This is a genomic window from Streptomyces sp. NPDC013157, from assembly GCF_042899865.1.
Lineage (GTDB): Bacteria > Actinomycetota > Actinomycetes > Streptomycetales > Streptomycetaceae > Streptomyces.
Window position 1 is genome coordinate 56,925 of record NZ_JBIBAK010000013.1, and the last position, 229,741, is coordinate 286,665.

Sequence of the window (229,741 nt, forward strand, 5' to 3'; positions counted from 1 at the left end):
GGAGCAGTGAGCTGCGCCAGGACACCTGGAAGACGCTGGCGGCGTCCTTCGAGCCCAAGTGACAAATTCGCATCCCCACAATGAGACTTGCCTCCGGCACGTATCGTGAGTGGTTGCGGACCGTACGCATCCAGGTATGCATACAGAACGGGCCGCGAAACGAACGGATTTGACCAACCGGGCGGCCGGGGGAGGCAACGTGGACGACTACGCGGGTCGGGTGCTCGCCGACCGCTACCGCCTGCCGCTGCCCCCCTCCGACGAGTACGAACACACCGAGACCCGGGCCTTCGACACCTACAGCGGGCAGGAAGTGTTCGTCCGCCAGGTGCCCTTGCCGGAGGTCGTCGAGGCCGAGGTGCTGGACGCCGAGGGGTTGCCGGAGGGTTTCACTGCGCGTGACCGTGGCGCCCGGCGGCCGGCGACGGCGCGCACCGCGACACGCCGGCCCAGCGACCCGGTGGTGCGGCGCGCCGTCGAGGCCGCGCAGGCCGCCGCCCGGATCCCCGACCATCCCCGGCTCGACCAGGTCTTCGACGTGTTCGCCGAGGGCGGTTCGCTGTGGATCGTCAGCGAGTCGGTCGCCGCGCGGTCGCTGGCCGCCGTCCTCGCCGAGCAGCCGCTGAGCCCGTACCGGGCGGCCGAGGTCGCCTCCGACGTGCTGATGGCGCTGCGGGTGCTGCACGCCCACGGCTGGGTGCACCGCAACATCACCGCCCGCACGGTCCTCGTCTGCGACGACGGCCGCGTGATGCTCACCGGCCTCGCGGTCGGGGCGGCGGAGGAGGCGCTGTGCGGGTACGACCCGGTGCCGGCGCTGGAGGGCGAGGGCGGCGATGGCGGCGCGGGGACCGACGGCGGTCGGCGGGTCGGGGAGGCGGAAGGTTCCGCCACGCCCGGCGGTCTGCCGGGCCCGAACGTTTCGCCCGGTTCAGGCGTTTCGGGCGGTTCCGTCGGCTCGGGTGTCGTCGCGGTCGGGGGCATCGGGAGCGTCGGTGGTGCGTCCGGTGGTACGACCGGCGCGCAGCAGGCGCCCGGCGCGCCGGAGACCGATCCCGAGGCCGCACGGCGTGCCGCGATCCAGGCGCGGGCTGCCGGCGGGCTGCCGGGGGCCGGTCCGGACGAGGGATCGGGTGGCACCGGTCCGGGCAGTGCCGGTACGGGTTCCGTTGAGCGGCGGGCGCTGGAGACCGGCTCGGACATCCGGGCCGCCCGGGCCGGGGCGATCGCCGCGTACCGGGCGGGAGCCAGGGCCGCCGCCCGGGTCCAGGAGGCCCAGCAGAACGGGCGGGCCGCGCTGCCCGGCGCCCGGCCGTCGGCCGAGGGCGACACCGCGGCGCCCGCGCCGCAGCCGCCGTACGGCCCGGGACACGCCAACGGGGCGGCCCAGCAGCCGTATGCCAACGGTGTGGCGCAACCGCCGTACGCCTCGGGGCAGGCCAACGGCGTGGCGCAGGCGCCGTACCCGCAGCACGGGCAGGCGCAGGCGCCGGGCGGGGAGCAGCGGGCCGCCGGTGGCATGCCGCCCGGCCAGATAGCGGACCCGTACGGGGTGCGCGGCGCGCCGTCGCCCTGGCACGGCGCCGCACCCCGCCCCCGTCCCGGCACGCCCCCGGCGGTGGTCCCCGGCCAGGAACGCACCGCGCTCCCGACCGCCGGACCCGGCGCGGGCACTCCCCTGACCGGCACCGGCACCGGCCTGCCCCGGACCGGCGCCGAACTCCCCGGAGTCCAGGGGCAGCCGCACGCCGTCGTGCCAGCGCAGGGCGCCGGCCCCGCCGCGGCCCGCTGGGGTGAGCCCGGTGCCGCCGTCCCCGGAAGGCGGGGGCCCGCCACCGCGCTGGCCGCCGAGCGGGCGCGGCAGGTGCGGATGACCGTCGTGGGGCCGGTGACCGAGCGCTGGGCGCCGGAGCAGGCCGTTCCCGTGCACGAGAACTGGCAGTTGGCGGCGCCCATCGGCCCGGCCACCGACCTGTGGGCACTCGGTGCGCTGCTGTTCCGGTCGGTGCAGGGACACGCGCCGTATCCGGAGGAGTCGACGGCCGAGCTGGTGCAGCTGGTGTGCTCGGAGCCGCCCGCCTTCGCGGAGGAGTGCGGGTCGCTCCGGCCGGTCGTGGAGTCGTTGCTGCGTCAGGACCCCACCGAGCGGCTGGACTTCGAGGAGCTGCGCGGCTGGCTGCGCTCGCTGGTGCGGTCCGCGCCCGAGCCGGACGCCGGTACGCATGTCGTCGCCGCGCCGCCCGCCGACCCCAGACGGCTGCCGATCGTCCGGCGCCGCGGTGAGCTGGTGCGCAGGCGCAAGGCCGGGCTCCCGGCGACGCACGGCCGGCACAAGCGGGCCCGGGAGGAGGCCAGGTCCCCGCGCCGGCTGGGCCGTACGCTGCTCCTGCTGGTCCTGCTCCTGCTGGCCGCGGCGGTCGCGTACGCCATGCTGTTCCTGCCGAAGAAGGACACCGGGGACGAGGGCGGCGCGGCGACCGGCCGGACGGGTACGGCCGGCCAGGCGAGCCCCGCGCCGAGTCACGACCGGACGCCGACGCCGACTCCCACGTCGTCCCCCACGTCGACCCCGTCCACGGAGACGCAGACCACCGCCGGTTCGACCGGCGGCTCCACGGTCGCCGACGGGTTCACCCTGCGCGACGACCCGAACGGCTTCCGGATCGCCGTCGCCGACGGCTGGAGCCGCTCCCCGAAGAACAGCAGCGGCCAGGTGATCTACTCGCACGGGAAGTTCGAGCTGATCGTCGTGGCCGGGCGGGACGGCGCGGCGACCTACGGCAGCGACCCGATGGCGTACCAGCGGGACAAGGAACCGGAGCTGCAGCCCTACCGGGACTCCAGCTGGGCCACCGCCGGCGGGCTGCGGACCATCACGGTGGGTCAGCAGGTTTCGGCCGAGGGCCAGTTCACTTGGACGGACAGCCAGGAGGGCGACCTGTTCGTGCGCAACATGGTCTTCCTGATCAACGGGAGGTACCACATCGTGCAGGTGCGCGGCCCCGAGTCCGACCGTGACGAGGTCACCACGCTGTACGAGCAGGCGTCGGCGACGTACAAGTACACGGGCTGAGACGCGGCCGTAGCCGCACCCGCGCAAGGGGGCGGCCCGGGCGGAAGTCAACGCGTCCCCCGGGCGGTTGGTTCCCGTTCCGGTGCGGGGATTTCGTTCACATCCGGTGGCGAGAGCGAGAACCGTCACAGTGCTGTCTCCGTGGGACCCCCCTTGTTCCCTGACCGGTGGGCGGTCCTTAGTCTGACCCTGACAAGAGCATTGCGGGGCAACGTGAATCAGATGCAGGGCCTGCTCATCGCGGGCCGCTACCGGCTGGCCGACATCATCGGCAGCGGCGGCATGGGCCGGGTGTGGCGCGCCCATGACGAAGTGCTGCACCGGGCGGTCGCCATCAAGGAGTTGACGGCCGCGCTCTACGTCGCCGAGGGCGACCAGGCCATCCTGCTGGCCCGCACCCGGGCGGAGGCCCGGGCCGCGGCGCGCATCAACCACTCCGCCGTCGTCACCGTCCACGACGTCCTCGAACACGACGGCCGTCCGTGGATCGTCATGGAGCTGGTCGAGGGCCACTCCCTGGCCGACGCGGTCAAGGAGCAGGGGCGCATCGAGCCGCGGGAGGCCGCGCGGATCGGGCTGTGGGTGCTGCGCGCGCTGCGCGCCGCGCACAGCGCCGGGGTGCTGCACCGGGACGTCAAGCCGGGCAACGTACTGATCGGCCGGGACGGCCGGGTCCTCCTCACCGACTTCGGCATCGCCCAGATCGAGGGCGACACGACGATCACCCGTACCGGGGAAGTGGTCGGCTCCGTCGACTACCTCGCGCCGGAGCGCGTGCGCGGGCACGACCCGGGGCCGTCCTCCGACCTGTGGGCGCTGGGCGCGACGCTGTACACGGCGGTGGAGGGGCGCTCGCCGTTCCGCCGCACCTCACCGCTGACCACCATGCAGGCGGTCGTCGAGGACGAGGCCGGCGAGCCGCGCAGCGCGGGCCCGCTGGGGCCGGTCATCACGGCCCTGCTCTGCAAGGAACCCGCGCAGCGGCCGAGCCCCGAGGAGACCGAGCAGATGCTCGCCGAGGCGGCGGAGGGACGGCGGCCGAGCGGGGCGCAGAAGTACGTGCCGACGCAGTCGCACGCCGGTGGGTCCTGGCTGGACTCCGGGGGCTCGCAGGAGCGCCCGTACGGCGGTTCGCAGGGTGAGGCGTACGGGAGTTCGTACGGCGGGCAGCGCTCCCCGGGGGGTTCCACGACCTCGCCGACGGCCGTCGGCGCGCCGTCCGCCCCCGTCGCCGTCCAGCCCAAGCGGCGCCGGCTGCGCACGCTCGCGCTCGTCGTCGCCGTGGCCGCGCTGCTCGGCGGTGGCACGGCCGTCGCCATGAAGAAGTGGGACTCGGGACAGCAGCAAAACGACACCGGCAGTGTGATCACGCCGGCCACGTCCGGTTCCACCTCTTCGGGCGGCGCGACCACGGCACCGGACGGCACGATTCCCGCGGGCTGGAAGCAGTACGACGACCCCGTGGGCTTCACGCTGTACCTGCCCGCGGGCTGGAAGCGCTCGGTGTCCATCAAGAAGACGGACGGCCTGGAGCAGATCGACTACTCGCCCGACGGGGGCACGCACCTGGTACGCGTCGCTGTCGACACCTCACCCGACTACAGCAACGCGTACGACCACATGCGCAACCTCGAGGGGCTGCTCAGAAAGAGGCTGGTGGACTACAAGACGGTGAGCCTGAAGAAGGACACGTACCGCGATCTGCCGAGCTCCCGCTGGGAGTACACGTGGACCGCGCTGCCGAAGGACGCGAAGGTGCCGGGGCCGTACCGGGCCGTCGACGTCGGCTACTTCACCAGCGACGGCGTCGAGTACGCGATCTACACGGCCTCACCGACCGACGACTGGGCCACCACCGGCAAGCAGTTCACCTCCGTGCTCCAGGGCTGGCGAGAGGGCGAAGTCAAGCCGTGAGAGCGTCGGGCGGCGCTCAGGCCCAATCCGCGCAGGTGAGCCCGCTGACGATCTTGTCCCCTTCCCAGACCGCCACGTGCACACCGACATAGCGGAGCCAATTATCGGTGTCCGACGCGTGAGTGCTGAAGGTGAGAGTCGATCCGTTTCCGTTGTATTCGTAGTGCCAGGGCCAGTCCTTGAGGTTCTCGCCACCGTTGGAGGAGATGAGCTGAATGCCCACATGGTGACCATCGGCGGCGGTGTCCTTGACCCAACCGCTGATGTCCACGTAATTGTCCGACCAGTTGGTGAACGTGAGGCTCCCCTTGGCGCCGGTCGTAGAGCATGATGCGCCGCCACTCGCCGCGCTGGCATCGGTCACTGTGGTCGTAGCGAATATCGCCGCCGCCGCGACACTGGTGACGGAAAGGCGCTTCCATGTGTTTCCCATAAAGAAACAATAAGGTTTCCATGATTCACATGACAGCACGTTTCTGGCCACCCGTTTTACCTTGCGCAGGGCTTATGTCCGGATGATTTGCCATGCCCTGTATCCATTTCAAAACCTGATGTGGCTGAAAACGATCGCCCCTGACGTTGTCGCGGCGGCGCACTTGGCCGGTCACCGTGCCGGAAGGGGGCCGTCCGGTGCGGCATCATGGGGCCATGGGGACCGACGGGGACGCCGTCCGTCTGATCGCGGGGCGTTATCGCCTGCAAGCGCGGCTCGGGCGGGGCGGTATGGGTGTCGTATGGCGCGCGGCCGACCAGTTGCTGGGACGCCAGGTCGCCGTCAAGGAGCTCACCGTCGACGACTCCCTCCCGGAGGACGACGCCCGGCTGCGCCGTGAACGCACGCTGCGGGAGGCGCAGGCCGTCGCCCAGTTGCACCACCCGCACATCATCGTCGTGCACGACGTGGTCGAGGACGGCGGACGGCCGTACATCGTCATGGAGCTCATCGAGGGCGGTTCGCTCGCCGACCGGATCTCGCGGAGCGGGCCGGTGGACGTCGGCGAGGCCGCGCGGATCGGGATCGCGCTGCTGAGCGCGTTGCGGGCGGCGCACGGGGCCGGGGTGCTGCACCGGGACATCAAGCCGGCGAACGTGCTCGTCGAGGCCGCCACCGGGCGTGTCGTGCTCACCGACTTCGGCATCGCCCAGGTCGCGGGCGCCACCACGCTCACCGAGACCGGTTCCTTCGTCGGCTCGCCCGAGTACACCGCGCCCGAGCGGATGTCCGGCGGCCGGTCCGGTCCGGCGTCCGACCTGTGGTCGCTGGGGGCGCTGCTGTGCGCGGCGCTCAGCGGCGAGTCGCCGTTCCGGCGCGACTCGCTCGGCGGGATCCTGCACGCCGTGGTCTCCGACGAGATCCGGCCACCGGACCAGGCAGAGCCGCTGCTGCCGGTCGTACGGGGGCTGCTGGAGCGCGATCCCGAACTCCGGCTGGGCGCGGCGGAGGCCGAGCTGATGCTGCGCGGGTTCCTGGAGACGGGGGCCGTGACGGGCGCCGGTGATGCGGCACAGAGCGCGGGCGTCGCGTCGTACACGCCGACCCAGCGGGACGTTCCGTCGCCGCCGTCTCCGGAACCCGCCGTGCCGCCCCGGACCTCCACCCGCGGGGTGCTGGTCGCCGCGCTGCTGGTCGCCGCGATGGCCGGGGCGGGTGTGTCGGCGGCCACGCTGCTGTTCCACGGGGACGGCGGCACCACCACCCCGGGCCCCGGGGGAACGACGGCCGTCTCCGCGTCGCACCAGGCGTCCCCCTCGGCCACGGCCGCCACCCCGTCGCCCTCGTCCTCGACTTCTTCCTCTTCTTCCTCGACCGCGCCGCCGCCTCCCACCACCCACTCCAGCACCGCGCCCTCCGGCTACCGCCTCGCGCACGACCCGGCCGGCTTCTCCCTCGCCGTACCGGAGGGCTTCACCCGCGACCCGCAGGGCGAGCGCGTCTTCTACATGTCGCCGGGGCAGACCTTCCGGCTCGGCATCAAGCTCTCCGAGACGCAGACCGGCGGACCGGGAGGGGTGATGCGGCGCGCGGCGGCCGAGGGGCCGAGCACGAACCCGGGCTACCACGACGGCCGGGTCACCGACACCACCCACTCCGGGCACCCCGCCGCGTTCTGGGAGTTCACCTGGAAGGGCTTCAGCGCGACGGAGGGACCGCGGCACACCTACGACCTCTGTTGGGAGGAGGGCGGCCGGCTGTACGACGTGTGGGTGTCGGCGCCGGTCGGGAAGGTGCGGGAGGCGCGGGAGTACTTCGACGTCGCGGTCGACACGTTCGCGGCGGGCTGACGAAGGGGCCGAGCCGTGGGGGAACGACGACGCCGGCCTTGATTCCCTGAATTCCGTGAATTCCGCAGGCCCCGCCGAGGGCGGATATTCCCGCCGACCTGCCGGGGGCCGGTGCGCGTAATTGGCTCGGTGGGCCGCGGCGGGGGATTTCGATGAAAAGAAAGTCGCGCGATGATTTGCGGACTTGAACCTTCTTCTGGTCATGAACGTATCACGACCATCGCGAACCCGTCATGTGAATATTCGGTGAAGTACCGGTCGGTCGCCTCGTCTTGAGGTGTGGGAGGCGCTCCTTTTGTCCGTGTTCGACACCCGGAGACCCCTTCCCGATCGTTGCAGTGCATAAAGCAAAGATGGTCACGCTCTGTGTGATTGCTGTGTGCAGCCGGTTTTTCGTCGGGGCTTGACGATCTTTATTTGGCTCGTATTTAGTCTCCTCTTACGTCATTCACAGGGTGGTCTTACCTGGGCTCGCCCGACGGGAAAACGAGGGGTGGAGTGTGCGTACGCGTACACATCTGGCGGGGAAACTGGTCGCTCTGGCCGGCCTTCTCCTGGCCGCGACGGGGGGCGTGACGCTGACCTCGCCGCAGGCGGCCGCCGCGACATGCACGGCGGGGACGGCGAGCGACTTCAACGGCGACGGTGTGCAGGACACGGTGATCGCAGACCCGGGCGCCACGGTGAACGGGGTCAGGCGGGCCGGTCTCGTGCGGGTGGTGCTGGGCGGCGGCAAGGGCGTCTCGGAGATCTCGCAGGCGACCAGCGGCATGGACGCGACACCCGAGGCCGGCGACGGCTTCGGTACGTCCTACGCCGCCTACGACGCCGACGGCGACGGCTGCAGCGACCTGGTGGTCGGCGCGCCCTACGAGGACGTCGTCAGGGACGGCAAGAACCTCGTCGACGCCGGGGCGATCTACATCGTCCACGGCACGCCCACCGGCATCGGGACGGGCTCGGCGATCGAGGGGTACAGCCAGAACGGGTTCGACACCGCCACCACGACCGAGGCGTACGACTGGTTCGGCTACGCCCTCAAGGCGGGCACGACCGCGAGCGGATCGCCGTACCTGGTGATCGGCGTCCCCGGTGAGGGCGTCACCTTCGGCGGCACGACGTACGCCGACGCCGGCTGCATCGAGTACGTGCAGGGCAGCACCAAGGTTGCCGTGAACCAGAACTCCACCGGCGTGCCGGGCGATCCCGAGGTGAACGACCGCTTCGGCTACTCGCTCGCCGGGACCAACCGCTACTTCGCGGTCAGCACCCCGGGCGAGGCCATCGGGGACGCGGAGTTCGCCGGCGGGGTCACCGTCTTCAGCCACACGCTCGCGAGTGGCATGCCCACGCCTCTCGTGGGGCTGTCGCAGGACAGCGACGGGATCGGCGGCGCGTCGGAGGCGGGCGACCGCTTCGGCTTCTCGGTCTCCATGACCGGCTACCGGCCCAGCGACCAGACGTACAACTCCGACGTGCTGCTGGCCGTCGGCGTCCCCGGTGAGGACATCGGGACCACGCAGGACGCGGGCGGGGTGGCGGTCGTCCGCATCCAGCCGTCCGGCGCCTACACGCAGGTCGCGGCGTTCGACAACAGCGTCGCGGACGTCGAGGGCGACGCGGTCGCCGGCGACTTCATGGGCCAGCGCGTGGTGATCGCCAACACCGACACCAGCGTCGTGACCACCACGTCCGTCGTCCGTCTCGCCGTCGGCGAGCCCGGCAAGGACACCTCGACGGTCAAGGACGCGGGCGCCGTGCACATCTTCCGGCCGCTCGACGCCGCACTCGGCACCAACGACAAGGAACTCTTCCGCGGTTCGGGACTGCCCGGCACCGCGACGGCCCGGGACTACACGGGCGTCGGGCTGGTGGGCGGCAGCGTCAACCTCTACGTCGGCGTGCCCTACAGCAAGGAACCGGCCACCTCCAAGGGCGTCGCGTACGTCATGCCGTGGTCCGACATCGACGGCACCACCAGCACCGGGACCACCGTCCACGTGCCCGGATCGGGCGGTCTGCCCGACGCGGGCTCGACGTTCGGAGTGATCGGGTGAACGGCCGGCAGAGGGACAGAGAGCACCGCAGCATGAAGATCCGCAGGAGATCCGGACGCCGTCCCCTGGTCGCGGCCGCCGCCGTCGCGGCCCTGCTGACGACCGCTCTGAGCGTCGCCCCCGCACCGGCCGCCGAGCAGACGCAGGCCGGCAAGAACAAGAGCACCTCCGCCGGCAGCGGCTCGTCGCTCTCCCCGAACGCGGCCCGGACCAAGGCGAAGAAGTCCGGCAGGCCCGTCGAGATCCAGAGCCTGCGCGACGAACGCAGCACCACCGTCGCCAACCCGGACGGCACGTTCACCGTCAGCGAGTACGTCCAGCCCGTCCGCACCCGCGTCGACGGGAAGTGGACGGACATCGACACCACGCTGGTCAGGCGGAAGAACGGCACCCTCGCCCCGAAGGCGGCGCTGGCCGCCATGTCCTTCTCCGGCGGCGGCGACACCACCTTCGCCGAGATCGAGAAGGACGGCCGCTCCGTCTCCCTCGACTGGCCGGACAGGCTGCCCCGGCCGAAGGTCGACGGCTCGACCGCCACGTACCCGAACGTGCTGGACGGTGTCGACCTCAAGGTCACGGCGAGCGCCGAGGGCTTCTCGCACGTGCTGGTCGTCAAGAACGCGAAGGCCGCGGCCGACCCGGAGCTGGCGAAGCTGAGCCTGCCGCTCGACACCTCCTCGGTGAAGCTGACGGAGACCGGGGCGGGCGGGCTGACCGCCACCGACACCGGCTCGGGCGGCGCGGTCTTCGAGGCGCCGCAGCCCGTGATGTGGGACTCCAGCCACGCGGCGCAGGACGACGCACCCGCCGCGGACTCCGCCGACGAGAACACCCAGACGCCCCCCGAGGGCGCCCGGGTCGCCGACGTCGGCGTGGACGTCTCCGCGGACACGATGACGCTCACCCCCGACACGGACCTGCTCACCGACGCCGACACGGTCTACCCGGTCTACATCGACCCGGTCGTCAAGACCGCCACGCGCTCCGGCTGGACGATGGTCTCCTCGCACTACTCGGGCACCTCGTTCTGGAAGTTCGACGACGACGAAGGCGTCGGCCTGTGCCCCTCCGACGTGTCGGTCCGGTGCAGCAGTTCGACGGACGTGAAGCGGCAGTTCTTCGCGATCCCGACGGGGACCTTCGCGGGCAAGGACATCGTCAGCGCCGAGTTCGCGGTGACGCAGGTCTTCACCTACAGCTCCGCCGCGCGCGAGGTGCAGCTCGCCCGGGTCAACAGCACGGGCGCGAGTGCGATCAGCTCGAAGACCGACTGGGACAACCAGCCGGCCTCCAAGGCCACCCTCGGCACCGACTCGTCCACGGACACCGCCGGTTCGTGCAGCCCGGCCAACCAGAACGTCCGCTTCGACGTGAAGAGCACCATCCAGACCGCGGCCGACAAGGCGTGGGACACTACCACGTTCCGCCTCAAGGCGGCCAGCGAGTCCGACACCTCGAACTGGAAGCGCTTCTGCGGCAACGCGCACCTGGAGGTGACCTACAACCGGCCGCCGCTGGAGCCCGACCAGGACGACCTGCAGATGAAGCCGGGCGGCACCTGCGAGTACGGCGCCGCCACCGAGCACTACGTGACCGAGGCCCCGCGCGTCTCCGCCGTGATCCGGGACTACGACCACAACGACGTCCCCTCCAAGTCCGAGACGCTGCAGGCCCAGTTCAAGGTCTGGTGGACCGACTCCGGCGGCAACACGGTCACGCACTACGCGACGACCGCGAAGAAGTCCACGGTGGACTCCAGCTGGAGCGACCAGACCGGCGTGGCCACGTTCTTCTACACCATCGGCAGCGATGTCTCGGGTGACGGGGAAGCCGGCTTCAGCATCCCGGCGAACACCACCGTCGCCTGGTCGGTGCGCGGCTACGACCAGCAGGCGTACGGCGCCTGGTCCACCGACGGGGACCAGACCCGCTGCGAGTTCATCTACGACACCAGCAAGCCCAAGTCGGCGGCGGTCACCTCGGCCCAGTACCCCGACGACGAGGCCTGGCACACGGGCGTCGGCGACTACGGCGACTTCACCATGGACTCGCCGTCCGCCGACGTCACCAAGTACACCTACTACTTCACCGGCCCGCAGGCCGACAGCGCGAAGAAGACGGTGGCCGCCGACTCCACCGGCGGACCGGCGACGGTCCGCTGGATGCCGCCGAGCGAGGGCACGTACACCCTGCACGTGACCGCGGTCGACGGCGCCGGCAACCCGCAGAAGACGCCGACCGTGCACATCTTCCTCGTCAGCGACGGCCGCGCCCCGGCCGTCGCCTGGACCCTCGGCGACGCCAAGGGCGCGACGAAGGCGGCCGGCGCCAGTGGCACGCCCGACGCGACCGCCGGATCCGGAGTGACGTTCGGCGCCGCGGGCCCGCTCGGCTCCACCGACACCGCCGCCTCCTTCGACGGCACCGAGAACGCCTACCTCGACTCGGGCACCGCCTCCGTCGACACCGGCAGGACCTTCTCGGTGAGCGCCTGGGTGATGCTGCCGACGCTGCCCACCCAGAGCATGACCGTCGTCAGCCAGGACGGCACCGCCCAGCCCGGCTTCGAGCTCGGCTACGACAAGGACACCGCCTCCTGGACCTTCCGCATCCCGGTCAGCGACATGGAGTCGCTGGGCACCTGGAAGGTCTCCGGCGCGGCGGCCGTCGCGGGCAGCTGGACGCACCTGATCGGTGTGTACGACGCCGAGCTCGGCAAGTTGATGCTGTACGTCAACGGCGTCCTGGTGGCCGACGACGTGCAGGCCCGGCACACCGTGTGGAGCGCCACCGGCGCCGTGCAGATCGGCCGCCGGCTCGACCTGGACGGCTACATCAACAACCTCAAGGGCAGTGTCGCGGACGTCAAGCTGCACGACCGCGTCATCCCGCCCACCGAGGGCCAGGAGCTCGGCGGCATCCAGCCGCACCAGCTGGCCTACTGGCAGCTGGACGAGGCGACGAACGGCGTCTCCCCGGAGATCGGCGGCGGCACCGGGCTGACCCTCGGCGGCGGCGCGTCCGTCTACACACCCGACGAGTCCTGCGACCCCGAGGCCGACCCGGACTGCACCCCGCCGGCCGCGCCGCTGTGGGGCGACGGGCACCTGGCGCTGGACGGCGTCAGCGGCTACGCCACCCGCGCCGCCGCCGGACCGCTCACCGCCCAGGACAGCTTCACCCTCACCGCCCGCGCCCGGCTCGCCTCGGAGAGCCCGGCGACCGACGAGACGGTGCTGTCGCTGTCCGGCGCCAACGACACCGCGATCAAGGTCAGGTACTCGGCGGCCGACGCCCGCTGGCAGCTGGTGGTGACCGACGCGGACTCGGCGTCCCCGGTGACCGTCACCGAACTGGACAAGGGCGACGCCCCGAGTTCCGCGGGGGACGGCGACCACCTCGCCCTCGTCTACAACGCGGTCTTCGGTGACGTGCTCCTCTACGTCAACGGGGTCGCCGTCGTCGACGCCTCCTGGGACAACACCTGGGACTTCAGCACGACGAGCCTCCAGATCGGCCGTGCGCTGACCGGGTCCTCGGCGGGCGAGTACTTCTCCGGTGCCGTGGACGAGGTGCGGATGTACCAAGGTCCGCTGGACGCCTCGCTGGTGGCGCTGGTCGCCGGCCTGCCGGGCGGCTCCAGCATCGACGAGACCTCGGCGTAACCGGTCCCCTGCGTGGGCGGGCGGCTCGACTGCGAGCCGCCCGCCCTTCTCGGCATGTCCATCCCTACCGATTAGGAGAGTTGATGTCCTCGCCTCCCTGGTTCCGGTCGGCACGACCGGCCTGGCGAAGCGGTCGCAGAAGGGCCGCGGTGGTCCTCGGACTGGCGCTGTCCATAGGGCTGCTCCCGCAGTACGCCCCCACGGCCACCGCCTCCGACAGCGGTGTCACGCGGCCCAAGACGCAGACCGACCTCGACAAGCCGGTGCGTGGAAAGAACGCCACCGCGAAGGCCTTCAAGAAGACCGACCAGGCCGAAAAGGCCGCGGTGAAGAAGACGTCCAGAGCGCACTGGCCCAAGGCGGCCGGCGCCGAGGTCGAGCTGTCCGGCAGGGCGGTCAAGGCCAAGGGCCTGCCGCTGACCGCCAAGGCGGCCGACGGCACCAAGGGCGCCGGCTCCGTCCGGCTCGCCGTGCTCGGCCGCAAGGCCACCGAGGCGGCCGGCGTGAACGGCGTGCTGTTCACCGTCGCCCGCTCCGACGGCGCCACCACCGCGGGCCCGGCCCGGGTCACCCTGGACTACTCGGACTTCGCCGACGCCTTCGGCGGTTCCTACAGCTCGCGGCTGCGGCTGGCCACGTACCCCGCGTGCGTGCTGACGACCCCGCAGAAGAAGGCCTGCTCGACGCCGACCTATCTGAAGACGGCGAACGACCCGGCCGAGCAGACCCTGACCGCGACCGTGCAGGCCGCTGCCGACACCTCGGGACCCTCCGCCCAGCTCCTCGAGGCGGACTCGGCCACGTCCTCTGCCACCGTCGTCGCGGCCACCGCGAGCAGCGGCGGCGACGGCGGCGACTACAAGGCGACCAGCCTCGCGCAGTCCTCGCAGTGGGGCGTCGACACCAGCTCGGGCGCGTTCACCTGGTCGTACCCGATGAACGTCCCGCCGGTCCCCGGCGGCATGCAGCCGACCGTCGGGCTGAGCTACAACTCCCAGTCCATCGACGGCCAGACGGCCACCACCAACAACCAGGGCTCGTGGATCGGCCAGGGCTTCTCCTACGACCCCGGTTACATCGAGCGCAGCTACAAGGCCTGCGCCGACGACGGCCACGACGACACCAACGGCGACGAGTGCTGGGCGTTCGACAACGCCACGCTGTCGCTGACGGGCGGCAGTTCGGGTCGGCTGGTCAAGGACGACAAGACCGGCGAGTGGCGGATCGGCTCCGACGACAACTCCAAGGTCGAGCACCTGACCGGCGCCACCAACGGCGACAACAACGGCGAGTACTGGAAGATCACGACCGGCGACGGCACCCAGTACTACTTCGGCCTCAACCACCTCACCGGCTACGCGAGCGGCAACGAGGAGACCAACTCCACCTGGACCGTCCCGGTCTACGGCGACGACGCCGACGAGCCCTGCTACAACTCCACGTTCGCCGACGCCTACTGCACCCAGGCCTGGCGCTGGAACCTCGACTACGTCGTCGACCCGCACGGCAACGCCATGTCGTACTTCTACGGCACGGAGACGAACTACTACACGCAGGGCCTGAAGACCACCGAGAACGGCAAGGCCTACGTCCGCGGCGGCTACCTCAAGCGCATCGACTACGGCCAGCGCGACGGCTCGGTGTACTCCACCAAGCCCGCCGCCCAGGTCGTCTTCACCACCGCGGAGCGCTGCGTCGGCTCGCTGACCGACTGCTCCGCCGACGCCCTCAAGGACACCACCGCCGCCGACTGGCCGGACGTCCCCTGGGACCAGAACTGCGCGTCGGGCAGCAAGTGCCCCGGCCAGAACTCGCCGACCTTCTGGACCCGCAAGAAGCTCACGAAGATCACCACCCAGATCCGTACCGGTGACTCGACGTACACCCCGGTCGACGTCTGGAGCCTCACCCACGACTTCACCGACAACGGCGACGGCTCCAGGTCTCTGTGGCTGAGCAAGATCGACCACACCGGCAAGGTCGGCACCGACGCCTCGGTCCCGTCCGTCCAGCTGTACGGCACCCAGCTGCCCAACCGCGTCGACGAGACCGGTGACAACATCCAGCCCTTCTACCGGTTCCGCCTCTCCGGGGTGCAGAACGAGTCGGGCGGCGTGCTCAGCGTCAACTACGCCGACAACCAGTGCACGACGAGCAACGTCCCGGCGGAGGACTCCTCCGTCAAGCGCTGCTTCCCGGTGAAGTGGAACCCGCCCGGCGCCACCGACCCGATCACCGACTGGTTCCACAAGTACGTCGTCGCCTCCGTCGTCCAGACCGACCTGACCGGCGGCAACGCCGACCAGGTCACCTCGTACACCTACCTGGGTGACGCGGGCTGGCGGAAGACGCCGGCCGACGGCATCACCAAGTCCGAGGACCGCACCTGGAGCGACTGGCGCGGCTACGGCAGAGTCCGGGTCGTCACCTCCGACGGCACCAACTCCGCCGCCAACACCCGCACCGAGCACGTCTTCTTCCGCGGTCTCGACGGTGACGTCGACAAGAACGGCACCACCCGCTCCGCGACCGTCACCGACTCCAACGGCGTCTCCTACGACGACTCCGACTGGAAGGCCGGCCAGGAGCTGGAGACCCTCACCTACAACGGCGACGACATCACCGAGAAGTCGGTGACGGTGCCGTGGACCGCGGTGACCGCGACGGAGACGCGGGACTGGGCGACTTACAAGGCCCGTTACGTGGCGACGGGTTCGACCGACACCTACACCGCGCTCGCGGTGGGCGGCTGGCGGCACACCAAGTCGACCACGACCTACGACGACGCGACCGGCCGCGAGAAGACGGTCGACGACGACGGCGAGGTCGGCGTCGCCGACAACCAGTGCACCCGCACCGAGTACGCGGACAGCGCGAGCGCGCACATCTACACGATGGTCTCGCGGGTCGAGAAGGTCGGCGTGGACTGCGCGTCCACTCCCGACCGTTCCAAGGACGTCATCTCCGACGACCTCACCTACTACGACGGTTCGACGACGCTGGGCGCCGCCCCCACCAAGGGCGATCCCACCACGACCAAGCGCCTGTCGGCCCACGACGGCACGACGGCCACCTACCAGACGACCGCCGTGACGACGTACGACGCCTACGGCCGCCCGCTGGTGGTGAAGGACGCGGAGACGGCGTCGTCGTCGACGCAGTACACGTCCTCCACCGCCTACACGGACACCTACGGCCTGGCGACCAAGTCGACGGTCACGAACATCGACGGCTGGACGACGACCACGGAGTACGCCCCCGCCTGGGGCCAGCCGACCGCCAAGACCGACACGAACGGCCTGCGCACCGACCTCGCCTACGACGGCCTCGGGCGCCTGGTCTCGGTCTGGCTGCAGGACCGCCCCAAGGCGAACGGCTTCACCCCGTCCATCAAGTACGAGTACCTGATCCGCGGCGCCGACGGCCCGGCCGCCGTCCACACCCAGAAGATCGAGAACGACGGGACGTCGTACGGCAGCGAGTGGTCGCTGTACGACGGCTGGCTCAGGCCCCGCCAGGACCAGACGGAGGGCGAGGGCGGCCGCATGGTCGCCGACACGCTCTACGACGGCTCCGGCCGCGTGGTGAAGGTCAACGACACCTACTACACCACCGGTGTCCCGTCCTCGACGCTCTTCGACCCGCTCAACTCGGACCTCGACGCCCAGACGGTCACCGAGTACGACGGCGCGGGCCGCGCCACGGCGTCGGTCCTCAAGGTCCAGGGCACGGAGAAGTACCGCACCACGTACGCCTACGGCGGCGACCGCGTCACGACCACCCCGCCGCAGGGCGGCGTCAGGACGACGGTGGTGAAGGACGGCCGGGACAACACCACGACCCAGATCCAGTACCCCGCCGACGGCGCCGCGGTCACCACGTCGTACGGCTACGACGACGCGGGCCGGCTGACGCGGGTCACGGACGACAAGGGTGACAACTGGACGTACACATATGACCAGTTGGGCCGCAAGAAGACGGCGGTCGACCCCGACACCGGCTCGTCCTCGTACACCTACGACACCCTGGACCGCCAGACGTCGGTGACGGTGAACGGCGACAAGACGTCGACGGTCTACGACGAACTGGGCCGGGCGGTCTCCACCTGGCAGGGCGAGGCGACGACGGGCACCAAGCTCTCCGTCACCAAGTACGACACGGTCTACAAGGGCGAGCTGTACGGCGTCTACACCTACAAGGACGGCGCGGTCTACTCGTCGGTGACGTACCCGACCCTCGACGCCGACAACGACTACGCACCGGTCTCGACCAAGTACTACCTCTCCAAGACGGCAGAGCCGCAGCTGGGCGGGACGTACGAGTTCACGGCCCAGTACAACGACGACGGCACGCTGCAGAGCCAGGGCCTGCCGGCGACGGGCGACCTGTCCGCCGAGGCGGTCGGGTACGTCTACGACGACCTCCAGCGGCCGACCGGACTCAACACCTCCCTCGGCGGCCTGAGTTACGTCACGGACGCGTCGTACTCGCCGACATCGAACCTGGAACAGCTGGAGCTGTACACGGGTGAGTCGACGGCGAAGAAGACGTGGATCACCAACGACTACGAGGCGGGCACCGACCGCCTGACCAACTCGCGGGTGGACGTCCAGGGCGCGTCGAGCGTCGCCTACGACGCGAACTACACCTACGACGCGGCCGGCGACATCCTCTCCGTCGCCGACACCCCGACCGGCGGCACGAGCGACGTCCAGTGCTTCTCGTACGACGGGCTGGGCCGCGTCTCGTCCGCGTGGACGTCGTCGGTGGCGTCGAACGACGCCAAGGGCACGGGCTCGACGGACGCGTCCTGCGCGTCGGGAGCGTCGACGTCGACGGTGGGCGGGGTCTCCCCCTACTGGACCGACTACGGCTACGACACCATCGGCAACCGCACGAGCGAGGTGCGCCACGGCCTGAACGGCGCGGCGACGTCGTCCCGCACGTACAAGTACGGCGAGACGGGCTCCGGCCCGAACGGCTCGGCCTCCGGCGCCCACACGGTGTCGTCGGTGACCGAGAAGACGGACGCGACCAGCACCACGCCCGCCGTCACCTCCCAGAACTCCTACACCTACGACGCGTCGGGCAACACGAAGACCCGCGTGCTGGACGGCGACACCCAGTCGCTGGCCTGGGACAAGCAGGGTGAGCTGACGACGGTCACGAACGCCGACAACTCGGTGACGACGTACAAGTACGACGCGTCGGGTTCCCGCGTCCTCCGGGACACGCCGACGGAGAAGACGCTCTACCTGCCCGGCACCGAACTCCACTACGACAAGTCGACGTCGAAGGTGACGGCGACCCGCTACTACTCCTTCGCCGGCACCACGGTCGCGATGCGCGAGGCGGACGGCGTCCACTTCCTCGCCTCGGACAACCAGGGCACGGCGCAGCTGTCGGTCGACGCGAAGACGGGTTCGACGACCCGCCGGCGCATGGACGCGTTCGGCAACGTCCGCGACGACTCCACGTCCTCGTCCACGGGCTGGGTGAACGACAAGGGCTTCGTCGGCGGCACCGTCCAGGAGTCCACGGGCCTGACCACGCTCGGCGCCCGTGAGTACGACTCCGACACCGGCCGTTTCATCTCGGCGGACCCGGTGGTCGACTACACCGACCCGCAGCAGATCAACGGGTACGCGTACGCCGACAACAGCCCCGTCTCCAACAGCGACGCGTCGGGCCTGCGCCTGGCGGACTGCGTCGGCGGCTGGAACGAGTGCGGCCCCGGCCCGTCCACCCACCGCGGCGCGGTCGACACCCGCGACAGCAGCGGCTCGAACAGCGCCGCCACGACCACGTACACGCCGGCCCAGGCGAAGGCGGACGACGCCAGGGCGAAGGAGGACTCTGCCAAACAGCGCGCGATCGCGATCGCCAAGGAACTCGGCAAGATCGCGATGGACGAACTGGGCATCACCGACGCCCTGGACTGCTTCACCACAGGCAACCTCGGCGCCTGCGGCAACACGGCCCTGAACGTGGTGGGTTCGTTCCTCGGCGGCGGCCCCCTGGCCAAGCTGGCCAAGAAATACCTCTTCCGCTGGGACAAGGCCGCAGCCCTCGGCAAACGCATCTACGGCCTGGGCAAGGACCTCCTGAAGTCCTTCAAGGACTGGCGAAAGAGCAGGAAGGAAGCGGACCGGCTGGAGACCGTCGCCGCGTCGTGCTCCATAAAGAACAGCTTCACCCCGGACACCAAGGTGTTGATGGCGGACGGCACCGCCAAGGCCATCAAGGACGTGAAGATCGGCGATGTGGTCCTGGCCACCGATCCGGAGACAGGGAAGACCAAACCGGAAAAGGTCACGGCCGAGATCAAGGGCGTGGGCCTCAAGCATCTCGTGAAGGTCACCGTCGACGTCGACGGGAAGAAGGGCGCCAAGACCGCCTCGGTCACCGCGACCGACGGTCACCCCTTCTGGGTGCCGGAACTGGGCGAGTGGATCGACGCCACCGACCTGCAGTCGGGCGAGTGGCTGACCACCGACTCGGGAGCCCGGGTCCAGATCACCGCCGTGAAGCGCTGGACGGCTTTGACAGCCACGGTCCACAACCTCACCGTCAGCGAGCTGCACACCTACTACGTTCTTGCCGGCGCGGACCCGGTTCTCGTCCACAATGCCAGTAGGCGCAGCGATCCGGAGCAGGTCTGTCCCATCGGCAACTACGCCGTGGATTCCATTCCGGCGCGCAGCAAGTCGCAGCGGTTCACGGATGAGGAACACGACCAGATCGACGAGCTGGGCTTCCGGCACGGGTGCCACACGTGCGGGACACTCGATCCCGGCGGCAACGGGAGATTCGTTCCCGACCATCAGCCGATCAGCTCATGGGTTCCGGACGGTACGCCTCAGCGGCTCTATCCGCAGTGTCGCCCGTGCAGCAGCCGGCAAGGCGGCTGGGCAGGCCGGTTGAAGACAGTGATGAGAGGGCTCTATGACGCAGCAGCCAAGAATTGACGGGCGCCGATGGCTGGAGACGGACGGCGGCCCCGTTCTTCTGTGTCCGGTTTCGCTGCTCTCCTCGTGGACGGGATACAACGGTGACTACGACCTCGTCATCGAGATGACGGACGCCGGTCACTCCGAGTGCTACGCCCTTCCGGAGAGGAACGTGGTGATTCTCGGGGACGAGCCGCTGCCGACCACGATCATCGAGTCACGGTCACTGATCGTCCAGTGGATCTCCGGGAACTCCGAGGAGGACATGCGGAGGTACGCCTCCGAGGTCGACCTCGATGCCATCGCATGGCGTGAGGGTCCTGTGCTGGAATCCGACGGGAGGCTCGCGCTCATGGATGCAGCGATGCCGGGCGACGAAGCAACAGAGGAGGGCGTGTTCGTGTTCGACCTCGAAGCCGGCGAGTTTCGTGTGGACAGCGCTGAAGTACCACTTGCTTCGCACACCTCGGCGAAGCTGCACCGCCTGGTTTCGATGAAGGTCTGATCTCTTCGGCGGCAGAGGAGATGGGCCCGCGGCCTCGGCTGCGGGCCCGTCCCGCATACCGGGCGGATCGGAGCGCCCGGAGGGGGTCCACAGGAAGGGGGCCGTACCCTGTAACCCGCTGACCGTGCCGCTTCGACAACGGCATGGTGTGCAAGGTACTCATGTGCCATGAGCGAAGACGGCGAACAGCCGGTCGAGGGACGGCTGATCGGTGGGCGTTACCGGCTCGTCGGGCGCATCGGCTCCGGGCCGGCAGGGACCGTGTGGCGGGCCCGGGACGAGCAGGACGGGCGGGACGTCGCGGTCAAGGAGCCGCGCCTGGTCGGAGAGCCGGACGGTGAGGAACGGCAGCGCGCCGCCCACCGGCTGCTGCACGAGGCCCGGGCCGCCGCCCGCGTCGGCCACCCGGCTGCCGTCGCCATTCACGACGTACTCCTCGATGACGAACTTCCCTGGGTCGTCATGGAGTTGGTGGAGGGGGAGGCGCTGCACTCGGTCCTCGCCGCCCGGGGCCCGCTGCCGTCCGCCGAGGCCGCCCGGATCGGGCTCGCCGTCCTCGGGGCGCTGCACTCCGCCCACTGTGTCGGCATCGTGCACCGTGACCTCAAGCCGTCCAACGTCCTGCTCGCGGCGGACGGCGCTCGTGTCGTCGTCACCGACTTCGGTATCGGCGGGGGACAGGGGTGCGGCCCCTTCGACGCCCCGGAGTGCGGTGCGGGGCGCGGGGCGGGTCCCGCCTCCGACCTGTGGTCCCTGGGCGCGTTGCTCCGCGCGGCCACGGACGGCGGACAGGGTCCCCTCGGACCGCTTCTCGACCAGCTTCTCGCCCCGGAACCCGAGGCCCGGCCGACGGCCCAGGAGGCCGCCGAGGCGCTCGCCGAAGCCGCCGGAGCGACCCTCCCGGCGTGGGTGACCGAACCCGCCGCCGCGCCGCCCCCGGCCCTGGCGCCCGTGCCGCCCCCGCCTCCCGAACCCCGCCGCCTCACCCCCCTCACCGCCCTCGGCCTCCTCCTCGCCAAAAAACCGGAACGCGGCTGATCGTCCTCACCCGAGGGCACCCGAGGGCGCTGATCAGCGCATTCTCTGCCAGTGATCACTGGCGGTGTGTGTGCGGTCGGTGAAACCGGGTTACCCACGGGTACCCAAAGGCTCCGCTCCCGAATACCCTGCGGCTCATGACGGACTCGCAGGCCCCGGCCCACGCACCGGCCCCCACCGGCACGAACCCGCTCGCCCCCGCCCCCGCAGGGGCCCGAACCGCCGCCGACGTGGTCACGCCCGAGCTGGTCGCCCAGCTCACCAAGGGTGTCGTCGGCTCCGGCCGTACGGCCAACCACACGCCCTTCACCGGCGAGAAGCTGGCCGACCTGCCCGAGTCCACCCCCGAGGACGTGGCCAAGGCCTTCGACGCCGCCCGTGCCGCGCAGGCCGTGTGGGCGAAGGTGCCGGTCCGGCAGCGTGCCGCCGTCCTGCTCCGCTTCCACGACCTGATCCTGGCCCGCCAGGCCGAGGTCCTCGACCTCATCCAGCTGGAGACCGGCAAGGCCCGCCTGCACGCCCACGAGGAGGTCCAGGCCGTCGCCGTCGCCAGCCGCCACTACGGCCGCAAGGCCCCCGCCTACCTCCGCCCCAAGCGGCACGCGGGCGCCATGCCCACCCTCACCCGGGTGACCGAACTCCGCCACCCGCGGGGCGTGGTCGGCCAGATCGCCCCCTGGAACTACCCGCTCGAACTCTCCGTCGGCGACGCGCTCCCGGCCTTCGTCGCGGGCAACGCGGTCGTCATGAAGCCGGACACCGAGACCTGCCTGACCGCCCTGTGGGCCCGCGACCTCCTCATAGAGGCGGGACTGCCCGCGGACGTCTTCCAGGTCGTCCTCGGCGAGGGGCCGGTCGTCGGCCCCGAGGTCGTCCGGCACGCCGACTACGTCTCCTTCACCGGCTCCACCCGCACCGGGCGCGAGGTCGCGCAAGGTGCGGCGGCCCGCCTGGTCGGCGTCTCCCTCGAACTCGGCGGCAAGAACGCCATGCTGGTCCTCGACGACGCCGACATCGAGAAGGCCGCCGCCGGCGCGGTCCGCGCCTGCTTCTCCTCGGCCGGCCAGCTCTGCATCTCCATCGAGCGGCTGTACGTCCACGAGTCGATCGCGGACGCCTTCGTCGAGCGGTTCGCCGCCCGCACCAGGGCCATGCGCCTCGGCCGCTCCCTCGCCTACGGCGCCGACATGGGGTCCCTGGTCGGGGAACGGCAGCTGGAGACCGTCAAGCGGCACGTCGAGGAGGCCGTCGAGAAGGGCGCGACCGTCGTCGCCGGCGGCACCGCCCGCCCGGACATCGGCCCCTACTTCTACGAGCCCACCATCCTCGACGGCGTCGAGGACGCGATGGCCGTCTGCACGGAGGAGACCTTCGGGCCGGTCGTCTCCATCTACCGCTTCAGGACGGAGGACGAGGCCGTCGAACACGCCAACGGCACGCCGTACGGCCTCAACTCCTCCGTCTGGTCGAAAAACGGCAGCCGCGGCCGTGCCGTCGCCGCCCGCCTGCGCACCGGCACCGTGAACGTCAACGAGGGCTACGCCCCCGCCTACGGCAGCGTCCAGTCCCCGATGGGCGGCATGAAGGACTCGGGCCTGGGCCGCCGCCACGGCTCGGAGGGCATCCTCAAGTACACGGAGGCCCAGACCGTCGCCCAGCAGCGCCTCCTGCCGATGGCCCCCGCACTGGGCATGGACGACGAGAAGTACGCCCAGTTCATGAGCACCAGCCTGAAGGTGATGAAGGCACTGAGGCTGCGCTGAGGCGCGCCTTCAGGGGCGCTGGGGGTACCCCCGGCCGAAGGCCGGGGGAGGAACTGCGCGAGCAACCACGTACTACCCGCACGTACGCTCAAAGAGGAGAAATCGTGCCCCAGGATGCCTACGACTACGACGTCATAGTCGTCGGTTCAGGATTCGGCGGCTCCGTATCCGCCCTGCGCCTCACCGAGAAGGGTTACCGAGTCGGCGTTCTTGAGGCGGGCCGCCGCTTCACCCGCGAAACGCTCCCCAAGAACTCCTGGGACATAAAGAACTACCTCTGGGCCCCGCAGCTCGGCTGCTACGGCATCCAGCGCATCCACCTCCTCGGCAACGTCATGGTCCTGGCCGGCGCAGGCGTCGGCGGCGGCTCGCTCAACTACGCCAACACCCTCTACGTCCCGCCGAAGCCCTTCTTCGACGACCCCCAGTGGCGCGACATCACGGACTGGCAGGAGGAACTGAAGCCGTACTACGACCAGGCCCAGCGCATGCTCGGCGTACGGCTCAACCCGACGATGACCCCGTCCGACGTCCACCTGAAGGCGGCGGCGGAGAAGATGGGCGTCGGCGACACCTTCCACCTCGCCCCCGTCGGCGTCTTCTTCGGCGACGGCAAGGACGCCGACGGCGAGGCGAAGACGGCGCCCGGCGACCAGGTCGCCGACCCCTACTTCGGCGGCGCCGGCCCCGCCCGCAACGCCTGCACCGAGTGCGGCGAGTGCATGACCGGCTGCCGGCACGGCGCGAAGAACACCCTCAACGAGAACTACCTCCACCTCGCCGAGAAGGCGGGCGCTCAGGTGCACCCGATGACGACGGTCGTCTCCGTCACCGACGACTCCCGGGGCGGCTACGCGATCGCCACCCTCCCCACCGACGACAGGAAGGCGGAGGGCCGGATCTTCAAGGCCCGCCGGGTCGTCATCGCCGCCGGCACCTACGGCACCCAGACCCTCCTGCACCGCATGAAGGCCGGCGGCCAGCTGCCGTACCTCTCCGACCGCCTCGGAGACCTCACCCGTACCAACTCCGAGGCCCTGGTCGGCGCCCAGACCGACGACCGGCGCTACCGCAAGGCACACGGCACCCCGAAGGCCGACTTCACCAAGGGCGTCGCGATCACCTCGTCCATCCACCCGGACGAGAACACCCACATCGAGCCGGTCCGCTACGGCAAGGGCTCCAACGCGATGGGCGGCCTGTCGATCCTCCAGGTGCCGTACGCGGAAGGCTCCTCCCGCGTACGCGGCTGGCTCGCGAACGCGGCCCGCCACCCCCTCCTGGTGATGCGTTCGCTCTCCAACCGGCGCTGGTCGGAGCGGACCATCATCGGCCTGGTCATGCAGTCGCTGGACAACTCCCTGACGACGTACCTGAAACCGGACGGCGTCGGCAAGGGCCTGCTCACCGCCCGGCAGGGCCACGGCGCCCCCAACCCCAAGCAGATCAGGGCCGCTTCGGAGGCGGCCAGTACGCTCGCTGCCGAGATCAACGGGTTCGCCGGCAGCAACGTCGGCGAGCTGATGGGCACCCCGCTCACCGCCCACTTCCTCGGCGGCTGCCCGATCGGCGACTCCCGCGAGACCGGGGTCATCGACCCGTACCACCGCCTCTACGGCCACCCGGGCATCTCGGTCGTGGACGGCGCCGCCGTCTCTGCGAACCTGGGGGTGAACCCGTCCCTCACCATCACGGCACAGGCCGAGCGCGCGATGTCGTACTGGCCCAACAAGGGCGAGGCGGACCCGCGGCCGCGGCAGGGCGAGCCGTACCGGCGCCTGCCGGCGGTCGAGCCGCACCGCCCGGCGGTCCCGGCCGAGGCCTTCGGCGCGCTGCGGCTGCCGTTCCTCTCGATCCCGGCCGTACCGCCGAAGAAGTAGAGCGGAGGGGCGGCCGGACAACGAAGAGGGACCTGTGCCCCCCTCCGAGCCCAGGTCCCTCTTAGATCGCGGCCGTGACCCGGCAAAGCCTCATCGGATGTCACTGCTGGTTCCGCAGATGTGACCGGTGAGTCCTGTGAATGGTTGCCTCCGCATTCACAGAACCTGCATGTGATGTGAGTCACTCTGGCTGTCGGATCGCTGGATCGCTGGATGGCATGGACACAGCCGATTCCAAGGTTATTCTCGCCCCCGTCGAACGGCCGAGCGAGAGAGTGTCATGTCTGACAGACGGTCCGAAGAATCGTCGGGGGACGAGCCGTCGTCCTCCATATCCGACGAGGTGTGGGAGCAGTTCCTCCGCGACAGCGAACGGGACATCCGCAAGTCCGCCCCCAAGGAGCCCTCCGCCCGGGCCCGTGAGGTGACCGAGCGGCTCAAGGGGCAGCAGGGGCAGCCCGAGGGATGGCGGACCGGGCCCGCCTGGCAGGAGCAGAACGGGCGGGCCGCCCGGCGCCGCAGGGCCTGGGCGGTCATCGGCGTTCCGCTGGCCATCGCCGTCGCCGTCGTGGCGATGCGACCGTCCCTGATTCCGGGCGATCCCTTCGGCTCGTCCGCCGGCACGGACACCGCGACCACGCCGCTGCCCGACGAGAGCACCACCCCGACCGCCCCGCCCTCCGCGGTCGCCCCCGACACCCCCACGCTCGCCCACCCGTTCGCCGGTTCCCCGGCGCTCCGCTGGGCCGACGGCGCGGCCGGCATCGTGCTGCCGAAGGCCACCGCGGTCGGTGCCGTCCCGAAGGACCGCGTCGAACTGGCCCTCCAGCAGACCAGGAAGCTGCTGGTGGACGCCAACCTGAACCCCGACGTGCTGGCCGGCGGCCGTCCCGCGGCCGCCCTCTCGGTGCTCGACCCCAAGCAGCCCGACGTGCTCGACAACCTCAACACCTCGCTGCGCAGCCCCAGCAAGACCCACGACCCGCTGTTCCTCTTCAGCCGCTTCGACCCGAAGGACGTGAAGCCGGCCGGGAAGACCGTCAAGGTGCGTGGCCGGATCACCTTCGCGAAGGGCAAGTACCAGGGCGTGGCCGTGCACGCCGACTACACCTTCGTCTATCCGGTCGTCCGCGCCGACGCCTCCGCCGACGGCTCCACCGAGGTCACCCGCACGATCGTGCGCCGCGTCATCGACACCGAACTCCCCGACCCCACGCGGTACCAGGTCACCCCCGGCCGCCTGACCCTCCTGCGCTACGACGAGGACGCCGGCAACTCGGCCTGCGGCATCAACGACGGCTACCTGCACCCGCAGTTCCCGTCTCAGGCGCCGACCGGCGGCGCCGCCCCGACCGGCCCGTCCGTCGACCCCTACGACCGCAGCCGCGACATCGGCAAGGAGGAGGCCTGCGGCACGGTCAGCCGGACGTAGTTCTCCGCGTCTGCTGCGCGTCTGCTGCGCGTCTGCTGCGCGCAGGCGAAGGGCCCCGCGGGACGGAGCCGCGGGGCCCTTCTTTCGTCAGCACCGACGTCAGGGCAGCGTCGGTGCCTGGGAGCGGCGCCGGGGGGTTGCGCCGCTGGTCTCTGTGCCCTGTACCGCCGTCCGTGCCCCGGGTCGGCGCCCCGGCGCGCTCGGGGCGTACGGCAGGTCTCGACCTTTGGCGGACGGTCGGTACACGGCAATTCCGTTGCCTGAACTGGGACTTGGGAACTCCGAAGGCCTTGCGGGCCTTCTACGCATCGTGCTGGATGTACGCGGCCTCCGCAACCGTTTGACCCAGCCCTTGTGCATTTTTGCGATTTTCCGCCGGTCGGCCCCGGGCGTCCCCGGAGCCGGCCGTCTCTTGGGTGACCGGGCTGCTGTCCCCTGCCGTCCGGTCACTTGACTGGAGCGAGGTCCCACGGCGCACGGTACGTCCCGTGCACCTCATCGCCCCAGCGAAGCCACGCGTGGTTCTTTCGGGCCCGCCCCTGGCTGACACGGACACCCCACCAACGAAGCGGCCCGCGGGCCGGTCACGCGCCGTACGGGTGAGAAGAGCCCCGAACTCAGATCCGCCCGACTCAGATGCGACCCCGGCACAGTTCCAGGAGGGTCATGGCCAGCGCCGTGCCGGGCCTGCCGAGTGCCGCGCTGTAGTGGCCGAGGATCTCCATCTCCCGGGAGAGGTTCACCCGGCGGCCGCCGGAGGCGATCCGGGCCTCCTGGACGACGGCGGAGACGGCCATCCGTTCCTGGATCAGACCGATGATCCGGTCGTCGAGCGCGTCGATGCGCTCCCGCGCACCGGTGATCACCTCGGCGGCCTCGTGGGTACGGGCACCGGTCACGTCGATCGCGTTCATGGGGGCTCCTCGTCTGTCCTTGCCGGAAGGGGTGCGGTGCCCCGGAGCGACCGGATCCGGAGAAACACCAGGCGCCCCGGACCTTGTCGGCCCGGGGCGCCTGGGGAACTCGCTTGTCAGTTGCTCAAGCAGCACGACCATGGCAGCCGGTGGGCCGGTTGCCATAGGTAAAGAGGAAAGTCGTCTGGGTGAGCATGGGGGGAGTATGCCACAGGAGTACGGCGAGGTGTCCCGCGCCCACCCCGTTAGAATCGGTAACCACAGACCCCCGCCCGACCGCCGGAAGGCACCCCGTGTCATCAGCGACTCCCGCTGCCGCCGCTCCCGACACCGTCCTGGTCGTCGACTTCGGCGCGCAGTACGCCCAGCTCATCGCCCGCCGCGTCCGCGAGGCCCGGGTCTACAGCGAGATCGTGCCCAGCACCATGCCGGTCGCCGAGATGCTCGCCAAGAACCCGGCGGCGATCATCCTCTCCGGCGGCCCCTCGTCCGTGTACGAGGAGGGCGCCCCCCGCCTGGACCGCGAGCTCTTCGAGGCCGGCGTCCCCGTCTTCGGCATGTGCTACGGCTTCCAGCTGATGGCGCAGGTCCTCGGCGGCACCGTCGACAACACCGGCGCCCGCGAGTACGGCCGTACCGACCTGCACGTCTCCAAGACGGCCTCCACCCTGTTCGAGGGCACCCCCGCCGAGCAGCACGTGTGGATGTCGCACGGCGACGCCTGCTCCGCCGCCCCGGAGGGCTTCACCGTCACCGCGTCCACGGACGTCGTCCCGGTCGCGGCCTTCGAGAACGACGAGCGGAAGCTCTACGGCGTCCAGTACCACCCCGAGGTCATGCACTCCACGCACGGCCAGCAGGTCCTGGAGCACTTCCTGTACCGGGGCGCGGGCCTCAAGCCGACCTGGACCACCGGGAACGTCATCGACGAGCAGGTCGCCGCGATCCGTGAGCTGGTCGGCGACAGGCGTGCCATCTGCGGTCTGTCCGGCGGCGTCGACTCCGCCGTGGCCGCCGCCCTCGTCCAGAAGGCCATCGGCTCCCAGCTGACCTGCGTGTACGTCGACCACGGCCTGATGCGCAAGGGCGAGACCGAGCAGGTCGAGAAGGACTTCGTCGCCGCGACCGGCGTCCAGCTGAAGGTCGTCGACGCGGAGGCCCGCTTCCTGGACGCCCTCGCCGGCGTCTCCGACCCGGAGCAGAAGCGGAAGATCATCGGCCGCGAGTTCATCCGGGTCTTCGAGCAGGCCCAGGCCGAGATCATCGCCGACGCCGGCCCGGCCGTGGAATTCCTGGTCCAGGGCACCCTCTACCCGGACGTAGTGGAGTCCGGCGGCGGTACCGGCACCGCGAACATCAAGTCGCACCACAACGTCGGCGGTCTGCCGGAAGACCTCGAGTTCAAGCTGATCGAGCCGCTCCGCAAGCTCTTCAAGGACGAGGTCCGGATGGTCGGCCAGGAGCTCGGCCTGCCGGAGGAGATCGTCCAGCGCCAGCCGTTCCCGGGTCCGGGCCTCGGCATCCGGATCGTCGGCGAGGTCACCAAGGAGCGGCTGGACCTGCTCCGCGAGGCCGACGCGATCGCTCGCGAGGAGCTGACCGCGGCCGGCCTCGACCGCGACATCTGGCAGTGCCCGGTGGTCCTGCTCGCGGACGTCCGCAGCGTCGGCGTCCAGGGCGACGGCCGCACCTACGGCCACCCGATCGTGCTGCGCCCGGTCTCCTCCGAGGACGCCATGACGGCCGACTGGTCCCGCCTGCCGTACGACGTCCTCGCGAAGATCTCCACCCGGATCACCAACGAGGTCCGTGACGTCAACCGGGTCGTCCTCGACGTCACCTCCAAGCCGCCGGGCACCATCGAGTGGGAGTAGGCCTGGTAAGAGGCCCCGAGAAGAGGTGGTACCGCTCCGGCGGTGCCACCTCTTCGACGTGTCTCGGACGAGCCACCCGGCTGTCGATTCCCGACATCTTCTGTCGCGATCTGCTCGCGCGCGTCATCTTTACAGAACAGCTCTGTTTTCCTGCGCTGACCGGCGGTAACTTCCGGCCGTAACACAAACCCAGTGCTGGAGGACCTATGCACGGGCCGACCCCGCCCCTGCCGCTGCCCACCGATCAGCTGCAGTTCGCGATGCCGCCGATGTACGACTCGCTCGACGACGAGCGCCGGCACCGCAAGGAGCGGCTCGCCGGAGCGCTGCGGATCTTCGGCCGGGCCGGACTGGAGGACGGGGTGTCGGGGCACATCACCGCCCGCGACCCCGAGTACTCGAACTGCTTCTGGGTCAACCCGTTCGGCATGCCGTTCAAGCACGTCACCGTCGGCGACCTCGTCCTGGCCAACCAGGACGGCCAGGTGATCGAGGGCCGCTACCACGTCAACCAGGCCGCCTTCACCGTCCACGCCCAGGTGCACGCGGCGCGCCCGGACGTCGTCGCCGTCGCCCACTGCCACTCCGTGCACGGCCGCGCCCTGTCCGCCCTGGGCGACCTGCTCGACCCGATCAGCCAGGAGAGCTGCGCCTTCTACGAGGACCACGCCCTCTACGACGCCTACACCGGCGTCGCCGTGGACGCCGAGGAGGGCCGCCGGATCGCCGCCGCCCTCGGCTCCCGCAAGGCGCTGGTGCTGCGCAACCACGGGCTGCTGACCGTCGGCGACTCGGTGGACGCGGCGGCCTGGTGGTTCCTGTCCATGGAGAAGTCCGCGCAGGTCCAGCTGACCGCGAAGGCGGCCGGCCGGCCGCTGCTGATCGACCACAAGCTCGCCGTCGCCACCCGGGAACAGCTCGGCGGCGACCTGGTGGCCTGGATCAACTACCAGCCCCTGTGGCAGGACATCAGCCGCAGCGAACCGGACCTGCTCAGCTAGGCGCTCCGCAAGGTGCTCCGCAAGGCGCTTCGCTGGAAGCGCCGCGGTCTGTCGTCTGGCGTCTGCGGCGCCGTCGTGGCTGGTCGCGCAGTTCCTCCCCCAGCCTTCGGCCGGGGGTACCCCCAGCGGCCCTCCAGGGCGCTGCCCAGCCGTCGGCTCAGAAGCTCCGCAGTACGGCTGCCTTCGTCAGCGCGAACTCCTCGTCCGTGAGCACCCCGTCGCGATGCAGTTCGCCCAGCTCCCGCAGCCTGCGCAGCAGGACGTCGTGGTGGTCGGCCGGCTGGCGCGGCACGGGCGCCGGGGGCCGGTCGGCGCACTCCGCGCCCGGCCGGGTCGACGGATGCGGCAGCCGGGCCGTGACCGCCGCCGCCACCAGCGCCGTCAGCAGGTCGCGGCGGACACTGCCCCACAGGTCGAGGGCGTACGGGTCGCGCTCGGCCGGCAGCTTCGAGAACACCGTCTCCCGGGTCACGAACCGCAGGAAGCCGTCCTCGTAGCCGGAGTTGGGCAGCCATTCCACCTGCACCAGATCGCCGACGCCGATGATCCGGGGCCCGGTGGCCCGCTTGACCCGGTCGGAGGTGTCGGCCCAGTCGATGCGCACCTGCGTACCGTCGAACGACACGGTGCCGTCCGAGGACCGCACCGACACCGGCACCGGCGGCCCCGGCAGCAGGTAGGTCCTCGCCGGCTCCTTCGGGACCTGGTCCAGCAGCAGCGACTGCCGGATCTCCGCCACGACGTACTCGGCCACCCCCGACCGGTCCCCGTCCACCGCCAGCCGATACGGATCCGCCGCCTCCGGCAACCGCCCGCCCGTCGCCTGCAGCAACGGGTCCGCCCCCTCGCGCAGCCGCATCCTCAACCGCCCCCGCTTGCGCTCCGGCTCGTACACCACCCCCGCCACCGCCTCCAGGGGTACGGCGATCTCCCCGTAGGTCTGCCGGAACAGCGGCACGGACCGATGGCGTCCCGGCGTGATCCGGACCGTGCTGCCGTCGAAGGCCCAGGTCCCGTCCCGCTGGATGATCTCGGCCATGGGGAAATTCTCGCAGCCGGGTCAACACGTCTGCCGTATCTTCACCCGTCGTGACCGGCCCACTGAACGCGAACGGCGTGGCGTAGGGCACAATTCGCTCTCGACACAAGGGAGTTGCGCGACGGCGTCCGGCCCCGGGGAGGGCCCTGCGCGTCGCGCCCCGGGCGTGGGGAAGGCGGGCGTCGGGCGTGGCGGTGCAGGAGGCGAGGCAGGGCGCCGGTACGGGTGTCCACGGGGGCGGCTGCGCGTGCGGGGACTGTCCGCACGGGGCACGCGAGGGACACCGGCGGGCGGTCGCCGAATTCCTCCTCAAGCGGGAGGAGTTCGCGGCCGGGCAGGGGCTGCCCGCGGCGGTGGCCCACTCGGCCTCCGCCTCCCGCCAGTGGGTCTCCGAGGAACTCACCCAGTCCGCCGAGGTGGTCGCCGAACGCGCCCGCGCCGAGGGCGAGGCCTGGCTCGCCCGCCTGTGGCTGCGCACCGCGTGCACCGTCTGGGCCGCCGTCGTGATCATGCTTCTCACCCAGGCCCTCACCGCCGTCGGCGCGGGCTGGACCAGCGCCCGCACCGCCGGGCTGCTCGCCGCCCTGCTCGTGGCCCTCGCCCTCACCGCCGCCTCCTGGTTCCACCGCTCGCGCGGCGGGGTGCTCGCCCCCGTCATCGGCGAGGACAACCGCATGTCCACCTCCCGCACCGTCGCCGCCTCCTGGGTGCTCTTCGTCGCCTACGCCGTCCTCGTCCTGGCCGGGCGCCTGGCCGCCGCCTCCTCTCCCGCCGACCGCGACGCCCTCATCTCCGGCCTCGACCTCGCCCGCGGCGCCGGCGCGGTCACCGTCCTCGCCGTGGTCTGCGCCATCGCCGTGCTGGTGCGCCGGGTGGTCGGCCTGCGCATCGCCGGCCAGCGCCTGCAGAAGGTGCGCGCCCACCGCCCCCGCGCCGCCGACCTGCTCACCGACGACGCCGGCCGCGGCACCTTCGCCGACATCCAGTACGTCGTCATCAGCGCCGTCGCCCTGCTCTTCGCCGCCGTACGGCTCGCCCGCCGCCCCGACCAGCTCCCCGACCTGCCCTGGGGCCTCGCGACGGTGGTCCTGATCTCCGCCGCGACCTACCTGGCCGGCAAGTACGCCGAGGGCGGCCGTCCGGTGATCCTCTCCGTCGTCCGCGCCCGCGAGGCCGGTGACCTGGACGCCCCGATCCGCACCGGCGACGACATCGAGATCCGCGGCACCGGCTTCGTCCCGCCCGGCGCCCAGACCGCCGACCGCCTCTCCCGCATGGTGGTCCGCATCGGCGCCGTCAACGTCCACGTCCCCCTGGTCCCGGTCACCGGCGGCTTCAGCAACCCCACGGACCACGTCCTCACCGTCCCCGTCCCGGCCGAGGTGGAGCCCGGCTCCGTCGAGGTCCAGGTGGTGACGGCGGCCGGAGTGGCGACCAACCGGTGCGTGGTCGAGGTGACGGAGTGAGGGCGCCGGCCGGTGAGGGGCGGAGCAGAAACGGCCGAGCCCGGCACCCGACCCTTCCTGCCCACCTTTCTCCACCCTCCCGGGTGTCACGGTCCGGCCGAAATTCGGAAAAACGTCCGGGAGAGGGTTGAGACGGCCGGGGTTGTCGTACGTATCGTCTGTTGAGGGGCCCGGGTACAGCGGCGAGAGGCGGCTACTGGCGATGACTCACGGCATTCGTTCGGACACGCAAACTCCGTATCTCGACGGCGACCGCGGACTGCGGGAGACCGCCACCCGGTACGCCCTCCTTCCCTTGCGGATCTTCCTGGGCGTCACCTTCATCTACGCCGGCCTGGACAAACTGACCGACAGTGCCTTCCTCAAATCCGGCGGCTCCGGGTCCATCGGCGACACCATGCGCGCCGTCCGTGACTCCGCCGCGATCCCGGCCCTGGTCGACCTGGCCCTGAAGAACCCCGTCGGCTTCGGCACCGCGATCGCCTTCGGTGAGCTGGCCGTCGGCCTCGGCACCCTCTTCGGCCTGCTGGCCCGGCTGGCCGCGCTCGGCGGCGCCCTGATCTCGCTCAGCCTCTGGCTGACCGTGAGCTGGGCCAACTCCCCGTACTACTACGGCAACGACCTCGCCTACCTGATGGCCTGGCTGCCCCTGGTGCTCGCCGGCGCCCCCTACCTCTCTCTGGACGCGGTGCTCCGCGCCCGACGCCGACACCGCTCCGCACGGGCTTCGCTGGGCCTCTAGCAGGCTCCTGATCGGCTCCTAGCCCTCCGGTGTGCCGCGGCGCCTGCGTATCGCCCGGGTCAGCGCCGCGGTCACCCCTGCCAGGAAGAGGCCGACCACCGTCACGGGGATGACCGCGAACCACTCGGTGTCCCACCAGCCGCCCGCGTCACCGGCGTAGGCGATCCCCGCTGCCGTCAGGAAGACACCGACGACCAGCCGTCCGGGCTGGAACTCATGCCGCAGCACGGGTCACCTCCACCTGTCCCGCGCCGACCTGGAGGTCCAGGTCGAGCGTCCCCGCGTTCTTCGCGCCGCTCGCCGGCGGCAGCGTCACGTCCTTGTGCCTGCCCGGTTCCACGTCCACGTCCTTCTTGTCGTCACCGGGCAACTGGATGTCGCCCACCCCCACGTCGATGCTCATCCGCACGGTCACGTCCGCCGGTACGACGATCTTCAGCTGGCCCGCGCCCACCTCGGCCGACGTCGACACCGTCCGCCCGTGGGCGACGCGTATGAGGGACAGGTCCAGGGTGGCCACGCCCGTCCCGAGGTCGTACGCCGACGACACCTCCGCCGCGGTGGCGGGCGTCCAGGACGCCCGCGTCCAGTGGGTGCTGATGTCGGACGGAAGGGCCGTCGCGACCGCCAGCAGGGCCGCCGTGAGCAGGGCCAGGAAGAGCGAGCCGGCTCCCGTGCGCCCGAGGAACGAGCTGAGCGCCGTCCCCAGCCCGAACACGATCAGCGCGCAGGCCAGGCCGGTCTGGAGGCTGGTGCCCAGCGGGTGCGTGTCCCATGTCAGACCCGTGCCCAGGCTGCCCGCCACCAGAGCGAACAGGAAGATCCAGCCGCCGATCCAGCGCGGTCCGCGCGGCTTCGGAGGTGGGCTCTGCCGGGCCCGGACGTCCTGGCCGTGGACCCACGGGGTGCTCAGCCGGAAGTCCAGCCCCGGGGCCTCCCGGCCGCGGACGTCGGCCGGGCCCCACAGGTAGCCGGTGCCCCCGACATGCGTGCCGTCCTTGACGATCGGGTCCCGCCACCACGAGGGGTAGGAGATCGGGATCGGCGGTGCCTGGGCCTCCGGCGGGGCGTCGGCGACGGCCTGGGCGGACAGCGGGTCGGGGTCGGGGGCGCCGCGCTGCCGCGACCAGTACCCGGCGCCGGCCAGCAGCAGGGAGAGGACGACGGCGAACGCCAGCACCTGGCCGTTCCTGACCATCGTCAGCAGCACTCCGCAGCCGACCAGCGCGAACAGCACGGCCGCCAGGGCCTGCCCGTCGACCCGGCCGGTCAGCAGCTTGCGGACCTCGTTCTCCTCGTCGTCCTCGTACGGCACGAAGAGCCAGGCGAAGCCGTAGAAGAGAAGACCGATGCCGCCGGTCGCGGCCAGCACGGCCAAGGTGATGCGGAAGATCACCGGGTCCAGGTCGGTGTGGCGCCCGAGCCCCGCGCACACGCCCGCGATCATCTTGTGCCGGCGGTCGCGCCGGAACCGGGGGGAGGCCGCGCCGACGGCTTCCGCGCCGGTGCCGGTGGCGTCGGCCCCCGTCGCGGCCGTCTGCGCCGCGGCGGGCGCGGCATCCGACGGCCCGGTGCCCGCAGCGGGCCGCGGGCCGGGGCCGGGTCCCGGACCCGTCGCGGCGTGCTCGTGATCAGTCATGAGTCAATGGTGACGGCCGTGCGGCCGCAGCGGCAGTCGGGATGACCCTGGCCGAACCCTGAAATCGGCCCCGAGTCCGGGCCGGGAAGCGTTCGAACGGCGCCGCGGCGCCCCGGAACCGGAGGAAAACCGAAGATCAGGGGAGTCTCGGGGGTCGACCCTGATGCTCCGCACCTGCGGGCGTGTGAACATCGATGGCATGCCGGAAGCCGCAGCAGCGCCCCTCGACGACCCGCGGCCGCCGCGCAAGCTCTACCGCAGCAGCGACGGCCGCTGGCTCGGCGGAGTGGCGCGGGGCCTCGCCGGGCATCTCGGCCTGCCTGTCGTCTGGGTGCGGCTGGTCTTCGTCGGCCTGTTCATGGCCAACGGCCTCGGCGCGCTGCTGTACGCCGCGTTCTGGTTCTTCGTGCCGCTCGGCGTCGGCGGGGTCGGCGGACAGAAGCCGCCGTCCCTGGTCGCCACCGAGACCTCGGCGGACGGCCGTCGCCGACTCGTCGCGCGCAAGCCCGACAAGGGCCAGATCGTCGCCCTGCTCCTCATGGTCGTCGTGTCCGTGGTGTTCGTGGGCAGTGTCAACCTGACCAGGGGCGCCAAGGCCTATCTCCTTCCCGCGGTCCTGGTCGCCGCCGGTGTCGCCCTGGTCTGGCGCCAGGCGGACAACGCCCGCCGGGCCCGCTGGGTCGAGGTCGGCAGCCGGCGCCGTACGCTCAGCCTGCTGCGCGCAGGCGTCGGCGTCCTGCTCGTCACCGCGGGCGTCTCGGGCGTCTTCGTCATGCAGGGCTCCGCCGCGCACCTCGGCGCGGTGCTCCAGGCGGCCCTCGCCGTGCTCGTCGGCATCACGCTGCTCGCCGGTCCGTATCTGGTCCGGATGACCCAGGACCTCTCCGAGGAGCGGCTGATGCGCATCCGGGCCCAGGAGCGCGCCGAGGTCGCCGCCCATGTCCACGACTCCGTGCTGCACACCCTCACCCTGATCCAGCGCAACGCGGAGAACGCGGGGGAGGTGCGCCGCCTCGCCCGCGCCCAGGAGCGCGACCTGCGCACCTGGCTCTACAAACCCGAGGGCACCGGCAAGGACGAGGCCGACGAACCCGCCACCCTCGCCGAGGCCGTCCGGCGCAACGCGGCCGAGGTGGAGGACAAGCACGGCGTCCCCATCGAAGTCGTCGTGGTCGGGGACTGCCCGCTCGACGAGCGGACGGGCGCGCAGATGCAGGCCGCGCGCGAGGCGATGGTCAACGCGGCCAAGTACGGTGGCGAGGGCGGCGCCGTCCAGGTCTACGCCGAAGTCGAGGGCAGGACGGTCTTCGTGTCCGTCCGCGACCGCGGTCCCGGCTTCGACCTCGATTCGATACCCGCCGACCGGATGGGTGTCAGAGAATCGGTCATCGGCCGCATGGAACGTCACGGGGGCACCGCACGGCTGCGGTCCGTGCCGGGCGGCGGCACGGAGGTCGAGCTGGAGATGGAGAGGGCGGAGAAGACGTCATGAGCGACGCGACCGAGGCGAACGGCCCGGCGGAAGGCGCGGAGAAGGCCGGGCGTCGGGTGCGGGTGGTCCTCGTCGACGACCACCGGATGTTCCGGACGGGCGTCCAGGCCGAGATCGGCCAGACCGAGCAGACCGGCGTCGAGGTGGTCGGCGAGGCCGCCGACGTCGACCAGGCGGTCTCGGTGATCACCGCGACCCGGCCCGAGGTGGTCCTCCTGGACGTGCACCTGCCGGGCGGCGGCGGGGTCGAGGTGCTGCGCCGGTGTGCCCCGTTGACGGCGGACGCCGAGCAGCCGGTGCGTTTCCTCGCGCTGTCCGTGTCGGACGCGGCCGAGGACGTGATCGGCGTGATCCGGGGCGGCGCCCGGGGCTACGTCACCAAGACGATCACCGGCACGGACCTGGTCGACTCGATCTTCCGGGTCCAGGAGGGCGACGCCGTCTTCTCGCCGCGGCTCGCCGGGTTCGTCCTGGACGCCTTCGCCTCCACCGACGCTCCGCCGGTCGACGAGGACCTCGACCGCCTCACCCAGCGCGAGCGCGAGGTCCTGCGCCTCATCGCCCGCGGCTACGCCTACAAGGAGATCGCCAAGCAGCTGTTCATCTCCGTCAAGACGGTCGAGTCCCATGTGTCGGCGGTGCTGCGCAAGCTGCAGCTGTCGAACCGGCACGAGCTGACCCGCTGGGCGACGGCACGCCGCCTGGTCTGAGGCCCGCGCCCGCCCGGTCCGCCCGGTCTGCCGGTCCGTGGCCGCCCGGACGGCCGCGTGAGGCCGCTCAGACGACCCGCGTCGCCCCCGCGAACGGCATCTCGTCGATCGGGGCGATCCGTACCGGCGCCGACGGGTTGGGCGCGTGGATCATCTGGCCGTTGCCGATGTAGATGCCGACGTGGCTGATGCCCGAGTAGAAGAACACCAGGTCGCCCGGCTGGAGTTCGGAGCGCGAGACGCGGCGGCCGGCGTTGATCTGGGCGTAGGTGGTGCGGGGGAGGGAGACGCCGGCGGAGCGGTAGGCGGCCTGGGCGAGGCCCGAGCAGTCGAAGGCGTCGGGGCCGGTCGCGCCCCAGACGTAGGGGCTGCCGAGCTTCGAGTAGGCGTAGGCGATGGCGGTCGCGGCGCGGGAGTCGGTGGCGGCGACGCTGCCGGCGGTCAGCGGGGCGCGCGCGTCCGACGCGGAGCGTGAGGCGCGTCCGGTGCCGTCGTCCGCCGCGACCGCCGACCGCTGTTGGGGTGACAGCCGGTCCAGGAGCTGTCGCGCCTCGCCCAGTTTGCCGTTGACGGCGGCCTTCTCCCGCTTCAGCTCGGCCTGCCGGGACCGCAGCGACGTCAGCTCGACATGTGCGGCACCCTGCAACTGCTCGATCTCCCGCAGCTGTTGCCGTACCCGTGCCACCGCACCGGCCTGCCGGTCACCGGCCCGCTCGGCGAACGCCGCGTCGTCCAGGTACCGGTCGGGATCGCTGGACAGCGCCAGCTGCCAGGCCGGGTCGATGCCGCCGTCGCGGTACTGCGCGGCCGCGAAGGAACCGAGCGCGTCCCGGGCGGAGTTGAGCTTCTCCTGCGCGCGGGCGGTCTCGTCCTGCAGCGACTTCAGCCGATGCTGGGCCGTGTCGGCCCTGTCCTTCGCTCCGTCGTACTTCTGGGTGGCCTCCTCGGCCTCCTGGTACAGCTGGTCCACCTTGGCCTTCACCTGCGCCGGTGTCAGTTGCGGCTCGGCGTTTCCGGTCCCTTCGAAGGCCGTCGCGGTGGCCGCGCCCGCGAGGGCGAGGGTTACGGCCGTGCGGGCCGTGTTGCCGCCGAGCGAGCGCTGTCGGGGCTTGCGGTGCGCTGCCACCTGGGCTGTCCCGTCCTTTCGTACGACCGCCGTCTCGTCCGTGGGCACGCCGGGGGAGCGTCCGTACGGCCGCGGGGAGTGCGGATTGCGCGTCCGGCGGCGGCCCGCACAGGGGGAGCGGGCCGCCGCCGGACCTTCTCGGCGGTGGTGTCCGACTGCCGCCCCTGGCCCGGGCGGCGGTGGGGAGTCGGTCACCTGGGGGAGGACGCTAGGCCCGGGTGTGTCGGCTTGGTAACGCGATGCACGGAATTGGCGTGACCGGATCGTTACCGGACGGTATGTGAACGGGATTCCGGTCCGGAGTCGTCGGCTTCTCGGGGCGGGATGACCGAAGCGGCGGTTCCGGGGCTGATGGGGGACGCGGGGTGCTATGGGGTGCATATATGCGGGTGCCGGGTGCCGGGTGCCGGGTGCCGGGTGCCGGGGGAGGGGCCGGTGGTCGGTGCCCCCGGGGGTCCTGATTAGGCTCCGGGGCCATGGACGTACTCATCCATCTCTTCGTCGGCCTGCACATCATCGGCATCGCCGCGCTCCTCGGCGGCTTCCTCACCCAGATGAAGGCGATGGGCCAGGGCACGGCCCGGTTCGTCCCCGGGATGCTGCACGGCGCGTTCACCATGCTCGCGACCGGCGTGATCCTGGTCGGTCTCAACGAGGCCGACGACCACCACGTCAACACCGTCAAGATCGGCGTGAAGCTCGCCCTGCTGATCGTGATCCTCGGGCTCGTCTACGTGAAGCGGGACGACGAGAAGGTCGAGAAGGGCGCTTTCGGCCTGGTGGGCCTGCTCACGGTGGTGAACATCTTCATCGCCGTCCTGTGGACCTGATCCCCGGCATCCTCAGCGGGTCTTCCTGAGAGCGGCACGGGCGTCCGCCGCCGCACCGGCCGCCACCGTCAGCCAGGCCGCCACCGTGACCCACACCAGCACCCGCCCCGGCCACCTCGGCCACGCGCCGCCGACCGCGGCCGCGACCGACAGCGTCGCCGTCGCCGTCATCCCCATCGGGAACACCGTCGACCAGCGGCGCACGTCGTAACGCGGGCGGGGCCACGCCACCTCCGCGGCCAGCAGGACGACGTACCAGGCCAGGTCCAGGACCAGCAGCGCCACCGTCACCACGCGCAGGACGCCCTGGTCGTCGTCGTTCCACAGGTACAGCCGCGCACTGTCGGCGGCCAGCAGCCGTGCACCGGCCAGCGCCGAGATCGCGAGCGCGCCGCCCGCCACCCACTGGTCACCGGGCCCCTGGGCGATCTGCCGCCACTCGAACCGGGGCACGGCGAGCCCGTACATCGCCAGCCCCACCCAGAACAGGACCAGCGAGAGGTGTGCGAGCCATGCCGTGGTCACGGCCGCCGCCAGCGTCGCACCCAGCACGGCCGGCCCCTGCGTGGCCACACAGGCCAGGAACACCGCGCCGGGCATCCGCGGCTTCCAGTGCCGCACGACGAGGACCAGCAACGGCAGCCACAGCGCCACCGACAGCGCCAGCAGGGCCTCGGCCAGGGTCTGCCACCCGAGCGCCGAGAACCGCGTCCCCAGCACCGTCGTCGCCGCCACGGCGGTGAGCGCGCCAGGCGTCCGCGCCTCCCGCGCCCACCGCAGGCGGTCGCGCGCCAGCCGTACGACGAAGTCCGCCGCCAGCGCCGCCCACATCACGCAGGCCAGTACCAGCGCCACCCGGGACACGGTCTCGGCGCCCGCCAGGTGCAACCCCACCGACATGATGCCGGTGGCCATCACGGCGGCCCCGGCCGCCGGCAGACGCTGCGCCCACCAGCCGCGGAGGGGTGAAATGCCGGACATGCCCCTGATGCTAGGGAGCGCCGCCCGCTGGACGAGCGGGGCACGCGCGCGTGCGGCCCGAAAACGGCGCCGACCGCGCGAGCCGTACGGTCGCGGCGGACGGGAGCGCGGGGGGATGTGGGGGGATGTGGGGGAGCGGCTGCGGGTGCGTGGCGGGCGGCGGGCGCCGCTGTGCGTGCGGGGCCGGCGAAGAGAAGCGGGAGGGGGCGCCCCCGGGGTGGTGGGCGCCCCGTCGGGTCAGGCCGGGCGCACCACGCTGTGGATGATCGACTCGCCGCCGTAGTAGATCGACTCCTCCCGGACGTAGGCGCCGGGCTTCGGGGCGTGGATCATCATGCCGTTGCCGATGTAGATGCCGACGTGGCTGACGTCGTCGTAGAAGAAGACCAGGTCGCCGGGCTGGGCGTCGGCGAGGGGGACGGTGGTGCCGGCGTTCACCTGGTCGTAGGTGGTGCGCGGCAGGGAGACGCCCGCGGCCTTCCAGGCGGCCTGGGAGAGCCCGGAGCAGTCGTAGGAGCCGGGGCCGGTGGCGCCCCAGACGTAGGGCTTGCCGATCTGCGCGCGGGCGAAGGCGATCGCCTTGGCGGCCTTCGTGGCGTAGGCGGAGGACGAGCTGCTCGACGTGCCGGAAGAGGAGCTGCCCGACGCGGTGGACGACGACGTCGCCCGGTCGGCCGCCGCGGCCTGCTGCTTCGCCAGCTCCGCCGCCTTGCGGTCCGCCGCTTCCTGCTGCTGCTTCTCGATCGCCGCGAGCCGGGCCTTCTCCGCGGCCGTCAGCTGGGACAGCAGCTCCCGCGCGGAGGCCAGCTTCGTCTGCACGGTGGTCTTCGCGGTCTTGAGGTCGTCCTGCGTCTCGGTGAGCGACTCGAGGCTCCGGGTGGCCTCCTGCCGCTTCTTCATGGTCGCGGACTGCTGGGTGACGTAGTCGTCGACCGCGCCCTTCTGGCGCGCGGTCAGGCGGCTCATCAGCTGGTCCTGGTCGAAGTAGCCCTGGGGGCTGTCCGCGAGCAGGAAGGTCGCCGTGTCGGGAACGCTCGCCCCGGTCCGGTACTGGGCCGCGGCGAACGAACCCAGTTCCTCACGCGCCTTGTTGAGCCGGTCGGTGCGTCTGGCGACGTCGTCGAGCAGGGTGTCGACCTGCTTGCGCTGACTGCCGGTCCGCTCCTTGGCGGCGTTGTACTTCTCGGTCGCCGACTCCGCCTGCCGGTAGAGGGCGTCGACCTTCTTCTCGACCTCCTCCAGGCTCGGCTTGCCGTCCGAGGAGGGCGCGGCCTCGGCCGTCTGGGAGAACAGGGCCATGGAGGTGAGGGCGGCGGTGGCCAGTGCGGGGGTGCGTATGCCTGCCGCGCGTGTTCCTGACGGCCGGGACTTGCGGTGCGACGCCAACGGGGGCGACTCCTTCCAGCGGTCCGCCTACCGAGTTAGCTGTCGGGTTCGGGCGGGTGGTTCGGAAGGGTTGCCCTACGGTCCGTTCCCCGGAGGGGAGTCGGGACCGATTCACCCCGGGATCGGTGTGGGTCCCCGGCTCCGGATGCGCGGTGGCGCCCCGGACTCGGCGGAGGCCGTGCGGCCCGGCGACGTTCGCCGGTGGGGGTCGTACGGCCTGCCCGGCACGCTAGCCAACTCGTGTGGTCTCTGTGAAGTTTGATGTGCGATATGCCCGATACATTTTCGTGACCTTGGCGTCGGGATTTGTTCAGGCGGGGTGATCCGGGACGTTATGGGTGACTTGCCGTGGATTGTTGAGAGGTTCGTGGTGGGCCTTCGCGGCCGTGTGACGCGCGTCGACCTGCTGTGACCGAACGGATCTGTTCGGTCACCGGGGCGAGTTTTCGGGGCGGCGGCCGGTTGTCGGTGGGGCGCCCTAGACTCGGAGAGCGATGAGCAGCCTCTTTGACGACAGCTTCCTGGCGAGCCTCCAGGCCCCCCGCGGCCATGACGAGGAACCCCCGCCGCCGCCCGAGGACGAGCACGCTCCGGAGTCGATTCCGGACGATCTGTTCGGCGGGAAGTTCGACGTGCCCCCGGACCGGGACGCCTACTACCGCGACGGCGCCGCCCGCCCGGCCCTGGACCCGGCCGCACTCCTGGAGGGGCTGAACGACAACCAGCGGGCCGCCGTCGTGCACGCCGGCTCCCCGCTGCTCATCGTGGCCGGCGCCGGTTCCGGCAAGACGCGCGTGCTCACCCACCGCATCGCCCACCTGCTCGGCGCGCGCCATGTGCACCCGGGCCAGATCCTCGCGATCACCTTCACCAACAAGGCCGCGGGCGAGATGAAGGAGCGGGTCGAGCACCTCGTCGGCCCGCGCGCGAACGCGATGTGGGTGATGACCTTCCACAGCGCCTGCGTGCGGATCCTCCGGAGGGAGAGCAAGAAGCTCGGCTTCACCTCCTCCTTCTCGATCTACGACGCGGCCGACTCCAAGCGCCTGATGGCCCTGGTCTGCCGCGACCTGGACCTCGACCCCAAGAGGTTCCCGCCGAAGTCGTTCAGCGCCCAGGTCAGCAACCTGAAGAACGAGCTGGTCGACGAGGAGGACTTCGCCGCCCGGGCGAGCGACGGCTTCGAGAAGACCCTCGCCCAGGCCTACGCCCTCTACCAGTCGCGGCTGCGCGAGGCGAACGCCCTCGACTTCGACGACCTGATCATGACGACGGTCAACCTGCTGCGCGCCTTCCCGGACGTCGCCGAGCACTACCGCCGCCGCTTCCGGCACGTCCTGGTGGACGAGTACCAGGACACCAACCACGCCCAGTACGCGCTCGTGCGCGAGCTGGTCGGCACCGGCGCGCACGACGAGAGCACCCCGCCCGCCGAGCACGACCTGCCTCCCGCCGAGCTCTGCGTCGTCGGTGACGCCGACCAGTCGATCTACGCCTTCCGGGGCGCCACGATCCGCAACATCCTGCAGTTCGAGGAGGACTACCCGAACGCGACGACGATCCTCCTGGAGCAGAACTACCGCTCCACCCAGACGATCCTCTCCGCCGCCAACGCGGTCATCGAGCGCAACGAGTCCCGCCGCCCGAAGAACCTGTGGACCAACGCGGGCGCGGGCGCGCAGATCACCGGTTACGTCGCCGACACCGAGCACGACGAGGCGCAGTTCGTCGCCGAGGAGATAGACCGTCTGACGGACGCGGGCGAGGCGAAGGCGGGCGATGTCGCCGTCTTCTACCGCACCAACGCGCAGTCCCGTGTCTTCGAGGAGATCTTCATCCGCGTCGGCCTGCCCTACAAGGTCGTCGGCGGCGTCCGCTTCTACGAGCGCAAGGAGGTCCGGGACGTCCTCGCGTACCTGCGGGTGCTGGCCAACCCGGAGGACTCGGTCCCGCTCCGGCGCATCCTCAACGTCCCCAAGCGCGGTATCGGGGACCGCGCGGAGGCGATGATCGACGCCCTTGCCCAGCGTGAGAAGATCAGCTTCCCGCAGGCGCTCAGGCGCGTCGACGAGGCGTACGGCATGGCCGCGCGGTCGACGAACGCGGTGAAGCGGTTCAACACGCTGATGGAGGACCTCCGTACGGTCGTGGAATCCGGCGCCGGACCCGCCACGGTCCTGGAGGCGATCTACGAACGCACCGGTTACCTGGCCGAGTTGCAGAGCTCGACGGACCCGCAGGACGAGACCCGCATCGAGAACCTCCAGGAACTCGCCTCCGTGGCACTGGAGTTCGAGCAGGAGTCCGGCGAGGGAGAGCAGCCGGGCGGGCTCGCCGACTTCCTGGAGCGGGTGGCCCTGGTCGCCGACTCCGACCAGATCCCCGACGAGGACGAGAACGGCGACGGCGTCATCACCCTGATGACCCTGCACACCGCCAAGGGCCTCGAGTTCCCGGTGGTGTTCCTGACCGGTATGGAGGACGGCGTCTTCCCGCACATGCGCTCCCTCGGCCAGACCAAGGAGCTCGAGGAGGAACGGCGCCTCGCCTACGTCGGCATCACGCGCGCGCGGGAGCGGCTCTACCTCACGCGGTCGGCGATGCGCAGCGCCTGGGGCCAGCCGTCGTACAACCCGCCCTCGCGCTTCCTGGAGGAGATCCCGGGCGCGTATCTGGAGTGGAAGCGGACCGGGGCGACGGCGCCGGTCTCCTCCGGGCCCGCCGCGGGCGTGGCGGCCTCGCTCTCCTCGACCCGCTCGCGCTCCTCGGCGTCGGGCGCGTCCGGCTTCGCCACCCGGCGGACCTCGGAGAAGCCGGTGGTCTCGCTGGCGGTCGGCGACCGCGTGACCCACGACCAGTTCGGCCTCGGCACGGTCGTCGCGGTGAAGGGCACGGGCGGCAACGCGGAGGCGACGATCGACTTCGGCGACGCCAAGCCGAAGCGGCTGCTCCTTCGGTATGCGCCGGTGGAGAAGCTGTAGTGGAGAAGGCGTAGCGGCGAAGGCGCGGTACCGGGCCCCGCTGCGGCGGGGCCCGCCGGTATCGGCCGGCTCAGGTCGGGTCGAGCCCGTGGCTGCGCAGCCACGGCAGCGGGTCTATGGCGGCGCCGCCGGCCGGCCTGACCTCGAAGTGCAGGTGCGGGCCAGTCGAGTTGCCGGAGTTCCCGGAGTACGCGATCGGGTCGCCGGCCCTCACCGTCGTACCCGCGGCGACGCGGTACGACGAGAGGTGGCAGTACCACGTCTCCGTGCCGTCCTTCGCCGTCACGATCATCATGTTGCCGTAGGCACTGTTCCACTTGGTGGAGACGACGCCGTCGGTCGCGGCCATCACCGTCGTGCCGTAGGAGACGGGGAAGTCGATGCCCGTGTGGACGGACATCCAGTTGACGCCGGCCTGGCCGAAATAGGCGCTGAGGCCTTTCTGCGTGACCGGCAGCACGTACTTCGGGCGCAGCCGCTCCTTGCGGGCCGCCTCCGCCGCCGCCTTCTTCTTCTCGGTCTCCTGCTGGGCCTTGAGGTCGATGCGCTCCTGCGTCCGGCTGGCCCGGTCGGCGAAGTCGTCGGCGCCCGCCGAGAGCGTCCGCAGCTGGGCGTCCAGCTTGCTGTTGGCGGCGGACGGTTTCACCGACTGCGCGTCGGAGGCGGAGGCGGTGGTGTCCTTGCCGTCGTCGGTCAGGCTGCCGACCGAGGCGGCCGCGATTCCGGCGACCCCCATCACGCACACGGAGGGCACGGCGACGGTCAGCAGGGCCGACCGCTTGGGAGGCGTACGGCGGCGGGAACGCGCCCCCGCGCGGGAGCCTGCGCGAGTCGCGGGCGTGGCCGGGGTGACCTCTTCCTGGTCCTCCAGCAGTGGCGTTACTGCAGGCAGTTCACCGGTCGCGGCCGGCTCCGTATCGTCCGGGGAGTCCACCGTGGACTCCTCGAACGCGTCGTGTCCGCCGTACTCCCCGTACTCCGCCTGCTCCCCGTACGGCCCGTGCTCCGCCTGGTCCGCGTGCTGCTCGAAGTCCGCGTAGGGCTCGTGCTGTTGCCCGTGTTCGGGTTCGGGGGCCTGCGCCGGGGTGCCGTCGGAGTTCCACTGCGTGGCGTCGTACACGCCGGTGTCGAAGGCCTGGGTGCCCCACTCCCACTGCTGGGTCGCACCGGCCATGCCCGACTGGTCGGGCTGGAGCCAGGCGTTCGCGTCCCAGTGGCCGCTGGTGTCGGCGGCCGTGCCCTGCGCCGGGACGGTCCATGCGGTGCTGTCGTAGGCGCCGGAGTCGTAGGCGGCGTGGTGCTGGGCCGCGTACGGGTCGTAGTTCAGCGTCTGGCCGCCGGAAGTCTGCCACTGCGTGGTGTCGTACGCCCCGGTGGCCTGGCCCTCGCCGGGGAGGCTGCCGAAGAGCGGGTCGCTGTGGAACGCGGTACCGGTGGCGGTGTGGTCGCCGTACGTGGTGAAGTCGCCGTACTGGGCTTCCTGCGTGCCGTACGGCGCGTAGTGCGCCTCATCGGCGTCGGAAGCCGGGGCCGGGGTGGTCATGGTCCCCGACGGGTGACGGTCGTTCACCAACTTCTCTTTCGCCTCGACAACAGGGGCTGCCAGAGCAGTGCGGCGACTGTACCCGGCGGTATGCGGGCGCGACAATCTTCAACAGGTTTCGCTGTTTCGGGAAACGGGCATTCGGCCGTGTTTCGGGGGACGACGGGCGCGGGTTTGGCCTTGTGTTCGAGGAGTGTTCGAGGTGAGTGGTGGTCCTCGGCGGTCCCCGACGGCCCCGGCGACCCCGAACCGGGCGCTCCGGTACGTCCTCAGGCCACCGTCAGGCCGCCCGCGATCCGCTCTTCCGGATGTGTTTCGTCGAGGGCCTGCCGTATACCGGTCGCGACCGCCGGGTGGACGGGCAGGGCGAGGTGGCCGATCCCGGTCACCCGCACGTTCGTCGCCATGAGGTCGGGATGGTCGATGCGGGCCGTCTCCACCGGCTCCATCAGTGAGTCGAGGTCGCTCCAGAAGCTCACGAACCGGGTACGGCAGCCGGGCGCGGGCCGGGTCAGGTCCTCGATGACGTCCGAGCCGGGGCGCATCTGCCGCACGATCGGGTGCGCGTCCGCCAGCGGCGCCACCCGGGTGCCGGAGTGCGGGGTGCCGAGCGTCACCAACGTGCGGACGCGCAGGTCACCGCCGAGGCGCTGGACGTAGTAGCGGGCGATCAGCCCGCCGAGGCTGTGCCCGACGATGTCGACCCGGCCGCTGCCGGTGCGCTCGCAGATCTCCTCGATGTGCCGGCCGAGAAGCTCGGCGGCGGTGCGGATGTCGCAGGTCAGCGGCGAGTAGTTGAGTGACTCGACGCGCTGGCCGCCGTGCTGGGCGAGGGCGCGGCGCAGCAGGACGAAGACCGAGCGGTTGTCGATGAAGCCGTGCAGCAGTACGACCGGCGGGGCCGCCCGGACCGGCAGCCGGGCCGTGCCGTCGAGCGTCGCGGACGGTGCGGGCGGTACGGCTGACCGGCGCTCGGGGGTGAGGCCGGTCGGGTAGAGCAGCAGGTGCCCGGCCAGGATCGCGGCCTCCAGGGCGGTCGACTTCAGGAGGGCGAGCGACAGGCCGGCGAGTCTGCTGGGCAGGAAGCGGCGGCAGAACGGGAGAAAGGGCTCCAGCAGTACCTCGGTGACCTTCATCGGCCGACCTCCTGTCGGCACGCCGAGGACAGCTCCGTCCCCCGTGTGCCCTCATGGGGAGGCCGGGCGGAGGCGGCGGGGGCGGCCGGCTGCGACGACTGCCGCGTCGCGTGTCCGTACCGTCCCCGCGGACCACGCTGCGGCTCCCCGACGTGTCCCGCTGTGTGTGATTTCCCCCTCTGTAACCTCCGCGAAACTGCCGGTTGCGGGATGCTGGAGATAACGTTCGTTCACTTGGGGTGGGTGGCGGAACGCGCTGAATGTGCGGTACTTCTCGGTACGCATGGATGTTGGCGTGTTCGTTTCGTGGTCATGGAGGCAGTGATGGGTGTGGCAGCCGGTCCGATCCGTGTGGTGGTGGCCAAACCGGGGCTCGACGGCCACGACCGCGGGGCCAAGGTCATCGCGCGGGCGCTGCGCGACGGGGGCATGGAGGTCATCTACACCGGGCTCCACCAGACGCCGGAGCAGATCGTCGACACGGCCATCCAGGAGGACGCCGACGCCATCGGCCTCTCCATCCTCTCCGGCGCCCACAACACCCTCTTCGCCGCGGTCATCGACCTCCTCAAGGAGCGTGACGCCGAGGACATCCTCGTCTTCGGCGGCGGCATCATCCCCGAGGACGACATCGCCCCGCTCAAGGAGAAGGGGGTCGCCGCGATCTTCACGCCGGGGGCGACGACGGCGTCGATCGTGGAGTGGGTCCGGGAGAACGTGCGGCAGCCGACCCAGGCGTAGGCCGCGTTCGCGGGGGGCCGACTTCGGGGGTGCGGGTCGTGCGTCGGCTGCGGGCTGGCGGGGGCTGGTCGCGCAGTTCCTTCTCCAGCCTTCGGACGGGGGTACCCCCAGCGCCCCTTTCGGGGCGCCGTTGCTTGCGTTTCTTATGGGGCGCGGCCGTCGAGTTCTGAGAGCATTGCCGCCCGCAGTCTCAAGGTTGTGACCAGGCGCTGGAAGGCTTCTGCCCAGTAGCCGCCGGCTCCCGGTGAGGCGTCCTCGCGTTCGTCCGGTATGGCGAGGAGCGCGTCCAGGCGGCCGACTTCCGCGGGGTCGAGGCAGCGCTCGGCCAGGCCCATCACCCCGCTGAAACTCCACGGGTAACTCCCCGCGTCCCGCGCGATCTCGAGGGCGTCCACCACGGACCGGCCGAGTGGGGCGGACCACGGTACGACGCACACGCCGAGCAGCTGGAACGCCTCCGACAGACCGTGTGCCGCGATGAAGCCGGCCACCCAGTCGGCGCGCTCCCCGTCCTCCAGCGTGCCCAGCAGCTTGGCCCGCTCGGCCAGGGACACCGCGCCCGGACCGCCCGCCTCCGGTGCCGCCGGCGCCCCCAGCAGGGCTCTCGCCCACTGGGCGTCCCCCTGCCGTACGGCGGCCCGGCACCAGGCCGCGTGCAGCTCGCCCTGCCAGCCGTCCGCCACCGCCAGCGCCACGATCTCCCGGGGCGTCCGGCCGCCGAGCCGGGCCGGCCACGCGGAGAGCGGGGCCGCCTCCACCAACTGCCCCAGCCACCATGACCGTTCGCCGCGTCCGGTCGGCGGTTTGGCCACCACGCCGTCGCGCTCCATCCCCGGGTCGCACTCCGGCGGTGCCTCCACCGCGATCACCGGTCCGTCCCCGGTGTGATCGACCGCCACGCACGCCCCGGCCCGCACCGCCATCCGCCCGGCGAGCGCCGAGCCGGGCAGCGCGGACAGCAGCTCGGCCGCCGTCGTCCGCACGTTACGGCTGCGGTCCGACAGCGCCTGCTCCAGGAACGGCTCGTCTCCCGCGGCCAGTCCGGTGCGCAGCGAGTCGAGGAACATCAGCCGGTCCTCGGCCCGCTCGGTCGACCAGGTCCCGGCCAGCAGCTCGCGCGCCGCCTCCGGCGAACGGGCCCGCAGCGCGGCCAGCAGGGCGACCCGCTCGGCGAACAGCCCCTCCTGCCACAGCTGCCGTATCGCGTCGGTGTCCTCGGGGCCGGGCAGCGCCGCACCGCCGCCCGGGGCCGCGCGCAGGGCGAACCGCCAGTCCTGGTTGAGCCGGGCCAGCCACAGGGCGCGCGGTCCGGCGAAGGCCAGCGCGGCGGGCCGCAGGTCGGTTCGGCCCCGGGCCGCGTCCAGCAGCGCGGGCAGCACCTGCGGGGGCGCGGCGAACCCGCGTGCGTTGGCCGCAGCGAGCCACTGCGGCAGCAGCTCCATCAGGTCGGGCGAGGTGCCCCGGCGGCCACCGGTCGCGGTGCCGGGGCGGTCGGACAGCAGCATCGCCAGTCTGCGTGCCGCGGCGGCCGGCAGCGCGGGGCGCGGGTCCCCGGGGGCCGGATCGGAGCGGCGCGCGGCCGGTGCCGGACGCAGCCCGGCCCGCCGCCGTACGGTCGCCACGGCCGCCTCGTCCAGCAGGGCCACCGGGGCCTCGCGGGCCGGCCCGCCGGTCGCGGGCGGCCGCCGGTCCGTGCCCAGCAGAGCCGTGGTGACGAGATCCTCCCAAGCGGTCACGGGGTTCCCCTTCCACGAGATCCAGGAGTTCTGCGGGTTCTTCGGGTTCTACGAGTTCTGCGAGCCGGTTCGGGTGCCGGCCGGGTCAGCACAGCGGTACCGCCTCGCCCGCTCCCCCCGGCCAGGCCGTCAGCGGGGTGAAGCCGCGGTGGCCGCACTCGCCGAAGACCGTGACCGGGGCGCCGCCCGAGAGCGCGACGAGCCGCCACAGACCCGGCCCGGAACGGGCGCCGGGAGCCAGGGGCAGCGCCGACTCGGCCTCGGCGTCCGCCAGTTGCCACGAGTCGCCGTCCGGGACCGGCACGACCCGGTCGAGCGTCACCGGCACCGAGTCCAGCCACGGGTCGTCGCGCAGCGCCTCCCCGTACCGGGCCGCCGCCTGAGCCGTCGGTACGCCCGGCGGCCGTGCCGACAGGGGCGCGGGTGCGGCGAACCGCTCGCCCAGCGCCGCCCGGTGCTGACCCGCGCCCGGATAGGCGGACAGCTCCGCGTCCAGGGCGAGGCCGACCGGCAGCGCCAGCTCGGGGGCGCGGCCGGCCGCGCCGTAGGAGAGGAGCAGCGCCGTACGGCCCGAGTCGGCGCCGTGCAGCCAGATCCGGCGGGTCGTCAGCTTCGCGTCCGCCGTGTCGTACTGGGCGAGGACCAGCCAGCGGTCGCGCACCGGCGGGCCGTCCGCCGAGGCGGGCAGGCCGACCCGGGAGCGGACCGTGGCCGCGAGACCCGCCGGGAGCCGGTCGCGGTGCAGCCAGCCCTGGTCGAGCAGGTGCAGCAGCGCGCACTCCTCGAGCAGCCGCACCGGCCAGCCCGGTCCGGAGCCTGGTATCGCCCCCAACTCCCGCACCCGCGCGGCCAGTCCGGGGGCCTGGGCGTCGACCATGCGGGCCGCCGTCTCCTCCCACAGCCCGTACCCCGCCTGCTCGGCCGCGGCCAGCCCGCCGCGCAGCAGGTCGGACAGCCGCTGCTCCAGCTCCGTGGCGCCCGCCGTGACCCGCTCGGCCCGCTGCTCCGCCCGGCGCCGGGCCGCCTCCGGATCAGCCGCGGCCGGGGAACTCCCGGTGCCCGCCGCCCGTTTCCCCTCAGCGCGCTCGCGTCTGCCCGCGATCCACTGCTCGGCCCAGTCCGGCGGCTGCTGCGCAGCCGGCACCGAGTCGTCCGCGCCGGCCCAGAGCAGGAGCAGCCCGAGGGCGTGTTTGCAAGGGAACTTCCGGCTCGGGCAACTGCACTTGTAGGCCGGCCCCGCCGGGTCGGCGATGTCCACGATCGTCTGGTACGGCTTGCTGCCGCTGCCCTTGCACAGTCCCCATACCGTCCCCTCCTCGCAACTCCCGGCCCCGGACCACGGCCCCGCCGCCCCGAGCCTGCTTCCCGCTTTGCGTGACGCGGCGTCAGGCGCCAGGGCCAGCACCTGGTCCGCGCTCCAGCGCACCCCCTGCTGAGTCATGTCATCGAAGGTAGATCCCGCCACTGACAATCGCCTTGGCGAGCACGTCTGTGCAGGTCAGAGCGATTGTCAGTGGCGTGGTGCACGGTGGACACCAGATCCGAACCGGCCGAGCTGGAGGGGGCCTCAGCCATGACTGTGTCCGTGGAACCGACCGACCCGACGACCGTCGAGAGCGCACTGCGACCGCACGCCGAGCACGCCTTCGCCGCCGAACTCGCGGCACTGGCCGCACAGGACGACCGGCCGCGCCCGGCCCGCTGGAGGCTGTCGCCGTGGGCGGTGGCCACCTATCTGCTCGGCGGCACCCTGCCGGACGGCACGGTGATCACGCCGAAGTACGTCGGCCCGCGCCGCATCGTCGAGGTCGCCGTCACCACCCTCGCCACCGACCGCGCCCTGCTCCTGCTCGGCGTGCCCGGCACCGCAAAGACCTGGGTCTCCGAGCACCTGGCCGCCGCCGTCAGCGGCGACTCGACCCTGCTGGTGCAGGGCACGGCCGGCACCCCGGAGGAGGCGATCCGCTACGGCTGGAACTACGCGCAGCTGCTCGCCCACGGCCCGAGCCGGGACGCCCTCGTGCCCAGCCCCGTCATGCGGGCCATGGCGGAGGGCATGACGGCCCGGGTCGAGGAGCTCACCCGGATCCCCGCCGACGTCCAGGACACGCTGATCACGATCCTGTCCGAGAAGACCCTGCCGATCCCCGAGCTGGGCCAGGAGGTGCAGGCGGTACGCGGCTTCAACCTGATCGCCACCGCCAACGACCGCGACCGGGGCGTCAACGAGCTCTCCAGCGCCCTGCGCCGCCGCTTCAACACCGTGGTGCTGCCACTGCCGGAGAGCCCGGACGCCGAGGTCGACATCGTCGCGCGCCGCGTCGACCAGCTCGGCCGCTCCCTGGACCTGCCGGCCATGCCCGACGGCATCGAGGAGATCCGCCGTGTCGTCACCGTCTTCCGCGAGTTGCGCGACGGCGTCACCGCCGACGGCCGCACCAAGATCAAGTCACCGAGCGGCACGCTCTCCACGGCCGAGGCGATCTCCGTCGTCACCAACGGCCTCGCTCTGGCGGCCCACTTCGGGGACGGCGTGCTGCGGGCCGGCGACGTGGCGGCCGGCATCCTCGGCGCCGTCGTCCGCGATCCGGCCGCCGACCGGGTCGTCTGGCAGGAGTACCTGGAGACGGTCGTCCGCGAGCGGGACGGCTGGAAGGACTTCTACCGCGCCTGCCGCGAGGTGAGCGCGTGAGCGACGACACGGCGTGGCGGCGGTCGCCCGGCCCCGGACCGCTGCTGCTGGGGGTACGCCACCACGGACCCGGCTCCGCGCGGGCGGTACGGGCCGCGCTGGACGCCGCCCGGCCGCGGGCGGTGCTGATCGAGGGCCCGCCCGAGGCCGACGCGCTGGTCCCGCTGGCCGCCGACCCGGAGATGCGGCCACCGGTCGCGCTCCTCGCGCACGCCGTGGACGAGCCCGGCCGCTCGGCGTTCTGGCCGCTGGCCGACTTCAGCCCCGAGTGGGTGGCGCTCCGCTGGGCCCTGGAGCACGAGGTTCCGGCCCGCTTCATCGACCTGCCGGCCACGCACACGCTGGCGTGGGAGCGGCAGGAGGACCCGCGCGAACCGGAGGACCGCTCCGGCGCCGGGCAGCAGCAGGTCCGCGTCGACCCCCTCGCCGCGCTCGCCGAGGCCGCCGGCTACGACGATCCCGAGCGCTGGTGGGAGGACGTCGTCGAGCACCGCGGCGGGGCCGGGGAGCGGGACGTGTTCGCGCCGTTCACCGCGGTGGCGGAGGCGATGGGGGCGCTGCGGGAGACGTACGGGGGCGGTGGCCGCGACCGCGATCCCGTGCGGGAGGCCCACATGCGGCTCCGGCTGCGCGCCGCACAGCGGGAGTTCGGGGAGCAGATCGCGGTGGTGTGCGGGGCGTGGCACGTGCCGGCGCTGCGCGCGAAGAGCACCGTCGCCGCCGACCGGGAACTGCTGAAGGGGCTCCCCAGGGTCAAGGCGGACATGACCTGGGTGCCGTGGACGAACCGCCGGCTGGCCCGGGCGAGCGGTTACGGCGCCGGCATCGACTCGCCGGGCTGGTACGGACATCTGTTCCGCGCCCCGGACCGGCCCGTGGAGCGGTGGCTCACCAAGGTGGCCGGACTGCTCCGCGAGGAGGACCGGATCGTCTCCTCGGCCCATGTCATCGAGGCGGTCCGGCTGGCCGAGACGCTCGCGGTGATGCGCGGCCGCCCGCTGCCCGGCCTCGGTGAGACGACCGACGCGGTGCGGGCGGTGCTCTGCGAGGGCTCGGACGTCCCGCTGGCGCTGGTGCACGACCGGCTCGTGGTCGGGGACGTGCTGGGGGAGGTGCCGGAGGCGGCGCCCGCGGTGCCGTTGCAGCGGGACCTGGCCCGGGAGCAGCGCCGGCTCAGGCTGAAGCCGGAGGCGCTGGAGCGGGAGCTGGAGCTCGACCTGCGCAAGGAGGGCGACGCCGGCCGCAGCCGGCTGCTGCACCGGCTGCGGCTGCTCGGTGTCGGGTGGGGGGAGCCCGCGCAGTCGCGGGGGAGCACGGGCACGTTCCGGGAGACGTGGCGGCTGCGCTGGGAGCCGGAGCTGTCGGTGCGGGTGGCCGAGGCCGGGGTGTGGGGGACGACCGTCGAGGGCGCGGCGACGGCGAGGGCCGAGGCCGACGCGGTGCAGGCGAGCGCCCTCGCCGACGTCACCGGGCTCGCCGAGCACTGCCTGCTCGCCGGGCTGCCGGACGCGCTGCCGGTGGTGATGCGGGCGCTCGCCGACCGGGCCGCGCTGGACACGGACGTCGGCCGGCTCGCCCAGGCGCTGCCCGCCCTGGTCCGCTCCCTGCGCTACGGCGACGTCCGGGGCACCGACACCCGGGCGCTCGCGGAGGTCGCCGCGGGTCTCGCCGAACGCGTCTTCGTCGGGCTCCCGCCGGCCTGCACCGCCCTCGACGCGGACGCGGCCGACGAGATGCGCGGCCATGTGGACGCGGTGCACACGGCGGTGGGACTGCTCGGGGAGGCGGCGGCACCGGCCGGATCCGGCCACTCGGACCTCCGCCCCCGCTGGCGGGCCGTGCTGCGCACGCTCTCCGGGCGGGACACCGTGCCCGGGGTGCTGCGCGGGCGGGCCGTGCGGATCCTGCTGGACGAGGGGGAGCTGGGGCCACAGGAGGCGGCGCGGCTGATGGGGCTGGTGCTCTCGCCGGGAACCCCGCCGGCGGACGCGGCCGCCTGGATCGAGGGGTTCGTCGGCGGGAGCGGCGGGGGCGGGATGCTGCTGGTGCACGACGAGCGGCTGCTCGGCCTGGTCGACGCATGGCTGACCGGGGTGCCGGCGGAGGCGTTCACGGACGTGCTGCCGCTACTGCGCCGGACGTTCTCGGTGTACGAGCCGGGGGTGCGCCGGACGATCGGCGAACTGGTGCGCCGTGGCCCGGGGGAGCGGCTCCAGGGGGCGGGGCAGGCCGGCGGGACACCGGGTTTCGGCGCCGAGCCGGACGCCGGGCGCGCCGACGCCGTACTGCCGGTGCTGCGGCTGCTGCTCGGCCTCGATGAACTCGATGCGGCGGAAGACGCATCGGAAGACGCGGTGGAAGACGCGGCGAATCCGGACAACGACCTTGTGGAGGCGGGGAGATGACACCGGATACTCCGGATACTACGGACGCAGCCGTCGGCACCGGCACCGCTGAACCCGCGCAGGAGCGGCTGCGGCGGTGGCGATTGGTGCTCGGGGGTGAGGCCGCCGACGGGACCGGGTGCGCGCTGTCGGGGCGGGACGCGGCGATGGACGGGACGCTGGCCGCGCTCTACGGGAAGGGGGACAGGGCGCAGTCGGGGCGGGAGCGTTCGGCGGGGCTGGGCGCGTCGGCGCCGTCGGTGGCGCGCTGGCTCGGGGACATCCGGACGTACTTTCCCTCCTCCGTCGTGCAGGTCATGCAGCGTGACGCCATCGACCGGCTCGGGCTGGCCTCGCTGCTGCTCGAACCGGAGATGCTGGAGGCGGTGGAGGCGGACGTGCACCTGGTCGGCACCCTGCTCTCGCTCAACAAGGCGATGCCGGAGACGACGAAGGAGACGGCCCGGGCGGTCGTGCGCAAGGTCGTCGAGGACCTGGAGAAGCGGCTGGCCACCCGTACCCGGGCGACCCTCACCGGCGCCCTCGACCGCAGCGCCCGCATCAGCCGTCCGCGCCACCACGACATCGACTGGAACCGCACCATCGCGGCCAACCTCAAGCACTACCTGCCCGAGTACCGGACGGTGGTGCCGGAGCGACTGATCGGGTACGGCCGGGCGTCGCAGTCGGTGAAGAAGGAGGTGGTGCTCTGCATCGACCAGTCCGGGTCGATGGCGGCCTCGGTGGTGTACGCCTCGGTGTTCGGGGCGGTGCTGGCGTCCATGCGGTCGATCGACACCCGGCTCGTCGTCTTCGACACCGCGGTGGTCGACCTCACGGACCAGCTGGACGACCCGGTGGACGTCCTGTTCGGCACCCAACTCGGCGGCGGGACGGACATCAACCGGGCGCTGGCGTACTGCCAGTCGCAGATCACCCGGCCTGCGGAGACCGTCGTCGTCCTCATCAGCGACCTCTACGAGGGCGGGATACGCAACGAGATGCTGAAGCGGGTCGCGGCGATGAAGGCGTCGGGCGTCCAGTTCGTGGCGCTGCTCGCGCTGTCGGACGAGGGCGCGCCGGCGTACGACCGGGAGCACGCGGCCGCGCTCGCGGCACTGGGGGCACCGGCGTTCGCGTGTACACCGGACCTCTTCCCCGAGGTGATGGCGGCGGCGATCGAGAAGCGGCCGATCCCGGTGCCGGACACCGTGTGACGACCGCACGGGAGGGTGACTTGTCGACTCGGCGAGGTCCGCCACGGCCGCCAAAAGGGACATGAGTATCCATCGGTAACGGGGGGCTTGCGCACCCTCGGGAGTCCCGTGCAAGGATCGAAGTCTCCACTGGTCTTTCACCGGCCTTCACGCCGTTGGACCCCTTCTGCTCTGTTCCGCCGCACGGAGGATCCTCCCCGCCTTGACCTCGCCAGCAGTTCTGTCCGGTGCCGCCGTGCGCGTGCTGCGCACGGCGCCCGGTCGGCGTGCGCTGCAACTGGCGCTGCTGGTCGGCGGACTGCTCGCGCTCGGCTTCCTCTGCGGGCAGCAGGCACAGGCGGCCGAGGGAGTGCCGTCGACGCCGCCGTCGTCGACGTCGACGGCACCGTCGTTGACGTCCGCGGTGACCAGGCGGCTCCCGCTGCGGGACGTGGTGACGCCGCATCGGGAGCCCGGGGCGGCGCCGAAGTCCGTCGTCAAGGCCGTGCCGGTGGTGGACGGCGTCGGCGACGTCGTCCGGTCCGTGACCGGCACGGTGAGCGACACGGTGACCGGGACCGTGACCTCTCCTGTCGTCTCGGCCTTGACCGAGACGGTGCGGCAGGTGACGGAGCTGCCCGCCGTGCCGGTGGTGCAGGTGCCGGAGCTTCCCGTCGTCTCCGACCCGCCGGCCGAGTCGGACCCGAACCCGGTGACGCCGGTGCCCGGACGCACGCAGGCGCAGCCGCGGACACCGGTCGCGCACGACGCGGGGCACGAGAAGCCCCGTACGCAAGCCGCGACGGCAGCGGCGGCGACCACCGCTGCGTCGTACGGGCCGCGGATCACCGCCGCCACCGTGACCTTCGCGTCCGGCAAGGCGCCGCACACCGGCACCCGCCGTGCCGGCCGCGCCGCCGACGCTCCCGCCCACCCCGCGCCCGCCGGTGACCCGGACGGCGCGCTGGGCAAGTCGGCCGTGGACGGCGCCGCCTCCCGGCACGGCGACGTACACGCCGTGACCTCCGCCGGCCGGGCGCCGCTCAGGCACGCGCCCGGTGCCGCCGCGCGGCTCGATGCGGCGGGGACCCGGGACAGGTACCGGGACATCCCCCTCTTCCCCGGCTAGGACCGGCGACCACCCTCCCCGCCACTGACCTGCCGCGCGGGGGCGGAACAGGTCCGCCCGCCCGCCCGGACCCTCGCGGATCCCCCTCCGGACTCCGTGAGCACGCCTCGGTTCCCCCTGCCGAGCGCTCCGGGCGGCGATGTCCCCAGCCGCGCTTCCGGCCCCACCGGAAGCTCTCCCGGCTCCGTGTGCGCGTGGAAGACGCGCCGGAGCCCCGAAGGACTGACGCACGCATGAACGAGTACATCGGCCGTTCCATGGTCACAGCCGCCGGCGGCACCTGGTCGTGGGCGTTCGGCCGGCCCGCAGCGGCCGGCGCCGAGGAGCCGCCCGCCGTGTCGAGCCGGGCGGCCCGGATCCGCGGTGCCCAGGCCATCCAGGGCGCCCGTGCGGCCCGTGCCGCGACGGCCACGGCCACGGCGCAGGCCACCGCCCGGGCTCACGCCCAGGCCCTCCAGAACCGCGCGATGACCATGCTCACGGACACCGCCCCCGGCCATCACCCCTTCCCCTCGGCCTACCCCTCCGCCTTCCCCTCGGCCGTCACCCCCCTCACCCCGGAGGCCGGCCACGGGGCGTAGGCCCGCGTGACCGGTTCTCTGCGACTCCGTGGGCCGATCGGTGCGGACGGCCGAATGCCGTCGGTCCGTCCGACCGGAATCCCACGGTTCGGGCCGGCCCTCTCCCCTGGGGCGGGGTGCGGCCGCCCGGCCCGAGGACCGGAAGTCCTCGGGGCCTGAGGCCTCACCGGGCCAACCCCAACCCGGTGAGGCCTCGCACTTCGCCCGCAAGGCGGCACGCCGTGCCACGAGAACCCCGGATACCAGGCATCATGTGACAGGTATCACCGCTCAGGTGTGACTCCCGATTTAGAGACCCTCAGCGAGCGGCGATAATCTGCGAGACGGACATGCCGCGCGCTCGGACACCGTGTGCGCACCCCTTGTGACACATTGCGGACGTCACGTTGCCCTTCGCGGCACGCCCACGCATCCAACGAACCGCGAGATCACTGATAGGGACGGAAGCGCGTGGACCTGTTCGAGTACCAGGCGAGGGACCTCTTCGCCAAGCACGATGTACCGGTGCTGGCCGGTGAAGTCATCGACACGCCTGAGGCGGCGCGCGAGATCACCGAGCGGCTGGGCGGCAAGTCCGTCGTCAAGGCGCAGGTGAAGGTCGGTGGTCGCGGCAAGGCCGGTGGCGTCAAGCTGGCCGCCTCCGCGGACGAGGCCGTCGCCCGTGCGACGGACATCCTCGGCATGGACATCAAGGGCCACACGGTCCACAAGGTGATGATCGCCGAGACCGCCCCGGAGATCCTCGAGGAGTACTACGTCTCCTTCCTCCTCGACCGTGCCAACCGCACCTTCCTCTCCATCGCCTCCGTCGAGGGCGGCATGGAGATCGAGGAGGTGGCGGCCACCCGCCCCGAGGCCGTCGCCCAGACCCCGATCAACGCGATCGACGGTGTGGACCTGGCCAAGGCCAAGGAGATCGTCGCCGCGGCGAAGTTCCCGGCCGAGGTCGCCGACAAGGTCGCCGACGTGCTGGTCAGGCTGTGGGACACCTTCGTCAAGTCGGACGCCCTCCTCGTCGAGGTCAACCCGCTCGCGAAGGTCGCCTCCGGTGACGTCATCGCCCTGGACGGCAAGGTGTCGCTCGACGACAACGCCGAGTTCCGTCACGACTGGGACGAGCTGCACGACAAGGCCGCGGCCAACCCGCTCGAGGCCGCCGCCAAGGAGAAGAACCTCAACTACGTCAAGCTCGACGGCGAGGTCGGCATCATCGGCAACGGCGCGGGTCTCGTCATGAGCACCCTGGACGTCGTCGCGTACGCCGGTGAGAACCACGGTGGCGTGAAGCCCGCCAACTTCCTCGACATCGGCGGCGGCGCCTCCGCCCAGGTCATGGCGAACGGCCTGGAGATCATCCTCGGCGACCCCGACGTCAAGTCGGTCTTCGTCAACGTCTTCGGTGGCATCACCGCCTGCGACGAGGTCGCCAACGGCATCGTCCAGGCCCTGAAGCTCCTGGAGGACCGCGGCGAGGACGTCTCCAAGCCGCTCGTCGTCCGTCTCGACGGCAACAACGCCGAGCTGGGCCGCAAGATCCTCACGGACGCCAACCACCCGCTGGTGCAGCGCGTCGACACCATGGACGGCGCGGCCGACAAGGCCGCCGAGCTGGCAAACGCCGCCAAGTAAGCACTCAGGACGAGGACACAACACACCATGGCTATCTGGCTCAACAAGGACAGCAAGGTCATCGTCCAGGGCATGACCGGCGCCACGGGCATGAAGCACACCAAGCTCATGCTGGGCGACGGCACCAACGTCGTGGGCGGCGTCAACCCGCGCAAGGCGGGGCAGACCGTGGACTTCGACGGCACCGAGGTACCCGTATTCGGTACGGTCGCCGAGGCCGTCGAGAAGACCGGCGCCAACGTCTCCGTCATCTTCGTGCCGGAGAAGTTCACCAAGGACGCGGTCGTCGAGGCCATCGACGCCGAGATCCCGCTGGCCGTCGTGATCACCGAGGGCATCGCCGTGCACGACTCGGCGTCGTTCTGGGCGTACGCCGGCAAGAAGGGCAACAAGACCCGGATCATCGGCCCGAACTGCCCCGGCATCATCACCGTCGGCCAGTCCAACGTCGGCATCATCCCGGGCGACATCACCAAGCCGGGCCGCATCGGCCTGGTCTCGAAGTCCGGCACGCTGACGTACCAGATGATGTACGAGCTCCGTGACATCGGCTTCTCGACCGCCGTCGGCATCGGTGGCGACCCGATCATCGGCACCACGCACATCGACGCGCTCGCCGCGTTCGAGGCCGACCCCGACACCGACCTGATCGTCATGATCGGTGAGATCGGTGGCGACGCCGAGGAGCGGGCCGCGGACTTCATCGCGAAGAACGTGACCAAGCCGGTCGTCGGCTACGTCGCGGGCTTCACCGCCCCCGAGGGCAAGACCATGGGCCACGCCGGCGCCATCGTCTCCGGTTCGTCGGGCACCGCCCAGGCGAAGAAGGAGGCCCTGGAGGCCGCGGGCGTCAAGGTCGGCAAGACCCCGACCGAGACGGCGAAGCTGGCGCGCGAGATCCTGGCCGGCTGAGCGTCGCTCTCGACGCCGGTTGACTGAACGTCGGCAGGCCCGTCCCCGGGGTGGGGGCGGGCCTGCCGACGTTTCGCTCACCGGCGCTTGCCGGGTGCCGCCCGCGCCCACCCGTGCCGCCCCAGCGGCACGACTGCCCGCAGCCAGGAAGCCGACGCGACTGCAGCGCCCCGTCAGGGGCGCGGGGAACTGCGCGACCAGCCCCCACCGGCCCGCGGCCGACGTACTCACCTCGCTACCGGCACCAGTCTCTCCGGGCCGTTGTGAACAAGCCCCTGCAGTTTCAGCCGCAACGCCCGCTCCCCCGCCGACAACGGCCCCAGCCCCACCTCCGCCGGCACCCCGCTGATCGCCTGGGCCGGGCCGATCGGTGCCTCGTAGTGCGTCGGCGCCGTCCGCAGCGTGAGGGTGGTCGCCGCGATGATCGTCGCCGTGAAGGCGAGCGCGGACCGGGTCCAGAAACGGGTCCGCTGTTCGGCGTAGGTCCGCACGGTGGGCGGCTGGGCCGCCTGCAACCGCTCCGTCGAGGCCAGTTCGGCCAGCCGGCGGTGCAGCGCGGCGGGGTCGGCGAGTTCCGGCACCCGGTCGGCGACCAGCCGCCGCGCGCGGGTGAGCCGGCCGGCCGCCGCCGGCGTGCTCGCCTCCGTCTCCGCCGCGGTCTCCGGCAGGTCGAGGCCGACGCCGTCGTACAGCAACAGCGTGCGCCGGTACGTCGGCGGCAGCTTCAGCAGCGCCTCCAGGAGCGCGTGGTCGGCCGCGTCGGCCGGCGGTGGTTCGGGGTGGCGGTAGCGCAGCCGGAACCGGTGCCAGGGGGAGAGCGCACACTCGTGCGCCACCGCCCGCACCCAGCCGGCCGGGTCCCGGTCGCAGGCCACCTGCGGCCAGTTCTGCCAGGCGAGTTGGAAGGCCCGCTCGACGGCTTCCTGTGCCAGCTCCCGGCGGCCGGTGAGCAGGTAGGCCTGCCGCACCAGGGCCGGGGCGCAGAACGCGTAGAGCGCGTCGAAGGCCTGAGCGGGCGTCAGAGTGGGGGACGGTCCGGCCTCGTCGGTACGGGCAGGGCTCTGCGTCATCGGGCGCACCTCCCTTCGAAAAAGCACATAAACATATATTGAGCGACACTTCGGCTGTTCATCGGTTACGACGGAAAAGCGCGTGTCGTTGGGAGCATGGCGGTCGTGATTCGGATGACCGCCCGCCGACCGTCGTTGCCGTCCCGCCGACCGTCGTCGCCGCCGCTGCTCAGCCGGGTGCGCGACCGTTCCCCGGGACTGGGCGCGAGCCTGGCGGCCGGTGCGCTCGCGGCCGGACTCGGGCTCGGCGCCTTCGCCGTGCTGACGATCGCGCTGTGGGTCAGCTCGCCGTACCCCGACAGCGGCCCGGGCGGCGCGCTGCACGTCGCGGCCGCGCTGTGGCTGCTCGCCCACGGCGTCGAACTGGTCCGTACCGACACGCTGTCCGGAGTACCGGCCCCGGTCGGGGTGACGCCGTTGCTGCTGATCCTGGTGCCGGCGCTGCTACTGCACCGGGCGGCGCGGTACGCGGTGGACGCGCCGGACGTCGACGACCCCGACGCGCCGCCGCCGGTCCGCGCCCGTACGGCCTGGGCCGGGGTCGTCGCCGGCTACCTCGGCGTCGGCGGCTGCGCCGCCCTGTACGCGTCCGGTGGGGAACTGCGGCCCCAGTGGGCGTGGGTGGCGGTGTCCCCGCCGCTGCTCGCGGCGTGCGCGGCGGGCGCCGGGGTGTGGACGGCGTACGGCCGTCCGCGTGAACCGCTGCTGCGCCTGGTGCCGGTACTGCCGGGTGCGGTACGGCGGCGGCTGCTCGGGCGCGACACCCGGGTGCGGTGGGGTACGGCCCTCCGCGCGTCCCTCGCCGGGACGGCCGTGTTCTTCGGGGGCGGGACGCTGCTGCTCGCGGTGTCGCTGGTGGTGCACGGAGGCACCGCGCGGGCCTCGTTCCTGCAGCTGACGGAGGGCTGGACGGGCCGGTGCGCGGTGCTGTTCCTCTGCGTCGCGCTGATCCCGAACGCGGCGGTGTGGTCCGCGTCGTACGCCGTGGGCCCCGGCTTCGCGCTCGGCGCCGGGCATCTCGTGAACCCGCTGGCCTCGCATCCGGCACCGCTGCTCCCGCCCTTCCCGCTGCTGGCGGCCGTGCCGGAGCACGGTCCCGGAGCTCCGCTGAACTGGGCGGCCGGGGCGGTGCCGGTGGCGGCCGGGGCGACGATGGCGTGGTTCGTGGCGGCACGGGCGGCCGGGCGGCGCTGGTCGGCCGAGCGCACGGCGGGGGTGGTGGCACTGGCGGCACTGCTGTGCGCGCTCCTGCTCGCGGCGCTGGCCGAGCTGGCGGGCGGCCCGCTGGGCGTCGCCGCACTCACCGCCTTCGGTCCGGTCTGGTGGCAGACGGGTGCGGCGGCCGGCGGCTGGCTCCTCGCGGTGGGCCTGCCGGGAGCCCTGACGCTGCGGGCGTGGCGGCGGGAGGGCGCCGTCTCACTCGCCGCATGGCTGGGGTTCGCCGGGCGGAAGCCGCGGGACGGCCAGGACGCGGAGGAGGAGCAGACGCACGGGAGCCGTACGCCGTCGGCCTCGGCCCCCGCCCCGACCTCGCCCCCCGCCTCGACTCCGGCCTCGGCCGCCACCCCGGCCTCGGTCATCGTGGTCGGACTGCTGCCCGATCAGGCCGACGGCGACGGCGACACCTCCGAGCGGTACGAGGCGCTGCCGGCCGAGCCGCACGAGGTGCTGCCGGTCGACCCGCCGCCCGGCCCCTGGGAGGACGAGGCGGCGCGCAAGGCCCGCTGGACGGCGCTGCGGAAGCTGTCCGAGCCGACCGGGACGTCCGAGCCGGCCGAGCCGGGCAGGCCGGCCGAGGACACCGACGGCCCCTGACTCTCCCGGCTGCGCGTCACCCCCGTCCCGTCAGCTGTTCCCGCTCCCCAGTACCCCCCGCAGCTCCTGCGGCAGCAGGTGGTCGCAGGACTGCTTGGCCTCGTTGGTGAGGGCGTCCGAGACGCAGGTGTAGTAGTCGCGGTAGACCATCTGGGCCGTGAAGTTGGCCGCCACCAGGGCCAGTGCCAGGGACGCCGTGACCAGGCCGCTGATCGCCGCCGTCGTCTGGGGGCGGCCGGTGGCGGCCTCGTCCGGGTTGCGGGGCTTGGCGCGGAGCGCGCTGATGCCCCAGTAGAGAGCCAGGGCACCGAGCAGCAGTGCCACGTACGGCCAGCTGAAGAGCGCGAAGAGGAAGGCCCACATGCCGCACAGCAGCGCGTACCGCGCCCGCCGCTGGGCCGGGTCGGTCGGGTCCCAGCGCATGCCGGGTCCGCCGGGGCCGCCGGGGCCGTTCTGGCCGCCGCCGCCCGGGCCGCCGTCGGGACGCTGGCCGAAGCCGCCGGACTGCCGGCCGGGCTGGCGGTCGCTCCACTGACTGCCCCAGGGCGCTTCCCCGTCGTCGTCACCGGCCGGGCGGCGCGGCCGCCACGGGCTGTCCGGCGTGCCCTCCGGCGGCGGGGCGAAGGGGTTGTCGTCCTGCGGGTCGCCCTTCGGCCGGTCCGAGGGCGCGTCCGGCGGCGAGGCCGGCCGCTCCCGCAGCAGCACGGCGAAACGCGTCCCTCCCTGTACCGACTGCGGGGGGAGCATGCGAAGTCCCAGGCTGCGGTCCGGCATCAAGTGAGCGTCTTCCCCTAGATCAAGATGAACAGAACAGAGCTGATGGCTGGATACGGCGGATGGCTGCGGGCGACCGGCACGGCAGCCGAAACGACCGCCTACCCGGTGAACGCGTCGTATCCCGGACGCGTTCCCGCCTCGGTACCTCCCAGACGCTACCTTCCGGCCACGCCCCCGTCCCGTGGGGGCCGCCCGGTGTGCCGGTATCGTTGCTGACGGTCGGCCGCTTCGTAGACTTCCCCGTATCCCGGGGCGCGAAGCACTCGTACGAATGTACAAAGCGGGTGCGAGTCCGGCCGCCGTACCGACGCTTCCCCGAGAAAGGGCCCCACCGTGGCCGCCAAGCCCGTGGCCAAGCGCCTCGTCGTGCTGGTCTCCGGATCCGGCACCAACCTCCAGGCGCTCCTCGACGCGATCGCCGAGAACGGCGCCGAGGCCTACGGCGCCGAGGTCGTCGCCGTCGGTGCCGACCGAGCCGGCATCGAGGGGCTCGCGCGCGCCGAGCGGGCCGGGATCCCGACCTTCGTGACCAGGGTGAAGGACTTCGGGACCCGGGACGAGTGGGACCGGGCACTGGCCGACGCCGTGGCCGCCCACGAACCCGACCTCGTCGTCTCCGCGGGGTTCATGAAGATCGTCGGGAAGGAGTTCCTGGCGCGGTTCGGGGGGCGGACCGTCAACACGCACCCCGCGCTGCTGCCCAGTTTTCCGGGGGCCCACGCCGTACGCGACGCGCTCGCGTACGGCGCCAGGGTCACCGGCTGCACCGTCCACTTCGTCGACGACGGCGTCGACACCGGGCCGATCATCGCTCAGGGCGTGGTGGAGGTCCGGGACGAGGACGACGAGAGCGCTCTGCACGAGCGCATCAAGGACGTCGAGCGAAGGCTGCTCGTCGAGGTCGTGGGGCGGATCGCCCGCAACGGCTATCGCATTGAGGGACGAAAGGTAGTTATCCAGTGACCGCCGAGAGCACTGTCACGGCCGAGAGCGGCAAGCGGGCCATCCGTCGCGCGCTCGTCAGCGTCTACGACAAGACCGGGCTCGAAGAGCTCGCCCGCGGGCTGCACGAGGCCGGTGTCGCACTCGTCTCCACCGGCTCGACCGCCGCCCGCATCGCCGCCGCCGGCGTCCCCGTCACCAAGGTCGAGGAGCTCACCGGCTTCCCGGAGTGCCTGGACGGCCGGGTCAAGACCCTGCACCCCAGGGTGCACGCCGGCATCCTCGCCGACCTGCGCCTGGAGGACCACCAGCGGCAGCTGGCGGAGCTCGGCGTCGAGCCGTTCGACCTCGTCGTCGTCAACCTCTACCCGTTCCGCGAGACCGTCGCCTCCGGTGCCTCGCCCGACGAGTGCGTCGAGCAGATCGACATCGGCGGCCCCTCGATGGTGCGCGCCGCCGCCAAGAACCACCCCTCGGTCGCCGTCGTCACCAGCCCCGCCCGGTACGCCGACGTCCTCGCCGCGGTCGCCGACGGCGGCTTCGACCTCGCCACCCGCAAGCGGCTCGCCGCCGAGGCCTTCCAGCACACGGCGTCGTACGACGTGGCGGTCGCGAGCTGGTTCGCCTCCGAGTACGCGCCCGTGGACGAGTCGCAGTTCCCCGACTTCCTCGGTGCCACCTGGGAGCGCGAGAACACCCTGCGCTACGGCGAGAACCCGCACCAGCCCGCCGCCCTCTACGTCGACGCCAGCGGCGGCGGCCTCGCCAAGGCCGAGCAGCTGCACGGCAAGGAGATGTCGTACAACAACTACACGGACACGGACGCCGCGCGTCGTGCCGCGTACGACCACGACGAGCCGTGCGTCGCGATCATCAAGCACGCCAACCCCTGTGGCATCGCGGTCGGTTCGGACGTCGCCGAGGCGCACCGCAAGGCGCACGCCTGTGACCCGCTGTCGGCGTTCGGCGGGGTCATCGCCGTCAACCGGCCGGTGAGCAAGGAGATGGCCGAGCAGGTCGCGGAGATCTTCACCGAGGTCATCGTCGCCCCCGACTACGAGGACGGCGCCCTGGAGGCCCTCGCCAGGAAGAAGAACATCCGGGTGCTGAGGGCGCCGGGCGCCCCCGCCAACCCGGTCGAGGTCAAGCCCGTCGACGGCGGTGTGCTGCTCCAGGTCACCGACCGCCTCCAGGCCGACGGCGACGATCCGGCCAACTGGACCCTCGCGACCGGCGAGGCGCTGGGCGCGGCGGAGCTGGCGGAGCTCGCGTTCGCCTGGAAGGCCTGCCGGGCCGTGAAGTCCAACGCCATCCTGCTCGCCAAGGACGGCGCCTCGGTCGGCGTCGGCATGGGCCAGGTCAACCGCGTCGACTCCGCGAAGCTCGCCGTCGAGCGGGCGGGGGAGGAGCGGGCGCGCGGCTCCTACGCCGCCTCCGACGCGTTCTTCCCGTTCCCCGACGGCCTGGAGATCCTCACCGCGGCCGGCGTCAAGGCCGTGGTGCAGCCGGGCGGTTCGGTCCGTGACGAACTCGTCGTGGAGGCCGCCGAGAAGGCGGGCGTGACGATGTACTTCACCGGGACGCGGCACTTCTTCCACTGAGCCGCCGCACCAGGAGCGCAAACACAAGGGCCGTGTCCCCCTCGGCGGGGGACACGGCCCTTGGGGTACCGGCGAACGCTCAGTTGCTGCGGATCACGATCGTGCCGCAGACCTTGTCGGCGAACGTCTGGCGCTTGGCGTCCCACGCCGGCCACAGCCAGCCCAGGTAGCAGGCGAGGCTGTCCAGGATGTGCGCGATACGGCGCACGAAGGCCATGCCGACGCCGATCGGCTGGCCGGTGGCCTCCTTGACCAGGCGGATGCCCAGCGCCTTCTTGCCGATGGTCTGGCCGGTGCGGCCCTCCATGATCAGCTGCCAGATCGCGAGGCCGAGGATCGCCAGGCCGCCGATGATCCCCAGCACCGCGGCCTTGCTGCTGAAGAGCACCAGGATGTACGGCACCAGGAAGACCAGGCCGTCGACGATCGTGCCGCCGAAGCGCTGGCCCCAGTTCGCGTACGGCGGCGTCGCGCCGTAACCCTGCTGCGGGTAGCCGTAACCGCCCTGCTGCGGGTAGCCCGGCTGCTGGGGGTAGCCGTAGCCCTGCTGCGGGGGGACGCCCTGCGGGGCCTGCTGGTAGCCGGGCTGCTGCGGGTAGCCGTAGCCGGGCTGGCCCTGCTGCGGGTCCTGCGGCTGACCGTAGGGGTTGTTGGGCGCGCCGAAACTCATGACGGGTTTCCTCCGTTTGACCTGCGGGGACGACGCGGACAAGGACGGAGGTACGTCATGAACTGAGCGGTTTTGCCCCCCACCGGACCGCGATACTGCGCCGTTCATCGTTAAGTACGGGCGAGTTGTTGTCCAGTCCGATTCGCGATGTGTTGTGCAAGTGCAACATCATTGATCATGACCGCACACCCGACTGGAACCGGGGGACCGGCATCCGCGAGGATGGACCCATGACCGCCCAGATTCTCGATGGCAAGGCCACCGCAGCCGCGATCAAGTCCGATCTGACCGCCCGCGTGGCGGCGCTGAGGGAGAAGGGCGTCACGCCCGGCCTCGGCACGATCCTCGTCGGGGACGACCCCGGCAGCCAGAAGTACGTCGCCGGCAAGCACCGCGACTGCGCGCAGGTCGGCATCGCCTCCATCCAGCGCGAACTCCCGGCCACCGCGACCCAGGAGGAGATCGAGGCGGTCGTCCGCGAGCTCAACGACGACCCCGCCTGCACCGGCTACATCGTCCAGCTGCCGCTGCCCAAGGGCATCGACGAGAACCGCATCCTGGAACTGATGGACCCGCACAAGGACGCGGACGGCCTGCACCCGATGAACCTCGGCCGGCTGGTGCTCGGCGAGCCCGCGCCGCTGCCCTGCACCCCCAACGGCGTGCTCACCCTGCTGCGCCGGTACGGCGTCGAGATCAAGGGCGCCGAGGTCGTGGTCGTCGGCCGCGGCGTGACCATCGGCCGCCCGATGCCGCTGCTGCTCACCCGGCGCAGCGAGAACGCCACGGTGACCCAGTGCCACACCGGCACCCGGGACCTCGCGTCGCACCTGAAGCGCGCCGACATCATCATCGCCGCCGCCGGCTCCCCGCACCTGATCCGCCCCGAGGACGTCAAGCCGGGCGCCGCCGTCCTCGACGTCGGTGTCTCCCGCAACGCCGACGGCAAGATCGTCGGGGACGTGCACCCCGGGGTCGCCGAGGTCGCCGGGTGGCTCTCGCCGAACCCCGGCGGTGTCGGGCCGATGACCAGGGCGCAGCTGCTCGTCAACGTGGTCGAGGCGGCGGAGCGCAGTGTCGGCTGACCGCGGTCACGAGCAGAGTGCGGGGCGCCGGGCGACCCGGCGCTTCCCGCTGTTCACCCGGGACACGGCGCGCCCCGAAGGGGGCGGCAGGGCCGCGTCGGGGGATCTGCCGGCACCGGCCCGGCAGTGGCCGATGCTGGTGGTGCTGTCGACCGTCGCGGTCGGGCTGCTGCTGACCTCGCTGGACCAGTTCCGGGTCGGCGCGCTGCTGATCGGGGCGGCGCTGCTGGCCGGGGCGGTGATGCGGTGGATTCTGCCGAGCGTGGGGATGCTCGCGGTGCGGTCGCGGTTCACGGACATCGCGACGTACGGGGTGCTGGGGCTGGCGATCGTGCTGCTGGCGTTGATGGCGCAGCCGAAGCCGTGGCTGGTGATCCCGTATCTGAAGGACACGCTGCATTTCACGATGAAGAGCTGAGGGGTTCGGGTTCGCTCTCGCTTTCGGGTGTGGGTGCGTGGGGGCTGGTCGCGCAGTTCCTCCCCCAGCCTTCGGCCGGGGGTACCTGCGGCGCCCCTTCGGGGCGCTCCCGCGGCCGGCGCTGAAAAGACTCCCCCTGGCCGAAAGGCGGCCCGTCCCCTCCCCCGAGCAGGACGGACCGCTGTCGGGAATCAGCCTTCCACCGCGCGGCCGCTGTTCAACGGCTGTCCACCGGCTGTGGCAGAGAGGTGACAGTTCCGGTACGGGCCGCCCGCACTGCCACTGCCTGCGGGAACCGGCGGGCCGCCCGCCGTCGTCACCCGCTCTGAACTGGCAACGAACTGGCAACGAGGCAGGCCGTGGAGGTGCGTGATGGGCGGCTGGCAGCCGCTGCCGGAGGGGCTCCCGCCGGAGGTGCGGCACTTCGTGGAGCAGCTGCGGCTCCTCAAGGACGACACCGGCCTCAGCCTGGTCGCGCTGGGTGCCCGTACCGCGTACAGCAAGTCCTCCTGGCAGCGCTATCTCAACGCCGTGCAGCCACCGCCCCGCCAGGCCGTCGTCGCGCTGTGCCGGGTCGCGGGCCTGGCCGACACGGACGCCGAACGGCACGCCGTGCGCTGGGAGCTCGCCGTCGAGGCCTGGTCGCGCCCGGCGACCGCGCCGGACCCGGACCGGCCGCCGGGCGCGGGGGAGGCGGAGGGGTACGAGGACGATCCGACCCTCCCGTGGTGGGAACGGCCGGAACAGGACCCGGCGCCCCGCCCGCACGGCCGCCTGCTGCTGTACGCGGTCCTGCTGCTGCTCGCCCTGCTCCTCGTGGCCGTCGTCGGTGCGGTGGCTCTCGGGTGAGGTGCGCCCCCTGTGACCTGCTGTGACCTGCGAGGTCACGGCCGGATGACCGGTGTGTCGATGTGTTGACAAGTTCGCGGATATGTCACGGAGTCGACTCACAACCGGGCTAACGTGTCCATTCGGGACGAGCCGAGGGCCCGTTGGACCGTACGGCGGTCGGCGTGCAACGGTGCATGCCGGACGGGTCAGTGCTCCTGTGCGCCCCCTTCCCGGGGACTGTTCCCCGGGGCCGCCGCGTCCCGCTGGGTAGCCAGACGGGGACCGGCGCGGGGGGCACCGCGCGAGGGGAAGCGCGGGGGAAGACACGGCACCGAACCGGGGGAAGAGGACCGGGGGAAGAGGGGGGAAGCAATGCCTCGTTGGAAAGCCCTGCCGGACGAACTCGATCCGCAGGTCAAGGAGTTCGCGACCCAGCTGCGGCGGCTCGTGGACCGCAGCGGCCTGAGCGTCGCGGCGCTGTCCGACCGCACCGGCTACGCCAGGACGTCCTGGGAGCGCTATCTCGGCGGCCGCCTGCTGGCGCCGAAGGGCGCGGTCGTCGCGCTCGCCGAGGTCACCGAGACCGATCCCGTCCACCTCACGACCATGTGGGAGCTGGCCGAACGGGCCTGGAGCCGTTCGGAGATGCGCCACGACATGACCATGGAGGCGATCCGGATCTCCCAGGCGCGGGCCGCGCTGGGGGAGTTCGGGGCACCGCCCGCCACGTCCTCCTCCTCCGGCGGCGGCAAGGCGCTGCGCCGGACGGGCAGCGCGGTGGCGATGCCGGGGATCGCCGGACCGGCGGGCGTCTCGCCCACCATCCCGCCCCAGCCGACGGCACCCGACGCCAACCGCCGGGAGGGCCCGGGCTCCCGCGGCCCGACCGCGTCCCCGCCCCCGGCCCCGCCCGGCGGCGGCAGGCGGCGGCTGACGATGTTCCTCGCCGGGGTCGTCGGGGTGGTCGTGGTCGTCGCCGCGGTCCTCTTCTTCACCGGAAGCGACGGCGGCGGCAGGAAGAACCAGGGCAACGCCGCCTCGGCCACCCCGTCCACCGCCACCGGCAGCGACCTCCCGGCCGGGGTGAAGTGCGCGGGCGCCGGCTGCACCGGCAAGGACGCGGAGGCCATGGGGTGCAGCGGCGACCTCGTGACCACCGCGAAGACCGTCACGGTCGGCGCGACCACCCTGGAGGTCCGCTACAGCCGGACCTGCGGCGCCGCGTGGGGCCGTATCACCGGGGCCGCCCGGGGCGACTCGGTCCGGGTCACGGCCGGCACCACCACGGAACGCGGCGACATCACGGCCGCCGGCGACACGATCGCGTACACGCCGATGCTGGCGGTGCGGGACGCGGCGGCAGCGAAGGCCTGCGCCACGCTGGCCTCGGGGCGGACGGGGTGCACGGCGTAGGCCCGAATGTCAGGCCGTCCGGCGTTCGCGGACGAGCCCGGAGGCCGACAGCGGGGACCCGGGGGCGGCAGCCCCCGGACCTCGCACCATGCCGGCCCGCGAAGAAATCGGCGGCACACAGGAATGCCCGCCTCCTGTCTGGGCACGCGACACGTATCCCCCACGGGAGTCCGGAAACCGGTACCCCCGAGTGGCGGCCGTCCTGTCCCACCTCTCCCGGACAGGCGGCCGCCTCTTTTGTGGGGTGAGCCACACGGACCCCTCGCCCTCCGGCATCCTTGATGCGCGATAGCCTGACCGGTGGATCTCTTGATACCAAGAGATCGATCATTTGTACGTCCGCACCCCAGGGCACCCAGGGCAAGGACGCCCACCGCCAGCTGTCATACGGAGAACGCCATGACCCGCACTCCCGTGAACGTCACCGTCACCGGCGCGGCCGGCCAGATCGGTTACGCCCTGCTCTTCCGCATCGCCTCCGGCCAGCTGCTCGGCGCGGACGTGCCGGTCCGGCTCCGCCTCCTGGAGATCACCCCCGCGCTCAAGGCCGCCGAGGGCACCGCCATGGAGCTCGACGACTGCGCCTTCCCGCTCCTGCAGGGCATCGACATCTCCGACGACCCGAACGTCGCCTTCGACGGCGCCAACGTCGCCCTCCTGGTCGGCGCCCGCCCCCGCACCAAGGGCATGGAGCGCGGTGACCTCCTGGAGGCCAACGGCGGCATCTTCAAGCCGCAGGGCAAGGCCATCAACGACCACGCCGCGGACGACATCAAGGTCCTGGTCGTCGGCAACCCGGCCAACACCAACGCGCTGATCGCGCAGGCCGCCGCCCCGGACGTACCGGCCGAGCGCTTCACCGCGATGACCCGCCTCGACCACAACCGCGCGCTGACCCAGCTCGCGAAGAAGACGGGCTCCACGGTCGCCGACATCAAGCGCCTGACCATCTGGGGCAACCACTCCGCCACCCAGTACCCCGACATCTTCCACGCCACCGTCGCCGGCAAGAACGCCGCCGAGGTCGTGAACGACGAGAAGTGGCTGGCCGAGGAGTTCATCCCGACCGTCGCCAAGCGCGGCGCGGCCATCATCGAGGCCCGTGGCGCGTCCTCCGCGGCCTCCGCCGCCAACGCCGCGATCGACCACGTCCACACCTGGGTCAACGGCACCGCCGACGGCGACTGGACCTCCATGGGCATCCCGTCGGACGGCTCCTACGGCGTCCCGGAGGGCCTGATCTCCTCCTTCCCGGTCACCACCAAGGACGGCAAGTACGAGATCGTCCAGGGTCTGGAGATCAGCGACTTCTCCCGCGCCCGCATCGACGCCTCGGTGCAGGAGCTGGCGGAGGAGCGCGAGGCGGTCCGCGCCCTCGGCCTCATCTGAGCCTCCCCGCACCTCACGGGCCCCGTTCGGACTCCTCCGGAACGGGGCCCGTTCCCGTCCGCCCGGCTGCCGGGCGTCACTCCATCCCCCGCTTCCCCGGCGTCCAGAACGGCTTGGTGAGGACCGCGCGCCGGTCCCACCCCGCCTCCTGGACCAGCACCTTCCGCACCGCCTGCACGGCCCGCGCCTCCCCGGCGACATACGCCACCCCGCCGGGCTCGGGAGCGAGCCGCCGTACCGCCTCCGGCAGCGAGGTCTCGGTCCGGAGCACCCAGTCGAGGCGCTCCGCGTGGGTGAGCGGCAGCCGGTCGGCGGCCGTCTCCGTCTCGACGCAGCCGGAGACGCGGGCCTCCCCGGGCAGTGCCGCGAGCATCGCGCCGAAGGCGACCGCGGCCGTCTCGTCGCCGACGAAGACGTGGTGGGCGGCGTCCGGGCGCAGCGTGAAGGTGCCCTCCGGCCTGCGCAGCCGCACCTGCTCCCCCTTCCCGACGGTCCGGCCCCACCGGGCGCCCGGTCCGCCCTCGGAGTGGTCGAGGACGCACAGCTCGACGACGCCGGACGGGTCGTACTGCCAGACCGAGTACGTCCGCAGGGTCAGCCCGGTGACCAGGACCCGGACCTGCTGGCCGGGCCGGACGTCGAGGCCGGCGAGCTGGTCGCCGTCGATGCGCAGCCGGCGCATCCGGGCGGTGATCTGCTCGGCATCGGTGACGGTGCCGCGCAGGGTCAGCAGGTCGAGGACGGGGTTCAGGAGGGCGGGCATCGGGGGCTCCTCAACGGGCCGGGGTACGGGGGGAGTTGCTCAGGCGCCGTAGAACGCGATAGTACGCGTTCCGGGTCGGACGCGATAGTACGTGTCGGGGCGCGGTCGCCGTGACCGGCCACCACGAGCGCCGTCGCCGCGAGCACCAGCAGGGCGACGGTACGCAGGGCCGGGCCCATCCCGGAGCCGAGGTCGCCGTGCGCGGACAGGATCGTGCCGGTGACCGCGACCCCGAGGGCGGCGCCGGTCCCGCGCGCCGTGGTGCCGACCCCGCACGCCCTCGCCGTGCGCGCCGAGGTGAGTGCGGTGGTGGAGCGGGCGCGGGCGCTGTTCGCGCCGGGCCGGGACACCGATCTGCGGACCGTCTCCCGGACGTTCACGATCGTCGGCTCCGACACGATCGCCGGCACCCACGCCGCCGTCCTCTTCGCCAGGGCCGCCGCGGAGGCGCCCGGCATCCGCATCCGCTTCCTCGCCGAGGCCCATGTGGACCTGCCGTACCTGCGGCAGGGCATGGCCGACCTGGAGGTCGGGTCGATCGACACCACCGCGCCCGAGGTGCGGGTGGAGCAGCTCCACGAGGACCGCATGCTCGGCGTCGTACGGTCCGGACACCCGCTGCTGGCCGGTGAACTGACCCCCGAGCGGTACGCGACCGAGGCCGGTCACCTGAACGTCTCGCGGCGCGGCAGGCTGCACGGCCCGGTCGACGCCGCACTCGCCGAACTCGGCCTGGAACGCCGGGTGGTGGGAACAGTCGGAACCTTCCCGGCCTCCCTCTTCGTGCTGCGCGACTCCGACCTGGTCGGCCTGATCACCTCCTGGGGCGTCCCGTTGGCCACCGCCCTGCGCCTCGCCACCTTCGAGGTCCCGCTGCCCCTGCCCCCGATCCCCATCGGCCTGGCCTGGCACCCTCGCCACGACGCCGACCCGGCCCACGCCTGGCTGCGGCGCTGTGTAAGGGAGTTGACGACCGACGCCGGAACCTGACGTCCGGCGGCTCCGGAGCGGTTGCCGGCGGCGGCCCGCAGCCTTCGGGGCATGACCGCCGGCCGACTCCCTACCAGCGGTGTCTTCCGGCAATTCCGTTCCGCCGGTCACCGTCGCCCCCCTATGCTGATGGCTCGTCAACTTGACGTCCAGCACCGCATTTCACACGCATCGGGGGATGGCGTGAGCACTGCTTACGTGCCGCAACAACCGCAGCGGGCGACGCCCGAGCCGGCACCGCCCGCACAGCCGGCCGTGCCGCCGTATGCCAGCGAGGCGACCCGGCTGCTGTGCGCGGGCGCCTACCTGGACCCCGGCTACCGGGACCGGGTCATCGAGGAACTCGACCTCAACGAACAGCGGTTCGTGGCCCCCTCGCTCGGCTTCGACGCCGCCCGCGTCCTCGCCCACGCGCTGCGCGCCCGCCGCCAGGAACTGCTGTGGGCGGCCGCGATCCTGGGCCTGTGGGCGGTAGGACTGCCGCTCAGCGGCTGGCTGCTCGCCTTCTTCCTGCTGCCCGGCATCGCGCTCGCCGTCGCCCCCTGGATCCAGGGGCTCACCGTGGTGCCGCCGCTCTACCGGGCGATCGGCGCCTTCCTGGTCCGCTGGTGGGGCCGGGTCTTCTTCGCGACCGCACTGGTCCTCACCCTGGTCATCGCCTTCGGCGGCGGCTCGGACAGCGGCACCTCGTACCAGTCGTACCCGGACGACGGCTCCTACGGCTCCGGCTACTCGCACTCCACCGGCCTCGCCGGCCTGCTGGTCCCGGGCAGCGGCGACCTCGGCGGCCTCGCGAAGCCCTGGCACGCCTGGCTCGCGCTCGCCGTGCTGGCCGGCGTCGCCCTGTGCGGGCACGCCCAGCGCACCCGGTTCAGCCGGGCTCTGGCCGGCGAACTCTCCCCGCAGCGCTTCCCGGACGCGGCGAACGACCCCGCGGAGCAGACCGAGAGCGCCCGCTTCCAGCGGCTCAGGCAGCGCATCCGGACCGAACAGCACGCCCCGCTGATCATGTACAACGAGGCCGATCCGTTCTGCGGGGCCGGCACCGCCTACAGCACCTGGGTGCTCGCCGTCGAGCTGCGGCCCGACGAGCTGAAGAAGGAGCACCTGCCGCTCAGCAACCGCGCCGTCCTGGAGCGGATCCGCCCGCTGCTGGAACGGCTCCGCATCCCCGCCGAGTACGCGGGCCCCGGCGCCCGCGACCGGCTGCGCCAGCTGGAGATCGACGAGTGCGTGTTCCTGCCGGCCGAGGGGCTGCTCAGCCGGGAGCAGGCGCCCTACACCCCGCAGGCCTTCGAGGAGCACCGGGCGCGGGCCGTCGAGGAGGGCGCCGAGAAGCGCCGGCACTTCCTGCGCATCCGGGTCGACGGCTGGGAGGAGGAGCTCGTCGTCACGGTGTTCGTGCGCGTCCACACCCAGGGCCGGATGCTCGTCCTGGAGATCGCCCCGCACGTCCTCACGCCGGTCCGCGCGGACTTCAAGCAGGCCGACCGGGTCGCCCACCGGTTCCGGAACAACAACCGGCTCGGCAAGACCGCCGCCGCGCTCGTCCTGCTCCCCGGCTCCGTGGGCCGCTCGCTGGTCCAGCTCGGCCGGGGCGCGGTGTACGTCTGGCGGCTGCTGACCGGCGGGCACGCGGGCGCGCTGCCCGAGGGGCCCGCGCTGTCCGTGCGCGAGCTGGCCGCGGTGGACGTCGGCTCCCACTTCCAGGAGATGGACGTGGTCCGCTATCTGCGCAGCATCCAGGACCGGGTGGCGAACGGCGTACGGGCCGCGCTCGCCGACGCCGGGTACGAGACCGGCGAGTTCGTCCAGAAGATCGTCAATGTCAGCAACGACGTGAGCATCGGCCGGGTCGAGGGCTCCACGTTCGCGGTCGGCAGCCACGCCACCGCCGGCAGCGTCGTACAGGAGAAGGGGGCCGACACCCATGGCCGGTGACGAGCCGCAGGTCAGTTTCGGCAACGTGTCGGGAAGCACGTTCGCCATCGGCAGCCACGCGCATGCCGAGAGCCACCACCACGGTGCCGGTGCCGACCGGGCCGACGAGGAACTCCTCGCCGCGGTACGGGAGCTGCGCGCCGACCTGGAGCGGGTGCGGGGCACCGAGCAGACCGCGGCGCTGGGCGCGGCGCTCGCCGAGACCGAGGAGGAGATCACCAGCACGGGCCAGGCGGGTCCCACCCGTCGGCAACGCCTGCGCGAACTCCTCACCGACTCCCAGGCCCTCCTGAACGTCCTGGCCTCGGCGGGCGCCCTGGCCGGCCTGCTCGGAATCTGAGAGGCCGACGATGACGAACGGGGGAGCACGCCACTGGAACGAGGACGCCCAGCGCTGGGGGGAGGGATCCACCGCCCCCGCCCCGGCACCCACGCCCGCGCCCGTGGCCATACCCACACCCCCGCCCATGCCCACACCCCCGCCCCCCGCCACCACACCGCCGGTACCGGCTCCGCCCTCGGTCCCCGCCCCCGCTCCAGCGGCCGAGTGGTGGTCGGACGGGGGGAGCGGCTGGGCGTCCGGGGAGGCTGCCGCGGAGACCGTGGTCGCCTCGGGGGGTGCCGGGAGCGGTGGGGGCGGGGTCTCCCGGCCGTCCGCCGGTCAGTGGGCGCCCGCCGAGCCGCCTCGGGTGACGGCGGTGGGGGGACGGCTGCCCGGCCGTAGGACCGTGTGGTCCGTCGTCGTCGGGGCCGCCGTCGTCGGTGTGGCCGCGAGCCTGGTGCTGACGCTGGTGGTCGGCAAGGGGGACGGCCGCAAGCCCGCCACGGCCGCCGTCTCCGTCACCCCGACCCCCTCCGCCCCCCTCACCCCCACCCCCTCCGCCCCCGGTACCGGGGGCGGGGAGCCGTCCACGGACACCGGCTCCCCCGCACCGTCGGCCGGGTACCAGCTGCGCCAGGACACCGAAGGCTTCCGGGTCGCCACCCCCGAGGGGTGGACGCGGTCCGCCGTCGCCTCCTCGTACGGGTTCGACGTGGTCAACTACCGCAGCCCCGACCGCACCCACCGGCTGCAGGTCTACCAGGTCGCGGAGGCCTCCCCGGACGCCTCCTTCGAGCTCTACCTCTCCGACGAGACCCCCAAGCCGGACGGCTTCCAGGAGCTCGGCCTGACCAGCCTCGACGGTGGTCCGTTCACCGGCGCCCGACTGGAGTACGTGGCCGGCACGATCAGCGGCGAGCCGGACGTCGGCACCTGGCACGTGTACGACGAGCGGTTCGTCGCACAGGACGGCAGGGTCTACGCCATCGCCTCCTACGGCCCCGACTCCGACGGCGGAGACGACGAGCTGGCCTACCTGACGACGGCGGTGGACTGGTTCTGCCCGCCGGACACGACCTGCGACGCGGACCCGGCGGCGGACTGAGTCACGGGCCGCCGCACCGCCTCCCCGCACCGGTCACGTCGCCGTTCATTTAAATTCAGTATTCCCGGAGCGCAATCCCGCGCATATTCACAGATTCTTCAATTGTGAGCCGACGGGCATTCTATAACTTCTCTTCCGGGTGACTGAATTCCCCCGAACGCTCCAAATCCCGCCCCGTCCGACGGTCGTTAGGTGACCGTGACGCGATTGGACTGGTGCGCAGCCGAAGATCATCCGACAACTGTGCTCCGTTGGCCCGGTGGTATGGATATCACCTCATGCTCGGACCTGCTCGATGATTTCCTGAAGAGAATCAATGCGATGGAAATTGAATATCGGCGGACCATGGCAGATCTGTACGGAGCGTTCTGAGGCAGGGTGCGGAGGTATTCGATGGACGGGATTCAGCACGACTCGGGGCCGGGTCTCTATGATCACACCGGTTTCTACGACCATCCCGGTCTCTACGACCACGCCTGGGGTGCCCCGGAGCCGGACGTCGCGCCGAGCGACTGGGACCCGGTCGAGGAGCTGGCGCAGATACTGTCCGCACCGACCGGTGTGACCGCGGCCCCCACCCTGCTGGACGTGCCGGCCCAGCGCCGGGGCAGCCGTCGGCGGGTCCGCCATCGGGTCCGCCACGACTCCCACCTGCTCGACGGCGGCCGGAGCGTCACGCACATCACGCTCTTGATCGCGACGGTCTCGCTGTGCGCGGTGTCCATGCTCGCCTGGTCGCTCTGCTACTCCTACGCGCAGCTGCGCGGCATCGCCTCGTCGGTGCTCCCCGGAGGGCTGGCACAGTACTGGCCGCTGACGGTCTACGGCCCGTGGTTCGTGGCGGCGCTGTCCGTCCTGCGGGCCACCGCGCAGCGCCGGAGCGCGCGGCGGTCCTGGTGCGTCGTGCTGGCCGCCTCCGTCGTGGCCGTGGCCCTGTGTATCAGCCACTCCTCCCATGCGCTGTTGTCCTTAGTCATCTTCGGGATTCCGCCCGTCACCGCCCTGGTCTGCTTCTGGGAGCTCGTCGGCCAGATCTCGACCAAGAACGGGCCCCGGCACGCCACGCCCGCCGCGTCGGCGAGCACGACGCCCTGAGCTCGAACACGAACACGAGGGTCATCGCCCTCTCTGGATGGTTTGTGCCGTCTTGTCCGACTGTTCAGTGACGCCGCACACTTTCGACCGCTGATTGCGCATGCAATGCGAGGTCGAGGGCAGGTGCCGGCGGTCCCCGAGTGTGACCCGAACGTCACGCAGGGGCACCGAACAGGAACGGAAGGCAATACCGATCATGGCGGACAGTACGGCACGAGCGACCATCCATGCCGGAGGCGACTGGCTGGCAGCGGTCTCCGGCGCGACACGCGAGATCATCGACCCCGCGGACGGCCTGCCCTTCACCGTGGTCGCCGAGGGCGACGAGAAGGACGCCGAGGCGGCGGTGGCCGCCGCCCGGCGCGCCTTCGACACCGGCGACTGGCCCCGGACCCCCGTCGCCGAGCGCGCCGCCCTGCTCCGCCGGGTCGCCGACCTCCTCGTACGCGACCGCGAACAGCTCGGTCTCCTGGAGAGCCGGGACGCGGGCAAGACCGTGGCGGAGGGCCGCGTCGACATCGACTGCGTCGCCGACGCCTTCCGCTACTTCGCCGACCTGGTCGCCGCGGAGGGCGCGGGCCGGGTGGTGGACGCGGGCTCGGCCGACGTCCACAGCGTCGTCGTATCCGAACCGGTCGGCGTCTGCGCGTTGATCACGCCCTGGAACTACCCGCTCCTCCAGGCGAGTTGGAAGATCGCCCCGGCGCTCGCGGCCGGCAACACGTTCGTGGTCAAGCCGAGCGAGCTCACCCCGCTGACGACGGTCGCGCTGATCGGACTGCTCGCCGAGGCCGGGCTTCCCGCCGGAGTCGCCAACCTGGTCACCGGCCCCGGTCACACCGTCGGCGCCCGCCTCGCCGAGCACCCCGACGTCGACCTGGTCTCCTTCACCGGCGGTCTGGTCAGCGGCACCAAGGTCGCCCGGGCCGCCGCGCCCACCGTCAAGAAGGTCGCCCTCGAACTGGGCGGCAAGAACCCCAACGTCGTCTTCGCCGACGCCTGCGCCACGCAGGAAGGTTTCGACACCGCCGTCGACCAGGCCCTCAACGCCGCGTTCATCCACAGCGGCCAGGTCTGCTCGGCCGGCGCCCGGCTGATCGTCGAGGAGCCGGTCCGGGAGCGGTTCGTCGCCGAACTCGCCCGCCGGGCCGCCAGGATCCGGCTCGGCCGGGGCACCGCGGACGGCGTCGAGTGCGGCCCGCTCGTCTCCGAGCAGCAGCGCGCCAAGGTCGAGGCGTACGTGGCGTCGGCGCTGGCGGAGGGCGCGGTGCTGCGCGCGGGCGGCAAGCGCCCCGAACCGTCCGCCGACCGCCCGGCCACCGGTTACTTCTACGAGCCGACCGTCCTCGACCAGTGCCACCGCGAGATGCGGGTCGTGCGCGAGGAGGTCTTCGGCCCGGTCCTCACCGTCGAGACCTTCCGCACCGAGGACGAGGCGGTCGCCCTCGCCAACGACACCGAGTACGGACTCGCGGGCGCCGTCTGGAGCACGGACGCCGGGAAGGCCCGCCGGGTCGCGGGGCGGCTGCGGCACGGCACGGTGTGGATCAACGACTACCACCCCTATCTCCCGCAGGCGGAGTGGGGCGGCTTCGGAAGGAGCGGGACCGGCCGCGAGCTGGGACCCGCCGGGCTCGCCGAGTACCGCGAGACCAAGCACGTCTACCAGAACCTCGCGCCGAGGCCGGTGCGCTGGTTCGCCGGCTGAGCCCTCCCGACCGCCGTACGCCAGAAGCCTCGCAGTGAGCCAGTGAGCCAGTGAGCCAGTGAGCCAGTGAGCCAGTGAGCCAGTGAGCCAGTGAGCCTGTAAGCCCTTTGGAGCACCCCCCATGTCCCACCACACCTACGACTACGTCGTCATCGGCGGCGGAACCGCCGGTTCCGTCATAGCCTCCCGCCTCACCGAGAACCCGGACGTCACCGTCGCCGTCATCGAGGGCGGCCCCAGCGACGTCGGCCGCGACGACGTCCTCACCCTGCGCCGCTGGATGGGCCTGCTCGGCGGCGAGCTGGACTACGACTACCCGACCACCGAGCAGCCGCGCGGCAACTCCCACATCCGGCACAGCCGAGCCCGGGTGCTGGGCGGCTGTTCCAGCCACAACACCCTCATCTCCTTCAAGCCGCTGCCCTCCGACTGGGACGAGTGGGAGGCGGCGGGAGCCAAGGGGTGGGGCGCGGTGCCGATGGAGGCCTACTACGCCCGCCTCCTCAACAACATCGTCCCGGTCGACGAGAAGGACCGGAACGCCATCGCCCGCGACTTCGTCGACGCGGCCCAGGAGGCGCTGGGCGTCCCGCGCGTGGAGGGGTTCAACCGGCGGCCGTTCACCGAGGGCGTCGGCTTCTTCGACCTCGCCTACCACCCAGAGACCAACAAGCGGTCGAGCGCGTCGGTGGCCTACCTCCACCCGGTGCTGGACGAGCGCCCCAACCTGCACGTCCTCCTCGAGACCTGGGCGTACCGGCTGGAGCTGGACGGCACCCGTGCCGAGGGTGTGCACGTCCGCACCAAGGACGGCGAGGACCTGCTGATACGGGCCCGCAACGAGGTCGTCCTGTGCGCGGGTGCCGTCGACTCCCCGCGCCTGCTGCTCCATTCGGGCATAGGCCCGGCGGCGGACCTCGAAGCCCTCGGCATCCCGGTCGCGCACGACCTCCCGGGCGTCGGCGAGAACCTCCTCGACCATCCCGAGTCGGTGATCGTCTGGGAGACGAACGGCCCGATCCCGGAGAACTCCGCGATGGACTCCGACGCGGGCCTGTTCGTCCGCCGCGACCCCGAACAGGCGGGTCCGGACCTGATGTTCCACTTCTACCAGGTCCCGTTCACGGACAACCCCGAGCGCCTGGGCTACGAACGCCCCGCGCACGGCGTCTCGATGACCCCGAACATCCCCAAGCCCCGCAGCCGCGGCCGTCTCTACCTGACCAGCGCCGACCCGTCCGTGAAGCCCGCCCTCGACTTCCGCTACTTCACCGACGAGGACGACTACGACGGCCGCACCCTCGTCGACGGCATCCGCCTCGCCCGCGAGATCGCGAAGACCGAGCCGCTGGCGGGCTGGCTGAAGCGCGAGGTGTGCCCCGGCCCGGAGATCCTCGGCGACGCCGAGCTCAGCGAGTACGCCCGCAAGGTCGCGCACACGGTCTACCACCCGGCGGGCACCTGCAAGATGGGCGCGACCGACGATCAACTGGCGGTCGTCGACCCCGAGTTGCGGATCCGTGGCCTGGACGGCATCCGCATCGCCGACGCCTCCGTCTTCCCGGCCATGCCGGCCGTGAACCCGATGATCGGAGTGCTGATGGTCGGCGAGAAGGCCGTGGACCTCCTGAAGGGCGGTGCGTGATGAGTGGTACGACCCCTGTCTTCTCCGTCGAGGGCCTGTGGAAGGTCTTCGGCCCCAAGGCCGACCGCGTCCCGGCGGACCCCGGGCTGACCGGCCTCGCACCCGCCGACCTGCGCGCCCGCACCGGGTGCACGGCCGCGGTCCGCGATGTCTCCTTCGACGTGCGCAAGGGCGAGGTCTTCGTGGTGATGGGCCTGTCCGGCTCCGGGAAGTCCACCCTGGTCCGCTGCCTGACCCGGCTCATCGAGCCGACGGCCGGCCGGATCGCCATCGACGGCGAGGACGTCCGCGCGATGGACAGGGGCCGGCTGCGGGAACTGCGCCGGCACCGGGCCGCGATGGTCTTCCAGCACTTCGGGCTCCTCCCGCACCGGTCCGTCCTCGACAACGTGGCGTACGGCCTGGAGATCCAGGGCGTCGGCAGGTCCGAGCGGCGTGCGCGGGCGGCCGAGGTCGTGGCCAAGGTCGGCCTGGAGGGCATGGAGCAGCGCCGCCCCGGCCAGCTGTCCGGCGGCCAGCGCCAACGGGTCGGCCTCGCGAGGGCGTTGGCGGTCGATCCCGAGGTGCTCCTCTTCGACGAGCCGTTCAGCGCGCTCGATCCGCTGATCCGGCGGGACATGCAGGAGGAGGTGGTCCGCCTGCACCGTGAGGAGGGCCGCACGATGGTCTTCATCACCCACGACCTGTCGGAGGCGCTCAAGCTCGGCGACCGCATCGCCCTGATGCGGGACGGCAGGGTGGTCCAGCTGGGTACCCCGGAGGAGATCGTCGGCAACCCGGCCGACGACTACGTCCGGGAGTTCGTCCGGGACGTGCCGCGCGAGCAGGTGATGACGGTTCGCTCCGCGATGAGGCCGACGGAGGACGGGGAGGCCTTGACGGGACCTGCGGTCAGCCCGGTCGCAACGGTTGCCGAGGCGATCGAGGCGGTGGCGGGGGCCGGCGTTCCGGCGCGCGTCGTGGACGGGGACCGGTGCGTCGGCGTGGTCGACGCGGACACGCTGCTCGGCGTCGTGGCGAAGGGGGCCGCGGCCGGTACTTCGCCTGCGGGCGGTGGCGGGCCGGTCGCGCAGTTCCCCGCGCCCCTGGGTGGGGATGGGCGGCCCCCGTTGGAGAGGCCCCCAGCCGCGGGTGCTGCCGACACTGACCCAGCCGCGGGCAGTCGTGCCGCTGGGGCGATGGGGGTCCCCCCGCTCGAGCGAAGCCGGGAGTGGGGGAGCGTGGGCGCGGCGGCACCCCGTCAGCGCGGGCAAGTGACACCCCCCGCCCCCAGCACCAACCCGGAGGGCGTCTGATGGCGACGATCAGTGTGCCCACTCCGCGAGCGATGCGCACGGTCCATCCCGCCGTACGCAAGCTCCTCGCCCTGGCCGTCGCCGCCGCGATCCTCGTTCCCCTCGCCGGCGCCCACGGGTCGTCCTGGCCCCACCACCTCACCGTCGACCTCTCCTCCCCCCTCTCCTCCGCCAGCAACTGGGTCATCGACAACCGGGACACCCACCCCCTCTTCCTCTACTTCTTCGGCTACGTCAGCAACGCCGTCGTCCTCACCGTCCGCGCCGTCTACCTCACCCTCCTCGCCGCCGGCTGGCCCGGTGTGACGGTGGTCGCCGCCGCCGTCGCCCACCGGGTCGCCGGTGTCAGGCTCGCCGTCGGTACGGGTGCCGCCTTCCTCGCCTGCGGCGTGCTCGGCATGTGGGTGCCGACGATGCAGACCCTCGCCCTGATGGTCGTGGCCGTGCTCGCGTCCGTGGCCGTGGGTTTCGTGCTCGGGCTCGGCGCCGGGCTCTCCGACCGCCTGAACCGGGCCCTGCGCCCGGTCCTGGACACCATGCAGGTGCTCCCCGCCTTCGCGTACCTCCTCCCCGTCGTCCTGGTCTTCGGCATCGGCGTCCCCGCGGCCGTCCTCGCCACCGTCGTCTACGCCGCCCCGCCCGTGGCCCGGCTCACCGCCCTCGGCCTGCGTGGCGCCGACCCCGAGGTCCTGGAGGCGGTGGAGTCGCTCGGCGCCACCCGCGCGCAGCGGCTGCTGACGGCCCGCCTCCCCCTCGCCCGCAGGGAACTCCTCCTCGGCCTCAACCAGACGATCATGATGGCGCTGTCGATGGCGGTCATCGCCTCCGTGATCGGTGCCGGCGGCCTCGGCGACCGCGTCTACCAGGCGCTCGCCTCGGTGGATGTCGGCGCGGCCCTCGCCGCCGGCATTCCGATCGTGCTCCTCGCGGTCGTCCTGGACCGCATCACCGCGGCGGCCGGCGAACGCGGCGACACCCGCAAGCCCGCCGTCGGCCTCCTGTACGGCCTCGGCGCCACCGTCGCCGTCGCGCTCGCCGCCCGCCTCCTCGGCCGCCTCGACTGGCCCACCGCCTGGACCCTGGACTTCGCCGGACCCGTCAACCGTGCCGTGGACTGGATGACCGCGCATCTGTACTCGGGTGTGCCGGTCGTGGGCGGAACCGCGGACTGGGCGGGGCACTTCACCACGTGGGTCCTCGACCCGGTCCGCTCCGGGCTGCAGTGGCTGCCCTGGTGGGCGGTGCTGTTCGTGGTCGCCGCACTGGCCTGGCTGATCGGCACCTGGCGCACCGCGCTCACCGCCGTCCTCGCGATGGCCGCGATCGGCGTGCTGGGGGTGTGGGAGCCGTCGCTGGACACGCTCTCCCAGGTCCTCGCCGCCGTCGCCGTGACGCTCGTCCTCGGCTTCGCGACCGGTGTCGCCGCCGCCCGCAGCGACCGTGTGGAGCGCGCGCTGCGTCCGGTCCTGGACGTGTTCCAGACCATGCCGCAGTTCGTGTACCTGATCCCGGTCGTCGCGCTGTTCGGTGTCGGCCGCGCGCCCGCCGTCGCCGCCGCCGTCGTCTACGCGCTGCCGGCCGTCGTACGGATCACCGCGCAGGGGCTGCGCCAGGTGGACCCGGCCGCCCTGGAGTCCGCGCGGTCGCTCGGCGCGACCGGACGTCAGCAGCTGCTGCAGGTGCAACTCCCGCTCGCACGGCCCGCGTTGCTGCTCGCCGTCAACCAGGGCGTGGTACTCGTCCTCGCCGTCGTCATCATCGGCGGGCTGGTGGGCGGTGGCGCCCTCGGGTACGACGTCGCCTTCGGCCTCGCCCAGGGCGACCTGGCGACCGGGCTGGTCGCCGGTGCCGCCATCGTCTGCCTGGGGCTGATGCTCGACCGGGTCACCCAGCCCACGGAACGCCGTACGCGGAAGGGAGCGTGACCATGCGCCGTACGACACTCGCCGCCGCCGCCTCCGTCCTCGTCCTGGCCACCGGCTGCGGTGCCGCCGACATGACCAGGCAGGCCTCGCCGTTCGCCAACGCGCAGGGGTCGAGGACCGTGACCCTGTCCGTGCAGTCCTGGGTCGGCGCGCAGTCCAACGTCGCCGTCGCCCAGTACCTGCTGGAGCACAAGCTCGGCTACCGCGTCGACACCGTGCAGGTCGACGAGGTCCCGGCCTGGGACGCGCTCAGCCAGGGGCGCGTGGACGCGATCCTGGAGGACTGGGGTCACCCGGACCAGGAGAAGCGCTACGTCGACGACAAGAAGACCATCAGCCGGGGCGGAGAGCTCGGGGTCACCGGGCACATCGGGTGGTTCGTGCCGACCTATCTGGTCAAGCAGCACCCGGACATCACCGACTGGAAGAACCTGAACAGGTACGCCTCGCTCTTCCGTACCGCGGAGAGCGGCGGCAAGGGGCAACTCCTGGACGGCTCACCGTCGTACGTCACCAACGACAAGGCGCTGGTGAGCAATCTGAAGCTGGACTACCAGGTCGTCTTCGCCGGTTCCGAGGCCGCCCAGATCACCCAGATCAAGCAGTTCGCCAAGGAGAAGAAGCCCTTCCTCACCTACTGGTACGCGCCGCAGTGGCTGTTCAAGAAGGTGCCGATGACCGAGGTGCGGCTGCCCGCGTACAAGGAGGGCTGCGACGCCGACGCGGCCAAGGTCGCCTGCGCCTATCCGCACACCCCGCTGCAGAAGTACCTCAACACGGACTTCGCGCACAGCGGCGGCAGGGCGGCCGCCTTCCTGAAGAAGTTCAAGTGGACGACCGAGGACCAGGACCAGGTCTCCCTGATGATCGCCGACCAGAAGCTGAGCCCCGAGGAGGCCGCGAAGAAGTGGGTGGACGGCCACCCCGACGTGTGGAAGCGGTGGCTGTCCTGAGCCGACCGCCGGGCGTGCCGCCGCGTCACCGGTCCGGCCGTAGACCGGTGACCCGAAGGTATGTCCGGCGGTTACCCCTCCGGCCGATGCCCGAGGGAGGCGCACGTGGTCTACACGCGCAAGAACGTCAACCAGCTGACCCGAGCCGAGCGGCGCCGGTTCGTCGAAGCTCTGCTGGAGGTCAAACGCCGCGGTGAGTACGACGAGTTCGTACGGATCCACATCGCGCACAACTCCGCCGACCGGGAACACCGGTTGCGCACCGCCCACATGGCGCCCTCGTTCCTGCCCTGGCACCGCAGGCTGGTGCTCGAACTGGAGCGGGCGCTGCGCAGGGTGGACGCGTCGGTGACGGTGCCGTACTGGGACTGGACCCGTGACCGGGCACCGAACTCCCTGCCGTGGACCGATGATCTGCTCGGCGGCAACGGCCGCCCCTCGGACCGGCAGGTGATGACGGGCCCGTTCGCCTACCGGGCGGGCCACTGGAAGATCACCGAGAACGTGACCGACGTGCAGTACCTCACCCGGGATCTCGGCCACGCCCGCGCCCCGATCCAGCTGCCCACCGGAGGCGACGTCGAGTCCGCGCTGGCCGACCCGGTCTACGACAGCTGGCCCTGGAACTCGGCCGTCACCCACGGCTACCGCAACAAACTGGAGGGCTGGGGGAGCGGCCGGGGCAGCGTCTCCTGGCAGAACCACAACCGGGTCCACCACTGGGTCGGCGGGGTGATGGTCAGCGCCGCGTCCGTCAACGACCCGGTCTTCTGGCTGCATCACTCCTTCGTCGACCTGCTGTGGACCCGCTGGCAGCAACGGCACCCCGGCCACACGTACCTTCCCGCTCAGCCCCCCGGCGCGGGCGACCCCCAGCGCGGCCGGATCGTGGCCCGGCACGAGCAACTGCCGCCGTGGAACGTCACGCCGGCCGAACTGGAGGACGTGAGCGGGATCTACAGGTACGAGTGAGGCGGGGCGCTTGTCCGTTCGACATGTCACACATCCCGTTGAAATCACGGCGACACAGCGATCATCGCGCGCGTACGGCTTGCCGTTGTTGATGAAGCTGGTGTCTTCTGCGAAGGAGAGCCACCGTGCGTATTTCTGACATCCAGCGCTGTGAGATCCGGCCCGGACGGCTCGTCGAGTGGAGGTTCAGCCCGGTGACCATCGCGGCCGCGGCGGCGCTGCCGCCGGATCCGCGACCGCCGGCGTACATCCAGGAGTCGCACATCAGAACGGCCCGGTCGGTGCGGGAGGACGGACTGTTCGTACCGACCTGGCTCGGCGCGGCGTTCGACCTGCCGGGCCCGGTCGATCTCGACGCGCTGGAAAGGGCGTTGCGCGGCTGGACACTGCGGCACGAGACGCTGCGCAGCGGCTTCCGGTGGGCCGGGGACGAGATGCAGCGGTTCACGCTCGCCGAGAACGACGTGTCGCTGCACCGTGAGGTGGTCGGCGAGTTCACCGACGCGGGGGCGCTCACCCGTTACCTGCAGGATCGGTTCGACGCCGCGGCGGACGCGCTCGGCTGGCCGAACCTCATCTACACGGCGGTCGTACGCGAGGACTCCACCAGCGTGTACATGGCCTTCGACCACACCAACGTCGACGCCTACTCGATCCACCGGCTCCCGGAGGAGATCCACGGACTGTACGCGGCGGCCGTCGAGGGAAGCCCCGTCACCGGTCCGTCCGTGGGGAGTTACGTCGACTTCTGCGAGCAGGAGCGGGCGAACGCGGACGGCATCGACGACGCCCACGCGACCGTCGCGCGCTGGCGGGAGTTCATCGCCCGGTGCGGCGGCCGGCTCCCGGAGTTCCCCGTCGACCTGGGGCTGGAGCCCGGCGGAGCGCTGCCCACCCAGAAGCTGGTGTGCGAGCCGCTCGTCGACGCGGACGCCGCCGCCGCGTTCGAGGCGTACTGCCGCCCCTACGGCGGCAGTCTGGTGGGCATCCTGGCCGCGACCAGTCTGATCGTCCACGAACTCGGCGGCCAGCCGGTCTACCGCACCGTCGTGCCGTTCCACACCCGGCTGAAGTCGGCGTGGTCGGACTCCGTGGGCTGGTACGTCGGCGGCGCCCCCATCGAGGTGCCCGCGGCGCGCGACCTGGAGGGCGCGCTCGACACGGTCCGCGCCGAGTTGCGGGCCAACCGGTCGCTGGCGCGCATCCCGCTCGCCCGCGTACTGCGGCTGCTCGGCTCGGACTTCCGTCCGACCTCGCCGGACATGTACTCGATCATCTCGTACGTGGACGCCCGTCTCATCCCCGGCGCGGCGGACTGGACCGAGCAGAAGGCGTACGGGCTGCTCCGGGTGTCGTACGGCGACCAGGTGTGCGCCTGGGTCAACCGGCTGCACGAGGGGCTGTGGTTCGCCTGCCGCTACCCGGACACCGACATCGCCTACAAGAACGTGCGGCGGTATGTCGAGCGACTGCGGGACCTGATCCTCTCCGTGCCCGCACCCGACCGCCCGCGGCCCGCGGAACTGGCGCTCTCCTGACCCAACTCTCCCCGTCCATAAGGTGATTATGTGTTGCTATATCACTCTCGGGATGGATGTCCGTTGTGGAACCCCTTGTCTGGCTACTGCTAGTGTTCATGCAATCACGCTAGGCAACCAATTCGCCGTATGAGCAAAGGACCGAGGGTTCCATGCGCAAGCTTCAGCAGGTCGTGATCGCAGCAGTGGCGGCCGCCGGCGGCCTGTCCGCCGTCGGCGCCTCCCCCGCCGTGGCCGACGCCTACGACAGTGGGCCGCAGGTGTCCAACCACTACCGCCCCTACCAGGAGTGCAGCCCGCAGACGGTCGCCGAGAACGACGTCCCGATCGGCGTGCTCGGCCTCGCCGACACCTTCGACACCACCTGCGGCCAGTACAACCAGGCCTTCACCGGCTGAGGTCGGCGGTGTCCTCGCGAAGGAAAGCGCAGCAGATGTTCATCGGGAAGATCAGCGGGAAGAGGATCGCGGCCGTCTCGGGGCTCGTCGGCGGCCTCGCCGTGGCCTGTGCCGGCCTCGCCCCGGCGTACGCCGCGGCGGGTCGAGGGTGCACCGACGATCTCATGGGCAACCTCACCTGCACCCAGCGGATCAGGGGCGAGGTTCCCGAGGGCGGGGCCGTTCCGCACCAGGAGACCTGCAAGCCGGTGCAGCCCGTGCAACTGCCCGCCGTCCTCGGGCAGGGGACGGAGCGGCTCGGGCCCGAGGTGACCTGTTCCCCCGCGACCGTCGGGGTGGCGCCCCCGGAGAAGGGTGAGGAGGCGGAGTCGCCCGGCGGTCCGTTCGGTGTCATGAGCCGGATCCTTCCGGTGGGCGGCCGGTAGCCCCAGTACGGCAGACGGGGCTGACGCGCAACTCGGCGGCTGTAGATCCTCGGTTAGCTACGGAGTGTGTGTATATGCTCACATTAAGTAGTCGAGCCGGGCGGTTCCGCCTGGACCAGAAAGGGTCAATCATGCGTAAGTTTCAGCGCGTCGCACTCGTAGCGGCGACGGTTGCGGGGCTCTCCTTCCTCGGTGCCGGGGTCAGCTCCGCCGCCGGTGGCGAGGACGCGCCTCCGCAGATCACCGCCGTGGCCAACTCGTCGGCCAACGCCCTGGCCGTCGGCGGGGGTTACTACACCACCACTCCGGAGGCTGGACCCGAGGCCCAGCCGCAGGCTGCGCCCGAGGCCCAGCCGCAGGCTGCCCCCGAGGCCCAGCCCGAGGCCCAGCCGCAGGCGCAGCCCGAGGCCCAGCCGCAGGCGCAGCCCGAGCAGGGTGACCAGAACCAGGGTGGCGAGTAAAAACGCACCCCGCACGAACTCGGTACCCCGCACCGGCACCGCTTCGGCCCGCTCGCCGGTGTACTGAGTGACCACCATGGCGAAGGCAGCCCGGACGCACCCCGACTCTGTCGAGGTATGCGTCCGGGCTGCTTTGCTTCGCCCTACGCAGAGGAAGACAACTCATGTTCACTGCACGGAAGATCGCCACCGTCTCGGGGCTCGTCGGAAGCCTCGCCGCGCTCTGTGTCGGCGCCGGGCACGCGTATGCGGACCCGTCCCCGGGCGACTGCAGGACCACCGCCCAGGGCGGCACCGTCTGCGTCCACAAGAGCGAGTCGCGTATCGACAAGAACGGTACGCATGTCCTCAGGCAGGCGCAGGACTGCTCGACCTCCGACCGTCCGCGCGCGCTGTTCCCGGACGACCAGGCGGCGGGGGACGGATCCACCAGGGCCGGGGAGGTCGTGGACTGCTCCAACAAGGCTGAGCTGCCCAAGGGCTTCAAGAGGCCGCACATCGAGTTCTGAGGGCCGCACAAACGACAGTCCCCGGTTTCCCGGCCGTTGGCCGGGAAACCGGGGACTGGTCGTTCTGCCTTACCTGCCGAGCGCGCTGTTGTTGCAGCCCATGCTCGACCCCATGGACGACTGCTGCGCACCCGAGTTGCCCTCGCCGTTCAGCAGGTTGCCGCCCAGGCCGTTGAGGATGCCGACCTCGCCGAGGATGTCGAGGTTCAGGTCGTGCGACTTACAGCTGCTGCTCTGCTGGATGTTGAATTCGTCGCCCTTCTTGCCCCAGCCCTGGTCGGCATGGGCGGCGCCGGCGCCGAGGAGCCCGAGGCTTCCGAATGCGGTGACGAGAACGGCGGCGGTGCGGAGCTTGTGCATGTCATCTCCGATGAATGAGGTGGATGCGATCTGCGAGAAATCGCGATCTGTGTCATAAAGGCTGATACGAAATAACCGAGATAGCTGTGCGACGCGCCGATTACCGTTGTATTTCGCCGCCTTGGCGCCCTGTCGACATACACGAATGGTCCCGGCGCCGGGCGCCGGGACCATTCGCTGCTGTTGCTGCCGGCCTCAGAAGGCGCTGTTGTTGCAGCCCATCGTCGAACCGAGGTTGGTGGCCTGGGCGCCCGGGTTGCCCTCACCGTTCAGGGCGCTGCCCAGCAGGCCGTTGAGCAGGCCGACCTCGCCGAGGACGTCGAGGTTCAGGTCGTGCGACTTGCAGTGCGAGCTCTGGGTGATGTTGAACTTGTCGCCGTGCCCGTGGCCCTCGCCGCCGGCGTAGGCCGTGCCGCTGACGAGGCCGATGCTGCTGAGGGCGGCGACCAGGACGGCGGCGTTGCGAAGCTTGCGCATGTCATCTCCGTGGAGTGGGGGGTGCGATCTGTGCGAGATCGACTTTTTACAGTTACGGGAGATTAGTACGTAATACGCCAAATCCGGCAGCGACGCGCTGTTGTCTTGAGCGCGTGGCAGAAACACCCGAAAAGTCGTATGGCCCGTGAACGGGCTGTCGCCGCGGCTCCCGAAATGCCCGTGCGGGGCCGCGACTTCCGGTCGTCAGCCCAGGCGCTGTGCGCTGGCCAGCGCATTCGACTGGCTGTTGGCCTGCGTGCAGTCGACGCCCCGGGTCTGGGAGGCCGCGAGCAGGGCGACCGGGACGTTCGCGTCGAGCAGGGACTGTGGGCTGCACTCCTGGTACGGACGGAACAGGTTGTTCTGCTCCACCGGGCCGCCCTGCACCGACTGCGGGGCCTGGGGCGAGATCTGGGGGTTGATCTGCGGGTTCAGCTGGGGGTTGAGCTGCGGGGCGACCTCGGTGCCGCGCTGCGGGGCCTGTTGCGGGGCCGGCGCGCCGTACGTCTGCGCGGTCGCCTGGGCGGAGGTGGCCGCGGCGGCCTGGGCGTCCGGCTGCGAGACCGGGGTCGGCCCGGTCCCGTAGGAGACGGGGGCGGCGGAGCTGGGGCCGGCACCGACAGCGGTCAGACCGCCGGCTGCTGCGACGATGAGCGCGACCTGGCGAAACTTGCGCATGGAATCCTCGGCCCTTCATGTGATCTGTGTGCGGAACCTGATGAAATGACTGATGAGACAGCGCGGTTATCGCTTTGTCACTGCCCCGGGCGGCTGGGATGCCCCCTCGCCCTCACTCCGTGGGGAACGAGAGGTGTGCGGAACCGGATACGGGCGTGGTGCCGCGTCACCCGTTTGCCGAAAGGCATATGAGCGGCAATACCTGTGTCGGTGACGGCAATTGGGTGACACGACTCCGAATTCCCGTGACCACGGCCGGGCGATCCTCGTTCCGGTGGGGAGAGGGCGGTGGCCGAGGACCCGACGAGAACGAGGCGAATCGCTGCCGGCTCCGATGCGAAGTCCGCGTGCTGCTCAGAAGTACCGCTGCTGAAAGTGCAGTGTCATCACCGCACCATCTGCACGCGCGACCGCACTGAACGCAATGGGCTTTCTCATCTCCAGGTATCGAAGGGCCGAGGGTTTCATGCGCAAGCTTCACAAGGCCGCGCTCGTTCTGGCGGCGGCCGGTGGTCTGTCCGCCATCGGCGCGGGCGTCAGCTATGCCGACGCTCCCGTCGGATACGGCGGTGCGGCCCCGGTGCCGGCTCCGGACCAGCCGTATCCCCAGGCCTCGCCCCCGGCACCTGCTCCGCAGCAGGCCCCCTACGCCGCCGGCCAGACCCAGGGCTCGGCGCAGGCCAGCGTCCCCGCGTACCCGCAGCAGCAGGCCGCGCCGCCGCAGTACCAACAGCAGGCCCCGCCGCCTCCGCAGTACCAGCAGGCGCCGCCGCCCCAGCAGTACCCGCAGCAGACCGGTTACGCCGTCGCCTCGGCCTCGTCGCAGGGCTCGGCCCAGGCGACCACCGGCCCCGCGTACCCGCAGCAGCAGGCCGCGCCCTCTCCGCAGTACCAGCAGGCACCGCCGCCCCAGCAGTACGCCCAGCCGCAGGCCGCTCCCGCGTACCCGCAGCAGCAGTACGCCCCGGCGCCGCAGTACTCCCAGCCCCAGCAGCAGGCCGCCCCGCCGCAGGTCGTACCGCAGGTCATGCCCCAGGTCATGCCGCAGGTCGCCCCGCAGCTGGCCGTTCCGCAGGGCTACGCACCGGAAGGCCCGACGCGTGTCACCCCGCAGGTGAACCCCCAGGTGAACCCGCAGGTGAACCCGCTCATCAACCCCGTACTCGGAGCGCCGGGCGTGCCGGGGCTCGCGCCGGTCGGCCTCGGCCAGGTCGCGGCGCCGCCCGTCGGCCAACTGGGGCTTCCCCGCCTCGGCTGACGCCGTCCCGCCACCGTCCGCACCTTCCCCCCGATCCGCAGCGGATCCCCGTCCGCTCGACCAACGGAGAACCCATGCGCAAGTTCCACAAGGCGGTCCTCGTGGGCGCCGCCGTCCTCGGCAGCGTCTGCTCGATCGGCGGCAACACCGCCTTCGCACACGGTGAGCCGGGCCACGACATCGACGTCACCCAGGGCACCGAGTGCCGCTCGCACGACATGAACATCGAGGTGCTCGGCAACATCGGCGCCCTCACCGGTCTGGCGGGCAACCTGCTCAACGGCGAAGGGAACCCGGGTGCGCAGCAGAGTCATCTCGGCTCCGACATGGGCTGCAACAACCAGGCTCTCTGACCTGAGCGGCCACTTCGCTTCTCCACTCAGCCATTTCCCCAACGTTTCACCGAGTCCGGGTGACTGCCCGCGACGCGTCTGGAAGGGCAGGTACCCCATGAAACGGGTTACCCGGAACAGTGTGATCGCCATGGCCGTCGCCTCTGGCGCGATGGCCGTCGCGGGGACGGCACATGCCGACTCCGCCGCCGAAAGCTCCGCGAGCGGCTCGCCCGGGCTGGCGTCCGGGAACAGCATCCAGTTGCCGGTGGACATCCCGGTGAACGTCTGCGGGAACACCGTGGACGTGGTCGGGCTGCTCAACCCCGCGATGGGCAACAAGTGCGCCAACGAGGGGCACAAGGCGCCGGGGAAGGCGGGCTCCAAGACGTCGGGCCGGGCCACGGCCGGCGGAAGCACCCACGACTCGCCGGGAATCCTCTCCGGCGACCTCGTCGAGATCCCGGTCCACGTGCCCGTGAACATCAGCGGCAACAGCGCGAACCTGGTGGGTGCCCTCAACCCCGTCTTCGGCAACCAGTCGAGCAACGGCTCGGACGACCAGCCCGACACGCCCGGACCGTCCACGCCGTCCACGCCGCGGGTCCACCACGAGCCGCAGCACCCGGCCAAGGCGCAGCCGAGGCGGACCACCGTCGTACGGCAGCGGACGACCGACACGCTCGCCCACACCGGCGCGGCCAGCCCCTGGGCACCGGCCGCCGTGAGCCTCGCCTCGCTGGCGGCCGGCGCGGTGCTGTACCGCCGCTTCCGGCCCGGGACGAACAGCGGATCGTACGCCTGAGCGCTCCGCCGGAAGTGCCGCGATGTGCCGTCTGCCGTCTGCCGTCTGCCGTCTGCCGTCTGCCGTCAGTCGACTGCGGCGCCGTCGTGGCTGGTCGCGCAGTTCCTCCCCCAGCCTTCGGCCGGGGGACCCCCAGCGCCCCTTCGGGGGCGCGCCGGCCCCGCTCCGTGTGGGATCGCGTGCAGTGACCGCAGGGCCAGCCGCAGCAGGCCCGGTCCGAACGTGATGCGGGTGGCCCCGAGTTCGCCGAGTCCGGCGGGCGAGGGGCCGTCGCCGTCCACGCCGGCGTACGTGTTCAGTGGGCCCTCGATGCCGGAGCGCAGGACGGGCAGCACGGCGGTCGGGGCGTGGATCGGGTAGACGCAGTCCGCACCCGCCGCCACGTACAGCGCGGCCCGCTCGACGGCCCTTTCCGGGTCACCGGCGCCGCATGCGAAGGTGTCGACGCGGGCGTTGAGGAAAAGCCGGTCACCGGCGGCCGAGCGGACCTCGGCCAGCCACTCGGCGTGCTCGTGCGGGTCCTTGAGGACGCCCCCGCTGGAGTCCTCGAGGTTGCAGCCGACCACGCCCGCCTCCAGCAGGCGCTCGACCAGTTCCCCTGGCGCCAGCCCGTAGCCGTCCTCCACGTCCGCCGACACCGGCACCTCCACGGCCCGCGCGATCCGCGCGACCGCCGCGAACATCTCCGCCGCCGGGGTCCCGCCGTCCGCGTACCCCAGACTCGCCGCCACCCCGGCACTCGGCGTCGCCAGCGCCGGGAACCCGGCCCCCACCAGGGCCCGGGCGCTCGCCGCGTCCCACGGGCCGGGCAGGACCAGGGGGTCGCCGGGCGGGCGCCCGTGGTGCAGCGCCCGGAAGACCCCGGCCTTGCTCACCCGTGCTGTCCCGGCGTGTAGTGCCCGGGGACCATACGGGTCGTCACGGCGAACCGGTTCCAGGAGTTGATCACGATGATCGAGGCGATCAGCTGCGTCAGCTGCACCTCGTCGAAGTGCTTCGCGGCCCGCTCGTAGACCTCGTCGGGCACGAAGCCTCCCCCAGACTTCGTCCGGGAGGTGCCCCCAGTCAGCACGGTGACGGCCTCGGTCAGCTCGATCGCGGCGAGCTCCTGCTCGGTGTAGAAGTGCTTCGACTCCTCCCACGCGCTGAGCTGGACGATGCGCGCGATGCTCTCGCCCGCCGCGAGCGCGTCCTTGGTGTGCATGTCGAGGCAGTACGCACAGTGGTTGAGCTGCGAGGCGCGGATCTTCACCAGCTCGAACAGCTTGGCGTCCAGGCCCTTACGGGCGGCTCCGTCCAGGCGGACCATCGCCTTGTAGACCTCGGGCGCGTGCTGTGCCCAGGAGAGGCGGGGGGTGTGCTCGGGGGCGTACTCGGCGTTTTCCTGATTGCTCATGGTGCCGACGCTAGGGGCCAGGCAGCCCAGAGGTATGGTCCATTTCCATGGAGAAAGCATGGGCCACTCCGTCCGCGCCGCCCGCTTCGCCCACCCGGCCCACCCGGGCCGCTCTGGGCATCGACCTCCACCTGGAACCGGCGGCCGGTCCGGGCCTGCGCCGGGGCCTGACCGACGCCCTGCGCGAGGCCGTGCGCAGCGGCCGGCTGCTCCCCGGCACCCGGCTGCCCTCCTCCCGCTCCCTCGCCGCCGACCTCGCCATCGCCCGCAACACCGTCGCCGACGCCTACGCCGACCTGGTCGCCGAAGGCTGGCTGACCGCCCGGCAGGGTTCCGGCACCCGGGTCGCGACGGGCGTACCGCCGGTGCGGCGGGCGGAGACCCCCGCGGGTACGGCAGCCCACCGGCCCGCCTACGACCTGCGCGCCGGCTTCCCCGACGTCTCCGCCTTCCCGCGCACCGAGTGGCTGAAGGCCGCCCGCCGCGCCCTCACCGCCGCCCCCAACGAGGCCTTCGGCTACGGCGATCCGCGCGGCCGCGCCGAACTGCGCACCGCGCTCGCCGCCTACCTCGCCCGCGCCCGGGGCGTCCGCGCCGACCCCGAACGGATCGTGATCTGCGCCGGGTTCAGCCACGGCCTGAGCCTGCTCGGTGAGGTGCTGCGGGCCCGCGGGGCGGACACGGTCGCCGTGGAGTCGTACGGCCTCGACGAGCACTGGCAGCTGCTGACCTCGGCCGGTCTGCGCCAGGTCCCGCTGCCCTTCGACGAACTCGGCACGGACACCGGGGAGCTGTCCCAGGGGCCGGCCGCCGTACTGCTGACCCCCTCCCACCAGTTCCCGATGGGCGTGCCGCTCCACCACGACCGGCGGACGGCCGTCGTGGACTGGGCGCGGCGCACCGGCGGCCTGGTCCTGGAGGACGACTACGACGGCGAGTTCCGCTACGACCGCCGGCCCGTCGGCGCCCTCCAGGGCCTCGCCCCCGACGAGGTGATCTACCTGGGCACCGCCAGCAAGTCCCTTGCGCCCGGGCTGCGGCTGGCCTGGATGGTGCTGCCGCCGGCGGTGGCCGGGGAGGCGACGGCGGCCAAGGGCGGCGCGGACACCTGCGGGGCGCCAGACCAGCTGACACTGGCCGAGTTCATCACCTCGGGCGCCTACGACCGACACGTCCGCGCCGCCCGCTCCCGCTACCGGCGGCGCCGGGACGCCCTGGTCCGGGCCCTCGCAGAGCGCGCCCCGGCAATCCGGGTCACCGGCATCGCGGCGGGCCTGCACATCGTGCTGCGGCTGCCGCCCGGCACCCAGCACCGGGTGGTCCGGGCCGCCGCGGACCGCGGCCTCGCCGTCGAGGGCCTCACCCCGCGTCACCTCCACCCCGACGCGGCCACCGCACCCCCGGACGCCCTCGTCCTCGGCTACGGCACCCCGCCCGACCACGCCTGGTCGGGCGCGCTGGAGATCCTGTGCACGGTGCTGTCCGACCCGGCTGTGATCAGCGTCGCCTGAATTCCCCGTCAACCGTCCCCGTAATTCAATTACGGAGGCTAGAGTCTCTCTCATGAGCAATGGTGATCAGATTACTCGCGTAGCCCTCAAGAAAATCACCCCGGACGTCTCCTCAGCGATGGGTTCCCTGCATGCCGCCGCCGTCACCGCGGCCCAGGACGCAAAGGTCGAACCGGAAATCCTCGAACTGGTCAGAATCCGCGCCTCCCAGCTGAACGGCTGCGCGTTCTGCCTCGACATGCACACCAAGGACGCTCGCGCGCAGGGCGAGACCGAGCAGCGGATCTACGCGCTGAACGCGTGGCGGGAGACGCCCTTCTTCAGTGAACGGGAGCGGGCGGCACTGGCGTTGGCCGAGGCCGTGACGTTCGTGGCCGACGGCCACGTGCCGGACGCGGTGTACGCCGAGGCCGCCGGGGTCTTCGACGAGGCCCAGGTCGCCGCCCTCGTCTGGGCGGTCACCGTCATCAACGCCTACAACCGGATCGCCATTGCGACGCGAATGGTGCCGGGGGTTTATCAGCCCAAGCGGGCCGAATAAAAAAGCAGCCCGATATCCGGCCCGGTGAATTATTGCCGGGCCGGTTTTGTTGTGTACTTCGGCTGCGGGTGGGTGGGGGCTGGTCGCGCAGTTCCTCCCCCAGCCTTCGGCCGGGGGTTACCCCCAGCGCCCCTAAAGGGGCGCTATTCAGCCGCTTCCAAGCGGCTCAGGTACCTCCTTGTCGAGCCACTTTCGCCACTCCGGTGCCCGTACCGCCGTACCGGCGGTTGCCGGGCCACCCGCCCACCGCGTCACCGGTCTGATCCCGTGCAGGGCGTTCACCAGCCACACCTCGCGGTCCGTCAGTTCGGTCAGGGTGCGTTCCCGGTGGGCCACGCCGATGCCGAGCCGCTCGGCGCGGTCCTGGATCAGGGCGACCGTCACCCCGGGCAGCACCGGCAGCCGAGGTGGGGGCAGGCACAGGGTGTCGTCCTCCCACCAGAGCACGCTGGTGGTGGCCGCCTCCAGGACCACCCCGGACGGGTTCACCAGCACAGCCTCCTGGGCTCCCGCCTCGGCCGCCCGGGCGCGCAGCCGGGCCAGGGTGTCCAGGTCGGGTCCCTTGCGGCGGGGCACGGTGCGCGGGTCCGGCTGGCCGACCGCCCAGACCTCGACCGCGGAGCCGAGCGGTGGGGCGTGCCGCAGCCGCAACCGCACGTGGTGGGACGTGAGTTCGACGCGCGGGAACCACTCGCCGGTGCGGGGCAGCGCCGCCGTCATGGCCCGCCAGAACTCCGACAACCGGTGCTCCGGCGGCCCGTCGCACTCGGCGCAGGACCGCACGAAGCGGTCCCGGTGGCGGTCCAGGCCGCGCACCCTGCCGTCCCGCACCAGCCAGGAGTCCGCGACCAGCAGCCGCTCACCGGTTCCCGGGTCCTCGACGGGCCGCAGGCCGGCGGCCGATGACCACGCGAACACGCCTTCCGCCACGGCCGGTCGTGTCATGACTCCTCCTTCGCCGTGCTCAGTATTTACGGCCCGACAGCGCCGGTGCCCCGCCCCGCGGCCCGTACGGGGCGTGCTCCAGCCAGGATCCGCAGGACGGCAGGACCGGTGCCAGCGCCGCCGCCGCGCGCTGCTGCAGCCGGATGATCCGGCGCCGGGGCCGCAGATGGTCCAGGGCGGCCCCGGCAGCCTCGCTGTTGAAGAGCGCCGCGGCCCGCCGTACCGCCGCGAAGTCCGCCACCGTGCCGTTCGCGATCGCCTCCGCCGCGGCCGCCGCGTCCGCGATGCCGCTGTTCATGCCCCGCGCCCCGAAGGGCGGGAAGAGGTGTGCGGCCTCCCCGGCGAGCAGCACCCGCCGGTGCGGGTCGGTGAAGGAGGCCGCGACCTTGCGCAGGAAGCGGTACGTCGACACCCACAGGATCCGGTCGTCGTATCCCTCGCCCACCACCCCGGGCAGCCAGCGGCGGACGGCCTCCTCGGTGCCGTACTCCTCCGCCCGGTCGTGGGCGTGGCACTGGAGGTCCACCTGGAAGCCCCCGGTGAACGGCACCCGCATCACACTGCGGCCGCCGACGCCGGGGTGCTCGTAGTGGAAGACCCGTTCCAGGGGCAGTTCGGCGTCCGGCCGGTCCGCCACGTCGACGACCACGTGGAAGCCCTCGCCGTGCGTGCCCTCCATGGGGATGCCGAGCCCGGCCCTGACGGCGGACCGGGCGCCGTCCGCCGCGATCACGTACCCGCACGTCAGCTCCCTGCCGTCCGCGCAGCTCAGCGCGGCGCCCGTGGCGGTGGTGCGGACACCGATCACGCGTGCGTTCCACACGGACTCCACGCCCGCCGCCGCGCAGGCCTCGCGCAGGAAGCGCTCGGTGTCGACCTGGCGCAGGCTGGTGAAGGGCGGCCGGCCGGACGGGGCCGGGAAGGTGCGGGAGTACACCTCCCGGCCCCGGTACAGGGTCCGTCTGGTGTGCCAGGTCCGGCCGTACGAGGTGATCTCCCCGGCCAGCCCCGGCCGCATCCCGTCGAGCAGCGCGAGGGTCTCGCGGTGCACGAACAGGGCCCGGCTTCCCGGCCGTTCGCGGTCCTCCGGGTCGGCCTCCAGGAGCATCACCGGCAGCCCGTGCGCGCGCAGCGCCAGCGCCGCCGACAGGCCCACCGGCCCGGCGCCGACCACCACGACCGGGGTCACGCGCGGACACCCGCCGACAGCATCCGGGTGATCTCCACCCGCTTCACCTTCCAGGTCGCCGTCATCGGCAGCTCCTCGAACCGCCACTGCCTCGGCTCCGCCATCGCCGGCAGGTCGGCGGTCGCCGCCCGCCAGCGCTCCGGGTCCAGCGGCCGTTCCCCGCGGACGCACACCACCGGGACCGGCTCGCGGTCCGCGCCCGGCACGATGACCACCTCACGGAGTTCCTCCAGCCGGTCCATGAGGGTGTCCTCGACCTCCAGGTTGCTGTGCACGGAGTCGATCCGGTCGATCTCCCGGTCGATCAGGTACAGCGCGCCCAGCCGGCTCCGGTAGCCCATGTCGCCCATCTGCCACCACTCGCCGTCCAGCTGGCGCTCGTACTGGTCGCGGGCGCCGAGGTAGGTGAGGATGCGGCCCCGGGTGCGGGCCTCGATCCGGCCGGGGGTGCCGGGCGCGGCGGGCTGCCCGTCGGGGCCCGTGACGCGGACGCTCGTGAAGCCCGGGATCCCGATCCCGACCCGCCGCCCGTCCGCGCGGGACACGCTCCGGCGCGTGAACCACTGGAAGGCCACCGGCCCGGTCTCGCTCTGCCCGTACAGCTGGAGCAGCCACGGGCTGCGCCGCTTCGAGGCGTCCAGCAGCCGTCGTACCGTGCGCGGGTGGATGGCGTCGAACGTCGAACCGTACGACTTCACGCGCGACAGCGGGGCGCCGGGCGCGTCCGCCAGCTCCTCCCAGAGCACGAAGGTGTTGGGGTGGGTCTCGACGATGCCGGGGCGGTGCCGGGCCAGCATCGGACCGACCTTCGCCGGGTCCGGGTCGGTGATCAGCAGCAACGGGCTGCCGTAGTGCAGCAGGACGCCGAGCAGGTGGTAGAAGCGGGAGTGCACGAAGGACATGTGCAGGGCCGCGACCTCGCCGCGGGTGGGCCAGCCCATCGCCTGCTGCGGGACCAGCCGGTTCCACATGGTCTGCGGGCAGTGCACCGCGAGTTTGGGGACGCCGGTGGTGCCGGAGCTGTGGGTGATCAGGGCGGGTTCGCGCGGGTGCAGCCGGACCGCCGGCGGGACCTCGGCTCCGGTGTGCCCGGCCAGGGACACCACGCCGGGCACGCTGTCCACGGTGAGGGTCTGCCGGACCAGGCCCTTGACCTCCAGGCCGGCCAGTTTGGCCGCGTCCGTGACCAGCCACGGCTGCCGGAGCCGGGCGAGCAGCTTGCCGACCACCTCGCCGGCCAGCGCCGGGGAGAGCAGCACGGGCACCGCGCCGATCCGGGAGACCGCGCAGGTCAGCAGCACGATGTCGACGTTGTCGGTCTTGTGTACGACGACCTGTTCGGCCGGCCGTACGCCGGCCGCCCACAGGCGCGCCGACAACTCCTCGACCGCGTCGGCGAGTTCCGGGTAGCTCAGACGGACCCCGAGGTCCGGGTGGGTGTCCAGGGGACGGTCCAGGGTGACGAACACCCCGCCGTGCCGGTCGGCCGCCCGCCGGAACAGCGGGCCGAGGTAGAACCCGCGGTCGCCGACGAGGGACACCTGCGACTCCTGCATGGGGACGTTCCTTTCGGTCGGGTCGGTCGGGGCCGGGGTCACCAGGCGCCCCGGCGGACCAGATGGCGGCGGAGTTTCCCGGTGGGGGTGCGGGGCAGGGAGGGCAGCAGGCTGACGCTGCGCGGGACCTTGAAGGCCGCGAGCCGCTCCCGGGCCAGCCGCAGCAGCTCCTCCTGGAGCCCCTCCGGCGCGGGGGTGGTGGCGGGGACGACGAAGGCACGCAGGCGTCCGGCACCCGTCCCGTCCGGGACCGCGGCCACCGCGACCTCCCGGACCGCCGGATGGGCGCGCAGCACGGCCTCCACCTCCAGCGGGGAGACGGTGATCCCGCCGACCATCTCCATGTCGTCGGTGCGGCCCAGATGCCGGTAGGCGCCGTCCGGTTCGCGGACCGCCCGGTCGTGGGTGGCCAGCCAGCCGCCGACCAGGGTCCGCGCGGTCTCCTCGGGCCGGTTGAGGTAGCCGGGCGTCAGCGTGGGGCCGCGTACCCACAGCTCGCCCTCGTGGCCGTCCGGCACCGGGCGCCCGTCGCGGTCGCGCAGCTCCACCTCGAAGCCGGGGACGGGACGGCCGACGGTGCCGGGGTGGTGGTGGCCGAGGCTGTTGGCGCAGAAGGCGTGCCCGGCCTCGGTGGAGCCGATCTGCTCCAGGACCGGGGCGCCCAGCAGCTCCGTGACCCGGTCGCCCAGCCCGTCCGGCAGCCCCTCGCCGGCCGACACGGCGGCCCGTACCGAGGCGAAGCACGCCTCGTGCCCGGTGCCCCGGTCGGCGACCAGCGCCGCGTAGGCGGACGGGACCGAGTAGAGCAGGGTCACCCGGTGCCGGGCGACCAGCTCGTCGACGGCGGCCGGGTTCGGACGCCGGTCCACCAGGACCGCACTCGCCCCCGAGAAGAGCGGGAAGACGAAGGCGTTCCCGAAGCCGTAGGCGAAGTACAGCTTGGAGACGGACAGGGTGACGTCGTCCGCGGTGATGCCGAGCAGCCGCCGTCCGATGAGGTCGTGGTACGCGGCCGGGTGGGCGTGGGTGTGGACGACACCCTTGGGCCTGCCCGTCGTCCCGGACGTGTACTGCACGTACAGCGGGCCGTCCGCGTCGGCCGGCCGGGCGGCGGCGGGTTCGGCGGCCGGGGCGAGGGCGAGGAGCTGGTCGGCGCCGAGGCGGGCCCGCCCGGGGAAGCGGTCCTCCAGGCCCGGTCCCGTCAGGCACAGCACCGCCTCCGTGTCGGCGGCCATGAACGCGTGGTCGGCGGCGGGCAGTTCGGGGTTGACCAGGACGGCCACGGCGCCGAGCCGGGCGACCGCGAGAAAGGCCACCACCCAGGCGATCGAGTCCGGCAGCGCGAGCACCACCCGGTCGCCGGGGGACACACCCTGGGCGGCGAGCACGGTCGCGGCCCGCGCCCCGAGGTCGTGCACCTCGCCGTGGGTCCAGGCGCGATGGCCCTGGTGGAAGGCGGGACGGTCGCGCCAGCCGTGCCGTTCGGCGAGTTCGGCGAGACGGGCGGCGAGGTTGCCGGTGCCGGTGCCGGTGCCGGTGCCGGTGCGGGCGGGGGCGGGGGCCTGGGTCATCGGGCGGCCTCCTCGACGGCGTCCGCCGCGGCCGACGGCGTGTGCTCCCGCAGCGCCCGCATCTGCGCGGCCGTCTTCAGCAGCATCTCGTCGTACTCGGCGGCCGGGTCGGAGTCCAGGACGATCGCCCCGCCCGCGCCCAGCTGCATCCGGCCGCCCGCCATCACGGCCGTACGGATGACGATGTTCAGGTCCGCGCCGCCGCTGCACCCGAGGTAGCCGAGCGCCCCCGAGTACACGCCCCGCGCCTCGGTCTCCAGACCGTCGATGATCTCCATCGTGCGCAGCTTCGGGGCGCCGGTCATCGACCCGCCCGGGAAGCAGGCACGTACGCAGTCCACGGCATCCGTCCCGGCCCGCAGCCGTCCGGTCACGGTGGAGACCAGCTGGTGCACGGTCGCGTACGACTCGGTGGCCATGAGGCGGGGGACCCGCACGGTTCCGGTACGGCAGACCCGGCCCAGGTCGTTGCGGAGCAGGTCGACGATCATCAGGTTCTCGGCGCGGGTCTTGGCGTCCGCCGCCAGCGCGTCCCGCAGCCGCGCGTCCTCGAACGGGGTCGCCCCGCGCGGCGCGGTCCCCTTGATGGGCCTCGCCTCGGCCACCCCGTCCCGGGTGATCCGCAGGAACCGCTCCGGCGAGGAGCCCGCCACGTCCAGGTCGCCGAAGCGCAGGAAGGCCGCGTACGGCGCCGGGTTGACGCGGCGCAGCTCCCGGTAGAAGGCGTACGGGTCGGGCGGGGCGGGCAGCCGGGCCGCGTCGGTCAGGCAGACCTCGTAGCTGGTGCCGGCCCGCAACTCCCGCCGGCAGGCCTCGATGTCGGCGAGGTAGGCGGCCCGGTCGCGCACCAGCCAGGGCTCGGCGGCCGCCAGGTCCGGCTCCGCGGCGGCGGGCGGGGCGGACGGGGGTGCGGCCGGGGCCAGGAAGCTGAGCTGGGCCAGCGTGTCCGTCAGCCACTCCTCGGCGGCCCGCGCGGCCTGCGGGGAGTTCTCCGCCAGGCAGACCGCGTAGGTGATGTCCTCCTCGTGGTCCACGGCGATCAGCCGGTCCGCGAACAGCCAGCAGGCGTCCGGGGTGTCGGCCCGGTGCCGGTTGGGGGAGCCGCAGTCGGCCTTCGTCTCGTAGCCGAAGTAGCCGACATAGCCGCCGGTGAAGTCGAAGGGCAGCCCGTCGGCGTCCACCCGGCGGCTGCTCAACTGCCGCTTCAGATAGTCGAAGACGCTCGCGGACACCTTGCGCGGCGGCCGTCCGGCCCGCTCGACCGCACACCGGCCGGCCGTGACGTCGTACCGCACGAACTCGGCGAGCGGACCGCTGTCGTCGCCCAGGAAGGAGAAGCGCGAGCGGCCCTCCTCGACGAGCGAGCTGTCCAGCCAGAACGCGCGGGGCGAGGCGGCGAAGAGGCGGGTGAAGGCGGCCTCCGTGTCGACGGCGCCGGCGATCTGCCGGGTGTGCAGGCGGTACGCGGGCGCTTCGGCGTGGTGGCGGGGGCGGGGGACGGCCGCGCTCGGGATCCTCGGCCGGGGGAGCGCCGCCTCGGCCGGCGGGACGGCGGTGTTCTTGGTCCGCGCTCTGCGGGCCCGGCGGGCGGTGAGGTTGCGGAAGTTCACCAGCATGCGGTGGCCGTACTCGGTGAGCACCGACTCGGGGTGGAACTGCACGCCCCACAGCGGCCGTTCGCGGTGGCGCAGCCCCATCAGGACGCCGTCCTCGGCCCAGGCGGTGGCCTCCAGCGTGGCGGGCAGTGGCTCGTGTACCGCGAGGGAGTGGTAGCGGACGGCGGTGAAGCCCTGGGGCAGCCCCTCGAAGAGGTCCCGCCCGTCGTGCCGCACCCGGGTCAGGTGCCCGTGCCGCGGCTGCGGGGCGGGTGCCACCCGGGCCCGCTCCCCGAGCGCGATGCCCTGGTGCCCCAGGCACACCCCGAGCACGGGGACGGTGGCCTCGGCGATCACCCGGGCGCTGATGCCGAAGTCACGGCCGTCGCCCGGATGGCCGGGCCCCGGAGACACCACCACGTTGTCGAACTCCGCGAGAGCGGGCGGCGCCGGCTCGTCATTGCGGATCACCACCGGTTCCTCGCCGTTGACCTCGGCGATCAACTGGAACAGGTTGTAGGTGTACGAGTCGTAATTGTCGATGAGCAGGGTCTTCACCCGCCCACCTCCCTCGGGTCGTTCCCGGGCCTATGCGGCCCGTCGTTTGTGCCGCCCGCGCAGCGCCTGGAGCGGGGGGTAAAGCCATTTCTTGAAGAAACGCTGAAGTCGCGGCATGAGAATCCACGTGACAAGCGCTGTCACGCAGAGGCAGAGCACCAGAGTGCGAATGAGCGGATTGAGCCCGCCGAGATGGGGGATCACGATGATGTTGAAGAGCAGGACCGGCGGAAACACCGCGCTCATGTTGATGAACCACAGTTTCCATTTCGCCGGAGGAACGGGCGGCGGTGGCACGGGCGGCGGCCCGGCCAGCGAGTCGAACCACTCCTTCGACCCCCGTACGCTACGGCGCCCGGTGGGCCGGGCGATGCCGTCCGCGCGGGTCTCCCACTCGCCGCGGTCCGGGGAGTTCTCCCAGGCCAGCGCCGAGTCCTCGGTGGCGAAGCGATACACGACATGCCATTCCGTCTCCTGGTCGACTAGGACACCACCGCCGAGGAACCCCGGCCGGCGGGCGCTCGCGCCCAGCATGGCCCACCCCCAGGAGTGGAAGTCGGCCTCGCGACCCGGCATCACGTGATAGGCCACGGTGACGGTGACGGGATTACTGGTCACAGCGTTCTTTACGGAATGGACACAACCCGCGTTCAAAGTTTCAATGAGTTTTTTCGTGTCCGGATCGTAACTCTTTATAGCGCTTTCTATGCGCTTGCTGTGTTCTGCTACCCGGTACTTCCGGTAACCCGCCCGTAATTCTGGAAAGTGCTTGCCGAGTCGGCCGCGGAAGTTGCACGATCGCGGTCCAAGAACGAAGGAGGCCGCCATGTCGAGGTACGTCTGGAATTTGACCGAAGAGGGTCGACAGGCAATCGATCAGGCGCGTTCCGTGATCGAACCGGCGCGAAAAGAAGTGACCGCCCACCCGCTTTACCGGCGAATATCCGGCCGGGAACACCTGGCCACGTTCATGGCCCACCACGTGTTCGCCGTCTGGGACTTCATGTCCCTGCTCAAGTCGCTCCAGCGGGAGCTGACCTGCGTCGACGTCCCCTGGGTGCCCCGCGGCTCCGCGGTGGCCCGCAGGCTCGTCAACGACATCGTGCTGGTCGAGGAGAGCGACGCCCTGAACGACGGCTTCACCAGCCACTTCGAGCTGTACCGCGCCGCCATGGCCGAGGCGGGTGCGGACACCGCCCCCGTCGACACCTTCGTCGCGCTCCTCGCCGAGGGCCACGACGTGCCGGCGGCCCTGCGCGTGGCCCAGGTCCCCGCGCCGGCCGCCGAGTTCGTGCGCACCACCTTCGGCATCATCGCCGACCGCCCGCTGCACTGCCGGGCCGCCGCCTTCGCCTTCTCCCGCGAGGACCTGATCCCGGACATGTTCGACCAGGTCATCGGCGAGGAGGGCACCGACCGCTTCCCGCTCTTCCGGGACTACCTCGCCCGGCACATCGAGGTCGACGGCGAGGAGCACACCCCCATGGCCCTCCAGATGGTCGCCGACCTCTGCGGCACCGACGACGCCCGCTGGCAGGAGGCCACCGAGACCGTTCTCGTCGCCCTGGAGGCCAGGTCCCGGCTGTGGGACGGGATCACGGCCGCGATGGGGTGACCGGCTCCGCCGTTCCGGGGCCGGCGTCCTCGGTGCCCGGCGCCTCCCCGAACCGGCCCAGGGCCAGCGCCCCCGCCACGGCTACCGCGAACCCGAGCACCGCGAGCCAGGCCAGGCCCTCCCGGGTGCGGTCCCCGAGCCATACGACCCCCACCGCCGCCGGGCCGATCGTCTCCCCGATGACCATGCCGGCCGTCGCCGTGGTCACCGAGCCGCGTTGCAGCGCCGAGGTCAGCAGCATGAAGGCGCCACCGCCCCCGATCAGCAGCGCGTAGGTCGCGGGGTTGGTGAGCAGCGGGGCCGGCCGCAGGGTGTCGATCAGCCGCACCGACACCTCCACCACGCCGAACCCGAACCCGGCCCCGAGGCCGAGCGTCAGGGCCCGCCCCCGCCCGGTCAGCCGCCCGCCGGCCAGGCCGAGCAGCAGCACCCCCACGGCCGTCCCGAGCATCACCCACTTCAGCGTCGCCGACCCGGCCTTGTCCCCCTCGGGACCCGACGCCAGTCCGAGCATCGCCAGCCCCGCGCACACCACACCCACCGCGGTCCACTCCACCCCGCTCAGCCGCACCCGCAGCAGCCGCGCCGCGACCACCGCGGTCACCGCGAGCGACGACGCCAGGGCCGCGCTCACCGCGTAGATGGGAAGCGAGCGCAGCGCGAGGATCTGGAACACGAACCCGAGGCCGTCCAGCCCGAGGCCGACGACGTACCGCCACTGCCGCACCGCGCGCAGCAGCAGCGCGGCCTCGCCGCCGGCGCCGTCACCGGCCGCCCGCGCGGCCATCGCCTGGAGAACCGTCGCCGTACCGAAGCAGATCGCGGCCGCGAGGGCACACACCATTCCGAAGAGCACAGAGGGACTGTAGGGGAGGGGGGTGTGCGGTGATCGAGAGGAGAGCAAGAAGCGGGCCCGGGGCGGCCCCGGACCCGCTTCTCCGGCCTGCTGGACGTCAGCTCGCGCCGGCCAGCCAGGCGGTGGCGTTGAGGGCGAGGGCGGCGTTGGTGGCGCCGCTGTCGTTCCAGCCGTCGTACAGCGTGTTGCCGGACTGGCCGGTGCCGTCGTCGATGGGCGAGCTGTCGCCCCAGAACGCGACCCGGCCGCTGCCGAAGGTGCTGGTGGCGAAGAAGGCGCCGGTGTTGCCGGAGTAACCGCTGCGGTACACCAGGCCCTTGACGGCGGAGTTGTCGGAGGGCTTGAGCGTGGCGGTGGTGCCGTCGGCGATCAGGCTCTTGGTGACGGTGCCGAAACCGCCGTGCAGCACCGCGTTGCCGCTGTCGCTGACGGCCTTCGGGTAGCCGGAGCCGATGTCCAGCGAGTCGATGGAGAAGCCGAACGGGTCGGTCGAGTCGACGCTGTTGTTCGTCATCAGGTCGTTGAGGATCTCGACCGCGTCGTAGCCGTCGTTGTTGCGGTCGGCCCCGGTGTGGTCGGAGATCATGAAGAGACCGCCGCCGGCCTTCACGAAGTTCATGATCGCCGTCTTCTCCGCGGTGGTGAACTTGGTGTTGGGCTCGGGCAGCACCAGCGCGTCGAACTTCGACAGGTCGGTCGTCGACGAGCCGCCGTACGTGAGGGCGCTCGTCGCGGTCTTGAGGCTGTAGTCACCGGTGTTCTGGAGGGCGACGCCCCAGGACGACAGCGCGCCGGTCCAGTCCTTGTCGGAGGACGGGGAGGAGTCCTGGGCGAGCGGGTCGGGCTTGCTGGTGGAGATGATCCAGTCCGCGTTGCCTGCCTCCTCGGCGTGGCCGTCGTCGAACAGGACGCGGTAGGTGGTGGCGGCGTGGGCGGGGGTCGCGGCGCTGGTGGCCTGGGCGGCGGCACCGGCGGTGAGCAGGCCGAGCACGGCCAGGGCCGTGGTGAGTTTCCGGCGCGGGACGGCGAAGCCGGGCATCTGTCATTCCTCCATCGGTGGGGGGTTGTGAGCAGTTGGCTGTCGAGGGCATGTGAGTGTGTTCTGGCGTGAATGAGTGAGCGTCTGGGGTGGCGGGGGCACTCTTGCTGTCCTGTGGGGAACGAGGGTTCTGGGGTCGAATGTGTGACCTTTTCCGGTGGTGGTCGTTGGGTGGGGTGAGGGTTTTCTGCGGCACGGGACCGGGGGTGATGAGGGGTGGGCGGGCTGCGGCAGGTGGCGGCGCCGTTCGTGGCATCCGGTCCCTCGGGGGTTGCGATCCGTACGCGGCTCAAGGGCCTGACCGGTCAGGACGAGGAGGTGCTGGGCCTGGTCGGCGACCATCTCGGCGCGCTGGCTTCCCGTGACCTCAAAGCGCGCTGTTCGGCCGGGCTGGAGCATGATAGTGAGGGGTGGGCGGAGCGCAAGCGGGCCCTGACCGTACAGTCCTCCTCCCGGTGGGCGGGCAGCATCACGAAGGCCAGCCATGACCAGTGGGCGCTGGCCCGGCGGGGGCTGCTCGCGTACATCCACGGCCTGCAGGCCGGTGTGCGCGCCATCGCCCACCGGCTGTCGCTGCCCGTGGGCGAGAAAGGCACCAGGCACGCGCCCGGGGGATATCGCAGCGGGCGGGAGTGGTTCGCCAAGTCCCGGCGTCTGCGTGTCCTCGAAGACCGGCTTCAGGCAGCACAGGCCGACTGGCAGGCGGGCACCGCGCACGTGGTGCGCGGCGGCAGGCGGCTGCTCAGCACCCGCCACCACCTTCAGGCCGCCCAGCTCACCGAAGAACAGTGGCGGTCGCGGTGGCAGGCCGAACGCCGCTTCCTCCAGGCGGACGGCGAGTCCGGCAAGCGGCATGGCAACGAGACCGTCCGTGTCACTCCCGACGGCGAGGTCTTTCTCAAACTCCCCGCGCCGCTGGCGCATTTGGCGAACGCGCCGCACGGCCGGTACGTGCTCGCCGGCCGGGTGTCGTTCGCGCACCGGGGCGAGCAGTGGGGCGACCGCGTCACCGCCAACCGGGCCGTCGCCTACCGCATCCACGAAGACGTGCAGCGGGGACGCTGGTACCTGACCGCATCCTGGACTCTGCCGCCCGCCCAGACGATGCCGCTGGTGGCGGCCCGCGCGAGGGGTGTGGTCGGCGTGGACACCAATGCCGATCATCTGGCCGCCTGGCGTCTGGACGAACACGGCAACCCCCTCGGCGAACCGCTCCGTTTCGGCTACGACCTCACCGGCGCCGCTTCGCATCGTGACGCCCAGGTCAGGCATGCGCTGATCCGGCTGCTGCACTTCGCCCGACGCCACGACCTGGCGATCGCGGTCGAGGACCTCGACTTCACCGCGGAGAAAACCCGGGAGAAACACGGCCGCAAAAAGCGGTTCCGCAACCTCATCTCCGGCATGCCCACCTCCCGGCTGCGGGCCAGGCTCGTGTCCATGGCGGCCGAACTCGGCATCCCCGTCATCGCCGTCGACCCCGCCTACACCAGCAAGTGGGGCGCCCAGCACTGGCAAAAACCTCTTACCAGCAAGACCAGGAAGACGACACGCCACGATGCGGCAGCGGTGGCGATCGGAAGGCGCGCCCTGGGACACCCGATCAGGCGACGGACGGCACCGCCCCCACACGACCAGAGCGATCGTGCGGGGCATCGGACCGTCCAGGCCAGACCAGGTATCCCGGGGCGTGAGGGAAACCGCCCCCGCATCCCCGGACCACGGACACGATCCGTCGGCGCCGGACGCGGCGTGAACGCGGTCGACCAGAACGCCCAACACCGTCCGGGGCGTTCGGCTGAGCACGAGACCTGGCAACAGGACTCACTCCCACTCAGTCTCTAGGAACGGTGCGAGAGGGATGGCGGTGGTGCGAGTGGTTCTGCGCGCGTAGAGTCCGAAGTTGATCGTTCACTCACGGACAGCTGGACGGTACCGGTGCGATGCGGTGCGCCGAGGGGGTCGCGGCGGCTTCACATGGTTTTCTTACCTGGACATGACAAATCAGTCCGGCATCTTTCAGCGGTGACTCAAAACCGCTCGTCTAAGCTTTCGCCGGACATCGCATCGCACGGGGGAGCACGAACATGGCGGACGCACGCCGGCAACTGCGCTCGGGCACGGTCGTCCTCGGCGGTATGGGCCTGCTGGCCGCCGCCCTGACCGCCTGCTCCTCCGATCCCGACAAGCGCTGTGTCGACCGCGACAGCTACACCGCGGCCAAGGGGTACCAGGTCGTCTCCGACAAGAACTGCACCTCGGCCAAGTCCGCCGTCGACGCGGGCTACTACTACGGCGGCAAGAAGAAGGGCGGCTGGGTCACCGGCGGCTCCTTCACCAGGCCGCGCAGCGGTTCGGGCGGCTCCTCCGGTGGCGGCCACAGCGTCAAGCGGGGCGGCTTCGGCAGCGGTCACGGCAGCTCCGGCGGCTGACCACGCCGTGGAACGCCGTACGAGCGAACCCCGCCCCGACTGGCAGCGGACCGTCGAGGAGCAGGGCCTGATCTACCCCCTCACCCGCCACCCCGACGGCGAGCTGCGCCCGTACTGGGACGAGAGCGCCTACTACGCCTTCACCCTCGACGAGGTGGAGACGCTGGAGGAGACCGTCGAGAAACTGCACACGATGTGCCTGGCGGCGGCGGACCACATGGTCACGAAGAACCGTTTCGCCGACCTGGGGGTCACCGACCCGCGCGTCGCGGCGGCCGTCACCGAGTCCTGGCACCGCCGCGCCGAACTCCCCTCCCTCTACGGCCGCTTCGACCTCCGCTACGACGGCACCGGCCCGGCGAAGCTCCTGGAGTACAATGCCGACACCCCCACCTCGCTGGTGGAGGCCGCGTCGGCGCAGTGGTTCTGGATGGAGGACCGCTTCCCGGGCGCCGACCAGTGGAACAGCCTCCACGAACGCCTGGTCGCCGCCTGGCGGAAACAGGCCCCCCTCCTCCCGCCCGGCGCCCCCCTGCACTTCGCCCACTCCTGCGCCGACGAACTCGGCGAGGACCTCATGACGGTCGCGTACCTCAAGGAGACGGCGGAACAGGCGGGCCTCGCCACCGACTGGATCTCCATGGAGGAGATCGGCTGGGACTCCCTCTCCGGCCGCTTCGTCGACAACCGGCTCCGCTTCATCCGGGCCTGCTTCAAGCTCTACCCGTGGGAGTGGCTCACCACCGACGACTTCGCCGGCCATGTCCTCGACACCCTGGACAACGGCGGCGGCACCGGCGCGACTATGTGGATCGAGCCCGCCTGGAAGATGCTGCTCAGCAACAAGGCGCTGCTGGCGATCCTCTGGGAGCTCTACCCCGGCCACCCGAACCTGCTCCCCGCCTACGTCGACGGACCGAGAGAGCTCGCGACCGGGCGGGGCTACGTCAGCAAGCCGCTGCTGGGCCGCGAGGGCGCGGGCGTGGTCGTGCACGAGCCCGGTCATGCCCCGGTGGTACGCGAAGAGCCCTGCTGCTACCAGGAGCTGGCCCCACTGCCTGACTTCGACGGCAACCGTGTGGTGCTGGGCGCGTGGGTGGTGGGGGAGGAGGCGGCGGGGCTGGGGATCCGCGAGTCGCGGGGCCTGGTGACGGACGACTACGCCCGCTTCCTGCCGCACGTGATTCTCTAGTGCCGCATCAGCGAACCTTCGCCCTGTCGGAGCAGGCGTCCGGTTGTGGGCGGCGCTTGGTGGTCCGTAATGGCCACCACCAGTCGCGGACCGTGATAACCGCGGCCGGCCCGATTGAGGTGCGGGCACCGCGGGTCAACGACCGCCGGGTCGATGAGGCAACCGGCGGCCGTAAGCGGTTCTCCTCGAAGATCCTGACGCCGTGGTGCCGCAAGTCACCGAAGATCTCCGAGGTGCTGCCGTTGCTGTACTTGCACGGCCTGTCCTCCGGTGACTTCGTGCCGGCGCTGGAGCAGTTCCCGGGTGGTGCGGCCGGACTCTCGTCGGCGGCTGTGCCCCGGCTGCCCCGGCAGTGGCAGGACGACCACGCCGCCTTCCAGTGCGACCTGTCGCAGACCGACTTCGTCTACGTGTGGGCCGACGGGGCGCACCCCCAGGTGAGGCTCGGGCAGGCGCACTCGTGCGTGCTCGTTCTGCTCGGAGTCCGCCTGGACGGAACCAAGGAACTGATCGCGCCGGCTGAGGGCCTGCGCGAGAGCGCCGAGTCATGGGCCGACCTGCTGCGCGACTGCCGCCGCCGCGGCATGCGCTACCCCGGACTCGTCATCGGAGACGGCTCGATGGGCCTGTGGAAGACGTTGGCCGAGGTGTTCCCCGCCGCCCGGCATCAAAGGTGCTGGGCACACAAGGCCCGAAATGTCACGAACGCCCTGTCGAAGTCCGCGCAGCCGGGCGCAGCGAAGGCGATGCAGGAGATCTACAACGCCGAGGATCGGGCCCACGCCGAGAAGGCGATCGAGGTGTTCGCCAGGACCTACGGCGCCGAGTGGCCCAAGGCCGTCACCAAGCTAACCGACGACCGGGACGAGTTGCTGGCGTTCTACGACTTCCCGGCCGAGCACTGGATCCGCCTGCGGACCACGAACCCGATCGAGTCGACGTTCTCCACGGTCAGGCTGCGGACCAAGGTCACCCGCGGCGCCGGGAGCCCGGCCGCCGCCCTGGCGATGGTGTTCAAGCTGGTGGAGTCCGCCCAGGCCCGCTGGCGCGCGATCACCGGCGCTCACCTCGTCGCACTGGTCCGTGCAGGCGCAGGGTTCGAGAACGGAGTCCTGGTCGAACGTGAGGTGGCATGACGCGCCGCCCGGCGCTGGTCGCCGCCAGTGGCCCGCCCGTGTGGGCCCGGCGACGTCGGCACACGCCCTGGTCGATGCGCTTGGCCGGCCGGCCGTGTTGCCGTGTCGAGATCAAGAACGGGTGCGGGCGGTCACCGGGAGCGGTAGGCGCGCTTGGACCGGCGACTCATTTCAGTGTTCTGGAACGCCACGCATTCCCAACGTCCGTCGCGGCGACGCAGTGTGAAGGTCTGGAACTTGTCCACGTCGACCCGGCCGCCTTTGCCGATGCCGCCGACCGTGGTCACCACCGCCGTGGACTCGTCCGGCATTCGCACATCGATCGGCTTGACTGTCATGCGCGTGCCCTTCTGCCACCGGGTGAACACCTCGTGGTGTGTCTGCGCGATGGCGGCGCGCCCGAACATGGCATCTCCCATGAAGATCACGTATGAGGCGTCCTCGGCGAACTGCGCGGCATAGCGCGTCGCGTCACCCGCGTTCCATGCCTGCCGGACCCGCTCAAGGAACTCCTCGACCGTGTCCCCGCTCTTGACCGTCATCATCGTCTCCCTTGGCGGGGCGCCCTGCAGGCGCCCAATCCGTTCCCACTGAAATTATTACAACCGAAACGGTATTGCAAGGCGCACCCCGTCACTGGATCGAACAACCAGGCCAGAGAGGCCGATCACCACACCCGAGCGGGCCGCGCCCCGGATTCAACAGCGACGTTGGCATAGACGATCCCGAGCAGCCGACGCAGCTCAGCCTGGTCCTCTGCCGCCAGACCGGCAGTCAGCCGCCGCTCCGAGGCACCCGCGAGCCCGATCAGCTTCTCCAGCTCCACCCGGCCCTCCTCCCGCAGGCGCACCAGCTTCACCCGGGCGTCACTCGGCGACTCGCGCCGCTCCACCAGGCCCCTCTCGATGAGCAGCGACAGCAGCCCGACCAAGCGGCTGGCCGGGATACCGAGTGAGGAGGCAAGCTGCTGCTGCGAATGTTCCCCGCCGTCACGCAACCCGCGCAGCACGGCGAAATGCCGCGGATGCAAGTCCTCCTCGGCCAGGGTCGACTCAAATGCGAGAGCCGCCGCGTTGCCCACCGAAGCGATCAAGAAGCCGAGCGGCTCGTCCGCCCCGACTCTCCACGTAGCAGGTCCCTTCCTCATCCGAGAAACGTAACAGCAGCTGACCGTTCCCATCGAAACAGCCCTCCGCAGCCCTGCAGCGGGAAACAGCCCCTGCTGCCAACCACCTCCGAAGCCATGTGCTGAAGACCACCTGGCCCGGCTGAACAGGAACCACGGAAGGCGGAGCGACCATGAGCGAGACCACTGTCAACCAACCGGCCACGCACGACTCGGCCCATGAGCCCACCGCCACCGGCGAGCGCGCCGATCTGCTGGAGGCCCTGGCCAAGCATCGGCGATGCTGCCCGCCGAGACGCTGACCGCCGAGCACGCCGGCCACGCCGACATCATCCCCGAGTCCCTGGAGGGCGCCAAGACCATGGGTTAGCCGGCGGCGCGGCAGGGTGTATCGCCCCCTACAAGAGGGCGATACGCCCTGTGACCCCGCAAACACCTTTGCCTCACGATCCGCGGGTCAGGGACGTCAGCGAGGCAGCTGACATCTAGTCCTGACATCAACGGGCGTGAACGTCGGCGTATCAGAGCAGCTGAGGGCGTACCCACGAACGGCGATACGAAGCCACTATGCAGGCCGAGGAGGGCCGCCGGACCGAACTCCTGAAGCCGTGGTCGTGTTGGAGCGTCCTCACTACTCTGTCGGCGCGTGCCGATACGCGACCCCTTACAAGCCGCACCTCGTATGTCTGGCCTGCCGGTCGTGGTTCAAGCAGAGCCCGCTACCGCCGCGAGAGCATCCGCGCCCGCGCTGCCGCACCCCGATGATCAATGCCGGGTTCGACCTTGCCATCCCTCGCCGTAGGGACGAGAGCGCTTGGGAAGCACGTGGGGTCACACTGCGTGCCGGCCTCACCTTTCACTCATGCGGTTGCGGCTGGTCCCGGCTACCGGCCGCGGTCGACTGCGGAGGTCCGTGAGCGAGGCCGGGCGGCCAAGCGGCTCGGGCTGCCGGAACGGACGGCGCTGAAGCGCTACGACCCCTGGGAGAACCCAGCGCGGCAAGGGCGTCACCGCAGTCCTGGACGGGGAGGCCGTACCCGAGGGCCGCCAGGTCGTGCAGGGCGCGACTCGCTGACGGAGGCAGCACAAACCGTGCCCGGAACAGGGAGACCGTGAGCAGGAGACGATACGTCGCCCGAGGCGTGCCCGGTGGATACCGGATCTGGGACAACAGAGGACGTCGATGGTGGGGCGATCTCTACGAGTTGTGCCCCGACGATCCCGTGGCCGAGCTCAACGGCCAGGCGGACCACGCGCGGATAACGGCGCTGATGAAGCGCTACAGGGCGGAGAAGCGGTAGGTGACCCGAAGCGTGGATGACGAATACGCGCACCACAGCCGCACCAGATCAAGCGGGGAACAGCGGGGAATCACGGGGAATGGGGCACCGCCTGCCAAGGCCCCCTGTCGACAATTCACCGAGGTCAGCGCCTGTATCAGCCCCAAAAGCTCGCAGCTTCCCAAGCTGCGGTCGCTGCATGGTTCGACACTCGCAGCGCTACAACGGATTGCCTAGCACGTAGGAGTGCAGGTGGGGGACGGTGATGCGGGCCCAGAACTCGTCGGCATATTGGTCGATGTGCACCAGTGCGCGTCTACCCAGTGCGAGCAAGGCCCGCTTCGTGTAGTCGTAATCGGCATGTGGATCCTCTTCGAAGGAGACTTCCCCTGAGTCGGCCAGTGCATTCCTCGCCGCGCCGATGATCAAACCCCCTGGGACGTCGCCAGGCGCAGCAGCCCCGCGTGTCCAGAAGCTGCTTTCTAGCAGGGAAAAGTCCACATCAGCGTTGCCGCTCGAATCCGTAGAGCGGCGCTGGAGATCCGCGACGATTCGGAGGACCCGTCGCTCCGCAGGCGTGCATTCCCGTAGAATCCGGGGGAAGTACCACGCGTCCAAATCTCGCCGGGCGCGTTTACAAGCGGTCTTGGCGGCGAGCACATCGACTCGAGGACCCGAAGCCTCACGCCAGGTACGGTCCCCGATCAACTGGATAAGCCATGGATTCCCTTGAGAGAAGTGAACCGCTTCCTCTAGCGCATCCGGGGTGAAGTCCGCATTTGCTTCGTGAGCTGGCAGGGCGAGTGCGCTGCGCGCATCGATGCGGGATAAGGGCAGCAGACGCATGTATTTGTTTGCTCCCAGACGGGCTGCGGCTGTGCTGTAAAAGCTCGGCTCGTCCGTCTCTGGCCCTGCGCCCTGCCAAGAAGGAAACAACCCGCACGCTAGGAATCCCACTGGCAAGCGGCGCTGTGCAACGGCGTGGAGTGCAGCGTCAAGGGGGCGAAACTGTTCCTGGGGAATCACCTGTGCTTCGTCGAGCGCGAGTAGGACACCGATCGAGCTGTCTTGTGCGGCTTCGCCGATTTCAATGATGAGACGACGCAGGTCGAGCTCGAAGATCCCCGTGTCTGCAGTGCCTCTCACGGCCTCCACGTCCAGATTCAGCGTCACGCCAGCAACGGAAACGGAGGTGAACGCTTTGAGTACACCCAGTGCCCGTTTAATGGCAGCACTCATGCGATGGCGCCGAGTCATTGAGTGGAGCGCCTCACTCGCGAGTACTGCGATTAGCGCCGACAAATGAGTCCCAGGGATTGCCTCTTCCGCTCCCACACACCACCCTTGGCTTCGCGCCGCATCGAGTAGGTGGTTGAACAGGGCAGTCTTACCCGAGCCTCGCGCTCCAGTGATGAACGGGAACGTTGCTGCCTTTCCGTCTTGCATGCGGTGACGGGCGACATCGAACTCCTCGATGACATCACGGCGCCCAGCCAGATGTGTCGGCTGGACGCCGGCGCCGGGGGTGTAGGGAGATAGCCGGGGATCCACGTGGATGACCTTATGGCGCGGCATGAGGTGCTCGCATAGAGATCGCTACGTTCCGTACTCCCGCTCCGTCGCCAGCGCGCAAGGGGCTGGTTCCTTCCATGCCGCCGGCGCTACAGCCCGCTTCGTCGCTGACTGTGTTCCACCCAAGGTCCGGCGGCTACGTCCGTCTCAGTTTCCGTCTCATTCAGCCACGTTCACGGCCGTTCAGCGGGATGCGCGCCCCGGGCTTGCCTCACCGGCTGACCGCCCATGAACCCAGGCGAACGCCCCCACACGCACTCCGACGTCTCACCACCACAGTTGGAAAGCGTGCACCCAGAAGAGCACTCCCGACGTACTGACCGGCGTGCGCCTGCATCATCTGACGCCGCCGATCGTCCGCCCTGCCCCGTGCCGGCTACGTGCCACACGCTGGATGCCCGAAGGCGCAGCGAACCGACGGAGGGGGACAGACCGTGGGTGAGTGGAAGCAGGGGAAGTGCGGGTGGCCGACGGCGACCGGCGGTCGTTGTCAGAACAAGACGCTGAAGGGCACTGCGCGCTGCCACCTCCATCAGGGGAACTGGACGAAGCGCGGCCAGGCCGAGCTGAAGAAGCGTGCGAGCAGGCGCCGTAAGAAGTGATCCGTGCGCGGTTCGTGGCCTCTCTGCGTCTGTTGGAGGGGGGTGGTGTCGAAGCTTCACGAGTTCCCGGACCGACGTGGCTCGGGGATCTCTTCTGAGCCACCCCCCTTGGTCGCGCGCTCCTCTTTGCCGAGACAGCAGACCGCCCCAACGCTCCGCAGCGTACGGCCAGCCACTGACAACGTCGTGCACCACTAGCGCACCAGATCGAGCGGGGAACAGCGGTGAAAGCCACCGAGGCCGAGAGGACAAGGCCCACGGCGTGGTCTCGCCGTTGTGCTCGGACTGGACGAGGGGCCGGCGCTACGGGTGCCCGCGGCCGAGCCACTGCTCGTACGGGATGGTGGGCCGCTGCGATCACCGGGTACAGCCAAATCCCTGCCGTACAGTGAAAACCATGTCGCGTGAGTGTTGAGACGCTTCCCGCTGGACCTTCAGGCAGGCAACGAGAGAGGTGGCGCTTTGGGCACCCCGGCTCATCACCCCATTCCCGTCCGCCGCGGGCACCTGCGCGAGGCCGCGGAGAGCATCGAGCAGGCCACGGGCATGAGTGTTGAGATCATCGGAGGAACACTCGTGATGTCCCCCAGCCCCAGCGGCAGGCACGCGGGCATCATCATCGACCTGCGCGATGCCATCCGCCCCGGGCTTTCGGCCCCGTACGAGGCGTTCGAGAACGTGTCCGTCCCGATGCCTGATGATCCGGACGACTACGCGACCCCGGATCTGACCATCGGCCCACGTACCTTCAAGGACGACGACGGCTGGCTCCTGGACGCCGACGCGGTCGAACTGGCCGTGGAGGTCATCTCCCCGTCCGAGCGACTCAAAGGAATCAACGAGAAGACCGCGTGGTACGCGGCAGCGGGCGTCGCTCGTCTCTTGCAAATCGACCCGCGGACAGGCACGTGGTCGCTGTTCGGCCGTCCTGGAGAAGGCGAGTACCGGAGCGTCGTCCACGGCAAGTACGGAGAGGACGTGCCGTTGCCCACCGGACTCGGTGGCGATCTGTCCACGGCCGGCCTCGGCCGGTACGGGACGCGGCCGGGCGGCTGACCGCGGGTGTCCGGGCGCGGCGAAGGGATCGCGGAGCCGCGCGAGGGAGGCCTTCAGGCGCTCAGCACCTCCCACAACTGCTCGACCCCCCACTCCAGATCCTCCTCCTCGACCACCAACGGCGGCGCCACCCGCACCGTCACCCCGTGCGTCTCCTTCACCAGCACGCCTCGCTCCATCAGCCGCTCCGCCACCGCCCGCCCCGACCCCACCGCGGGATCCACGTCCACCCCCGCCCACAGCCCCCGCCCTCGTACGGCCGTCACCCGCCCGCTCCCGGTCATCTCCGCCAGGCGCCGGTGGAGCAGTTCCCCCAGTTCGGCCGCCCGCTCCTGGAACTCCCCGGTCCGCAGCATCGCGATCACCTCCAGGGCCACCGCGCAGGCCAGCGGATTGCCGCCGAAGGTGGACCCGTGCTCCCCGGGCCGGAACACCCCGAGCACCTCCGCGTTCGCCACCACCGCCGACACCGGCAGCACTCCACCCCCCAGCGCCTTCCCGAGGACGTACACATCGGGTACGACCCCCTCGTGCTCGCACGCGAACGTCCGCCCGGTCCGCCCCAGCCCCGACTGGATCTCGTCCGCGACGAACAGCACATCCCGCTCGCGGGTCAGCTCCCGCACCCCGGCCAGGTAGCCCTCCGGCGGCACGACGACCCCCGCCTCGCCCTGGATCGGCTCCAGCAGCACCGCGACCGTGTTCTCGGTCACCGCGGCCCGCATGGCCGTCAGGTCGCCGTACGGCACGATCTCGAACCCCGGCGTGTACGGCCCGTAGTCCGCCCGTGCCTCCGGATCCGTGGAGAAGCTGATCACGGTCGTCGTACGGCCGTGGAAGTTCCCGCCCGCCACCACGACCTTCGCCATCTCGGCCGGCACGCCCTTGACCCGGTAGCCCCACTTCCGGGCGGTCTTCACCGCCGTCTCCACCGCCTCCACGCCGGTGTTCATCGGCAGCACCGTCTCCATCCCGCACAGCTCGGCCAGCTCGGTGCAGAACGCGGCGAACCGGTCGTGGTGGAACGCCCTCGACGTCAGCGTCACCCGCTCCAGCTGGGCCTTCGCCGCCGCGACCAGGCGCGGGTGGCCGTGCCCGAAGTTCAGCGCCGAGTAGCCGGCCAGGAAGTCCAGGTACCGGCGTCCCTCGACGTCCGTCATCCAGGCGCCGTCGGCCGTCGCGATCACCACCGGCAGCGGGTCGTAGTTGTGCGCGCTGTGCGCGTCGGCGGCGGCGATGAGGGCTTCCGTAGTGGTCACGGCGACTCCAGGGGACGCGGCAGGACTGCCCCCTTTCCTACCTTCCGCCCCTGCCCGACTGGTGGACGCCACGGCCCTCGGGCCCGGCGTGCCCGGTAATGTGATCCACGGGCCGTGACTGGCGCGCTGGGATGGGACCGACCATCGGGGAGCGGCTCGTGCTGTGACCGAGTGCCGTGCGCCTGGGCCGAACCGTGAATGCCGAACGCCATGTCCGGAGGTCCCGAATGTCAGACAAGTCCGCGCCCCTGTCCACCGAGTCCACGGCCTACCGTGCCGCCCTCGACGTGATCCGCGCCGTCGAGCCGCGGGTCGCCGACGCCATCGGCCAGGAGGTCGCCGACCAGCGCGAGATGCTCAAGCTGATCGCCTCCGAGAACTACGCCTCCCCGGCGACCCTGCTCGCCATGGGCAACTGGTTCAGCGACAAGTACGCCGAGGGCACGATCGGCCGCCGCTTCTACGCCGGCTGCCGCAACGTCGACACCGTCGAGGCGCTCGCCGCCGAGCACGCCCGGGAGCTGTTCGGCGCGCGGCACGCCTACGTTCAGCCGCACTCCGGCATCGACGCCAACCTGGTCGCCTTCTGGGCCGTCCTCGCCGACCGCGTCGAGGTCCCCTTCCTCCAGAAGGCCGGCGCCCGCCAGGTCAACGACCTCTCCGAGGCCGACTGGGCCGAGCTGCGCCAGGCCTTCGGCAACCAGCGGATGCTCGGCATGTCCCTGGACGCCGGCGGCCACCTCACCCACGGCTTCCGCCCGAACATCTCCGGCAAGATGTTCGACCAACGCTCCTACGGCACCGACCCGGCCACCGGCCTGATCGACTACGACGCGCTGCGCGCCCAGGCCCGTGACTTCAAGCCGCTGATCATCGTCGCGGGCTACTCGGCGTACCCCCGTCTGGTGAACTTCCGGATCATGCGCGAGATCGCGGACGAGGTCGGCGCGACCCTCATGGTCGACATGGCGCACTTCGCCGGTCTGGTCGCCGGCAAGGTCCTGACCGGTGACTTCGACCCGGTCCCGCACGCCCAGATCGTGACCACGACCACCCACAAGTCGCTGCGCGGCCCGCGCGGCGGCATGGTCCTGTGCGACGACTCCCTCAAGGACCAGGTCGACCGCGGCTGCCCGATGGTCCTCGGCGGCCCGCTCCCGCACGTCATGGCCGCCAAGGCCGTCGCGCTGGCCGAGGCCCGGCAGCCCGCCTTCCAGGACTACGCCCAGCGCATCGTCGACAACTCGCGCGCGCTGGCCGAGGGCCTGATGCGCCGGGGCGCCACCCTGGTCACCGGCGGCACCGACAACCACCTCAACCTGATCGACGTCGAGACGTCGTACGGCCTCACCGGCCGCCAGGCCGAGTCGGCCCTCCTCGACTCCGGCATCGTCACCAACCGCAACGCGATCCCCGCCGACCCGAACGGCGCCTGGTACACCTCCGGCATCCGCATCGGCACGCCCGCGCTGACGACGCGAGGACTGGGAACGGCGGAGATGGACGAGGTGGCGGGTCTGATCGACCGTGTCCTCACCGCCACGGAGCCGGGCACGACGAAGTCGGGCGCCCCGTCGAAGGCCTCCCACGTCCTGGACGAGAAGGTCTCGACGGAGATCGCCCAGCGCGCGACCGACCTGGTGGCGGGCTTCCCGCTGTACCCGGAGATCGACCTCGGCTGATCGACACCGGTCAGGGGCAGCGCCCCGTAAGGGGCGCTGGGGGTACCCCCGGCCGAAGGCCGGGGGAGGAACTGCGCGAGCAACCACATGCGACCCGCAGTCCCCCGCGCCCCGAAACCACCCCACCCCTCAAGGGCCGACCACCCCCTCACCCTCTGAGAGAATGGTGAGCATGGCTTCTGACCGACCCCGCGTGCTCTCCGGCATCCAGCCCACCGCCGGCTCGTTCCACCTGGGCAACTACCTCGGCGCCGTCCGCCAGTGGGTGGCCCTCCAGGAGACCCACGACGCCTTCTACATGGTCGTCGACCTGCACGCGATCACGGTCCCGCAGGACCCCGCCGACCTGCGCGCCAACACCCGGCTCGCCGCCGCCCAGCTGCTCGCGGCCGGCCTGGACCCGGACCGCTGCACCCTCTTCGTGCAGAGCCACGTCCCGGAGCACGCCCAGCTCGCCTGGGTCATGAACTGCCTGACCGGCTTCGGCGAGGCCAGCCGGATGACCCAGTTCAAGGACAAGGCGGCCAAGCAGGGCACGGACCGCGCGAGCGTCGGCCTGTTCACGTACCCCATCCTCCAGGTCGCCGACATCCTGCTCTACCAGGCCAACGAGGTCCCCGTCGGCGAGGACCAGCGCCAGCACGTCGAGCTCACCCGTGACCTCGCCGAGCGCTTCAACGGCCGGTTCGGCGAGACCTTCACCATCCCGAAGCCGTACATCCTCAAGGAGACGGCGAAGATCTACGACCTCCAGGACCCGGCGATCAAGATGAGCAAGTCGGCGTCCACGCCGAAGGGCCTCATCAACCTCCTCGACGACCCGAAGGCGACCGCGAAGAAGGTCAAGAGCGCGGTCACCGACACCGACACCGTGATCCGCTACGACGCCGAGCACAAGCCGGGAGTCTCCAACCTGCTCACCATCCACTCCACCCTCACCGGCAAGTCGATCGCCGAGCTGGAGCAGGAGTACGAGGGCAAGATGTACGGCGCGCTCAAGACGGACCTCGCCGAGATCATGGTCGACTTCGTCACTCCGTTCCGGGAGCGCACCCAGCAGTACCTGGACGACTCGGAGACCCTCGACTCGATCCTCGCCAAGGGGGCCGAGAAGGCGCGTGCCGTCGCCGCCGAGACCCTGGCCCAGGCCTACGACAGGGTCGGTTTCCTGCCCGCCAAGCACTGAGTCGCATACCAGGCGAAGCGAAGCGCTGCACATCACTTCGGCCACGGCTGCCCGGGAGGCGGCCGTGGCCGTACAGTCGATAGCCGGACGGCCGGGTACGAACCCGACATGCGTCCGCCCACCACGACCGACGGGAGATGACGTGGGGACCGTAACGATCGGCGTGTCGATCGCGGTCCCGGAGCCTCACGGCAGCCTGCTCCAGCAGCGGCGCGCGGGCTTCGGCGACGCCGCGGCCCACGGCATCCCCACGCACGTCACGCTGCTGCCGCCCACGGAGATCGGCTCCGCCGAGTTGCCGGCCGTGGAGGCGTATCTCGGCGAGGTCGCCGCCATGGGCCGGCCGTTCCCGATGCGGCTGTGCGGGACCGGTACGTTCCGGCCGCTGTCGCCGGTGGTGTACGTCCGGGTGGTCCAGGGCGCGGACGACTGCGCCTGGCTGCAGCAGCGGGTCCGGGACGCGTCCGGGCCGCTCGACCGTGAGCTGCAGTTCCCGTACCACCCGCACGTGACCGTGGCCCATGGGATCGACGAGGCCGCCATGGACCTGGCGTTCGCCGAGTTGGCGGACTTCGAGGCCGAGTGGTCCTGTATGGGGTTCGCGCTGTACGAGCAGGGCGCGGACGGGGTGTGGCGGAAGCTGCGGGAGTACGTCTTCGGGGGCTCTGTTGTTCCACCTCAGGTGGGGCATGCGGAGCGGGGGAGTATCGCGAGTCGGTAGGGCGCGGGCCGGTGGGGCCCGGTCGCGCAGTTCCTCCCCCAGCCTTCGGCCGGGGGTACCCCCAGCGCCCCTTGCGGGGCGCTTCGGCCGGCCGGAACTAGATCGGCAACCTCCGGAACACCGACCGCGGTGCGTGCCGCAGTGCCGACATCACGACGCGCAGCGCTCCCGGCACCCACACCACCTCCGACCGTCGCCGCAGGCCCAGCTCGATCGCCGTCGCCACCGCCTCCGGGGTGGTGGCGAGCGGTGCCTCGTCCAGGCCCCGCGTCATCTTCGTCCGGACGAACCCCGGCCGTACGACCATCACGTGCACGCCCGTGCCGTGCAGCGCGTCGCCCAGCCCTTGGGTGAAGGCGTCCAGGCCCGCCTTGCTGGAGCCGTAGATGAAGTTGGAGCGGCGGGCGCGTTCGCCGGCGACCGAGGAGAGGACGACCAGGGAGCCGTGGCCCTGGCTCTGCAGGGCCCGTGCGGCGACCAGGCCCGCCGAGACGGCGCCCGTGTAGTTGGTCTGGGCGACGCGCACCGCGTTCACCGGTTCGCGTTCGTCGGTCGCCTGGTCGCCGAGGATGCCGAAGGCGAGCAGGACCACGTCGACGTCGCCGTTGGCGAAGACCTTGCCGAGGGCCGTCTCGTGGGACTCGGGGTCGAGCGCGTCGAAGGCGAGGGTGTGGACGTCGGGGCCGAGGGCGCGCAGTTGTCCGGCGGCCTGTTCGAGGGCGGGGGAGGGGCGGCCGGCCAGCCAGACCGTACGGGTGCGGCGGGCGATCAGCCGGCGCGCGGTGGCCAGCGCGATCTCCGACGTACCGCCGAGGACGAGCAGGGACTGGGGCATTCCGAAGGCGTCCTTCACGGCAACTCCTGAGGGCTGGAGGAGGGCTAGAGACCGAGGCGGCGGGACAGGTCGGAGACGAACACTCCGCGTGGGTCCAACTCCGCGCGCAGGGCACGGAATTCGGCGAGTCGTGGGTACATCGCGGCGAGCAGGTCGGGTCGGAGCCGGGCGTCCTTGGCGAGGTAGACGCGGCCGCCGGCGCCGGCGACCTCCTCGTCCAGTTCGTCGAGGAAGGCGCCGAGGCCGGGCAGCCCGGCGGGGATGTCGAGGGCGAGGGTCCAGCCGGGCACGGGGAAGGAGAGCCAGCCGGGGTCGGCCTCGCCGAAGCGCTTGAGGACGGCCAGGAAGGACGGGCAGCGGCGCTCGGAGATCCGGGCCACGATCCGGCGCAGGGCGGCCTCCTGGCCGTGTCCGACGACGAACTGGTACTGGACGAAGCCGGCCCGGCCGTAGACGCGGTTCCAGTGCGGGACGCCGTCCAGGGGGTGGAAGAACGAGGAGATGCGCTGGAGTTGGCCGACCCGGGCGCGGGGTGCCTTGCGGTACCAGAGTTCGTTGAAGAGGCCGACGGTGGCGGAGCCCAGGAGGCCGTCGGGGACGTGGGCGGGGGCGGGTGGCAGCTCGCGGGGGCGGAAGGCCAGCGGGGCACGCCCGGCGCGGGTGTTCCCGGCGAGCGCCTCCCTGGGTGCGTGGTCGCCGCGGGTGAGCACCGCGCGCCCGGTCGCCGCCCCGCGCGCGAGCAGGTCGATCCAGGCGACCGAGTAGCGGTAGCGGTGGTCGGTCCCGGTCAGGCGGGTCATCAGGTCGTCGAGGTCGGCGGCGCGTTCGGTGTCGACGGACATGTACGACGTCTCGACGGGGAGGAGGCGGACGGTCGCCGTGAGGATCACTCCGGTCAGACCCATGCCGCCGGCCGTCGCGTCGAACAGCGGGGTGCCGCGGCTCACCGTGCGGACCTGGCCGTCGGCGGTGAGGAGTTCGAAGGACAGCACGTGACGGGAGAACGATCCCGAGACATGGTGGTTCTTGCCGTGGATGTCGGCGCCGATCGCGCCGCCCACCGTCACCTGGCGGGTCCCCGGGGTCACCGGGACGAACCAGCCGAGCGGCAGCAGCACCTCCATCAGGCGGTGCAACGAGACCCCGGCGTCGCACAGCACGGTGCCGCCGTCCGCGTCGATGGCGTGGACGCGGTCCAGGCCCGTCATGTCGAGCACGGCGCCGCCGGCGTTCTGCGCCGCGTCGCCGTAGGCCCGGCCGAGACCCCGCGCGATACCGCCGCGCGACCCGCAGTTCCGGATCGCGTCCGCCGCCTCCTGATAGGTCCGGGGGCGGATCAGGAGGGCGGCGGTGGGGGCGGTGCGGCCCCAGCCGGTGACGGGGACGGTCTCTCCAGGCATACGGCGACCGTAACGCCCGTTATGGGCAATTAGCGCTATTGGCCACGGGGGATCGCCTGACTCCCCGAAACGGGTGATTATCCGAATGTCGCTCAATATGGTCGTAGCTTTGATGGGGTGAGGGTGAACAGTGAGTCCAATGGACGACATGGACCACCGGATCCTCTCCGCACTGCACGCCTGCGGCTCCGATCCACGCGTCGCGTCGGCCGCGCGCGGTCTCTCCCTCGCCGGTGAGCACGGCGCGCTCTGGCTCGCGGCGGGCCTCGCCGGGGCCGCCGTGGACGGCGCGCGGCGCGGCGCCTGGGTGCGTGGCACGGCGCTCGTCGCGGTCGCGCACCTCGGCAGCATGGGCGTCAAACGGGTCGTACGCCGGGCCCGCCCCGCACATGTCCGGCCCCGGATGCGCACCGCGGGGCGGCACTCCTTCCCCAGCTCGCACGCCACCTCCGCCGCGGCCGCGGCCGTCGCCTTCGGGGCGCTCGGGGTGCCCGCCCTCGCGCCCCTCGCCGCCGCCATGTGCCTGTCCCGGCTGGTCGTCGGCGTGCACTTCCCGTCCGACGTGGCGGCGGGCGCGGCCCTCGGGGCGCTCACGGCCCGCGCCGGGGCGCGCTGGATGAGCGGAGGCGGCCGTGACTGAGACCGCGCACGCCGCCGCGAAGGGGGTCGCCGAACCGACGCCGGCGGAGCGGGCTGCCGGAACGGGGCCGGCGAAGAGCGCTGCTGAAACGACTCTGCGCGAACAGCGCGCCCACCCCTCCCTGGCGCACGGACCGGCACGTGCGCGTGTCACCCCCGGCGGCCTCCTCACGGGCCTGCTGCGGACCACCCGCCCCAAGCAGTGGGTCAAGAACACCCTCGTCGTCGCCGCCCCGGCCGCCGCCGGCCGGCTCTTCTCGGTGCCCGCGCTCGGCCGCCTCGCCCTGACCTTCGTCCTCTTCACGGCCTGCGCCGCCGCCGTCTACCTGATCAACGACGCCCGGGACGCCGAGGCCGACCGCGCCCACCCCGTCAAGTGCCGCCGCCCGGTCGCCGCCGGGCAGGTCCCGGTCCCCGTCGCCTACGCCGTCGGCGGCGTCCTGGCCGTCCTCGCGCCCCTGCTCGCGGCCCGGCTCACACCGCCCCTCGTCCCTGTCCTGCTGACCGCCTACCTGGGCATGCAACTGGCGTACTGCGTGGCCCTGAAGCACGTCCTGGTCGTCGACCTCGTCGTGGTCACCACCGGCTTCCTGATGCGGGCGATGACCGGCGGGGTCGCCCTCGGCATCCCGCTGTCCCGCTGGTTCCTGATCACCACCGGCTTCGGCGCGCTCTTCATGGTGTCGGCCAAGCGCTACTCCGAGGCCGTGCAGATGGCCGGAAAAGCGGGCGCCACGCGCGCGCTGCTCACCGAGTACACCACCGGCTACCTCCGCTTCGTCTGGCAGCTGGCCGCCGGAGTCGCCGTCCTCGCCTACTGTCTGTGGGCCCTGGAGGGCCGCGACGGGCCCGCCGCCGGCCTGCTGCCCTGGCGCCAGCTGTCCATGGTCGCCTTCATCCTGGCGATCCTCCGGTACGCCGTCTTCGCCGACCGCGGCACCGCCGGCGAACCCGAGGACGTCGTCCTGCGCGACCGCGCCCTCGCCCTGATCGGCCTGGCCTGGCTCGCGATGTACGGCCTCGCGGTGGCCCACTGGTGACCGCGCCCGCGCGCGAGCTGATCGGCTTCGCGACCGTCGGTCTGCTCGCCTACGCCGCCGACCTCGGCCTCTTCAGCTGGCTGCGCGGCCCGGCCGCCCTCGACCCGCTCACCGCCAAGTCCCTGTCCTTCGTGGCGGGCTGCACCGTCGCCTACCTCGGCAACGCCTGCGGCACCTACCGCCACACGCGTGCGACCGGGGTACGCCCCTACGCCGTCTTCGTCGCCGTGAACCTCGCCGGCGCCCTGGTCCAGCTGCTCTGCCTCGCCGTCAGCCACTACGGACTCGGCCTCACCTCACAGCGCGCCGACACCGTCTCCGGCGCGGTCGTCGGCATGGCGCTGGCTACGATGCTGCGCTTCTGGGGTACCCGCACATTGGTGTTCCGCGGAGGGGGCAGAGTCGGATCATGGACTGGCTGAGAAAACTCCCCGTCGTCGGCCCCCTCGTGGGCCGGCTCATGACGACGCACGTATGGCGGTCGTACGAGCGGCTCGACCGGGTGAAGTGGTCCCGGCTGGCCGCCGCCATGACCTTCATCAGCTTCGTCTCGCTCTTCCCGCTGCTGACCGTGGGCGCCGCGATCGGGGCCGCCACGCTGAGCGAGTCGCAGCAGCACGACCTCCAGAAGAAGATCGCGGACCAGGTGCCCGGCATCTCCGACCAGCTGGACATCCACTCCCTGGTCCAGAACGCCGGCACCGTCGGTCTCATCGCCGGTGCCGTCCTGCTGTTCACCGGCATCAACTGGGTCGGACAGATGCGGGACTGCCTGCGCGCGGTGTGGCAGCTGCCCGACAAGGACCAGAACCCGATCCTCGCCAAGGCCAAGGACGGCGTGATCCTGATCGGCTTCGGCGGCGCCGTGCTCGTCACGCTCGCCGTCTCCACGCTCGCCTCGGCGGCGGTCGGCTGGACGGGCCGGCAGCTCGGCATGGCCGAACACAGCTGGGGGACCCTGCTCCTGCGCATCGCCGCGTTCCTCGTCGCCGTGGTGGCCGACTTCCTGCTCCTGCTCTACGTCCTCACCCTGCTGCCCGGCGTCGAGCCGCCGCGCCGCCGCCTGCTGGTGGCGGCCCTGATCGGCGCGGTCGGCTTCGAACTCCTCAAGCTGCTGCTCAGCGGCTACATCCAGGGCGTCGCCGGAAAGAGCATGTACGGCGCGTTCGGCGTCCCGGTGGCCCTGCTGCTGTGGATCAACTTCACGGCCAGGATCGTCCTGTACTGCGCCGCCTGGACGGCGGAGGAGACCACCGCCGAGTTCAGGGACGAGTCCGTCGGCGCACCAGATCCGGCAGCGGCCAACGGCGGTTGACCAGGAACGCCGCGCCCACCAGCAGCAGCACCGCGCCGCCCGCGATCCCCAGCGCCACCCCGACCCCGCCCGAGCCGTTGGCGGAGGAGGCGGCCACCGGCTTCGAGCTGGTGCCCGCGTCCTTCCCGGCGGCGGTGGCCTGCGGCGGGGCACTGGAGGACACGGCCCCCCTGGGCGGCACCAGCTCGCCCACCGGGGTCACCTTGCCGGCCGCCTGGAAACCCCAGTCGAACAGCTTGGCCGTCTCCTTGTAGACCTCGTTGTGCTCCTTCTTCTCCGGGTTCATCACGGTGACCAGCAGCACCCGGCCGTTCCGCTCGGCGACCCCGGTGAAGGTGGCGCCCGCGTTGGTGGTGTTGCCGTTCTTCACCCCCGCGATGCCCTGGTACACCGGGACGTCGGTGTCGCCGCTCAGCAGCCGGTTGGTGTTCTGGATCTCGAAGGACCCACGGACCGACTTGCCCTTCGCGTTCTTCGTCGTGTCGCCCGGGAAACTGGCCCGCACGGTCGAGCAGTACTCCCGGAAGTCCTTCTTCTGCAGCCCGGAACGCGCGAACAGCGACAGGTCGTACGCCGACGACACCTGCCCCGGCTGGTCGTACCCGTCCGGACTCACCACGTGGGTGTCCAGCGCCTGCAGCTCGTCCGCGTGGTCCTGCATGTCCCTGACCGTCTGCTCGACCCCGCCGTTCATCGCGGACAGCACGTGCACGGCGTCGTTGCCGGAGCGCAGGAACACCCCGAGCCAGAGGTCGCGGACCGTGTAGGTCTGGCCCTCCTTTATCCCGACCATGCTGGAACCGGCGCCGATGCCCGCGAGGTCGGCCGGCGCCACCTTGTGCGGGGTCGACTTCGGGAACCGGGGCAGCACGGTGTCCGCGAACAGCATCTTCAGGGTGCTCGCCGGGGGCAGCCGCCAGTGCGCGTTGTGCGCGGCGAGCACCTCGCCCGACTCGGCGTCGGAGACGATCCAGGACCGCCCCGTGATGTCCTTCGGCAGCACCGGCACCCCGGCGGCCAGGTTCACCTGGGTACCCGGCTGCCCGAGCCGGGTACCGCCCACCGTCGACATGTCCGCCGGGGGAGTGGCCGACGGAGTCGTGGACGGGGTCGGCGCGGCGAGCGCGGCCGGCGCGGTGGACGACAGGGAGAGCAGGGCGGCGGAGGCGACCAGCAACGCGCGGCTGGCCTTCGGCTTCGGAGCGGGCACGGACGAGAACGTACCTGCCACCGAGGGCGAAGTCCCGTCACCGACTCCACCCCGGAATCGGAACCGGACAGCGGACGGCGATACTGAGTCCATGAAGCTCAGCCGTCCGGTCTCCTGGTTCCTGCTCGCGTTCGGGGTGTGGAGCTGGTTCATCTGGATCACTTTCGTCAAAAACCTCGTCAAGGACGGCAGCGGGCTCGCCTTCGACAACGGGCATCCCACGGCGTATTTCTGGATCCACCTGACGCTGGCCGTCGTGTCCTTCGTATTGGGGACGGTCATCGGGGTCATCGGGTTGCGCGGAGTCCGCGCACTGCGCCGTACGTCATAGAGACCGGACAGGGAAGAGGCAGGGCAGGGTGATCGTCGTCTTCGGGCTCCTCGCCCTGGCCGTGGTGACGGCCCTGTACGGGTACCTGTGGCGCCGCCTGGTGCGCGACACCACGACCGGGTGGGGGTGGCCGCGCCGACTGGGCACGGCGCTGTTCGTCGCCGGACCGGTGGTGATGTTCACGGCCCTCTTCGCGGAGGTGGGCCACGCCCCGTTCGCCCTCCAGCGCACCCTGGCCTGGCCGGGCTTCCTGTGGATGGTCCTGTCCCTGTACCTGCTGCTGGCGGTGGTGGCGGGGGAGGCGCTGAGGCCTGTACTGAGCCGTCTCTTGAAGCGCCGGGACGCTGAGCGCCCCGCTTCGGAGCGCCCCGAACCGAAGCGCCCCGAAAGGGGCGCGGGGCTGCATCAATCAGCGGCTCCGCCGCGGAGCGCGCCCAGCCCCCACGACGCGCCACTGTCCGCACCGGCCGAACCACCCCTGAAACAACTCACCCGCACCGAAAGTCCCGCGCCCCCCACGGCCGCCCCCACCCGCCGCCTCTTCGTCTCCCGCGTCGTCGGCGGCGCAGCCGCCACCGCCGCCGCAGCCACCGTCGGCCTCGGCACCTACGGCGTCCTCCGCGGCCCAAGCGTGAAACGCGTCACAGTCCCCCTCGCCAAACTCCCCCGCACCGCCCACGGTTACCGCATCGCCGTGGTGAGCGACATCCACCTCGGCCCCATCCTCGGCCGCGGCTTCGCGCAGCGGGTCGTCGACACGATCAACGCCACCCAGCCCGACCTGATCGCGGTCGTCGGCGACCTCGTCGACGGCAGCGTGAAGGACCTCGGCCCCGCCGCCGCCCCCCTGGCCCAGCTCTCCGCCCGCCACGGCAGCTACTTCGTCACCGGCAACCACGAGTACTTCTCGGGCGCCCGGCAGTGGGTCGAGGAGGTCCGCACCCTGGGCCTGCACCCCCTGGAGAACGCCCGTACCGAACTCGCCCACTTCGACCTCGCCGGAGTGAACGACATCGCCGGCGAAAGCACAGGCCAGGGTCCTGATTTCGACCGCGCCCTGGCCGGCCGCGACCCGGCCCGCGCCTGCGTGCTCCTCGCCCACCAGCCCGTCCAGATCCACGAGGCCGTCCGCCACCACGTCGACCTCCAGCTCTCCGGCCACACCCACGGCGGCCAGCTCTGGCCCGGCAACTTCATCGCCGCGGCGGCCAACCCGACCGTCGCCGGCCTGGACCGTTACGGCGACACCCAGCTGTACGTCTCCCGGGGCGCCGGCGCCTGGGGTCCCCCGACCCGGGTGGGCGCCCCGTCGGACATCACGGTCATCGAACTCGCGTCGAAACAGGCCTGACCCGAACCGCCGCGCACACGCTGTGGAAGAGCTGTGAAATCCGGCGGAAACAAGCCATCGGTAAGTTCTTCCTCATCTAGTCAGATCACTCTTCCCCCACATGAAACTCCTGTGGTTAGGTGAGCCGCGTCACTTAGGGGAGTGACATCTGTGGAGGGCCTGGGTAGGGCCTGGAACGGACCCGTGCTGGTCCTGGGGAGGGCACCAACCATGCGATCTGTTCGCATGCGGATTCTCGTGACACTCGTCGTTCTGGCGGTCGTGGGAATCGGCGGCTGGCAGCTGCTGCCGTCGCAGGAGAACAAGAACAAGACGATCACCGTCGGCACGACCGACGCCGTCACCTCGCTCGACCCGGCCGGCGCCTACGACGCCGGTTCCTGGGCGTTGTTCAACAACGTCTTCCAGACGCTGCTCACCTTCGAGCCCGGCGGTGTCCAGCCGGTGCCGGACGCCGCCCAGAGCTGCGCGTTCACGGACTCCGGCCTCCTGACGTACCGCTGTGTGGTGCGTGACGGGATCACCTTCCCGAGCGGCCGGGCGATGACCGCCGAGGACGTGAAGTACTCCTTCGACCGGGTCAAGAAGATCAACTCGGATGTCGGGCCGGCCTCCCTGCTGTCGACGCTCGGCTCGGTGACCGCCTCCGGCAAGACCGTCACCTTCCACCTGTCGTCCGCGGACGCGACGTTTCCGTTCAAGCTGGCCACCGGCGCCGGCGCGATCGTCGACAAGGACAAGTACCCGGCGGACAAGCTGCGTACCGACGACTCGGTGGACGGCACCGGCCCGTACACCCTGACGTCGTACACGAAGGACAAGCAGGCGACCCTGCGGCCCTACGGCAGCTACAAGGGCGAGCTGAGCGGTACCGGCCGCCCCGTCGAGCTGCGCTACTACGCCGACTCGGCCAAGCTCGAGACCGCGTACAAGGCCAAGCAGGTCGACGTGGCGACCCGGACGCTGCCGCCCAGCATGGTCTCCAAGCTGTCGCCGAGCGACCGCGACCAGCGCGTCCTGGAGTCGGACAGCTCCGAGACCCGCAACCTGTACCTGAACACCCGCAAGAAGTCGCCCCTGCACGACGTGCTGGTCCGCCGGGCCATCGCCTGGCTGGTGAACCGCGAGGAACTGGCCTCGACCGTGTACGACGGCACGGTGGAGCCGCTGTACTCGCTGATCCCGAGCGGCCTCACCGGCCACACCACGTCCTTCTTCGACACCTACCCGACCCAGAGCGTCGCCAAGGCGAAGGCGCTCCTGGAGGAGGCCGGCGTCAGCACGCCCGTCGAGTTCACCTTCGGCTACGGCATCGGCCACGGCGCGGGCGCCGAGGAGGCCGCCGCGCTGAAGAAGCAGCTGGAGGCGGGTGGCCTGTTCAAGGTCGACGTCAAGGGTTACGAGTGGACCGACTTCCAGAAGTCGTGGGCCGAGGGGAAGATGGATGCCTGGGCGGTCGGCTGGGTCGCCGACTATCCCGACCCGGACACCTTCGGCTCCTCCCTGGTCGGCAGCGACTCCGTGATGAGCACCGGTTACAGCAACAAGGCCGTCGACGCCCTCCTCCGGAACAGCCAGCAGTACGCCGACCGCAGCAGGGCCGAGGAGGACTTCCGCACCGTCCAGACGGACGTGGCGAACGACGTCCCGCTGATTCCGCTGTGGCAGCGCACCGACTACGTCCTCAGCAGCGAGGACGTGGGGGGAGCCCAGTACCTCAACGACAGCACGGGCGTCTTCCGCCTGTGGAGTCTGAACTGGATCTGACGGGCGTGCTGAGACGCAACGCCTTCCGGCTGCCCCGGCACCCGGCGTCCGTCGGCCTGGCCCGGCACCGGGTCCGGGACCACCTGGCCGCGTGGGGCCACGGCCCGGACACCCCGGCGGTCGGCGACGCCCTGCTCCTCGTCTCCGAGCTGGCCACCAACGTCGTCCGCCACGGCCCCCTGCAGGAGCGGGAGTTCGAGGTCGCGGTGACCGCCCTGGCCGACGGCTCCTGCCTGATAGAGGTCTCGGACGAGGGGCGCGTGGAGCCCCGGCTGCGCATCGTCCGGGAGGACGACGAGACGGGCCGGGGCCTGCACCTGGTGGAGACGATCGCGGCGGCGTGGGGGGTGTGGAGCAGGGGAGCCCACGGCAAGACCGTGTGGGCGTTGATCTCGGTCGACCCGTAGCCGTTTGCGGCTGCGGCGCCGTCGCGGTTGCTCGCGCAGTTCCCCGCGCCCCCAAAAGAAGGGCGTTGCAGTGCGCGCCCCTTGGGGGCGCGGGGCTGTATTCGATGTGCGGCTGCCGCCGCGTGGGCGTGACCAGCCCCCCCCACGCACCCGCACCCGAAACTCATACCGATCGCAACGTAACCGTCACCGCCAGCCCCTCCCCAGGTGAGGTCCGCACCCGCACCTCACCCCCGTGCGCCTCCACCACCCCCTGCACGATCGCCATCCCCAGCCCGCTCCCCTCCGCGCTGCCCACCCGGAAGAAGCGGTCGAAGATCCGCCCCGCGTCCTCCTTCCCGAGCCCCGGCCCCTCGTCGGCCACGCACACCCGCACCACCCCGTCCGCCCGCTCCACCCCCAGCCGCACGGCGGCGTCACCGGGCGTGTGGACGCGCACGTTGGCCATCAGATTCCCCAGCACCTGCCGCAGCCCCGACTCGTCCGCCCGCACCAGCACCGCCCCGTCGGCGTCCACGGCCACCGGCCGCCCCGGCTGCTGCGCCCGCAGGTCCTCCGCCGCGTCCCGCACCAGCCGGCTCACGTCGACGTTCCGGAACCGGATCTCCGGCCGCTGGTCGAGCCGGGCGAGCAGCAGCAGTTCGTCCACGAGGCGGCCCATCCGGTCCACTTCGCCGTGCATCCGGTCCCAGGCCCGCCGCCGCTCCCCGGGCTCGCTCAGCATCCCCTTCTCGTACAGCTGGAGATAGCCGCGGATGGCGGCGAGCGGGGTGCGCAGCTCGTGCGAGGCGTCGGCGACGAACCGGCGCAGCTGGGCGGCGCTGCGCTCGCGGGTCCGGTACGCCGTCTCCACCTGGTGCAGCATGGCGTTGAGGGCCAGCCGCAGCTGCTCGACCTCCTCCGTCGGATGCTGGCTGGAGGGCACCCGCCGGGTCAGGTCGCCCTCGGCGATCGCCGACGACGTCTCCACCATGTCCTCCAGCGGCAGCAGCCGTTGCCGCACGCTGTACATGGTCAGGCAGCACAGCAGCGCGAGCAGCAGCGAGCCGACCGCGAAGTCGAGCTTGAGCGCCTTGGCTATGCCCTTGTGCAGCAGCTCGGTCGACTGGGCCAGCAGGATGTAGGGGCCGTCGGCGAGCCGGGTCGCCGTCACCCGGTAGGACGCGCCGTGCACGTCGATGTCGTGCGGGTCGGGCGCGGCGGCGAGGGCTTGCGGGTCGGACACGGCCGCGGCGAGGGCGCGCTGGGCCTCGGTCGGCTTCATGGCGAAGAGGGAGATCGCGTCGCCGTTGGTGTCGATGACCGCGAAGATCGAGTCCGGGGTCGGGTCGGACTCGGCGGGGGTGATCCGCTCGCGGATCACGCCGAGCGCGCTCAGCGAGTCGACCTGCCGCAGGGTCAGTCCCGAACTCCCCAGGGACGTCCGCGTCTTGAGCAGTTCGGAGTCCACCTGGTCGAGCAGGTACAGCCGCATGCCCATGATGCTCACGATGGCCGCGACCACGATGCCGACGGCCAGCAGCCCGACGTTGGCCAGGGTGAGCTTGCCGCGCAGCGAGTGCAGTCCGTGCCGGTGCCGGCGCTTGCCGAGGTTCATGTCAGGCCGTACCCGACGCCCCGCCGGGTGGTGATCACCGGCGCGCCCAGGGCGTCGAGCTTGCGCCGCAGGTAGCTGATGTAGGTCTCCACGACGGTCGACTCGGACGGTATGTGCTCGTACTGCCAGACGTGCCTGAGCAGTTGCTCCTTCGGCACGATCCGGCCGCCGTTGCGCACCAGGAAGCGCAGCAGCGCGTACTCGGTCGGGGTCAGCTCGACCGTGCGGCCGGCGCGGTGCACCGAGTACGTCGTCTCGTCCAGCTCCAGGTCGCCGTAGCGCAGCGGCGGGCGCTGCTGGATGACGTCCGCCGGGCGGATGCGGCGCAGCACGGCGCCGATCCTGGCGACGACCTCGTCGATGTTGAACGGCTTGGTGATGTAGTCGTCGCCGTAGCCGAGCGCCCCGACTATCTCGGCGGGCGCGTCCCGCGCGGTCAGGAACACCAGCGCCAGGTCCGGCTGCCGGGCACGCAGTTCCCGCGCCAGCGCCCGCCCGTCGCCGTCCGGCAGCATCACGTCGAGCAGGGCCGCGTCCGGCCGGGTGCGCTCGGCCAGCGCGAGGGCTTCCCGGACCGTGCCGGCCGTCATCACCTCGAACCGGTGGTAGCGCAGGGCGATGGCGAGGACGTCCGCGATGCTCGGCTCGTCCTCCACGATCAGCACGGTGCTGCCTGGAGCCGTCATGCCCCCAGTATCGGCGCCGCCGCCGACAGCCGGGGGCGCGCAGCTTTGGAGTTCCTTGAGAGTCATGCGCGCCCCGTGTCCCGGCGCGCGGCCCGCTGCCGATCCTGTTGCCCAGGACCTGGGGGACCGACCGACCGAAGTGATCTACGACAAGGAGCTGTTGAGCGTGACGGCATTGGCACGGTGGTGCTATCGGCACCGGCTGGTGGTCCTGTTGCTGTGGGTGGGGGCACTCGTCGGCGTGGGCTTCTCGGCCTCGACGGCGGGCACGAACTACGCGAACGTCTTCTCCCTCCCCGACACGGACTCCAAGACCGCGTACGACCTGATGCAGAAGGCCTTCCCGAACACCTCGGGTGACACGGACACCGTGGTGTGGAAGGTCGACAACGGCTCGGTGACGGACAAGGCGGTCCAGGGCCGCGTCCAGCCGGCCCTCGACAAGATCGCCAAGCTGCCCGGCGTGGGCGCGGTCACCAGCCCCTACGCCGGGGCCCGGGGATCGGCGCAGATCAGCAAGGACGGCACGATCGCCTACGCCCAGCTGACCTTCACCAAGCGGGCGAACGAAATCCCCAAGGAGCAGGTGCAGAAGGTCCTGGACACCGCCCAGGACGCCGAACGGGCCGGACTCCAGGTCGAGTTGGGCGGGCAGGCCATCCAGCGCGTCCAGGAGCCGCCGCAGGGCCTCTCCGAGATGGTCGGCATCGTCGCCGCGGCCGTCGTGCTGTTCCTCGCCTTCGGTTCGTTCTTCGCGATGACCCTGCCCATCGCGATCGCCGTCTTCGGCGTCGGCATGGGCCTGTTCTCCACCCAGCTGCTCAGCCACACCACCGACATCCCCGACATCGCCCCGCTGCTCGCCTCCCTGATCGGCCTCGGCGTCGGCATCGACTACGCGCTGTTCATCGTGACCCGGCACCGGCGCGGCATCCTGCGCGGCATGGACCCGGAGGAGTCGGCGGTCACCGCCCTCAACACCTCCGGCCGGGCGGTGCTGTTCGCGGGCGGCACGGTCTGCATCGCGCTGGCCGGCATGCTGGTCACCCGGCTGCACTTCCTGGACGGCGTGGTCATCGGCACCTCCCTCACGGTCGTCCTCAGCGTCCTCGCGGCCACCACCCTCCTCCCGGCCCTGCTCGGCTTCCTCGGCCCGCGCGTCCTCAGCCGCCGCCAGCGCCGCCGGCTGGCCGCGCAGGGCCCGGAGCCGGAGAAGGCGAGCGGCCTGGCGGCCCGCTGGTCGGCGAACGTGGAGAAGCGCCCGCGCCGCATCGCCGCGCTCGCCGTGGTCGTCATGGCCGTGCTGGCCATCCCGGTCCTCTCCCTGCGCCTCGGCGCCACCGACCAGGGCAACGACGACGCGTCCACGACCACCAGGAAGGCCTACGACCTGCTCGCCGAGGGCTTCGGTCCCGGCTTCAACGGCCCCCTCCAGGTGGTCAGCGTCGGCGGCGACACGGCGAAGCTGGTCCAGGGCCTGCGGTCGACCCCGGGCGTCGCCCAGGTGGCCGAGCTGCCCCCGTCGCAGGGCGTCACGGTCATCCAGGTGGTCCCGACCACCTCCCCGCAGTCCAAGGAGACGGACGACCTCATCGACACCCTGCGCGGCCGGGTGATCCCGAAGGCGGGCGCGGAGGCCCACGTGGGCGGTGTGACGGCGGTGTCGAAGGACTTCGCCTCCGTCACCGGCGACCGTCTGCCCCTCTTCATCGCGACGATCATCGGCCTGGGCTTCCTGCTGCTCCTGGTCGCCTTCCGCTCCCTGGTCGTCCCGCTGACGGCCGCCGTGATGAACCTGATCGCGGCGGCGGCCTCCTTCGGCGTCCTGGTGGCGGTCTTCCAGTGGGGCTGGGGCCTGGATCTGCTGGGCCTCGGCAAGGAGGGCCCGATCAACGCGTTCCTGCCGGTCATCATGCTCTCCCTGCTCTTCGGCCTCTCCATGGACTACCAGGTGTTCCTGGTGAGCCGGATGCACGAGGAGTGGGTGCACACCAAGGACAACGCGCGGGCGGTCCGGGTGGGCCTCGCGGAGACCAGCCGCGTCATCAACTCCGCGGCCCTGATCATGGTCTGCGTCTTCCTGGCCTTCGTCCTGAGCGGCGACTCGGGCGCGGCGATGGCGGGCGTGGGCCTGGCGGCCGCGGTCGCCCTGGACGCCTTCATCCTCCGTACGGCCCTGGTCCCGGCGGCGATGCACCTGCTCGGCAGGTCCAACTGGTGGCTGCCGGCCTGGCTGGACGAGCGGCTCCCGCACCTCGCGGTGGAACCCCAGGAGCCGGCGGCTCCTGAGCCGGCCGCTCCCAGCGGTGCGGCCACGGCGATCCACGGCTTCGTCCGCACGCCCGAGGGCGACCCGGTGGAGGACGCCTCGGTCACCCTGATGTCCAAGGGCGGCCGCCAACTGGACCGCGTGACGTCCCTGGCGGACGGCTCGTACATCGTCTCGGTCCCGGCGCCGGGGGCCTACCTGCTGGCGGTGACGTCCGCGTCGTACGGCTCGAAGGCCCGGCACGTGACGGTGGTGGAGGGGCCGCTGGTGTACGACGTGGAGCTGACCGGGGACGAGGTGGACGCGGTCAACTAGCCGAGCCCCTGGCCCTGCCCCCGGGATCCGGCAGTACCCGCGTCATCCCCGGCAGGAAGTCCGTGAACAGCTCGTGCACCTCGAGCACGAGCGGCCGCAGGACCCGGAACCGCGCGAGCAGCACGCCTCGCGCGGTCAGCCGGGCCCCCCGCTCGGCCAGCCGGTAGCTCCGCTCCCGCCCCTCGGTCCGGTCGAAGATCCAGTACAGGACCAGCCCCATCTGCGAGAGCCACATCAACTCGGGCAGTACGTCCCGCAGTTCGGGGGCGACCTTCGTCTTCGCGCCCGCCAGCACCTCGCGGTGCACCCGGATCGCCTCCTCGCGCGCGTGCTCGCTCTCCGGGGAGAAGGGGCTGAGCGGGCTGTCGGGGTCGGCGGCGTTCTTGAAGAAGTGGACCGCGAACTCGTGGTACGGCCGGGCGATGTCCAGCCACACCTTGAGCACGCCCGCGAGCCGCGCCTCCAGGTCGGTCTCCTTGTCCAGGACCTCGCGGACCGCCACCCGGTGCTCGGCGGCGAGCTGGTCGTAGAAGCCCTGGATCAGGTGTTCCTTGCCGGCGAAGTAGTAGTACGCGTTGCCGACGGAGACCCCGGCCTCGGTGGCGATGGCCCGCATCGTGGTCTTCTCGTAGCCCCGCTCCCGGAACAGGCGCATCGCCGTCTCCAGGATCAGCGCGCGGGTCTGCTCGGACTTGCTCTGGGCAGCGGCCTCGACGGGACCGTCGTTCTTCGCGGACACGGACAGAGCCTAACGAGTGGCGCAGACGCCGCCGGCACAGCCCGGAGGGTTGAAGATCCACCCGATGCCGGGTTCGTACACCCATCCGTCCTCCCGCCGGAAGGTCTTCCCGTTCCCCAGCCCGCCCCGCCACCAGGCGGCGGCGAGCACCGCGCCCCGCGCCAGCCGGGCCCCGGCCGGCGTGCTCAGCCGGTGGGCGAGCGGCCGCTGCTCCCGCAGGGCCCAGAGCACCACGATCCACGCGGCGGTGTCCCGGTAGACCTGTCCCGAGTCGGCGACGACGGTGACCTCGTCGAGGGTGGCCGAGTGGTCGAGGTCCGGGAAGCGGGTCCGGGCCTCGGGCGAGCCCGCCGGGACCAGCTCCAGCGGCACCAGCTGCGGCTGGCGTCCGAGCCAGTCGCGCAGGTGGGTGCAGAGGGTGCACTCGGCGTCGTAGAGGACGGTGAGTCCGCGGACCGGGACGCGCACGGCGCCCCGGTCGTCGGTCGCGGTCACGGTGCTCACGCCCCGGCCGCCGGAGCGGTCCAGCCCTGCGGCGGGACCGGCGGGAACTGCTCCTTCTCCATGATTCCGCGGCGCCTGATCCGGTTGAGCACGTAGACGTTGCCGAGGTGCATCACGCCGAGCACCAGCAGTACGACCCCGAGCTTGGCGGACAGTGCCTCGAAGATGCCCCGGGTGTCCTCGATCGTGTCGCTGGTGTGCAGGTAGAGCGCGACGAAGCCGAGGTTGACGAGGTAGAAGCCGACGACCAGGAGGTGGTTGACGGCGTCGGCGAGCTGCTCGTTGCCGTGCAGGACGTCGGAGAGGAAGATCCGCCCGTTGCGGCTGAGCGTGCGCGCCACCCAGATGGTCAGACCGATGCTGACGAGCAGGTAGATGACGTAGGCGATGACCGTGCGGTCCATGCCCCACCCCTTCTTGAACGCGTTCAAAACGCTGACGGGGATGACTGTAGACCTAGTTTTGAACACGTTCAACTCGGTTGCGGAGCGACCCCGTTCACGCGCGCCGCGCCAGCTCCGGCCGCTTGCTGTAGTCCGTGAAGCCGATGATGTTCCCCCAGGGGTCGGCGACCTCGACGGTCCAGCCGGTGGCCACGGAGAACGGCTCGTCGAGCACGGCGACCCCGGCCTCCTTGAGCCGCCTGGCCGCGCCCCGCGCGTCCGGCACCTCCAGCCACACGCGCGGCGACCCCCACACCGCCGGCCGGTGCCCCAGCCCCTCCTCGGTCCGCAGCAGGATCCCGGGCGTCTCGCCCCCGACCTTCAGCAGGGCGATCCCGCCCTCGTCGAAGCGGAACCCCACCGTGAACCCGGCCCGCTCGTAGAAGGCGACGGCGTCCGCGAGTCTCCCGACGGGCATCACCACGTTGTCGAACCCGAGCAGTTCGTACGATTCGTCATCTGACATACCGTCAGGTTAGAACCGCTCATCCGCACCGGTGGACGACACGCGGAAGGACCGCGCCGGGCAAAAGGCGAGGGGCCGTTCCTTCCGCGGTGCGGAAGGAACGGCCCCTCGGGGGGTTTCCGGCGTCCGGTCAGAAGCGGCGCGTGATCAGCGCTCGCTTCACCTCCTGGATCGCCTTGGTGACCTCGATGCCGCGCGGGCAGGCGTCCGTGCAGTTGAAGGTCGTGCGGCAGCGCCAGACGCCGTCGCGGTCGTTGAGGATCTCCAGGCGCTGCTCGCCGGCCTCGTCACGCGAGTCGAAGATGAAGCGGTGCGCGTTGACGATGGCGGCCGGGCCGAAGTACTGGCCGTCGTTCCAGAAGACCGGGCACGAGGACGTGCAGGCCGCGCAGAGGATGCACTTCGTGGTGTCGTCGAAGCGCTCGCGGTCCTCGGCGGACTGGAGACGCTCGCGCGTGGGCTCGTTCGTGTCCTTCGTGATGAGGAAGGGCATGACGTCCCGGTACGCCTGGAAGAACGGCTCCATGTCGACGACCAGGTCCTTCAGGACCGTCAGGCCCTTGATGGGCTCGACCGTGATCGGCTTCTCGGGGTTGATGTCCTTGATGAGGGTCTTGCAGGCAAGACGGTTCTTGCCGTTGATCCGCATCGCGTCCGAGCCGCAGATGCCGTGCGCACAGGAACGGCGGAAGGTCAGCGTGCCGTCGACGTCCCACTTGATCTTGTGGAGGCCGTCGAGGACGCGCTCCTTCGGGTCGATCTCCAGCTGGAAGTCTTCCCAGACCGCGTCCGCGGAGACCTCCGGGTTGAAGCGGCGGACCCGGAAGGTGACCGTGATGTACGGGGAGTCGGCGAAGCCGGGCTCGGGCTGGCCGGCCGCGTCCGCCTTGTCCAGAACGGGGGTTGCCATCAGTACTTACGCTCCATCGGCTGGTAGCGGGTCTGGACGACCGGCTTGTAATCGAGACGGATGGACTCGGCGCCGTCGTCGCCCACCTCGCGGTACGCCATGGTGTGGCGCATGAAGTTGACGTCGTCGCGGTTGGGGTAGTCCTCGCGGTAGTGACCGCCGCGGGACTCCTTGCGGGCCAGCGCGGAGACCGCCATGACCTCGGCGAGGTCGAGCAGGTTGCCGAGCTCGATGGCCTCCAGCAGGTCCGTGTTGAACCGCTTGCCCTTGTCCTGGATCGAGACGTTCTTGTAGCGCTCGCGCAGCTCCGCGATCTTCTCGACCGCCGTCTTGATCGTCTGCTCGGTGCGGAACACCATGACGTTGGCGTCCATGGTCTCCTGCAGCTCCCGGCGGAGCGTGGCGACCCGCTCGTTGCCCGTCGAGGAGCGCAGCCGCTCGATCTGGGAGACGACGAGCTCGGCCGGGTTCTCCGGGAGTTCCACGTACTCGTGACCGTGCGCGTACTCGGCGGCCGCGATGCCCGCCCGACGGCCGAACACGTTGATGTCCAGGAGCGAGTTGGTGCCGAGGCGGTTGGCGCCGTGCACCGACACACAGGCGACCTCGCCGGCCGCGTACAGGCCCGGGACGACCGTGGTGTTGTCCGAGAGGACCTCGCCCTCGACGTTGGTCGGGATGCCGCCCATCGCGTAGTGCGCGGTCGGCTGGATCGGGATCGGGTCCGTGTACGGCTCGATGCCCAGGTACGTGCGCGCGAACTCCGTGATGTCCGGGAGCTTCGCGTCCAGCTGCTCCGGCGGGAGGTGGGTGAGGTCGAGGTAGACGTGGTCGCCCTCGGGACCGCAGCCGCGGCCCTCGCGGATCTCCGTGTAGATGGAGCGGGAGACGACGTCACGGGACGCGAGGTCCTTCATGACCGGCGCGTACTTCTCCATGAAGCGCTCGCCGTCCTTGTTGCGGAGGATGCCGCCCTCACCGCGGGCGCCCTCCGTCAGCAGGATGCCCATGCGCCAGATGCCGGTCGGGTGGAACTGGAAGAACTCCATGTCCTCCAGCGGCAGGCCCCGGCGGTAGACCGCCGCCTGGCCGTCGCCCGTCAGGGTGTGCGCGTTGGACGTCACCTTGAAGAACTTGCCGGTGCCGCCGGAGGCGTAGATGACGGCCTTCGCCTGGAAGACGTGGATCTCACCGGTGGCCAGCTCGTACGCGACGACGCCCGCCGACTTCTTGACGCCGTCTTCCTCGGTCATCAGCTGGTCGAGGACGTAGAACTCGTTGAAGAACTCCACGCCCTCCTTCACGCAGTTCTGGTACAGCGTCTGGAGGATCATGTGGCCGGTGCGGTCGGCCGCGTAGCAGGACCGGCGGACCGGCGCCTCGCCGTGGTTGCGGCTGTGACCGCCGAAGCGGCGCTGGTCGATGGTGCCGTTCGGCGTCCGGTTGAACGGCAGGCCCATCTTCTCCAGGTCGAGGACGGCGTCGATGGCCTCCTTCGCCAGGATCTCGGCGGCGTCCTGGTCGACCAGGTAGTCACCGCCCTTGACCGTGTCGAAGGTGTGCCACTCCCAGTTGTCCTCCTCCACGTTGGCGAGCGCGGCGGCCATGCCGCCCTGCGCGGCGCCCGTGTGGGAGCGGGTGGGGTAGAGCTTGGTCAGGACCGCGGTGCGGCTGCGCTTCGTCGACTCGATGGCCGCGCGCATGCCGGCGCCGCCGGCGCCCACGATGACGGTGTCGTACTTGTGGATCTTCATGATTCTCGCAGCCCCGTGCCTAGCGGATGTTCGGGTCGAAGGTGAAGATCACCAGCGAGCCCAGCAGGATGGTGAACACCGTGGCCGTGTAGAGCAGGCCCTTGAGCCACAGCCGGGTGTTCGCGCGCTCCGCGTAGTCGTTGATGATCGTGCGCAGGCCGTTCGCGCCGTGCAGCATCGCGAGCCAGAGCATCAGCAGGTCCCAGACCTGCCAGAAGGGGCTCGCCCAGCGGCCGGCCACGAAGGCGAAGCCGATCTTCGACACGCCGCCGTCGAGCACCAGCTGGATCAGCAGGTGGCCGAGGACCAGGACGACCAGCACGACACCGGACAGGCGCATGAACAGCCAGGCGGCCATCTCGAAGTTGCCGCGGGTGGAGCGCGGGGTCTTCTTGGTGCGCTTGCGCGGGGCCTCGATGAGGGGGGCCGGGTTGTCGACGTTGAAGAGGGGCGCGCCCTCGACGGGGCCGACGCCGGCTGCGGTGGTTTCAGTGGTCGACATCTGCGTCAGCTCCCGAACAGGACACGAGCGGCGTGGCCGAGAACGGGGTAAACGGCCCCGGCCATCAGGACGACCCAGACACCGACGACCGTCCAGAGCATCTGCTTCTGGTAGCGCGGGCCCTTCGACCAGAAGTCGACGGCGATGACACGCAGGCCGTTGAGCGCGTGGAAGAGGATGGCGGCCACGAGGCCGTACTCCAGCAATGCGACGATCGGCGTCTTGTACGTGGCTACGACCTTGTCGTAGTCCTCGGGGGAGACGCGGACGAGAGCGGTGTCCAGCACGTGAACGAACAGGAAGAAGAAAATGAGGACGCCGGTGACTCGGTGAGCCACCCAGGACCACATTCCTTCCCGGCCGCGGTACAGCGTTCCAGCCGGCACGGAAGTCCCTCCGGGAGCGGGGTATCGGGGCCGCGCCGGCTTGTGGGTGTCGGTCGGGCCCGGCCGGGTACGGTCCACCGGCCCCCAGCATCGTAGCGAGGCGCCACCGCTGGGCTTACGCCGGGCCTACCGGTGTGATCAAAGTGGCACGCGTATGGGTTAGCCGGGCGGAGTCCGGGGTGGGTTGTCCTGTTATTTGCCGGGTGCGGGAGCGTTGGGGCTGGTCGCGCAGTTCCCCGCGCCCCTGAGGAGTTGCAGCAGACGTCCCCGTGCAAGGCGCCGGAGCTCCTCCGCCGTCACGATCCGTTCCTCCTCCGGATCGTTTGTCAAACGTGACCGGATGCCTTCCAGGACGTGGTCCAGGGATTCCGTGGGCGGCGTGTCGCCCAGGTGGATCACGAACACGTGTCCGAACTTGGCCTCGTAGGCCGCGTGTGCCGCCGTCAGGGCCGTGTGGGCCGCCGAGTACGTGTCCTCGGGCAGCTCCGGGAGGCACTCGCCCGCCAGGGCCTCCGAGAGGTCCTCCGGGGACAGGTCGTACGCCGCCTCGTCCGCCGCGGCCAGGAGGGACTCCACGTCGGGGTAGGGACGGTGGTCGGCGATGCGGCGGGACCAGCGCACACTGTGCAGGCAGTGCAGGAGCAGCGCGCCGGCCTCGTCGTCGGGGGCGGCGTTGAAGGCGTCCAGCGGGGTGGGGAGATGGGGCAGGCGGTGGGCGGGCAGCGTGGGTCCTCGCGTCACATGCGGTGCGGCAGGGGTGGCAGGGGATGCTGTGAGAGATGTGTCGTCGACGTTATCGAGGACGTTCACGGTGTGTCCGTTGGTTGCCTGAATTTCACCCGAACGGGAGAGTTTCAGATTGCGTCGATGACGGCTGTGCGGCGGGTGCGTCGTAGGTTGTAGCCGTGAGCCAGCACAGGCGCAGGCCGTCGACACGGCAGTTCGCGCGGAGGCGGGCGGTGGTGGTCGCCGCGGCCTTCGCGGGGACCGTCGCGCTCGGAACGGGTATCGGAGTATGGGCCTCCTCGGGCGGCGACGGCGGGAACACCCCCGGAGCGGCCCGGCAGCCCTCCGGAAGCGACCGGGGGGCCTCGTCCGGCGCACGCTCCGGGGCGCCGACCCCCACTCCCACGCCCACCCGCAGCTACCCCCTCTCCCAGGCCCCCCGCACCATCCCGGCCGTCCGCTCACACACCGCGGCCCGCGGCCCCGGCTGGCGCCCTCGGCAGGGCGGCCGGGTCGTGGTGAGCAACGCGGCGCTGGCCGACGAGGGGCGGCTGACCGCGGGCGAGCTGGGGCTGGCGTACGCCGGGCAGAAGGGCGCGAACGACGACGTCCGGCCGGGCGACCTGCGGCTCGACCTCGGCGGCAGCGGGGACCCGGAGTCGTACACCATGACCGTGCGCGGCGGGTCGGTCCGGATCAGTGGGCCCGGGGACGTGGGCGTCTTCTACGGCACCCGGACCCTCAAGCAGGAGGTGCACGGCGGCGGTACGGCCCCGGAGGGGGTGGTGCGGGACCAGCCGGCCAAGCCGCAGCGCGGGTTCATGCTGGACATCGCGCGCAAGCCGTTCACCGCGGGCTGGATAGAGGCCCGGATACGAGAACTCGGCGATCTGAAGTTCAACGAACTCGGGCTGCACTTCTCCGACGACCAGGGCTTCCGGATCGAGTCCGACACCCACCCCGAGATCGTCTCCCGGGACCACCTGACCAAGGCCCAGGTGAAGGAGATCGTCGCGCTCGCCGCCGCCCGGCACATCCAGGTCGTACCGGAGATCGACTCGCCGGGACACCTCGGCGCCGTCCTCGCCGCCCACCCGGAGCTGCAGCTGCGCAACGCGCAGGGCGTCGCCACCAGGGGCGCCATCGACATCTCCAAGGACGCCTCGGCGAAGCTCGTCGACGACCTGCTCGACGAGTACGCCGGCCTGTTCCCCGGCTCCTACTGGAACCTCGGCGGCGACGAGTACCAGGCCCTGACCGTCGCGAACCCGCAGGCCTCCTACCCGCAGCTCGCGGCCGCCGCCCAGCGGGAGTACGGCTCCGGCGCCACCGTCGCCGACCTCACCACCGGCTGGCTGAACGCCCGCGCCGACACCGTCCGCGCCCACGAACGCACCATGCGGGCCTGGAACGACGGCTTCCTCCGGGGCGCCTCCGTGCAGCCCGCCGACGACCTCCAGGTCGCCTACTGGACCGGCAAGGAGATCGGTGCCCGGCAGCCCGTGGAGTACCTGAGGGCGGGCCGCAAGGTCCTCAACTACAACGACGAGTACCTGTACTACGTCCTCGGCGAGCCCAACACCTTCGTCTATCCGACCGGAGAGCGCATCTACGAGCGGTGGATCCCGCGCATGCTGCGCGGCACCTCGGCCGTGGCCGCGCGGTACGAACCCCAGGTCCTCGGCGGCTCCTTCGCCGTCTGGTGCGACCTCGCGAACTCCCAGACCCAGGACCAGGTGGCGGCCGGCATCCGGATGCCGCTGCGGGCCACCATCGAGAAGCTCTGGGACCCGGAGACCACCCCGGCGATGTCCTGGACGGACTTCAAGGCGCTCGCGAACCGCCTGGGCTGATACGGGAACAACGGTGGACGTGCGGCGGTGACGGGCCGTATGTTCCGCATTCCGCGCGCGGGCCAGGGGAGGGTTCCGTGCACTGCCGCGTCCCGGGGGAACCGTCTTGATCTGCGCCCGTTGCCACCACTTCGCCGCCGCGCCCGGCGCCACCCTGTGCCACCGCTGCCTCGGCGACTCGCCCGAGCCGGCCCCGGCCTTCGGCAGCACGCCGGGGCTGTGGCTGCGCTCCCCCGTGGGTCTCGGCTGGGCCGCCGCCGTACTGCTCGGGGCGGTCGTCGCCGCCGACCTCTTCGCCGTCTGGGCGGACGTCCTGCAGTACGACGCCACGGGCGCCCTGGCCGACGGCGAGACCGGCGCTGCCGCGTTCCGCCGGGCCGACCGCGCCGACGAGCTGCTGGGTGTGGCCGCCGGTGCCCAGGCCGTCTCGCTGGTCGCCTGCGTGATCGTCTACCTGTGCTGGTTCCAGCGGGTGCGGGCCAACGCCCAGGTCTTCGACCCGCTCGGGCACCGCAAGTCGCCGGGCTGGGCGATCGGCGGCTGGTTCGTGCCGGTCGTCAACCTCTGGTACCCGCGCCGGATCACCCTCGACATCTGGGACGCCAGCAGCCCCTGGGGTACGACCCGTTCGCACACGCTGGTCAACACCTGGTGGGCGCTGTGGCTCGCCTCGCTGTTCGCCGACCGTGCCGGGGCGACCGGCTACGGCGACGAGGCCGAGGGCGCGGCCCAGGTCCACGACGGCGCCCTGCGGTTGATCCTCTCGGACTCCCTCGACATCGCCGCCGCCGTCCTCGCGATCCTCCTCGTCCTGCGGCTGACCCGCATGCAGCACGAGAAGGCGATGGCGGGCACCGCTCCGGCCGCGTTCTGAGTCACGGCCGCACGTCTGCCGTTGGCCGAAAAGCCTTTCTTCGGACTCCTCCTGATCCCGGGTGTCCTGGCTGTGTGACACTGCCGTACCGTCGCACGCAGTTAGGGAAAGTACGAGCTCCGTGCAAGTGGGCCTTGGTATGTACCGTTTCTGGGAGGCGTGGGATGAGCCTGGTGGAGCTGATCGCTCAGGCCGATGAACGCGGACTGGCAGCCAGCGGACTGGCTTGTTTGGATCGGTGCGTGCCGCTGCTGGGCGGGGACGACCTGGTGCTGCGGCCGCTGTGGGCGAGCCTCGCCGACGGCTCCGACTGGAGCGCGGGACTGGAGAAGGCGCGCGGCTCGCTCGGCGCCGGCGACGAGAGCGGCAGGAGCGCGGGCGGGCAGGCCGACGAAGCCGAGGAGCTCGCCCGGCGGATGCTCGACGCCGCGCCCGTGTCGCAGGAGGCCGCGGGCGTCCGCCTGTGGGCCGACGCCTGTTCCGTCGCCTCGCTGCAGATCCACCGGCTCCTCGACCCCGCCGAGGACGCGGCACCCTCGGTCGACACCCGCCGCGAGGGCGGTACCGAGGGCATGTCCCCGCTGGTCGCCGCCGAACTGCGCCGCCAGGTCACGGTGCTGGAACTGCTCGCGGGGCACGGCGCGGCCGGGCTGCGCCGGGCGCTGGACGTCTCCACCGAGGGCCGCCGGGTGCTGCGCGCGGTGGTGTCGCGGCGGGCCCGCGGGCTGGGGTGAACCATTGGTGAGGGCGGTGCGCGGGTCCTGCGCCGGTAGCGGGAACACCCCCGGATCCGGGTGACGAATCCGCCGCCCACCTCGCTGTTCCCTGTGTGACAGCCCACTACGTGACACCTCGCCATGGGACCGCGCAGCAGCAGACCAGGCCGCACGCCGCCGCCAGACCGGCCCGGTGGGCCGCGGACGCGGTCGCCGTGATGCGCGAGGGCGCCCGGGTCCGGCTCGACTACTCGGCGCAGAGCCTGTGGCGGGTCGACCGCATGATCGAGGAGATACGCCGGGAGGATGCGCCCTACGACGCGGTGCGGGAGACGCTGCGCGGTCTCGGGGCCTACGCCGGTGAGGTGATCGTCCGTCACACCGGCGCCGAGTGGTGGTCGTCCGGCGGCGACCACTGGATCCGCACCCCCGACGGCCGGCTCTGGGACCCGATCGACGAGGCCCGGTGCTGCTACGGCGGCAGCGGTTCGCTGCGGCTGCTGTGCCGGGACGCCCTGGGGTAGCGGGCGGGGCGGCGCGCGGCTCGGCAAAAACACGGTAATAAGAGACGCGGGCGTTCCCAACTGGCCGGAGGCGGAGCACGATTGCCCCATGGCCGACAATCGACGCTGGTGGGCTCTGGTCGTCATCGCACTGGCCCAGCTGATGGTCGTGCTCGACATGACCATCGTCAACATCGCGCTCCCCTCCGCCCAGGTCGCTCTGCACATGTCCGACGGCAACCGGCAGTGGGTGATCACCGCCTACACCCTCGCCTTCGGCGGACTGCTGCTGCTCGGCGGCCGGATCGCCGACCTGGCCGGACGCCGGGTGGCGTTCATGACCGGCCTGGTCGGCTTCGCGGCCGCCTCCGCGCTCGGCGGGGCCGCGGCGAACCAGGGGATGCTGTTCGGGGCGCGGGCGCTGCAGGGCGTGTTCGCCGCGCTGCTCGCGCCGGCCGCGCTGTCGCTGCTCGCGACGACGTTCACCGACCCGAAGGACCGAGGGAAGGCGTTCGGCATCTTCGGCGCCATCATCGGCGCGGGCGCGGCGGTCGGGCTGCTCGCGGGCGGCTTCCTCACCCAGTACCTGGACTGGCGCTGGTGCCTGTACGTCAACGTGCCGATCGCGCTGGTCGCCTTCGCCGGCGCCTGGGCGCTGCTGCCCGGCGGCGGCCGCCACCCCGACTCCCGCCTCGACGTCCCCGGCGCCCTGCTCGGCTCGGCCGGCATGCTCTCCCTGGTCTACGGCTTCTCCGAGGCGGAGTCCCGGAGCTGGACCGACGGCCTGGTCCTCGCGCTCCTGATCGGCGGGGTCGCGCTGCTCGGCCTCTTCGGCTACTGGCAGACCCGCGCCCCGGTCCCGCTGCTCCCGATGACCGTCGTACGCGACCGGCAGCGCATCGGCGCGTTCCTCACCGTGCTGCTGGTGACCGTCGGCATGTTCGGCGTCTTCCTCTTCCTGACGTACTACATGCAACGCGTCCTCGGCTACTCGCCGGTGAAGACCGGCGTCGCCTATCTCCCCATCACCGTCGGCATGGTCACCGGCTCGACCCAGATCGCCGCCCGGCTGCTGCACCGGGTCCCGCCCCGCGTGCTGATCGTGCCCGGGCTGCTGCTGGCGGCCGGAGCGCTGGCGCTGATAGCCCAGGTCGGGGTCGAACCGGCGTACGCCTCGCACATCCTGCCCGGCATGCTGATGCTCGGCCTCGGCATGGGCACGGCGATGATGACCTCCGTCTCCCTGGCCACCGGCAACGTCGCCCCGCGCGACTCGGGCGCGGCCTCGGCCACCTTCAACACCGCCCAGCAGGTGGGCGGTTCGATCGGCACGGCACTCCTCAACACCATCGCGGCGAGCGTCACCACCCGGTACGCCACCGCCCATGCCGCGAGCATCCCGAACCGGGCGCTGCTGGAGGCGAAGGCCGCCGTGCACGGCTTCAACGTGGCCACCTGGTGGGCGATGGCCGCACTGCTGCTGGGTGCCCTGATCGCCGGGGTGGTCGTGAACGCGGACCGGGCGCCCACCCCGCAGACAGCGCAGGAGCGGGCGCCCGAACCGGTGGACTCGGCTGCCTGAAGGACTACTTGATGTAGACCAGGCCGTCCGTCGTGACCGTCGGGCGGCCGCTGGTGCCGACCACCACGACCTTCACGGTGTGCTTGGCACTGCTCGACCAGGTCCTGGTCCAGATCGCCTGGCGGTACGAGGTCGTCGTGGACTTCAGGTCGACGGTCGCGACCTTGGCGCCGTCGACGTACACGTACGCCTGACCCGAGGTGGACGCGCGGCTGACCACCCAGGAGGCGGACCGGCCGGTGAAGGTCCAGCTCAGGCTCGCGCCCTTGGAACCGCTGGAGTACGACTTGCCGCCCAGGTAGCTGGTGGACGAACGGGTCGTCCAGCTCCCGGACCTGGCGGCCGAGGTCTCCTGCAGGATCACCGGGGTGAAGGAGGGGGACGAGGTGCGGGTGTTGCCCGCGTAGTCGGACGCCTTCATCGACCAGGTGGACGCGGTGCCGGGCTTGGCGGTGCGGCTGGAGCTGGTGGTGGTCGGGCCGAAGGCGGCCGTCGTCGGGGACAGCAGGCTCGCCGACTTCAGGGCCGCGTTGTCGGCGGCCTTCCAGCCGAGGGTGACCGGGACCGCGGTGGTGCTGACGGTGCCGGTGCGCAGGGAGAGCTTCGGCGCGGTGGTGAAGGTGGGCGCGGTGGTGTCGGTGACGACGGTCAGTGCCGCGGTCGTCGTGGTCTTGCCGGACTGGTGCACGGCCCGGACGGCGACGGTGTGGCTGCCCGCGGCGAGCGTGGCGCTCGCCGAGGTCGCCGTACCGGAGGCGGTGGCCGCCACCTTGCCGTCCACCAGCACCTCGAACGTCGAGATCAGCGCACCGGGCGTGGTCGTCGACCACTTCGCCGTGACCGCGCCCCTGGCGTAGTACGTCGAGCCGGACGGGCTCGCACCCGACAGCGAGATGAGCTTCAGGCCCTGCACCGGGCCGGCCGCCCAGGCGCGGACGGTCGGCAGCTGGGGGTAGAGCGAGTTGCCGGGGCACTGGGTGTTGTAGCCGTCGCGGTGACCGGAGATCCGGTTGAAGGTGTACGCGGTGCCCGAAGTGAAGCTGGTGCCGAAGTAGTTGGTCTGGGTCGCGCCCGCCGTGAGCTTGACGGTACCGGCCGGGTCGGCGCCGTACTGGCCTAGCTTCCAGGCCGCGAGACGGGCGATCGACGTCAGGGCCGCGTCCGTGGCACCGGCCGAGGTGTAGTCACCGAGCACGGCGATACCGGCCGACTCCCGGTTCCAGCCGTAGGTGTGCGCGCCGAGCACCGGCAGGCCGACACCGCCCTTGCGGCCCTCGAAGATCGTGCCGCACTTGTCGACCAGGAAGTTGTAGCCGATGTCGTTCCAGTGCTCGGTCTGCGTGTGGTACGCGTAGATGCCCCGCACGATCGCCGGGGATTCCGCGCACGTGTAGTCGTTGGTGCCGTCCGTGTGGTGGACGAAGACGGCCTTCACGTCCGTGTTGTAGTCCGACGGGTCGGGGCTCAGCGACTCGTCGGCGCCCCAGCCGGCCCGCGAGACGATCGGTGGCCCGGGCACCGTGGACGGGGGCGCAGTGGGGGTGATGGAGGCCGACGGGCTCGCGGACGCGCTGTCCGTCCCGGTGGGGGAAGGGGAGGCGCTCGGCGGGGCCGAGTCGGTGGCCGGCCCGGAGTCGGTCGGCGTCACGGACCCGGTGGGCGACGCGGAGTCCGCGGGGGAAGCCGAGTCGGCCGGGGACACGGAGTCACCGGGCGAGGCGGAATCCGTGGGTGACGCGCTGTCGCCCGGGGTGCCGTCCGCCACGAACGCGGCCGGTTCCGCCTCGGTCTCCGCGGCGGTCGCCACGCCGGGGTCGACCAGGTTCACCTGGAGCCCCTTCGGCAGACCGGCGGCGGAGCCGTCCTCGTGGACGACCTGGACCTGGACGCCGTCGGAGGGCCCCACCCACAGCGGCTCGGACGCGCCGCGCGCGTCGGGGCCGGCCTCCGGGTCCTCCAGCGGGTCGGCCGCCTCCAGATCGTGCCAGGCGGTCCACTCACCGCTCTCGACGCTCCGGGTGCGCACCTGCGCCGTGCCGTGCAGCCGCTTCGCCGCTCCCGTCCAGGAGACGCCGAGCAGTGAGAACTGCCCGGTGCCGGTGCGCGGCAGCTCCCGAGTGCCGTTCGTGGTGCCCTTCAGCGCCAGGTCGTAGACCTTCACCGGCCGCCTGGCCTGCCCGCCGGCCCCGTGGCCGGAGGACGGGCTGGCAACCGCGTACGTCACCACACCCCCGCCGCCCAGGACCACCGCGCCGAGCGTCAGCCACGCCCGTCGTCTCATGCTCAACGGTCTGTACGCACGCTTCCCGCGTGGACTCACTCGTCCCCACCCCTAGGAAAGAACCATCACTGTCACGCCTTACACACCTGTCGCACAGGTAACGCTTAGAGACAGCGTCCGGTCCTGACCAAACGTCACTCGCCGCCCGTCGGCGTCGTCGACGACCCGCGAGAAAAGGGGAATTGGGGGCCGCGCAGGCGCGTGAACAGGCCGAGGGCGCAGCACCGAAGCAACGGCCGGGGCCGCCACCCCCCACAGGAGAGGCCCCGGCCGTCGCGCGGCACGGGCCGCGCGGCGGCCCGTACTGTGTTCAGCGCCATGAGTGCGTTTTCTGTCACACCCGAGGGCGTCACGAGTTAGTTGCACTCTGTACGGACGTGGACGGCGAGCGGTTTCAAGTCGTAACGTGCAGTTCGCGCCGGGCCGCGGAGGACGCATGACCACCGCAACGATCTGCGGTCCCGAACACCGCAACGATCAATCGATGAACCACGACGGCGAGAACCACGACCGCGAGAGCGGCGCCGGTTCAGGCCCAAAGTAGGGAACACACGGGTGCTGGGGGACGACGCGGAGTTGACCGCCGCGGTACGTGCTGCACAGGACGGGGACGAGACCGCGTTCCGCATCGTCTATCGCGCGGTGCAGCCCCGCCTGCTCGGATACGTCCGCACGCTGGTCGGCGATCCGGACGCCGAGGACGTCGCCTCCGAGGCCTGGCTGCAGATCGCCCGGGACCTCGACCGGTTCAGCGGTGACGCGGACCGGTTCCGCGGCTGGGCCGCCAGGATCGCCCGCAACCGCGCCCTCGACCACATACGGATGCGCGGCCGCCGCCCCGCGATCGGCGGCGACGAGACGGAACTGACCGGCCGGGCCGCCGAGTCGGACACCGCCGGCGAGGCCATCGAGGCGCTGGCCACCGACTCCACCCTCTCCCTCATCGCCCGGCTGCCGCAGGACCAGGCCGAGGCCGTCGTCCTCAGGGTCGTCATGGGCCTCGACGCCAAGACCGCCGCCGAGACCCTCGGCAAGCGCGCCGGCGCGGTACGGACGGCGGCCCATCGGGGGTTGAAGAAACTCGCGGAACTGCTCGGGGCCGACCCCGAGGCGGCAGGCGTCCTCGACGCGCTGCCGCCCCAGCGAGAACCGAACGCTCGTGCGGTGACGTCCGCGAGTGTGACGCATACGCGTTCGCGGACGCAGAAGGACATGTGATGGCCGACGAGCAGTACAAGTGGCTGAACCGGGTGACGGCGGAACGCCTGCTGCGCGGTGAGCCGCTCGAAGCTGTCGACGCCACCGCCCGTGACCAGGCAGAACGCCTCGCCGACACGCTCGGCGCGCTCTCCGCGCGGGCCACGCCGGCCGCCGCCGAACTCCCCGGTGAGGAAGCCGCGGTGGCTGCCTTCCGCAAAGCGCGCGAATCCGCCGAGGACGCACGGACCGCCGTGGCCGCGCGGACCGGTGCCGCCGCGTGGCCGGGCAGGGGCGCGCGGGACGCCGACGCGGGCCTCTTCCGTATCGGCGCAGGCTCCCGGCCGGCCCGGGCCCCGGGCTGGGCCCGCCCCGCACGGCTCGGCCTCGCCGCCGCGCTGACCGTCGGCATGCTCGGCGGGGTCGCGGTGGCCGCGGGCACCGGGGTGCTGCCGACGCCGTTCGACGACAACCACCCCGGACCGGCCGCCTCCGTCTCGGCCGCCGGGACCCCCGCACGCCCGCAGGGCTCGCAGTCGCCCGAGTCGCTGCTCGGCGGCGAGACCCGGACGCCGTCCTCCGACGCCACGTCCGGCGGCTCCGGGCAGCCCTCGCCCGACCCGTCCGGCAGGTCGAAGAACCGGGACACGGGGTCGGCCGGCATCCCGTCCGGCGGGTGGAGCGGTGCGCTGACGTCCTGCCGCGCGATCCGGAACGGCAAGTCCCTGGGCGCCGACCGCAGGAGTGCTCTGGAGGGACTGGCGGGCGGCGCCGGCCGGGTGGACAAGTTCTGCAAGGCCGTCCTCAGGGACGGGCTGAACGGCAGGGACGGCGTCTCCGGCGACGGCAAGGGCGGCGACAGCGGCCAGGGCGGCCAGAACGACGGCCAGGGCGACAACAGCGGCCCGGGAGGCGACGACGAGGTCCGGCCGGGCACCGGCGGCGGCAAGGGCGACGGCTGGGGCAACGACCACCACCAGGACGGCGTGGCCACACCCGCCCCGACCGCCTTCACGCCCCTGCGGCCCAACCGGCCCGCCACCTCGCCCAGCCCCACGTACAGCGCACTCTGACCTTTGCGCACCGCTGTGACCTGCGTTTTTAAAAGTCCCTGAACTTTTTTCCCGCAGGGTGTGACGTTTTCGGCGGCGGTGGCGCAGTACAGAGTGAGCCGACTGGTCATCGGCCGTCGCACAGAGCCGGGGTTCCCCCCGTACCCGTGGCTCGTGCATCGGCGCGGGCGGGACACGTTCCCCCGGTCCCGCCCGCGCCCCGCTCGTCATCCGCTCACCAGGAGACGACGACCTTGTCGCCGTTCCTCACCTGGGCGAACAGATCCGCGATCGCCGCCTCGTCCCGCACGTTGACGCACCCGTGCGAGCCGCCCGCGTAGCCCCTCGCCGCGAAGTCGTAGGAGTAGTGGACCGCCTGGCCGCCGCTGAAGAACATCGCGTACGGCATCGACGAGTGGTAGAGCGTCGACACGTGGTGGCGGGACTTCCAGTAGACGTGGAACACCCCCTCACGGGTCGGGGTGTACTGCGCCCCGAACCGCACCGACATCGTCGACACCGTCCGCCCGTCGATCATCCAGCGCAGCGTCCGGCTGGTCTTGCTGATGCACAGCACCCGCCCGGTCAGACACCGCGGATCGGGCGCGGCGGCCGGCTGACCGCCCATCAGGTACAGCTCCCACTTCCCCGGCCTGTGCGTCATCCGCACCAGCCGCCGCCAGGTCACGGCGTCGGTCTCGCCCGTCTGCGGCAGCCCGCGCTTGCCCTGGAAGCCCTCGACGGCCTGGGCGGTGAGGTCGTCGTAGGTCCCCGTCGGCCCGTCGAACAGCCAGGCGACCTGGCGCAGCCGGGCCTGGAGCTCGCGGACGCCGGTGCCGGTGTCGCCGCGGGTGAACACGATGTGCGGCGGGACGGTCTCGACGGCGGACGGCGACGGGGAGGCGGAGGTGGCGGGAGCGGCGGGAGGGGGAGGGGCGGGAGCGGTGCCGACGGGTGTCGGGCTGTGCGGCAGGTCGATGTGGACGGGCGAGTGCCCCTTGGCGTCCCCGCCGCCCGGTGGCTGCACCGTGCACCCGCACAGCACGGCCAGTACGGCGGCCAGGATCCCCGAGTACCCCGAGAACTTCATGCCGAGGATGCTTCCCCGCGTGACCGCCGTTGAACAAAGGGGCATCGTAGGAACCAACAGACGTACCGGCATATTGGCGTATCGGCGTACTGCGGAGGTCACCGTCATGGCCCGTGAGTCCGAGTCCGGACTGCCCGTCGAGCCGGTCTACGGTCCGGGAGACCTCGCGGGCTGGGATCCGGCCGGGAAGCTCGGCGACCCGGGGGCGTACCCCTACACCCGGGGCGTCTACCCGAAGATGTACACCGGCCGTCCCTGGACCATGCGCCAGTACGCGGGGTTCGGTACGGCCGCGGAGTCCAACGCCCGCTACCGGCAGCTCATCGAGCACGGCACCACCGGTCTCTCCGTCGCCTTCGACCTGCCCACCCAGATGGGCCACGACTCGGACGCGCCCCTCGCGCACGGCGAGGTCGGCAAGGTGGGGGTGGCGATCGACTCGGTCGACGACATGCGGGTGCTCTTCGGCGGGATCCCCCTGGACAGGGTCTCGACGTCGATGACGATCAACGCACCGGCGGCCGTGCTCTTGCTGCTGTACCAGCTGGTGGCGGAGGAGCAGGGCGTACCGGCGGCGGCCCTGACCGGCACCATCCAGAACGACGTCCTGAAGGAGTACATCGCGCGGGGTACGTACATCTTCCCGCCCAAGCCGTCCCTGCGGCTGACCGCGGACGTCTTCGGGTACTGCCGGACCGCGATCCCGCGCTGGAACACGATCTCGATCTCCGGCTACCACATGGCCGAGGCGGGGGCCTCCCCCGTGCAGGAGATCGCCTTCACCCTGGCCGACGGCATCGAGTACGTGCGCACGGCGGTCGCGGCCGGCATGGACGTCGACGAGTTCGCGCCGCGTCTGTCCTTCTTCTTCGTGGCGCGTACGACGTTCCTGGAGGAGGTCGCCAAGTTCCGTGCGGCGCGCCGGATCTGGGCGCGGGTGATGCGGGAGGAGTTCGGCGCGCGGGACCCCAGGTCGCTGATGCTGCGCTTCCACACCCAGACGGCCGGCGTCCAGCTGACGGCCCAGCAGCCGGAGGTGAACCTGGTGCGGGTGGCGGTCCAGGCCCTGGGCGCGGTCCTCGGCGGCACCCAGTCGCTACACACCAACTCCTTCGACGAGGCGATCGCGCTGCCGACCGACACGAGCGCCCGCCTGGCCCTGCGCACCCAGCAGGTGCTGGCGTACGAGACCGACGTGACGGCGACGGTCGACCCCTTCGCGGGTTCGTACGCGGTGGAGCGGATGACGGACGACGTGGAGGCGGCGGCCCTCGCTCTGATGCGGCGGGTCGAGGACCTCGGCGGCGCGGTGGCGGCGATCGAGCACGGCTTCCAGAAGGGCGAGATCGAGCGGAACGCCTACCGCATCGCGCAGGAGACCGACGCCGGGGAGCGGGTGGTGGTCGGCGTCAACCGCTTCCGGCTGGACGAGGAGGAGCCGTACGAGCCGCTGCGCGTCGACCCGGCCATCGAGGCCCGGCAGGCGGAGCGCCTCGCCCTGCTGCGCGCCGACCGCGACCGGGCGGCCGTCGCCGGGGCCCTCGCCGCCCTGCAGAAGGCCGCCGAGGGCGACGACAACGTGCTTCCCCCGATGAAGGAGGCGCTGCGGGCGCGGGCCACGGTGGGCGAGGTGTGCGACGCGCTGCGGGAGGTGTGGGGGGTGTACGTCCCGACGGACGCGTTCTGACGGACGCGTTCTGACGAAGGCACCCAGGGCCGTACGGCACCCGGGGCGCTGTCGGACCCGCGTGCGAGACTACGTCTCATGTTCGGCGTCATCGATCTCCCCACCTACCTGGCAGGACTCGTCCTGATCGTCCTGCTGCCCGGCCCCAACTCCCTCTACGTGCTGTCCGTCGCCGCCCGGCAGGGCATCCGGGCCGGTTACACCGCCGCCGCGGGCGTGTGGTGCGGGGACACCGTGCTGATGACGCTGTCGGCGGCCGGGGTGGCCTCGCTGCTCAAGGCCAACGTCGTGCTGTTCGGGATCGTGAAGTACGCGGGCGCCGGCTATCTCACCTGGCTGGCGGCAGGGATGCTGCGGGCGGCCTGGGCGACGTGGCGGTCGCGAAGGGAACAGGCGGCGGAGCGGACGGCACCGGCCGCCGCCCCGGCGCAGGAGCGCCCGTACCGCCGGGCCCTGGTGATCAGCCTCTTCAACCCGAAGGCGATCCTGTTCTTCATCGCCTTCTTCGTGCAGTTCGTCGACCCGGGGTACGCCTACCCGGCGCTGTCCTTCGTCGTCCTCGGCACCTTCGCCCAGCTGGCCAGCTTCCTCTATCTCAGCGCCCTGATATTCAGCGGCACCAAGCTGGCCGACGCGTTCCGCCGCCGCAAGCGGATGGCGGCGACGGCCACGTCGGCGGCGGGGGTGCTGTTCCTCGGGTTCGCGGTGAAGCTGACGCTGGCCAGCGCCTGAGCGCGCTGCTCACCGACGCTCGGTGAGCTGCTCGGCGGCCCGGAGCGCTCAGGCCCCGGTGCGCGCCGCGTACGCCCGCAGTCCCTCGGCCGTCTCACCCGCCCAGCCCACATAGCCGTCCGGGCGGACCAGGAACACACCCGGGCCGTACGACTCCGGGGCCGGCAGGCCGCCGTCCATGCCGGTCACCGGTTCCGGGGTCAGCAGCGTCCAGTGCGGCCCCCGGAACGCGTCGAACATCCGCACCCCGTCCGCGTTCCGGCCGTCGGGCGCGCGGTCGCCCGCCCGCACCGGTCCGGGATGCGCCCGGGTCTCCTCGGTCAGCGAGGACTCCCGGTAGCCGATGCCCAGCTGCACGGTGGCCTCGCCCCGCCGGACCTCGCCGCGGTGGACGCTCGTCGAGAGGCCCAGCATGGCGGCGGCGTTCGCCCGGCGCTCCTCCTCGTACGTGTCCAGGAGCGCTTCCGGGGCCCGCCCGGCGAGCACCGCGGCCAGCTTCCAGCCCAGGTTGTAGGCGTCCTGGACGCTGGTGTTCAGGCCCTGGCCGCCGGCCGGGGAGTGGACATGGGCCGCGTCGCCGGCCAGGAAGACCCGGCCCACCCGGAACCGGTCGGCCAGCGCGGCGCGGGGGCGGAAGTCGGAGGCCCAGCGCACCTCGGCGATGTCCGCCGCGTCGAGGTGGGTGTACGTCGTCACCAGCCGGCGCAGGCCGTCCAGGGACAGGTCGGTCTCCGTGCCCTCGGGCAGCCGGGCGCTCAGCTGGAAGTCGTCGGTGCCGGCCAGCGGGCACAGCGCCACGCCGCAGCCGTCGTCGCCGACGAAGGTGTGCCAGTGCTCGCGGTCGAGGCCCCGCACGCGCAGGTCGGCCACCAGGAAGGGGCTCGGGTCGACCGGCTCGCCGGTCATCCCGACGCCCACCGCACGCCGTACGGTCGAACGCCCGCCGTCCGCCGCCACGACATACCGTGCGCGAGCCGAGGTGCCGTCGGCGAAGCGGGCGGTCACCCCCTCCGCGTCCTGTTCCAGGCCCGTCAGTCCGCGCCCGAACGCGACCCGGCCGCCCAGCTCCCGCAGCCGCGCGTACAGCACCTCCTGCGTGCGCCACTGCGCGACCATCAGCGGTTCGGTGTACGGCGCCCCCTCGTCCGCCGCCACCGAGTCGAACATCGGCTTCGTCCCGAGGGGCTCGCCGTTCTTCCAGAGCAGCTGGGGCGGGTAGGGGCCGCCGGCCGCGCGCATCGCGTCGAGCACGCCGAGGTCGTCGTACACCTCCTGCGTCCGGGGCTGGATCCCCTTGCCGCGCGAGCCAGGGAACAGCTTCTCGCCGGCCTCCACGACCCGTGCGTCCACCCCGCGCCGGGCGAGGTCGATCCCGAGGGCGAGCCCGGTGGGCCCGGCGCCCACGACCAGTACATCCATCGCATCCATCGCATTTCTCCTTAACGTCGTTAAGTGCCGTCGACGGCAAGGCTGCCCTTAACGCTGTTAAGCTGTCAAGCGTGAGTACGGAACGACGCGCCCCCCTCGACCGCCGCCGGGTCGCCGACACGGCCCTGCGCCTGCTGAACGAGGCCGGTCTGGAGGGGCTGACCCTGCGGGCCATCGCCAAGGAACTGGACGTCAAGGCCCCGGCCCTCTACTGGCACTTCAAGGACAAGCAGGCGCTGCTCGACGAGATGGCGACGGAGATGTACCGCCGCATGGCCGCGGTCACCCGGCTCGACCCCGCCGGCACCTGGCAGGACGGGCTGCGCACGGTGAGCGGAGGGCTGCGCACGGCCCTGCTCGGCTACCGCGACGGCGCGAAGGTCTACAGCGGCTCACGCTTCACGGGCATCGACCACGCCCCCGAGCAGGAGGCCTACCTGCGCATGATGACGGAGGCCGGCTTCACCCTCGCCCAGGCGGCCCAGGCGGGCATGACGACGAACGCCTACACCATCGGCTTCGTGACGGAAGAGCAGGGCGTACAGCCCCTCCCGGATGAACGCCGTGAGGGTTACGGCCTCGCGGAACGTGCCCGCCGACTGGCCGAGTTCCCGCTGGCGGCGGCGGCGGGAAAGGAAATCTTCGACGACTACGACCGCCACTTCGAAGAGGGTCTGGAAGTGGTCATCGCGGGGATCGCGGCGCGGTACGAAAGAGATGGTCGAACGTGAAGAGCCCGGTTCTGGATGATGTGACGACATCAGCCAGAACCGGGCTCGTGGGATTTCAGCAGTGGTCGGTGTTCGTTCCGTACCAGCCGCCCCACGTGTTCGTCGCGTAGTCGTCATAGTTGCAGTAGTAGTTTCCGGCCGCCGTCACGACCTTGACGGCCTTTCCGGCGGAGCTCTCGAAATAGCCGACGAGGCGCAGGGCTTTGCCGTTGCCCGGCATTTCCTTCCAGCCGCCGGCGCCCGACCAGGTGTGCCAGATGGTTCCGGAGGGCGCGACCCCGAAGCACTCGTCGGGCCCGTACTGCCAGGCTACGTAGTCGTACCCGTAATCGTTGACGTTTCCCGTGTAGCCGAAACAGGTGGCGGTTGCGGCGGCCGCGGGTGAGGACGACAGCCCCACCGCACCGAATGCGGCCAACGCCACTGCCGCAGCGGCGGCAGCCGATGAACGGAAACGAGACCTCACGAGCTCTCCTTTGTTCCCACGTGCATCGCTGGCTTCTTACGGATCACACGCTATGAAGAGCTGATCACGTCGTACAAGCGGTTTCCGGCTGACCTTGGTAAGTGGAGGTTATGCCTCCGTACAACCGCGTGAACGGCGGAATTCAGGGCCGCGACATGTTGCCAACCATGAGGTGGTGCGCATTATGGAACAACTGCAAGGAATCTGCGCCTCCGTATCCCGGCCGGACATCCGGACGAGGGCTTTCCGCGGTCCTGAAAACACCCCTACCCGGTCGCGGGCGGCGGGGCTTTCAGCGCCTTCCTCAGCCGTGGCCCGAACGGTGTCTCCACGAAGCGGTGGAGCAGCCAGGCGAGCCCGAGCATCGTGAGCACCGTCACCGCCAACGTGGGCCACGGCGGCACCCCCCACCCTCGGTGCAGCACCCGGATCACGAACCATCCGAGGTGTTCGTGCACGAGGTAGAAGGGGTACGTCAGTGCCCCGGCCGTGGTCAGCCACGGCCACGCCGCCCACCGCGTCCAGCCCGCCGCCACCGCCGCCACCGCGGCGTACGCCAGGGTGACGACGAGCATCACGACGTACGGGTCGCGCGGTGTGCCCGCGTGCCACAGCCCCTCGGTGGCCGTACGCAGCCCGAGGATCCAGGAGAGCGCCACGATGCCCCAGGGCAGCAGCCGGTTGCCGAAGCGGTGGACGAGGTAGAGGGCCAGGCCTCCGATGAAGTAGGGAGCGTACTGGGGCATCACGACCAGCTGGGCCCATGACCCGTCGCCGGCCGCGGTGGACAGGACGGCGGCCAGGGTCCACACCGAGCAGAACAGCACCACTCTGCGGTAGGTGACGCCCGGCAGGACGACGGTCAGCGCGAACAGCGCGTAGAAGCGGACCTCGACCCAGAGCGTCCAGCAGACGCCGAGCACCCGCGGTACGCCCATGGGCTGTTGGAGCATCGTCAGGTTGACCAGGAACTCGTCGAGGCGGACCGGGTGGACGACGGCGGGCAGGACCAGGGACGCCCCGGTGACCAGCACCAGAGCGACCCAGTAGGCGGGGTAGAGGCGGGCCGCGCGGGAGCGGAAGAAGTCGCCCAGCGAGCGGCCCCAGCTGCTCATGCAGATCACGAAGCCGCTGATGACGAAGAAGAACTCGACGCCGAGACAGCCGTAGACGGCCGCCCGGGACAGGGTCGGGAAGACGTGCTCGGGGTTCTGGTGCCAGGACGCGGAGACGACTCCGCCGCGTCCCGCGTAGTGGTAGAGGCAGACCATCAGGGCGGCGGCGAGCCGCAGTCCGTCGAGGGCGAGAAGTCGGGTGCGGGGGTGCCCGGGTGGGGCCGGGACGACCGGGGTCTTCGCAGGCGGGGGCGCCAGAGTGGGGGTCGCGAGTGGCATGGTCCGAGACGCCTACCCGAGTCCGGACCGTTAATCATCCGATCTGTTCGCAGGGTCCCCGGGACGTGGGAAGTCCCATACCGTCACCTGGGGGAATCATAGAAAGTGTGCGGTGAACCTGCTAACCATTCTCTTACCAGTCGGCGTTCGTTAACCATCTAGTCGTTTTGGCTTCCTAGTTTCTCCATCCATCCCCCCGGTGCGGGTCAACCCACCACACACAGCGATTACACAAGCTTTGCTTGGCAAAATCAGGAGAGCTATGACGAGGGTCCAGAACAGGCGGGCACCTGCGCGCGGAGGGGAGCTGGACGACTGCCTGCACGCCTGCGCTGTGCACAGCGGCAAAGTGGTCGGCAGCCTCGACCGCCGCCGCGCGGAGCTGGCGGAGCAGCTGCGCAAGCTGCTGGTGGTCGTCGCCACGGAAGGCACCACCACGCCCGCGCCCGCCTCGGCCGGGGGTGCGACGGCCCTCCTCAAGCGCGCCGTCAAGGGCGCCGCGAGCCCCTCGGGCGGGATCAACAACGACCTGCTGGACGCTCTGCTCGCGGTCGCCAACAAGGCCCTGGAGTGCGGCTACAACGACGAGCTGAACCTCGCCCTGGTGATCAGCGACACCGTCCTCGCCCAGCGCAAGAACTCCCGCGCCGGCTGGCGGCTGCGCGCCCGCATCCTGGAGGGTCTCGGCGAGGAGCGCGAGGCCGTCGAGGCCTACGAGCGCTACCTGGAACTCACCACCGACGACGGCTTCGGCGTCGCCAACCGGATATCCGGCATGCGCCGCGCCGCCGAACGCGAACGCGAACTGCTCGACCTCCTCAAGCGCCAGGTCCCCGCGGCCACGGACCACGTCCGCGGGCCCGCCACCGCCACCTGGGCCGAGGGCCTCGCCCTGCACGCCGTCGGCGACTGGCGGGCCGCCGAGCCCCGCCTGGTCGGCGCGCTGCTCGCCCTCGCCGAGGACGAGGCGCCGGTGAACGACCGGCAGGAGCTGCTCAGTCAGTACCTGGACCTGCGCCTGGCCGAGGGCAACGACGCCGGCATCGCCCAGGTCGTCGCGCTCTACTCCGAGCAGCGCCGGGTCCGGATGCGCGGCCCGGTCGCCAACCCGACCGTCGACGGCGTGCAGTGGATCAGCCTCGGCGAGTTCCGCAACCAGATCGCCGGCAAGTCCGTCTGCCTGATCGCCAACTCGGGCCGGGTCGGCGCCAGCGGCATCGGCAAGCAGATCGACGACTACGACCTGGTCGTGCGCTTCAACTCGTACAAGATCGACCCGAAGCACACCGGTGAGCGCACCGACATCCACGTCAGCATCCACAAGCACGCCTTCAACTGGGAGAAGCCGGTGACCACCCGGCTGATCTTCGGCGGCGTCTCGGGCGACTGGAAGCACTCGCTGCGCAACAAGCTGGTGCCCGGCGCCCAGAAGTACCTCGGCGACGAGTCACTGCGCTGGCCGATGCGGAACATCGGGCAGATCAGCACCGACACCTGGTCGGGCATCCCGACCTCCGGGTTCAACATGCTGTGGCTGCTGGACTTCCTGGACGTCAGCCCGACCCTGGACCTGATCGGCTTCGACTTCTACGAGAGCGGCGCCTACCGCGTGCAGGAGGCCATGAAGCTGGCCATCACCTCCGTGCACGAATACACCAGCGAGAAGGACTGGGTCATGCAGCGGGCCCAGAGCGTGACGGACATGAGGATCTCCCTGCGATGACGACCACCTTCACCTCGGCGATACCGAACACCGACGCCAGCGCGCTCACCAAGAAGCGCCGGATCGCGTTCGCGTCCTACGTGGACGAGAACTACCTGCCCGGCTTCCTGGTCCTGCTGCGCAGCCTCGCCCTGTCCAACCCGGGCGTCTGCGAGGACTTCGTCGTGCTCTACGACGACCTGCGCCCGGCCTCCATCGCCAAGATCCGCGCCCTGCACCCGCGGATCGTGCTGCAGCGGGTCAACGACACGCACTACGACTCGTACGTCAAGGGCGACCAGGACAACTACCTGGTCCGCAAGGCGTACTTCATCCTCGACATCTTCCGGCTGCGTGACTACGACACGGTCATCACCCTGGACACCGACATGGTCGTCCTCGGTGGTCTCGGCGAGCTCCTGGAGCTGCGCGAGGGTCTCGCCGCCGTCCCGCAGTTCTTCTACGGGCAGCACAAGCTGAACTCCGGTCTTCTGGTGATCCAGAAGGAGTACCTGTCCGACGAGTTCTGCGCGAAGATCGACAAGACCGGCCGCAGCGGCGACTACGAGCTGGACAAGCACGACCAGGGCATCCTGAACGCCGTCCTGGACGGTGACTTCGTCCGCCTCGACGCCAAGTACAACTTCGTCAAGCGGCGGCTCTCCGGCGACCTCCCGGTCCCGGAGGACACCAAGATCCTGCACTTCACCGGGCGCCACAAGCCCTGGCAGGGCGGCGAGAGCGGCTACGCGCAGGCCGAGGACCGCTGGCGCGAGTTCGAGATGACCGACGCCGAGTTCCACGCGGCCTACTTCGCCTCCTCCGGCGGCCTCCACCACGACCTGGTCGTCCACTTCGGCGCCCCGCACGTCAAGCGCACCGGTGACGTGGAGATCGCCCGCAAGGTGGCCGCCGCGCACATCGCCTCCGGCGACTACCAGGACGCCGTCGACGTCATGAGCAGCGTCCACATCCCGCTGGACGAGGCCTGGCCGCACGAGGTCCTCGGGCACGCCCTGATGAGCGTCTCCCGCTACGAGGAGGCCAAGACCCAGCTGCTGCTCGCCACCGCCGCCCCCAACCGGGCCGCCACCGCCTTCGCGCGGCTCGCCCAGATCGCCTGGGTGCACGGCGACAACACCGAGGCCCTCCGGTACGCCACCGCCGGCCTCACCGTCGACCCCACGCACCGCTCCAGCCGTCTGTGGGCCCAGCGCGCGGCCGCCGTCCCCTCCCAGGAGCAGGGCAGCGCCGAGGACCAGCTGGCGCACGTGGCCTTCTACATGGACCGGCAGGGCAACGCGGGCGACAAGCTGCTCCCGGAGACCGTCCGGCTCGGCTTCGGCCCGGACACCACCTCCCGGCGCTGGCACTCCGTCCACGCCCACCGCTACTTCGACAAGGCCGCCCTGGAGCGCGTCAACGCCCGCCGGGGCCTGGTCATCGGCGGCGGCGGTCTGTTCATCCCGGACACCATGCCCAACGGCAACAGCGCCTGGCAGTGGAACGTCCCGGACGAGCACCTGCGCGCCATCGACGTCCCGATCATGATCTACGCGGTCGGCTTCAACGCCTTCGACGGCCAGTCCTACCGCGCCCAGCGGTTCAACGACAGCCTGCGGCTGCTGGTCGAGAAGTCCTCCTTCTTCGGCCTGCGCAACCACGGCTCCATCGCCAAGGTCCGCGGCATGCTCCCGCCGGAGCTCCAGGACAAGGTCGTCTTCCAGCCCTGTCCCACCACGGTCATGCGCCAGCTGGTGACCGGCTGGACCGACCCGGCGTACCGCGAGGACACGGTCATGCTCAACGCGGCCTACGACCGCGCGGGGCTGCGCTTCGGCCACGACTACGCCCACTTCCTCGCCGAGATGGCCAAGGCCGTCCGCAAGATCGGCGAGCACACCGAGGTCAAGTGCGTGGCGCACTCCCTCGACGACGAGAAGATCGCCTTCGACCTGCGCCGCGAGCACGGCATCTCGCTGCCGGTGATCCCGATGTACGACTTCTCCAACGACGAGATCCGCGAGACGTACGCCAAGACCCGCCTGGTCATCGGCATGCGCGGGCACGCCGGCATGATCCCGTTCGGGGTCGGCACGCCGATCATCTCGCTGATCTCGCACCCGAAGATGGCGTACTTCCTCAACGACATCGAGCGGCCCGAGTGGGGCGTCTCGGTGCACGAGAAGAACCTCGGCGACATCCTCACCGAGCGCGCCATCGGCATCCTCGACAACCACGGCCGCACCGTCGCCGACGTGCACGACCGGCAGGAACAGCTCTGGAAGGTCACCCAGGAGAACCAGACCACGATCAAGAAGATCCTGGGCCGGTGACGCCGAAGGGGCGGGTCCCATGATCGGGACCCGCCCCTGTCGAGAAGCGGTACGTCAGCGCCCCGTTAGGGGCGCGGGGAACTGCGCGACCAGCCACATCGGAGCCGCAGCCGACCGACTACCTGACGTGGCGCTGCCAGCGGAGCTTACTTCCGCACAACCCGCCGCAGATTACGGGCCTTGCGCGCCATCCGCCGCACGGTCGCGTTGCGCGGCAGGAACGCCAGCTGCGCGGGCACCCCACCGGGCAGCCCGAGCGAGGTCAGACGCTTGCGCTTGAAGTAACGGATGGTGGTGTCGCTCAGGTGCTTGGTCAGATAGCGCTCGGTCTCCCCGCGCAGCTGCGGGTAGATCTTCGGCTGCATGGCGAAGCCCACCGCGCGGATCAGCTCGCCGAGCGCCTCGACGCTCATCCGCGGGCGCTGCTCCTCGACCGCCTTGCGGTCGGTGAGCTCGGGCACCAGCGCGTCGACGACGGTGACCGGGACGCGGTTGCTGTTCTCGTACGGCGTGAGCCTGTCGAGGAGCGTGTCGGTGCCGATGCGGGCGGTCGGCAGGCCGTACAGCGCGGACGCGGTGAGCAGCGCGGTGGAGAAGCAGCCGACGACCAGGGCGGGGCGCATCCGCTGGTAGAGCACCTCGGCGAGGACCGTGGTGTCCAGGACCGTGAGGTCGACCTTGAGCTTCTCGGCCTCCTGCTCCAGGGTGCGGGCGAACCGGGCCGGGGCGGAGGGGTGCGGCTTGAACACGACCTTGGTGTGGCCGAGCTGGACGGCGCCCTTCAACATCCGGACGTGCAGGTTCTCCTCCTGCTCCGGGGTGAGGATGTCGAGCGCGGAGAGGTACTGGCCGAGCAGCAGGGCCGGTTCCTCGATCTGCGGCAACTCGTCGCCGCTGGGGGCGAGTTCGGCGAGGACCTTGGTGAACGCCGCGGTCGGCACGACCTCGCCCTCGACACCGAACTCGGTGAGCAGCATCGGCTTCAGGCCGGGCACCAGGTCGAGGTGGAGGACCCGGTCGACGCGGGTGCCGACCAGCGGGTCGATCTTGTTGCGGGTCGGGCCGTAGCTCATCAGGCCGTCGGCGTAGACCGTGACCGGGGCGCCGGTGAAGATCTGGGTGAGGCTCTGCGAGGGGTTGACCTGGATCGACTCGACGGCGAACTCGATGTCGTCGTCGCCCAGCTGCCACTCGTGGCGCAGGAAGCGTTCCCACAGGGGCATGTCATCCACTCGGGGGGCCCAGCCGCCCGGGTGGAACGGGAAGATCGTCTCGTTGTACGAGATCACGTCGTCGAAGCGGTCGCGCAGCCGCTCGAAGCCGGGCGCCTCGTCCAGGCCCGGGGTGGTCTCGGGGGTCGCCGCGTTGTTGCAGACCAGCAGGATGCGCCGGTCGGCCGGGCGGAAGGCGCCGGAGTCCAGGGCGGCGGCGAGGGTGGCCGTGCCGTAGAGGGTGGACGCCTGGAAGATCTGGGTGGTCACGCGGCGGCTCCCGCGGGGGCGGGACGGCGGCGCAGCCGGCGCAGCTTGGTGGCGCGCTGGAGGTCCATGGAGTCCAGGGCCTCGTCCAGCACGTCCTGCGGCATGCGCCGCAGTGCGGCCGCACTCATGGATTTCAGCTTCTTCGCCACCGCGGGCTCGAACCTTTCGATGGATCCCAGGTGATGGGAAATGATGGCGCAATACGTACGGACGGCCTTCGGCAGGAGTTCCTTCGCGTCGGCGTCCTGTGCGGTTTCCTCGATCACCTGGTCGAACGCGCGAATGAAATCGAGCTGACGGACGTCGCCGATCTGCGTGAGTGAAGAGGCTACGCCACGCCGGTAGAAGACGCCGAGCAGGTTCACCGCCGCGAAGGACCCGGCTTCGCGGTGCAGCTTCCAGATCCACGGCCGGTCCTCGGCCGTGCGCAGCCCGTCCGTGAAATGCACGAGCCCCTTGTCCACCAGACGGCGGTGGTAGACGCCCGCCCACGCGTAGGCGTAGTCGACGGAGGTGGACCGGTCGGCGGGCAGGATGGCGTCCCGCGGGTTCATCACGACGTTGCGGCGGCCGACCGGCACCCGCGTCACGACCCGGGCGCGCGCGGTGCACTGCACATGATCGGTACGGACGAAGTCGCAGCCCAGCGACTCGATGGCGTCCACCAGTTGCGGGTAGTAGCCCGGCGCCAGCCAGTCGTCGCCGTCCAGGAAGGTCACGTACTCACCGCGCGCTTTGTCGATGCCGGTGTTGCGCGCGGTGGCCAGCCCTCCGTTCAGCTCGTGTCTGACATGGACCGCGCCGGGGAGCTCGCGCTCGGCCCGCGCGAGAATCTCTGGTGTCCCGTCGGTCGAGCAGTCGTCGACGAGAATGAATTCGAAGTCCTCACGCGCGTTCGCGCGCAGGCTCCTCAGGGTGTCGGGCGCGTATTGCTGCACGTTGTAGAACGGCACGATGACGGAGAGCTTGACCACGTGGAGGACGTTAGGCGGACGCCCGTCATCCGTCTTGACTGTCGCCTTGAATCCAGGTGAACGACGCGTGGCGAAGCTGTGAACCAGGCAATTTTGAGGGCTTATCCCGAGCTGATTCCCCATCCGGAGACGTGTTGTTAACCTTTTGTTGGATTCGGGTTCGGGAGTTCCTTGGAATGGCTTCCTAGCGTCTTCGATGTGCCAGCAAGTGCAACGAAGTCCCTGCGGGTGGCAGTCCTGGCGGATTCCGACACCCGGTGGAAGTGGGGGGCGCTCACCGCGAAGCGCCTGATTCCCAACGAAACCGACAGTTCGGACGTCCGGCTCGACGGCTACCTCCTGCGCGGCCGTGCCACCCCGACCGCCCGCCAGCTCCAGGAGGTCGGCGTCCATGCGGACTCGCTCCGCGAGGTCACGGCCGTCGAGTTCCTGAGAGAGATGGACCAGCAGGAGTACGACATCCTCGTCCTCTCCCTCGTCGGCGGCGGCACGCAGGCCATGCTGCACGGGCTGCGCAGCACCTGGGCCGGCCGGGAGAAGCGGCCCGTCGTCGTCACCGGCTATGTCGGCGTCGTCTACGAGAAGCTCGCCGACGGTCTGCTGCTGCGGCACGGCGCGGACCTCGTCCTCGCCAACTCCCGCCAGGACGCCGAGCGTTTCCGCGCGGTGTACGACGGGGTCGGCGCCGACTCCTCGTCGGTGACCGAGGTAGCGCTGCCGTTCCTCGGCGGGGCGCCCTACGAAGGCGAACACGACCCGTACACCGTGGTGTTCGCCGCCCAGCCCTCGGTCCCCGACAGCCGCAAGGACCGTACCTACCTGCTCGACCGGCTGATCGAACACGCCCGCAGGCACCCCGAGCGGGAGGTGCTGCTCAAGCTGCGCTCCAAGCCCGGCGAGCACACCACCCACATCGAGGAACTGCCGTACCAGAAGCTGGTCCAGGGCAAGGACGTGCCCGCCAACTTCCGCCTCGTCTACGGCCACATGGGCGAGGTGCTCGACCGCACCGACCTCCTGGTCACGATGAGCTCGACGGCCGCCCTGGAGTCCCTGCACCGCCGGATCCCCACCGTGGTCCTCACCGACCTCGGCATCCGCGAGGCGCTCGGCAACCACCACTTCGTCGGCTCCGGCTGCCTCGCCTCCTGGGACCAGCTCGACGCCGGACACCGCCCGGTGCCCGACGCCGAGTGGGTCTCACGGCAGGGCGTCGCCGCCGACGGCACCTACGCCACCGCCTTCGACGCGGGCCGCGAACGCATCGCGAAGCTGCTCGCACGGCCCGGCGGGCTGCCGCCCCTGAACCCGTACTACACACCCGAGACCGCGTCCGGTTACCTGCCCGGCATCCTGGCCCGCCACCACCTCGGCCCCGACGGCGTCCCGCTCCCGGGCGCGCCCGCCGCCGACAAGGCCCCGGGCCCCGTCCGCCAGATCGTGCGCCGGGCCGCACGCGGCGCCTACCGCCACGGCGTCCAGCGGGTGGCCCCCGTGATCCGACGAATGGGAGAGCTGTGAGCGACCGGATCCCGCGTCAAGCCTCAGTTGCCGAAGGAACAGAGCCGATGCCTCACCCCGAAGGGGCCGTAGTGCCCCGCGTCCTCGCCGTGATCCCCGCCCGGGGCGGCTCCAAGGGCGTGCCCGCCAAGAACCTCGCCCCGGTCGGTGGTGTCCCGCTGGTCGCCCGCGCGGTCCGCGAGTGCGTCGCCTCCCGCCTGGTCACCGACGTGGTCGTCTCCACCGACGACCAGGCGATCGCCGCGGCCGCCCGCTCCGCCGGCGCCGAGGTCGTGCTGCGCCCGGCCGCCATCGCCGGTGACACCGCCACCTCCGAGGCCGCCGTCCTGCACGCCATGGACGCCCACGAGGCGCTGCACGGCGCCACGGTCGACGTCGTGCTGCTCGTGCAGTGCACCAGCCCGTTCATCGTCCGCGAGGACATCGACGGGGTGGCCGGCGCGATCGTCGACAACGGCGCCGACACGGCCCTGACCGTCGCCCCCTTCCACGGCTTCGTCTGGCGCGACGAGGTGCACGCCCCGGTGCCGGTGGGCGCCGACGAGGCCACGGCCAGCGGCGGCTTCGGCGTCAACCACGACAAGTCGTTCCGCCCGCGCCGCCAGGACCGTCCCCAGGACTTCCTGGAGACCGGCGCCGCCTACGCGATGCGCGCCGACGGCTTCCGCGAGCACCAGCACCGCTTCTTCGGCCACACCGAACTGGTGCGGACCGACCCCGCGCGCGTCCTGGAGATCGACGACCCGCACGAGCTCGCGCGGGCCCGCGCCCTGGCCCCGCTCTTCGACGCGGACCGCCCCGGCGCGCTCCCGACCGCCGACGACGTCGACGCGGTCGTACTGGACTTCGACGGCACCCAGACCGACGACCGGGTGCTGATCGATGCCGATGGAAAGGAGTTCGTCTCCGTGCACCGCGGCGACGGACTCGGCATCGCCGCCCTGCGCAAGAGCGGGCTGAAGATGCTGATCCTCTCCACGGAGCAGAACCCGGTCGTCGCCGCCCGGGCCCGGAAGCTACAGATTCCGGTCCTGCACGGCATCGACCGCAAGGACCTCGCACTCAAGCAGTGGTGCGAGGAGCAGGGCATCGCTCCCGAGCGCGTGCTCTACGTCGGAAACGACGTCAATGACCTCCCGTGCTTCGCCGTAGCAGGCTGGCCCGTGGCGGTCGCGAGCGCCCACGACGTCGTACGCGGCGCCGCACGCGCGGTCACCACCCTCCCCGGCGGTGACGGCGCGATCCGAGAGATCGCCAGCTGGATCCTCGGCCCCTCTCTCGATTCCCTCCCGAAGTAAGGACACCCCACAGTCATGAGCAACTCCCGTCTGCGCCAGTTCGGTTCCCGTGAGGTCGGCCCCGGCAAGCCCGTCTACATCTGCGGCGAGATCGGCATCAACCACAACGGTGAGCTGGAGAACGCCTTCAAGCTGATCGACGTCGCCGCCGAGGCCGGCTGTGACGCCGTCAAGTTCCAGAAGCGCACTCCGGAGATCTGCACCCCGCGCGACCAGTGGGACATCGAGCGCGACACCCCCTGGGGCCGCATGACCTACATCGACTACCGCCACCGCGTGGAGTTCGGTGAGGACGAGTACCGTCAGATCGACGAGTACTGCAAGACCAAGAACATCGACTGGTTCGCCTCCCCGTGGGACACCGAGGCCGTCGCCTTCCTGGAGAAGTTCGACGTCCCCGCCCACAAGGTCGCCTCCGCCTCCCTCACGGACGACGAGCTGCTGAAGGCGCTGCGCGCCACCGGCCGTGCGGTCATCCTCTCCACGGGCATGTCGACCCCGAAGCAGATCCGCCACGCGGTCGAGGTCCTGGGCTCCGAGAACATCCTCATGTGCCACGCCACCTCCACCTACCCGGCGAAGGCCGAGGAGCTGAACCTCCGCGTGATCAACACGCTGGAGAAGGAGTACCCGAACGTGCCGATCGGCTACTCCGGCCACGAGACGGGCCTGCAGACCACCCTCGCCGCGGTCGCGCTCGGCGCCACCTTCGTCGAGCGTCACATCACCCTCGACCGCGCCATGTGGGGCTCCGACCAGGCCGCCTCCGTGGAGCCGCAGGGCCTCACCCGCCTGGTCCGCGACATCCGCATCATCTCCGAGTCCCTCGGCGACGGCGTCAAGAAGGTCTACGACTCCGAGCTCGGCCCGATGAAGAAGCTGCGCCGCGTCACCGGTGTCGTCGCCGAGGCGGAGATCGCCGCGGCCGCCGGCGAGCCGGTCCAGGTCTGAGCCCGAGCCTGATTGATGTGTTACGACGACGGGACGGTCGTACGTCGATGAGCCCCCGCGCCGGGAACACCGGCCCCCACACACTCGCGTTCGTCGAGAGTCCGGTGCAGCTGCTGAACGTGCTGGAGTGGGCGCATGCCCACGCCCTGCGCGGGGCGGCGGACCCCGTGCCGGCCGTGCCCAGCCAGGTACGGCGCCCGGCATCCGGCATATCTGCACCCGGCGCGGAACTCACGATCGTCGTCCTGTCCCCGACGGACCCCATGACCCGGGGCCAGCTGCGCCGCATGGCGGACCTGGCCCGGGACGAGGGATACCGGGTCCGCTGGGAGGAAGCACGGGGCGGTACCGCCGCCCCCTTCCAGACGATCGGCGGCCTGGCGGGTTCCCTCCGCCGGGCCGACCGCATCGTCATGGGAGACCCGTTCTCCCGCTACGTACAACTGCTCCTGACCATCACCCGCGCCCGTGATCTGGTCGTGGTCGACGACGGCACGGCCACGATGGAGTTCGTCGCCCAGCTGGCGCGCGGCGAACGCCTGGTCCGCTGGCACCGCAAGGGCGGCAGACCCGGCGCGCGGGACCTGCTCTTCGCCCCGGTCTCCTCCTCCGCCCGCCGCCGCCTCACCCCGAGCGACCGCCGCCGGGTGGAGGTCTTCTCCTCCATGCCGATGACGGAGACGCCGGCCGGGGTGACGGTCACCGCGAACGACTTCGGCTGGACCCGCGCGCGCTTCGGCCCGCCGCGCATCACCAAGGGCGCCGACATGGTCGGCACCTCCCTGGTGGAGACGGGGGTCGTGGACGGCGACCGCTACCTGGAGGCCGTCCAGACCCTGGCCAAGGCGCACGGCGCGACCCGCTACTTCGCGCACCGCCGCGAGAGCACCGAGAAACTCCACCGCCTGGCCGCCGAGACGGGCCTGGAGATAGTCCGCCCGGACCTCCCCCTGGAGCTGATCGCCCGCCGCGGCCCCATCGGCCGTACGATCCTCAGCTTCCCCTCGACGGTCGTGCACACCCTCCCGCTGGCCCTGGTCGGCACGGGCGTCCGCGTGGCCGTCTGCGACATCGACCCGGCCTGGCTGACGGAGAACGCGTCCCCGCGCGCCCAGGGCTTCCTGTCCGGCGTCACCGGGACGGCGAAGGACGTCCACCGGCTGGCGGCGGTGACTGGCCCGGCCCAGCCCCTGCTCACTCCCCCCTGATCACCGCCTTGCTGCGGGCGCGCCGCTGCTGCGGGCGCCGGACGCCCGTGTCCGTACCGGCCGGCGCGTCGCGTTCCGCGGATGGGGCGCGGAAATAGATCGAGCCCCGCCCGCGTCCTTCAAGGCTTCGACGAAGGAGGCGAAGGATGCGGGCGGGAAGACGAGGGTGCCGGCGTCCGGGTCCTTGGAGTCGCGGACGGATATGCGGGTGGGGGAGTTCGTATCTCTACGCAGGAGTCGCCGTCGCCGGGTCCGGAGTAGGACGACTTCCGCCAGGTGTCCATGGGGGGTGCCTCACAGCTCTTTCGCCAGCTTGCGGATGAAGTCACGTGAGCGCTCGGGGTCGAGCGACGCGGCCTCCACCTTATGAAAGAGCGTTCGAAAGGCGCCCAGCTGAGCCTCGGAGTCGATGAAGGCGGCACCGTGCGGGCCGTCGCGCACGACGGTGTCCAGCTTCGGCACGGCGCCTCCCGCATAGGTCATGGCGCTCGCCGCGCTGGTGAACCCCTCCAGGCTGAAGGGGATGACACGGACGGTGACGTGTTCCGCCTCCGACGACTCCGCGACGTGGGCGAGCTGAGTCCGTGCGGTGTTGCGGTCGCTGACCATGATGCGCAACGCGGCTTCGTGGATGACCGCCTCGTACGGGGTGTGCGCCAGGGTTGCCGCACGACGCAGCCGATGCCGGACCCGCAACTCGATCTCCTCGCCTGGGAGTTCCGGAACGCGGTCGGAGAAGACGGCTCGCGCCCCTTGCGGTGCTCTCGGCCATGACGCACGGGCGTGGCAGGCAGGCCCCGGCCATACTGGAATCGCTGGCAGCCGCCCTGAAGACCATCGACCGCGACAGTGCCGCGGTGTTCGTGCAGTTCGTCGATTCCTGCCTGGTCGATCCCCAGGCGAAGCAGATGTGGAGGGACCTGATGACCGCGATCCAGTACTTCTGGCGGCACCCGCTGGCGGAGCAGGTGCGTGAGGAAGGCCGGGAGGAAGGCCGGGAGCAGGGGCGTGTTCAGGAGCGTGCCGAGATGGTGCTGCGAGTTCTGGAATGGCGCGGTGTTCCGGTGAGTGACCCGGTGCGTGAGCGGGTGGACGCCTGCACCGATCTCGACCAGCTCGAACACTGGGCCCAGCGTGCGGTGCACGTCACGGACGCCGCGGAGCTGTTCGTCGAGGAGTGAACGTCCGTGCCGCCCTCGGGCTGTAGGCAGGTGTCCGTCGGCCCGGCCTGGGAAGTCGGGGAGGGACAGCCCGTCGGGCAGGGGCGCGGCGCGGATGGAGGGCGGCCTCACGTGCGTACCGTCGGAGTGGAGGAAGAGCTTCTTCTCGTGGACCCGGAGTCGGGTGAGCCCAAGGCGTCGGCCCCGGCCGTGCTGGCGCGGGCCTCGCTGGTGGATCCGGGGCAGGACGTGTTCGAGAAGGAGCTCTACGGGCAGATGCTGGAGTTCGCCACCCATCCGCAGGCGGACATGGCGGAGCTGGGGGAGGAGATCATCCGGTGTCGTAAGGAGGCCGCCCGGCTCGCCGGGGAGCTGGGGTGTGCCGTCGTCGCGCTCGCCACTTCGCCGCTGCCCGTAAGCCCCTCCATCAGCGTGAACCCGCGCTACCAGTGGCTGGCCGAGCAGTACGGCATCGCCACCCGGGAGCAGCTGGTGTGCGGATGCCATGTGCACGTTGCCGTGGAGTCCGACGAGGAGGGCGTGGAGGTTCTCGACCGGGTACGGCCGTGGCTGCCGGTGCTCGTCGCGATCAGCGGGAACTCGCCCTTCTGGCAGGGCACCGACACCGGCTACTCCAGCTACCGCAGCCGGGTGTGGTCGCGCTGGCCGTCCTCCGGTCCGACCGAGCTGTTCCGCTCCGCCGAGCGCTACCACCGGCTGGTGGCGGACATGGTGGCCACCGGCGTCATCCTGGACGAGGGGATGGTCTACTTCGACGCCCGGCTGGCCCGGCGCTACCCGACCGTGGAGATCCGGGTCGCCGACGTCTGCCTGCGCGCCGGGACCGCCGTGCTCGTGGCCACCCTCGCCCGTGCGCTGGTGGAGACGGCCGCGCGGGAGTGGCGGGCCGGGCGGGAGCCCGTCGACCACGGGGTGGGGCTGCAGCGGCTGGCCACCTGGCGGGCCGCACGGTCGGGGCTCGGCGGCGAACTGCTCGATCCCGGCACCCTGCGGCCCCGGGCGGCCCCGGCCGTACTGGAGTCACTGCTCGCGCACACCCGGGACGCCCTCGTCGGCAGCGGGGACCTGGCGGCCGTGGAAGAGGCCGTCGGGCGGCTGCTGCGGCGCGGCAACGGCGCCGACGAGCAGCGGGAGCTGCTGGAGGGCGCCGGGAGCCTGCGGGACGTCGTCACCGGGTGCGTGCTCCGTACCCAGGAGTGACGCCCCGCGTCCCCGCAGCCGATGCCCCGCCCGTGCCCGCTCAGCCCGGCTTGCGGGCCAGGACGAACGCCCGGGGCATCTTCTCCGACCCCAGCGGTTCCCGGATCAGGGTCGCCGCCACGTCCAGGCCCGCCTTGGCGAGCATGTCGCCGACCGCGTACGCGGGGCGCCAGTAGTAGCGCAGGTCGATCTCGTGGCCGAAGCGTTCCGTGAGGTGGAGGCCGGGCGTCTCGCCCTTCTGGAAGGACAGCAGCACGTGGCCGCCGGGGACCAGGACGCGGTGGAAGCCGGCGAAGGTCGCCGGGAGGTGGTCGTCGGGGATGTGGATGATCGAGTACAGGGCGAGGATCCCGCCGAGGGTCTCGTCGGGCAGGTCCAGCGAGGTCATGGAGCCCCGGTGGAACCGGACGGCGGGGTGGGCCTCGCGGGCCAGGGCGACCATGGCGGGCGAGAGGTCGATGCCGAAGGTCTGGACGCCCAGGTCGTTCAGGTGGGCCGTGATGTCGCCGGGGCCGCTGCCCAGGTCGGCCACGGGGGCGGTGCCGTTCGCCTTCACCAGCGCGGCGAAGGCGGCGATCATGGACATGTCTACAGGTAGGTCGGGTATGCCGGGGAAGGCGGCGGAGTAGTCCTTGGCGATCGTGTCGTAGGACGTACGGGTGGTCTGTATGAAGTCGGTCGTCTCCGGGTCCGTCACGGTCGCGCACGCTACCGGCCGGGCGGGGACCGTGTGGCGAAGTCGCGGTTGCGGCCCGGTCCCGTTTCGGTGGGTGGACAGGACGCGCGTGATCGTCGCCAGGCGTGGTATGCGTGGAAGAGGAAACATACGTGTTACCCAGCCACGTCCGAGGTCATGCGTCCGAGGTCAGATTTTCTTCCCCTAACGGGCTGAACTTTTGTTGATCTCGGGTCAGTTGACCCTTCGGGCGTCCTACCCTTCAGAGGGTGAAGCAATTGATGTCCCTAGAGACCGAGGCCGACCTCCCCGGGGATGTGCTCCCCGGCGTGCTCAGCGAGGAACTGCACGCCGAACTCGTCGCCTTCCGCCGCGACCTGCACATGCACCCCGAGCTAGGAAACCAGGAGTTCCGCACCACGGCCGCCATCAAGGAGCGGCTGGAGAAGGCCGGCCTCCGGCCGCGCGTCCTCCCGGCGGGGACCGGACTCGTCTGTGACATCGGGCCGGTCGGGGACGGGCTTCCGGTGCTCGCCCTGCGGGCCGACATCGACGCCCTGCCCATCCCGGACATGAAGACCGAGTGCTCGTACCGGTCCACCGTGCCGGACCGGGCGCACGCGTGCGGGCACGACGTGCATACGACCGTGGTGCTGGGCGCCGGTCTGGTTCTCGCCGAGCTGCACGAGCGGGGGCAGCTGCCGCGGCCGGTACGGCTGCTCTTCCAGCCCGCCGAGGAGGTGCTGCCCGGCGGCGCCGCCGACGCCATCGAGGCCGGGGTGCTGGACGGGGTCGGGCGGATCATCGCCGTGCACTGCGACCCCCGGGTGGACGTGGGACGGATCGGGCTCAGGACCGGCGCCATCACCAGCGCCTGCGACCGGGTCGAGGTGGCGCTGGACGGCCCCGGCGGGCACACCGCACGGCCGCATCTGACGACCGACCTGGTCACCGCCGCCGCCCGGGTGGCCGTCGACGTGCCGGCGCTCATCGGGCGGCGCGTGGACAGCCGGAGCGGGCTCGCCGTGACCTGGGGCCGGATCGAGTGCGGGCACGCACCCAACGTGATCCCCCAGCACGCAGAGCTGTCCGGGACCGTGCGCTGCCTGGACCTGGAGGCCTGGCGGCAGGCCCCGGACGTCGTGCACGCGGCGATCGACGAGGTCGCCACCATGCACCGCGCCAAGTCCGAGATCAACTACGTGCGCGGGGTGCCGCCGGTCGTCAACGACCCGGTGATCACCGAACTGCTGCGGGACGCGATGACCGCCCGGCGCGGCACCGAATCCATCGAGACCACCGAGCAGAGCCTCGGCGGCGAGGACTTCTCCTGGTACCTGGAGCGCGTGCCGGGCGCCCTGGCGCGGCTCGGGGTCCGCACGCCGGGCGAGCGGACCGTGCGCGACCTGCACCAGGGTGACTTCGACGCCGACGAGCGGGCCATCACCGTCGGGGTGGAGCTGTTCACGGCCGCCGCCCTGATCGACGCGACCATGTAGTCGTATCGGCGGCTGTCGTATCAGACGGCGGGAGAAACGGTCAGCTTCCCCGCACGTCGCGCAAGTCCCCCAGGGGGCGAAGGGGTGCCCGGTCGGTACCTCTTCGCCCCCTTGTGTCACCCCGTCGTAACCGGCGGCCGCCGCTTGTAACCCGGAGTCGGCACGGTTCGATAACGGCCCGGAGAAACCCCGTTCCCCTCCCCTTCTACGCGCGTTACTGTGCGCCGAAATCGCCACCGAGGGTGGACGGTTGGGGAAGCGGGCCGGTGACGGTGCCGTGGGGACGAAGGGGTGCTTGCTGTGCGTACTATCTCGGGTCGGAGGACTCGGTTCTCCCAAGCTGCGGTGACCGTTGCCGTCATCGCCCTCGCGGCCGCCGGGTGCGGCAAGTCCAGCTCGGACAGTGGTGCGACCAGCACCAACTCGTCCGGCAAGTACAACGGCAAGGGCATAGGCCTCGCCTACGACATCGGCGGCAAGGGCGACCAGTCCTTCAACGACGCCGCCTTCGCCGGCTTCGAGAAGGCCGAGAAGGAGTTCGGCATCGGCGGCCGGGACATCGAGCCGCAGGACGGCGAGTCCGACGCCGACAAGGTGCAGCGCCTCGACACGCTCGCCAAGGCCGGCTACAACCCGATCATCGGGGTCGGCTACTCCTACGCGCCCGCCGTCAAGGAGGTCGCCGCCAAGTACCCGAACATCACCTTCGGCATGATCGACGACTCGACGATCCAGGCGAAGAACGTCGTCGACATGGTGTTCGCCGCCGAGCAGTCCTCGTACCTGGCCGGTGTCGCGGCCGCCTCCGCGACCAAGAAGGACCACATCGGGTTCATCGGCGGCGTGGACATCCCGCTGATCCACACCTTCGAGGCCGGGTTCGACCAGGGTGCCAAGTCGGTCAACCCGAAGATCAAGATCGAGTCGCAGTACCTGACGCAGACGGCGGCCGAGGGCGGCTTCTCCAGCCCGGACAAGGGCAAGACCGCCGCCCAGGGCCAGATCGACGCCGGTGCGGACGTGATCTACCACGCGGCCGGCCTGTCCGGTCAGGGCGTGATCGAGGCCGCCGCCTCCGACAAGGTCTGGGCGATCGGCGTCGACTCCGACCAGTACGCGCAGGACGCCCTCGCGAAGTACAAGGACTACATCCTCGGCTCGGCGCTGAAGAACGTCGGCGGCGCCGTGTACGACCTGGTCAAGTCGGTCTACGAGGGCAAGCCGGAGAGCGGTGTCGTCAACGGCACCCTCAAGACCGGTGGCGTCGGCTTCGCGGACACCAACCCGAAGTACAAGGCCATGACCAAGGTCGTCGCCGCGGTCGACAAGGCCAAGCAGGACATCATCGACGGCAAGGTCACCGTCAACACGAAGTAATGCGACATATATAAGTCGCCGGGTGAGCGGCCGTACCGATGGGTACGGCCGCCCGCGCGTCGTTGCAGTCAGTACGCCCCTTGCCTCCTGCAAGGGGCGTATTGCTGTCCGTAGCCTTGGCCGTGACTGTGGCCACAGCTAGATAACGGACCGGACATTGGGGGTTTTCCGTCTGGTCTACGCGCGTTACGCTGCCGCGGAACCAGCGCCTGGTTTGGGCGCTTGCACGAAGGAGTCTCGTTCCATGCGCCGGGTGTCCCGAATCGCCGTTGCGGGCGTTGCAACCGCAGCTCTTGCCGTCACCGTCTCAGCGTGCGGCAGCTCGTCCAGCTCGTCCAGCTCGTCCACCGGCAAGGCCGGCGCGTCCAAGGGTGTCGGTCTCGCGTACGACGTCGGCGGCAAGGGCGACCAGTCCTTCAACGACGCCGCGTACGCCGGCTTCGAGAAGGCCAACAAGGAGTTCGGCGTCACCGGCCGGGACATCGAGCCGCAGGACGGCGAGTCGGACGCGGACAAGGTCCAGCGGCTGGAGACCCTGGCCAAGTCCGGCTACAACCCCGTGATCGGCGTCGGCTTCGCCTACGCGCCCGCGGTCAAGGAAGCCGCCGCGAAGTTCCCGAAGGTCACCTTCGGCATCATCGACGACAACCAGGACCAGGCGAGCAACGTCGCGGACATGGTCTTCCACGAGGAGCAGTCCTCGTACCTGGCCGGTGTCACCGCCGCGCTGACCACCAAGTCGAACACCGTCGGCTTCATCGGCGGCGTGGACGTCCCGCTGATCCACAAGTTCGAGGCGGGCTTCGAGCAGGGTGTCAAGGCCACCAAGAAGAACGTCACGGTCAAGGCCCAGTACCTGACCCAGACCGCCCAGGAGGGCGGCTTCTCCAGCCCCGACAAGGGCGAGGCCGCCGCCGAGGGCCAGATCGGCGGCGGTGCCGACGTGGTCTACGCCGCCGCCGGCCTCTCCGGCCAGGGCGTCATCAAGGCCGCCGCCGCGCACAAGGTGTGGGCGATCGGTGTCGACTCCGACCAGTACAGCCAGGCCGCGCTGTCGAAGTACAAGAACTACATCCTGACCTCGGCCCTGAAGAACGTCGAGGGCGCGGTGTACGACCTCGCCAAGTCGGTCATCAAGGACAAGAAGCCGCTGTCCGGCGAGATCCGCGGCTCCCTGACCAACGGTGGCGTCGGCCTGGCCGACTCCAACCCGGTCTTCAAGAACAACGCCGCCCTGCAGGCCGCGCTCAAGAAGGCCGAGGCCGGCATCAAGGACGGTTCGATCACGGTCAAGACCTCCTGACCCAGGGGTCATGACCTTGTCGTAGGCATGGTCAAAAGAACGCTGTAATGGCAGCGTTACGGCCACGGAACGGGGTGCGGGAAGGATGTCCTTCCCGTGCCTCTGCCGTAGGTCCAGGACTCCGGGGATCCGGGCGGGAGCCCGGGCGCGGGTCCGGGTGGTCGGTCGGTGGTCCCGGGCGTGGGTCCGGGGTGCCGGCCGATGGTCCCGGGCGCGGGTCCGGGAGACCGGTCGGTGGTTCCGGGCCGTGGTGCAGGGGGATCCGGCGGGATCCCGGACGCGGGTCCGAGAGTTCGGTCAGGAATCTCGGGTGCGGGTCGGGGAGACCGGTCGGTGATCCAGGTGCGCGGGCCGGGAGATCCTCGGGAGATCCCGGGGGACCGGCGGCAGGGGCAACCCCCGTTCGCGCGGCAGAATGCTCGGAACGGATCGAGAGTCGAAAAAGCTCGGTCAGGTCCGGGCACTATTTAAAGCAGGGGCGCTACGCGCGTAGAGCGACCCCTTTTCCGAGGAGAGTGCGCCATCGACGCGTCCAGCAGCCCTCCGCTCACCGCAGAGACGACAGCCGCGGTCGAGCTGGCGGGGATCACCAAGCGATTCCCGGGTGTCGTAGCCAACCACGACATCCACCTGTCCGTCCGCAAGGGCACCGTCCATGCCCTGGTCGGCGAGAACGGGGCCGGCAAGTCGACCCTGATGAAGATCCTCTACGGCATGCAGAAGCCGGACGAGGGCACCATCGCGATCGACGGCGAGCAGGTCTCCTTCTCGTCCCCGGCCGACGCCATCGCGCGCGGCATCGGCATGGTCCACCAGCACTTCATGCTGGCGGACAACCTGACGGTCCTCGAGAACGTCGTGCTCGGCAGCGAGAAGCTGTACGGCATCGGCGGCAACGCCCGGAAGAAGATCAAGGAGATCTCCGACCGGTACGGCCTCGGCATCCGCCCGGACGCCCTGGTCGAGGACCTCGGCGTCGCCGACCGGCAGCGCGTGGAGATCCTCAAGGTCCTCTTCCGCGGCGCCACGACCCTGATCCTCGACGAGCCCACCGCGGTCCTCGTCCCGCAGGAGGTCGACGCACTCTTCGACAACCTGCGCGAGCTGAAGTCCGAGGGCCTCTCGGTCATCTTCATCTCCCACAAGCTCGGCGAGGTGCTGTCCGTCGCCGACGACATCACCGTCATCCGGCGCGGTACCACGGTCGGCACGGCGATCCCGTCCGAGACCACCCCGCGCCAGCTCGCCGAGCTGATGGTCGGCAGCGAGCTGCCCACCCCGGAGACCGCCGAGTCCACGGTCACCGACCAGGCCGTCGTCACGGTGAAGAACCTCACCGTCTACGCCAGCGGCCCCTCCCTCGGCGAGGTCGGCGCACAGCCCGAGACCGCCACGGTGGGCTCGTCCGGCGCCACCGCCCGCGGCGACGTCCTCGACGAGGCCACCACCCCCGGCGCCGCCAAGCGCGTCCTCGACGACGTCACCTTCACCATCCACGCCGGCGAGGTCATGGGCATCGCCGGCGTCGAGGGCAACGGCCAGACCGAGCTGATCGACGCGCTCATCGGCACCCGGCACGCCGACTCCGGCGCGATCGAGTTCCTCGGCGAGGACATCACCGGCTGGCAGACCCGCAAGCGGCGCGAGTCCGGCGTCGGCTACATCCCCGAGGACCGCCACCGCCAGGGCCTGCTCCTGGAGTCCCCGCTCTGGGAGAACCGCATCCTCGGCCACGTCACCGAGAAGCCCAACGCGAAGGGCTTCTGGCTGGACATCAAGGGCGCCCAGGCCGACACGCGCCGGATCGTCGAGGAGTACGACGTCCGCACCCCCGGCATCGACGTCACCGCCGCCTCCCTCTCCGGCGGCAACCAGCAGAAGCTGATCGTCGGCCGCGAGATGAGCCACAACCCGAAGTTCCTGATCGCCGCCCACCCCACCCGCGGTGTGGACGTCGGCGCCCAGGCGCAGATCTGGGACCGCATCCGGGAGGCCCGCCGCGAGGGCCTGGCCGTGCTGCTGATCTCCGCCGACCTGGACGAGCTGATCGGCCTGTCGGACACCCTGCGGGTGATCTTCGACGGAAAGCTGGTCGCGGACGCCGACCCGGCCACCATCACCCCGGAGGAGCTGGGCTCCGCCATGACGGGTGCCGCGTCCGGCCACCTGGAACACGTAGAGACCACCGACGAAGGCGCCGACGGTCCGGAGGACGAGGCCCGATGAAGAAGTTCGACAAGGAGCGGGTGCTCCTCGCGGTGGCCGGCCCGGTCATCGCGCTCGTCCTGGCGATCGCCCTGACCTCGATCGTGCTGCTGGCCTCGAACCGCAACCCGTTCGAGCCGTACGTGCTGATGCTCCAGCAGCTGCCGTACTCGGACATCCAGGTCCTGATCATCAACCAGGCGGCGATGTACTACATCGCGGCCATCGCGGTCGCCCTCGGCTTCCGGATGAACCTGTTCAACATCGGCGTCGACGGCCAGTACCGCCTCGCCGCCGTGATGACGGCCGTGGTCGGCGCCAACGTGGGCCTGCCCGCCTTCCTCCAGATCCCGATGCTGCTCCTGGTCGCCATGCTCACCGGCGCCTTCTGGGCCGGTATCGCGGGCGTCCTCAAGGTCACCCGAGGGGTCAGCGAGGTCGTCGCCACGATCATGCTGAACGCCATCGCCACCAGCGTCATCGGCTACGTCACCCTCTCCAACGTGTGGGGTGTCCAGGTCGGCAACAACATGACGACCGGCGTGATGAAGAAGTCCGGCTGGTTCCCCGGCATCAACCTGGGCGCCGACGTCGGTGAGATCTACGGCATGGTCTTCGTCGCCATCGCCCTCGGCATCGGCTACTGGGTCGTCCTCAACCGCACCCGTTTCGGCTTCGACCTGCGCGCCACCGGCGCCTCCGAGTCCGCCGCGGCCGCCTCCGGCGTCGACGCCAAGCGCATGGTCCTGATCTCCATGCTGATCTCCGGCGCCGTCTCCGGCCTCGCGGGCCTCCCGCTGCTGCTCGGCGACTCCCACACCTACAGCCTCGACTTCCCGGCCGGTCTTGGCTTCACCGCCATCGGCATCGCCCTGCTCGGCCGCAACAACCCCGGCGGCATCGCCTTCGCCGCCCTGCTGTGGGCCTTCCTCGACAAGGCCTCGCCCGCCCTCGACTACGCGACCCCGGTGGCGTACGAGAAGGAGATCGCCACGATCATGCAGGGCCTGATCGTCTTCTCCGTCGTCATCTCCTACGAAGCCGTACGGCAGTGGGGTCTGCGCCGCCAGCAGCGCCAGGTCGGCGCGGAGCTCGCCGCGGCCGCCGCCAAGAACACCAAGAAGGAGGTGGCGGCCTGATGTCCACCGCGACCATCGCCAAGCCGCAGGCGACCCAGCCCGGCAAGGGCGGCCGCCGAATGTCGCTCCCGGTACTCCTGCTGGTCATCGCGGGCGTCCTGATCCTGACCTCTGCCGTACGCCTGATCACCGGCGCCGAGGGCATCACCTCGACCGGCCAGATGTCCACCGCGCTGCGCCTCGCCGTCCCGATCGGCCTCGCCGGCCTCGGCGGTCTGTGGGCCGAGCGCGCGGGCGTCGTCAACATCGGCCTCGAAGGCATGATGATCCTCGGCACCTGGTTCGGCGCCTGGGCCGGCTACCAGTGGGGCCCCTGGGTCGGCGTCGTCTTCGGCATCGTCGGCGGCGCGCTCGGCGCCCTGCTGCACGCCGTCGCCACCGTCACCTTCAACGTCAACCACATCGTCTCCGGTGTGGCCCTCAACATCCTCGCCCTGGGCGCCACCCGCTACCTCTCGAAGTTCACCTTCGAGAACGCCGAGGGCGGCTCCTCCAAGCAGTCCCCGCCGATCGACTCGCTCGGCACGTTCAGCGTCCCCGGCCTGTCCGACTGGCTGGACACGCTCAACCAGAAGCACTGGTTCTTCATCTCCGACGTCGCGGGCCTGGTCGGCGGGCTGCTCACCGACCTCTCGCCGCTGACGGTGGTCGCGGTGGCCCTCGTACCGATCACGTGGTGGGTCCTGTGGCGCACCGCGTTCGGCCTGCGCCTGCGCTCCTGCGGCGAGAACCCGGTCGCGGCCGAGTCCCTCGGTGTCAACGTCTACAAGTACAAGTACATCGCGGTGATCATCAGCGGCGGCTTCGCGGGCCTCGGCGGCGCGTTCCTGTCCATCGTCGCCTCGAACGTCTACCTGGACGGCCAGACCGCCGGCCGCGGTTACATCGGTCTCGCCGCGATGATCTTCGGCAACTGGATGCCGGGCGGCCTCGCCCTCGGCGCCGGCCTGTTCGGCTACACCGACAGCCTCAACCTGCGCGGCGGCACGGTGAACGTCCACGCACTGATCCTGCTGCTCGCGATCCTGCTGGTGTTCGGCGCCGCGTACCTCGCCTGGAAGAAGAAGTACGTCCCGGCGGCGATCACCATCGTGATCTCGGCCCTGATGTTCGTCTGGTACGCCACCACCGACGACGTCCCGCGTCAGCTCGTGACCGCGACCCCGTACATCGTCACCCTGCTGGTGCTCTCGCTGTCCGCGCAGTCCCTGCGGATGCCGAAGGCGGACGGCCTGCCGTACCGGAAGGGACAGGGCAAGTGACCGCCGAGGCCGCCGGCTTCGACTGGGAGGCCCTGCGGGCCGAGGCACGGGAGGCCATGTCCCACGCCTACGCCCCGTACTCCGGCTACCCGGTCGGGGTCGCCGCCCTGGTGGACGACGGCCGTACGGTCTCCGGCTGCAACGTGGAGAACGCGTCGTACGGCCTGGGCCTGTGCGCCGAGTGCGGACTGGTCTCCGAGCTGCAGCGCACGGGCGGCGGCCGCCTCACGCACTTCACCTGTGTGGACGGTACGGGCGCCCTCCTCGTCCCGTGCGGCCGCTGCCGCCAGCTGCTCTACGAGTTCGGCGGCCCGGACCTCCTCCTGGACACCCCGGAGGGCGTCCTGCCCCTCTCCGAGATGCTCCCCCAGGCCTTCGGCCCGGCCCATCTCACCAAGTAACTCCCGTGCGGCCCCTCCGGGTTCGGAGGGGCCGCACGCTTCGCACTTCTTCGAAGGGAACGCCATGGCCACCATGGACGCCGTCTCCGTCATCCGCACCAAGCGCGACCGCGGTGAACTCAGCGACCAGCAGATCGACTGGGTCATCGACGCGTACACGCGCGGCGAGGTCGCCGACGAGCAGATGTCGTCGCTCGCGATGGCCATCCTCCTCAACGGCATGAACCGCCGCGAGATCGCCCGCTGGACCGCCGCGATGATCGCGTCCGGCGAGCGCATGGACTTCTCCTCACTGTCCCGTCCGACGGCCGACAAGCACTCCACGGGCGGCGTCGGCGACAAGATCACGCTGCCGCTGGCCCCCCTCGTGGCGGCCTGCGGCGCGGCCGTCCCCCAGCTCTCCGGCCGGGGCCTCGGCCACACCGGCGGCACCCTGGACAAGCTGGAGTCGATCCCCGGCTGGCGCGCCCTGCTCTCCAACGAGGAGATGCTGTCGGTGCTGGACGGCACCGGCGCGGTGATCTGCGCGGCGGGCGACGGCCTGGCCCCCGCCGACAAGAAGCTGTACGCGCTGCGCGACGTCACCGGCACGGTCGAGGCGATCCCGCTGATCGCCTCCTCGATCATGTCGAAGAAGATCGCCGAGGGCACCGGCTCCCTGGTCCTCGACGTGAAGGTCGGCACCGGCGCCTTCATGAAGACCATCGAGGACGCCCGCGAGCTGGCCTCGACCATGGTGGGCCTCGGCACCGACCACGGCGTGAAGACGGTCGCGCTCCTCACGGACATGTCCATCCCGCTCGGCCTGACGGCGGGCAACGCCCTGGAGGTCCGCGAGTCGGTGGAGGTCCTGGCCGGCGGCGGCCCCGCCGACGTCGTCGAACTGACCCTCGCGCTCGCCCGCGAGATGCTCGACGCGGCCGGTGTCCGCGATGCCGACCCGGCGAAGGCACTGGCCGACGGCTCGGCGATGGACGTCTGGCGCCGGATGATCGCGGCCCAGGGCGGCGACCCGGACGCGGCACTCCCGGTGGCGAAGGAACAGCACGTCGTGAAGGCCACCGAGTCGGGCGTCCTGACCCGCCTCGACGCCTACGGCATCGGCGTCGCCGCCTGGCGCCTCGGCGCGGGCCGTGCCCGCAAGGAGGACCCGGTGCAGGCGGGCGCGGGCGTCGAACTGCACGCCAAGCCCGGCGACACGGTCACCGCGGGCCAGCCCCTCCTGACCCTGCACACGGACACCCCGGAGCGCTTCGAGTACGCGCTCCAGGCGGTCGAGGGGTCGTACGACATCGCGGCGGCTGGTACGGCCTTCGCGGCGTCGCCGGTGGTGCTGGAACGTATCGCCTGACCAGGGGATTTCTCGATCGGGGGAACGGGATCGGTGGACCTGCGCCGGTCCCGTTCGGCATGCTGGGATAGGTGACGCACCGATAGGAGACCGCCGTGAGCGCACTCACCGTCAGCCAGGACCCCGACCAGAACTGGGACGACCTCGTCCGGTACTGGGAGGAGATGGAATGGCCAGAGGGCAGCAAGGTGGAGATCATCGAGGGGATCATCACCGTGTCACCGGCTCCCGCCGTCCGCCACAACGTGATCGCGGCCCGTATCCATCGTCGCCTTTACTCGGTGATTCCGGAGGAGTGGGAGGTGTTCCAGACCCTGGCGATCTCCGTGCCGTCCCGGCTGGGCATGCTGATCCCGGATCTGGTGGTGACCCAACTGCCCGAGCAGCCCGAGGCGGAGTCGCACATCCCGGCTGCCCTCGCCGAACTCGTCGTCGAGGTCACCTCCAAGTCCAACGCTCGCCACGACCGCGTCAGCAAGCCCGCCGCCTACGCCACGGCAGGTATCCCGCTGTACCTCCTGATCGACCGCTGGGCCCCCGGCGGCCCCACCGCGACGCTCTACGGTGAGCCGAAGGGCGATGTCTACCGGGTCCTCCGCGCCGTGAAGTTCGGCGACCCGATCGACCTGCCGGAGCCGTTCGGCCTCACGATCGACACCGGGGAGTTCCCGGTCGACTGACTGTCCGTCACCCCAGCAGCGCCGCCACGACCACCAGGACCGGTACCGCCAGTACCGTCGACAACAGGATCGAGTCGCGGGCCAGTTCCTCGCCGACCCGGTAGGTGCTGGCGTAGGTGTACAGGTTCTGCGCGGCCGGCAGGGCCGAGGTCACCGTCACGTCGAGCAGGGGCGCCCCGCGCAGGCCGAAGACCGCCGAGGCCAGTGCCCAGGCGACGAGCGGCTGGCCCACGGACTTCAGGGCGACGGACAGGAGCACCGGGTGGCGGTCGCGGCCCCGGCCGGGGAGAGTGCTGCCCCGCAGGGAGATGCCGAAGGCGAGCAGGACGGCCGGCACGGACATGTTGCCGATGAGGGTGAGAGGGTCCATCACCGGGCCGGGCACATGGATGCCGAAGCCCGAGACCGCGACGCCGGACAGCGAGCCCACGGCTATCGGGTTGCGGAGCGGGGTGAGCAGGCGCCGCCACCAGGGTCCCTTCTCGCCCATCCCCGACACGTCCAGAATCGTCAGGGCGACCGGGGTGAGGACCACCACCTGGAAGAGCAGCACCGGTGCCACCAGGGACGCGTCGCCCAGCACGTACACCGCGATCGGGATGCCGAGGTTGCCGGAGTTCACGTAGCTGGAGCACAGGGCGCCGATCGTCGTGCGGCCCACACCCCAGCCCCGTACGACACCCACCGCCACGAACGCGCCCGCCGCCGCGGCCGTGCTCAGGGCCGTCACCAGCAGGCGGCTGGAGAAGATCACCGCCAGGTCGGCCTTGGCGAGCGTGGTGAAGAGCAGGGCGGGGGAGGCCACGTGGAAGGCGAGCTTGGTGAGGACCTCGCGGCCGTTCGCCCCCAGGTGGCCGCCGCGGCCGAGGGCGTAGCCGACGGCGATGACGATCGCTATGACCGCGAAACCGCTCAGCACCCCTTGCACGGGACCCCCATGGCGTGCGCGAGGCCGTCGGGTATCCGGGAGGGTGCGGGTCTGTGGGGCATACACCTAACCCTCTGGTGCGGGTCAGGTGCAGGTCAACTTTGTGATCCTTGTGATCTGCGCGGCCGCGCGGGGGCGCACCGTACCCACCGATGAGTTGTCAGGCCGTCGCCGGTCTACCGCCTCGTGGATGCCGTGACCCCCGCCGTGCTCGTGCTGTCGGGCCCCGTCGCCAGGGACGAGGTGCCGGGGCTCTGTGACGACGTGCGTGAGCTGCTCGGGGCGGGCGGGGCCGGGCCCGGCAGCCGCGTCGTCGTCTGCGATGTGGGCGGTCTCGGGCCGCCGGGTCTGGCGGCCGTCGACCTGCTGGCCCGGTTGGAGCTGACGGCCCGGCGGGCCGGAGGGCGGATCCGGCTCCGCGACCCCGACCCCGCCCTACGCTCCCTCCTCCGGTTCGTCGGACTCCGCATCCAGATGGAGGGGAAGGTCGAAGAGCGGGAACCAGCGCTTGGTGTCGAGGAAGAAGTGGAACCCGGTCAGCCGGCCGTCCGAGATCTCCAGGACCTGGACGGACCAGGGGCTCCAGCCGCCGGTGTCCGGGTCGGGCTTGTACTGGGCGAACCCGGGCAGGCCGTTGACCCGGACCGGGAACAGCCGTGAGCCCTCGCAGGCGGAGCCGATGGTGGTCATGAAGCCGGTGATGTCGTCGTGGCCGGTGAGCCACAGGTCGAACGGCGGCATCGTCATGATGGCGTCCTCGTGGAGGAGTGCCGTCAGTGCCGTCATGTCGTAGCCCTCGAAGGCGGCGACGTAGCGCTCCAGGAGCTTCTGCTGCTCCTCGTCGAGCGGGTCGGAGACCTCGGCGGCGGCGCCCGACTGCCGCTGCTCGGCCAGGGTGGCGCGGGCCCGCTGCAACGCGCTGTTGACCGACGCGACGGTGGTGCCGAGCAGCTCGGCCACCTCGGTGGCCCGCCAGGCCAGCACCTCGCGCAGGATCAGCACCGCCCGCTGCTTGGGCGGCAGTTGCTGGAGCGCGGCCATGAAGGCCAGCCGGATCGACTCCTTGGCCACGGCCGCCTCCGCCGGGTCGTCCACGGTCGGCAGCACGCGCGCGTCCGGCACCGGCTCCAGCCAGGTGTTGTCGGGCCGGGGGGAGAGCGCCGCCTGGGCCAGCGGCGTCGACTCGCTGAGGTCCATCGGCCGGGCCCTCTTGTTGCCCGCGTTGAGCATGTCCAGGCACACGTTCGTCGCGATCCGGTACAGCCAGGACCGCAGGCTGGAGCGGCCCTCGAACTTCTCGTAGCTCCGCCAGGCCCGCACCAGGGTGTCCTGCACCGCGTCCTCGGCCTCGAACGACGAGCCGAGCATGCGGTAGCAGTACCCGGTCAGCTCGGTCCGGTGCTTCTCCAGTGCGACGTCCAGCTCCGCCGTCGCCGTGCCGTCGGTCATCTTCCGTCCACCCACCCCTGTGGCCGTTCCTGTTCGCGCGCCGTTGCGCTCCAGCACTTCGGAAGGTAGCGCAGGGGACTGACAATGGCCCCCGGAGTGGGGAAACGTGCAGGTGAGATAGGGTGCGCCCACGAACTCGGGTGATGCGGTTCGTGGGCGGGTGCGGCGCCGTCGTGGCTGGTCGCGCAGTTCCTCCCCCAGCCTTCGGCCGGGGGTACCCCCAGCGCCCCTTTCGGGGCGCTTCAGTGAGCGTCGGCCAGGACCTGGCGGCGGGCTGCCATCGAGCCCAGGACCGTGATGGTCACGACGCCCAGGATCGCGAGCAGTCCCACGCCGACCGTCCCTGCCCAGCCGCTCGCGTGGAAGGCCAGCGCGCCCACCGTGCTGCCGGCGCTGGAGCCGATGTAGTACGCGGACTGGTAGAGGGCGGAGGCCTGGGCCCTGCCGTGGGTGGCCGTCTTGCTGACCGCGGAGGAGGCGACCGCGTGGCCCGCGAAGAAGCCCGCGGTGATGAGGACCAGGCCCAGCAGGACCAGGGGGAGCGAGTCGGCCAGGGAGAGGACGAGGCCGCCGGCCGTCGTGCCGCCGGCCAGGTAGAGGGCCCCGCGGCGGCCCAGGCGGCCGACCAGGCGGCCCGCCGTCGACGCGGACACCGTTCCGACCAGGTACACCAGGAAGATCGAGCCGATGATGCCCTGCGGGAGCGAGAACGGCTCCTGGGTCAGGCGGTAGCCGATCACCGTGTAGACGCCGCCGAAGACGGTCATGAAGAGCGCGCCGATCGCGTACAGGCGGCGCAGCAGCGGGTCGGCCAGATGGTCGCGGACCGTGCCGAGCAGCCGGCGCGGGTGCAGCGAGCCCGCCTTGAAGTGCCGCGGCGCGGGGAGGAGCAGCCGGAAGGCGACGGCGCAGCCGACCGCGATCACTCCGATCGTGCCCACGGCCACCCGCCAGCCCCACTCCTGCGCGACCCAGCCGGTGATGACCCGGCCGCTCATCCCGCCCACGCTGTTGCCCGCGACGAAGAGGCCTATCGCCGTGACCAGCGCCTTCGGTCGGACCTCCTCGGCCAGATAGGCCTGCGCGGACGCCGGCAGACCGGCCAGCGCCGCGCCCTGGACGCCACGGAGCACGATCAGCACACCGAGGGAGGGCGCGAAGGGCACCAGCAGCCCTACGGTCACCGCGACCGCCAGCGAGGCCGTCATGACCGTACGGCGTCCGAACCGCTCGGAGAGGGCGCTCATCGGGATGACGAACAGCGCCAGACCGCCGGTCGCCGCCGCCACCGTCCAGCTCGCGTCGCTCGCGGAGACGCCGTAGCCGTCCGAGATCAGCGGGAGCAGGGCCTGCGTGGAGTAGAGGAGGGCGAAGGTCGCGACACCGGCGAGGAAGAGCGCGAAGCTCATCCGGCGGTAGCCGGGACCGCCCGGGGTCAGACGGGAGTCGGAGACGGCGGCGGGGACGGACGGGACGGCGTCCACGGTGATGGACGCCCCGGTACTGGCGGGAGACATGCTTCGAACGTACGGACCCCTCGTTGATCCGTCCAATGCACGGAATCGCCATAATCGTTCCCATGGAGCATCAACAGAGGTCAGCGAAGCGGCTGTCACCGGACAGTGACACAGAAGACATGACGATGTTGCTGGCCCCACGCCTCGCGTACTTCGCCGGCGTGGCCCGCACCGAGCACGTCACCAGGGCCGCGCAGGAACTGAACGTCCCCCAGTCCACCCTCTCCCGCGCGATGGCCCGCCTGGAACAGGACCTGGGCGTCGACCTCTTCACCCGGCACGGCCGCACCGTCTCCCTCACCCCCGCCGGCCGCACCTTCCTCACCTCGGTCGAGCGCGCCCTCGGCGAGGTCCGGCGAGCCGCCGACGAGGTACGCGCCGACGCCGACCCCACCACGGGCAAGGTCGCCTTCGGATTCCTGCACACGATGGGCGCGGAGACCGTCCCCGGCCTCCTCCACGCCTTCCGCGCCGACCACCCCCGCATCCGTTTCAGCCTCGTCCAGAACTACGGCGAGGCGATGATCGAGAAGCTGCGGGCGGGCGAGCTGGACCTGTGCCTGACGTCCCCGGTGCCGGACGCGCCCGACCTGGTGGCCCGCCGCCTGGACGAACAGAAACTCCGGCTGGTGGTACCGGTGGACCACCCCCTGGCCACCCGCAGGCGCATCCGTCTCGCCGAGGCCGCCGACGAGACGTTCGTGACCCTGGAACCGGGTTACGGCCTCCGCCGCATCACCGACGACCTGTGCAAGGAGGCGGGCTTCAGGCCGAGGATCGCCTTCGAGGGAGAGGAAGCGGAGACGCTGAGGGGCCTGGTGGCCGCCGGGTTGGGAGTGGCGTTGCTCCCGCCGCCCGCCTTTCCCCGCCCGGGAGTCGTGGAACTGACGGTCACCGCCCCGAGGGCAGCGAGAGAAATCGGCGTGGCCTGGCTGGACGGCCACCCGGACACCCCACCGGTAGCAGCCTTCAAGAAGTTCCTGCTGTCGAGAAGGGGCAACCTGCTCCCCACCTAGGGACAGCGCGCCCCACAGGGGCGCGGGGAACTGCGCGACCAGCCACCGCGCACCCGCACCCCGAACACCACCGGACCCTCCACCCCCTACCGTCTCAACGACTTGCCGAACCCCGCGGCCAACGGCATCCGCAACCCGATCGGCGGCGGCGCAGCAAGCGCATCCTCCACCGGCCGCGACACCGCATGCCCGTACAGCGCCCCCATCACGAAGTCCGAAGCGAGAGCGAGGACTTCGTCCCGGTGCTGGTGCAACCCGTGGCCGTCCGAGTGCACCTCGAACCGGCACACCTCCCGGTTCGCCTTCTTCGCCCGCTCCGAAAGCCGGAACGACAGCTCCGGATCGGTCCGTTCGTCGTTCGTGCCGTGCACGATCAGCACCCGCCGCCCCACCAGTTGCCGCACCGGTTCCTCGGGCGCCGCCACGTCTGCCTCGGGCAGCCAAGGGGCGAGGGAGACCACGGAGTTGACGGCCTCGTGCCCGCCCGCGTGCAGCGCGGCCCGGCCGCCCATGCCCACGCCCAGCAGACACACCGGAACGTCGCCGTACCGCCGTACCACCTCGTCGGCCGCCCAGTCGGCGTCCCCGGCGAGATGCGCCTCGCTGCCGTTCCACCCGCGATAGCGGTAGTGGACGACGTGCGCGGCCAGCCCCTCGTCCCGGCCGTCCCGGGCGAGCCGGCGGCCGAGCGCGCGGACGAAGGCCGTCGCCCATACGAGGGACGGCCGTCGCGCGGAGACCTCCTCCCCGTCGGGGAGGAGCAGGACCGCGCCGCTCACCGTCGTCGGCTCCTGGCCGACTGCCCTGCTCAGGCTGGCCGTTCGGACCGGCGTCGCTTGCTGTGCCATGACAGAACAGTGTCAGAAGAGGCGGTGTACGCGACCCGTCCGTGCGGTCACCATTGCGTATCGACGGAAACGGGAATCTCCGAGTACCGAGCGATCTACGCGCGTAGGAGTTACAGTGCGGAAATGACGAGCCAGAGCACCGCGAACACCCCGACGCCGGAGCAGATCCGCCGGGCGCCGAAGGTTCTGCTGCACGACCACCTCGACGGCGGCCTGCGTCCGGGCACCGTCGCCGACCTCGCCCGGGAGACCGGGTACTCCGGCCTCCCCGAGGCCGACCCGGACAAGCTCGGCATCTGGTTCCGCGAGGCCGCCGACTCCGGTTCGCTGGAGCGGTACCTGGAGACGTTCTCGCACACGGTCGGCGTCATGCAGACCCGGGACGCCCTGGCCCGGGTCGCCCGCGAGTGCGCCGAGGACCTCGCCGAGGACGGCGTCGTCTACGCCGAGGTGCGGTACGCCCCCGAGCAGCACCTGGAGCAGGGGCTCTCCCTCGAAGAGGTCGTCGAGGCCGTCAACGAGGGCTTCCGGCAGGGCGAGGCCCTCGCCCGGGAGAACGGCCGGCGGATCCGGGTCGGCGCCCTGCTCACCGCCATGCGGCACGCGGCCCGCTCCCTGGAGATCGCCGAGCTCGCCAACCGCTACCGGGACCTGGGCGTCGTCGGCTTCGACATCGCCGGCGCCGAGGCGGGCTACCCGCCCACCCGGCACCTCGACGCCTTCGAGTACCTCAAGCGCGAGAACAACCACTTCACCATCCACGCCGGCGAGGCCTTCGGGCTGCCGTCCATCTGGCAGGCGTTGCAGTGGTGCGGCGCCGACCGGCTCGGGCACGGGGTGCGGATCATCGACGACATCCAGATCCACGAGGACGGCACGGTCAAGCTCGGCCGGCTGGCGTCGTACGTCCGCGACAAGCGGATCCCGCTGGAGCTGTGCCCCAGCTCCAACCTCCAGACCGGCGCCGCCGACTCGTACACCGGGCACCCGATCGGGCTGCTGCGCCGGCTGCACTTCCGGGCCACCGTGAACACCGACAACCGGCTGATGTCCGGGACCAGCATGAGCCGGGAATTCGAGCATCTCGTCGAGGCGTTCGGTTACACGCTCGACGACATGCAGTGGTTCTCCGTCAATGCGATGAAATCAGCGTTCATTCCTTTCGATGAACGACTCGCCATGATCAATGACGTCGTGAAGCCCGGTTATGCGGAGCTGAAATCCGAATGGCTGTTCCGGCAGACCGCCTCCACCAGCGGTTCTGCTGATCCGGAGAGCTGATCGGGCATCTCGGCGGGGCACGGAATGCGGACGGTCCTTCACCGGTCGTCCGTATTTCGGTGTTTGCGGCGCGCGGTCCGGCATGTTTACGGTCGGGGACCGCTCAGCGTGTTATCGATCCCCGTCTCCGCATTCCAAGGACGCATTGACGATGAAGCAGTCTGCTGCCAAGACCCTCGGTGTCGCCGCCCTCGGTGCCGCCTTCGCCGCTGTCGGCGCGGGCGCGGCCAACGCGGCCCCGGCCGTCCCGGACTCCTCCCAGGCCCTGGACACCGTCACCAAGACGCTGCCGGCCGAGAACGTCTCCAAGGCGCTGCCGGGTGCCGGTGAGGCCGTGGCGCAGGGGCAGAGCGCCCTCGGTGCGGGACTGAACGCCGTCCAGCCGGCCGCCAAGCAGGTGCTCGCCGGCGGCCCGACCAAGCCCGTCGCCGGCCTCCTCGGCGGACTGCCCGTCCGGGGCCTGCCCACGCACGGCCTGCCGGTGAACGGGATTCCGCTCGGCTGACCTCTCCCCAGCCGGTCGGCAACGCCGTCGGGGCGCCCCGGAAACGTCCGGAGCGCCCCAACGGCGCATTCGTACCGCCCGGTCACCAGGCGGTGGAGGCCTTCTCCTCCGAGGGGAGGAGGATCCACAGCGCGATGTAGAGCAGGAACTGCGGGCCCGGCAGCAGGCAGGACAGCAGGAAGATCACCCGCATCGTGGTCGCCGAGGTGCCGAAGCGCCGGGCCAGCGCGGCGCACACTCCGCCGATCATGCGGCCATGGGTGGGGCGGGCGAGGCTGGACATCTGCGGCTCCTTCGTGAGCGTCCGGTGCGAGGCGGCCCCTCCGGCCCCTCGTCCACCCCCAACGCTACGGAGACGAACCGGGTCGAAGCGTCGCTCTACGGGGCGATCCCGACCCTGGGAATCGTCGGGGTACGACCCTGAGCCGCTTCCTCCTGGGGGAGGGCGGCGGGCCGCTGCCGCTCACCCCGCCGGCGGAGCCGGGCGCGGGCCGCAGGCACCACCGCGAGATGCGCGATCACCACACCCGCCGTGTTGAGCAGTATCGAGTCGACGTCCACCACCCGGCCGGGCACCCCGGTCTGCAGCAGGGCTATGCCCGTCGAGATCAGCGCGCCCGCGGCGGCCGAACTGATCAGGGAGGCGAGCGGGGAGACCCGGAGCTTCCCGTGCGTCATCGGCAGCAGCACACCCAGTGGCGCGAGCAACGCGAGCCCCTCGCCGATCCGGTGCGCCGCCTCGCGCCGGCCGAGCGCCAGGTCGGCTCGGATACCGGCGAGGGGGTGCAGGTTGGCGGGCATCACCCAGGGCACGTCCAGCGGCCGCAGCATCAGCCAGGCGACGAACACGAGGTGTGCGGCAAGGAGGACACCCCCTGCCACACGGACGCGGATCGCGGCGCTGCCGCCGATGGAGCCTTGACGCTGCACGCCCCCGTAGACGCGCCCGCGCACACGATCGGTTCCGGATACAGCGGTGAGGCCTCGGACACACGCCCGCGAAGACGCGCCCCCGAAGGGGCGCGGGGAACTGCGCGAGCAACCCTCCACCACCCGCACCCGCTTCACGGCCTCAAGTGGAACCCCATGAGGCGCTCCATCGAAAGTGCCGCGACATGCCGTCGGTCGACTCCGGCGCCGTCGTGGCTGGTCGCGCAGTTCCTCCCCCAGCCTTCGGCCGGGGGTACCCCAGCGCCCCTCACGCGGAGGCAACCTCAGTGGACGGCGGCCGGTTCCCGCTCGGCGCATTACGCACCGCGTCCGTGCACTCGTACCGCCGCAACGGCTCCCTCCCCGGCCCGCCGAGGATCACCGACCCGTCCCCCTCCGCGGCCGCCGAGTCGGACAGCGTGCACACGATCTGGGCGAGCGCGTACGACGTCAGCTGCGGCGGCGAGGTGCTCAGCCGCAGCGTGTCGTCCGGATCCCCGGCTCGCGGCCCCGAGACGCTCATCCCGCCGCGCACGTACGTCGTGTAGCCCGCCTCCTTCTCGGCGGCCGACGGCGTCTCGGCGAGCTGGTCGAGGAGCCCCTGGGCGACGATCACCCGGCGCTTGGCGTCCGCCGACCCGTCCGGCACCCGCACCTGGCGGTCGACGGTCACCAGCGACGAACCGCACAGCAGGAACACCTGCACCGGCACCCCGTGCTCGTCCTGCGCGGACAGGTCCGGCTGGGTCATCGAGCACGGCACCCGCGAGGGCGCCCCGCCGAAGTCGGTCGGCACCTCGGTGGCCCGGATCCCGCACCCGGAGAGCGCCAGCGCCAGCCCGGCGACGGCCAGCAGCGGCCCGCCGTGCCGTCGTACCGCCAGTCTTCGTACGTGCATCAGGCGTCCTTCTCCCCGGCATCCCCGGTATCCCCGGCCTTGCCGGTGTCCCCGGCGTCCTTGCTCTCCTCCGTCAGCCGTGAGGCGTCCCGGGGCAGCCGGAGCGTGAACACCGCGCCGCCCTCCGGGGAGTTCGCGGCGGTGATCGAGCCGCCGTGGATGCGGGCGTTCTCCGTCGCGATGGACAGCCCCAGGCCGCTGCCCTCGGAGCGCGGCCGGGAGGCGCTGGCCTTGTAGAACCGGTCGAAGACGTGCGGCAGGACGTCCTCGGGGATGCCCGGCCCGTGGTCCCGTACGGCGATGACCAGATCCTCGCCCCCGATCCGCACCGACACCCGCACCGGCGAACCGCCGTGCTTGAGCGCGTTGCCGATCAGGTTGGCGAGGATGACGTCGAGGCGGCGCGGGTCGAGGCGGGCGTGGATGCCGCGCTCGGCGTCCAGTTCCACCGCGTCCAGCCAGGCGCGGGCGTCGATGCAGGCGGTGATCTGGTCGGCGAGGTCGACGTCGTCGAGGACGAGACGGGCCGTACCCGCGTCGAAGCGGGTGACCTCCATCAGGTTCTCGACGAGGTCGTTGAGGCGGCGCGTCTCGCTGACGACCAGGCGGACGGCGGGCTCGATCATCGGGTCCATCGAGCCGGACTCCGCCTCCAGCTCCTCCTCCAGGATCTCCGTCACGGCGGTGATCGCGGTGAGCGGGGTGCGCAGCTCATGGCTCATGTCCGCGACGAACCGCCGCGACGCGTCGTCCCGCGCGGCCATGTCGTCGACCCGCTTCTCCAGTGCCTCGGCCGCGTCGTTGAACGTCCGGGAGAGATCCGCGAGTTCGTCCGTCCCCGACACCCGCAGCCGGGTGTCCAGCTTGCCCTCGCCGAGCCGCCGGGCGGCGACCCCGAGCCGGTGCACCGGCTTGAGCACGGTCGTGGCGGCGGCCTGCGCCAGCAGCGCCGAGCCGATCAGCGCCAGCCCGGTCGCGATCCCCAGCGACCACGCCAGCGAGTTGAGGTCCTTCGCCTCCGGCTCCAGGGACTTCATCATGTAGCCGGTCGGCCCGCCGCCGATCACCCGCGTCCCCGCGACGAGATACGGCGTGCCGTGGTCGACGACCCGCTGCCAGTACAGGTGGTACGCCGACTTGTTGCTGTCGGTCACCTTCTGCTGCTTGTCGACGGCCTTGCGCAGCGAGGTCGGCACGTCGTCCAGCGCGAACGCGCTGAGCCCGTCCGAACTGCCGTACACCGTCTTGCCGCCGGTGTCCTCGCCGACCAGCAGCACACTGAACCGCTGGCTGCTGCTGGCCATCTGCCCGGCCGTGCGCTGCAGTTCGTCCTGCGTCGGGTGCACGGGCAGCGCACCCGCCCGGTTCTGCATCTCCTGCTGGAAGTCGCGCAGCACCGCGTCCTGGGTACGGGTGAGCACGGCCTCGCGGTTGAGCCAGTACGCGATGCCGGACGCGGACACGGCGGCGGTCAGCGCGACGAGCCCGAAGACGACGACGAGCCGCAGCCGCAGACTGGTGAAGCGCAGCCGGGACATGGCTCCCTTGCGATCCGCGGCCCAGCCGCGGAAACCCCCCTGCACGTCCGTCACTGAGGGGCGTCCAGGCGGTAGCCGACACCACGCACGGTACGGATCAGGGTCGGGGACGAGGGCACGTCCTCCACCTTGGCGCGCAGCCGCTGCACACATGCGTCCACCAGCCGGGAGTCACCGAGGTAGTCGTGCTCCCAGACCAGCCGCAGCAACTGCTGCCGGGACAGCGCCTGCCCCGGCCGCCGGCTCAGTTCGAGCAGCAGCCGCAGCTCGGTCGGCGTCAGCTGCAGATCCTCGCCGTTCTTCGTCACGGTCATCGCGCTGCGGTCGATGACGACGTTGCCGAAGGTCGCCGAGTCGGTGGACTCCCGCTCCCCGCGCCGCAGCACGGCCCGGATCCGGGCGTCGAGCACCCGCCCCTGGACCGGCTTGACGACGTAGTCGTCGGCGCCGGACTCCAGCCCGACCACCACATCGATGTCATCGCTGCGCGCGGTCAGGAGAATGATCGGCAGCTGGTCCGTGCGCCGGATCCGCCGGCACACCTCGAAACCGTCGATGCCGGGCAGCATGACATCGAGGACGATCAGATCGGGCCGCTGCTCGCGCAACAGCTTCAGACCGTCCTCACCGGTCGCAGCGGTGGCCACCCGGTGCCCCTGGCGCGTCAGAGAGAGCTCCAGGGCCGTACGGATGGCGTCGTCGTCCTCGATCAGCAACAGGGAAGGCACGGGCTCATTCTGGCCCATGCGGGCCCTGTCGTACGACCTGTGCGGCGCGCAGCTCCGCGCAAACCTCCGTACCGCCACCACCTGTGCACCTTCTGTGGACGCTCTGTGCCCGACCCCTGTGACAGGTCTGTGACAGTCGGCGGATACGGCCGTGAAGGTGGCCCGGCAGTCTTTTCGGCACAGGCAAGCGAGTGAACGCGGCGAGCGGCCTGAGCAAGCCGAACTACCGGAAGTCCACGACGGGGGGCGCGAGATGAACACGCTGATCAGCCACAGCACCAGCGCAGTGATCACGCGTCTGCACGACGTGAACCGGGGTTCCGAGAAGTCCGGTGCCGTGAGCGGGCGGGGGTGCGCTCGCGGCACCGGACGTCAGCACACCGGTTACATGACGGTGGTTGACGGCTTCACGGGGGAAGCACACGGGGGATCCGCCTACAGGGAGGACACGGGGGAGCGCCGCTCGCTGACCGAGGCGGAGTTCACCGCCTACGTCCAGGAGCGCCGCGCCTCCCTGTACGCGACCGCCTACCACCTGACCGGCGACCGCTACGAGGCCGAGGACCTGCTGCAGAGCGCGCTGTTCTCGACGTACCGGGCGTGGGACCGGATCAGCGACAAGGCGGCCGTGGGCGGTTACCTGCGCCGCACCATGACCAACCTGCACATCAGCGCCTGGCGGCGCCGCAAGCTCAACGAGTACCCGACCGAGGAACTGCCGGAGACGCCCGGCGACACGGACGCGATGAGCGGCACCGAGCTGCGCGCGGTCCTGTGGCAGGCGCTCGCCCGGCTCCCCGAACTCCAGCGCACCATGCTGGTCCTGCGCTACTACGAGGGCCGCACGGACCCGGAGATCGCGGAGATCCTCGACATCAGTGTCGGCACGGTGAAGTCCAGCATCTGGCGGTCGCTCCGCCGGCTGCGCGAGGACGAGGTCCTCAGCTTCGGCCGTGACGAGGAAGACGCCTTCGGGGAGCTTGTCGCCTGAAGGTACGGGGATCCGGGGGGATCCTGACGGGGGAGAGAACCGGGGGTACCGGGGCCTGGGGGAGGGTCCGGGGGGACCCGCGGGGAACACGGGGGAAACCAGGTCCGGGGGGACCTGGGGAGAACGGGTCCGGGGGGACCCGGGGGGAAGCACGGGGGAGCTCCGCCACGGGGGACACGGGGGTGTTCGGCGGAGCGACGGGGGAAGCGGGACTGGAGGGCCGGGGGGTCCATCCAGTCCCGCTTTTTTCTGCCCTTACGCCGGTGTCTGTGTCCGGTCCCGGCTCTGCCGGCCCACCGCGGCCGCCGCCATCCGGCCCAGTGCCTCGTCCCGGTCGCACGGATGCGCGCCCAGCGCCACCTGGCGGGCGACGATCGTGCGCTCCGCCCGCATCAGCCGCCAGCCGCGCCGCAGCAGGAACGGCACGGACTTGCGGCCCTCCTTGAGGTCGCGCAGGAACCGGCGGCGGAACGTCTTCACCGGGCCACGGCTCAGGCAGAGCGCGTCGGCCAGCAGGCCCAGTTCGCGGCAGCGCTCCACGATCTCGGCGGCGAAGATGCCCTCCGCGACGAACAGCGGGGTGCGGCCGATGTCGAGCGTCTCCGCGCCGGTGCGGGCGCTCAGTGCTATGTCATATACCGGTACGGGCGCCGCCCCCGTCGCACACAGCCGGCCGATCGCCTCGACAGCGACCTCCGCGTCCCAGGACTCCGGGTGGTCCCAGTCGATGTCCGAACTCCCCGCCACCAGCGGCAGAGTGGGGTCGTCGCCCTCCTTGTAGAAGTCGTCGAGGCGCAGGACGGGAAGCCCGGAACGGGCGGCGACCAGTGACTTGCCCGAGCCGGAGGGGCCGCACAGCAGCACGACGCGGGCGGGGGACGGGGGATGAATGCTCACGGAACACCAGTTTGACGCATGGGGGGCCTCCTGCCGACCCCGCGGGTCGGCTTTGGAGCGTGAGTCACACCTCAACTACCCTGTGTGCCGACACGATTACCTTGCGTACCAGAAGGTGGCACCAGCGATGTCCCGACACGCGTCCTCTCCGACCCCGACCGCCCGGCGCGCCCTGACCGCCCTTGCCACGGCAGGTGTGGCGCTCGGCGCGGGCGCCGCGACGGCCGCCGCGGCCACCCAGCCCGCGGTGGACGTGGTCCGGACCAGCCCCACCTCGCTGGGCCACATCGACCCGCAGGCGGGCGTGCGGGCGCTGGGCGCCATGTTGCCCTACGTCACGGGGTCGGTGGCGGCCCTGAAGCCGAACCCCCTCGCGGGCACGGGTGTCGACCCGCTGGACAACGGGGTGGGGACCCGGGTCGCCGACTTCAAGCCGCTGACGTCGAAGATGGTGACGGGGCCGGTGGCACAGGCGCCGTCGATCGGGGCGGTGCCGGTGGTGGGGCAGGTTCTGGGGAGCTGAGCGCGGAGGGGAACTGCGGGCCCGGCTGTGGCTGGTCGCGCAGTTCCTCCCCCGGCCTTCGGCCGGGGGTACCCCCAGCGCCCCTTTCGGGGCGCTTCGGTGAACGTCAGTAGGACGAGCCCGACGCGCCCAGCGCCCCCGTCGGGTGCCACACGGTCTTCGTCTCCAGGAACGCCGTGAGGCGCTCGGTTCCCGGGGTCTCGGTGTAATCCACAGGCTGTGGACGCAGGACGCGCTTGAGGTTGTCGGCCGCCGCGATCTCCAGCTCCTTCGCCAGCACCTCGTCGGCGCCCGCGAGGTCGATCGCGTTGACGTCCTGGTGGGCGGCGAGCGGCGCCGCGATCTCCGCCGTACGGCCGGAGAGGACGTTGACGACTCCGCCCGGCACGTCGGACGTCGCGAGGACCTCGGCCAGTGACAGGGCCGGGAGCGGCGCCTTCTCGCTGGCGACGACGACCGCGGTGTTGCCGGTCGCGATCACGGGGGCGACCACCGACACCAGACCCAGGAACGACGACTCCTGCGGGGCCAGGACGGCGACGACGCCCGTCGGCTCCGGCGACGAGAGGTTGAAGAACGGGCCCGCGACCGGGTTGCCGCCGCCGGCCACCTGGGCGATCTTGTCGGTCCAGCCCGCGTACCAGACCCAGCGGTCGATGGTCGCGTCCACGACCGCGGCCGCCTTGGACTTGCCGAGGCCTTCCGCGTCGGCGACCTCGCGCACGAACTGGTCCCGGCGGCCCTCCAGCATCTCCGCGACGCGGTAGAGGACCTGGCCCCGGTTGTAGGCGGTGGCGCCCGCCCAGCCGCCGAACGCCTTGCGGGCGGCGACGACCGCGTCCCGGGCGTCCTTGCGGCTGGACTGCGGTGCGTTGGCCAGCCAGTTGCCCTTCGAGTCCGTCACCTCGTACACCCGGCCGCTCTCGGAACGCGGGAACTTCCCGCCGACGTACAGCTTGTAGGTCTTGAAGACAGACAGGCGATCAGACATCGAGGTATGCCTCCAGGCCGTGGCGGCCGCCCTCGCGGCCGAAGCCCGACTCCTTGTACCCGCCGAACGGCGAGGTCGGGTCGAACTTGTTGAACGTGTTGGACCAGACGACACCGGCGCGCAGCTTGTTCGCGACGGCCAGGATCCGCGACCCCTTCTCGGTCCAGATGCCGGCCGAGAGGCCGTACTGCGTGTTGTTGGCCTTGGCGACCGCCTCGTCGGGCGTCCGGAAGGTCAGGACCGACAGGACGGGGCCGAAGATCTCGTCGCGGGCGATGGTGTGCGCCTGGGTGACGTTCGTGAAGAGCGTCGGAGCGAACCAGTAGCCGGCGGACGGGAGTTCGCAGGCCGGGGACCAGCGCTCGGCGCCCTCCGCCTCGCCCTGGTCGGCGAGGGCGGTGATGCGGGCCAGCTGCTCGGCGGAGTTGATCGCGCCGATGTCGGTGTTCTTGTCCAGCGGGTCGCCGAGGCGGAGCGTGGACAGGCGGCGCTTGAGGGAGTCGAGCAGTTCGTCGTGGATCGACTCCTGGACGAGGAGCCGGGAGCCCGCGCAGCAGACCTGGCCCTGGTTGAAGAAGATGCCGGTGACGATGCCTTCGACGGCCTGGTCGATGGGAGCGTCGTCGAAGACGATGTTGGCGCCCTTGCCGCCCAGTTCGAGGGTGAGCTTCTTGCGGGTGCCCGCGACCGTGCGCGCGATCTCCTTGCCGACGGCGGTGGAGCCGGTGAAGGCGACCTTGTTCACGTCGGGGTGGGCGACGAGCGCGGCGCCCGCGTCGCCGTAGCCGGGGAGGATGTTGACGACGCCCTTGGGCAGGCCCGCCTGGCGGCAGATGTCCGCGAAGAAGAGCGCGGAGAGCGGGGTCGTCTCGGCGGGCTTGAGGACCACCGTGTTGCCGGTGGCGAGCGCCGGGGCGATCTTCCAGGCCAGCATCAGGAGCGGGAAGTTCCAGGGGATGACCTGGCCGGCCACGCCGAGCGGCTGCGGGTTCGCGCCGTAGCCCGCGTGGTCGAGCTTGTCGGCCCAGCCCGCGTAGTAGAAGAAGTGCGCGGCGACCAGGGGGAGGTCGGCGTCGCGTGTCTCCTTGATCGGCTTGCCGTTGTCCAGCGTCTCCAGGACGGCCAGCTCACGGCTGCGCTCCTGGATGATGCGGGCGATGCGGAAGAGGTACTTGGCGCGCTCGGAGCCCGGCAGTGCGGACCACTTCTCGAACGCCTTGCGGGCGGCCTTCACGGCCCGGTCCACGTCCTCGGCGCCTGCTCGCGCGACCTCGGACAGCACCTCCTCGGTGCTGGGGCTGACGGTCTTGAAGACCTTGCCGTCGGCCGCGTCCGTGAACTCGCCGTCGATGAAGAGGCCGTAGGAGGGCGCGATGTCGACAACGGAGCGGGACTCGGGCGCCGGTGCGTACTCGAAAGTCATGATGGATCAGTCCACCGTCACGTAGTCGGGGCCGGAGTAGCGGCCGGTGGCCAGCTTCTGACGCTGCATCAGCAGGTCGTTCAGGAGCGAGGAGGCGCCGAAGCGGAACCAGTGGTTGTCCAGCCAGTCCTCGCCCGCGGTCTCGTTCACCAGGACGAGGAACTTGATCGCGTCCTTGCTGGTGCGGATCCCCCCGGCGGGCTTGACCCCGACCTGGACGCCGGTCTGCGCCCGGAAGTCGCGCACGGCCTCCAGCATGAGGAGGGTGTTCGCCGGGGTGGCGTTGACGGCGACCTTGCCGGTGGACGTCTTGATGAAGTCGGCGCCCGCGAGCATGCCCAGCCAGGACGCCCGGCGGATGTTGTCGTACGTCGACAGCTCGCCGGTCTCGAAGATGACCTTGAGACGGGCCGCGGTTCCGCAGGCTTCGCGTACGGCGGTGATCTCGTCGTAGACCTTCAGGTAGTTCCCCGCGAGGAACGCGCCGCGGTCGATGACCATGTCGATCTCGTCGGCGCCCGCGGCCACGGCCTCCCGCACGTCGGCGAGCTTGACGTCGAGCGCGGCGCGGCCGGCCGGGAAGGCGGTGGCGACGGAGGCGACCTTGACGGACGAGCCGGCGACGGCCTCCTTCGCGGTGGCCACCATGTCGGGGTAGACGCAGACGGCGGCCGTGGCGGGGGTCGTCCGGTCCGTCGGGTCCGGGTGGACCGCCTTGGCGCCGAGCGCCCGGACCTTGCCCGGGGTGTCCGCGCCTTCCAGCGTCGTCAGGTCGACCATCGAGATGGCGAGGTCGATGGCGTACGCCTTCGCGGTGGTCTTGATCGAACGGGTGCCGAGCGAGGCGGCACGCGCCTCCAGGCCGACCGCGTCGACGCCGGGCAGCCCGTGAAGGAAGCGGCGCAGCGTGCTGTCGGACGCGGTGACGTCAGCAAGTGCGTGGGGTGCGGTGGTGGGCATGGTCACCAGCCGAGCATATCTACGCGCGTAGCGGCTGTACACCCCGAGGGACCGGTTCTTCTTGAGGCAGGGTGGCGTCCACGCCCTGAGGAGCGCGGGGAACTGCGCGAGCGACCACATGCGACCCGCACTCGCGTACGGCGATGCCGCCCCCACAGCGCCCCCGCGCACGCCTGAGGCAGAATCGGCGCTATGACCACGCCCCTCGTCAAGGACCGCATCTACCGCTCGCCCCAGGCGCTGATCGGCGGCGTACTGCTCCTCGTCATCGTCGGCTGGCTCGGCATCGACGCACTGTTCCGGGGCCACGGCCGCACCCCCTGGCTGGCCCTCGCCGCGCTCATCCTCGTCGTGCCGCTGATCGTGGCCTTCACCCTGCGCCCCGCGGTGTTCGCGGGGGAGGACCGGTTGCGGGTACGGAACCCGTTCCGGGTGGTCACGCTGCCGTGGGGAGAGATCGCCTCCCTGCGGTCCGGCTACTCGAACGAGGTGGTCGTCAAGTCCGGCGCGAAGTACCAGCTGTGGGCGATCCCGGTGTCCCTGCGGGGCCGCAAGAAGGCGGCGCGCCGGCAGGCGAAGTCGGCGGCGGACGCGCGGCGCGGGCGCACGGGGGGCGGGACTGGCTTCGGAGGTGCCGGGCGCGGGCTCGGTGGTTTCGACGGGTTCGGCGGATTCGGCGGTGCCGGGGGGCGGGCCGAGCCCGACCACGAGGCCGGGCCGATGCGGGCGGAGACCGACAAGGTCATGGACGACCTGCGCGAGATGCTGGAGAACAGGGGACCTGCGGAGTCGGCGCAGGGCGAGATCGCGGTGCGGTGGGCCTACGAGGTGGTTGCGCCGGCGGTGGCGGGGGCGGTGCTGCTCGGGATCCTGCTGGCGATGGGCTGAGCCGCGCCTGGCCGGCCTGGGCGGCGGCCTGTGCCCGTTGCGGTGGTCTGTGCCCGTTGCAGGGGTCTGTGCCTGCCCGGCGGCGCGTCGGCACCGGAGGCCTGTGGCGGCCGCGTCGCGCCCCACCACGTCCGGCAACCGCGATCCGGACCGGCCTCGCGCGGCGCACTCAACTCTTGTCCCGGCGACTCGGCCGGTCAGGCCGACGGCACCGCACGCTCCCGTGGCGCGGCCGCCGGGGCGTTCTCCGGAGCGGCCTCGGCCGAGCGAGTGCCCGCAGGCTCTGGGGTGACGGTGACGGTGACGTGACGGCGGCGCCCGGCGGCCGCGCGCCCCGCCCGGGAGGCAGCGCCAGATCGCAGGGCAGCCCCCGGGGCGGCGGGTCGGCCCCCGCACGTCGCGGCAGCGCGGGCAGGCGATGGCGGCCCGGAACGCGGGCGACCGTTCGCCGACGAGCCGCGGGGGAACGGGGAACCGAGTGCCCTCGGCATGCCGGATGTCCTCACCGTGGCCGTGGCCGTGGCCGCGGCTGCCGCCGCCGGTCTTGACGAGCTCTGTTGCGACGGACTCTGTTCCGTGTACGGCGTCTACGGGTGCGTGCGCAGCCCGTCGAGGATGAGTGCGAGCATGCGGGGGGCCCGGTCCTCGGGGCTGGAGGAGGCCCGCCACAGTGCCCCGGTGAGCTGGAGGAAGTCGCCGGGATCCGCGTCCTTGCGGATGGTGCCGTCCGCCTTGCCGGCGTCGAGGAGCTCGGTGATGGCGGCGATGACCGGGCCGTAGCTCTGTTCGCTGATCGCCTGGTGCGCGCCGGCGCTGAGGGCGTCACCGAGGCCGTGCTTCTTGCGCATGGCCTCGACCAGGTCGGTCGTCCAGTGCCGGAGCGCTTCGAGGGGCGGCAGCTCGGCCAGCAGGTCGGACACGGCGGCGGTGATGCGGGTCACCTCGTCCTGGTAGACGGCCAGGACCAGCGCCTCACGGGTGGGGAAATTGCGGTACAGGGTGCCCGCGCCGACGCCGGCGCGCTGGGCGACCTGGTTCATCGACGCGCCGCTGTTCTCGGTGAACGCCTCGCGGGCGGCCGCGAGGATGCGCGCCCGGTTCTCAAGGGCGTCGGAACGGACCACGGGACCTCACCTTGCTAAGTGGAGAATTCTCCGTTACGTTATCCGGAGAGCTCTCCACTTATTTTAGAGGGGCATCATGCAGTACATCAAGCTCGGCACGACAGGCCTGGACGTATCGCCGATCGCGGTCGGTGCGATGACCTACGGCGAGCCCGACCGCGGGCACCCCGTCTGGTCGAAGGGCGAGGAGGACGCGCGGCCGCTCATCCGGCACGCGGTGGAGGCGGGGATCAACTTCTTCGACACCGCGAACATGTACTCGAACGGTTCCAGCGAGGAGATCCTCGGCCGGGCGCTCAGGGACTTCGCCGACCGTGACGGCGTGGTGATCGCCACGAAGCTGCGCCACCCGATGCGGCCGGGAGCGAACGGGCGGGGGCTGTCGCGCAAGGCGATCATGACCGAGGTCGAGCATTCGCTGCGGCGCCTCGGAACCGACTACATCGACCTGTACCAGATCCACCGCAACGACCGGGCCACGCCGTGGGAGGAGACCCTCGAGGCGCTCAGCGACCTCGTGAAGGCCGGCAAGGTGCGCTACCTCGGTGCCTCGTCCATGCACGCGTGGGAGTTCGCGAAGGCTCTGCACCTGCAGAAGCGGCACGGATGGGCGCGGTTCGTGTCGATGCAGGACCACTACAACCTCCTCGCCCGTGAGGAGGAGCGCGAGATGATCCCGCTGTGCCTGGACGAGGGTGTCGGCACGGTCGTCTGGTCGCCGTTGGCCCGCGGCCGTCTCGCCCGCGCGTGGGACGACGCCCGCTCGACAGTGCGCTCCGAGACCGACGGAGCGTACGCGGACATGCTCTACTCGCCCGCGGAGGAAACCTCCAACCGCGCGGTCGTCGACGCGGTCGGGCGGGTGGCGGACGCCCGCGGCGTCACCCGTGCGCAGGTCGCGCTCGCCTGGCTGCGACGTCAGCCGGTTGTCACCGCACCGCTGGTCGGCGCCGGCTCGATCCGTCAGATCGACGAGGCCGTGGCCTCCCTCGACGTCGAACTCACCGACGACGAGGTGCGCGCCCTGGAGGCCCCGTACACGCCGCGGCACGACTGGCAGGGCGTCTCGGACGAGGCCGAGCTGGAGGCCATCCGCCGGCGCGTCCCCGGAATGGCTCTCGCATGAACCACGTCGCGACGCCTCTTGACGCACGAGTCGTGAGCTGAGGAGACACGGATGACACGGGTACTGGTCACCGGAGGCACCGGATTCATCGGGAGCTGGTGCGTCCTGGCACTGCTCGATGCCGGGTACGCCGTACGCACCACGGTCCGCGACCTGCGGCGCGAGCCGGACCTGCGCTCCCGGCTCCACGCGGCCACGCCGTTCGACGACGGCCGTCTCACGGTCGTACGCGCCGACCTCGAACACCCCGACGGCTGGGACGACGCCGTGGCGGACTGCGACTTCGTCCTTCATGTCGCCTCGCCGACCCTGCGCCGTACGCCGGCGAACGACGACGAACTGGTGGTGCCGGCACGGGAGGGCGTCCTGCGGGTGCTGCGCGCCGCCCGCGACGCCAAGGTGCGCCGGGTCGTCCTGACGAGCGCCTTCGGTGCTGTCGGGATCGGTCACCCGCCGCGCTCGGCCCCGTTCACCGAGGAGGACTGGACCGACGTCGACAGCGACATCCCGCCCTACCAGCGGTCCAAGACGCTCGCCGAGCGCGCCGCCTGGCAGTTCGTCGCGGACGAGGGCGGCGGTATGGAGCTGGCAGCGGTTCACCCCGTGGGGGTCCTCGGGCCGCTGCTCGGCCCGGACGACCCGCCGTCCCTGCGAGTCGTGCGCAGAATGCTCGAGGGGCGGGTTCCCGCGTGTCCCCCCTTCGGTATGGGCTTCGTCGACGTGCGCGACGTCGCGGATCTGCACCTGCGCGCGATGACCGATCCGGCGGCCGCCGGCGAGCGTTTCCTCGCGGTCGCCGGGCACAGCCTGCGCGTCGTCGAGATCGCGCGGATTCTGCGTGACCGCCTGGGTGAGCGCGCGGCGAAGGCCCCCACCCGTGAACTCCCCGTGTGGCTCGCGCGCGTACTGGGCGTCGTGAACCCGGAACTGCGACTGCTCAGGCACCAGCTCGGCAGGGATCTGGACGCCACCAGCGCCAAGGCGGAGCGGCTGCTCGGGTGGCGGGCGCGTCCCGTCGAGGACACCGTCGCGGAGACCGCCGAGAGCCTCCTCGCCCACGGCATCGGGACCTGACCCGCTCGTGACCGGTCGCTGCGGCAGCGCTTCCGGCGGGCTGTCGTGCACGCCCGGCCGTCAGTCCTCGGTCTTGATCTTCTTCATGGTCAGGTGGGACTCGACGCGCAGGATGCCGGGAAGGCCGGTGAGTTTGCCGGTGAGGAAGGCGCGCGGTCTTTCCCGCCAGTCGCATCCCCATGATCAACCCTCCGTGTCAGTCGGTTCGCGGTCAGGCGCGGACCACTGTGCGCCGAGGAAAATGGACCGGCAAGTCCAGAGACTGGGAGTTCGAACCCGGCCGGGCGTCTCCGGTCTCACGGCAATAGGTGGCTCGGACGGCCGCTTCCCCACCAGGGGTCGGGCCGGCGTCGACACGCCTGGCACGCCAGGAGAGACGGCTTGTCGCGTCGCCGTCCGTCCGGCTGTCAGCGTCGGTCCGTGGCGCGCGGGTGCCCTGTGCCTGCGAAGGTGATCCAGCAGGTCTCCCGGCCGGTGTCGAGGAGATACCAGATGCGGCCGCCGCCGGTAACCTCGGTCTGCCACTGCTCACAGGTATGCCGCGGTGGGTGCCGTGCGCCGGACCGCCCTTGAGGCGGTGGTGCCGCGGTGTCTCGATGGCCGGTCTGGGAGCGGTGCCTTGGCCGAGGCGGCGTCGGCGAAGCGGACTTCCCAGTGGCCGTCTGGCGCCGGTGGTGCGGCGCGGTCGCCACGGCCCGCGGTCATGCGATGTCCCCGGGGGTCCGGTGCCGGGCCGTAGTCCTCGCCGTGATCCCTGGTCAGCGCGGCCAGCAGCTCGGGGTCGGAGCAGACCTCGGCGGTGTGCTGCCAGGCGATGAGCAACTGGGCGACGGAGGCACTGTTGCCGACCGAGTCGGCGGCGCGCATGGTGTCGACCAGTTCGACGGCGAAGGCGTGGAGATCGGGCTCAGGCAGGAAGCGGACCCAGGGGAAGGCGTCCTGCAGTATGTCGAGGAGCAACTCCATGCTGCCGGGCGCCCGGCGGGCCATCGCGACCAGCATCCGGGTGGCCGACGACACCACGGTCTGGTCCTGCTCGGCCCGCGCGGCGGTGGTGAGGACCAGGTCCTCGCCGTCTCTGCGGTGCAGGAGCAGTCTCGGCGAATCCTGGAGCCGGGCGAGCGTCTGCTTGTTCTTGTTCACCAGCTCGGAGAAGTTCACGGCCGCACTCTCGGCACTCATGACTTTGAAACTACTTCGAAACTCGCTGGGGTGTCATCGCACGTACGAGTGATCACGCCTCCGCCGATCCGGCATGAAGGATCCTGTGACGCGCGGCGGTACGTTGTGCCGATGTCTGATTCCTGGCCACCCGGCGGTGCCGTTCTCGACGCCGACGAACTGACCGCCCGCTGGGCGGACCCGTGGCGGCCGGAACAGGTCGCGGCCCGCTTGGGCGGGGTCGGCGTGCCCTGGTGTGTTGCGGCTGGGTGGGCTCTGGACCTCTTCCGTGGCGAGCAGTCGAGGCCTCACGGCGATCTGGAGATGGCCGTTCCTGCGGCCGGGTTCGCGGAGGTGCGGGACCGCTTCCCCGAGTACGTCTTCGACGCGGTGGGCTCGGGACGGGTCTGGGCAGCGGCAGGAGGCGAGGTGCTCGCGGCAACGCACCAGACATGGGTGCGGGATCCGACGAGCGGGCGGTTCCTCTTCGACGTCTTCCGTGAGCCGCACGAGGGCGGGACCTGGATCTGCAGGCGGGACGAGAGCCTGCGGCTGCCGTACGACGCGGTCATCGACTGGACCGCGGACGGCATCCCCTACCTGGTCCCGGAGTTGGTGCTGCTGTTCAAGGCGAAGGAGCCTCGGCCCAAGGATCAGGCGGACTTCGACGGGGTTCTGCCGCTGCTGAGTCCGGCGCGGCGGGACGTTCTCGGCGCGTGGCTGACGCGCACACATCCCGGCCACCCGTGGCTGGCGAGACTGACGGGGTAGTGACGCGGAGCAGCCGCGCGGCGTGACACCGACGGGCCTGTGCGCTCCGCCTGGCGGGTCCGGTCCGTGCCGCCGCCCGGTCCCTGACAAGCAGGCCGGATCACTCCGGAGCGGAGCTCACCCTCGATGCCCCGTCTTCGCCGGTGGCGGACAGGTGTCGCCGGTGATCCCAGGTCCTACCGGTGCGGCTCCGGTCGCAGGACGAGGTCGAGCAGCCCCGGGAAGCGGGCGTCGAACTCCGTTCGCCGCAGGCGGTTGACTCGGCGCGGACCCTCGTCGCGCTGTTCGACGAGGCCGGCCGCCCGCAGGACGGAGAAGTGGTGGCTGAGGGCGGCCTTGCCGACGGGGACGTCGAAGCTGCCGCAGGTGCGGGACCACTCGGCGCTGGCGGCCAGCTCCCTGACGAGCGTGAGACGTACGGGGTCGGCGAGGGCGGCGAGCGCGGTGAGGACGGGTACCTCGTCGGGGTGGGTGTGCTCGGGGGCGGCCCGGTGGCTTGTGCCGGTCATGCCGTCCTCCTCGTCGCCGTTTCCGCTTGCCGAGTGTTCGATGAAAACCATACACTCCCGAGTGTTCGATTCATGTTGAACACTCGCTGAGGGGTGTGTGCCATGCGCGCGGTCGAGGTGCAGGAGTACGGCGGTCCGGAGGTCCTCAAGACGGTGGAGGCGGAGGTCCCCGAGCCGGGCCCCGGTGAGGTGAGCATCGACGTGGCGTACGTGGGCGTGAACTTCGCCGACCTCAAGGCGCGTTCGGAGGGCTACCGCGTGCCGGGGCTGCCGTTCCGTCCGGGGCTGGAGGTCTCGGGCCGGGTCAGGGCCCTCGGCGCCGGGGTCACGGACCTCGTCGTCGGCCAGGAGGTGGCCGCGCTGACGCAGGGGGGCGCCTACGCGGACGTGGTCGTGACGGAGGCGGCGACGGTCTTCCCGCTGCCGGCGGGGGCGGACCTGCGCACCGGAGCCACGCTCCCGTCCGTCCTGCCGACGGCATACGCCCTCGTCCACACCGTCGGGCGCCTCCAGCCCGGCGAGACCGTCCTCGTGCAGGGCGCGGCGGGCGGGGTCGGCACGGCGGCCGGGCAACTGGCGAAGGCGGCGGGCGCGGCCGCGGTGTACGGCGTGGTGTCGAGCGCGGCGAAGGCGGCGTACGCGCGCGACCACGGCTACGACGAGGTCTTCGTCGGCGACTTCGAGGAGCAGGTCCGGGAGGCCACCGGCGGCCGGGGCGTCGACCTCGCCCTCGACCCCGTCGGCGGCAGGACGCTGCGCGCGAGCCTGGCGTCCCTGGCCCGCTTCGGCCGCCTGGTCTCCTACGGCAACGCGAGCGGCGAACCGGCCTGGACGGCGGGCCAGCCGGAGCTGTATCCGCGGGGCCTGTCGGTCGCCGGTTTCTCCATCCTGACGCTGGCGCAGACGGCGCCCGACGTGCTGCGGGAGCTGTCCGCCCGGGCCTTCGCGAAGGCGGCGGACGGCACCGTGACCCTGCCGGTCACGGCCGAGTTCGCCCTGGAGGAGGCGGCGGAGGCGCACCGCCTGATGGGTGCCCGGACGAGCACGGGGAAGCTCCTGTTGCGGGTCGCGGGCTGAGCGGACCGAGGGGGGCCGAAACAAGGCGCTCCGGTTCGAGGCCGGCGGTCGGCGGAGCCGTCTGTGGTGGCGCCCCAATCGGCAACGTTGTCCCGGTCCGGGTGGGAGCGCTTTCTCTGTGTCTTGCCTACGGGTTACCTAGGGGATACCTCTACATGAAGCGTGGCCTTGGCAGCCAGTTTTGTCCGGGCGCCGTCACCCGCGTCTCAGTAGATTGCTGATGCCGCCCCAGAGTGCCGTACCTGCGGATTTTACTTACCTAATGGGCGGCGGGGGTGGGGACATGGAGCGGTCCGAGAGGGCGGCAAGACCTGCCGCCGGGGCAGCGGGCATGAGATGCCAGGTGGACATCGACGGGCAGGGCAGGTTCGGCTGGCGTCTGGTGGCACCCAACGGGAGATCGGTCGCGGTGTCGCTCACCTCGCACGACACCTATGCCCGATGTCGCGCCGCGTTCCACCGGATGTGCGCGTTGCACTCCCGTACGGGGGGAGGGGTGCAGCACGGCTCCGACGGCGGCGGATGGGTGTGGGTGGTCTGGGACGAGTCCGGCCGCCATCTGGCCGGCTCGGCGCGGACGTACGAGTGGCATGCCACCCGCCGTGCGTCCTACGACCGGTTCCGCGCGACGATCGCCGAACTGGTATATGCCGGGCCCGAGTTATGGGGCGAGTGAGCGAGGGCTGATTCTCAGGTCAACCGGGGTCGCAGAGGCCCTGGCCGGCGGTGAGGCGAGCCCGTGTGGCGGGGACCGATGTTGCCCTTAGGGAACCCGTAGTTCACACCTCGGGATGTGCATGTCAACCGATGACACGGAGTGTCGGGACCGTGCCCTCGCTGAGAAGAACCAGACAGCCGCAGCCCGTGATCGCGGGCGTCGGCTCCGTCGACGCCGAAGCCGACGTCGGCGACCCCGACGTACGCAGACGCCTGTACGCCGATCCCGGGCTGCCCGACCGGGTGTTCCGCGCGGTGCTGCGCTCCGGCGGCGGCCTCGTGCTGGCCGTGATGCTGCTCGTCGGCGGCTTCCTGCTCTACCGGGCCTGGCTGGCGCTGGACAAGGCCGGCTGGTCGTTCCTGACCACCGCCGAATGGGAGCCCGGCAGCGGGAAGTTCGGCATCGCCGCCGTCATCGTCGGGACCGTCCTGATCGCGACCGTCGCGGTGTCCGTGGCCGTGCCCCTGGCCACCGGCGCCGCGCTGTACATCTCCGAGTACGCCTCGCCGCGGCTGCGCCGGACGCTGATCAGCGTCGTCGACCTGATGGCCGCCGTACCGTCCGTGGTCTACGGCCTGTGGGGCGTCTTCTTCCTCCAGGACAAGGTCCTGCCGATCGCCCGCTGGATCTCCACCTACTTCGGCTGGATCCCCGTCTTCGACGTGCGGGGCGCCGACCCCGGCGACCCGCTCGCGCCCGAGAGCATCTACACCTCCTCGACGTTCATCGCGGGCCTGGTCGTCGGCATGATGATCGCGCCCATCATCTGCTCGATCATGCGCGAGGTCTTCTCGCAGGCGCCCGCCGGTGAGCGCGAGGGCGCCTACGCGCTCGGCGCCACCCGCTGGGGCATGATCCGCAGCGTGGTGCTGCCCTTCGGGCGCGGCGGGATGATCGGCGGCACGATGCTCGGACTCGGCCGCGCGCTGGGCGAGACGATCGCCGTCTTCATGATCATCTCGGTGACCTTCCAGGTCCAGTGGCACGTCCTGCAGTCCGGTACCAGCTCGGTCTCCTCGCTGATCGCCCTGCGCTACGGCGAGGCGAGCGAGTTCAGCATGTCCGCGCTGATGGCGGCCGGTTTCTCGCTGTTCGTCATGACGCTGATCGTCAACTTCGCCGCGTCGTCCATCGTCGCCCGCTCCCGCTCGGGCGCGGCCAGCGACGCCTGATGAACCCTTCCTCCCCGGTATCGCCAACCCCCCACGACGCCCGCAGTCCCTTACGCCATACAGGAATGAGCGACCATGACCGTTGCCCCCGAAGCGCCCGGCGCGCGTCAGGCGACCGGACGCCCGGGCACCACGCTGCCGGGCCCGGTCCGCGGCGCCGCCCCGGCCGGCGAGCGCCGCCGCGCCCTGACGCAGCTGCACGCCACCGACGTGTACGCCATGGTCGGAGCGGCCACCGCCGCACTGTCCCTCACCTGGCTGCTCTTCCACTGGCTGCTGCCGTTCAACGGCGTCGTCGGCTTCGTCGTCATCGCGTACTGCCTCTTCCTGCTGGTCTACGCGCTGCTGGTCTCCTTCGACGAGGACGGGCCCGCGATCGTCGACCGGATCGCGGCGGCCCTGGTGCGGTCGATGGGCCTGCTGCTCGTGGTGATCCTGGTGTTCGTCGTGTGCTACGCGCTCCTCCAGGGCCGCAAGGCGCTGGTACACCTGAACTTCTTCACCCAGAGCATGGAGCTGGCCGGCCCGCTGGAGCCGCTCAGCGTGGGCGGCGCCCTGCACGCGGCGGCCGGCACCCTGATCATGATCACGATCGCGCTGCTGATCACCGTGCCGGCCGGGCTGGTCTGCGCGGTGTTCCTGAACGAAGTGCCCGGCGCCTACGCCCGGTTCGTGCGCACCATCGTCGAGGCGATGACGGCGTTGCCGTCGGTCGTCGCCGGTCTGTTCGTCTACGCCACCGTGATCCTCGGCCTCGGCCTCGACCAGTCAGGACTCGCCGCCGGTCTCGCCCTCTCGGTGATGATGCTGCCGATCATCATCAGGGCCGCCGACGTCGTCATCCGGCTGGTCCCCGGCACCCTGCGCGAGGCCGGCTACGCGATGGGCGCCAGCCGCTGGCGCACCGTCTGGCACGTGGTCCTGCCGACCTGCCGCTCGGGTCTGACCACCGCGGTCATCCTCGGCACCGCGCGCGGCATCGGCGAGACCTCCCCGGTCCTGCTGACCGCGGGCTTCACCAACGAGCTCAACCTCAACCCGTTCCACGACCCGATGGTCTCCCTGCCGCTGGTCACCTTCGAGTTCGTCAAGTCGCCCGAGCCGAACATGATCTCGCGCGGTTTCGGTACGGCGGCCCTGCTCATGGCGCTGGTGCTGCTGCTGTTCGTCGCCGCCCGCATCCTCGGCGGCCGCGGCCCCGGCCACCTCACGCGCCGCCAGGAACACCGGCGCGTCCTCGCGTCCCGGCGTGACGCGCGTCGATTCGCCGAGCGCCGCCCGACGGCAGACCTCGCCACCGTCCCTACCGAATCCGGGAGTTCGTCGTGAAACCCGCCACTCGTTTCCGTCTGGCGGCCACCGTGCTGTCACTGCTGTGCGCCCTGCTCGCCGTCCAGCCGCCGCCCGCCGCGGCCGCCTCCTACGCCAAGATCACCGGCTCCGGTTCGACCTGGAGCTCCAACGCCGTCCAGCAGTGGGTCCGCAACGTCAAGGCCAACTACGGCATGACGGTCAACTTCACGGCCAACGGCTCCTCCCAGGGCCGTGAGCAGTTCAAGAACAACACCGTCGACTTCGCGGTCTCCGAGATCCCCTACGGCCTCAGGGAACAGGGCGTCACGGACACTCCGCCGAGCCGCGGCTACGCCTACATGCCGATCGTGGCCGGCGGTACGGCGTTCATGTACAACCTCAAGATCAACGGCAAGACGGTGACCAACCTCCGGCTGTCCGGGGACGTCGTCACCAAGATCTTCACCGGGAAGATCACCCGCTGGAACGACCCCGCGATCGCCGCGGACAACCCGGGCCTGAACATGCCGGCCCGCGCGATCGTCCCGGTCGTCCGCTCCGACGGCTCCGGCACCAGCGCCCAGTTCACCATGTGGATGTCGAAGCAGTACGGCTCCCTGTGGGCCGACTACTGCTCCCGCACCGGCCGCGGCAGCGGCAACTGCGGCATGACCTCCAACTACCCGCTGCTCAGCGGCTCCACGATGATCGCCAAGTCCGGCTCGCTCGGCGTCTCCGGCCATGTCCGCCAGCCCTCCGGCGAGGGCGCCATCACCTACGTCGAGTACTCCTACGCCAAGAACACCGGCTTCCCGGTGGCCAAGGTGCTCAACAAGGACGGCTACTACGTCGAGCCCACCGCCGCGAGCGTCGCGGTGGCCCTGACCAGGGCCGAGATCAACGAGAACAAGGCGTCCGTCAACTACCTCACCCAGATCCTCGACGGCGTCTACACCAACGCCGACGCCCGCACCTACCCGCTGTCCAGCTACAGCTACATGATCCTGCCGACGAAGGCGGAGTCCGGCTTCACCGCGGCCAAGGGCAACTCGCTGGGCACGTTCGGCCGTTACTTCCTCTGCGACGGCCAGCAGCAGGCGGACGACCTCGGCTACTCGCCGCTGCCGAAGAACCTCGTCGAGGCGGGCTTCGACCAGCTCCGCAAGGTGCCGGGCGCGCCCACCGGCAGCATCGACATCAACACCTGCCGCAACCCCACCTTCTCCGGCGGGGTCAACACCCTGATCAAGAACGCCCCGTACCCCAAGTCCTGCGACAGGAAGGGGCCGACGCAGTGCACCACCGGCACGGCGGGTGCCGCGGGCACCGACACCCCGGTGAAGCAGGGCGCGTCGGGCGGTAACTCCTCGGGCGGCTCCGGTTCGTCGGCCGGCGGTTCGTCGACCGGCGGGTCCGCCGCCACGGGCGGCAGCGGCACGGGCGGTACGGACGCCGACGGCGACGGCAAGCCCGACGCGGGCGCGAGCGCCGCCGCCGGCGGCACCTCGGGCGGCACCGTCGACCCCGACACCGGCGAGGTGGTCAGCGGCGACGGGACGGGCACCGGCGACACGAACGTGGCCGCCAACCCCGTCGCCCTCGCCTCCGACAACGGCCTCGGGATGCGCGGCGCCCTGATGGCGCTCTCCGCCGTCCTGCTCGTCGCGGTGGTCGTCGGACCACCGCTCGCCGCGCGGCTGCTCGCGGGACGTTCGCGCCGTCGTAAGGGGGAGCTGTGAGGAGACGGCCGACGACGGTACGGATGTCACCCGGCCGGCGCCGGGTGACCGCGGGGGTGGGCTGCCTGCTCTCCGCGCTGGTGCTGGCGGTGTTGCCGCTGCCCAGGGGGGCGGACCAGGCGCAGGCGGCCGCGGCCGGGAGTTCGGCGGTGACGAAGAGCGGGGCGAAGGGGGTGTACGGCGACGACTTCTCGGCTCTCAGGGTCACCGTGCACCAGACGAAGGACCTGGCCGGGCAGGCGGTGCGGGTGACGTGGACGGGCGGGGCGCCGTCCACCGACGTCGAGACGAACTTCCTGTCGATCATGCAGTGCTGGGGGGACGCGGACTCCGGGCCGGACCGCACGCAGTGCGAGTTCGGGCTGGCGGCGGGCGGGCAGAACGGGGACGGCCGGGCCGTGTACCGGGGTGACACCTCGGGCCACGACCCGCTGGAAGCCGATTCCTCGACCCCGGTGGACAAGAACGGCACCCACTACGTGCCGTTCCGGCCGGTCGGGGGGCAGGGGGACCCCACCACGGGCCCCACCGACACCACGTACTTCACCGACGGGGACACCAACGCCGACCCGTTCATGCCGAACGACGGGGACGGCGGCGGCGACATCTCGTTCGAGCTGAAGTCGGCCGTGGAACAACCGGCCCTGGGCTGCGGCGCCCGCACCACTCCGGCAGGCGGGACACAGCCGTGCTGGCTGGTGGTCGTGCCCCGCGGTACCCACGACCCCAACGGGCAGACACACACCGGGGGCGCCCAGGTCACCTCCTCGATCAGCCGGTCGAACTGGGACCAGCGCATCGTGTTCCGGCTCGGCTTCGCACCGGTCACGGACAACTGCGACGCCGACAAGCCCGAGCGCGGGATCATGGGTTCCGAACTGGCCACCGACGCCGTCACGTCATGGCAGAGCGCGCTGTGCAGGAGCGGAACCTACCGGTTCAACTTCACCCAGTCCGGCGAGCAGCAGGCCAGGGACGCCGTGGCCTCGGGTGACCCGCTGGCGGGTCTCGCCATGACGGTGGACCCCGTCGAACCGGTCGACGGGTCGGCTCAGGTGGTGCACGCGCCGGTCGCGGTGACGGGGCTGACGATCGGTTTCGTCTGGATGTACGACGCGACGGGCGGCAGCCGGCCGCTGACAAAGCTCAAGCTCAACCAGAGACTGCTGGCCAAGGTACTCACGCAGTCCTACCCCTTCAGCCTGGTCAAGCCGCTCAACAAGGTGCCCGACTACCTCTCCGGCAATCCGGATTCCATCGTCAAGGACCCTGAATTCCTCCAGCTCAATCCCGGTCTCGCGGATCAGGCGGCCACCAACGCCCCACTGGGTCTGGCCGTCACCGTGGCCAATACCGACTCCGCCAACCTGGTGTGGAAATACATTCTGGCGGACAAGGACGCGAAGGACTTCCTCGAAGGGAAGGCCGACCCCTGGGGAATGAAGGTCAACCCCTCGTACGAGGACGGGGTGGTCTCGGAGTCCCTGGATTTCTTCCCCAAGGCGGACATCGCACCCACGACGACGGACTGCGGGGGCGGCAACACCACCACGACCACGTACACCGGGCTGGACGTCGTCCCCTACGTCAACGACATGCACGACGGGGCACTGAAGGTACGCCGTGGTGACATCGGCACCGCATATGACTGCACGCTCACGAACAACGTGGCGAAACTGACGCCGGTGGGTCGTCCGATTCCGACGAGGCAGCGCCAGTTCGGTGTGGTGGACAACGCGTCCGCGGTGCGTTACCAACTGCGCGCCGCCGCCCTGGCCAACGCCGACGGCGAGTACGTCACGCCGACCAACGGCTCCCTGCTCAAGGCGGTGGCCGAGATGCCCGACTCGGACGTGGCCGGCGTCAAGACGTCCGACCCCACCAGGATGAAGGACGGCGCCTACCCGCTGACCGCCGTGGTCTACGCGGCGTCCTCGCTCGACCAGGCCAAGGACGCCCGCCAGGACTACGCCAAGGTGATGCGCTACGCGGCCGGGGCCGGGCAGACCCAGGGCACCGCGAAGGGTGAACTGCCGTACGGATACGCCCCGTTGCCCGCGGCGCTGCGGAAGCAGGCGGAGCAGGCCGCCGACAGGCTGGAGAAGGGCGCGACGGACGCCGACGGCGCCTCCGGCGGCACGTCCGGAGGCACGTCCGGAGGCGGCGGCGACCTGAGCGGCACCGGCAGCGGCGGCGCCACGGGCGGAGGCGCCTCCGGCGGCACCGACGGCGGTTCCGCCGGGACCGCGGGTGCCGCGGCCGGCGGTGCCGGTGCGTCGGGCACCGCCCAGCCCTCCACCGCCCCGAGCGAGACCGGCCCGGTCCAGCAGAACGTGGCCCAGTCCGGCGGCTACACCCCCGAGGAGGTCCTCGGACTCGTCCGCTGGGTACTGCTCGGAGTCCTCGTCGCCGGCGGGGTGGCCGCGCTCGCGGGCCCGGTGATGCTGCGGCTGTCGGTACGCAGGGCGGCCTCGACGCATATCCACGGAGGAGAACTCAAGTAATCGCCGGATTCCCATTTCCGGGGTGTATTCGAGCCCCGGGAATCCGCACACCGCCGGATGAATTCCCTTGGATTCACCTTGGTAAGAGATTCGTAACCTGATGACCGGCTGGAATTAGTGGCCGGGGGTGGCGGCTCTGCGGAATTGTTCTGCGTGGCCGGCCGACGGGTCGGTGGTGAAAAAAGAATCCGGATTCGCTTGCACGTCCATTGCTTGATCCGTTTCAACGGAGGAGAAATCAAGTGAACGTCAAGTCCCGCGTGCGCATCGGTGCCGCTGTCGGTGCGGTCGCCCTGGGCCTGGGCGCCCTGGCCGCCCCCGCCGCCTACGCCGACCCCAGCTCGGCCACCGACTACCGTCAGCTGGCCGGCGTCGGTTCCGACACGACCCAGGACGTCATGAACGCCCTGGGCAACGCGATCACGAACAGCAGCGGCAAGGTCATCGCCTCGTGGAACGCCACCGGCACCTCCACGATCACGACCAAGGCCGGCGGCAGCTGCACGATCACCCGCCCCGACGGGTCCGGCGCCGGCATCACCGCGCTGAACACCGCCCTGGACGGCAGCACCGGCTGTGTGGACTTCGCCCGTTCCTCCCGTGGCCCGAACAACACCACCACCACGGACCTGACCTTCATCCCGTACGCCAAGGACGCGGTGTCCTGGGTGAAGCAGGACGGCAGCGCCCTGCCCGACAACCTGACCGCGGCCCAGCTCAAGGCCATCTACGAGTGCACCCTGACCTCGCTCAACGGTGTCACCCTCACCCCGATCCTGCCGCAGTCGGCCTCGGGCACCCGCGCCTTCTTCCTCAGCTCCATCGGCGTGACGACCCCCGGCTCCTGCGTCACCTCGGACTCCACCGTCCAGGAGAACAACGGCTCGGTCGTCGACAGCGCGGGCGACATCTTCCCGTACTCCGTGGCCCAGTACACCGCCCAGGAGACCTCCGTCGTCGACGACCGCCGCGGTGACGCCGTGCTCGGCTCCGTGAACGGCGAGGTCCCGCGCAACGAGGACGACCTCTCGCTGAACCTCTCCTTCCCCTACCTGCGGAACGTCTACAACGTCGTCCCGACCGCCAAGCTGTCGGACTCCCTGATCGCGTCCACCTTCGTCGGCACCGGCTCGAAGGTCTGCACGAACACCGGCGTCATCACCGACTACGGCTTCGGCACCCTCGGCACCGACTGCGGCAGCACGACCCTCAAGGGCGAGAGCTGATCACCGTCCCCCAGCCGCACAACGGCCGGGCACCCCACGGGTGCCCGGCCCTGTCGGCGTATCCGTCCACCACCCAGACCCCGCGGGGGGACCACCACATGAATCACCGTCTCGCACAACTCAGATCACGGGTCGCGCTGTTGACCGGCATCGCGCTGCTGTGCGCCGCCCTGGCCGGGGTCCTCGCCTTCTCGGGCCGGGCCCACGCCGCCACCCAGCTCGGCAGGTTCACGCTCACCCCCACCACGGGCGGCATCTCGGCCTACCCCATGGTCACGTCGGTGACGACGACCGCAGGCTGCCCGGACGACACCGCCGGCAAGGCGGCCGTCCTCAAGGTGTTCAGCCCCACGAGCGACACCACGCAGGCCACCCTCGGCCAGGGCGCCACCAAGATCGTGGCCGGCTCGGGTCCCTTCACGATGGACGTGACGACCCTGGCCGCCGCGAAGAGCCTGGAGGCGCGGCTGCGCACCTGGATCCCCGACGGATCCCTCGACGGCACGTACACCCTCGGTCTGGGCTGCGGCGGCGGTACCGACGTCCCGGTCTTCCTCGCCAAGGTCCGGGTCACGGGCGACACCTGGTCCCTGCTCGAACAGCAGGCCACGACGCTCGCCGTGAGCGCCGCCTCCGACGTGGCCGTGGGCGGCGACCTCAAGCTCACCGCCACGGTGTCGCCCGCGTCGGCGTCCGGTTCCGTGGAGTTCAGGAACGGTGACACCTCGCTCGGCACGGCGCAGGTCACGAACGGCACGGCCGAACTCACCGTCAAGGCACCCGCGATCGGCGGCCCGCTGCCCTTCGGCGCCGTGTTCACCCCCACCGACGCCGACTCCTACTCCGCCGCCGAGGCGAGCGGGACCGCGAACATCGACTACGTCGTCTCCGCCAAGGACGCCGACGGCACCGCCCTCGGCGACAAGCCGACCCTGTCCGTCGGACAGAAGGTGAAGGTCACCGTCAAGGGCTTCACTCCGGCGGCCGCCGCACACGTGACCCTCACCAACTCCACCGCGACCTTCGCCGACGTGACCGCGGATGCCGACGGCGCTGTCGCGGAATACGCGTTCACCGTGCCCGACGCCCTGACCAACGGCGACCACACCCTGAACTTCTCCGAGAAGTCGGGCATCTACGCCGCCTTCGACTTCGTCAGCACCGACGAGGACACCTCCGGCCCCGGCCCCTCGGACAACCCCGACCTCACCGTCACCGACGAGGACGGCAACACCCTCGACACCGATCCGAATCTCGAAGCCGGGCAGAAGGTGAAGATCACCGCCCGTGGCTACACCGCGAGCGCCGCGGTCAAGGTCACCCTCGCCGACGGCGACGCGACGTTCGACGACGCCAAGGCGAACTCCGACGGCACCGTGGAGAACTACGCGTTCACGGTCCCGAAGGACATCGAGGACGGCGACCACACGCTCACCCTCGCCGAGGACAGGACCGACGGGCACAGCGTCGACTTCGCCTTCACGACCGGCTCCGACGACGCCAGCGAGTCCCCCGAGCCCAGCGCCTCCGCCTCGGACTCCGGCGGCACGGACACCGGCGGCACCGGCAGCGGCGGTTCGGACATCGGCGGCTCCACCGGCGGCTCCACCGGCGGTGACAGCGGTGGCTCCGGCGGCGGCTCCATGGCCTCGACCGGCGCCCAGGTCGGCGCGATCGGCCTGGCCTCCCTCGCGTTCCTGTCCGCCGGAGGCGCGCTCGTGCTCCACATGCGCCGCAAGGGCCTGCTGACCTTCGGCGGCGACACCCCGCAGCACCACTGACCGACCGGCCGGCCGACGGGCCGGCCCGGGGGCACACGCCGACGTGCCCCCGGGGCCGCCCCGTCCCCGCAGGAAGCCGTAGAGAACCCTCCGCTTCGAGGAGCGCAGCCCGTGACCACCCTCGCCCCGCCCCCGGCCGGCGCCTCGGCGCCCGCCGACGGACCGCCCGCCACCCCACCGCCCCCGCCCACCACCGAGCCGCGTCGGGAGACCCCGCGGCCCCCCGCCCGCCCCGGGCTCGCACTCGCCGGGGCGGCCCTGTGCGTTCTCGCCGCCGTGCTCCTCGGCTTCGCCGCGAACCTCACGGTCGTCGGCCACCTCCAGCACGCCCGCGACCAGCAGACCGCCTACGACGAACTGCGCAAGGAACTCGCCCTGGGCACCGCCCCGGTGGGCCAGCGGGACTACGAGGGCAACCTGCTGAAGCCGGGCGCGCCCGTCGCCCTGCTGTGGATCCCCGCCCTCGGGCTCAAGGAGGTCGTCGCCGAGGGCACCACCTCCGAGGTGCTGATGGCGGGGCCGGGGCACCGGAGGGACACCCCGCTGCCCGGCCAGGCCGGGACCGCGGTGATCATGGGTCGCCAGTGGGGATACGGCAGCCCGTTCCACGACCTGCACCGGCTGCCCGTCGGCAGCCGGATGGAGATCACGACGGGTCAGGGCAAGGCGGTCTACGAGGTCACCGGGATCCGCCGGGCCGGCGACGCCCTGCCCGCCCCGGTCACCGAGGGGCAGGGACGGCTCACCCTCATCACCGCGACCGGGGCGCCGTACACCCCGAGCGGGGTGCTCCGGGTCGACGCCAGGCTGGTCACGGCCGTGCAGCCCAACCCGCCGCGGGATCTGCGGGCGGGCTGGATCGCCGACTCCGAACAGGCCCTCGGCACCGACTCCGGTGCCTGGCTCGGCGTCTTCCTGTGGACCCAGGGCCTGCTGCTCGCCGCGCTGCTCGCCGTGGTCTCCTTCCGCGTCTGGGGCCGCTGGCAGACCTGGATCTGCGCGGGCCCGCTGCTGCTCGCGCTGGGCCTCGCCGACTCCCAGTCGCTCACCGCACTGCTGCCGAACCTGCTCTGAACCACCGGCCACCCAAAGGAGTTGACCAACCGCATGTCCGAGAACACCGATGTCGTCGACACCGTCGTCCAGCCGCCCGTCGAGGACGGCCGGGGCGGCGGACCCCGCTTCGGCGACGGCCCCGCCACCCTGCGCGCCGACGCCGTCTCCGCCTGGTTCGGCGACCACAAGGTCCTCGACCGGGTCTCGCTCACCATGCCCGCCCGCCAGGTCACCGCGCTCATCGGCCCCTCCGGCTGCGGCAAGTCGACCTTCCTGCGCATCCTCAACCGGATGCACGAGCTGATCGGCTCGGCCTCGCTGGCCGGGCGGGTCCTGCTCGACGAGGCCGACATCTACGACCGCGGGCGGCGCATCACGCACGCCCGCCGCGAGATCGGCATGGTCTTCCAGAAGCCCAACCCCTTCCCGGCCATGTCGATCTACGACAACGTCGTCGCCGGCCTCAGGCTCAACGCCATCAAGACCGGCCGCGACGGCAAGGACGACCTGGTCGAGGAGTGCCTCACCAAGGCGGGCCTGTGGAAGGAGGTCAGGGACCGGCTCCGGCAGCCCGGCGGGGCGCTCTCGGGCGGTCAGCAGCAGCGGCTGTGCATCGCGCGCTCGCTCGCGGTACGGCCGCGGGTACTGCTGATGGACGAGCCGTGCTCGGCCCTCGACCCGACGTCCACCCGCCGTATCGAGGAGACCATCCACGACCTCAAGGACGAGGTGACGATCGTCATCGTCACCCACAACATGCAGCAGGCCGCCCGCGTCTCCGACACCTGCGCCTTCTTCCTCGCCTCGCACGGCACCCCCGGTGTGATCGTCGAGCACGGCGACACCCACGCGATGTTCAACTCGCCCCAGGACGAGAGGACGTCGGACTACGTGAACGGGCGTTTCGGGTGACGGGGTGACGGGGTGACGGGGTGGCGGTGGCCGGGTGCCGGTCGCGTCGGTGCCGCGGTGCCCCGGCCGCCGGGCTCTACTGGGGCGACCTCACCCTCCAGTCGTGCGTGGGGCCCGACACGGGGTTCAGCTACCTCGTACGGGACTGACCGGTCACGGTGCGCTCGGCCACACCAGCAGCATGTACGCCCCGCAGTACGCCGAGCCCGCGACGGCCGCCGTCAGGGCGAGCACGCGTACGCGCGTCGAGGCGCGGGCGAGATACCCGGCCACCGGCAGCAGCAGCGGGAAGCCGGGGAGGAGGAAGCGGGCGCGCGGGAAGTAGACGCCGCCGCTGGCCACCACGATCAGCAGCAGGACCGCGGTGAAGACGAGCAGCGGGAGCGGTTGCCTGTCCCACACCGCGAGCCCGAACAGCACCACGGAGGCCAGCATCGTCAGGCTCACCACGACCAGGAACAGCTCCGGGCGCGAGACCTGCCCGAACAGGTGCCGCAGCCAGCGCAGGGTCTCCGCGCCGCCGTCCAGTTCGTTGTGCCACATCCGCTGTACGGCGAAGTAGCCGTCCCAGCGGTGGAGTCTGACGCCCACCCAGCCGACGTACGCGCACCAGCCGAGGGGGGCCACCAGGGCCGCCGTCAGGGCGCGGGGCGAGAAGCGGGTGCGGAGGGAGAGCAGGGCGGTCACGGTGACGGCGGCGGCCACGGCGATGCCGGTCGGCCGGGTCAGGCCGGCGAGGACCGAGCCGGCCGCCGCGTACAGCCAGCGCCCGGTCAGCACCGCGTACAGCGCCCATGCGGCGAACGCCGTGAAGAGGGATTCGGTGTAGCCCATCCACTGGACCAGGCCCACCGGGTACGCCGCCCACAGCACGGTGAGCAGGATGCCGACCCGGCGGCCGGCCAGCCGGTCGCCCACCGCGAACACGCCCCAGGCCGCGAAGAGCGAGGCCAGCCACGAGAGGGCCAGGCCGGTGCTGGCCCGGGTGCCCGGGGTCAGGACCGCGACGGCCTTGACCAGGAGCGGGTACAACGGGAAGAACGCCAGGTTGTTGTGGTCGTACGCGGTGCCGAGCAGGTGGGTGTACCCGTGGTCCGCGATGCCCAGGTACCAGCGGGAGTCCCACTGCGTCGCCAGTATCGGCCACACGCCGTGGTGGCGCCGGTGCGCCCAGACGGCGAGGAACACCAGGCCGGTGAGGCGTACGGCGAGATACGCGGTGAGTGCGGGAGCCGCCCGGCGCAGGGCGTGGCGGGGCACGGCCGTGGTGGGGAGGTGGGGTCGTCGGGTGCCCGGGATGTGCCCGCGGGGGGCGGTGTCGGGGGCGGTCGAGGACACGGCGGCGGCTCCAGTACGACGGCTGCGGCGGGCGGTACCGGACGGGCGGTACCGGATCACCGTTCCCCGGGAGCCGGGGCGGGGCGCGGTGGGTGGGTCGGTCGCCGTGGCGAAATCACCCGTAGGGGTGCCCCTGGCCAAGAGGCACCCCTACGGCGTCAGATGCCTGCTGCTGTGGAGAGGTCCCGCTTGATCGCGGCCAGGGTCCGGGTGGCCTGCGCGCGGGCCGTGGGGAGGGCGGAGTGGTCCGCCACGGGGACCACTACCTCCAGGTAGCACTTCAGCTTCGGCTCGGTGCCGCTCGGGCGGACGACGACCCGGGCGCCGGTGAGGGTGTAGCGGAGGCCGTCGGTGGGGGGCAGCCTGTCCGTGCCCCGGGTGAGGTCCTCGGCCTTGGTGACCGGGAGGCCGGCGAGTTCGGTCGGGGGGTGCTCGCGGAGTGTCTGCATGGCCTGTGCGATGACGGAGAGGTCCTCGACGCGGACCGAGAGCTGGTCGGTCGCGTGCAGGCCGTGCTCCACGGCGAGGTCGTCGAGGAGGTCGAGGAGGGTGCGGCCCTCCTCTTTGAGGACGGAGGCCAGTTCGGCGATCAGGAGGGCCGCGGTGATGCCGTCCTTGTCGCGGACGCCGTCGGGGTCGACGCAGTAGCCGAGGGCCTCCTCGTAGCCGTAGCGCAGGCCGTCGACGCGGGCGATCCACTTGAAGCCGGTGAGGGTCTCCTCGTAGGGGAGGTCCGCCTTCTCGGCGATGCGGCCGAGGAGCGAGGAGGAGACGATCGACTCGGCGAAGACGCCGGTGGCGCCGCGGCGGACCAGGTGGGCGGCGAGGAGGCAGCCGACCTCGTCGCCGCGGAGCATGCGCCACTCGCCGTCGTCCTTGACGGCCGCGGCGCAGCGGTCGGCGTCGGGGTCGTTGGCGATGATCAGGTCGGGGTCGGTCTCGCGGGCCTTCGCGAAGGCGAGGTCCATCGCGCCGGGCTCTTCCGGGTTGGGGAAGGCGACGGTCGGGAAGTCCGGGTCCGGGTCGGCCTGCTCGGGGACGAGGGTGGGGGCGGGGAAACCGGCGCGGGCGAAGGCGGCGAGGAGGGTGTCCTTGCCGACGCCGTGCATGGCCGTGTAGACCGTGCGGGCGGTGCGGGGGGAGGTGGGGGAGAGGACGGCGTCCGTACGGGCCAGGTAGGCCTCCAGGACCGTGTCGTCGAGGGTTTCCCAGCCGGTGTCGGGGCGGGGGACGTCGTGGAGGCTTGTGATGGCGTCGATTTCGGCTGCGATCTCCGCGTCGGCGGGCGGGACGATCTGGGAGCCGTCGCCGAGGTAGACCTTGTAGCCGTTGTCGCGGGGCGGGTTGTGGCTGGCGGTGACCTCCACACCGGCGACCGCGCCGAGGTGCCGTATGGCGAACGCGAGGACGGGGGTGGGGAGGGGGCGGGGGAGTACGACGGCCTTGAGGCCGGCGCCCGTCATGACCGCGGCGGTGTCGCGGGCGAAGTCGGCGGACTTGTGGCGGGCGTCGTAGCCGATGACGACGGTGCCGGTGCCCTGGCCGTGGTTCCTCAGGTACGCGGCGAGGCCGGCGGCGGCGCGGATGACGACGGCGCGGTTCATGCGCATCGGGCCGGCGCCGAGCTCGCCGCGGAGGCCTGCGGTGCCGAACTGGAGCGTGCCGCTGAAGCGGGCCGACAGTTCGGTGAGGTCACCGGAGTCGATGAGCTTGGCGAGCTCGTCGCGGGTCTCCGGGTCGGGGTCCTCGGTCTGCCAGGCTCGGGCCCGGGCGATGAGATCGTCGTGCACGGTCGTCGTCCAACCTCTCGTGGTGTGCCTGCGGCGCATCCGCGGCTTCGGTGGGGGTGCGCGTAGCGCCTACGGGTGGTGGTGGGTCGGGGCCGGGGCGGGAAGTCCCCGTCCTCGGACCGGCGGTGCTGTTT

194 protein-coding genes, 6 pseudogenes and 2 riboswitches (1 of these 202 running past the window's edge) are annotated in these 229,741 nt (G+C 71.4%); of the genes and pseudogenes, 125 read left to right on the forward strand and 75 right to left on the reverse strand.

Annotated features, from left to right (window positions below; translation table 11 throughout):
• The 3 genes from ACFY6U_RS33000 to ACFY6U_RS33010 all read left to right on the forward strand — a co-directional run.
• Positions 1–62: the 3' end of a serine/threonine-protein kinase gene (locus ACFY6U_RS33000; RefSeq protein WP_390044074.1), read on the forward strand. Its footprint begins 2,017 nt before the window's first position; only the last 62 of its 2,079 coding nucleotides appear in the window; its start codon lies off the left edge, out of view; its stop codon occupies positions 60–62.
• Positions 63–199: 137 nt separating this feature from the next.
• Positions 200–3,073 carry a protein kinase gene (locus tag ACFY6U_RS33005; RefSeq protein ID WP_390044076.1) on the forward strand — a complete coding sequence of 958 codons (2,874 nt, stop codon included), beginning with the start codon at positions 200–202 and terminating at the stop codon, positions 3,071–3,073.
• Between the two features lie 222 nt (positions 3,074–3,295).
• A complete protein-coding gene (locus ACFY6U_RS33010) occupies positions 3,296–4,987 on the forward strand; it encodes a serine/threonine-protein kinase (protein WP_390044078.1) in 1,692 nt (563 codons plus the stop codon).
• 16 nt (positions 4,988–5,003) lie between these two features.
• Here the strand turns inward: ACFY6U_RS33010 and ACFY6U_RS33015 are convergent, their stop codons facing one another.
• Positions 5,004–5,471, reverse strand: coding sequence for a hypothetical protein (locus ACFY6U_RS33015; RefSeq protein ID WP_390044080.1), 468 nt, complete (start codon positions 5,469–5,471; stop codon positions 5,004–5,006).
• Between the two features lie 164 nt (positions 5,472–5,635).
• Here ACFY6U_RS33015 and ACFY6U_RS33020 point away from each other — a divergent pair, with 164 nt between their 5' ends.
• The 9 genes from ACFY6U_RS33020 to ACFY6U_RS33060 all read left to right on the forward strand — a co-directional run bounded on the left by ACFY6U_RS33020 (position 5,636) and on the right by ACFY6U_RS33060 (position 26,560).
• Positions 5,636–7,270: a serine/threonine-protein kinase gene (locus ACFY6U_RS33020; protein ID WP_390044082.1), complete on the forward strand. Its 1,635-nt coding sequence runs from the start codon at positions 5,636–5,638 to the stop codon at positions 7,268–7,270.
• Between the two features lie 500 nt (positions 7,271–7,770).
• Complete coding sequence (locus tag ACFY6U_RS33025; protein ID WP_390044084.1) at positions 7,771–9,327, forward strand: VCBS repeat-containing protein; 1,557 nt, start codon at positions 7,771–7,773, stop codon at positions 9,325–9,327.
• A 32-nt stretch (positions 9,328–9,359) separates the two neighbouring features.
• Positions 9,360–12,992, forward strand: a complete 3,633-nt coding sequence (locus ACFY6U_RS33030; protein ID WP_390044086.1) for a LamG-like jellyroll fold domain-containing protein — start codon at positions 9,360–9,362, stop codon at positions 12,990–12,992.
• 149 nt (positions 12,993–13,141) lie between these two features.
• Positions 13,142–19,960: a polymorphic toxin-type HINT domain-containing protein gene (locus ACFY6U_RS33035; protein ID WP_390044088.1), complete on the forward strand. Its 6,819-nt coding sequence runs from the start codon at positions 13,142–13,144 to the stop codon at positions 19,958–19,960.
• A complete protein-coding gene (locus ACFY6U_RS33040) occupies positions 19,938–20,447 on the forward strand; it encodes an Imm21 family immunity protein (protein ID WP_390044090.1) in 510 nt (169 codons plus the stop codon). Before ACFY6U_RS33035 ends, ACFY6U_RS33040 begins: the two co-directional genes overlap by 23 nt.
• 168 nt (positions 20,448–20,615) lie before the next feature.
• Complete coding sequence (locus ACFY6U_RS33045; RefSeq protein WP_390044092.1) at positions 20,616–21,485, forward strand: serine/threonine-protein kinase; 870 nt, start codon at positions 20,616–20,618, stop codon at positions 21,483–21,485.
• Between the two features lie 137 nt (positions 21,486–21,622).
• Positions 21,623–23,248: a succinic semialdehyde dehydrogenase gene (locus tag ACFY6U_RS33050; protein ID WP_390044094.1), complete on the forward strand. Its 1,626-nt coding sequence runs from the start codon at positions 21,623–21,625 to the stop codon at positions 23,246–23,248.
• 104 nt (positions 23,249–23,352) lie between these two features.
• Entirely contained in the window at positions 23,353–25,128 is a 1,776-nt protein-coding gene (locus ACFY6U_RS33055) for a GMC family oxidoreductase N-terminal domain-containing protein (RefSeq protein ID WP_390044095.1), read from the forward strand.
• A gap of 280 nt (positions 25,129–25,408) precedes the next feature.
• Positions 25,409–26,560 carry a hypothetical protein gene (locus ACFY6U_RS33060; protein WP_390044097.1) on the forward strand — a complete coding sequence of 384 codons (1,152 nt, stop codon included), beginning with the start codon at positions 25,409–25,411 and terminating at the stop codon, positions 26,558–26,560.
• A gap of 632 nt (positions 26,561–27,192) precedes the next feature.
• Here the strand turns inward: ACFY6U_RS33060 and ACFY6U_RS33065 are convergent.
• Positions 27,193–27,474 (reverse strand): chorismate mutase, encoded by a 282-nt coding sequence (locus ACFY6U_RS33065; protein WP_351491322.1) that lies wholly within the window; start codon positions 27,472–27,474, stop codon positions 27,193–27,195.
• Positions 27,475–27,767: 293 nt separating this feature from the next.
• Between ACFY6U_RS33065 and guaA the strand changes: the two genes are divergently transcribed.
• Positions 27,768–29,348 (forward strand): glutamine-hydrolyzing GMP synthase, encoded by a 1,581-nt coding sequence (guaA, locus tag ACFY6U_RS33070; RefSeq protein ID WP_390044098.1) that lies wholly within the window; start codon positions 27,768–27,770, stop codon positions 29,346–29,348.
• Between the two features lie 206 nt (positions 29,349–29,554).
• Complete coding sequence (locus tag ACFY6U_RS33075) at positions 29,555–30,349, forward strand: class II aldolase/adducin family protein (RefSeq protein ID WP_351491326.1); 795 nt, start codon at positions 29,555–29,557, stop codon at positions 30,347–30,349.
• A 157-nt stretch (positions 30,350–30,506) separates the two neighbouring features.
• On the opposite strand, the gene ACFY6U_RS33080 is transcribed toward ACFY6U_RS33075, so the two are convergent.
• Positions 30,507–31,388 (reverse strand): DUF4429 domain-containing protein, encoded by an 882-nt coding sequence (locus tag ACFY6U_RS33080; RefSeq protein WP_390044100.1) that lies wholly within the window; start codon positions 31,386–31,388, stop codon positions 30,507–30,509.
• A 188-nt stretch (positions 31,389–31,576) separates the two neighbouring features.
• Here ACFY6U_RS33080 and ACFY6U_RS33085 point away from each other — a divergent pair, with 188 nt between their 5' ends.
• Positions 31,577–32,854: a hypothetical protein gene (locus ACFY6U_RS33085; protein WP_390044102.1), complete on the forward strand. Its 1,278-nt coding sequence runs from the start codon at positions 31,577–31,579 to the stop codon at positions 32,852–32,854.
• A gap of 202 nt (positions 32,855–33,056) precedes the next feature.
• Positions 33,057–33,596 carry a DoxX family protein gene (locus ACFY6U_RS33090; protein ID WP_351491331.1) on the forward strand — a complete coding sequence of 180 codons (540 nt, stop codon included), beginning with the start codon at positions 33,057–33,059 and terminating at the stop codon, positions 33,594–33,596.
• A gap of 18 nt (positions 33,597–33,614) precedes the next feature.
• Here the strand turns inward: ACFY6U_RS33090 and ACFY6U_RS33095 are convergent, their stop codons facing one another.
• Positions 33,615–33,824, reverse strand: a complete 210-nt coding sequence (locus ACFY6U_RS33095) for a hypothetical protein (protein ID WP_390044104.1) — start codon at positions 33,822–33,824, stop codon at positions 33,615–33,617.
• Complete coding sequence (locus ACFY6U_RS33100) at positions 33,811–35,235, reverse strand: PspC domain-containing protein (protein WP_390044106.1); 1,425 nt, start codon at positions 35,233–35,235, stop codon at positions 33,811–33,813. The genes ACFY6U_RS33095 and ACFY6U_RS33100 overlap by 14 nt, the downstream gene beginning before the upstream one ends.
• A 199-nt stretch (positions 35,236–35,434) precedes the next feature.
• Between ACFY6U_RS33100 and ACFY6U_RS33105 the strand changes: the two genes are divergently transcribed.
• Complete coding sequence (locus tag ACFY6U_RS33105; protein ID WP_390044108.1) at positions 35,435–36,727, forward strand: PspC domain-containing protein; 1,293 nt, start codon at positions 35,435–35,437, stop codon at positions 36,725–36,727.
• Positions 36,724–37,437 carry a response regulator transcription factor gene (locus ACFY6U_RS33110; protein ID WP_294008067.1) on the forward strand — a complete coding sequence of 238 codons (714 nt, stop codon included), beginning with the start codon at positions 36,724–36,726 and terminating at the stop codon, positions 37,435–37,437. The genes ACFY6U_RS33105 and ACFY6U_RS33110 overlap by 4 nt, the downstream gene beginning before the upstream one ends.
• A 67-nt stretch (positions 37,438–37,504) precedes the next feature.
• On the opposite strand, the gene ACFY6U_RS33115 is transcribed toward ACFY6U_RS33110, so the two are convergent.
• Complete coding sequence (locus ACFY6U_RS33115; protein ID WP_390044450.1) at positions 37,505–38,563, reverse strand: NlpC/P60 family protein; 1,059 nt, start codon at positions 38,561–38,563, stop codon at positions 37,505–37,507.
• Positions 38,564–39,039: 476 nt separating this feature from the next.
• Here ACFY6U_RS33115 and ACFY6U_RS33120 point away from each other — a divergent pair, with 476 nt between their 5' ends.
• Positions 39,040–39,393: a hypothetical protein gene (locus tag ACFY6U_RS33120; RefSeq protein ID WP_351491344.1), complete on the forward strand. Its 354-nt coding sequence runs from the start codon at positions 39,040–39,042 to the stop codon at positions 39,391–39,393.
• A 12-nt stretch (positions 39,394–39,405) separates the two neighbouring features.
• On the opposite strand, the gene ACFY6U_RS33125 is transcribed toward ACFY6U_RS33120, so the two are convergent.
• Positions 39,406–40,374 carry a tellurite resistance/C4-dicarboxylate transporter family protein gene (locus ACFY6U_RS33125; RefSeq protein WP_390044110.1) on the reverse strand — a complete coding sequence of 323 codons (969 nt, stop codon included), beginning with the start codon at positions 40,372–40,374 and terminating at the stop codon, positions 39,406–39,408.
• Between the two features lie 237 nt (positions 40,375–40,611).
• Complete coding sequence (locus ACFY6U_RS33130; RefSeq protein WP_390044112.1) at positions 40,612–41,760, reverse strand: NlpC/P60 family protein; 1,149 nt, start codon at positions 41,758–41,760, stop codon at positions 40,612–40,614.
• A gap of 7 nt (positions 41,761–41,767) precedes the next feature.
• Positions 41,768–41,942: riboswitch (cyclic di-AMP (ydaO/yuaA leader) on the reverse strand.
• A gap of 312 nt (positions 41,943–42,254) precedes the next feature.
• On the opposite strand from ACFY6U_RS33130, the gene pcrA reads away from it, so the two are divergent.
• Positions 42,255–44,741: a DNA helicase PcrA gene (pcrA, locus tag ACFY6U_RS33135; protein ID WP_390044114.1), complete on the forward strand. Its 2,487-nt coding sequence runs from the start codon at positions 42,255–42,257 to the stop codon at positions 44,739–44,741.
• A 70-nt stretch (positions 44,742–44,811) separates the two neighbouring features.
• Here pcrA and ACFY6U_RS33140 read toward each other — a convergent pair whose 3' ends face one another.
• Together ACFY6U_RS33140 and ACFY6U_RS33145 are read right to left on the reverse strand one after the other, a co-directional pair.
• On the reverse strand, positions 44,812–46,311 hold the full coding sequence (locus tag ACFY6U_RS33140) for a M23 family metallopeptidase (RefSeq protein ID WP_390044116.1): 1,500 nt from the start codon (positions 46,309–46,311) through the stop codon (positions 44,812–44,814).
• A 242-nt stretch (positions 46,312–46,553) separates the two neighbouring features.
• A complete protein-coding gene (locus ACFY6U_RS33145; protein ID WP_390044118.1) occupies positions 46,554–47,420 on the reverse strand; it encodes an esterase/lipase family protein in 867 nt (288 codons plus the stop codon).
• Positions 47,421–47,744: 324 nt separating this feature from the next.
• Between ACFY6U_RS33145 and ACFY6U_RS33150 the strand changes: the two genes are divergently transcribed.
• A complete protein-coding gene (locus ACFY6U_RS33150; RefSeq protein ID WP_294008099.1) occupies positions 47,745–48,161 on the forward strand; it encodes a cobalamin B12-binding domain-containing protein in 417 nt (138 codons plus the stop codon).
• 143 nt (positions 48,162–48,304) lie between these two features.
• Here ACFY6U_RS33150 and ACFY6U_RS33155 read toward each other — a convergent pair whose 3' ends face one another.
• The gene (locus ACFY6U_RS33155) at positions 48,305–49,918 is read right to left on the reverse strand and encodes a DUF5691 domain-containing protein (protein WP_390044452.1); all 1,614 of its coding nucleotides are present in this window, start codon (positions 49,916–49,918) and stop codon (positions 48,305–48,307) included.
• A gap of 64 nt (positions 49,919–49,982) precedes the next feature.
• Positions 49,983–51,338 carry an SWIM zinc finger family protein gene (locus ACFY6U_RS33160; RefSeq protein ID WP_390044120.1) on the reverse strand — a complete coding sequence of 452 codons (1,356 nt, stop codon included), beginning with the start codon at positions 51,336–51,338 and terminating at the stop codon, positions 49,983–49,985.
• 132 nt (positions 51,339–51,470) lie between these two features.
• Between ACFY6U_RS33160 and ACFY6U_RS33165 the strand changes: the two genes are divergently transcribed.
• From ACFY6U_RS33165 to sucD, 7 genes are all read left to right on the forward strand, one after another.
• Positions 51,471–52,589, forward strand: coding sequence for an AAA family ATPase (locus ACFY6U_RS33165; RefSeq protein WP_390044122.1), 1,119 nt, complete (start codon positions 51,471–51,473; stop codon positions 52,587–52,589).
• Complete coding sequence (locus tag ACFY6U_RS33170; RefSeq protein WP_390044124.1) at positions 52,586–54,994, forward strand: DUF5682 family protein; 2,409 nt, start codon at positions 52,586–52,588, stop codon at positions 54,992–54,994. The genes ACFY6U_RS33165 and ACFY6U_RS33170 overlap by 4 nt, the downstream gene beginning before the upstream one ends.
• Positions 54,991–56,190, forward strand: coding sequence for a VWA domain-containing protein (locus ACFY6U_RS33175; protein WP_390044125.1), 1,200 nt, complete (start codon positions 54,991–54,993; stop codon positions 56,188–56,190). Before ACFY6U_RS33170 ends, ACFY6U_RS33175 begins: the two co-directional genes overlap by 4 nt.
• A gap of 202 nt (positions 56,191–56,392) precedes the next feature.
• Positions 56,393–57,298: a hypothetical protein gene (locus ACFY6U_RS33180; RefSeq protein ID WP_390044127.1), complete on the forward strand. Its 906-nt coding sequence runs from the start codon at positions 56,393–56,395 to the stop codon at positions 57,296–57,298.
• 233 nt (positions 57,299–57,531) lie between these two features.
• Positions 57,532–57,879 (forward strand): hypothetical protein, encoded by a 348-nt coding sequence (locus ACFY6U_RS33185; RefSeq protein ID WP_390044128.1) that lies wholly within the window; start codon positions 57,532–57,534, stop codon positions 57,877–57,879.
• A 450-nt stretch (positions 57,880–58,329) separates the two neighbouring features.
• Positions 58,330–59,508 (forward strand): ADP-forming succinate--CoA ligase subunit beta, encoded by a 1,179-nt coding sequence (gene sucC / locus ACFY6U_RS33190; protein ID WP_390044130.1) that lies wholly within the window; start codon positions 58,330–58,332, stop codon positions 59,506–59,508.
• 27 nt (positions 59,509–59,535) lie between these two features.
• Positions 59,536–60,420 carry a succinate--CoA ligase subunit alpha gene (sucD, locus tag ACFY6U_RS33195; RefSeq protein ID WP_294008116.1) on the forward strand — a complete coding sequence of 295 codons (885 nt, stop codon included), beginning with the start codon at positions 59,536–59,538 and terminating at the stop codon, positions 60,418–60,420.
• Positions 60,421–60,647: 227 nt separating this feature from the next.
• On the opposite strand, the gene ACFY6U_RS33200 is transcribed toward sucD, so the two are convergent.
• Complete coding sequence (locus ACFY6U_RS33200) at positions 60,648–61,490, reverse strand: sigma factor-like helix-turn-helix DNA-binding protein (RefSeq protein WP_390044132.1); 843 nt, start codon at positions 61,488–61,490, stop codon at positions 60,648–60,650.
• A gap of 96 nt (positions 61,491–61,586) precedes the next feature.
• Between ACFY6U_RS33200 and ACFY6U_RS33205 the strand changes: the two genes are divergently transcribed.
• Positions 61,587–63,305 carry a DUF6350 family protein gene (locus tag ACFY6U_RS33205; protein WP_390044134.1) on the forward strand — a complete coding sequence of 573 codons (1,719 nt, stop codon included), beginning with the start codon at positions 61,587–61,589 and terminating at the stop codon, positions 63,303–63,305.
• 30 nt (positions 63,306–63,335) lie between these two features.
• On the opposite strand, the gene ACFY6U_RS33210 is transcribed toward ACFY6U_RS33205, so the two are convergent.
• Positions 63,336–64,079 carry a hypothetical protein gene (locus tag ACFY6U_RS33210; protein ID WP_390044136.1) on the reverse strand — a complete coding sequence of 248 codons (744 nt, stop codon included), beginning with the start codon at positions 64,077–64,079 and terminating at the stop codon, positions 63,336–63,338.
• 336 nt (positions 64,080–64,415) lie between these two features.
• On the opposite strand from ACFY6U_RS33210, the gene purN reads away from it, so the two are divergent.
• Together purN and purH are read left to right on the forward strand one after the other, a co-directional pair.
• Entirely contained in the window at positions 64,416–65,045 is a 630-nt protein-coding gene (gene purN, locus ACFY6U_RS33215) for a phosphoribosylglycinamide formyltransferase (RefSeq protein ID WP_390044138.1), read from the forward strand.
• On the forward strand, positions 65,042–66,625 hold the full coding sequence (gene purH, locus ACFY6U_RS33220) for a bifunctional phosphoribosylaminoimidazolecarboxamide formyltransferase/IMP cyclohydrolase (protein WP_390044140.1): 1,584 nt from the start codon (positions 65,042–65,044) through the stop codon (positions 66,623–66,625). The genes purN and purH overlap by 4 nt, the downstream gene beginning before the upstream one ends.
• A gap of 79 nt (positions 66,626–66,704) precedes the next feature.
• On the opposite strand, the gene ACFY6U_RS33225 is transcribed toward purH, so the two are convergent.
• On the reverse strand, positions 66,705–67,295 hold the full coding sequence (locus tag ACFY6U_RS33225) for an RDD family protein (RefSeq protein ID WP_351497969.1): 591 nt from the start codon (positions 67,293–67,295) through the stop codon (positions 66,705–66,707).
• A gap of 230 nt (positions 67,296–67,525) precedes the next feature.
• On the opposite strand from ACFY6U_RS33225, the gene ACFY6U_RS33230 reads away from it, so the two are divergent.
• The 5 genes from ACFY6U_RS33230 to ACFY6U_RS33250 all read left to right on the forward strand — a co-directional run bounded on the left by ACFY6U_RS33230 (position 67,526) and on the right by ACFY6U_RS33250 (position 72,431).
• A complete protein-coding gene (locus tag ACFY6U_RS33230) occupies positions 67,526–68,380 on the forward strand; it encodes a bifunctional methylenetetrahydrofolate dehydrogenase/methenyltetrahydrofolate cyclohydrolase (RefSeq protein WP_351497971.1) in 855 nt (284 codons plus the stop codon).
• Positions 68,370–68,798, forward strand: a complete 429-nt coding sequence (locus ACFY6U_RS33235) for a DUF3017 domain-containing protein (RefSeq protein WP_390044143.1) — start codon at positions 68,370–68,372, stop codon at positions 68,796–68,798. The genes ACFY6U_RS33230 and ACFY6U_RS33235 overlap by 11 nt, the downstream gene beginning before the upstream one ends.
• Positions 68,799–69,170: 372 nt before the next feature.
• Entirely contained in the window at positions 69,171–69,647 is a 477-nt protein-coding gene (locus ACFY6U_RS33240; RefSeq protein ID WP_390044145.1) for a helix-turn-helix domain-containing protein, read from the forward strand.
• Between the two features lie 354 nt (positions 69,648–70,001).
• On the forward strand, positions 70,002–71,042 hold the full coding sequence (locus ACFY6U_RS33245; RefSeq protein ID WP_390044147.1) for a DUF2690 domain-containing protein: 1,041 nt from the start codon (positions 70,002–70,004) through the stop codon (positions 71,040–71,042).
• A 399-nt stretch (positions 71,043–71,441) separates the two neighbouring features.
• Positions 71,442–72,431 carry a malate dehydrogenase gene (locus ACFY6U_RS33250; RefSeq protein ID WP_133028872.1) on the forward strand — a complete coding sequence of 330 codons (990 nt, stop codon included), beginning with the start codon at positions 71,442–71,444 and terminating at the stop codon, positions 72,429–72,431.
• A 76-nt stretch (positions 72,432–72,507) separates the two neighbouring features.
• On the opposite strand, the gene ACFY6U_RS33255 is transcribed toward ACFY6U_RS33250, so the two are convergent.
• The gene (locus tag ACFY6U_RS33255) at positions 72,508–73,194 is read right to left on the reverse strand and encodes a siderophore-interacting protein (protein ID WP_390044149.1); all 687 of its coding nucleotides are present in this window, start codon (positions 73,192–73,194) and stop codon (positions 72,508–72,510) included.
• Between the two features lie 219 nt (positions 73,195–73,413).
• On the opposite strand from ACFY6U_RS33255, the gene ACFY6U_RS33260 reads away from it, so the two are divergent.
• The 17 genes from ACFY6U_RS33260 (at position 73,414) to ACFY6U_RS33340 (ending at position 90,476) form a co-directional block, all read left to right on the forward strand.
• On the forward strand, positions 73,414–74,184 hold the full coding sequence (locus ACFY6U_RS33260; protein ID WP_390044151.1) for a LysR substrate-binding domain-containing protein: 771 nt from the start codon (positions 73,414–73,416) through the stop codon (positions 74,182–74,184).
• A 183-nt stretch (positions 74,185–74,367) separates the two neighbouring features.
• Positions 74,368–76,125, forward strand: coding sequence for a hypothetical protein (locus ACFY6U_RS33265; RefSeq protein ID WP_390044153.1), 1,758 nt, complete (start codon positions 74,368–74,370; stop codon positions 76,123–76,125).
• Positions 76,115–76,465, forward strand: coding sequence for a hypothetical protein (locus tag ACFY6U_RS33270; RefSeq protein ID WP_390044155.1), 351 nt, complete (start codon positions 76,115–76,117; stop codon positions 76,463–76,465). Before ACFY6U_RS33265 ends, ACFY6U_RS33270 begins: the two co-directional genes overlap by 11 nt.
• A 127-nt stretch (positions 76,466–76,592) precedes the next feature.
• Positions 76,593–77,552 carry a hypothetical protein gene (locus tag ACFY6U_RS33275; protein WP_390044157.1) on the forward strand — a complete coding sequence of 320 codons (960 nt, stop codon included), beginning with the start codon at positions 76,593–76,595 and terminating at the stop codon, positions 77,550–77,552.
• Between the two features lie 192 nt (positions 77,553–77,744).
• Positions 77,745–77,924 (forward strand): hypothetical protein, encoded by a 180-nt coding sequence (locus ACFY6U_RS33280; protein ID WP_390044159.1) that lies wholly within the window; start codon positions 77,745–77,747, stop codon positions 77,922–77,924.
• A gap of 21 nt (positions 77,925–77,945) precedes the next feature.
• Positions 77,946–78,647: a DUF2637 domain-containing protein gene (locus ACFY6U_RS33285; protein ID WP_390044161.1), complete on the forward strand. Its 702-nt coding sequence runs from the start codon at positions 77,946–77,948 to the stop codon at positions 78,645–78,647.
• A gap of 196 nt (positions 78,648–78,843) precedes the next feature.
• On the forward strand, positions 78,844–80,355 hold the full coding sequence (locus ACFY6U_RS33290; RefSeq protein ID WP_351497995.1) for an aldehyde dehydrogenase family protein: 1,512 nt from the start codon (positions 78,844–78,846) through the stop codon (positions 80,353–80,355).
• Between the two features lie 121 nt (positions 80,356–80,476).
• Complete coding sequence (locus tag ACFY6U_RS33295; RefSeq protein ID WP_390044163.1) at positions 80,477–82,000, forward strand: GMC family oxidoreductase; 1,524 nt, start codon at positions 80,477–80,479, stop codon at positions 81,998–82,000.
• On the forward strand, positions 82,000–83,295 hold the full coding sequence (locus ACFY6U_RS33300) for a betaine/proline/choline family ABC transporter ATP-binding protein (protein ID WP_390044165.1): 1,296 nt from the start codon (positions 82,000–82,002) through the stop codon (positions 83,293–83,295). Before ACFY6U_RS33295 ends, ACFY6U_RS33300 begins: the two co-directional genes overlap by 1 nt.
• Entirely contained in the window at positions 83,295–85,220 is a 1,926-nt protein-coding gene (locus tag ACFY6U_RS33305; protein WP_390044167.1) for an ABC transporter permease, read from the forward strand. The genes ACFY6U_RS33300 and ACFY6U_RS33305 overlap by 1 nt, the downstream gene beginning before the upstream one ends.
• 2 nt (positions 85,221–85,222) lie before the next feature.
• A complete protein-coding gene (locus ACFY6U_RS33310) occupies positions 85,223–86,173 on the forward strand; it encodes an ABC transporter substrate-binding protein (RefSeq protein WP_390044169.1) in 951 nt (316 codons plus the stop codon).
• 105 nt (positions 86,174–86,278) lie between these two features.
• Positions 86,279–87,145 (forward strand): tyrosinase family protein, encoded by an 867-nt coding sequence (locus tag ACFY6U_RS33315; RefSeq protein ID WP_390044171.1) that lies wholly within the window; start codon positions 86,279–86,281, stop codon positions 87,143–87,145.
• 125 nt (positions 87,146–87,270) lie between these two features.
• Positions 87,271–88,683 (forward strand): condensation domain-containing protein, encoded by a 1,413-nt coding sequence (locus ACFY6U_RS33320; RefSeq protein ID WP_390044173.1) that lies wholly within the window; start codon positions 87,271–87,273, stop codon positions 88,681–88,683.
• Between the two features lie 152 nt (positions 88,684–88,835).
• Positions 88,836–89,081, forward strand: coding sequence for a hypothetical protein (locus ACFY6U_RS33325; RefSeq protein WP_390044175.1), 246 nt, complete (start codon positions 88,836–88,838; stop codon positions 89,079–89,081).
• Between the two features lie 35 nt (positions 89,082–89,116).
• Positions 89,117–89,506 carry a hypothetical protein gene (locus ACFY6U_RS33330; protein WP_390044177.1) on the forward strand — a complete coding sequence of 130 codons (390 nt, stop codon included), beginning with the start codon at positions 89,117–89,119 and terminating at the stop codon, positions 89,504–89,506.
• 131 nt (positions 89,507–89,637) lie between these two features.
• Complete coding sequence (locus ACFY6U_RS33335; protein WP_390044179.1) at positions 89,638–89,967, forward strand: hypothetical protein; 330 nt, start codon at positions 89,638–89,640, stop codon at positions 89,965–89,967.
• Between the two features lie 164 nt (positions 89,968–90,131).
• The gene (locus ACFY6U_RS33340) at positions 90,132–90,476 is read left to right on the forward strand and encodes a hypothetical protein (protein ID WP_390044181.1); all 345 of its coding nucleotides are present in this window, start codon (positions 90,132–90,134) and stop codon (positions 90,474–90,476) included.
• Between the two features lie 69 nt (positions 90,477–90,545).
• On the opposite strand, the gene ACFY6U_RS33345 is transcribed toward ACFY6U_RS33340, so the two are convergent.
• The 3 genes from ACFY6U_RS33345 to ACFY6U_RS33355 all read right to left on the reverse strand — a co-directional run bounded on the left by ACFY6U_RS33345 (position 90,546) and on the right by ACFY6U_RS33355 (position 91,991).
• On the reverse strand, positions 90,546–90,836 hold the full coding sequence (locus tag ACFY6U_RS33345; RefSeq protein WP_390044183.1) for a hypothetical protein: 291 nt from the start codon (positions 90,834–90,836) through the stop codon (positions 90,546–90,548).
• A 195-nt stretch (positions 90,837–91,031) separates the two neighbouring features.
• The gene (locus ACFY6U_RS33350) at positions 91,032–91,313 is read right to left on the reverse strand and encodes a hypothetical protein (protein ID WP_294007180.1); all 282 of its coding nucleotides are present in this window, start codon (positions 91,311–91,313) and stop codon (positions 91,032–91,034) included.
• A 204-nt stretch (positions 91,314–91,517) separates the two neighbouring features.
• Entirely contained in the window at positions 91,518–91,991 is a 474-nt protein-coding gene (locus ACFY6U_RS33355; RefSeq protein ID WP_390044185.1) for a hypothetical protein, read from the reverse strand.
• Positions 91,992–92,457: 466 nt separating this feature from the next.
• Between ACFY6U_RS33355 and ACFY6U_RS33360 the strand changes: the two genes are divergently transcribed.
• From ACFY6U_RS33360 to ACFY6U_RS33370, 3 genes are all read left to right on the forward strand, one after another.
• A complete protein-coding gene (locus tag ACFY6U_RS33360) occupies positions 92,458–93,249 on the forward strand; it encodes a hypothetical protein (protein WP_390044187.1) in 792 nt (263 codons plus the stop codon).
• Positions 93,250–93,323: 74 nt separating this feature from the next.
• Positions 93,324–93,602, forward strand: a complete 279-nt coding sequence (locus tag ACFY6U_RS33365) for a hypothetical protein (RefSeq protein ID WP_390044189.1) — start codon at positions 93,324–93,326, stop codon at positions 93,600–93,602.
• A gap of 130 nt (positions 93,603–93,732) precedes the next feature.
• Complete coding sequence (locus ACFY6U_RS33370) at positions 93,733–94,386, forward strand: chaplin (RefSeq protein WP_390044191.1); 654 nt, start codon at positions 93,733–93,735, stop codon at positions 94,384–94,386.
• Between the two features lie 65 nt (positions 94,387–94,451).
• Here ACFY6U_RS33370 and ACFY6U_RS33375 read toward each other — a convergent pair whose 3' ends face one another.
• Together ACFY6U_RS33375 and ACFY6U_RS33380 are read right to left on the reverse strand one after the other, a co-directional pair.
• Positions 94,452–95,261, reverse strand: coding sequence for an isocitrate lyase/phosphoenolpyruvate mutase family protein (locus tag ACFY6U_RS33375; protein WP_390044193.1), 810 nt, complete (start codon positions 95,259–95,261; stop codon positions 94,452–94,454).
• Positions 95,258–95,782 carry a carboxymuconolactone decarboxylase family protein gene (locus ACFY6U_RS33380; RefSeq protein ID WP_390044195.1) on the reverse strand — a complete coding sequence of 175 codons (525 nt, stop codon included), beginning with the start codon at positions 95,780–95,782 and terminating at the stop codon, positions 95,258–95,260. The genes ACFY6U_RS33375 and ACFY6U_RS33380 overlap by 4 nt, the downstream gene beginning before the upstream one ends.
• Positions 95,783–95,829: 47 nt before the next feature.
• Here ACFY6U_RS33380 and ACFY6U_RS33385 point away from each other — a divergent pair, with 47 nt between their 5' ends.
• Together ACFY6U_RS33385 and ACFY6U_RS33390 are read left to right on the forward strand one after the other, a co-directional pair.
• Entirely contained in the window at positions 95,830–97,293 is a 1,464-nt protein-coding gene (locus tag ACFY6U_RS33385; protein WP_390044197.1) for a PLP-dependent aminotransferase family protein, read from the forward strand.
• Between the two features lie 52 nt (positions 97,294–97,345).
• On the forward strand, positions 97,346–97,834 hold the full coding sequence (locus tag ACFY6U_RS33390) for a carboxymuconolactone decarboxylase family protein (RefSeq protein WP_390044199.1): 489 nt from the start codon (positions 97,346–97,348) through the stop codon (positions 97,832–97,834).
• A gap of 147 nt (positions 97,835–97,981) precedes the next feature.
• Here the strand turns inward: ACFY6U_RS33390 and ACFY6U_RS33395 are convergent, their stop codons facing one another.
• From ACFY6U_RS33395 to ACFY6U_RS33420, 6 genes are read right to left on the reverse strand one after another with little or no spacing between them, the layout of a single operon-like run.
• A complete protein-coding gene (locus ACFY6U_RS33395; RefSeq protein WP_390044201.1) occupies positions 97,982–98,779 on the reverse strand; it encodes an aminotransferase class IV in 798 nt (265 codons plus the stop codon).
• A 19-nt stretch (positions 98,780–98,798) separates the two neighbouring features.
• Positions 98,799–99,968 carry an FAD-dependent monooxygenase gene (locus ACFY6U_RS33400; RefSeq protein ID WP_390044203.1) on the reverse strand — a complete coding sequence of 390 codons (1,170 nt, stop codon included), beginning with the start codon at positions 99,966–99,968 and terminating at the stop codon, positions 98,799–98,801.
• The gene (locus ACFY6U_RS33405) at positions 99,965–101,524 is read right to left on the reverse strand and encodes a class I adenylate-forming enzyme family protein (RefSeq protein ID WP_390044205.1); all 1,560 of its coding nucleotides are present in this window, start codon (positions 101,522–101,524) and stop codon (positions 99,965–99,967) included. The genes ACFY6U_RS33400 and ACFY6U_RS33405 overlap by 4 nt, the downstream gene beginning before the upstream one ends.
• Before the next feature lie 38 nt (positions 101,525–101,562).
• Positions 101,563–103,095 carry a benzoate-CoA ligase family protein gene (locus ACFY6U_RS33410; protein ID WP_390044207.1) on the reverse strand — a complete coding sequence of 511 codons (1,533 nt, stop codon included), beginning with the start codon at positions 103,093–103,095 and terminating at the stop codon, positions 101,563–101,565.
• Complete coding sequence (gene pabB, locus ACFY6U_RS33415; RefSeq protein WP_390044209.1) at positions 103,092–105,248, reverse strand: aminodeoxychorismate synthase component I; 2,157 nt, start codon at positions 105,246–105,248, stop codon at positions 103,092–103,094. The genes ACFY6U_RS33410 and pabB overlap by 4 nt, the downstream gene beginning before the upstream one ends.
• A 30-nt stretch (positions 105,249–105,278) precedes the next feature.
• Positions 105,279–105,866: an antibiotic biosynthesis monooxygenase gene (locus ACFY6U_RS33420; protein ID WP_351500245.1), complete on the reverse strand. Its 588-nt coding sequence runs from the start codon at positions 105,864–105,866 to the stop codon at positions 105,279–105,281.
• A gap of 271 nt (positions 105,867–106,137) precedes the next feature.
• On the opposite strand from ACFY6U_RS33420, the gene ACFY6U_RS33425 reads away from it, so the two are divergent.
• Positions 106,138–106,863: a DUF3050 domain-containing protein gene (locus tag ACFY6U_RS33425; RefSeq protein ID WP_390044210.1), complete on the forward strand. Its 726-nt coding sequence runs from the start codon at positions 106,138–106,140 to the stop codon at positions 106,861–106,863.
• On the opposite strand, the gene ACFY6U_RS33430 is transcribed toward ACFY6U_RS33425, so the two are convergent.
• Together ACFY6U_RS33430 and ACFY6U_RS33435 are read right to left on the reverse strand one after the other, a co-directional pair.
• Positions 106,844–107,707 carry a DMT family transporter gene (locus tag ACFY6U_RS33430; RefSeq protein WP_390044454.1) on the reverse strand — a complete coding sequence of 288 codons (864 nt, stop codon included), beginning with the start codon at positions 107,705–107,707 and terminating at the stop codon, positions 106,844–106,846. The two genes, ACFY6U_RS33425 and ACFY6U_RS33430, sit on opposite strands and share 20 nt — an antisense overlap.
• Positions 107,708–107,819: 112 nt before the next feature.
• Positions 107,820–108,758, reverse strand: a pseudogene (locus ACFY6U_RS33435) (hydrolase); the annotation flags it as partial.
• 216 nt (positions 108,759–108,974) lie between these two features.
• On the opposite strand from ACFY6U_RS33435, the gene ACFY6U_RS33440 reads away from it, so the two are divergent.
• The 4 genes from ACFY6U_RS33440 (at position 108,975) to ACFY6U_RS33455 (ending at position 113,518) form a co-directional block, all read left to right on the forward strand.
• Positions 108,975–110,603, forward strand: coding sequence for an IS200/IS605 family accessory protein TnpB-related protein (locus ACFY6U_RS33440; RefSeq protein ID WP_390044212.1), 1,629 nt, complete (start codon positions 108,975–108,977; stop codon positions 110,601–110,603).
• A gap of 242 nt (positions 110,604–110,845) precedes the next feature.
• Positions 110,846–111,190 (forward strand): hypothetical protein, encoded by a 345-nt coding sequence (locus tag ACFY6U_RS33445; RefSeq protein WP_390044213.1) that lies wholly within the window; start codon positions 110,846–110,848, stop codon positions 111,188–111,190.
• A 7-nt stretch (positions 111,191–111,197) separates the two neighbouring features.
• Entirely contained in the window at positions 111,198–112,382 is a 1,185-nt protein-coding gene (locus ACFY6U_RS33450; RefSeq protein WP_390044215.1) for a glutathionylspermidine synthase family protein, read from the forward strand.
• Positions 112,382–113,518: an IS256 family transposase gene (locus ACFY6U_RS33455; RefSeq protein ID WP_390044217.1), complete on the forward strand. Its 1,137-nt coding sequence runs from the start codon at positions 112,382–112,384 to the stop codon at positions 113,516–113,518. Before ACFY6U_RS33450 ends, ACFY6U_RS33455 begins: the two co-directional genes overlap by 1 nt.
• A 131-nt stretch (positions 113,519–113,649) precedes the next feature.
• On the opposite strand, the gene ACFY6U_RS33460 is transcribed toward ACFY6U_RS33455, so the two are convergent.
• Together ACFY6U_RS33460 and ACFY6U_RS33465 are read right to left on the reverse strand one after the other, a co-directional pair.
• Positions 113,650–114,063 carry an SgcJ/EcaC family oxidoreductase gene (locus ACFY6U_RS33460; protein WP_390044219.1) on the reverse strand — a complete coding sequence of 138 codons (414 nt, stop codon included), beginning with the start codon at positions 114,061–114,063 and terminating at the stop codon, positions 113,650–113,652.
• A 122-nt stretch (positions 114,064–114,185) separates the two neighbouring features.
• Positions 114,186–114,611: a MarR family transcriptional regulator gene (locus tag ACFY6U_RS33465; RefSeq protein WP_360245434.1), complete on the reverse strand. Its 426-nt coding sequence runs from the start codon at positions 114,609–114,611 to the stop codon at positions 114,186–114,188.
• A gap of 206 nt (positions 114,612–114,817) precedes the next feature.
• Between ACFY6U_RS33465 and ACFY6U_RS33470 the strand changes: the two genes are divergently transcribed.
• Positions 114,818–114,946 carry a hypothetical protein gene (locus ACFY6U_RS33470; protein WP_390044221.1) on the forward strand — a complete coding sequence of 43 codons (129 nt, stop codon included), beginning with the start codon at positions 114,818–114,820 and terminating at the stop codon, positions 114,944–114,946.
• Between the two features lie 810 nt (positions 114,947–115,756).
• Positions 115,757–115,945 carry a hypothetical protein gene (locus tag ACFY6U_RS33475; protein ID WP_390044223.1) on the forward strand — a complete coding sequence of 63 codons (189 nt, stop codon included), beginning with the start codon at positions 115,757–115,759 and terminating at the stop codon, positions 115,943–115,945.
• A 198-nt stretch (positions 115,946–116,143) separates the two neighbouring features.
• Here the strand turns inward: ACFY6U_RS33475 and ACFY6U_RS33480 are convergent, their stop codons facing one another.
• The gene (locus tag ACFY6U_RS33480; protein ID WP_390044225.1) at positions 116,144–117,499 is read right to left on the reverse strand and encodes an ATP-binding protein; all 1,356 of its coding nucleotides are present in this window, start codon (positions 117,497–117,499) and stop codon (positions 116,144–116,146) included.
• A gap of 1,007 nt (positions 117,500–118,506) precedes the next feature.
• Between ACFY6U_RS33480 and ACFY6U_RS33485 the strand changes: the two genes are divergently transcribed.
• A complete protein-coding gene (locus tag ACFY6U_RS33485) occupies positions 118,507–119,154 on the forward strand; it encodes a Uma2 family endonuclease (RefSeq protein WP_390044227.1) in 648 nt (215 codons plus the stop codon).
• Positions 119,155–119,207: 53 nt separating this feature from the next.
• Here the strand turns inward: ACFY6U_RS33485 and rocD are convergent, their stop codons facing one another.
• Positions 119,208–120,413 (reverse strand): ornithine--oxo-acid transaminase, encoded by a 1,206-nt coding sequence (gene rocD, locus ACFY6U_RS33490; protein ID WP_390044229.1) that lies wholly within the window; start codon positions 120,411–120,413, stop codon positions 119,208–119,210.
• Between the two features lie 104 nt (positions 120,414–120,517).
• Positions 120,518–120,608, forward strand: a riboswitch (ZMP/ZTP riboswitch).
• A gap of 32 nt (positions 120,609–120,640) precedes the next feature.
• Here rocD and ACFY6U_RS33495 point away from each other — a divergent pair.
• The 3 genes from ACFY6U_RS33495 (at position 120,641) to ACFY6U_RS33505 (ending at position 124,002) form a co-directional block, all read left to right on the forward strand.
• A complete protein-coding gene (locus ACFY6U_RS33495; RefSeq protein ID WP_390044231.1) occupies positions 120,641–122,095 on the forward strand; it encodes a glycine hydroxymethyltransferase in 1,455 nt (484 codons plus the stop codon).
• Positions 122,096–122,267: 172 nt separating this feature from the next.
• The gene (trpS, locus tag ACFY6U_RS33500; RefSeq protein ID WP_390044233.1) at positions 122,268–123,281 is read left to right on the forward strand and encodes a tryptophan--tRNA ligase; all 1,014 of its coding nucleotides are present in this window, start codon (positions 122,268–122,270) and stop codon (positions 123,279–123,281) included.
• Positions 123,282–123,423: 142 nt separating this feature from the next.
• Positions 123,424–124,002 carry a 2'-5' RNA ligase family protein gene (locus ACFY6U_RS33505; RefSeq protein WP_390044234.1) on the forward strand — a complete coding sequence of 193 codons (579 nt, stop codon included), beginning with the start codon at positions 123,424–123,426 and terminating at the stop codon, positions 124,000–124,002.
• A gap of 97 nt (positions 124,003–124,099) precedes the next feature.
• Here ACFY6U_RS33505 and ACFY6U_RS33510 read toward each other — a convergent pair whose 3' ends face one another.
• Together ACFY6U_RS33510 and ACFY6U_RS33515 are read right to left on the reverse strand one after the other, a co-directional pair.
• Positions 124,100–124,855 (reverse strand): decaprenylphospho-beta-D-erythro-pentofuranosid-2-ulose 2-reductase, encoded by a 756-nt coding sequence (locus tag ACFY6U_RS33510; RefSeq protein ID WP_390044236.1) that lies wholly within the window; start codon positions 124,853–124,855, stop codon positions 124,100–124,102.
• A gap of 26 nt (positions 124,856–124,881) precedes the next feature.
• Positions 124,882–126,237 (reverse strand): FAD-binding protein, encoded by a 1,356-nt coding sequence (locus tag ACFY6U_RS33515; RefSeq protein WP_390044237.1) that lies wholly within the window; start codon positions 126,235–126,237, stop codon positions 124,882–124,884.
• A 139-nt stretch (positions 126,238–126,376) separates the two neighbouring features.
• Between ACFY6U_RS33515 and ACFY6U_RS33520 the strand changes: the two genes are divergently transcribed.
• The 4 genes from ACFY6U_RS33520 to ACFY6U_RS33535 all read left to right on the forward strand — a co-directional run bounded on the left by ACFY6U_RS33520 (position 126,377) and on the right by ACFY6U_RS33535 (position 129,231).
• Entirely contained in the window at positions 126,377–126,877 is a 501-nt protein-coding gene (locus ACFY6U_RS33520) for a phosphatase PAP2 family protein (RefSeq protein ID WP_390044238.1), read from the forward strand.
• Positions 126,878–126,998: 121 nt separating this feature from the next.
• A complete protein-coding gene (locus ACFY6U_RS33525; protein WP_390044455.1) occupies positions 126,999–127,916 on the forward strand; it encodes a decaprenyl-phosphate phosphoribosyltransferase in 918 nt (305 codons plus the stop codon).
• Positions 127,913–128,338, forward strand: a complete 426-nt coding sequence (locus ACFY6U_RS33530) for a GtrA family protein (protein ID WP_390044240.1) — start codon at positions 127,913–127,915, stop codon at positions 128,336–128,338. The genes ACFY6U_RS33525 and ACFY6U_RS33530 overlap by 4 nt, the downstream gene beginning before the upstream one ends.
• Complete coding sequence (locus tag ACFY6U_RS33535; RefSeq protein WP_390044241.1) at positions 128,326–129,231, forward strand: YihY/virulence factor BrkB family protein; 906 nt, start codon at positions 128,326–128,328, stop codon at positions 129,229–129,231. The genes ACFY6U_RS33530 and ACFY6U_RS33535 overlap by 13 nt, the downstream gene beginning before the upstream one ends.
• Here ACFY6U_RS33535 and ACFY6U_RS33540 read toward each other — a convergent pair.
• Positions 129,179–130,441: a D-alanyl-D-alanine carboxypeptidase family protein gene (locus tag ACFY6U_RS33540; protein ID WP_390044243.1), complete on the reverse strand. Its 1,263-nt coding sequence runs from the start codon at positions 130,439–130,441 to the stop codon at positions 129,179–129,181. The genes ACFY6U_RS33535 and ACFY6U_RS33540 overlap by 53 nt on opposite strands.
• Positions 130,442–130,532: 91 nt before the next feature.
• Here ACFY6U_RS33540 and ACFY6U_RS33545 point away from each other — a divergent pair, with 91 nt between their 5' ends.
• The 4 genes from ACFY6U_RS33545 (at position 130,533) to ACFY6U_RS33560 (ending at position 134,297) form a co-directional block, all read left to right on the forward strand.
• Positions 130,533–130,772, forward strand: a complete 240-nt coding sequence (locus tag ACFY6U_RS33545) for an SCO4848 family membrane protein (RefSeq protein ID WP_093508084.1) — start codon at positions 130,533–130,535, stop codon at positions 130,770–130,772.
• A 28-nt stretch (positions 130,773–130,800) separates the two neighbouring features.
• Positions 130,801–132,123, forward strand: a complete 1,323-nt coding sequence (locus ACFY6U_RS33550; RefSeq protein ID WP_390044245.1) for a metallophosphoesterase — start codon at positions 130,801–130,803, stop codon at positions 132,121–132,123.
• Between the two features lie 210 nt (positions 132,124–132,333).
• A complete protein-coding gene (locus tag ACFY6U_RS33555; RefSeq protein WP_390044247.1) occupies positions 132,334–133,890 on the forward strand; it encodes an ABC transporter substrate-binding protein in 1,557 nt (518 codons plus the stop codon).
• Between the two features lie 5 nt (positions 133,891–133,895).
• On the forward strand, positions 133,896–134,297 hold the full coding sequence (locus ACFY6U_RS33560) for an ATP-binding protein (protein ID WP_351485388.1): 402 nt from the start codon (positions 133,896–133,898) through the stop codon (positions 134,295–134,297).
• Positions 134,298–134,460: 163 nt separating this feature from the next.
• On the opposite strand, the gene ACFY6U_RS33565 is transcribed toward ACFY6U_RS33560, so the two are convergent.
• The gene (locus ACFY6U_RS33565; protein WP_390044249.1) at positions 134,461–135,894 is read right to left on the reverse strand and encodes a sensor histidine kinase; all 1,434 of its coding nucleotides are present in this window, start codon (positions 135,892–135,894) and stop codon (positions 134,461–134,463) included.
• Positions 135,891–136,580, reverse strand: a complete 690-nt coding sequence (locus ACFY6U_RS33570; RefSeq protein WP_390044251.1) for a response regulator transcription factor — start codon at positions 136,578–136,580, stop codon at positions 135,891–135,893. The genes ACFY6U_RS33565 and ACFY6U_RS33570 overlap by 4 nt, the downstream gene beginning before the upstream one ends.
• Positions 136,581–136,755: 175 nt before the next feature.
• Between ACFY6U_RS33570 and ACFY6U_RS33575 the strand changes: the two genes are divergently transcribed.
• Positions 136,756–139,164: an MMPL family transporter gene (locus ACFY6U_RS33575; protein WP_390044457.1), complete on the forward strand. Its 2,409-nt coding sequence runs from the start codon at positions 136,756–136,758 to the stop codon at positions 139,162–139,164.
• On the opposite strand, the gene ACFY6U_RS33580 is transcribed toward ACFY6U_RS33575, so the two are convergent.
• The 9 genes from ACFY6U_RS33580 to ACFY6U_RS33620 all read right to left on the reverse strand — a co-directional run bounded on the left by ACFY6U_RS33580 (position 139,157) and on the right by ACFY6U_RS33620 (position 145,609).
• Positions 139,157–139,903 (reverse strand): TetR family transcriptional regulator, encoded by a 747-nt coding sequence (locus ACFY6U_RS33580; RefSeq protein ID WP_390044253.1) that lies wholly within the window; start codon positions 139,901–139,903, stop codon positions 139,157–139,159. The genes ACFY6U_RS33575 and ACFY6U_RS33580 overlap by 8 nt on opposite strands.
• Before the next feature lie 9 nt (positions 139,904–139,912).
• Positions 139,913–140,407, reverse strand: coding sequence for a thiol-disulfide oxidoreductase DCC family protein (locus tag ACFY6U_RS33585; RefSeq protein WP_390044255.1), 495 nt, complete (start codon positions 140,405–140,407; stop codon positions 139,913–139,915).
• Positions 140,404–140,811 carry a hypothetical protein gene (locus ACFY6U_RS33590; protein WP_351485382.1) on the reverse strand — a complete coding sequence of 136 codons (408 nt, stop codon included), beginning with the start codon at positions 140,809–140,811 and terminating at the stop codon, positions 140,404–140,406. The genes ACFY6U_RS33585 and ACFY6U_RS33590 overlap by 4 nt, the downstream gene beginning before the upstream one ends.
• 94 nt (positions 140,812–140,905) lie before the next feature.
• A complete protein-coding gene (locus ACFY6U_RS33595) occupies positions 140,906–141,316 on the reverse strand; it encodes a VOC family protein (protein ID WP_390044257.1) in 411 nt (136 codons plus the stop codon).
• Between the two features lie 130 nt (positions 141,317–141,446).
• A complete protein-coding gene (locus ACFY6U_RS33600; protein WP_046729767.1) occupies positions 141,447–142,226 on the reverse strand; it encodes a succinate dehydrogenase iron-sulfur subunit in 780 nt (259 codons plus the stop codon).
• Positions 142,226–143,980 carry a succinate dehydrogenase flavoprotein subunit gene (sdhA, locus tag ACFY6U_RS33605; protein ID WP_390044259.1) on the reverse strand — a complete coding sequence of 585 codons (1,755 nt, stop codon included), beginning with the start codon at positions 143,978–143,980 and terminating at the stop codon, positions 142,226–142,228. The genes ACFY6U_RS33600 and sdhA overlap by 1 nt, the downstream gene beginning before the upstream one ends.
• A 19-nt stretch (positions 143,981–143,999) precedes the next feature.
• On the reverse strand, positions 144,000–144,482 hold the full coding sequence (locus ACFY6U_RS33610; RefSeq protein ID WP_390044261.1) for a succinate dehydrogenase hydrophobic membrane anchor subunit: 483 nt from the start codon (positions 144,480–144,482) through the stop codon (positions 144,000–144,002).
• A 5-nt stretch (positions 144,483–144,487) separates the two neighbouring features.
• On the reverse strand, positions 144,488–144,868 hold the full coding sequence (sdhC, locus tag ACFY6U_RS33615) for a succinate dehydrogenase, cytochrome b556 subunit (protein WP_071659649.1): 381 nt from the start codon (positions 144,866–144,868) through the stop codon (positions 144,488–144,490).
• Between the two features lie 192 nt (positions 144,869–145,060).
• Positions 145,061–145,609 carry a 2-oxo-4-hydroxy-4-carboxy-5-ureidoimidazoline decarboxylase gene (locus ACFY6U_RS33620; RefSeq protein WP_390044264.1) on the reverse strand — a complete coding sequence of 183 codons (549 nt, stop codon included), beginning with the start codon at positions 145,607–145,609 and terminating at the stop codon, positions 145,061–145,063.
• Between the two features lie 164 nt (positions 145,610–145,773).
• On the opposite strand from ACFY6U_RS33620, the gene ACFY6U_RS33625 reads away from it, so the two are divergent.
• The 5 genes from ACFY6U_RS33625 (at position 145,774) to ACFY6U_RS33645 (ending at position 151,122) form a co-directional block, all read left to right on the forward strand.
• On the forward strand, positions 145,774–147,447 hold the full coding sequence (locus ACFY6U_RS33625) for a glycoside hydrolase family 20 protein (protein WP_390044266.1): 1,674 nt from the start codon (positions 145,774–145,776) through the stop codon (positions 147,445–147,447).
• A gap of 106 nt (positions 147,448–147,553) precedes the next feature.
• On the forward strand, positions 147,554–148,321 hold the full coding sequence (locus ACFY6U_RS33630) for a DUF4328 domain-containing protein (RefSeq protein WP_390044268.1): 768 nt from the start codon (positions 147,554–147,556) through the stop codon (positions 148,319–148,321).
• Positions 148,322–148,485: 164 nt separating this feature from the next.
• The gene (locus ACFY6U_RS33635; RefSeq protein ID WP_390044269.1) at positions 148,486–149,055 is read left to right on the forward strand and encodes a hypothetical protein; all 570 of its coding nucleotides are present in this window, start codon (positions 148,486–148,488) and stop codon (positions 149,053–149,055) included.
• A gap of 110 nt (positions 149,056–149,165) precedes the next feature.
• Positions 149,166–149,561: a hypothetical protein gene (locus tag ACFY6U_RS33640; RefSeq protein ID WP_390044271.1), complete on the forward strand. Its 396-nt coding sequence runs from the start codon at positions 149,166–149,168 to the stop codon at positions 149,559–149,561.
• Between the two features lie 88 nt (positions 149,562–149,649).
• Positions 149,650–151,122 carry a DHA2 family efflux MFS transporter permease subunit gene (locus tag ACFY6U_RS33645; RefSeq protein ID WP_390044273.1) on the forward strand — a complete coding sequence of 491 codons (1,473 nt, stop codon included), beginning with the start codon at positions 149,650–149,652 and terminating at the stop codon, positions 151,120–151,122.
• A 4-nt stretch (positions 151,123–151,126) separates the two neighbouring features.
• On the opposite strand, the gene ACFY6U_RS33650 is transcribed toward ACFY6U_RS33645, so the two are convergent.
• Positions 151,127–153,403: an N-acetylmuramoyl-L-alanine amidase gene (locus ACFY6U_RS33650; RefSeq protein ID WP_390044275.1), complete on the reverse strand. Its 2,277-nt coding sequence runs from the start codon at positions 153,401–153,403 to the stop codon at positions 151,127–151,129.
• 555 nt (positions 153,404–153,958) lie between these two features.
• Here ACFY6U_RS33650 and ACFY6U_RS33655 point away from each other — a divergent pair.
• Together ACFY6U_RS33655 and ACFY6U_RS33660 are read left to right on the forward strand one after the other, a co-directional pair.
• A complete protein-coding gene (locus ACFY6U_RS33655) occupies positions 153,959–154,621 on the forward strand; it encodes an RNA polymerase sigma factor (RefSeq protein ID WP_390044277.1) in 663 nt (220 codons plus the stop codon).
• Positions 154,621–155,673 (forward strand): hypothetical protein, encoded by a 1,053-nt coding sequence (locus ACFY6U_RS33660; RefSeq protein WP_390044279.1) that lies wholly within the window; start codon positions 154,621–154,623, stop codon positions 155,671–155,673. The genes ACFY6U_RS33655 and ACFY6U_RS33660 overlap by 1 nt, the downstream gene beginning before the upstream one ends.
• A gap of 214 nt (positions 155,674–155,887) precedes the next feature.
• Here ACFY6U_RS33660 and ACFY6U_RS33665 read toward each other — a convergent pair whose 3' ends face one another.
• Positions 155,888–156,742, reverse strand: coding sequence for a L,D-transpeptidase family protein (locus ACFY6U_RS33665; protein WP_390044281.1), 855 nt, complete (start codon positions 156,740–156,742; stop codon positions 155,888–155,890).
• 106 nt (positions 156,743–156,848) lie between these two features.
• Between ACFY6U_RS33665 and ACFY6U_RS33670 the strand changes: the two genes are divergently transcribed.
• The gene (locus ACFY6U_RS33670) at positions 156,849–158,429 is read left to right on the forward strand and encodes a methylmalonyl-CoA mutase (RefSeq protein ID WP_390044283.1); all 1,581 of its coding nucleotides are present in this window, start codon (positions 156,849–156,851) and stop codon (positions 158,427–158,429) included.
• Positions 158,430–158,507: 78 nt separating this feature from the next.
• Positions 158,508–159,161 carry a leucine efflux protein LeuE gene (gene leuE / locus ACFY6U_RS33675; RefSeq protein ID WP_390044285.1) on the forward strand — a complete coding sequence of 218 codons (654 nt, stop codon included), beginning with the start codon at positions 158,508–158,510 and terminating at the stop codon, positions 159,159–159,161.
• A 48-nt stretch (positions 159,162–159,209) separates the two neighbouring features.
• On the opposite strand, the gene ACFY6U_RS33680 is transcribed toward leuE, so the two are convergent.
• Positions 159,210–160,589 (reverse strand): FAD-dependent monooxygenase, encoded by a 1,380-nt coding sequence (locus ACFY6U_RS33680; protein ID WP_390044287.1) that lies wholly within the window; start codon positions 160,587–160,589, stop codon positions 159,210–159,212.
• 71 nt (positions 160,590–160,660) lie between these two features.
• Between ACFY6U_RS33680 and ACFY6U_RS33685 the strand changes: the two genes are divergently transcribed.
• Positions 160,661–161,320 (forward strand): TetR/AcrR family transcriptional regulator C-terminal domain-containing protein, encoded by a 660-nt coding sequence (locus ACFY6U_RS33685; protein WP_390044289.1) that lies wholly within the window; start codon positions 160,661–160,663, stop codon positions 161,318–161,320.
• Between the two features lie 55 nt (positions 161,321–161,375).
• Here the strand turns inward: ACFY6U_RS33685 and ACFY6U_RS33690 are convergent, their stop codons facing one another.
• Both ACFY6U_RS33690 and ACFY6U_RS33695 read right to left on the reverse strand, forming a co-directional pair.
• The gene (locus ACFY6U_RS33690; protein ID WP_390044291.1) at positions 161,376–161,786 is read right to left on the reverse strand and encodes a hypothetical protein; all 411 of its coding nucleotides are present in this window, start codon (positions 161,784–161,786) and stop codon (positions 161,376–161,378) included.
• A gap of 266 nt (positions 161,787–162,052) precedes the next feature.
• Positions 162,053–163,180, reverse strand: a complete 1,128-nt coding sequence (locus ACFY6U_RS33695; protein WP_390044293.1) for an acyltransferase family protein — start codon at positions 163,178–163,180, stop codon at positions 162,053–162,055.
• A 262-nt stretch (positions 163,181–163,442) separates the two neighbouring features.
• On the opposite strand from ACFY6U_RS33695, the gene ACFY6U_RS33700 reads away from it, so the two are divergent.
• Positions 163,443–164,903, forward strand: a complete 1,461-nt coding sequence (locus ACFY6U_RS33700) for a glycosyltransferase family 29 protein (RefSeq protein WP_390044295.1) — start codon at positions 163,443–163,445, stop codon at positions 164,901–164,903.
• On the forward strand, positions 164,900–167,218 hold the full coding sequence (locus ACFY6U_RS33705; RefSeq protein ID WP_390044297.1) for a glycosyltransferase: 2,319 nt from the start codon (positions 164,900–164,902) through the stop codon (positions 167,216–167,218). The genes ACFY6U_RS33700 and ACFY6U_RS33705 overlap by 4 nt, the downstream gene beginning before the upstream one ends.
• Positions 167,219–167,364: 146 nt before the next feature.
• On the opposite strand, the gene ACFY6U_RS33710 is transcribed toward ACFY6U_RS33705, so the two are convergent.
• Together ACFY6U_RS33710 and ACFY6U_RS33715 are read right to left on the reverse strand one after the other, a co-directional pair.
• A complete protein-coding gene (locus ACFY6U_RS33710) occupies positions 167,365–168,699 on the reverse strand; it encodes an alpha-2,8-polysialyltransferase family protein (protein ID WP_390044299.1) in 1,335 nt (444 codons plus the stop codon).
• Positions 168,696–169,673, reverse strand: coding sequence for a glycosyltransferase family 2 protein (locus ACFY6U_RS33715; RefSeq protein WP_351715083.1), 978 nt, complete (start codon positions 169,671–169,673; stop codon positions 168,696–168,698). The genes ACFY6U_RS33710 and ACFY6U_RS33715 overlap by 4 nt, the downstream gene beginning before the upstream one ends.
• A gap of 198 nt (positions 169,674–169,871) precedes the next feature.
• On the opposite strand from ACFY6U_RS33715, the gene ACFY6U_RS33720 reads away from it, so the two are divergent.
• From ACFY6U_RS33720 to ACFY6U_RS33735, 4 genes are read left to right on the forward strand one after another with little or no spacing between them, the layout of a single operon-like run.
• Positions 169,872–171,194: a DUF6716 putative glycosyltransferase gene (locus tag ACFY6U_RS33720; protein ID WP_390044301.1), complete on the forward strand. Its 1,323-nt coding sequence runs from the start codon at positions 169,872–169,874 to the stop codon at positions 171,192–171,194.
• Positions 171,195–171,241: 47 nt separating this feature from the next.
• The gene (locus tag ACFY6U_RS33725; RefSeq protein ID WP_390044302.1) at positions 171,242–172,492 is read left to right on the forward strand and encodes a cytidylyltransferase domain-containing protein; all 1,251 of its coding nucleotides are present in this window, start codon (positions 171,242–171,244) and stop codon (positions 172,490–172,492) included.
• Positions 172,493–172,507: 15 nt separating this feature from the next.
• Positions 172,508–173,443, forward strand: coding sequence for an N-acetylneuraminate synthase family protein (locus tag ACFY6U_RS33730; RefSeq protein ID WP_390044304.1), 936 nt, complete (start codon positions 172,508–172,510; stop codon positions 173,441–173,443).
• Positions 173,444–173,490: 47 nt separating this feature from the next.
• Entirely contained in the window at positions 173,491–174,651 is a 1,161-nt protein-coding gene (locus ACFY6U_RS33735) for a hypothetical protein (RefSeq protein ID WP_390044306.1), read from the forward strand.
• Positions 174,652–174,768: 117 nt separating this feature from the next.
• On the opposite strand, the pseudogene ACFY6U_RS33740 reads toward ACFY6U_RS33735, so the two are convergent.
• Both ACFY6U_RS33740 and ACFY6U_RS33745 read right to left on the reverse strand, forming a co-directional pair.
• A pseudogene (locus ACFY6U_RS33740) lies at positions 174,769–174,935 on the reverse strand (DUF397 domain-containing protein); the annotation flags it as partial.
• Between the two features lie 10 nt (positions 174,936–174,945).
• A pseudogene (locus ACFY6U_RS33745) lies at positions 174,946–175,401 on the reverse strand (DUF5753 domain-containing protein); the annotation flags it as partial.
• Between ACFY6U_RS33745 and ACFY6U_RS33750 the strand changes: the two are divergent.
• A pseudogene (locus tag ACFY6U_RS33750) lies at positions 175,392–175,832 on the forward strand (hypothetical protein); the annotation flags it as partial. The pseudogenes ACFY6U_RS33745 and ACFY6U_RS33750 sit on opposite strands and share 10 nt — an antisense overlap.
• Before the next feature lie 111 nt (positions 175,833–175,943).
• A complete protein-coding gene (locus tag ACFY6U_RS33755) occupies positions 175,944–177,032 on the forward strand; it encodes a glutamate--cysteine ligase (protein WP_390044308.1) in 1,089 nt (362 codons plus the stop codon).
• 40 nt (positions 177,033–177,072) lie between these two features.
• Here ACFY6U_RS33755 and ACFY6U_RS33760 read toward each other — a convergent pair whose 3' ends face one another.
• Entirely contained in the window at positions 177,073–177,729 is a 657-nt protein-coding gene (locus ACFY6U_RS33760) for a class I SAM-dependent DNA methyltransferase (protein ID WP_390044310.1), read from the reverse strand.
• Between the two features lie 260 nt (positions 177,730–177,989).
• On the opposite strand from ACFY6U_RS33760, the gene ACFY6U_RS33765 reads away from it, so the two are divergent.
• The 9 genes from ACFY6U_RS33765 to ACFY6U_RS33805 all read left to right on the forward strand — a co-directional run bounded on the left by ACFY6U_RS33765 (position 177,990) and on the right by ACFY6U_RS33805 (position 188,925).
• Positions 177,990–179,207 (forward strand): M20 family metallopeptidase, encoded by a 1,218-nt coding sequence (locus ACFY6U_RS33765; RefSeq protein WP_390044312.1) that lies wholly within the window; start codon positions 177,990–177,992, stop codon positions 179,205–179,207.
• Between the two features lie 345 nt (positions 179,208–179,552).
• Positions 179,553–180,584: a BMP family protein gene (locus tag ACFY6U_RS33770; RefSeq protein WP_390044314.1), complete on the forward strand. Its 1,032-nt coding sequence runs from the start codon at positions 179,553–179,555 to the stop codon at positions 180,582–180,584.
• A 244-nt stretch (positions 180,585–180,828) separates the two neighbouring features.
• A complete protein-coding gene (locus ACFY6U_RS33775) occupies positions 180,829–181,887 on the forward strand; it encodes a BMP family protein (protein ID WP_390044316.1) in 1,059 nt (352 codons plus the stop codon).
• A gap of 522 nt (positions 181,888–182,409) precedes the next feature.
• A complete protein-coding gene (locus tag ACFY6U_RS33780) occupies positions 182,410–184,113 on the forward strand; it encodes an ABC transporter ATP-binding protein (protein WP_390044458.1) in 1,704 nt (567 codons plus the stop codon).
• Positions 184,110–185,231, forward strand: a complete 1,122-nt coding sequence (locus tag ACFY6U_RS33785; RefSeq protein WP_351485313.1) for an ABC transporter permease — start codon at positions 184,110–184,112, stop codon at positions 185,229–185,231. Before ACFY6U_RS33780 ends, ACFY6U_RS33785 begins: the two co-directional genes overlap by 4 nt.
• Positions 185,231–186,493: an ABC transporter permease gene (locus tag ACFY6U_RS33790; protein WP_390044318.1), complete on the forward strand. Its 1,263-nt coding sequence runs from the start codon at positions 185,231–185,233 to the stop codon at positions 186,491–186,493. The genes ACFY6U_RS33785 and ACFY6U_RS33790 overlap by 1 nt, the downstream gene beginning before the upstream one ends.
• A complete protein-coding gene (locus ACFY6U_RS33795; RefSeq protein ID WP_351485310.1) occupies positions 186,490–186,894 on the forward strand; it encodes a cytidine deaminase in 405 nt (134 codons plus the stop codon). Before ACFY6U_RS33790 ends, ACFY6U_RS33795 begins: the two co-directional genes overlap by 4 nt.
• 73 nt (positions 186,895–186,967) lie before the next feature.
• Complete coding sequence (locus tag ACFY6U_RS33800; protein ID WP_390044460.1) at positions 186,968–188,245, forward strand: thymidine phosphorylase; 1,278 nt, start codon at positions 186,968–186,970, stop codon at positions 188,243–188,245.
• A 95-nt stretch (positions 188,246–188,340) separates the two neighbouring features.
• A complete protein-coding gene (locus ACFY6U_RS33805; protein WP_390044320.1) occupies positions 188,341–188,925 on the forward strand; it encodes a Uma2 family endonuclease in 585 nt (194 codons plus the stop codon).
• Positions 188,926–188,932: 7 nt separating this feature from the next.
• On the opposite strand, the gene ACFY6U_RS33810 is transcribed toward ACFY6U_RS33805, so the two are convergent.
• Complete coding sequence (locus tag ACFY6U_RS33810) at positions 188,933–189,853, reverse strand: AEC family transporter (RefSeq protein WP_390044322.1); 921 nt, start codon at positions 189,851–189,853, stop codon at positions 188,933–188,935.
• Positions 189,854–190,117: 264 nt separating this feature from the next.
• Between ACFY6U_RS33810 and ACFY6U_RS33815 the strand changes: the two are divergent.
• Positions 190,118–190,258 (forward strand): annotated as a pseudogene (locus ACFY6U_RS33815) (hypothetical protein); the annotation flags it as partial.
• Between the two features lie 30 nt (positions 190,259–190,288).
• Here ACFY6U_RS33815 and ACFY6U_RS33820 read toward each other — a convergent pair.
• Entirely contained in the window at positions 190,289–191,302 is a 1,014-nt protein-coding gene (locus ACFY6U_RS33820) for a sigma-70 family RNA polymerase sigma factor (RefSeq protein ID WP_390044324.1), read from the reverse strand.
• A 242-nt stretch (positions 191,303–191,544) separates the two neighbouring features.
• Complete coding sequence (locus tag ACFY6U_RS33825; protein WP_390044326.1) at positions 191,545–192,819, reverse strand: MFS transporter; 1,275 nt, start codon at positions 192,817–192,819, stop codon at positions 191,545–191,547.
• 62 nt (positions 192,820–192,881) lie between these two features.
• Here ACFY6U_RS33825 and ACFY6U_RS33830 point away from each other — a divergent pair, with 62 nt between their 5' ends.
• A complete protein-coding gene (locus ACFY6U_RS33830; protein WP_390044328.1) occupies positions 192,882–193,835 on the forward strand; it encodes a LysR family transcriptional regulator in 954 nt (317 codons plus the stop codon).
• An 86-nt stretch (positions 193,836–193,921) separates the two neighbouring features.
• Here the strand turns inward: ACFY6U_RS33830 and ACFY6U_RS33835 are convergent, their stop codons facing one another.
• Positions 193,922–194,683 carry an alpha/beta hydrolase gene (locus ACFY6U_RS33835; RefSeq protein WP_390044330.1) on the reverse strand — a complete coding sequence of 254 codons (762 nt, stop codon included), beginning with the start codon at positions 194,681–194,683 and terminating at the stop codon, positions 193,922–193,924.
• 123 nt (positions 194,684–194,806) lie between these two features.
• Here ACFY6U_RS33835 and ACFY6U_RS33840 point away from each other — a divergent pair, with 123 nt between their 5' ends.
• Both ACFY6U_RS33840 and ACFY6U_RS33845 read left to right on the forward strand, forming a co-directional pair.
• Positions 194,807–195,964 carry an adenosine deaminase gene (locus ACFY6U_RS33840; RefSeq protein ID WP_390044332.1) on the forward strand — a complete coding sequence of 386 codons (1,158 nt, stop codon included), beginning with the start codon at positions 194,807–194,809 and terminating at the stop codon, positions 195,962–195,964.
• Between the two features lie 151 nt (positions 195,965–196,115).
• A complete protein-coding gene (locus ACFY6U_RS33845) occupies positions 196,116–196,469 on the forward strand; it encodes an ATP-binding protein (RefSeq protein WP_390044334.1) in 354 nt (117 codons plus the stop codon).
• Positions 196,470–196,551: 82 nt separating this feature from the next.
• On the opposite strand, the gene ACFY6U_RS33850 is transcribed toward ACFY6U_RS33845, so the two are convergent.
• From ACFY6U_RS33850 to afsQ1, 5 genes are all read right to left on the reverse strand, one after another.
• Complete coding sequence (locus ACFY6U_RS33850; protein ID WP_181805292.1) at positions 196,552–196,752, reverse strand: PspC domain-containing protein; 201 nt, start codon at positions 196,750–196,752, stop codon at positions 196,552–196,554.
• 95 nt (positions 196,753–196,847) lie between these two features.
• Positions 196,848–197,399 carry a VanZ family protein gene (locus ACFY6U_RS33855; protein WP_390044336.1) on the reverse strand — a complete coding sequence of 184 codons (552 nt, stop codon included), beginning with the start codon at positions 197,397–197,399 and terminating at the stop codon, positions 196,848–196,850.
• A 268-nt stretch (positions 197,400–197,667) separates the two neighbouring features.
• Entirely contained in the window at positions 197,668–198,297 is a 630-nt protein-coding gene (locus ACFY6U_RS33860) for a hypothetical protein (protein ID WP_390044338.1), read from the reverse strand.
• Entirely contained in the window at positions 198,297–199,889 is a 1,593-nt protein-coding gene (locus ACFY6U_RS33865) for an ATP-binding protein (RefSeq protein ID WP_390044339.1), read from the reverse strand. Before ACFY6U_RS33865 ends, ACFY6U_RS33860 begins: the two co-directional genes overlap by 1 nt.
• Positions 199,886–200,563: a two-component system response regulator AfsQ1 gene (gene afsQ1, locus ACFY6U_RS33870; RefSeq protein WP_177232965.1), complete on the reverse strand. Its 678-nt coding sequence runs from the start codon at positions 200,561–200,563 to the stop codon at positions 199,886–199,888. The genes ACFY6U_RS33865 and afsQ1 overlap by 4 nt, the downstream gene beginning before the upstream one ends.
• A gap of 253 nt (positions 200,564–200,816) precedes the next feature.
• Between afsQ1 and ACFY6U_RS33875 the strand changes: the two genes are divergently transcribed.
• Complete coding sequence (locus ACFY6U_RS33875) at positions 200,817–201,554, forward strand: SigE family RNA polymerase sigma factor (RefSeq protein ID WP_390044341.1); 738 nt, start codon at positions 200,817–200,819, stop codon at positions 201,552–201,554.
• A 255-nt stretch (positions 201,555–201,809) separates the two neighbouring features.
• Here ACFY6U_RS33875 and ACFY6U_RS33880 read toward each other — a convergent pair whose 3' ends face one another.
• The gene (locus ACFY6U_RS33880; RefSeq protein WP_390044342.1) at positions 201,810–202,451 is read right to left on the reverse strand and encodes a uridine kinase; all 642 of its coding nucleotides are present in this window, start codon (positions 202,449–202,451) and stop codon (positions 201,810–201,812) included.
• Between the two features lie 127 nt (positions 202,452–202,578).
• Here ACFY6U_RS33880 and ACFY6U_RS33885 point away from each other — a divergent pair, with 127 nt between their 5' ends.
• A complete protein-coding gene (locus ACFY6U_RS33885) occupies positions 202,579–202,974 on the forward strand; it encodes a hypothetical protein (RefSeq protein ID WP_390044344.1) in 396 nt (131 codons plus the stop codon).
• A gap of 106 nt (positions 202,975–203,080) precedes the next feature.
• Here ACFY6U_RS33885 and ACFY6U_RS33890 read toward each other — a convergent pair whose 3' ends face one another.
• From ACFY6U_RS33890 to deoC, 3 genes are read right to left on the reverse strand one after another with little or no spacing between them, the layout of a single operon-like run.
• Entirely contained in the window at positions 203,081–203,965 is an 885-nt protein-coding gene (locus ACFY6U_RS33890) for an aldehyde dehydrogenase family protein (RefSeq protein ID WP_390044346.1), read from the reverse strand.
• Entirely contained in the window at positions 203,958–205,388 is a 1,431-nt protein-coding gene (locus ACFY6U_RS33895) for an aldehyde dehydrogenase family protein (RefSeq protein ID WP_390044347.1), read from the reverse strand. Before ACFY6U_RS33895 ends, ACFY6U_RS33890 begins: the two co-directional genes overlap by 8 nt.
• 6 nt (positions 205,389–205,394) lie before the next feature.
• Positions 205,395–206,348 carry a deoxyribose-phosphate aldolase gene (gene deoC, locus ACFY6U_RS33900; protein WP_351485451.1) on the reverse strand — a complete coding sequence of 318 codons (954 nt, stop codon included), beginning with the start codon at positions 206,346–206,348 and terminating at the stop codon, positions 205,395–205,397.
• Between the two features lie 192 nt (positions 206,349–206,540).
• Here deoC and ACFY6U_RS33905 point away from each other — a divergent pair, with 192 nt between their 5' ends.
• Positions 206,541–207,236: a PH domain-containing protein gene (locus ACFY6U_RS33905; RefSeq protein ID WP_390044349.1), complete on the forward strand. Its 696-nt coding sequence runs from the start codon at positions 206,541–206,543 to the stop codon at positions 207,234–207,236.
• A gap of 587 nt (positions 207,237–207,823) precedes the next feature.
• Here the strand turns inward: ACFY6U_RS33905 and ACFY6U_RS33910 are convergent.
• Positions 207,824–208,360 (reverse strand): TetR/AcrR family transcriptional regulator, encoded by a 537-nt coding sequence (locus ACFY6U_RS33910; protein WP_390044351.1) that lies wholly within the window; start codon positions 208,358–208,360, stop codon positions 207,824–207,826.
• Between the two features lie 76 nt (positions 208,361–208,436).
• Here ACFY6U_RS33910 and ACFY6U_RS33915 point away from each other — a divergent pair, with 76 nt between their 5' ends.
• Together ACFY6U_RS33915 and ACFY6U_RS33920 are read left to right on the forward strand one after the other, a co-directional pair.
• Complete coding sequence (locus ACFY6U_RS33915; protein ID WP_390044353.1) at positions 208,437–209,486, forward strand: aldo/keto reductase; 1,050 nt, start codon at positions 208,437–208,439, stop codon at positions 209,484–209,486.
• A gap of 51 nt (positions 209,487–209,537) precedes the next feature.
• Positions 209,538–210,560: an SDR family oxidoreductase gene (locus ACFY6U_RS33920; RefSeq protein ID WP_390044355.1), complete on the forward strand. Its 1,023-nt coding sequence runs from the start codon at positions 209,538–209,540 to the stop codon at positions 210,558–210,560.
• A gap of 714 nt (positions 210,561–211,274) precedes the next feature.
• On the opposite strand, the pseudogene ACFY6U_RS33925 reads toward ACFY6U_RS33920, so the two are convergent.
• Positions 211,275–211,742: pseudogene (locus ACFY6U_RS33925) on the reverse strand (hypothetical protein); the annotation flags it as partial.
• 111 nt (positions 211,743–211,853) lie between these two features.
• Between ACFY6U_RS33925 and ACFY6U_RS33930 the strand changes: the two are divergent.
• Positions 211,854–212,492: a nucleotidyltransferase domain-containing protein gene (locus ACFY6U_RS33930; RefSeq protein ID WP_390044357.1), complete on the forward strand. Its 639-nt coding sequence runs from the start codon at positions 211,854–211,856 to the stop codon at positions 212,490–212,492.
• Positions 212,493–212,668: 176 nt separating this feature from the next.
• Here ACFY6U_RS33930 and ACFY6U_RS33935 read toward each other — a convergent pair whose 3' ends face one another.
• Positions 212,669–213,001, reverse strand: a complete 333-nt coding sequence (locus ACFY6U_RS33935) for an ArsR/SmtB family transcription factor (RefSeq protein WP_390044359.1) — start codon at positions 212,999–213,001, stop codon at positions 212,669–212,671.
• Positions 213,002–213,103: 102 nt separating this feature from the next.
• Here ACFY6U_RS33935 and ACFY6U_RS33940 point away from each other — a divergent pair, with 102 nt between their 5' ends.
• From ACFY6U_RS33940 to ACFY6U_RS33985, 10 genes are all read left to right on the forward strand, one after another.
• Positions 213,104–214,078 (forward strand): zinc-binding alcohol dehydrogenase family protein, encoded by a 975-nt coding sequence (locus ACFY6U_RS33940; RefSeq protein ID WP_390044361.1) that lies wholly within the window; start codon positions 213,104–213,106, stop codon positions 214,076–214,078.
• Positions 214,079–214,409: 331 nt separating this feature from the next.
• Complete coding sequence (locus ACFY6U_RS33945) at positions 214,410–214,754, forward strand: hypothetical protein (RefSeq protein WP_390044362.1); 345 nt, start codon at positions 214,410–214,412, stop codon at positions 214,752–214,754.
• Positions 214,755–214,906: 152 nt separating this feature from the next.
• Positions 214,907–215,968, forward strand: coding sequence for a phosphate ABC transporter permease subunit PstC (gene pstC, locus ACFY6U_RS33950; RefSeq protein WP_390044363.1), 1,062 nt, complete (start codon positions 214,907–214,909; stop codon positions 215,966–215,968).
• A 75-nt stretch (positions 215,969–216,043) separates the two neighbouring features.
• On the forward strand, positions 216,044–217,297 hold the full coding sequence (pstA, locus tag ACFY6U_RS33955) for a phosphate ABC transporter permease PstA (protein WP_390044364.1): 1,254 nt from the start codon (positions 216,044–216,046) through the stop codon (positions 217,295–217,297).
• The gene (gene pstS, locus ACFY6U_RS33960; RefSeq protein WP_390044365.1) at positions 217,294–219,000 is read left to right on the forward strand and encodes a phosphate ABC transporter substrate-binding protein PstS; all 1,707 of its coding nucleotides are present in this window, start codon (positions 217,294–217,296) and stop codon (positions 218,998–219,000) included. The genes pstA and pstS overlap by 4 nt, the downstream gene beginning before the upstream one ends.
• Entirely contained in the window at positions 218,997–221,504 is a 2,508-nt protein-coding gene (locus ACFY6U_RS33965; RefSeq protein WP_390044366.1) for a hypothetical protein, read from the forward strand. The genes pstS and ACFY6U_RS33965 overlap by 4 nt, the downstream gene beginning before the upstream one ends.
• Before the next feature lie 242 nt (positions 221,505–221,746).
• The gene (locus tag ACFY6U_RS33970; protein WP_390044368.1) at positions 221,747–222,730 is read left to right on the forward strand and encodes a substrate-binding domain-containing protein; all 984 of its coding nucleotides are present in this window, start codon (positions 221,747–221,749) and stop codon (positions 222,728–222,730) included.
• 98 nt (positions 222,731–222,828) lie between these two features.
• Positions 222,829–224,511, forward strand: coding sequence for a hypothetical protein (locus ACFY6U_RS33975; protein ID WP_390044369.1), 1,683 nt, complete (start codon positions 222,829–222,831; stop codon positions 224,509–224,511).
• A gap of 111 nt (positions 224,512–224,622) precedes the next feature.
• Positions 224,623–225,585 carry a sortase gene (locus tag ACFY6U_RS33980; protein WP_390044371.1) on the forward strand — a complete coding sequence of 321 codons (963 nt, stop codon included), beginning with the start codon at positions 224,623–224,625 and terminating at the stop codon, positions 225,583–225,585.
• 33 nt (positions 225,586–225,618) lie between these two features.
• On the forward strand, positions 225,619–226,479 hold the full coding sequence (locus tag ACFY6U_RS33985) for a phosphate ABC transporter ATP-binding protein (protein ID WP_390044373.1): 861 nt from the start codon (positions 225,619–225,621) through the stop codon (positions 226,477–226,479).
• A gap of 153 nt (positions 226,480–226,632) precedes the next feature.
• On the opposite strand, the gene ACFY6U_RS33990 is transcribed toward ACFY6U_RS33985, so the two are convergent.
• A complete protein-coding gene (locus ACFY6U_RS33990; protein WP_390044375.1) occupies positions 226,633–227,817 on the reverse strand; it encodes a hypothetical protein in 1,185 nt (394 codons plus the stop codon).
• A gap of 158 nt (positions 227,818–227,975) precedes the next feature.
• Positions 227,976–229,607, reverse strand: a complete 1,632-nt coding sequence (locus ACFY6U_RS33995; RefSeq protein ID WP_390044377.1) for a phospho-sugar mutase — start codon at positions 229,605–229,607, stop codon at positions 227,976–227,978.
• Positions 229,608–229,741 lie beyond the last annotated feature (134 nt).

Bases quoted from the DNA above. Each gene is read 5' to 3' on its own strand.
- ACFY6U_RS33010 (WP_390044078.1), top strand. From the start codon at position 3,296: ATGCAGGGCCTGCTCATCGCGGGCCGCTACCGGCTGGCCGACATCATC.
- ACFY6U_RS33020 (WP_390044082.1), top strand. From the start codon at position 5,636: ATGGGGACCGACGGGGACGCCGTCCGTCTGATCGCGGGGCGTTATCGC.
- ACFY6U_RS33030 (WP_390044086.1), top strand. From the start codon at position 9,360: ATGAAGATCCGCAGGAGATCCGGACGCCGTCCCCTGGTCGCGGCCGCC.
- ACFY6U_RS33040 (WP_390044090.1), top strand. From the start codon at position 19,938: ATGACGCAGCAGCCAAGAATTGACGGGCGCCGATGGCTGGAGACGGAC.
- ACFY6U_RS33045 (WP_390044092.1), top strand. From the start codon at position 20,616: ATGAGCGAAGACGGCGAACAGCCGGTCGAGGGACGGCTGATCGGTGGG.
- ACFY6U_RS33050 (WP_390044094.1), top strand. From the start codon at position 21,623: ATGACGGACTCGCAGGCCCCGGCCCACGCACCGGCCCCCACCGGCACG.
- ACFY6U_RS33060 (WP_390044097.1), top strand. From the start codon at position 25,409: ATGTCTGACAGACGGTCCGAAGAATCGTCGGGGGACGAGCCGTCGTCC.
- ACFY6U_RS33065 (WP_351491322.1), bottom strand. From the start codon at position 27,474: ATGAACGCGATCGACGTGACCGGTGCCCGTACCCACGAGGCCGCCGAG.
- ACFY6U_RS33075 (WP_351491326.1), top strand. From the start codon at position 29,555: ATGCACGGGCCGACCCCGCCCCTGCCGCTGCCCACCGATCAGCTGCAG.
- ACFY6U_RS33080 (WP_390044100.1), bottom strand. From the start codon at position 31,388: ATGGCCGAGATCATCCAGCGGGACGGGACCTGGGCCTTCGACGGCAGC.
- ACFY6U_RS33090 (WP_351491331.1), top strand. From the start codon at position 33,057: ATGACTCACGGCATTCGTTCGGACACGCAAACTCCGTATCTCGACGGC.
- ACFY6U_RS33100 (WP_390044106.1), bottom strand. From the start codon at position 35,235: ATGACTGATCACGAGCACGCCGCGACGGGTCCGGGACCCGGCCCCGGC.
- ACFY6U_RS33105 (WP_390044108.1), top strand. From the start codon at position 35,435: ATGCCGGAAGCCGCAGCAGCGCCCCTCGACGACCCGCGGCCGCCGCGC.
- ACFY6U_RS33110 (WP_294008067.1), top strand. From the start codon at position 36,724: ATGAGCGACGCGACCGAGGCGAACGGCCCGGCGGAAGGCGCGGAGAAG.
- ACFY6U_RS33120 (WP_351491344.1), top strand. From the start codon at position 39,040: ATGGACGTACTCATCCATCTCTTCGTCGGCCTGCACATCATCGGCATC.
- ACFY6U_RS33125 (WP_390044110.1), bottom strand. From the start codon at position 40,374: ATGTCCGGCATTTCACCCCTCCGCGGCTGGTGGGCGCAGCGTCTGCCG.
- pcrA (WP_390044114.1), top strand. From the start codon at position 42,255: ATGAGCAGCCTCTTTGACGACAGCTTCCTGGCGAGCCTCCAGGCCCCC.
- ACFY6U_RS33145 (WP_390044118.1), bottom strand. From the start codon at position 47,420: ATGAAGGTCACCGAGGTACTGCTGGAGCCCTTTCTCCCGTTCTGCCGC.
- ACFY6U_RS33150 (WP_294008099.1), top strand. From the start codon at position 47,745: ATGGGTGTGGCAGCCGGTCCGATCCGTGTGGTGGTGGCCAAACCGGGG.
- ACFY6U_RS33160 (WP_390044120.1), bottom strand. From the start codon at position 51,338: ATGACTCAGCAGGGGGTGCGCTGGAGCGCGGACCAGGTGCTGGCCCTG.
- ACFY6U_RS33165 (WP_390044122.1), top strand. From the start codon at position 51,471: ATGACTGTGTCCGTGGAACCGACCGACCCGACGACCGTCGAGAGCGCA.
- ACFY6U_RS33175 (WP_390044125.1), top strand. From the start codon at position 54,991: ATGACACCGGATACTCCGGATACTACGGACGCAGCCGTCGGCACCGGC.
- ACFY6U_RS33185 (WP_390044128.1), top strand. From the start codon at position 57,532: ATGAACGAGTACATCGGCCGTTCCATGGTCACAGCCGCCGGCGGCACC.
- sucD (WP_294008116.1), top strand. From the start codon at position 59,536: ATGGCTATCTGGCTCAACAAGGACAGCAAGGTCATCGTCCAGGGCATG.
- ACFY6U_RS33200 (WP_390044132.1), bottom strand. From the start codon at position 61,490: ATGACGCAGAGCCCTGCCCGTACCGACGAGGCCGGACCGTCCCCCACT.
- ACFY6U_RS33205 (WP_390044134.1), top strand. From the start codon at position 61,587: ATGGCGGTCGTGATTCGGATGACCGCCCGCCGACCGTCGTTGCCGTCC.
- ACFY6U_RS33210 (WP_390044136.1), bottom strand. From the start codon at position 64,079: ATGCCGGACCGCAGCCTGGGACTTCGCATGCTCCCCCCGCAGTCGGTA.
- ACFY6U_RS33225 (WP_351497969.1), bottom strand. From the start codon at position 67,295: ATGAGTTTCGGCGCGCCCAACAACCCCTACGGTCAGCCGCAGGACCCG.
- ACFY6U_RS33230 (WP_351497971.1), top strand. From the start codon at position 67,526: ATGACCGCCCAGATTCTCGATGGCAAGGCCACCGCAGCCGCGATCAAG.
- ACFY6U_RS33240 (WP_390044145.1), top strand. From the start codon at position 69,171: ATGGGCGGCTGGCAGCCGCTGCCGGAGGGGCTCCCGCCGGAGGTGCGG.
- ACFY6U_RS33245 (WP_390044147.1), top strand. From the start codon at position 70,002: ATGCCTCGTTGGAAAGCCCTGCCGGACGAACTCGATCCGCAGGTCAAG.
- ACFY6U_RS33250 (WP_133028872.1), top strand. From the start codon at position 71,442: ATGACCCGCACTCCCGTGAACGTCACCGTCACCGGCGCGGCCGGCCAG.
- ACFY6U_RS33255 (WP_390044149.1), bottom strand. From the start codon at position 73,194: ATGCCCGCCCTCCTGAACCCCGTCCTCGACCTGCTGACCCTGCGCGGC.
- ACFY6U_RS33270 (WP_390044155.1), top strand. From the start codon at position 76,115: ATGGCCGGTGACGAGCCGCAGGTCAGTTTCGGCAACGTGTCGGGAAGC.
- ACFY6U_RS33275 (WP_390044157.1), top strand. From the start codon at position 76,593: ATGCCCACACCCCCGCCCCCCGCCACCACACCGCCGGTACCGGCTCCG.
- ACFY6U_RS33285 (WP_390044161.1), top strand. From the start codon at position 77,946: ATGGACGGGATTCAGCACGACTCGGGGCCGGGTCTCTATGATCACACC.
- ACFY6U_RS33290 (WP_351497995.1), top strand. From the start codon at position 78,844: ATGGCGGACAGTACGGCACGAGCGACCATCCATGCCGGAGGCGACTGG.
- ACFY6U_RS33295 (WP_390044163.1), top strand. From the start codon at position 80,477: ATGTCCCACCACACCTACGACTACGTCGTCATCGGCGGCGGAACCGCC.
- ACFY6U_RS33300 (WP_390044165.1), top strand. From the start codon at position 82,000: ATGAGTGGTACGACCCCTGTCTTCTCCGTCGAGGGCCTGTGGAAGGTC.
- ACFY6U_RS33305 (WP_390044167.1), top strand. From the start codon at position 83,295: ATGGCGACGATCAGTGTGCCCACTCCGCGAGCGATGCGCACGGTCCAT.
- ACFY6U_RS33310 (WP_390044169.1), top strand. From the start codon at position 85,223: ATGCGCCGTACGACACTCGCCGCCGCCGCCTCCGTCCTCGTCCTGGCC.
- ACFY6U_RS33325 (WP_390044175.1), top strand. From the start codon at position 88,836: ATGCGCAAGCTTCAGCAGGTCGTGATCGCAGCAGTGGCGGCCGCCGGC.
- ACFY6U_RS33330 (WP_390044177.1), top strand. From the start codon at position 89,117: ATGTTCATCGGGAAGATCAGCGGGAAGAGGATCGCGGCCGTCTCGGGG.
- ACFY6U_RS33335 (WP_390044179.1), top strand. From the start codon at position 89,638: ATGCGTAAGTTTCAGCGCGTCGCACTCGTAGCGGCGACGGTTGCGGGG.
- ACFY6U_RS33340 (WP_390044181.1), top strand. From the start codon at position 90,132: ATGTTCACTGCACGGAAGATCGCCACCGTCTCGGGGCTCGTCGGAAGC.
- ACFY6U_RS33345 (WP_390044183.1), bottom strand. From the start codon at position 90,836: ATGCACAAGCTCCGCACCGCCGCCGTTCTCGTCACCGCATTCGGAAGC.
- ACFY6U_RS33350 (WP_294007180.1), bottom strand. From the start codon at position 91,313: ATGCGCAAGCTTCGCAACGCCGCCGTCCTGGTCGCCGCCCTCAGCAGC.
- ACFY6U_RS33355 (WP_390044185.1), bottom strand. From the start codon at position 91,991: ATGCGCAAGTTTCGCCAGGTCGCGCTCATCGTCGCAGCAGCCGGCGGT.
- ACFY6U_RS33360 (WP_390044187.1), top strand. From the start codon at position 92,458: ATGCGCAAGCTTCACAAGGCCGCGCTCGTTCTGGCGGCGGCCGGTGGT.
- ACFY6U_RS33365 (WP_390044189.1), top strand. From the start codon at position 93,324: ATGCGCAAGTTCCACAAGGCGGTCCTCGTGGGCGCCGCCGTCCTCGGC.
- ACFY6U_RS33370 (WP_390044191.1), top strand. From the start codon at position 93,733: ATGGCCGTCGCCTCTGGCGCGATGGCCGTCGCGGGGACGGCACATGCC.
- ACFY6U_RS33380 (WP_390044195.1), bottom strand. From the start codon at position 95,782: ATGAGCAATCAGGAAAACGCCGAGTACGCCCCCGAGCACACCCCCCGC.
- ACFY6U_RS33385 (WP_390044197.1), top strand. From the start codon at position 95,830: ATGGAGAAAGCATGGGCCACTCCGTCCGCGCCGCCCGCTTCGCCCACC.
- ACFY6U_RS33390 (WP_390044199.1), top strand. From the start codon at position 97,346: ATGAGCAATGGTGATCAGATTACTCGCGTAGCCCTCAAGAAAATCACC.
- ACFY6U_RS33395 (WP_390044201.1), bottom strand. From the start codon at position 98,779: ATGACACGACCGGCCGTGGCGGAAGGCGTGTTCGCGTGGTCATCGGCC.
- ACFY6U_RS33405 (WP_390044205.1), bottom strand. From the start codon at position 101,524: ATGCAGGAGTCGCAGGTGTCCCTCGTCGGCGACCGCGGGTTCTACCTC.
- ACFY6U_RS33410 (WP_390044207.1), bottom strand. From the start codon at position 103,095: ATGACCCAGGCCCCCGCCCCCGCCCGCACCGGCACCGGCACCGGCACC.
- ACFY6U_RS33430 (WP_390044454.1), bottom strand. From the start codon at position 107,707: ATGGTGTGTGCCCTCGCGGCCGCGATCTGCTTCGGTACGGCGACGGTT.
- ACFY6U_RS33445 (WP_390044213.1), top strand. From the start codon at position 110,846: ATGGCGGACGCACGCCGGCAACTGCGCTCGGGCACGGTCGTCCTCGGC.
- ACFY6U_RS33460 (WP_390044219.1), bottom strand. From the start codon at position 114,063: ATGATGACGGTCAAGAGCGGGGACACGGTCGAGGAGTTCCTTGAGCGG.
- ACFY6U_RS33470 (WP_390044221.1), top strand. From the start codon at position 114,818: ATGAGCGAGACCACTGTCAACCAACCGGCCACGCACGACTCGGCCCAT.
- ACFY6U_RS33480 (WP_390044225.1), bottom strand. From the start codon at position 117,499: ATGCCGCGCCATAAGGTCATCCACGTGGATCCCCGGCTATCTCCCTAC.
- ACFY6U_RS33495 (WP_390044231.1), top strand. From the start codon at position 120,641: ATGTCAGACAAGTCCGCGCCCCTGTCCACCGAGTCCACGGCCTACCGT.
- trpS (WP_390044233.1), top strand. From the start codon at position 122,268: ATGGCTTCTGACCGACCCCGCGTGCTCTCCGGCATCCAGCCCACCGCC.
- ACFY6U_RS33515 (WP_390044237.1), bottom strand. From the start codon at position 126,237: ATGCCTGGAGAGACCGTCCCCGTCACCGGCTGGGGCCGCACCGCCCCC.
- ACFY6U_RS33520 (WP_390044238.1), top strand. From the start codon at position 126,377: ATGGACGACATGGACCACCGGATCCTCTCCGCACTGCACGCCTGCGGC.
- ACFY6U_RS33535 (WP_390044241.1), top strand. From the start codon at position 128,326: ATGGACTGGCTGAGAAAACTCCCCGTCGTCGGCCCCCTCGTGGGCCGG.
- ACFY6U_RS33545 (WP_093508084.1), top strand. From the start codon at position 130,533: ATGAAGCTCAGCCGTCCGGTCTCCTGGTTCCTGCTCGCGTTCGGGGTG.
- ACFY6U_RS33555 (WP_390044247.1), top strand. From the start codon at position 132,334: ATGCGATCTGTTCGCATGCGGATTCTCGTGACACTCGTCGTTCTGGCG.
- ACFY6U_RS33565 (WP_390044249.1), bottom strand. From the start codon at position 135,894: ATGAACCTCGGCAAGCGCCGGCACCGGCACGGACTGCACTCGCTGCGC.
- ACFY6U_RS33570 (WP_390044251.1), bottom strand. From the start codon at position 136,580: ATGACGGCTCCAGGCAGCACCGTGCTGATCGTGGAGGACGAGCCGAGC.
- ACFY6U_RS33590 (WP_351485382.1), bottom strand. From the start codon at position 140,811: ATGGACCGCACGGTCATCGCCTACGTCATCTACCTGCTCGTCAGCATC.
- ACFY6U_RS33595 (WP_390044257.1), bottom strand. From the start codon at position 141,316: ATGTCAGATGACGAATCGTACGAACTGCTCGGGTTCGACAACGTGGTG.
- ACFY6U_RS33600 (WP_046729767.1), bottom strand. From the start codon at position 142,226: ATGGCAACCCCCGTTCTGGACAAGGCGGACGCGGCCGGCCAGCCCGAG.
- sdhA (WP_390044259.1), bottom strand. From the start codon at position 143,980: ATGAAGATCCACAAGTACGACACCGTCATCGTGGGCGCCGGCGGCGCC.
- ACFY6U_RS33610 (WP_390044261.1), bottom strand. From the start codon at position 144,482: ATGTCGACCACTGAAACCACCGCAGCCGGCGTCGGCCCCGTCGAGGGC.
- ACFY6U_RS33635 (WP_390044269.1), top strand. From the start codon at position 148,486: ATGAGCCTGGTGGAGCTGATCGCTCAGGCCGATGAACGCGGACTGGCA.
- ACFY6U_RS33645 (WP_390044273.1), top strand. From the start codon at position 149,650: ATGGCCGACAATCGACGCTGGTGGGCTCTGGTCGTCATCGCACTGGCC.
- ACFY6U_RS33650 (WP_390044275.1), bottom strand. From the start codon at position 153,403: ATGAGACGACGGGCGTGGCTGACGCTCGGCGCGGTGGTCCTGGGCGGC.
- ACFY6U_RS33660 (WP_390044279.1), top strand. From the start codon at position 154,621: ATGGCCGACGAGCAGTACAAGTGGCTGAACCGGGTGACGGCGGAACGC.
- ACFY6U_RS33665 (WP_390044281.1), bottom strand. From the start codon at position 156,742: ATGAAGTTCTCGGGGTACTCGGGGATCCTGGCCGCCGTACTGGCCGTG.
- ACFY6U_RS33670 (WP_390044283.1), top strand. From the start codon at position 156,849: ATGGCCCGTGAGTCCGAGTCCGGACTGCCCGTCGAGCCGGTCTACGGT.
- leuE (WP_390044285.1), top strand. From the start codon at position 158,508: ATGTTCGGCGTCATCGATCTCCCCACCTACCTGGCAGGACTCGTCCTG.
- ACFY6U_RS33680 (WP_390044287.1), bottom strand. From the start codon at position 160,589: ATGGATGCGATGGATGTACTGGTCGTGGGCGCCGGGCCCACCGGGCTC.
- ACFY6U_RS33695 (WP_390044293.1), bottom strand. From the start codon at position 163,180: ATGCCACTCGCGACCCCCACTCTGGCGCCCCCGCCTGCGAAGACCCCG.
- ACFY6U_RS33700 (WP_390044295.1), top strand. From the start codon at position 163,443: ATGACGAGGGTCCAGAACAGGCGGGCACCTGCGCGCGGAGGGGAGCTG.
- ACFY6U_RS33705 (WP_390044297.1), top strand. From the start codon at position 164,900: ATGACGACCACCTTCACCTCGGCGATACCGAACACCGACGCCAGCGCG.
- ACFY6U_RS33725 (WP_390044302.1), top strand. From the start codon at position 171,242: ATGCCTCACCCCGAAGGGGCCGTAGTGCCCCGCGTCCTCGCCGTGATC.
- ACFY6U_RS33730 (WP_390044304.1), top strand. From the start codon at position 172,508: ATGAGCAACTCCCGTCTGCGCCAGTTCGGTTCCCGTGAGGTCGGCCCC.
- ACFY6U_RS33735 (WP_390044306.1), top strand. From the start codon at position 173,491: ATGAGCCCCCGCGCCGGGAACACCGGCCCCCACACACTCGCGTTCGTC.
- ACFY6U_RS33765 (WP_390044312.1), top strand. From the start codon at position 177,990: ATGTCCCTAGAGACCGAGGCCGACCTCCCCGGGGATGTGCTCCCCGGC.
- ACFY6U_RS33775 (WP_390044316.1), top strand. From the start codon at position 180,829: ATGCGCCGGGTGTCCCGAATCGCCGTTGCGGGCGTTGCAACCGCAGCT.
- ACFY6U_RS33785 (WP_351485313.1), top strand. From the start codon at position 184,110: ATGAAGAAGTTCGACAAGGAGCGGGTGCTCCTCGCGGTGGCCGGCCCG.
- ACFY6U_RS33790 (WP_390044318.1), top strand. From the start codon at position 185,231: ATGTCCACCGCGACCATCGCCAAGCCGCAGGCGACCCAGCCCGGCAAG.
- ACFY6U_RS33800 (WP_390044460.1), top strand. From the start codon at position 186,968: ATGGACGCCGTCTCCGTCATCCGCACCAAGCGCGACCGCGGTGAACTC.
- ACFY6U_RS33820 (WP_390044324.1), bottom strand. From the start codon at position 191,302: ATGACCGACGGCACGGCGACGGCGGAGCTGGACGTCGCACTGGAGAAG.
- ACFY6U_RS33825 (WP_390044326.1), bottom strand. From the start codon at position 192,819: ATGTCTCCCGCCAGTACCGGGGCGTCCATCACCGTGGACGCCGTCCCG.
- ACFY6U_RS33830 (WP_390044328.1), top strand. From the start codon at position 192,882: ATGGAGCATCAACAGAGGTCAGCGAAGCGGCTGTCACCGGACAGTGAC.
- ACFY6U_RS33835 (WP_390044330.1), bottom strand. From the start codon at position 194,683: ATGGCACAGCAAGCGACGCCGGTCCGAACGGCCAGCCTGAGCAGGGCA.
- ACFY6U_RS33840 (WP_390044332.1), top strand. From the start codon at position 194,807: ATGACGAGCCAGAGCACCGCGAACACCCCGACGCCGGAGCAGATCCGC.
- ACFY6U_RS33845 (WP_390044334.1), top strand. From the start codon at position 196,116: ATGAAGCAGTCTGCTGCCAAGACCCTCGGTGTCGCCGCCCTCGGTGCC.
- ACFY6U_RS33850 (WP_181805292.1), bottom strand. From the start codon at position 196,752: ATGTCCAGCCTCGCCCGCCCCACCCATGGCCGCATGATCGGCGGAGTG.
- ACFY6U_RS33860 (WP_390044338.1), bottom strand. From the start codon at position 198,297: ATGCACGTACGAAGACTGGCGGTACGACGGCACGGCGGGCCGCTGCTG.
- ACFY6U_RS33875 (WP_390044341.1), top strand. From the start codon at position 200,817: ATGAACACGCTGATCAGCCACAGCACCAGCGCAGTGATCACGCGTCTG.
- ACFY6U_RS33885 (WP_390044344.1), top strand. From the start codon at position 202,579: ATGTCCCGACACGCGTCCTCTCCGACCCCGACCGCCCGGCGCGCCCTG.
- ACFY6U_RS33890 (WP_390044346.1), bottom strand. From the start codon at position 203,965: ATGTCTGATCGCCTGTCTGTCTTCAAGACCTACAAGCTGTACGTCGGC.
- ACFY6U_RS33895 (WP_390044347.1), bottom strand. From the start codon at position 205,388: ATGACTTTCGAGTACGCACCGGCGCCCGAGTCCCGCTCCGTTGTCGAC.
- deoC (WP_351485451.1), bottom strand. From the start codon at position 206,348: ATGCCCACCACCGCACCCCACGCACTTGCTGACGTCACCGCGTCCGAC.
- ACFY6U_RS33905 (WP_390044349.1), top strand. From the start codon at position 206,541: ATGACCACGCCCCTCGTCAAGGACCGCATCTACCGCTCGCCCCAGGCG.
- ACFY6U_RS33915 (WP_390044353.1), top strand. From the start codon at position 208,437: ATGCAGTACATCAAGCTCGGCACGACAGGCCTGGACGTATCGCCGATC.
- ACFY6U_RS33920 (WP_390044355.1), top strand. From the start codon at position 209,538: ATGACACGGGTACTGGTCACCGGAGGCACCGGATTCATCGGGAGCTGG.
- ACFY6U_RS33930 (WP_390044357.1), top strand. From the start codon at position 211,854: ATGTCTGATTCCTGGCCACCCGGCGGTGCCGTTCTCGACGCCGACGAA.
- ACFY6U_RS33935 (WP_390044359.1), bottom strand. From the start codon at position 213,001: ATGACCGGCACAAGCCACCGGGCCGCCCCCGAGCACACCCACCCCGAC.
- ACFY6U_RS33940 (WP_390044361.1), top strand. From the start codon at position 213,104: ATGCGCGCGGTCGAGGTGCAGGAGTACGGCGGTCCGGAGGTCCTCAAG.
- ACFY6U_RS33945 (WP_390044362.1), top strand. From the start codon at position 214,410: ATGAGATGCCAGGTGGACATCGACGGGCAGGGCAGGTTCGGCTGGCGT.
- pstA (WP_390044364.1), top strand. From the start codon at position 216,044: ATGACCGTTGCCCCCGAAGCGCCCGGCGCGCGTCAGGCGACCGGACGC.
- ACFY6U_RS33975 (WP_390044369.1), top strand. From the start codon at position 222,829: ATGAATCACCGTCTCGCACAACTCAGATCACGGGTCGCGCTGTTGACC.
- ACFY6U_RS33985 (WP_390044373.1), top strand. From the start codon at position 225,619: ATGTCCGAGAACACCGATGTCGTCGACACCGTCGTCCAGCCGCCCGTC.